Origin of the sequence: Ensifer sp. SL37 (assembly GCF_026672675.1) — a bacterium.
Taxonomy (GTDB): domain Bacteria; phylum Pseudomonadota; class Alphaproteobacteria; order Rhizobiales; family Rhizobiaceae; genus Ensifer; species Ensifer adhaerens.
Genome location: NZ_JAPPRN010000001.1, coordinates 1148858 through 1379543 on the forward strand (window position 1 = coordinate 1148858; position 230686 = coordinate 1379543).

The following is a 230686-nucleotide window of genomic DNA, read 5'->3' on the forward strand; positions in this document are numbered from 1 at the left end:
TGGCAATCGCCATGCTGATCGAGGCGGAAACCAAGGGCCGGGCGTTCTTCCGCACGGTCTATTTCCTGCCGGTGGCCTCGCTGCTCGTCGCCATGGCGACGGTCTGGCAGTTCCTGTTTCACCCGACCATCGGCCCGATCAACACCTTCGTGGCCGTTTTCGGCATTGCCGGCCCCAACTGGCTCGGGGCCTCCGGCACGGTGCTCTATGGCCTGTCGATCATCGGCATCTGGCAGTCGGTCGGCTTCAACATGGTGCTGTTCCTCGCCGGTCTCACCGCCATCCCGCGCGAGCTCTATGCCGCAGCCGAAGTCGACGGCGCCAAGACCTGGTTCGATCGTTTCCGGCTGGTGACCTGGCCGATGCTCGGGCCGACGACGCTGTTCGTCACCACCATCAGCATCATCAACTCAGTGAAGGTGTTCGAGACGGTGAAGACGCTGACCGAGGGCGGTCCGAACAAGGCGTCGGAGGTGCTGCTCTTCACCATCTACCAGGAGGGCTTCGTTTATCTGCGCGTCGGCTATGCCTCGGCCATGACCGTCGTCTTCCTCGCCATCCTCGTCGTCCTGATGTTCCTGCAGTACCGCGTGCTCGACCGGAAGGTTCACTACGCATGACCAACACCATCTCCGTCGCCCGCCTCATTCGCCTCGCCGTTCTGTCGTTTGGCGCGCTCATCTTCCTCGCGCCCTACATCTTCATGGTCTCGACCGCCGGCAAGGCTCAGAGCGAGATCTTCTCCTCGTCGCTGTCGCTGATCCCTGAGCAGTGGTCCTATATCGAGAACTTTTCCAAGGCGCTGTCGCGCGTCTCGATGACGACCCTGCTCTTCAACGGCGTTGTCGTCTGCGCGCTGATCTTCGTCATCCAGATCGTCGTCGCCATCCCTTGCGCCTATGCCATGGCGAAGCTGAAATTTCGGGCGGCCCGCACCATGATGGTGCTGGTCATGCTCGGCCTCCTGGTGCCGATCCACGCAACCGCGCTGCCCATTTACGTGGCCTTCGACAGGTTGTCGGTGCTGAACAGCTACGCAGCGCTAGTGGCGCCGTTCTCGATCTCGGTGTTCGCGATCTTCCTGTTCCTGCAGTTTTTCCGCGCCATGCCCGACGATCTGATCCATGCGGCACGCCTCGATGGTATGTCTGAAGCCGGCATCGTCGCGCGCGTCATCGTGCCAAACGCCTGGCCGGCGATCACCGCCTTTGCAATCTTCTCGGTCGTCGCCCACTGGAACGACCTCTTCTGGCCGCTGATCGTCGTCACCAACCAGGACTATGCGACCCCGCCACTCGGCCTTCTCTACTTCCGCGCCGCAGAAGCCGGCGACGACTACGGCGCGCTGATGGCCGCGACCCTCATCATCACCCTTCCCCTCGTGACCGCGTTTCTGCTGGCGCAGAAGCGTTTTGTCGAGGGCATTACCATGACCGGTCTCAAAGGCTGAACGGTCCAACCTGGAGCGCAACCCATGACACATCTGAGACAGCTTTTCACCGCGGCTGCCGCATCGCTAATCCTCGCAGCCCCCGCCAACGCCGAGACCCAGCTGACGGTGCATTATCCGATGCCCGGCTTCTTCAAGGACGTGATGGATACGATCTCGAAGAAGTTCATGGAAGAAAACCCGGATATCAAGATCACCTTCGCCAATCCGTCGGCGACCTATGAGGAAGGCATCCAGACGATCATGCGTCAGGCCGGAACGGCCGAGATGCCCGATCTCACCTTCATCGGCCTCAACCGCCTGCGCATGGTCAACGAGCGCGACGTCCCCGTTGATCTCGGCCCGTTCATCGCCAAGGACGGCAACATGGCCGAGCAGGGCTTTTCCGAAAACATCCTGAAGCTCGCCCAGGTGGGCGGCAAGCAGGTGGGCCTTGCCTTCGCCACCTCCAACCCGATCATGTATTACAACGCCGATCTCGTGCGCAAAGCCGGCGGCGACCCGGAAAACCCGCCGAAGACCTGGGACGAGGTCATTGCGCTTGGGGGCAAGATCAAGGCGCTTGGCGACGGCAACGAGGGCATCGATTTCCGCTGGCAGGGCGATGACTGGATGTTCTCCGCGCTGCTCTTCGGCGCCGGCGGCGAGATGCTGAGCGAAGACGAAAGCAAGGTTGCCTTCAACGGTCCCGAAGGTGAGAAGGCCGTCGAAGTGCTCGACCGCATGGTCAAGGAAGGCGGTCTGCCGGTTTTGACCAAGCAGGCCGGCGAGCAGGCCTTCGTTGCCGGCAAGGTCGGTTTCGCCTTCCAGACGACGGGTGCGCTGCGCAACACCATCAAGAATGTCGGCGACAAGTTCGACCTGCGCACTGCCCATATCCCGCTCATCGACCCGGCAAAGGGCAAGCTGCCGACCGGCGGCAACGCCGTCGTTATCCTGACGCGCGACGCCGAAAAGCAGGAAGCCGCCTGGAAGTTCGCGAAGTTCGCAGCCGGCCCCTATGGCGCCTCGGTTGTCGTTCCCGGCACCGGCTATGTGCCGAACAACGAGCTGGCCGCCAAGTCGCCTGAGTATCTCGCCAACTTCTACAAGGAAAACCCGCTGTTCCGCGCGGGTCTCGAGCAGATGGCGCTGATGCGCCCCTGGTATGCCTTCCCCGGTAGCAACGGGGTGAAGGTGACGCAGACGATCGTCGAGAACCTGTCGCGCATCGTCGAGCAGCAGGCCTCGCCGAAGGAAGCGCTGGACGAGGCCGCGGCCGAAGTCGAAAGCCTGCTGCCGCGCAGCTGATCCTGTAACCAAATCGATCGACGCCGCCCCGAAGGAAACTTCGAGGCGGTGTTTTCGTGTTTGCTCACGCGAGGTGGCGAACAGTCCCGCCTGCGTAGAGTCGGCAGTCGAGATTGAGATGGCGGCAGCCCGACGCATTCTCGGCCATATCGAGCAACAGAGCCGCCGCTGCGAGCCCCATGTCGCCGTCGGGCATCGAGATGGTGGTGAGTGTTGGCGTCATCAGCCGGCCAAGCGCGATGCCGTCGAAGCCGGCGACGGAGACATCGTCAGGCACGGAAAGGCCTTCACGCCGCAGCGCTGCTATCACGCCGAGCGCCAGCAGATCGTTGGAAGCGATGATTGCGGTCGGGCGGTGCTGCGCAAGAACCGTCGCGAGGTCGAGGTTTTCATAGCCGTCGACGAAGGGGATCTCGACCGCCTCCATCGGCCGGGCGCCGGCTTCCTGCATAGCGGCCAAATAGCCGTCATAGCGCAGGCGCGCCCGGTCGGATGAACGGAAGTGGCCGGAGACGACGAGGATGCGGCGGTGACCGTGGTCGAGGATGTGGCGGGTGAGATCGAAACCGGCCCGGTAATTGTCGACGGTGACGGCGGCAGCGAAGCGTGCGACCGGCCGGTTGTTGAGAAGCACCGTCGGCGGCAGCGCCGCCGAAAGCGCCTCGCTGGTCTTGGCGTCGCAGAGCGTCAGGATCAGACCGGTCGGCCGCTGTTCGAGCAGCGAGCGCACGGCGCGCGCCTCGAGTGCGGGATCATAATTGGATTGGGCGATCAGCACGCCATGGTTCGCCGCCTGCAAACGGTGCTGGATGCCGCCGAGCGAGGCGGCAAACACCGGGTTGGTGACGCTTGGCACCAGCACGCCGACGACGGGCTGGCTGCGGTTGGTGGCGCGTCCCGTGGCCGGCGACGGCCGGTAGCCGAGTTCGGCCGCCGCCCGGCGCACGCGACGCACCATCTCGTCGCTGACGGGACCTTCGCCCTTGAGCGCCCGCGATACGGTTGCCAGCGAGCAGCCGGCATGAAAGGCGATCTGTTGCAGGGTAACCATGATCGCGCTCTAACGGGTCTGCGTGACAGCTGATTGAAGGCCCGGACCCGAGGTTTTCCACGTCGCGCGTGAATTATTATTCATGCTGTGAATTATATTGACAGAAGCTGAGTCCGTGGCTTAAATCGCAATCGTCGGAAGTCGAGGAGGAGTTCCGGCGAACTCATACATTCAGCGGCACCGCAAACAAACGGCCCTATCGGTTTTTGGGAGGGGCTTCGGCCTCGAGGAGGACGCGTGCGCAAATTTCTCAGCACGACCGCTCTGGCGGTCATTGCAGCTTCGTTTTGGGCAGGTTCGGCAAGCGCCGAAACGGCGAACCCGTTTCGCTGCCAGCCCGGCGAAAAATACGTCATGAACGTCATGGTATCCGGCGTCGAATACTGGTTCCCGGTCTATGAAATGTTCAAGCAGGCCGGCCAGCAGTTCGGCTGCGAGACCGAATATACCGGCACGCCGGAGTATGACGTCAACAAGCAGATCGCCACTTTCGACCAGGCGCTTGCCCAGAACCCGGCCGGCATCCTGGTGCACCCGATGAACTCCGATCCGTTCATCGAGCCGATCAACCGGGCGATCGATCAGGGCACGGCAGTCGTCACCTTCGCTGCGGACTCGCCGCTGTCGAAGCGCGTCTCCTTCATCACCTCGGACAACACCCGCGAAGGCATCTATGCCGCCGACGCGATCGCCGAGAAGATGGGCGGCAAGGGCGAATATGCCGTTCTTGAAAACCCCGGCCAGGACAACCACGACAAGCGCATTACCGCCTTCGTCAATCGCATGGCCGAGAAGTGGCCCGACATGAAACTCGTCGGTCGCGCCGCCTCGAACCAGGATCCGAACAAGGCCTATCAGGGTCTGATGAGCCTCATCCAGGCCAATCCGAACCTCGGCGCCGTGTTCATGCCGGAAGCTAACTCCGCGATCGGTGCGGCCCAGGCCAGCAAGGAAAGCGGCGGCAAGGTCCTCGTCATGTGCGCCGACGTCAACGCCAACATCCTCGACATGATCAAGGCCGGCGAAGTCTTCGGTTCGATCAACCCGAACCAGGGCATGCAGGGCTATATGGGCTTCATGCTCCTGTGGATGGCCAAGCACCCGGAACTGATCGACCCGATGAACGACGCCAAGCGTTCCGGCTTCAACCCGATGAGCATCCCCTTCGTCGACAACGGCCTTTCGATCGTTACCGCCGAAAATGCCGATGACTTCTACTGGGACAAGTACCTGAAGCGTCGTGGCACCAAGGGCATCGACGAGTAAGATTGTGAATTGGCTGCCCGGTCGTTTCCGGGCAGCCAGGACTGCGGGTGGAGGACAGCATGACAGCACAACCGGTTCTGGAGGTCCGGCGCGTCACCAAGCATTTCGGTGCGGTGAAGGCGCTGACGGAGGTGGATTTTCGCCTCGAGCGGGGAGAGATCCACGCACTCTGCGGCGAAAACGGCGCAGGCAAATCCACGCTGATGAACATCATTGCCGGTGTGCTGCAGCCGAATGACGGCGAGGTGCTGGTGGATGGAGCGCCCGTGAAAATCGCCTCGCCGGCGACCGCCCAGACGCTCGGCATCGGCCTCGTCCACCAGGAAATCGCGCTCTGCCCGGATGCGACGGTGGCGGAAAACATGTTCATGGCCGCCACCAACCGCCGGCGTTCGCCGCTGATGAATTACGGCGCGCTCGAACGCGAAGCCCAGGTAGTGATGAACCGGCTGGCGCCGATCGACGTCCGCCGCAAGGTCGCCGACCTCGCCATTTCCAGCCAGCAGCTGGTCGAGATTGCCAAGGCGCTGACGCTCGACTGCCGCGTACTGATCCTCGATGAGCCGACCGCGGCGCTGACGGAAGCCGAAGCGCAGGCGCTGTTCGCCATCATCCGCGACCTGAAGGCCGCGGGCATATCGATCATCTATATCAGCCACCGCATGGCCGAGATTTTTTCGCTCTGCGACCGCGTCACCGTGTTTCGTGATGGCCGCCATGTGGTCACCGAGAAGATCGCCGACGTGACTGCTGACGATGTCGTACGCCGCATGGTCGGCCGCGAGATCAGCCAGCTCTATCCGCAAAAGCAGGCGCCGGAGGCGCGGACGGACGAGACCATTCTCTCTGTGCGTGGCTTGAGCGATGGCGACCGCATCGACACCGTTTCCTTCGATCTGAAGCGGGGCGAAATTCTTGGCATCGGCGGTCTGATCGGCTCCGGTCGTACCGAGATCGCCGAAGCGATCTGCGGTCTGAGGGCCAAGTCGAAGGGTGACATTACGCTGCGCGGAAAGCCGCAGCGCATCGGCAACTATCGCGACGCGGTCGATGCCGGCATCGTCTATCTCTCGGAGGATCGCAAGGGGTCCGGCGTCTTCGTCGACCTGTCGATCGCGCAGAATATTTCGGTGCTTGATCTGAAGACGCTGACCGGGCCGCTCGGATTGCTGAATTCCAGGGCCGAGGCCGATCTCGCCCGCAATTTCGTCCGCCGGCTCGGCGTGCGCATGGGCGGCATCGATATGCCGGTCTCGTCGCTCTCGGGCGGCAACCAGCAGAAGGTGGCGATTGCCAAGCAGCTCGCCGTTCGCCCGCAAGTGATCCTGATGGACGAGCCGACGCGCGGCATCGATGTCGGCGCCAAATCCGAAATCCACCGGCTGCTGCGCGAGCTTGCAGAAACCGGCATCGGCATTGTCGTGATCTCGTCGGAACTGCCGGAGCTGCTCGGGCTTTGCGATCGGGTGCTGGTCGTGCGCGAAGGCGCGATCGCCGGCGAGCTTGATGACAGAGAAATGAGCGAGGAGGCGGTGATCCGCCTGGCCTCAGGGGTGACGCAAACGGTCGAGGCTGGCCGGATGGTGGATCATGTCGCCTGAAAGAACTGATAGAGCCGGGGAGGCGGAAATGGCTGTTGATACGATGGTTGCAACGCATGCGCAGGCGCCCGCCTGGAAACGCATCGGCACGATGCGTGAGGCGGGGCTGATCGCGATCATCCTGGCGCTCGGTATCATCATGAGCTTTGCCTCGCCGCATTTTCTCACCTTCGGCAACATGCGCGCCATGCTGATGAGCTTTTCGGTCGAAGGCATCGTCGTCGTCGGCATGACGATCCTGCTCATTGTCGGCGGCATCGACCTCGCCGTCGGCTCGGTCGTCTGCTTTGCCATGGTGCTGGCCGGTTCGCTGTTTCTCGCCGGTGTCGATCCCTGGACGGCCTCGCTGGTCGGCATCCTCGCCAGCAGCATGATCGGCATGATCATGGGCTTCTTCGTCACCGTCGTCGGGCTCAATCATTTCATCACGTCGCTGGCGGCGATGGTGATCGTGCGCGGCCTCTGCCTCGTCATCACCAAGGGCACGCCGCTGTCGCTCTTCACGCTGCCGGCGTCGTTCAAGGCGGTCGGGCAGGGCACCTTCCACGGCGTGCCCTATGTCATCCTGATCTTCGTCGCCGTCGTCGTGCTCTTCGACTTCCTGCTGCGCCGGGCGACCGCCTTCCGCAAGGTCTTCTATACCGGCAGCAACGAGAAGGCGGCGCTCTATTCGGGCATCAAGACCAAGCAGGTGAAGTTCTGGGTGACGGTGCTTTGCTCGACGCTCGCAGGTGTCGCCGGCGTTATCTACATGTCGCGCTTCGGCGCCGCGACGCCCACCTTCGGGGTCGGTATGGAGCTCAACATCATCGCTGCGGCGGTCATCGGCGGCGCCTCGCTCAACGGCGGCTCGGGCACCATCCTCGGCGCCATCCTCGGTATCGCTCTTCTCTCGGTTGTCACCAGCTCGTTGATCCTGCTCGACGTCTCCGTCTATTGGCAGGACATGATCAAGGGGTGCATTCTCTTGGCTGCCGTTTCCATCGACCACCTGCTGCACAAGCGGAAGGCAGCCTGACCATGCCGATTGCCAAACCCATTTTGTCCCAGGCCTCAAGTGCGCGAGAAGAACTCGTCGTCGCGCGGCAGATGCATCAGGCGCTCGTCCTGCATTTCCTCGAAGGACTGACCCAGTCGCAGATCGCCGATCGGCTCGGCATCTCGCAGCCGACCGTTAACCGGCTGATCAAGCGCGGCCGTCAGCTTGGCCTGGTCGAGATCAAGATCAAGTCGCCGATCGAGCCCTTGGTCGACATGGAAGAGCAGTTGCTTGCGATCGGCGGCATCCGCCGGGCGATCGTCGTGCCGACCGTTTCCGACAATCAGCAGACCGCACTCCAGGCGGTCGGCGAGGCGGCAGCCCGGCTGCTGCTGGAAGAGATCGGCGATGGCGACACGATCTGCATCACCGGCGGCAAGGGCGTCAGTGCCGTCGTCGCGGGGCTGCAGGCGCCGCGCCGCTTCGATGTCGAGGTTATCCCCGGCACCGGCTGCGTCCAGGGCAAGCACTATACGGATGTGAACCACGTCTCGACGATGATGGCCGACCGGCTCGGCGGGCGGTCTTTCCAGATCCACGCGCCGCTCTTTGCCGACAGTGCCGCCGAGCGGGCGATGCTGATCAACATGCGCTCGGTGGCGGATGTCTTCGGGAGGGCGCGCGAAGCAAAGGTGGCGGTGGTCGGCATCGGTTCGATCCTTTCGGACGATTCGAGCTACTACGACCTGCATCCGTCTTCGAGCACGGACCGAGCGGCAATCGAGCGCTCTGGCGCAAGCTGCGAACTTCTCGCCCATCTGCTCGATGATGAGGGACGTGTCTGTGACTACAGCCTCAACCGTTCGCTGGTCTCGCTGACGCTCGAGGAATTCGCCTCGATCCCGACGAAGATCGGCGTGGCAAGTGGACCGAACAAGGCCGGACCGATCCTCAGCGTCATGCGGGGACACCACCTCGACACACTGGTGACGGACGAGGCGACCGGCGAGCGCGTGCTCGCCATGGCAAGCGAAAAGGGACTTCTGGCATGAGCGGGGATCAATTGATGCGGGAGTTCGGCCGATCGGGAGTGAAGGCTTCGGCCGTCGGGCTCGGCACCTGGGCGATCGGCGGCTGGATGTGGGGCGGCACGGACGAGCGGGAATCGATCGCGGCGATCCAGGCTTCGCTCGACGCCGGTGTGACGCTGATCGATACGGCGCCGGCCTATGGCCTCGGCCGCTCGGAAGAGATCGTCGGCAAGGCTTTGGCCGGCCGCCGCGACAAGGCAATCATCGCCACCAAGTGCGGGCTCGTCTGGCATACGGACAAGGGCAAGCACTTCTTCGACCAGGACGGCAAGCCGGTGCACCGCTACCTCGGCCGAGATGCGATCCATCACGAGGTCGAGCAGAGCCTGAAGCGGCTCGACACCGATTACATCGACCTCTACATCACCCATTGGCAGGACCCGACGACGCCGATCGAGGAGACCATGGCCGCGCTCGAAGAGCTGCGCCAGGCGGGCAAGATCCGGGCGATCGGCGCCAGCAATGTCGGCCGTAGCGAACTGGAACAGTACATCGCGATCGGCGGGCTCGACGCGATCCAGGAACGCTTCAGCATGATCGATCGCGAGATCGAGGCGGAGCTTTTGCCGCTGACGCGGCGCAACGGCGTCGCCACGCTCAGCTACTCCTCGCTGGCGCTCGGCCTTCTCTCCGGCGGCATCGGACCGGAGCGGGTGTTTTCAGGCGACGACCAGCGGCGCGACAATCCGCGCTTCTCGGTCGGCAACCGCGAAAAGGTTGCGGCCTTTGCCAGGGCCATCCAGCCGGTCGCAGAAAAGCATGGCGCGACAATCGCCCAGATCGTCATTGCCTGGACGCTCTGCCAGGAGGGCGTAACTTTCGCGCTCTGCGGCGCACGCAATCCGGCGCAAGCGCTCGACAATGCAAGGGCCGGGACGATCCGGCTCGATCACGATGATCTCGCGGGGATCGACGCGGCCATCGCGGCGACGCTCGTCAACATGGACAGCTAACGGACTGCCATCATGAACCGGGAAGAGATTTTCAACGGGCTCGCCAAGAGCCCGAAGGTGGACGTGTGCGTCCTCGGCGGCGGCATCAACGGCCTCAGCGTCTTTCGTGAACTGGCGCTGCAGGGGGTGAACGTGCTGCTCGTCGAGAAGCACGACTACTGTTCGGGCGCGAGTGCGGCGCTGTCACGCATGGTGCATGGCGGTCTTCGCTATCTCGAAAATGGCGAGTTCAGCCTGGTCAGGGAATCGCTGGTCGAACGCGATCGGCTGCTGAAGAACGCGCCGCATTACGTGGCGCCGCTGCCCACGACTGTGCCGATCTTCGACATCTTCTCGGGCCTTGCCAATGGCGCGGTTCGCTTCCTGGGATTGACGCGGCGGCCAAGCCGCCGTGGCGCCGTCGCCGTCAAGATGGGCCTTGGCATCTATGATTTCCTGACGCGCAAGCGGGCGCTGATGCCGAAGCATGCCTTCCGAGGGCGGCGCACGACGCTTGCACGCTGGCCGGCGCTCAATCCCGACATCAAGAGTTCCGCGACCTATTACGACGCCTGGGTCAGCCAGCCGGAACGTCTCGGCATCGAGCTGTTGAAGGACGGGCTTGCCGCCGGTTCTCACGCGCAGGCGCTGAACTACGCCGAACTGACGCTGGCCGCACCCGGACGCTACGAACTGAAGGACGATGTCACCGGCGCGGTCGCTGCGATCGAGCCCGGCCTCATCATCAACGCCACCGGCGGCTGGATCGATATCGCCAACGGCGCACTGTTTCCCGCAACGTCGAAGCCGGCCCCGTTGATGGGCGGCACCAAGGGCTCGCATCTGATCATCGACAATGCCCAACTCATGGAAGCGCTTAACGGCCACATGATCTATTACGAGAACGAGGATGGCCGCATCTGCATCCTCTTTCCCTATCTCGGCAAGGTGCTGGTGGGCTCGACGGACATTCGTGTCGATGATCCCGAAACCGTGCGCTGCGAAGCCGACGAGCGCGACTACATCCTGCAGTCGCTCGCCTTCGTCCTGCCAGACATCCGGATCAGGCCGGAAGAGGTGGTGTTCCAGTTCTCGGGCGTACGGCCGCTGCCGGCGAGCCAGGACAGCTTCACCGGTCGCATCCCGCGCGACCATTTCTGCACCTTCGTGGAGGGTGTTGAGGGCGGTCCGCCGGTGCTCTGCATGATCGGCGGCAAATGGACGACGTTCCGCTCCTTCGGCGAAATGGCGGCCGACCTCACCCTGGAACGGCTCGCAAAACAGCGCCATGTCAGCACCGGAGAACGTGCCATCGGTGGCGGGCAAGACTATCCCTCCGATCGCGACCGATGGGTCGATGATGTTGCGGCAGCCACCGGGCTTTCGCGGGAGCGCATGCAAGTGCTTTTCGTCCGCTATGGAACGGGCGCGCGAGACGTTGCCGATCTCATCGCCGCCGGCGCTGACCATGCCTTGCCGCATCGGGATTACTCCGCGCGCGAGCTGCAATACCTGATCCGCAGCGAAGCCGTCGAACATCTCGAGGACCTGCTGCTGCGCCGCACGACGCTCGCAATCACCGGCGAGCTCTCGCTCGACATGGTGGATGCGGTGCTCGCCGTGCTTGCCATCGAAAAGCAATGGTTGCCGCCGCGTGTCGCGGTCGAGCGTAAGCGATTTCTTGCCCTTCTCGTCGAGCGCCATGGCGTCGACGAGGAAACCCTATCCGTACGGAACGAACAAAGGAGTGCATTATGCGAAACAACAGCAAGGTCCGGATGAACCGTCTGTTCGGCGGTGGACGTTGCCTCGACGTCGCGATCGATCATGGCGTCTGCAACGAACCCTCCTTCCTCAATGGTCTTGAAGACATGTCAGCCGTGGTCAAGGCGCTGGTCGCGGCCGCACCGGATGCGATCCAGATGAATTTTGGCCAGGCGGATCTGTTGCAGGAGGTGCCGGGCAAGGACAAGCCGGCGCTGGTCACGCGTCTCGACATGGGCAACCCCTATAACCGCATCCGCCACCGGCACATGTGGGCCGTGTTGCAGAACGAGGCCGAACCGTTGATCGGCGCGCTGGCGATGGACGCGGCCTGCGTCGTCGTCAACCTCTTCATGCTGCCGGACGAGCCCGATCTCTTCCGCCAATGCGTCGCCAACATCTCGCGCGTGCGGGCCGATTGCGACAAGTACGGCATGCCGTTGATGATCGAGCCCTTGGTGATGCAGCCGGTGACCGAGCACGGCGGCTACATGGTCGATGGCGACGCCGAGAAGATCGTGACGCTGACCCGGCTTGCGCGCGAGATGGGCGCTGACATCGTCAAGGCGGACCCGACCACCAATGCCGAGGATTTCCACCGGGTCGTCGAGGCGGCGCGCTGCCCGGTTCTCGTGCGTGGCGGCGGCAAGGAGGACTTGCGCAACGTCTTCGACAAGTCGGCGGCCTTGATGCGTCAGGGCGCAATGGGCATGGTCTATGGGCGCAACATCTACCAGCACGCCAATCCGAGCGCCGTTGTGCGCGGCCTGATGGCGATCATCCATGAGGATGTAAGCGGCGAAGAAGCCTACGCGCTCTACCAGCGCGGTTGAAATCGCTCAGCCGGAACCGCTTCACCAGCGATGCTCCGGCGCAAGAGGAACGCTGCCGCTGTGAGGACACCGGCGGCGTTCCGGCAAATGGATTAAGGACCTTGGGGAGGGGTTCGGCAATGGGTAAGTATCTGCTCGGGATCGACGCCGGGAACACCGTGATCAAGACGGTACTTTTCGATCGTGACGGCAACGAGATCGCGATGGCCGCGGAAGAAGGGCACAGCCATGTGCCGATGCCCGGCCATGTCGAGCGTGGGCTTGGCGAACTGTGGAGCCATGCCAAGGTGGTGATCCGCGCCTGCATCGAGCGCGCCGGCATCGATGCCAGCGAGATCGCGGCGATCGGTTGCGCCGGGCACGGCAACGGTCTCTACGCGCTCGATCGAGACGGAGAACCGCTTGTCGGCATACAGTCGCTCGACACTCGCGCCGCCGGCCTCGTCGAGGAGTGGCAGGCCGCAGGCGTCGGCGAGCGAACCTATCCGATCGCCGGGCAGAAGCCCTGGCCATCACAAACGCCGACCCTGCTTGCCTGGCTGAAGCGCCATCGGCCTGAGCAGTTTGAAAAAATCGGCACGGTGTTTCTCTGCAAGGACTTCGTCATCAATCGCCTGACCGGCGCGCGCGTCAGCGACGTCTCGGACATGAGCGGCGCGGGCCTGCTCGATGTCGCCGGTAGGCGTTACGATGCGGCATTAATGAAGGCCTATGGCCTCAGCGAAGACATGGACCTGCTGCCCGATCTCGCCGAAAGCGCCGATATCGTCGGACGCGTTACCGAGGAAGCGGCGGCGCAGACGGGTCTGGCTGCCGGCACACCCGTTGTCGGTGGGCTCTTCGACGTGGTCGCTTCGGCAATCGGCTCGGGCGTCACCCGCACCGGTGCTGCCTCGATCATCGCCGGCACCTGGAGCATCAACCAGGTGATCATCGACCAGCCTGATCTCTCACGTCCGCTCTTCATGTCCTCGACCTTCGATCGCAAGCGCTACATGGCGATCGAGGCGAGTGCCACGTCGGCGGCCAATCTGGAATGGCTGGTGCGCGAGCTCTTTCCGCACGACGGCAAGGATGGTCGGTCGCCCTTCGATCTCTGCTGCCAGCTGGCATCCGAGGTCACGCCGGCCTCTGATGACCCGCTCTACCATCCGTTCCTCTATGGCGCTCAGCAGGACGGCAACGCGCGCGCTGGCTTCTACGGCGTCGCCGGCTGGCACGGCAAGGGTCATCTGGTCCGCGCCGTGCTTGAAGGCGTCGCCTTCGGCCATCGCCAGCATATCGCGGCGTTGCGCGCGGCTGGGGCTCGCTTCGAGGAGGCGGTGCTTTCGGGTGGCGGATCGCGCAGCCTGATCTGGCCGCAGATCTTCGCCGACGTGCTTGACGTGCCGGTGACGGTCGCCCGTTCACGCGAGACCGGCGCGCTCGGCGCCGCGATTACGGCTGGCGCCGGCATCGGCCTTTTCGCCGATATCTCCGCCGGTGCTGCGGCGATGGTCAAGACCGAGCGCCACTACCGTCCAAACCCTGCACTTGCCGCGCATTATGACAGGCGCTTTGCGCTTTACGGCGAGATCGCCGCTGCCATGGCGCCGATCTGGCGCCGGCTTGCAACGCCCGAGCGATCGGCGCGGGAAGCGGCGGAGTGATCAGGGCAGGGGCATCGGTCTGTCGGGGCGCTGCTGGGAGGAACGTTGCAGCGCCGCCGCAAACCGTCGGACCCGTCAGAAACGCATGTTGATGCCGGCCTTGATGACGTGGCTGTTGATGTCTTTCTCGCTGGAGCCTGAGCTCGTGTGGGTGCGGACATCGGGCGTCGTGATGTAGTTGTATTCGAGCTTGGCGGAGAGGCCGCCGGCAAAGGCCTGTTCCACGCCGGCGCCGAGCAGGTAGCCGCCCTTGAAGCCGACGTCGTTACGCACGTCGCCGCCCTTCTTGTAGCTGGTCATGGCGTAACCGGCCGTGCCGTAGACGAGCGTCTGGTCGAAGGTGAGACCCGCCTTCGCCTTGATGGCGCCGCGCCATTTCTCCTTGAGCTTGCCGCCGTTGACCTTGTGCTCGGTGTCGCCGAGATAGGAGCCTTCGATTTCCGCCCCGACGATGCCGGGGCCGGCCTGCATGTTGTAGCCGGCCTGGACGCCGAGCGCGACGCCATTGCGGTCGGCGAACGGGTTGGGGCTGCCGGTAAAGCCAAGGCCGCCATGGGCACCGACATAGGCGCCGCTCCAGCTGAAGGCCGGCGGGTCCTGATAGGTGGGGGCGGAGAAATCAGCCGCCTGGGACGGCTGTGCGCCGCAGAGGGCGAGAAGGGTAAGACCCGACCAGATGGAAAACTTGCTGGACTGCCGCATTTTCTTGCTCCGTGGATAGGAAACGCGCCTTGATGGCGCTTGCGTCCTCCCATGCGCGCTTCACCCTTGGGGTGGGATGCGATGTTTGGACGGTACACGGCCTTTGTCGGCCCCACGGATTGCACCAACATTGCGCAACTTGTCTAAGTTACTGATTTGGTTGTTAGTTATCTGTTAACCATACGCCGACTGAGGAAAATCCTAGCCGGCAGGCAAGGTGATGCGGAAGCAGGCGCCGCCCTTGGGATCATCGACCACCGAGATGTGACCCTTGTGGCGGCCGATGATCTCGCTGACCAGATGCAAGCCGAGGCCGGCGCCATGGTCCCGCGGCTGCAGGCGATGGAAGGGCTCGAAGATCCGGGCCCGTTCCCGCTCCGGTATGCCGGGACCTTCGTCGGTAACCTCGATCACGCCGCCGCGCTCCACCCGGATCGTGATCAGGCCGCCGGCGTGTTCGATGGCGTTGCGCACGAGGTTGGTGACCGCCCGCTCGATGGCGCCGGTATCGCCGCGCACGACGACGCGCTCCGTGCCCGGAGCGAAGGAAAGGTCGCAGCCGGCCGAAAGCGCAAGCGGGGCGAGGTCGGCCGTCACATCGCGGCAGAGCGAAACCAGGTCGAGCTGCCCGAAATCCGTGCCGTCGCGATCGATGCGTTCGAGATCGAGCAACTGTTCGGCAAGGCCGGCAATGCGGTTGGAATCGATCAGCAGGCGGTTCCGGAGCGGGCCGGCCTCCATGCTTTCCAGGCGCGTGTGCAGGATCGCAACCGGGGTTCGAAGCTCGTGTGCCGCGTCGAGGATAAAGCGCTGGCGGCGCTCGTACCCCTCATCGAGCCGCTGCAGTGCGCCGTTGAACGCCTCAACGAGCGGTCGCACTTCGCCGGGGATGCGATGATCGGGCAGCCGGGCACCGCGGCGCTCGACATCGATCGTCTTTGCCTGGTCGACCACCTCGGCAAGACCGGCAAAGGCGCGCCTTACGATGATCGGGATCGCGAAGGCCGGGATCAGCACCACGATCAAGACGATCGGCAAAAGCAGAAGGTTTGCCAGGATGAACACCGCGAAGGACGCGCTCCAGAGCCGCCCTCCGCCGGCAAGCACCGTATAGGTGCCGTTGTCCGTGGTCACCGAGCGCACGATCGACGAGAGGGTATAGGGCTCGATGCTGTCACGCATATCGCCAAAGGCGATGCGGTCGAGGTGCTCGCCAATGCTGCGATAGGCGTCCGGCACCGGTCCGCTGCGGATCATGTCACCGCGTTCGTTGCGTGCGACGAACCAGAAATCGGCGGACTCGGCCCGCATGGCAAGCAGTTGCGGCGTCTCAACCAGCGTCAGTCCACCGGCGGGATCCGGCCGGATTGCCCCGGCCGCGATCGACGCGGCGTCGGCGTCGAGGAACTTGCCGCCGAGATCGGCGCGCGTCAGCAAGGCCATGAAGCCGGCGATGACCGCCATCAACAGCAGCACCTGAAAGGTCAGGATCTGCCAGATCAGGCGCTTCTTCAGCGAGTTGGTGGAAGCGTTCGTCATGGAGAGGGTCTCAGAAGGTAGCCAACGCCGCGGATGCTGTGAATTTCAACGCCGGCACCGGTTTCCGAGAGCTTGCGGCGCAACCGCGAAACATGCGCGTCGAGAGAATTGGACTGGATTTCGTCGTCATAGCCATAGACGGATTCCTCCAGCGTCGAGCGCTGCACCGTGCGCCCCTGCCGGCGCGCCAAAGCCTCCAGCACCAGCAGCTCCCGCCGCGGCAGGTCCAGCACCCGGCCGTCGACGCGGGCCTGTCGGCCTTCGAAATCGAAGATCAGCTGGCCGATGCGGGCGGTGATCGGCGCAATATCAGGTGAACGTCGCATCAGGGCACGGATGCGCGCCAGCAATTCCTCCACGGCGAACGGCTTGGCGAGATAGTCGTCGGCGCCCATGTCGAGCCCCCTGACCCGTTCGTCGATGGCGCTGCGCGCCGTCAGCACGATTACCGGGATTCCCGATCGTAGCGCACGCACCCGCGGGATCAGCGACAGGCCATCGCCGTCGGGCAGTTGCCGGTCGAGGATGATGCCGTCGTGAACCTGGTTGGCCAGCGCCGCCATCGCATGGTCGATCGACGGTGCATGGTCGAGGATCATGTCATAGCGGCTGAGTGCGGCACTGAGTGCTGCCGCCATTTCCAGCTCATCCTCGACAAGGAGCAGGCGCATTGAATATCTCCGAATCCGATAGGCGTGTCTCGTTCACGTCTGGTGGACGAGGATTGCAACAACGTTGCGGCCTTTCGCTGCCTTTCTAGCGGCGAGAACGGGAGCCCGGCAATGCAGAGCGGCCGAGGCTTACCGTATTCGGATGGGACGGAGAGAATAGCCGCGCATTTGCGGGGCGAGCGATCGGACAAGAGCCCTCAAAAATTGCCTTGCGCGGCAGCGCCGGGCGGGCGCTGCCGCGCAAGGCGCAGATCGTCAAACGATGTGTCGCTGCGCAAGGGTACGCAGCGGCACGGGACCGGCCATGGGCCGGCCGATGACGGAGGTCAGGCGACGGCTATGATCCGCTGGAACGCATCATAGGCCGCAAGCACCGTTTCCTTCTGAGCCTCATGGCCGGCAATGAAGGCATCGCCGTAGATGGTCTCATCCGGGTATTCGGTGATCAGCGTCAGCGGTGCCGTGTGGCGGTCGTCGACGGAGATCATGCAGGGGAAGCCGTTGATGATGCGGAAACCGGTTTCACCGGCATGCGTCTCGTAAAGCGCGATCTGGGCGTCGTTGTAGGCGAGCAGGCCCGGAACGGCCGCAAGCCGCTCGGTGACTTCCGCGATCAGCTGTTCGGCGCGCGCTTCCCATTCGGCGTGGTGGCGCATGATCAGGAAGAAGCCCTTGGGCAGGGTCCACATGGCAAAACCGCGCGGCACGTAGCCCGAAAGCGGCCGCGTCCACTCATGCGAGGGATAGCCGTGCAGGTTGACGTGCAGCTGCGCGCCGGTCAGCCGCTCCGCCTCCTTACGGATCTCGCGCTCGTTGAGTGCTGCACCGGTGCGGTATTCGAGATCGTCGCCAAGGGCGGTGTAGCGGGCGGCATGGTGCATGTGCAGCGGGTTGTCGACGCGCAGCCGCTGGTGCACGGCATAGCCGTCGGGGTTTTCGAGCGGCGAGATGGTGAAGTGGCTACCGGTGCGGGCGGCGAGCGCCTGGGCGGCGCGAAGCACGCCGACGATGCCGGTCGTCTCGTTCGGATGCTGACCGCCGCTGATCATGACCGGCGCATCGCTTCCCTTGTGATAGCGGGCCTTCACTGGCCGGCCGGCACGCGACCTGGCCTCGAAGGGCTGGCCGTCGATCGCGGCGAGTTCGGCATGGATCTGCGCCACCGCCAGCGGTGCCTCGGCGGTTTCGAGCGGCAGGGTTTCGCCTTCGACATCCGTCGCCTGCAGCGGCCGCGCCTTGACGACGACGGTGGGCTTGCCGACGCCGAAGACGATCTCCGGCACGATCTGGCCGGGCTTCAGGCCGCGGTCGCCGAGCGGGCGGCCGGACTTCTTCTGGAAGACTTCGAGCAGCGAGAAATAGAAGTCCTCGTGCAGCGCTTCGCGCAGGCTGATGACTTCCTCGCCGACAGGCAGGCGGAAGTCGGTGATCGGCAGGGTCACGCGGATGTTGAGCTCTTCGAAATAGGGCTCGCTGTCACCCCAGGCATGATCGGAGATCGCCTGCATCGTGCCGGCAAAAAGCCGCTCATAGTCGGTATCGAGGTGGCATTCGCGATGCTTGTCGCAGCCCTCGTCGAGGCGGATCCAGCCGGTCGGCGACAAAAGCGTCTCGCCGATGAAATCGGTGTGGATGCGGTTCGGTGCGAATACGGCGTGGTTTTCCTGGCGCCCGTCACGGAAGGTCAGCGCGACATCGTAGGTGAATGCCTTGGCGCTGCCGGCCTCGAAGCGGATCTCGGCGTCGCCGAGAAGGGCTGCGAGCGGATAGGCTTCGAGCAGGAAGCGGTTCTGAGGGGCGCCCTCATGCTGGGGATAGCGGACGACGACGCTTGCGAGGGCTGCGCGATCCACTTCTTCCAGGAAGAAATGCAACAACGGCTTGTAGGCGCTCCTGAGCGCCGCCTTGACGCCGAAGCTTGCAAGCTTCTGTTCGGCAGCCTTGCGGCTGGCGGCATCGTCGAACAGCCAGGCTTCGAGCTTGGTGCCGCGGGCGGCTTCCTTGCCGTAGGTGGTCAGAAGCGTGTCGAGGGTGCGCTCGAAGGCGCCTTCGAAAATCGTCGTCATCGTGAAGTTCTACCGGTTGGGTCGAGGCTGTCACGCAGCCAGTCGCCGAGAAGATTGAGGCCGAGAACGGTGAGCAGGATCGCAAGGCCCGGGAAGACGCTGACCCACCAGGCGTTCTGCAGGTAGGTGCGGCCGTCGGCCAGCATGCCGCCCCAGCTCGGGATCAGCGGATCGACGCCGAGGCCGAGGAAGGTGAGGCTGCTTTCGAGCAGGATGTTGTTGGCGACGTTGAGCGTCATCAGCACGATCACCGGGCCGATTAGGTTCGGCAACAGGTGCTGGAACAGGATCTTGTAGTCGCGAACGCCGATGGCGCGGGCCGACTGGATGAACTCGCGCTCGCGCAGCGACAGGACCGAGCCGCGCACGAGCCGCGCATATTGCACCCACTGCGAGACGATCAGCAGGATGATGGTGTTGCCAAGCCCACCGCCGACGATGGCGATGAAGGTGATCGCCAGCAGGATGAAGGGGAGCGCCAGCTGCACATCGGCAAAGCGCATGACGAGCATGTCCCAGAAGCCGCGATAGTAGCCGGAGACAAGCCCCATGACCACGCCGACGACGACGGCGCCGGCAACCGACGTCAGGCCGACGAGCAGCGAGATCTTGCCGCCGGCAACCACGCGAGCCAGCACGTCGCGGCCAAGCGGGTCGGTGCCGAGCGGATGGGCCCAATTGACGAAGGGCGGCGTCAGCCGCGCCATCAGGTCGATCTTGTCGACGCCGCCGGGAAAGAGCACGCCAGAGAAGAGAACGGCGAGGCAGATGCCGCCGGTGAGCAGCGCTCCGAGGATGAATTCGAGGTTGCGGAAGCGGGCGAAGCGGGTGCTGGAAGCCTTTGACGACATCGGCTCACTCCGTCCGGATGCGCGGATCGACGAGGCCATAGGCGATGTCGACCAGAAGATTGACGAACACGATCATCAGCGAAAGCACGGTTATGACCGCCTGAAGCACGGGGTAATCGCGCGAGGCGACCGCGTCGAAGGCGAGCGTGCCCATGCCCGGCCAGTTGAACACCAGCTCGACGACGACGATGCCGCCGAGCAGGCCGCCGAACTGCAGGCCGAAATAGGTGATCAGCGGGATCGCGCAGTTACGAAGTGCGTGCTTGTAGAGCACCTTGCTTTCGCTGAGGCCCTTGGCGCGCGCGACCATGATGTATTGCGACTGCAAGGTTTCCAGCATCGCGGTGCGCACCAGGCGCACATTGGTCGCCGTCAGGATGATGCCCATGGTCAGCGCCGGCATGATGAAGCTTGCAAAACCGTCCATGCCGCTTGGCGGCAGCCATTTGAGGACGATCGAGAACAACAGGACCAGCATGATCGCAAGCCAGAAGTTCGGGAAGGAAAGCCCGACGAGCGACAGAATGCGGATTGTCTGGTCGGCCCACTTGCCGCGGGCGACGGCGGCGCGGATACCGAGCGGAATGGAAATCGCGATCGAGACGATCAGCGAGGCGAAGGCGAGCAGCATGGTCGCCGGCAGCGCAGAGGCGATCAGCTGCGAAACAGGCGTACCGCCCATGAAGGAGCGGCCGAAATCGAGCCTGAACATGCCCGTGATGAAATCGGCATATTGCGCCAGGAACGGCTGGTTAAGGCCGAGCCCCTCGCGGATGCGCACGAGGTCGGCCTCGGTGACGCTGCCAGCGCCCTGCGCCAGCATTAGCGCGGGGTCACCGGTGAACCGGATGGCATAGGAGACGGTCAGTGTCACGACGAACACGACGAAGACCGCCTGCAGAAAACGTTTGATCAGAAATCCGGCCAAGTGACCCGCCCTTTTGGAAAAATGGTCCGCCGCCTCAAGCGTGAGGCGGCGGACCGGCCTGTATTACTCGACCGTCACGTCCGTCAGCCGCAGGCGGCTATCCGGCACCGGCGTGAAGTTCTTGACGCGCTTGCTCACGCCGAAGATGGCGTTGAGGTTATAGAGCGGCATTTCGAGCGAACGGTCTGCGGCGTAGTTGGCGACCTGCTTGAGGATCTCCTCGCGCTTTGCCTGGTCGGTGATCGAACGCTGCGACTCGAGCAGCTTGTCGAGTTCCGCGTCCTTGTCGTACGGGTTCCACTTTTCGCCCGAGTGGTACATCGAGTAGGCGGTGTTGTCGTAGTCGAGCGTCCAGCCGCCCCAGGACTGCTGGAACAGCGCGCCGGTCTTGCCGGCCGGGATGATGTCGTTCAAGAGAACGTTGGTTTCATAGGGCTTGATCGTCGCGTTGATGCCGATCAGCTGCAGGTAGCTTGCGATAGCCTGCACGACCTCGTTGAAGGTCGCGTCGTTACCGCGAACGTCGATCTGCACGGAAGCGCCCGGCGCAACGCCGGCTTCCTTCAGAAGCGCCTTTGCCTGTTCCGGATCGTACGGCAGCGGCTTCATCGCCGGGTCGAAGCCGAAGGAGAGCTTGCCCTGGAAACTGGCGATCGGATCCGCCTGGCCGGCGAGGATCGACTGGATGATGGTGTCGCGGTCGACGCCGAGGATCAGCGCCTTGCGGACCTTCGGATCCTTGGTGATGCCGTCGCGCGTGTTGAATCGCAGCGCGTAGACCGTCGGGCCGGCGCTGGAGACGATCTCCAGATTGCTGTCGCCCTGGATCGTCGGGATCATGCCGATCGGAATGGTCGGCGGGATGACGAGATCGACGCGGCCGGCCTGCAGCTCGGCAACGGCGGTCGCCGGCTCCGAAATGAAGCGGTAGTTGAGGTTGGAAAGCTTCGGCGCGCCGCCCCAATGATCTGCGAAGGCTTCGAGCTTGATGCCGACCTTCGGCTCGTAGGAGACGAACTTGAACGGGCCGGTGCCAACAGGATGGGCGTTGAAGTAGTCCTCACCCTTTTCCTGGATGTACTTCGGCGGCACGATCATCGCGCCATAGCCGGCGAGCTTGGTGAGAAGCACCGGATCCGGCGTCTTCAGGACGAGGTCGACCGTCTTTTCGTCGACGATCTCGACCTTTTCGATCACGGCATAGTTGGACTTCTGCGGACCCTTGGAGCCTTCTTCGCCGAGCAGGCGGTCGAAGGTGAACTTCACCGCTTCTGCATTGAAGGGCTCACCGTTGTGGAACTTGACGCCCTCGCGCAGCGTGAAGCGCAGGCGTTTGCCGCCGTCGAGCTCTTCCCAAGCAGTAGCAAGGCCGGACACGATCTTCAGATCCGGACCGCGATAGGTCAGGCCGTCATAGATATTGGTGGCAACCGACGCCCAGTTGACGAGGAAGGTGTCGACCGGGTCCCAGCTTCCCGGATCCTGCGGCGAAGATACCGTCAGCGTGCCGGCGGCAAAGGCCGGGGCTGCGGTCATGAAACTACCCGCCATCGCAAGGGCGATGAAAGCGGCGTGGATCCCCTTTTTGTTGATCATTTACTCACTCCTGTTTCGACAGCCTTCCTGAGAAGAGAAAGCGGCTCACGCACCCTTGGCCACGTAATGGCCAGGGGCGATTTCTTTGCGCGGCAGCACCGCGGGTTCGTCGCCGACGCGGCGGATCGGGCTCGGGATCTCGCCCTCCAGCATGGCGCGCTCGCGACCCTTGCCGGGCTCGGCGACGGGCACCGCGGAAAGCAGCCGGCGAGTATAGGGATGGGACGGCGTCTCGAAGACCTGCTGGCGGCTGCCGAACTCCATGACCTGGCCGAGATAGAGCACGGCGACGCGGTGGCTCATGCGTTCGACCACCGCCATGTCATGGCTGATGAAGAGATAGGCGAGGCCCTCCTGTTCCTGCAGCTCCATGAACAGGTTGATGATCTGCGCCTGGATCGAGACGTCGAGAGCCGACAGCGCCTCGTCGGCGATGATCAGCTTGGGACGGGAGGCAAGCGCACGCGCGATGCAGACGCGCTGGCGCTGGCCGCCGGAGAATTCGTGCGGGTAACGCTTGGCGTGCGCGGGCGTCAGTCCGACGCGCTCCAGCAATTCATGCACGCGCTTTTCGATGTCCTTTTCACCGAGGATCAGGCCGTGGGTGCGGATAGGTTCGGCGATCGAGAAGCCCACGGTCTTGCGCGGGTCGAGCGAGGCGAAGGGATCCTGGAAGATGTACTGGATTTCCTGCTTCAGCCGCTGCCGCTCGGCATAGCTCATGGCCGAGACCGGGCGACCGCCAAAGAGGATCTCGCCCGAGGTTGCGTTCTGCAGTTGCTGGATCGTGCGACCGATCGTCGACTTGCCCGAGCCGCTCTCGCCGACCAGCGCCAGCGTTTCACCCGGGAAAATGTCGAAGCTGACGTTTTCGATGGCGTGCACGCGGTGCGTCGCCTTGCCGAAAAGGTTCTTGCGCACGTCGAAGCGGGTGACGAGATCACGCACCGAAAGGATCGGTGCCGCGTCGTAGCGGGCGGTGCGCTGGATATGGGTTTCGCCGACGCGCTTCGGTTCGCCGTCGATCATCATGGTCAGAGGCAGGCGCTTCGGGAATTCCTCGCCGGTCATGCTGCCGAGTTTCGGCACGGCGGAAAGCAGCGTCTGGGTATAGGGGTGCTTGGGGCTTGCGAAGATCTCGCCGACCGGACCTTCCTCGACCTTGCGGCCCTTCCACATGACGACGACGTCGTCGGCCATTTCGGCGACGACACCCATGTCATGGGTGATGAAGATCACCGCCATGCCGAGTTCTTTCTGGAGGTCGCGGATGATCGTCAGGATCTGCGCCTGGATGGTGACGTCGAGCGCCGTCGTCGGCTCGTCGGCGATCAGCAGTTTCGGCCGGCAGGCAAGCGCCATGGCGATCATGACGCGCTGGCGCATGCCGCCGGAAAGCTGGTGCGGATAGCGGCCGATCAGTTCTGCAGAATCAGGAAGGCGCACCATGTCGAGCAGGCGGCGCGTCTCGACGAGCGCTTCGGCCTTGGTCATCTTCTCGTGCAGCATCAACACTTCGGCGACCTGGTCGCCGATGGTAAAGACCGGGTTCAAGGACGTCATCGGCTCCTGGAAGATCATGGCGATCTCCTTGCCGCGGATCGCGCGCATGGTCTTCTGCGGGGCGCTCGTCAGATCGATTTCGCCGTCCTTGCCGCGAAACAGGATGCGGCCGGTCGGAAACTGGCCGCCCATCATGTCCGAGAGCCGCATGATCGACAGCGACGTCACCGATTTGCCGGAGCCGGATTCGCCGACGATTGCGAGCGTCCGGCCGGGCGTCACCGTGAAGCTCAGGTCTTCGACGACAGGATTGCCGTTGAAGGCGACGGAAAGCTTCTCAACGGCGAGCAGGGGCGCAGGCGTATCGACGGTCACGCGGTCTTCCTTGTTACAATGTGGTCGCGGCGCGCGCGGACTGTTCATAGGCGCCCGACATGAAACGCAGGACGGCGGCGATCTCGGAAAGCGTCTCCTCGGAAGGACGCGCTTTGGCGGTGGAGGAGACCAGCAGCCGCTCGCGAATTTTTGCGTAGCGCGTGCAGGCGTCCGACCCCTTGTCGGTGATGAGGATGGTCTTTTCCTTGCCTTCCTTGCCCGTCGTCACGAGGCCTGCGGCTTCGAGCTTGCGGATGGCATAGGTCGCGACATGGGTGTCCTCGATGTCGAGCACGAGACAGATGTCGGCGAGCTTCTTGCCGCGATCGCGGTGGCGGATCGTGTGCAGGATCAGGATCTCGATCGGGGAAAGACCGGGTACGCCGGCGGCCGCCATGCAGCGCATCATCCAGCGATGAAAGGCATGCGACGCGAGGATCAACCCGTATTCGACCTCGGAGAGGCCGGGAGAGCCGCCTTCAGCAAGGTGCGCGGAGGAAACGATCGGGCCGATGGCCGCGACCGGCTTTAGATGTTCGGGCAGGGCATTTTCGGCCCATTCCCGTCCTTCGAAGCTATCCTCCGACTTCTTCGTCATTCAGCTCTTCCTCATCTTGACGATTTTATGTCATCATTTTATCGACATTTTGTCAACGAACTGCTTTGATGAATTTCCGGGCTTGCACAATGAAGCGGCTCGCGAATGAGAGGGATGGACAATGAGCGCACGCGAAACCGGCAGCTGGGACTTCTGGATCGACCGTGGCGGCACCTTCACCGATGTCATCGGCCGCGACCCGCACGGGAACCTGCATGCCCGCAAGGTGCTGTCCGAAAATCCGGAAGCCTACCGCGACGCCGCTGTGCAAGGCATCCGCCTGCATCTCGGCCTTGCGACCGGTGCACCGATCCCGACCGGCCTCATCGGCGAAGTGCGCATGGGCACGACGGTCGCCACCAACGCGCTGCTCGAGCGCAAGGGCGAGCCCCTGGCTCTCGTGACGACCAAGGGCTTTCGCGATGCGCTGAAGATCGGCTACCAGGAACGCAAGAAGATCTTCGCGACCGAAATCATCAAGCCGGAAGCGCTCTACCAGGATATCGTCGAACTCGACGAGCGCGTGCTGGCCGACGGTATTGTCGAGCAGCCGCTCGACGAGGCGAAGGCGCGCGCGGCCCTCGAAAACCTGAAGGGCAAGGGCTACAAGGCCGTCGCCATCGTCTTCATGCATGCCTACAAGTATCCGGAGCACGAGGCGGCCGTTGCCCGCATCGCCCGCGAACTCGGCTTCGAGCAGGTCTCCGTCAGCCACGAAGTCTCGCCGCTGATCAAATATGTCGGCCGCGGCGATACCACCGTCATCGACGCCTATCTCTCCCCCGTGCTGCGCCGCTACGTCGCCCAGGTCTCCGGCGAACTCGATATTGCCCGTACCGGCGCACGCGTCATGTTCATGATGTCCTCCGGCGGCCTGACGGCGGCTGAAATGTTCCAGGGCAAGGATGCGATCCTCTCCGGTCCGGCCGGCGGCGTCGTCGGCCTTGCCAAGACCGGCGAAGCCGCGGGCTTCGATCGTGTCATCGGCTTCGACATGGGCGGTACCTCGACGGACGTCGCCCATTTCGATGGTGAATATGAGCGGGCGTTCGAGACCGAAGTTGCCGGCGTGCGCGTGCGCGCACCGATGATGCTGATCCACACGGTTGCCGCCGGCGGCGGCTCGATCCTGCACTTTGACGGCGAACGTTTCCGCGTCGGCCCGGATTCGGCCGGCGCCAACCCGGGCCCCGCGTGCTACCGCAATGGCGGCCCGCTTGCTGTCACCGATGCCAATGTCATGCTCGGCAAGCTGATGCCCGATTTCTTCCCGGCGCTGTTCGGTCCGAACCAGGACGAACGTCTCGACGTCGAGACCGTGCGCGGCCGTTTTGTTGCCATGGCGACCGAGATCGGCGATGGCCGCAGCCCCGAGGATGTGGCCGACGGCTTCATCCGCATCGCCGTTGCCAACATGGTCGAGGCGATCAAGAAGATTTCCGTGCAGCGCGGTTACGACGTGACGCGCTATGCGTTGAGCTGCTTCGGCGGCGCCGGCGGCCAGCACGCGTGCCTCGTTGCCGACCAGCTCGGCATGAAGAGCATTCTCGTGCATCCGATGTCCGGCCTGCTTTCGGCCTATGGCATGGGCCTTGCCGATATCCGCTCGACTCGCCAGAAGGCGCTCGGCGTCGCGCTCGACGACCAGGCGCCGGCAGCCCTCAGCACGCTGGGCGCCGAGCTGGAAGTCGATTGCCTCGGCGAACTGGAAGCACAAGGAATTGCCCGCGACGAAATTCGCACCCATCTGCGCGCCCATATCCGCTATGCCGGCACCGATACGGTGCTTGCGGTCGATGCGACCTTCCCGGCGCATGACGACATCGCCCGCCTGCGCGCCGAGTTCGAAGAGCTGCACAAGCGCCGCTTCGGCTTCGTCGCCGACAACAAGGCGTTGGTGATCGACGCCGTCGAAGTCGAGACGGTCGGCGGTGGTGCTGCCCAGATGGAACGCGAAGGCGCGTCCGTCACCTCAGGCACGCCCGACGTTTCACGCCGCACTCAGTTCTATTCGCAAGGCCAGTTCCACGATGCGCCGGTCCTGCTGCGCGCTGAACTGAGCCCCGGCCAGCGGCTCGACGGTCCGGCGATCATCATCGAGCCGAACCAGACCGTCGTCGTCGAGGACGGCTGGCAGGCGGAACTGACGGCGAAAGACCATATCGTGCTGCGCCGCGTGAAGGCGCTGCAGCAGCAGAGCGCGATCGGTACCCATGCCGATCCGGTCATGCTGGAGATCTTCAACAACCTGTTCATGTCGATCGCCGAGCAGATGGGCGTGACGCTGCAGAACACCGCCTATTCGGTCAACATCAAGGAGCGGCTCGACTTCTCCTGCGCCGTCTTCGACAACCGCGGCAACCTCGTCGCCAATGCGCCGCACATGCCGGTGCATCTGGGTTCCATGGACGCCTCGGTCGCAACCGCGATCCGCGAGAACCCGGTGATCAAGCCCGGTGACGTGTTCCTGATCAACGCGCCCTATAACGGCGGCACGCACTTGCCTGACCTCACCGTCTGTACGCCCGTCTTCGACGATGCCGGACAAGAGATCCGCTTCTGGGTCGCCAGCCGCGGCCACCATGCGGATATCGGCGGCATTTCGCCGGGCTCGATGTCACCGCTTGCCACCAACATCGAGGAGGAGGGCGTCTACATCGACAACTTCAAGCTCATCGATGCAGGTCGCTTCTGCGAGGCCGAGCTTGAAGCGCTTCTGAATGGCGCGCGCTATCCGGTGCGCAACATCCTTCAGAACGTCAACGACCTGAAGGCTCAAGTGGCGGCCAACGAAAAGGGCGTCGCCGAACTCAAGAAGATGATCGCCCAGTTCGGCGAAGACGTGGTCGAGGCCTATATGGGCCACGTCCAGGACAATGCTGCTGAGAGCGTGCGCCGTGTGCTTGACCAGTTGCCGGACGGCGAGTTCTCCTACGAGATGGACCAGGGCTGCAGCATCGTCGTCAAGATCACGGTCGACCGCGACAAGCGCGAGGCGACGGTCGATTTCACCGGCACGTCGGAGCAGCGCGGCGACAACTTCAATGCGCCGGCGCCTGTCACCCGCGCCGCAGTGCTCTATGTCTTCCGCGTGCTGGTCGAGGCAGACATTCCGATGAATGCCGGGTGCCTGCGGCCGATCCACATCATCATCCCCGAGGGTACGATGCTGACGCCGCGCTATCCGGCGGCCGTCGTTGCCGGCAACGTCGAGGTCAGCCAGGCCGTGACGAACTGCCTGTTCGGCGCGGTCCAGAGCCAGGCCGGCGCGCAAGGGACGATGAACAACCTGACCTTCGGCAACGACAATTATCAGTATTACGAGACGATCTGCTCCGGCGCGCCGGCGGGTCCCGGCTACAACGGTGCCGATGCGGTTCATACGCACATGACCAACTCGCGGCTCACCGATCCGGAAATCCTCGAAACCCGCTTCCCGGTGGTGCTCGAAGACTTCCACATTCGCGTCGGTTCCGGTGGCCGCGGCCAGTGGCACGCCGGAAACGGCACGAAGCGCACGATCCGGGCGCGGGAAACGCTCGACTTCGCGATCCTCTCCGGCCATCGCCGCGTCGCACCCTTCGGCATCAAGGGCGGAAGCCCGGGTGAACTCGGCCGCAACCTCGTGCGCCGCAATGACGGCCGGACGGAGGAACTGTCGGGCTGCGCCCATACGGTTCTCGAAGCTGGCGAAGCCTTTACCGTCGTGACGCCGACCGGCGGTGGATACGGCCGGTCATAGGCCGGAAAGACTGAAATCTCCCAAGACTGCTGCGGTGGTCTGCGGGCGGGCGAGCGATCGTCCGCCCGTTTTTCGTTCCGGCATATGCACAACAACTATTGCTGCATATGCGAAAAGACGCGATCGCTTTTTTAACCCGAATTTAAATTCGAAATTACTAAGTACTTATTGGTCAGTGCGCGCCCCAGTTCCTCCCCTTGCGGGGCCGCAAACATCCGGTCCTCCTCCCGCCGGTTTGGCTGACCATGTCCCCTCCCATCAGCGCGATCGCGACATCACAGGAGTCACGGCAGTGACGTTCAAGAACCTTTCGATTTTGACCAAGGTCGGCCTTGTGGTCGTGGTCATGGGCATATCCTCCATTCTGATCGCCCTTGCCGGTGCGCGTGGTCTTTCCTCGCTCGGTGCGACGATCGTCGATGTCGGCGCGCGTGAGGAAGCAGCGCGCGAGGCGATGGACCTGCGCGTCGACATCATCGCCATCAGCCGCATGACCTATCAGCTCGCCGCCGCCCCGGAGAACGCCGCCGACTTCGGCGCGGAAACCGAAAAGCGTGCGACCGAAATGCTCGGCCGCCTGACCAAGATCGAGGCGGTCGCTGACGATGCCGAAGACAAGCTGCTGAATGACATTCGCCTCACGCTCAACAGCTACTTCGACGAGATCCGTGCCATGGTCGCCGTCGCCGCCGAGAAGGGCGGAGATGCCGGTGCCGTCAAGGCCGCACTCGACAAGGCGCTCGAAGCGCAAAAGACCGTGACGGCAACAGTCAAGACCTACAGCACCTATTCCGGCGAAGCGCTTTCCGCCGCTCGTGAAGAGGCGCTGAATTCCTCGTCCGTCGCCATGACAATCCTCGCCGCGGCCGCCGCGGCCTGCGTGCTCTTCGGCGTCGGCGTCAGCCTCGTCGTTGCCCGCCGCGGCATCGTCATGCCGGTCCGTGACCTGACCTCGACCATGAGCGAACTTGCCGACGGAAAACTGGATGGAGATGCGACGGACGTTTCCCGCCAGGACGAGATCGGCGAGATGGCCCGTGCCGTCGAAGTCTTCCGCAAGAACGGCATCGCCATGCGCGCGATGAAGGCGCAGGAAGCGGCCCTCCATGCGCGCAGCAGCGACCTGCAGTCCAACATCAGCGTCGTCGTCGCCTCTGCCGTTGCCGGCGATTTCACCGGCCGCATCAACAAGGACTATGAAAACGACGACCTCAACCGCTTCGCATCGAGCGTCAACGAGCTCGTCTCCAGCGTCGACCAGACCGTCACCGAAGTCCGCCGCGTGATTGCGGCGCTTGCCGACGCCGACCTGACGCAGAACATGCGCGGCGAATTCCACGGTGCCTTCGCCGAGCTGCAGACGAACGTCAACCAGACAATGGTGACGCTGCGCTCGACCATGCAGAACGTGCGCACCGCGGCCAGCACCATCAACGACAACTCCGCCGAACTGAGCTCGGCTGCCAATGATCTGTCGAAACGTACGGAACAGCAGGCGGCAGCGCTTGAGGAAACCGCAGCGGCGCTCGACGAAATCACCTCGACCGTGCGCACCGCCTCGGAGCGGGCGAACGAGGCGCATGAGATGGTGCGCGCCACCAAGGAAAGCGCCGGCCGTTCCGGCGCGATCGTGCGCAGCGCCGTCGATGCCATGGGCCGCATCGAGGGTTCGTCCAACCGCATCAACCAGATCATCTCGGTCATCGACGAAATCGCCTTCCAGACGAACCTGCTGGCGCTCAATGCCGGCGTCGAAGCGGCACGCGCGGGCGAAGCCGGCCGTGGTTTTGCCGTCGTCGCCCAGGAAGTGCGCGAGCTGGCGCAACGCTCGGCCAACGCCGCCAAGGAAATCAAGACGCTGATCCACAGCTCGGCGTCGGAAGTCGAAAACGGCGTGGCGCTGGTGCGCTCGACCGGCGAGGCGCTGCTGGAGATCGAGACACTGGTCAACAATGTCAGCGGCCACGTCAACACGATCGCGACGGCGGCGCGCGAGCAGGCGACCGCACTGCAGGAGATCAACACCTCCGTCAACCACATGGACCAGATGACCCAGCAGAACGCGGCGATGGTGGAAGAGACGACAGCCGCCAGCGGCACGCTCGCCGAAGAGAGCCGTCAGTTGCGCACGATGCTGGCGAAGTTCAAGCTGGAAGGTGCTGCAGCCCGCGAAGGCTGGAGCCGCGCCGCCTGATCGAGCGGCGTAATCGCCACGACTTCAAGTGAAGTTCTTGCTGCGGCGGCACTGTCGTTTCTGCACCCCGTGTTGACGGGGACGGGGACAACTGTGCCGCCGCAGCATATTGAAGCGCGAGACCGTTTCCCCATCTTTTGCGCCTGAAAATCCAGGCGCTCCTGCGCCTTCTTCCCGATTTGCTGGGAAGCATGCCTGTTAGCCGCTATTCTGGAACGCAGACGTGTGAGTCGTTAATTTGCGGGACAACCGAATGACGCAGCAGTTCGACCTCTTTGTTTCGGACGAGGCAACTTCCAAAAAGGCGGGCGGTGGACCGGCGGTCAAGCGGGCATCGCTGACCGAGGACGATATGGTCCGTCACCTTCAGGCGACGGGTCGCTATCGCCTGTTGCAGCGGCTTGTGCCGCGCGCTGTGGTGCCTGTTGCGCGTCCCGGCTTCCCCCTGCATGGCGTCATTCTCGATACCGAAACCACAGGGCTCAACCATCGCAAGGATGAGATCATCGAGATCGGCCTGATCGCCTTTACCTTCGATGAGAAGGGAAACCTGGGAGACGTGACTGGCGTTTTCGGCGGCTTGCGCCAGCCGTCCAATCCGATCCCTGCGGAAATCACTCGTCTTACCGGCATCACCAACGAGATGGTCGCGGGAAAGACGATCGACCTCGACGAAGTGCGGGCGCTGATGGAAAAGGCCGACCTTGTCATCGCCCACAATGCCGGCTTCGACCGTCCCTTCTGCGAGGCCTTCTCGCCCGTTTTTGCAGGAAAGGCATGGGCCTGTTCCGTCTCCGAGATCGATTGGTCTTCCCGCGGCTTCGAAGGCACCAAGCTCGGTTACCTGATCGGGCAGGCCGGTTACTTCCACGACGGCCACCGGGCGGTCGACGACTGTTTCGCTTTGCTCGAAGTCCTTGCCAAGGATGGCGGCTCCGGCAGCACGCCCTTTGCCGAACTCTGCGAGGCGAGCCAGCGATCACGCGTCCGCATTTTTGCGGAAAACAGCCCCTTCGACATGAAGGATCATCTGAAAGCTCGCGGCTACCGCTGGTCTGACGGAAGTGACGGCCGTCCGAAATCCTGGTGGGTCGAAGTCGCCGAAACCGCACTTGAAGACGAACTCGGCTACCTCCGCTCGGAGATCTATCGCTGGAAGGAAGCCGATCCGCCGATCAAGCGCTTGACCGCTTTCGACCGCTTCCGGGCCTGACACGCGAACGAGCCGCTGCGGCCGACAGGGCAAGCCCTTCGGTGACGCGGGCGTCGCTCGATTAAAACATCCTTTTCCCGCCGATCTTTGCATGACGCGGCCCACCGATCGTAGCGCAGGCGCCAGGCTGAGGCTGTCCTGCGCCGGACGCGGGCTGACGGCCCGCTACGCCCCGATTTGCCTGTCTTTCCACATCTGGCAAACAACGCCCGGTTTACCGTTAACCGCTGAATTCACGCACAAAAAGCGTGGACGCCCGACCGAATCCGACTATACGTGCGCAGACTTGACTTAGAAATTCAAGTTTTATGCTATTGTTATAGTTGATGTTTCAATGTCGATGTTCGCAATCTCGTCCAGTTTTGAGAGTGCTCCCAAGCGTGGGATGACCCGCGATCGCCGACACTTTGTCTGGCAGCCAGTCTGCATGGGCGCAACCGAACGCGCCGTGACCGAAGGGCCGGTTACGCACCCGCTTTGCCGAAGCGAGCTGCTGCGCACGAGACCCGTCTGTCGGTCGAAATAGCCGCAACTGAACGCAATGTCCGGGGCTCGCCCTGCACCGTTGTTCAACGGGCAAGGCGCGTGCGTCGCGTTCTGAGCGGCTGGGTTCGGCCGGCGACAGTGGCGGATACGGAATTCACCTTAATCGAAGTTACAGGGGTAAAAGAATGGCAAGGGGCAGGTTCAATTCGGTTTCGCGTCGGCGAGCCAAAGTCGTGCTGGCGGGCGTGTCGCTGCTGGGAATGTCCGCCGTGGCGGCGTCGGCCCAGGAGGTACGCAAGACCAACCGGGTCGAAAGCCTGGCCCAGGCTGAACGCAGTTCGGGCGGCGCGACGCAGCTGGCCCCCATCGTGGCCGTCGGGCAAGCGGGCGGTCAGCCGCCTGAGACCGGCACCATCGGCCAGCCGTCAGCTCCCTATGCGGGCGGTCAGATGGCGACCGGTGCGCGGCTTGGCGCGCTCGGCAACCGTCCTGTCAAGGAAACCCCGTTCAGCGTCACCAGCTACACGGATAAGCTGATCCGCGATCAGCAGGCGCGAACGGTCGCCGATGTCACCCTCAACGATCCCTCGGTACGCATGGATGCGCCGGCGTTCAGCGAGCGTGATTCGTTCTTCATTCGCGGCTTCTCGGTCACCAATCTGGATACGGCCTATGACGGCCTCTTCTACATCACCAACCCGCGCCGCAGCCCCCTTGAGGGTATCGAGCGCGTCGAGGTCCTGAAAGGCCCGAGCGCGCTGGTCAACGGCGGCGTCGGCCGCGTCGGTGGGACTATCAATCTGGTGCCCAAGCGCGCCACCGACGAGCCGCTGACGCGACTGACGACCACCTATATGTCGGACTCGCAATTGTGGTCGCACCTCGATGTCGGTCGCCGTTTCGGGCCCGAGGGCGAATGGGGCGTCCGTTTCAACGGTTCCTATCGTGGCGGCGACACGGCGCTTGACCACAACGAAAACGAGATCGGCGTGCTGTCGCTCGGGCTCGACTATCGCGGCGATCGGGTGCGTGCCTCGCTCGACCTCAATCATTCCAAGCAGAACATCAATGCGCCGGCCTCTCTGTTCAACGCGGCAGCGCCGGGCATCAAGATCCCGGAAGCGCCGGACGGCCGGATCAACACGTCCAACCCGTTCGAATACCATGACAGCGAACACAATATGGTCGCTGGCCGCGTCGAGTTCGACGTGCTGGAGAACACCACTGTTTACGCCGCCGGCGGCATCAGCCGCTACCGCGAGGACTTCCTGAGCACGTCCTACACCATTCAAAATCCCAATGGCGATGCGCTGGCCGAGTTCGGCTACAATCCGCAGGAGATCCAGGGGGTCTCGGGTGAGGTTGGTCTCCGCTCGGAGTTCGATACCGGACCCGTCGGTCACCAGCTCAGCGTTTCTGTGAGCCGAGCGCTCAACGAGAATAACCGCGGCTACTTCCATCCGGGCAGGCTCGGCTTCAGAAGCTACATGACCAACATCTACAATCCGATCTATGTGCCGAGCGATTGGGTCAATACGGGCGGGCTTCCGCGCTCGAACGACCTGCATGCGTTTTCGGACCTGCTCGCGACCAGCGTCGCGATCTCCGATACGCTTTCCTTTGCCGAAGACCGTTTCCAGCTGACGGTCGGCGGGCGCTATCAGGAAATGCGTGTACGAGGGTACAATACGCGTCCCGGCGCCGTGCCGCTCGGTCAACAGACCTACTATTACGAGGAAGGCCGGTTCAGCCCTGCCGTCGCGGCACTCGTAAACGTCACCGACAGCTTCTCTGTCTACGGCAACTACGTGGAAGCTCTGACCGAAGGGCCGTCAGCGCCGTCCAACGCTCTGAACAGCGACCAGATTTTCCCTCCTGTTGTCAGCAAGCAGAAGGAAATCGGCTTCAAATACGACCTCGGCGAAGTAATGCTCGGCGCAGCGCTGTTCGAGATCAGGCAGCCAAACGGTTTGACAACCGGCGGCGTCTTCGCCGTCGACGGCCTGCAGGTGAACCGTGGCATCGAGCTTTCAGCCTATGGCGAACCGGTTGACGGCGTTCGCTTGCTTGGTGGCATCACCTTCATGGACGCCAAGCTCGATAAGGCAGAGAACTCGAGAACAGGAGAGCGGTTCGATGGCAACCGTGTGCCCGGCGTCCCGACGACCGCGATCAGCCTCTATGGTGAATACGACACGCCGTGGATCGAGGACCTGACGCTGACGGGCCGCCTCGTCTACACCGGCAGCACCTACTACGACCAGAGGAACACGCAGAAGGTCTCGGACTGGACGCGGGTCGATCTCGGTGCGCGTTACTCCTTCGAACGTGAAAACGCTAAGCCGGTGGAAATCCGGGCGACCGTCCAGAACGTGTTCGACGAGAACTACTGGGCCTCGTCCGCCCGTGGCTTCCTTGCCGCCGGCGCGCCGCGCACCTTCATGGTGTCGACTGCGTTTGAATTCTGAGCCAGAGGAGCTTCAGTCACAAAAAGAAACGGCCGGCATTCTGCCGGCCGTTTCTCGTTTCGGGGGGCGTGCCGATCAGGCTTCCGGCGAATAACCGAAGACGACGGCCGGGTTTTCCGCGGTCTCGACCCAGACGCTCTTCGTCTGTGTATAGGCCATCAGTGCATCACGGCCGGAGGAGCGGCCATAGCCGGAGCGGCCGAAGCCGCCGAAGGGCGACATGACACTGATCGTCTTGTAGCCGTTGATCCAGAAGGTCCCGGCCCGCACCCTTGAAGCGACCCGGTGTGCGCGGCCGACATCACGGGTCCAAACGGCGCCTGCCAGGCCGTACGGGTTGTCGTTGGCGAGGGTGACCGCCTCGTCCTCGTCGTCGAAGACGGTGACGCCGACGACCGGGCCGAAGACCTCTTCGCGGGCGATCGTCATGTCCGGCTTGACGTTGTCGAGAATGGTCGGCGCGAAATAGAAGCCGCCGGAGGCTTGAAGAGGAGCCGGCTTGGCGCCGCCGGTTGCAAGCGTTGCACCTTCGGCAACGCCCTGGCGCACCATTTCCTCGATCTTCGCCCATTGCCGTGCATTGTTGATCGGGCCGATCTGCGTGCTGTCGAGATAGGGATCGCCGACGGGGATGCGCGCGGCAGCCTCGGCATAACGCTCGACGAACTGCTGGTGCACTGAGCGATGCACGAGCAGGCGCGAGCCGGCAACGCAGCTCTGGCCGGCGCCAGAGAAGATCGCCGATTGGGCGCCGACGATGGCGCGGTCGATATCGGCATCGGCAAAGACGATGTTGCCGGACTTGCCGCCGAGTTCGAGGATACAGGGCACGACGTTCTTCGCAGCCGCTGCCGCAATGGCCGAACCGGCAAGCGCCGAGCCGACGAAGACGACGAGTGCCGTTTTCGGATGGGCGACCATCGCCTGGCCCGCCGTTACGCCCTGGCCGGCGATGACGTTGACGAGGCCACGGGGCGCGCCGCCCGCCTCGCAGAGCGCACCGAGCACGAGCGTGCTGAGCGGCGTCAGTTCCGACGGCTTGATGATGACGCCGTTGCCGGCGCAGATCGCAGGCGCAATCTGCCATCCGCCGGTAAAGAGCGGCGCGTTCCAAGGGGTGATCTGGGCGACGACGCCAACCGGCTCGTTGCGGGTATAGTTCAGATGCGAGGTCGGGACCGGGATGACCTCGCCGTGCAGCTTGTCGCACCAGCCGGCATAATATTCGAACATCTCGGCGACCCGGACAGCCTCGCCACGGATGTCGCGGATCGGCCGGCCGGCCGAGCGGCTTTCGAGCTCGGCAATCTCGCCGGCGCGCTCGCGGATCTTGCGGGCGATCTCGTTCATCACCCGGCCGCGCGCCGAAGCGGTCATCGAGATCCATTCGCGCTGGGCGCGCGCTGCCGCCTGCATGGCGGCGTCGACGATATCAGCGCCGGCGTCCTTGAAGGTGGCGAAGACTTCGCCGGTCGCCGGATCGGTGAGCGCCTGCTCGTCGCCGGAACCGGGCACCAGCGTGCCGTCGACATAGCTGCCGATCTCGGTGCCGGGAATGATGCCGTGGAACAGCGCCCGGATGCGCTCGGCCTTGGCGGGCATGGTCATGTCGTTCATCGTCGTTCCCTTCAAGTCTCAGTTGTCGTTGGCCACCGGGCGGAAGGCGCCCATGCGGGTGAAGTCCTCGGCGTTTTCGAGCGGGCTCTCGGCCCAGAGCTTGGCGACCGCGCCCGAGAGCGGCAGATCGGCGCCGGTGCGGGCCGCAAGCTCGCTGGCAAGCCGCACGTCCTTGCGCATCAGGCCCATGGTGAAGCCGCTGTCGAAGCGGCCGTTCATCACCCAGGTCGGGAAATGCACTTCGCTGATCATCGATTTGCCGGACGCGGCGTTGAGCACCTTCAGCGCCTCGTCCGCATCGAGCCCGGCGGCAAGCGCCAGCTTCAGCCCTTCGCCCGTCGTCACCATATGGGCGGCGGCGAGCAGGTTGTTGACGAGCTTGGCAACGTTGCCGGCGCCGCTCGGGCCGACATGCAGGGCCTTGGCCGACATCGCGTCGATCACCGGGCCGGCAAGGGCGACGTCCGCGTCACTGCCACCGATCATCATCGTCAGCTTGCCGCTTGCGGCACCTGCCGGACCGCCGGAGACCGGCGCGTCGATGAAGCCGTGGCCGAGGCCGGCAAGGGCTGCGGCGAGATCACGCGAGACATCCGGCTCGGAGGTCGAGGTGTCGATGATGACGACGCGGCGGCCGGCCGCCTTCAGCGCTTCTAGATTGGCCTCGACGACGGCTGCCACGTCCTTGGCGGTTGGCAGCGAGAAGACGATGAAGTTGGTGTCGAAGAAGACGTCAGTCAGAGCCTCGACCGGGGTCACCCCGCCTTCGGCGGCAAGCGTGCGCCGGGCCTCGGAGAGGTCGAAGCCCTTGACGGCAAAACCTTTGCCGGCGAGCGTCGTCGCCATGCCGAGACCCATGGCGCCCAAACCCACCACGCCAACTGTCGTTCGTTCCGCCGTCATGATCCGCTTACCCTCGTATGATCAGAATGATCCGGCGAAGGTGGCATGCGGGCTGGCGAGCGGGTAGACGGCGCGCCTGGTACAATGCGTTGCTGGCGTGGCAACGTCTGCTCGACCGCCGGTGATGGGAAAGGCGAGCGTTAGCGCCGCGCGGGTTTCATCGAGCTAGGACGGTCTTCTAAGTCTGGAAGGATTGCATCTCGCGCGCGAGATGCTGGCCGAGTTTTTCGACCGACAGCGGCAGGCGGCGGTGGGCCCGCACCATCAAATGCGCGCTCGCCTCGCTCAGCAGCGGATCGGAGAGGTCGATCGCCTGCATGGACCCGCGCGCGATTTCCACGGTTACGGACGTGCGCGGCAGGAAGGTGACGCCAAGGCTTGCTGCAACGAAGCGGCGGAGCACCTCGATCGAATGGGTTTCGAGCAACGGCGCCAGCGCCAGCCCCGCATCGGCCGCCACCCGCGCCACCAGTTGTGTCACGCCATTGCCCTTGCCGAGCAGCGCGCACGGGAAGGCGAGGCAATCGGCAAGTTTCAGGTCGCTGCGCTCGGACAGGGGATGGCCCGCCGGCACGATGACGCAGAGCGGCTGGCGCGCAATCGCCAGCGCCCGGATGCGCGGTTCGGTCAGGGGATTGTAGGCGATGCCGATGTCGGCGTCGCTGTTGGCGATGGCGTCGACGACGTCTTCGGTGCTGCCGAGTTCGACGATGTAGCGCACATAGGAATATGCCTTTGAGAACGACGAGAGCCCGTGCTCCACCAGGTCGGCCATGAAACCTTCGCCGCAGCGGATGCGGATGCGGGTCTGCTGCACGCCGCGGATCTGGTCGAGCTGCTCGGCAAGCAGCCCGTTGTCCTCGAGCACGCGTTTGCCGTGTTCGAGCACCAGTTCACCGGCGTCGGTCAGGATCGTGCCGCGGGCGGTGCGCTCGAAGAGGGACAGGCCGATGTCGCGTTCAGTATCGGCGATCTGGCGGCTGACGACCGATGGCGCCAGCCCCATATGCTCCGCAGCGCCCCGGATCGAACCGATGCGCGCAACCGCCATAAAGATCCTGAGCGCCTTCGCGTCGAGTACGTCCATGGCGGTCATGGATGCGACGGAATCCCCTTGGGGTCAACGACCAAGCGAGGTCGCGATCAGGCGTGTCCAGAGGTTTACGCCCTGGCCGATGATCGCATCGTTAAAATCGTAGTGCGGCGAGTGCAGGCCGGGGTTAACGCCCTCGCGTCTTGCGCCGAGCCAGAGATAGCAGCCGGGACGTTCGTCGAGCATGAAGGCGAAGTCCTCGGCCGCCATGCTTGGTGGCGCGTCAATGACCGTCAAGGCCGGGTCTGCCGTGGCGACCGAGCGTGCGAGCGCGGCGGCTGCGGGATCGTTGATCGTCGCCGGATAGCGGCGCTGATAATCGAGCTCGGCCGTGCAGCCGAGCCCTTCGGCAAGGGCTGAAACGAGCGAGCGCATCCGGTTTTCGAGCGTGTCACCGACCGCCTTGTCGAACCAGCGCGTGGTGCCGCGGATCACGGCTTTTTCCGGGATCACGTTCCAGGCGTCGCCGCCGTGGATCTGTGTGACGGAGACGACGGCCGCTTCGAGTGGCGAGACGTTACGGCTGGCAATCGTCTGCAAGGCCGTGACGATCTGGGCGCTAGCGACGAGCGGGTCAGCACCCTCATGCGGCATCGCCCCATGGGCGCCGCGACCGGTGATGGTGATTTCGAAGACCCCGAAGGCGGCCATCATCGCGTCGTCGCGGGCCACCACCGAGCCGACGTCGAGCGCCGGCCAGTTGTGCAGCGCATAGACGGCATCGGCCGGGAAATCACGGAAGAGGCCATCGGCGACCATGACGCGGGCACCGCCCTCGGCCTCTTCGGCCGGCTGGAAGATGAAATGCACGGTGCCGTCGAAGTCCATCTCGCTCGCCTGCCGGGCGGCGGCCAGCAGCATGGCGACGTGGCCGTCGTGGCCGCAGGCGTGCATCTTGCCCGTCGTCTTCGAGGCGTAGGCAGCGCCGCTCGTCTCGATGATCGGCAGCGCGTCCATGTCGGCGCGAATGGCGATCGATCGGTTCGATGTGCCACGCCTGAGCGTGCCGACAAGCCCGGTGCCGCCATAACCGTCCTTCACGGCAATGCCCCATTCGGCAAGCCGGCCGGCGATGAAGGCCGCGGTCTGGCGTTCCTCGAAGGCAAGCTCGGGATGGGCATGCAGGTGATGACGCCAGCGGATCGTTTCCTCGATGCGCTCGGGGCTGATGTCGTGGCGTGTCATGGCGTGCGTCCTGTCGTTTGAGGGGATGGCCGGCCGCAGAGCGGCCGACCTGTTTCTCTTACACAATTCCGGACGGAAAACCGCTTCCTGGAATTGCGTGCCGCGTTACTGGCCGAGACGCAGGAAGAGATCGGCGACGACGACCGAGCCCATATAGGTGCCGACCATCACGCAGATCGCGACGATGACGATCTTCCAGCCCGAGCGGCGGGCGATCGCGAACTCGTTCGCCGTCAAGGCAAGGCCGCCATAGGCAAGCGCCGGGGTCGCCAATGCGAGGAAGTTGAGGTGCTCGACCTGTTCGCTGACCCAGGCTGCACCCGGAACGCCCGGGATGGTGATGAGGATCGCGATCAGCGAAACCCAGGCGACGCTTGGCAGGTAGAAGGGCACGAAGCGGGCGAGCGCCAGGCCGACGATACAGGCGGCATATAGCGTCGCCATGCCCGGCAATGCGGTGAGCGGCGACGTTCCGGTGCCGACCCAGTTGGCGACAAGGCCGATCGCACAGGCGATGATCAGCAGGCCGGCATGGCCGATCACGTCGAGCTTGCGTTCGTCCTCGGGGGTCAGCGGGAGATCGTCGGCGTAGTTGGCGGAGGTGTTCTGGTTGGTCATGGTTCTCTCTCCCGGTCAGGCTGCGGTGCGACGCTCGGATGGGCGCGCCTTGTTGTAGAGCCACTCCGTCAACGGCAGCGCCACGAACATGCCGACATAGAGGCCGGTGGCATAGGTCAGGATGTTGCTGGCGGCGGCGAGCGCGAGAATGATGTCCTTCTGGTCCGGCACCGCCGCGACAAGACCGCCGGTGCAGGCCGCCAGCATCGAGCCGGAGCCGACGCCGCAGGACATGGCGAGCGCACGCACGTCGAAGATGCCGAGGCCGTGAACGATCGGCGGCATGATGGCGAAGACGAAGGTGCCGATCAGCGTGCCGGTCGCATAAACGCCCATGGCGCCGGCACCTTCCGGCGAGTTGAGGCCATATTTGTCGGCGATCAGCGCGATGTTCGGCTCGCGGTCGATCGAATAGGTGGCGCCGACGGCTTCACGACCCATCTTGAGAAGGAACACTGCGACCGGGAAGGCGACGATGATCGTGCCGAGATTGCCGAGCTCCTGCAGAACCAGCGCCGGGCCGGCCTCGATGATCTGCGAAATCTGCGGGCCGACCGTCGTTCCGAACTTGGCGATGAACGGCATGATGGCAACGGTGATCATCGCGCCGGAAAGCTTGACCGCATCGCGCGACAGGAACTTGCCGGTCGCCTTGAAAATGGCCGGATTGAAGGCGATGCCAAGCGCGAAGGCGTAAAGGATCGGCAGGAAGATGACGGTGCCGATACCGATCGGCAGACGCTGAATGCCGATCAGCTCGGAGGCGATGACGATCGCCAGCACAAAGATATGCAGATAGAGCGCGCCCGAGGCGGCTCCGGTTTTCCCGGTCATGATGTTCTCCTCTGGTTGGGAGCCAGTTGTTGTTCTTTGCCCAGCGTTCAGAGTAGGCGGTGAGGGCAAATTGCGGCTAGCCGGCCGGCAAGCAACGAAGTGTTGCGATTTGAGCAACGGGCGGGCCGCTGTTCGGGCGGCCATTGGGATCAATCCCGCAGCGCCTTCATGTCATGGCGTCATTCCTGCAGTTCATTCCAGTTGGCGCAACGACGAATCGTCACCGCCTCTGCCCTTGCTGTCGCACAGCGGGGAGGGGGAACCAAGCACTATTGGCTTCTCTCGGTGAGACACTTTCCGAAGTCTATTCTGCCCGCGCCCGACGCTTTCCGTTATCTCCTTGATCCTCCCGGCGGCGGAAAACGAAACCGCACAAAATTCCCTGAAAATGCCCATTGAAATCGATTACATTTTCTGGCTTCATGGTTTTCGCAAGATTTGGGAGGATCTGATGAAGAAATTTATCGCCGCAGCGCTTGGCGCTGTCGCAACCATTGCCATTTCCGCTTCTTTCGCCAATGCCGAGACCTTCAAGATCGGCCTGTCCAACGGCTGGGTCGGCAGCGAATGGCGCACGCAGATGATCGACGAGGCCAAGGAGGCCGCGGCGAAGTGGAAGGAGAAGGGCGTCGACGTCGAAGTCTCCGTCCAGAGCGCCAATGTCGACGTACCCGGGCAGATCGCGCATGTGCGCAACTTCATCGCCGAAGGCGTGAACGCCATCATCATCAACCCCAACAGCCCGACGGCCTTCGATCCGATCTTCGCCCAGGCGAAGGAAGCCGGCATCCTGGTGATCGCGACGGACGCCGAGGTTTCCTCGCCGGATGCGACCTATGTCGGCATCGACCAGACGGCCTGGGGCGCTGCCGGCGCCAAGTGGCTGGCTGACACGCTCGGCGGCAAGGGCAAGGTGGTCGCCATCAACGGCGTCGCCGGCCATCCGGCCAATGAAATGCGCGTCGCCGGCTACAAGAGTGTCTTCAAGGATTATCCGGACCTGCAGGTGGTCAACGAGGTCAACGCCAATTGGGATCAGGCCCAGGGCCAGCAGGCGATGCAGAACATCCTTGCAACCTATCCTGATATCAACGGCGTCGTTGTTCAGGACGGCATGGCGGCCGGCGCCTGGAAGTCGATCATGGATGCGGGCAAGACCAGCCAGATCGCCGCAACCGGCGAAATCCGCAAGGACTTCATCGACCTCTGGGTCAAGGACAAGCTGAATTCCGGCGCGACCGTCAACCCGCCGGGCGTCATGGCAAGCGCGCTCAACGTTGCGGTGCTGATGCTGCAGGGCAAGGAACTGAAGGAGCCGGCAACGGCTGGCCAGTACAAGAACGCCATGTATCTGCCGATCCCGTTCATCGACAGCAAGAACCTTGGCGACGCCGCCAAGCAACTCGACGGCAAGCCGGGCTATTACTCCTACACCAACGCGCTTTCGATCGACGACGCCACGGCGTTGTTCAAGTAAGTTCGGGTTTCGCCGGGCGGCTCTTGTCTTGAGCCGCCCGGCGACCGATGCCGCCGATGGCCACCGACCAAGGCCGATCGGGCGTGAAAGATTGCTGCAGTGGAGCCGGTGCCGAGCGCGAGCATCCCTGAAGATGCGGCAAGCAACCAAATGGACGACAGCCGATGTCGAAACTGAGACTGAACGGCGTGAGCAAGGCTTACGGCGCAACGCTGGCGCTACGCCGCGGCGACCTTGAGATCGCTGCCGGCGAAGTGCATGTGCTGATGGGCTCCAACGGCTCCGGCAAGAGCACGCTGTGCAAGATCATCGCCGGCAGCGTGCGGCCGGATGGCGGCCAGATCCTGATCAACGACAAGCGCGTGACGATCTCCGGGCCGCAAGCCGCACGCGCCGCCGGCATCGGCATTTTCTACCAGGAACTCAGCCTCGCCAGCCACCGGTCGGTCGAGGAAAACATCTGCCTTTCCGCCCTGCCGGTGAAGGCCGGCCTCTTCATCGACCGGGCGGCAATGAAGGCGCGCGCGGCGCGCTACATCGCCTTGTTCTCGGAGGTCTCCGGCGAAGGTTTCCACGCGGAGGCCCTGGTCGGCAACCTCCGGGCGGACCAGCGGCAACTGGTGGAGATCATGAAGGCGCTCGCCAGCGAAGCGCCGATCCTGATCTTCGACGAGCCGACCTCCGCACTTGACCGCGCCCAGGTCGATCGCTTCTTCGAGATCCTGCGCGATCTCAAAGGCCAGGGTCGCGGTATCATCTTCATCTCGCACCGTATGGACGAAATCACCGCGATCGGCGATCGCGTGACGATCATCCGCGACGGCGAGACCATCGAGACGTTGAAACTCTCCGAGACCGACCCGGCAACGGTCATCCGGCTGATGGTCGGCGGCGCCAGCGACATGCCGGCTGCAAGGTCATCGGCACCAGCGGTGGTGGAAACTGGCGCGCAGACGGCGATCTCCGTACGTAGCCTCTCGGGCAAGGGCTTTCGCGATGTCAGCTTCGAGGTGGCAAAGGGCGAGATCCTCGGGCTCGGCGGGCTGCACGGGCAGGGGCAATCGGCGCTGCTGCGGGCCATCTTCGGCGCAAGCACCGTTTCATCCGGCGAGGTGACGATCGGCGGCGAACGCTATGATGCCAAAAGCCCGCGCGACGCCATTCGCCGTGGCTGCGCCTATGTCTCCGGCGACCGCGGTCGCGACGGCGTCATCAGCGGCCGTCCGATCATCGAGAACGTCACGCCGATCCATTATCTTCGCGACCGGCTGATGCTCGCGCGGCCCTCGAGCCTCAAGAACAAGGTGATGCCGGCGCTCGAAGCGATGCACACCAAGTTTGCGAGCCTCTTCCATCCGATCAATTCGCTTTCCGGCGGCAACCAGCAGAAGGTGATCATCGCCCGATGGCTGATCGATCGGCCCGACGTGCTGCTGCTCGACGACCCGACCAAGGGCATCGACCTCCAGGCCAAGGCCGATCTCTTTGCGCTCATTCGCCAGCTTGCGGCCGAAGGCCTCGGCATCCTGCTCTATTCGTCCGAGGACGCCGAATTGCTCGGAAATGCCAACCGCATCCTTGTCTTCAACGGCGGCTCGGTGACGCGCGAACTGACCGGCGACGATCGCACCCGCTACAATCTCTACCAGGCTGCATACGAGGCCGCATGATGACATCGACCGCGACAGACATTTCCTCTCCCAGGAGCGGCGGCCTGCGCTCCTGGCTCGAGCGCTACCCCTTCCTGCCGGCGCTGGTCATCCTCATCGTGCTGCTGGCGCTGAACGGCCTCTTTTCGCCCAACAGCCTGAGCTACCGCTCGCTGACGGGTCTGCTCAGCACCTATATGGCGCTGATCATGCTGGCGATCGCGCAGACCTATGTCGTCTCCGCCGGCGATATCGATCTTTCCGCCGGCGCGACGCTGTCGCTGGTCAATGTCGCGATCGTCGTCCTGATGGAGCGCTGGGGCGGCGGCGCCGGTGCCGTGCTGCTCGCACTTGCGCTCGGCGTCCTGATCGGACTTGCCTGCGGGCTGGTCAACGGACTGGTCGTCGCAGCACTTCGGCTGCAGGCGATCGTCGCCACCTTTGCGACCAGCATCTTCTTCACCGGGCTGGCGCTCTATGTCATGCCCGTTGCCGGTACGCCGGCGCCGGCACTGTTCTGGCGCACCTATGGCGGCCGCCTCTTGGGCGTGCCCTTCGTCTTCTACGTGCTCGCGGCGCTGGCTGTCCTGCTTTACTTCCTGTCGCGCACGCGCATCGTCACCGAACTGCTGGCCGTCGGTGACGACCAGCAGGCCGCCTATCAGACCGGGCTTCCGGTCGTCTCCGTCCGCATCAAGGGCTACCTTCTGTGCGGGCTGTTCTCGGCGCTTGCCGCTTTCTGCCTCACGGGTGATACAGCGAGCGGCGATCCGCTGGTCGGCGGCAAGATGACGCTCTACAGCGTCGCCGCCGTCGTGCTTGGCGGCAGTGCGCTTGCCGGCGGCTGGACGACGGTGGTCGGCTCTCTGCTCGGCGCCCTGACGATCGGCCTCGTCAATTCCCTGGTCTTCTTCATGGGCACGCCGTCGGAATGGCAGAACTTCGTCCAGGGCCTCGCCATTCTGATCGTCTTGATGGCCGGCGTGCTCGCCGGTCGGAGGGCACGCGCATGAGCTCGGTTACGTCGTTCTTCAAACAGCCGCTGGTCGTGGCGCTCATCCTCATCGTCGCGCTGCTCTATCTTGGCCAAAGCCTGTCGCCGGGGTTTGCCTCGGCCGATCAGATCCTCCGGCTCTTGATCGTCGCCTCGCTGCTCGGCATCGTCGCCGCCGGCCAGAACGTCGTCATTCTCGGCGGCCGCGAGGGCATCGACCTCTCCGTCGGCGGCGTCGTGTCGCTCTCGGCGATCATCGCCGGCAATGTCATGAACGGTGCCGATGGCGGCATCCTGCCGGCGGTGCTCGCCTGCCTGGCGGCCGGCGCCTTCTTCGGCCTTTTGAACGGCCTCGGCGTCACGCTTCTGCGCATCCCGCCGCTGGTGATGACACTCGGCATGCTGGGCGTGCTGCAGGGCCTGCTGGTGGTCATCCGCCAGGGCATTCCCTCGGGTCGCGCCGCGCCCGGCCTCTCCGCCTTCGTGACCCAGCCGCTGGCGCTCGGCATTCCCGGCATCATCTGGCTCTGGATCGTGATCGGCCTGTTCATGGCCTTCATGCTGAACCGCACCGTCTTCGGTCATCGGATCTACGCGATCGGCTCCAACGAGCACGCGGCCTATATGGCCGGCGTGCCGGTTCGGCTCATGCGCATCGGTCTCTTCATGATCTCGGGCATGTTCGCCGCGATCGCCGGGCTCTGCCTGCTCGGTTATTCCGGATCGTCTTTCGCCAATGTCGGCGAGCAATACATGCTGTCGTCGATCATCGCGGTCGTCTTTGGCGGCACGTCGCTTGCCGGTGGCAAGGGCGGTTACACCGGGACCATGGCCGGCGCGCTGCTGCTTGTCATCCTCCAGGGCATCCTGACGACGGTGAACATCGACGAGTCCGGCCGTCAGATGGTGTTCGGCGCGACGCTGCTGCTGCTCATGCTGTTCTACGGCCGCGGGAGGGCGATGCGCGCATGAGCGAGCGGCCGAAGATCAAGGATATCGCAGAACGCGCCGGTGTCTCGGTTGCGACCGTTTCGCGGGCACTGAGCGGCTCGTCGCTGGTGACGGACGAGACACGCCAGCGCATCAACGCGCTGGCGCGCGAGCTCAACTACCGCCCGAATGTCAGCGCCCGCAACTTGCGAACGCGCCGGTCGATGTCGGTACTGCTTGTCGTGCGCGACGTCGGCAACCCCTTCTACCTCGAGATCCTGAAGGGCGTGGAGGCGACGGCGCGCGAGGCCGGTTACGCCGTCCTCATGGGCAACACCGAGAACGACCCGGACCGCGAGGTCGAGTATTTCAACATGCTGCGCGACGGCCATGCCGACGGCATGATCCTGATGACCGGCAAGCTGCCGCCGCCTGAGCCGGGCGAAAGCGCCGATCTCTCGCATCTGCCTGTCGTTATCGCGCTCGAAATGATCGAGGGGTCCGGCTTCCCGCATGTGCAAATCGACAACGTCGCCGCCGCTGAGGCTGCGGTCGACCATCTGATCGCGCTCGGCCATCGCCGCATCGCCCATATCGCTGGTCCCCTGCCGGAGGTCATGGCGCTCCACCGCCGCGACGGCTATAGGGCCGCCATGAAAGCGGCCGGCCTTGCGGTCCCCGAGGGGTACGAGGTGCGCGGCGACTACCTGCTCGAAAGCGGCGAGGCCTGCGCCTCGGACCTTTTCGCCCTGCCGGAGCCGCCGACCGCGATTTTCGCCGCCAACGACGAGATGGCCTACGGCGCAATCCATGCGCTACGGCGGCTTGGCCGCGAGGTGCCCGGCGACGTCTCGGTCGTCGGCTTCGACGATCTCTATCTCAGCAAGGCCTTCTATCCGCCGCTGACGACCGTCAGCCAGCCGCGCGCCGACATCGGTCGCACGGCGATGTCGCAGCTTCTCAACGTCCTCTCGGATGGTGACGTCGCCGCAGAGCCGGCCATCGTCCTGCCGACCACGCTCAACATCCGTGGCAGCACCGCGCCGCCACGTAAATAGCCGGAGGTGGGACGAGGAAAGCCGCGTGCGGTTTTCCGCCCGCACCCCGCCGTTACCAAAATCGATCAATGGGAGAAGAGAATGACACAGCTACCGAAGCAGACGCTGCGCGTGGGTTTCGTCGGATCGGGCTTCATCGCCCATTTCCATCTGAAATCGATGATCGGCGTGCGTAATGTCGAGGTCACCGGCGTCTTCAGCCGCAAGGCCGAGAACCGCGAGAAATTTGCAAATGAGGTCGAGGCGCTTGGTCTCGGCAGCTGCCGCACGCATGAAAGCCTGGAAGCGCTGCTGACTGCCGATGACGTCGACGCGGTCTGGATCCTTTCGCCCAACTACACCCGCATCGACGTCATGCGTTCGCTGCACAAGGCCGTCAAGGACGGCCGCAGCAAGGTCTTCGCCGTTGCCTGCGAAAAGCCGCTTGCCCGCACGGTTGCCGAAGCCCGCGAGATGCTGTCGCTGGCCGAGGATGCCGGCCTCAACCACGGTTATCTGGAAAACCAGGTTTTCTGCACGCCGGTGCTGCGTGGCAAGGAAATCATCTGGCGGCGCGCGGCGACGACCACCGGGCGCCCCTATCTGGCGCGCGCGGCCGAGGAACATTCCGGCCCGCACGAACCCTGGTTCTGGCAGGGCGACAAGCAGGGCGGCGGCGTGCTTTCGGACATGATGTGCCACAGCGTCGAGGTCGCGCGCTACCTGCTGACGGCGCCCGGTGCGCCGCGCAATTCGCTGAAGATCAAGGCGGTAAACGGCACCGTCGCCAACCTCAAATGGACGCGTCCCCACTATGCCGAACAACTGCGCAATCGCTTCGGCAACGAGGTCGATTATCGCAACCGGCCGTCCGAGGATTTTGCCCGCGCCACGGTGACGCTCGAAGACCAGGACGGCAACGAGCTGATGATCGAGGCGACCACCTCCTGGGCCTATGTCGGCGCCGGCTTGCGCATCCAGCTCGAATTGCTCGGACCGGAATATGCGCTCGAATACAATTCGCTCTCTACCGGCCTGAAGATCTTCATGTCGCGCGAGGTCAAGGGCTCGGAGGGCGAGGATCTCGTCGAAAAGCAGAATGCCGAGCAGGGCCTGATGCCGGTGCTCGAGGACGAGGCCGGCGTCTACGGCTATACCGACGAAAACCGCCACATGGTCGAGTGCTTCCGCAAGAGCGAAAAGCCGCTCGAAACCTTCGAGGACGGCCTTGCTGTCGTCGAGATGCTGATGGGGCTTTACCGGTCGGCAGAAATCAACGCGACGCTCAACTTCCCGGCGCCGGAGCTCGAACATTACGTGCCGGTCGTCGCGCGCCGGGGTGCCTGACGACTGAAGTTCAGGCCCGCGCGGTCGAGGCCGTGAGGCCGAGTTTGCGGAGCAATTGGGCGGCGGAGGCAATGACCGTCTTCGCCGGCCCGCCCGCAACGAGGGCGGTCGGCGTAGACGCCTGCGCGTAGAGCCCCCCATAATTATACGCTTTCCTCCATGATCCCGGTTGACGGGGATCAATGTCGCCGGGTGCGCATTTGCCTAGGCTGACTCAGTTCTTAAGTCCGGTCGCGAGGAGGAAACGCGATGACATACAAGACAATTCTCGCCGTGGTCGGCGTCGATCATTCCGCAGACGATCTGCGTGCCGCGGCACAGGTCTGCGCTTCGGCAAACGCTCACCTCTCCCTGTTGATCGTCAAGCTCGCCGCTTCTCCGCCGATCGGCGATTTTGCCGCCGCCATCTCGATTGACTGGCTGAACGAACGTCAGCGCGAGGTCGACAAGCTCGAATCCTGCGTGGCAAGCGCAACCGACGTTCTCACCCGGGAAGGCATCTCGTTCAGCGTCGAAACGAAATACACCGAGGCTGCCTGGGCCGATGACGAGATCGGCGAGCGCGCACGCTATGCCGACCTGACGCTCGTGGGCGACGGCCTGATGCTGGACCCGGAGCTACGGTCGCGCACCATCGACGGGACGCTGTTCAACTCCGCGCGACCGGTCCTCGTCCTGCCCAAGGGCAAGCCCGCGCGGCTTGATCCGAGGACGGTGGTGCTTGCCTGGAACTCCCGGCTGGAAGCGGCCCGTGCGGTACGCGAAGCGCTCGACCTGCTGAAGGGCGCCAAGATCGTCCACGTGACGATGGTCGACCCGCGTTCCGCCTACGGCAAGAACGGCGAGGAACCCGGTGCCGATATCGCCGGCTACCTTGCCCGGCATGGCGTTTCGGTTTCCGTCGAGCGGCTGCCGAGCGGCGGGCATCGGGTCCATGACGTGATCAATCGCTTCGCTTCCGACGTGGCCGCCGATCTGATCGTCATGGGCGCCTATGGCCACTCCAGAATGCGTGAACGCGTCTTCGGCGGCGTCACCCGCTCGATGCTCGAAAACGCAGTGGTACCCGTGCTGATGGCCCATTGACAGGCACGGCCGAGCGCGCAGCCATCTGACTGCGCGCCGACGGTCATCAACCCACAGTGGCTGCCCGCCCGGTCACCTCATCGATCTCGATTTCGAAGAAGAGATGCGGCGAGGCGCCGGTAATTGCCTGATCGCCGGGCTTCAGACCGCCCGGTTCCCACCAGTTCACGCGCTGTTCGAGAAGCGACCAGGCGTTCATGCGCTCGCGATGCCATTGTTTCGTATCCGGCAGTTCCTGATAGCGGCCGTAGATGACGACGCTTCGCCAGTCCTTCCGGTCCGTTGCCGTGTCCATTTGAATGCAGACGCGGGGAGTGGCCCGCATCCAGTCGATCTTCTGCCCGGGCATCGAAAAGCCGTAGAGCCTGTTGGCGGCAAAAGCATATTGGATGGGCACGACATAGGGCTGGCCATCCCGGACGCACCCGAGGCGGGCGATGTGGTTCTCGGCGACGAGGTCGATGCATTCCTGCCGCGACATTTCCCTGATCAACATGAAACTCTCCTTTTGAAAGAGGTCATCTGGCACCAGTCTCTGCCTGTCAGGAGAACAGGCATTGATCTCGCTCAATTCGGGCTTTCGGGCCTCCAGCGCCGAAAATTGTCGGGCACGAGCGGAATAAACCGCCCGACACCCCGTTTGCCCTCCCACGAAATCAGCCCGGTGGCTTTCGTGCGGCGCGGTTGCCGCGCGAGCCTGGGCCAGCAAAAAGGGAGCGTAGCTATGACCATCAGCCCGCTGATCGCTTCGGAAAAAGACCTCGTCACCCTGAACGCGGCGGTAGCCGAACGCATTGACGGCCATATGCCGGTGAGCCAGGTGCGCCTGCTCGCCGGCGCAATGCTCGTCGCCTTTGCCGCCGTCCTGATCTTTCTCGCGGCCGACGGCCTGGCGCTGCCGATGCGCCTTTCGCTGATGGTGTTTGCGACGACGCTGATCTGCTGGACGATCTTCGACCTGCCGGAAACGCCGGTGGCGCTTGCCGGGGCGGCGGCTTTGGCCGTGACCGGCGCCGTCGGCGAAGAGGCGGTTTATGCCGCGCTTGGCAACGACATCGTCTGGCTGATGATGGCGGCATCGGTGATCGCGGCGGTGCTGCAGGCATCTGGTCTCGTTGAGCGGCTCGCCTTCCGGCTGCTTGCCCGTTTCCGCGATGTCAGCCGGCTGTTCTGGGTGGTGACGCTGACGATCTTCGTGACTGCCTTCGTCATCCCCTCGACCTCGGCGCGGGCGGCGATCTTCATGCCGGTCTTCCTGGGGCTTGCCTCGACCATCGGCCGCCCTGGCGTCACCCGCGCGCTGGCCCTCCTGTTCCCGTCGGTGATCCTGCTTTCGGCGGCCGCCTCGCTGACCGGCGCTGGCGCCCATCTCGTTGCCGTCGATTTCATTCGCCGCAGCGGCGGTGAGGCGCCGGGTTTTCTCGGCTGGGCCTTGCTTGCCGCGCCCTTCGCGCTGCTGACGAGCCTCCTTGCCTGCGGCCTGATCCTGCGCTTCTTCCTCGACGATGCCGACCGGAACTCGCGCTTCGACCTGCCGGCCGCGCCTACGGAGAAACGTCCGTTTTCGGCGCGCGACAAGGCAATCCTTGCCGTGACCGCTGCGATCGTCGCAGCACTCGCGACCTCGGACCTGCACGGCATCGCGCTGCCGGTGGTGGCACTCGTCGGCGCTCTTGTCCTTGCGTCGGAAAAGATCTCCGGCATGCCGTTTCGCAAGGCGCTGAAGGGTGTCGAGTGGAACCTGCTTCTGTTTCTTGCCGGCACGCTCGTCATCGGCGAAGCGCTGCTGTCGACCGGCACGGCGACGGAACTTGCCGATCGCCTGATCGGTGCCTTCGGCCAGATCGGCAAGCCGCCGGCGTGGCTGGTCGTGCTTCTCGCCATTGCGGTCGCGACCTTTGCCCATATCGTCCTTGCCTCGCGAACGGCTCGCGCGACAGTGCTCATTCCGGCCGTTGCGCTGCCACTGGCGGGCTTCGGGGTCAGCCCCGCCAGCCTCATCATGGTCACAGCCATAGGTAGTGGCTTTTGCCAGACGCTGATGGTTTCGGCGAAGCCCGTAGCGCTGTTCGGAGGTATGGAACCACCCGCTTTCAGCCCTTCCGATCTCCTGCGCTTGGCCTTGATGCTGGCGCTCCCGTTCATCGCGTTGCTTGCCCTGTTCGCGCTTGTGATCTGGCCTGCAGTCGGGTTGGAAACATGACGATAAGCAACTGATATAATGTCATTTTAAGAGCCGAAGCGTCTGTCGCTTCGGCTCTTTTCTTTTTCTTTTCGTAAAAGAAAGAATTCTGCATTTCGGCCGGAATAAACGTGGCGAGCTGCCGTTTCTCCCTTGCATCCGCATTGTCACAAAAGTGCAAGGAGATTGTCACATGTCACTTACCATTCTGGTTGCACCGTCCGGTTTCAAGGAAAGCCTGTCGGCGGAAGAAGCTGCCAACTGCATCGAGAAGGGCGTGCTGCGCGCCTGCCCGAGCGCCGAGGTCCTCAAGGTGCCCATGGTCGACGGCGGTGAAGGCTTCACCAAGGCGCTCGTCGCTATCACCGGCGGCAGCCTGCACGAACTGACCGTGACCGGCCCGCTCGGCGAACCCGTCGCCTCGCATTTCGGTTTCCTCGGCGGGCAGTCCGAACGCACGGCCGTCATCGAAATGGCCGCGGCCGCCGGTTTGCGACTGGTCCCGCGCGATCGGCGCAACCCCTGCCTCACCACCAGCTACGGCGTCGGTGAGCTGATCCGGGCGGCCCTCGACGCCGGCGCCCGCCGTATCCTGCTTGGCTGCGGCGACAGCGGCATCAACGATGGCGGCGCCGGCATGGCCGCAGCCTTGGGCGTGAAGCTGCTCGACCGGAAGGGCAAACCGCTTGCGCCCGGCGGTGCGGCACTGGCGTCGCTGGCGCGCATCGACATTTCGGGCCGCGATCCGCGCCTCGCCGAGGTTCGCATCGACGCGGCCGTCAACTGGCACAATGTGCTGCTCGGCGCACGCGGCGTTGCCCGTGTCTTCGGGCCGCAGAAGGGCGCAACGCCGGAGCAGGTGGAACTGCTCGCGGCTGCGATGGAGACCTATGCCGCAGCCATCGAGACGGCAACCGGTATCGCGGTCGGCGACGTAGCGGGAGCGGGCGCGTCCGGTGGTCTCGGGGCGGCGGTCATGGGGCTGCTCGGCGGCGCGCTGCATCCGCGCTACGACATCGTGATGCGCTATCTCGATCTCGACAGCATGATCGCCAGGGCCGATCTGGTGATCACCGCCGAAGGCAGCCTCGACGGGCAGACGCCGTTCGGCAAGGTGCCGGCCGAGGTCGGGCACAGGGCCAAGGAGGCGGGCCGCCCCGTGATCGCTCTCGCCGGTACGATCGGCAAGGGCGTGACCCTCAATTTCGAGCACGGCATCGACGCCTTCGCCTCGATCCTGAAGGCGCCCTGCACCCTCGACGATGCCATCAACGCGGCACCGAAACTGCTCGTGCGCGCCGCGGAAGACGCCGTGCGCATGGTGCGCGTCGGCATGCTGCTCAACGAACGCGGACTGGCTGCCTGACAAAACGGCCACACTCTGGCGGGCCGGCGGCGCTGCCGTCTCCCGCCGGAGCCGCGCGGCGGCTACGTCATGCAATCGCCAAGGTTGTCCTCGCAGTCTCCGTAAACGCAGGACGGATCACGAGGACCAAACGTAAAATGTCAAATGGATGGGAGGAGTCGGCGGCTGCCTGGATTTCCGGGCTGGGCGCCGAGGGGGATTTTGCGCGGCGCTTCGTCCTCGATGCGCCCATGCTCGAAAGGGCGCGGCAAAGCGGGGCAAGGGCTGTCCTCGATGTCGGGTGCGGCGAGGGGCGGTTCTGCCGGCTGCTTTCGGCGGAGGGGCTGAGCACCGTCGGCATCGATCCCGCCGGGTCGCTCGTTAGTCAGGCGAGGCGTCTGCATCCGGATGGTGACTATCGCATCGCACAGGCCGAAGGACTGCCTTTCGCGGAGAAGACTTTCGATCTGGTCGTTGCCTATCTCAGCCTCATCGACATCGCCGATCTGGATGCGGCGGTTGGCGAGATGAACCGGGTTCTGCGCCCGGGCGGTCATCTGCTGATCGCGAACCTGACCAGCTTTTACAGCGCCAGCAACCCGACCGGCTGGCGCGATGGCGGCGATGGCAAGCGCAGTTTCATGATCGACCACTACATGGATGAACGGTCCGATTGGATCGGCTGGGGCGATCTTCGGGTCATGAACTGGCACCGGCCGCTCAGCACCTACATGTCGCTGTTGCTGGGAGCGGGCCTGCAGTTGCGCTATTTCGACGAACCACTGCCGCGTGGCGGCGAACCGGAACAAAGGGACCTCTTTAGAAGGGTCCCCCCGTTCCTGGTCATGGATTGGCAAAAGCCGTAGTTCAGTGCTGCCCGCTCGACGCTGCTACGAGCGGCAGAGCTCGCGGGCATTGAGAACGCCCCAGCCGAACACGGGATCCTTGCCCGGCGCGCCGAGGTCCTGCGCCGTCTCCGTGACGAGTTTTGCAACTTCCTGGGCCGACAGCGACGGATGCGAGGCCCTGAGAATGGCGGAGGCAGCCGTGACGAAGGGGGCGGCAAAGGATGTGCCGGTCTTGGGCGCTGCCCCCTCGATCGAGGCTGCCGTCCAGACACTCGTGCCGAGTGCTGCGACATCGATATGGTCGCCGCGCCCGGCGCGGCGATAGGGCTTGAAGTTGCGGTCGACCGCGGTGACCGCGATCATCGCCGGATAGGCGGCGGGATAGACGGGTTTAGCCCGCGGGCCGTCATTACCTGCCGCCGCCACCTGGATGATGTTTCGCTCGGCGACAAGCGCGACGGTCTTTTCGAGCAGCAGATTGTGTGGCCCGGAGAGGCTCATGTTGATGACCGCGACCTTGCGCGAGGCCAGCAGATCGATGGCGCGTACCAGATCGTAGGTCTCGGCGATATCGCTCTCGCCGCCCTTACGCTGGAAGGCGTCGACGGCGATCAGGTGGGCATTGCCGAGCAGGCCCGGCGCGCGACTGTCCTTCCGCCCGGCAATGAGAGCTGCGACCGCGGTTCCGTGCTGGCGGCCGGATTCCGGTGCCTCTTCCTCCGCCAGCCTGACGATGTCGAGCCTGACGTCTTTCAGTGAGGGATGGGCGGGGTTGATCGCCGTGTCGATCAGCCCGATCGGACCGGCAGCCGGGCACGCGGCGCTGGCGTCGGGCCAGCCGATGGCGGTGCGGACGAGCGCGCAACCGCCGTCGGCGCAGGGAGCCGGTGAGGCGGTGCCTTCGTTCGGCTCGAAATAATGGTTGAGATCGGCGATTGCTCCGGGCGTCGCATCCGCGACCTGCCGGAGGGCATCCTCGAGCGTCATGCCGCGGGGGGCGCCGAGCTTGACGATCTCTGTCGTCGAAAGCCCGAACGGCTCTCGTGCACGCACTGTGAAGCCGCTTTCCGCAAGGCGCTGGATGGCGGCATCGTTGAGACCGAGCGCGATGATTTCACCGGGAACATGGGTTGCCCGGCGCGCTGCCGGACGCTGGCGCACGACGCGGCGCTCCGGCGTTCCGCGGAAGAGATCGAGCAGATTGCCGCCTCCCCGCCAGGTGTTGCTTGAGTCGCGATCGCCTGAGCCGCGGGACGAACCGCCACCGCCACCATCGTCATCGTCGTCGTCCGCCTGGGCCTGACTGATTGAGGCAAAGCGAACGGTTGAATTGCCATCGTTACTACCGCCAAAGGAGAGATCCCCAGCACCGGTTGCCAGGCCGCACAACGACAGGACGGTCAGTCGAAACAGGCGTTTTTTCAAGGTTTTCTCCTTGTGTAGCGGCATCCGAAAACGAAAGCTTACCGTGAACGGACGGACCATAAGTGGTGACTTTCGGGTGTAGTTCCCATAACGCTCAACGGATGAATGGACAAATTATTCCACCGGTGACGAAGGGTAGCGCCAAAAGGAACGCCCGATGACGGATCCGACCATCGTCTTCGGCGAGCGCCTGGTCGCGTTTCTGCCGAACCTGCGCCGCTTTGCCATTTCGCTTTGCCGGTCGCGCGATGTGGCCGACGATCTGGTGCAGGCGGCCTGCGAAAAGGCGCTTGCCGGTTCGGACCGCTTCGAGGAAGGCACGCGCTTCGACGCCTGGATGTTCCGCATCCTGCGCAACCTCTGGATTGACCAGCTGCGCCGGCAGAAGACCGCCGGCCCGACGGAGGAGATCGAGGCGCAGGCCGAACTCGCCGTTCCTTCCGGCGAGGCCGGGAGCGAGGCGCGCATGGCGCTGAAGAGCGTGGCGGCTGCGATCGACGGCCTGGTGCTCGAACAGCGCGAGGTACTGATCCTCACCTGCGTCGAGGAGCTTTCCTACAAGGAGGCAGCCGAGGTTCTCGGCATTCCGATCGGAACCGTCATGAGCAGGCTCGCCCGGGCGCGTAAAAATCTTGCGGAGGCAACGGGAATAGAACCGCCGGTCGCGCGTTCACAGGACATGAGAGGCGGGACAAGATGAGCGACACGGAATTCAGCGATGAGATCTTGATGGCGTTCGCCGACGGCGAACTCGACGAGGCGACAATGCGCCGTGTCGAGGCGGCGCTGGAAACGGACGACGAATTGATGGCGCGCGTGGCGATGTTCATGGAAACGCGCGCCGCCGCAAGCGAGGCGCTGAAGCCGGTGCTCGACGAGCCGGTGCCGGACGAACTGGTTGCCAAGGTTCGAGCCATGGCGGCGGCCGCAGGCGACGCGCAACGCGCGGCGGATGCGCCTGCTACAGTCGGCGATAATGTCGTGGCCTTCCGGCGCCCTGCGGATCAGCCGGCGTCGCCGAACGGTAGCCCCTCGCGGTTTCTGATGGCGATGGCAGCGTCGCTGCTGGTGGTCGTCGGCGGCGCTGGCGGCTACCTGCTTCGCGGCGGTGGGCTGGCGGATCCAGGCGGGGTGCCGGGCGCGATGCAGGTGGCCGGCACTGTCGGCCCGGCGCTCTCCGCCATCCTCGACAAGGCGGCTTCGGGAGACGAAGTCGCCGTTGGAGAAGGGCAGGGGACGGTCCGGCTGGTATCGGCCTTCGAGCTCGGCTCGGGGCAGCTCTGCCGCGAATATGAACTCGCCCAGCCCGGTGAGCCCGGTCTGGTGTCGGTCGCCTGCCGCAAGGCGTCGACCTGGCAGACGCGGCTCGCCGTCGCCAAGCCGGAAGGCGGAGACGGCTATGCGCCCGCCTCTTCGCTTGAGACCGTCGATGCTTTTCTGACATCGATCGGCGCCGGGCAGCCGCTCGATGCGGACGCTGAGAAGAAGGCGCTCTCCGGCAAGAAATAGACCGTGAATTCCAACGTCTGTCGGGCAATCGCTGCGCGCTTCCGGCTTTATCCTAGAGCGGAACCGAAAGCCCGACCTTCACCGGATCCATCGTCACGAAGGTGCGGAAGCGCTTGATGTTCGCATTGCCGAAGAACATGCGCCGGGTGAAGGCCTCGTAGTCGGCCATGGTCGGCACGATGACGACGAGCATGAAGTCGACGTCGCCGGTGACATAGTAGCATTGCTGCACCTCGGGTGCCGCCGTGAATGCCGCCTTGGCCGCATCGAGCAGGGCGATCTGCTCGCTTTCGACCTCCACCTCCACCAGGATCGTCAGCGCCTGATTGACGCTGACCGGGTCGATCAGCGCGACATTGGCGCGGATGACGCCGGTTTCTTCCATGCGCTTGATCCGCCGCTGGACGGCGGGCGCCGACAGATTGACCGCCTCGCCGATCTGGCGCTGCGGCGTCGTATTGTCCTTCTGCAGGATGGCGAGAATCGCAAGATCGAAGCGATCCAGTTCGACCTGTGGCTTTTTCGACGGGGCCATCCAGTGCCTTTCGGTTCCTGCTCTCCGGGCGCTGAAGGTGGAACCCCACGTCACGGCACCCCATTCGCTTTACAAACTTGCATCCGCGCCGGCTATTTAGAGCGCATTTCTCGGCAGCGATGAAATAGATTTTCGTGGTCTACGGAGATTGCACCATGTTTCTCGCCAATACCCATGCCGATTTCGGCCACTCGCTACTGCCCGCGGATGCCGACATGCTGTCGCTTGCCGCCACCGCCCGTGTCGAGCAGCAGCTTGCGCGCCGCCCCGACCATCGGCCGACGCCGCTTCATGCCTTGCCCGCTTTGGCGGACGAACTCGGTATTGCCGGCATCTTCGTCAAGGACGAAGGCCATCGCCTGGGTCTCGGCAGTTTCAAGGCGCTTGGCGGTTCCTATGCGGTGATCCGGCTGGTGGTCGAGGAGGCAGAACGGCGTCTCGGTCGCAGCATCGATCTCGACGATCTCGACCGGCCAGAGGTTCGGGCAATTGCCGCCGCCCAGACCTTCGGCTGCGCCACCGATGGCAATCACGGCCGCTCGGTTGCCATGGGCGCCCGGCTTGTCGGCGCGAAAGCGGTGATCTTCGTGCACGGAGGCGTCAGCGAAACGCGCATCGAGGCGATCGCGGCCTATGGCGCGGAGATCGTCCGCGTTGCCGGGACCTACGACGATTCCGTCCGGGAGGCCGCGCGGGTCTGTGACGAAAATGGCTGGACCGTCGTCTCGGACACCACCTGGCCGGGCTACGAATACATTCCCGGCCTGGTGATGCAGGGCTACACGGCGCTGCTGAGCGAGGCGCTGCGGCAGATGGAAGAGCCTCCGACGCATGTGTTCGTGCAGGCGGGCGTTGGCGGCATTGCGGCGGCGACCGCGGGGCATCTGGCGCTACGTTATGGCGCGGAGCGTCCACGTTTCGTCGTCGTCGATCCGGCGCGCGCCGCCTGCCTCTACGAAAGCGCCAGAGCCGGACATCCGGTCAAGGTGGCGCATGGCGAGCCGACGATCATGGCGATGCTCGAATGCTACGAGCCGTCGCTTGTCGCCTGGCGTATCCTGTCGCGCGTCGCCGATGCCTTCATGACCGTCGACGAGGAGGATGCCGTTTCGGTGATGAACCGGCTTGCGCGGCCGACAGGCTCTGACCCGGCGATCGTGTCCGGCGAAAGCGGCGGCGTCGGCCTGGCCGGGCTGCTTTCGGTTGCCCGCGATCCAGCGCTGCGGGAAACGCTCGGACTGACCGCGCAGTCGCGCGTCTTCGTCATCAATACCGAGGGTGCGACGGACCCAGAGCGTTATGCTGCCTTGGTCGGCCTGTCGCCCGAGACCGTCGCCAACACATCGAACGAAAGAGGATGACCATGGCGGGAATGGATTTTGACCGGCTTGTGAAGGACATGACCGCCTGGCGCCGCGACCTGCACGCGCACCCGGAATTCGGTTTCGAGGAACAACGCACCTCATCCTTCGTTGCGGCAAAGCTCAGGGAATTCGGGCTCGACGAGGTGGTGGAAGGTGTCGGTGGTACCGGCGTCGTCGGTCGGCTGAAACGCGGCAGCGGCAACCGCGCCATAGCGCTTCGGGCCGACATGGATGCGCTGCGGATACCGGAACAGGGAGAGCTTCCCTATCGCTCGACGAAGCCCGGCACCATGCATGCCTGCGGCCATGACGGTCACACGGCCATGCTGCTTGGCGCCGCCAAGATGCTCACCGAAGACGGCGGCTTCGATGGTACCGCATGCTTTATCTTCCAGCCGGCCGAGGAGTGGGGCAAGGGCGCGCTGGCGATGCTCGACGACGGACTGATGGAACGTTTTCCCTTCGACGAAATCTACGGCCTGCACAACATGCCGGGGCTGCCGGTCGGCCGTTTCGAAACCCGCGTCGGCGCCATCATGTCGGCGGAGGACAATTTCGAGATCGTGCTCAAAGGCGTCGGCGGGCACGCGGCGCGGCCGCACTGGGGCAACGAGACGCTGGTCGCCGCCTGCGCCACCGTCGTCAATCTGCAGACGATCGTGTCGCGCCGCCTCTCGCCGACGGATATCGGTGTCGTTTCGGTCACCGAGCTTTTGACCGACGGCACGCGCAACGCGCTGCCCGGTCTCGCCCGCATCCTCGGCGATGCCCGCAGCTTCCGCCCGGAGGTCAGCGCCAAGATCGAAGCGGAGATGCGGGTGATCGCCAAGGGTACGGCGGATGCCTATGGCTGCGAGGTCGAGGTCAACTACACGCGCGAGTTCGTGCCACTGATCAATGACCCGGCCCTGACCGGCCACGCCTTTGCCGCAGCAGAAACGGTGTTCGGGACCGGGAATGTCGCAACGGCCGCCGAGCCGATGACCGGCTCGGAGGATTTCGCACGCTTCCTTGAGCACGTTCCGGGCTGCTTCGTCTTCATCGGCAATGGCGAGACATCGGCGCCGCTGCACAATCCGCGTTACGACTTCAACGACGACGCCCTGATCTTCGGCGCGCGTTATCACGCCGAGATTATCCGGCAGAGACTGGCGTTGGCTGATAGCCGGCCATGAACCAAAATCCGCATGAAAGCAGGAATAACATGTCATTTCCTTCCATCGACGCCGCGCGCCTCTTCGGGCGCATCCGCGAGCTTGGCGAAATCGGTCGCGATGCAGAAGGGCGACTGACCCGGCTGGCCGGCTCCGACAACGACAAGGCCGGCCGCAACCGCCTCGTCGCCTGGATCGAGGCGGCGGGCCTCGATGTGGCCGTGGATCAGATTGGTAACATCTTCGGCATCTGGCGCAGCGAGGAGAACAGCGGCGAAGCGCCGATCATGCTCGGCTCGCACATCGATACGGTCATCAATGCCGGCATCTATGACGGATGTTACGGCGTACTCGCCGCGCTCGAAGTAATCGAGACGCTGAAGGACCGTGGCGTGACGCCGGCCCGACCGATCGTCGTTGCCGCCTTTACCAATGAGGAGGGCGTGCGTTTTGCGCCCGACATGCTCGGCTCGCTCGTCTATGCCGGCGGCCTGCCGCTGGACGCAGCGCTCGCGACCATCGGCACGGATGGCTCGTCGCTGGGCGAGGAACTCGAGCGGATTGGCTATGCCGGCAACATCGAGCCGGGGTTCCTCAAGCCCCACGCCTATGTCGAGCTCCATATCGAGCAGGGGCCGGTGCTGCAGCGCGAGGGCTTTTCGATCGGTGCCGTCGAGAACCTGCAGGGCATTTCCTGGCAGCGCGTGACGATCGATGGCGTCGCCAACCATGCCGGCACCACGCCGATGGCAATGCGTTCCGACGCCGGTCTCGCGGCCGCCCGTGTCGGCCTCTTCCTGCGCGAGCATATTGCCCGGTCGAACGCGCCGAGTGTCGCGACCATTGGCACCATGCGTTTCGAGCCCGACGCGATCAACGTCATCCCATCGCGTGCCGCCTTCACCGTCGATCTGCGCGATCCGGACGAGGATCGGCTGCAGGCGCTCGAAGCGGCGCTTGCGGACTTTCTGGTGCGCATCGGCGCGGAAGAGGGGGTAACGATCTCGGTCGAGCGGCTGGCACGCTTCCAGCCGGTCGCCTTCGATCAGGGCATCGTCGCAGCGGTCGAGGCTTCGGCGAAGGCGCGAGGCCTCAAGAGCCGGCGCATGACCTCGGGCGCCGGTCATGATGCCCAGATGATCGCCCGCATCGCGCCGACGGCGATGATCTTCGTTCCGAGCCGCGACGGCATCAGCCATAATCCGCGCGAACACACGGAGCCGGATGATCTGGTCGCCGGCGCCAACGTGCTGCTCGATGTGGTCGAGCGGATGGTGAGTGGTCGCTAGAGGGCTATAGGGCTATAGGGACGTTGCGCGTTCGTTGATCGAACGGGATCGATAGCGCGCCTCCCGCTGCTCCGTCATGCCAGGGCTTGGCCCAAGCATCCAGGCGCAGACGCTTCTATGTCTGCGATAAACAGCACACGGCATCCTTCGGCGCGACGAAGCAGACATCTCTTCAGGGCTCTGTTCTGGTGTGACCCGCGCTTTTGCGGGATCCCGCATCGCTCTTCTGCCGGGTGGAAGACTCTGGCCCGCTCCCCTCGGGAGGCTCTTCCGGTGTCCGGCGAAAAAGATTGAGGAAACTGCTGCCGCCGTGCCATACGCTGCCGGTTGGTCCGTAATCCCGCCCGTCGCGCGATGAGGATGAGTGGCGCTCGCTGTCTCCGCCGCTCAGGCCGCTTCCGTCGATGACGCCGCCTCCACCGCCAGCCCCGGTCCCGCCGGGCTCGCCGCCCACGCCGCTACCATCGCCGGAGCCCCAATCGCCGCCACCCTCTGTGCCGTTGCTTCCGCCGCTCCCGACGTTTTCGCTACCTTGGTCGCTGCCGCCCGCGGCACCTTCACCATTCGTGCCGCCGGCATCGGCGTCGTCCGCATGGGCAGCGGAAATCCAGGAAAGGCCCGCGGCAAAGCCCCGGTCACCGTTGAGGCGCGGCAGATCTCCGCCGAATGCTGCAAGGGCTCCTATGGACAAGGCCGTCAGTCTCAACAGGCATGTCCTCAAGTCATTCTCCTTGTGCAAACGGCGTTCTTGCGTCGTCCTGCAGGACTTTTGCGCGGGTACAGTTCGGCTGCCCGCCGCGAATGAATTTCGCCGACAGCGACTTTTGCGTGCGCCTTGCATATCGTTCAATCGATGTGGGGACAAGCTATTGGGGGGACGGGCGACACGGAGCGCAAGGTGCGGGCCTCTGGCGGCGGCCACGACATACAGATGATCGCCCTCATCGCTGAGGCGTCGCGAGAGGGACAGAGGACGTTGCATGTTTGTTGATTGAACGGGGTCGTTGGCGCGCCTCCCACCCTCCGTCATGCTCGGCTCAAGCCCAAGCATGACGGAGGAGGAGAGCCTTGGCGATCGCCGCTTCCGCTTCCGAGGCGGGAGGCGCAGCCCTGAGTGAACTGAAGGGGCCGTGACTGGCCCCTTCAACGAGTCTCTGTCGTCTACTCGGCCGCGCCAGCCGCCCCTTCCACCGGCATATAGAGGTCGCCGCCCTCGCGGTATTTCGCGGCCATTGCCTCCAGGCCTTCCTTCTGCGCTTCTGCGCGGATGTCGTGCGAGATCCGCATCGAGCAGAATTTCGGGCCGCACATGGAGCAGAAATGCGCGACCTTGTGCGCTTCCTTCGGCAGTGTCTCGTCGTGGAAGTTACGGGCCGTCTCCGGGTCGAGCGAGAGGTTGAACTGGTCCTCCCAGCGGAATTCGAAGCGCGCGCGCGATAGCGCGTCGTCGCGCACCTGGGCGGCCGGATGGCCCTTGGCGAGATCGGCGGCATGGGCGGCGATCTTGTAGGTGATGACGCCGACCTTGACGTCGTTGCGATCGGGAAGACCCAGATGCTCCTTCGGCGTGACGTAGCAGAGCATGGCGGTGCCGAACCAGCCGATCATCGCCGCGCCGATGCCCGACGTGATGTGGTCGTAGCCGGGCGCAATGTCCGTCGTCAGCGGTCCGAGTGTGTAGAACGGCGCCTCGCCGCAGACGGCGAGTTGCTTGTCCATGTTCTCCTTGATCTTGTGCATCGGCACGTGGCCGGGGCCTTCGATCATCACCTGACAATCCTTGGCCCAGGCGATCTTGGTGAGCTCGCCGAGCGTTTCGAGTTCGGCGAATTGTGCCGCGTCGTTGGCATCGGCGATCGAGCCGGGGCGCAGGCCGTCGCCGAGCGAGAAGGAGACGTCATAGGCGCGGCAGATGTCGCAGATTTCCTCGAAATGCTCGTAAAGGAAGCTCTCGCGATGGTGATGCAGACACCACTTGGCCATGATCGAGCCGCCGCGCGAAACGATGCCGGTGACGCGATCGACGGTGAGCGGGATGTAGTGCAGCCGGACGCCGGCATGGATGGTGAAATAGTCGACGCCCTGTTCAGCCTGCTCGATCAGCGTGTCGCGATAGACTTCCCAGGTGAGGTCCTCGGCAATGCCGTTGACCTTTTCCAGCGCCTGGTAAAGCGGCACGGTGCCGATCGGAACCGGTGAGTTGCGGATGATCCATTCGCGGATGTTGTGGATGTTGCGGCCGGTCGAAAGGTCCATGACGGTGTCGGCGCCCCAGCGCGTCGCCCAGACCATCTTTTCGACCTCTTCCGCCATCGACGAGGTGACGGCGGAGTTGCCGATATTGGCATTGATCTTCACCAGAAAATTACGGCCGATGATCATCGGCTCGGATTCCGGATGGTTGATGTTGGCAGGCAGGATCGCGCGGCCGCTGGCAATTTCCTGGCGCACGAATTCGGGTGTCACGTGATCGGGGATGTGGGCGCCGAAGCTCTCGCCGTCGCGGACTTTCGCACGCGCCGCGTCGCGGCCGAGATTTTCGCGGATCGCCACGAACTCCATTTCCGGCGTGATGATGCCGGCGCGGGCATAGGCAAGCTGGGTCACTGCGCGGCCGCCCGTGGCCTTCAGCGGCGCATGCTGGAACGGGAAGGTCGGTGTCAGCCTGTCGCCGCTCACAAAGCCGTTGTCCTCGGGGCGGACCACGCGTCCCTCATAGGTTTCCACATCGCCGCGGTCGACGATCCAGTTGCGGCGCAGCCGCGGCAGGCCGTCCTCGATGCGGATCTCGGCGTCGTCGGCGGTGTAGGCGCCGGAGGAATCATAGACCGTAACCGGTTGCTCGCCCGACGTCGGGTGGAGCGCAATCTCGCGCATCGGCACGCGGATATCCGGATGAAGCACGCCCGGCTTGCGGATCTTGCGGGAGGCGGGAAGCGGTCCTTGCGTGACCGTGAGGGCTGCGGGTTTGGTGGCAATATTCATGACGAGGCTCCAAGTTTGCAATTGGAGACCCAGTTCTGATGCCGGAAAGATGAAAGACGCTCCGCCAGATGCTGGACGCACGGGATCCTGGCTTCGATATCTGCACCGTCCCTACGCCAGTATGAACTGGATCAGGTTCAACGGGTCACTGCGCCACAGCCGGCAAGCCGGCCATCCAGCAGAATCTCAGCCCCTTGCGGGACCCCCCTGGTGAATGCCTAGATCATAGCCATCGATCGGCCCGGGTCGTCAAGCGTGAATTCGCCTGCCGACAAAGATGCACCTATTGCGTGTGGTGACGGATTCGGGTTTGACGCTAGCGGCCGGCCTTTTCCGGTGCGGCCCGCTCGGCGTAATCGGCACGGTTGATGCCGTGGCGCTGGAGCTTGTCGTAGAATGTCTTGCGCGGAATGCCGAGCGCCTCGATCGTCGCCTTGACGTCGCCGCGCTGAGCCCGCAACACCTCTTTCAGGATCTCCGCCTCGTAGCGTTCGAGCCGTTCCGGGAGCGCAAATCCAGGCTGTTCGGCGGGCGCAATCGGCTGTCCCAGCGGACCTTCGACACCAAGCGCCACGCGTTCTGCAAAGTGCGAGAGCTCGCGCACATTGCCCGGCCAGGCATGCGTCATCAGATGTCTCTGCACGGCCGATGTGACCACAGGCGCGTCGCGCTTGAAGCGCTCGGCCGCCCGGGTCAGGAAGTGCGAGAAGAGCAGCGGGATATCGTCTCGGCGTTCGCGCAGCGGTGGGATCGACAGCGTTACGACATTCAATCTAAAGTAGAGGTCTTCCCGGAAATCGCCGCGCTGCGCCGGGTCGCCAAGATCGATTTTGGCAGCCGCGATGACGCGGATATCGACCGGACGAACGTGGTTGGTGCCAAGCGGCGTGATTTCGCGCGCTTCCAGAACGCGCAGCATCTTCACTTGAGTCGCCGGTGGCATCGCCTCGATCTCGTCGAGGAACAGCGTGCCGCCGCTCGCATGCTCGATCCGGCCGATGCGCTTCTTCAAGGCGCCGGTGAAGGCGCCCTGTTCGTGGCCGAAGAGTTCGCTTTCGATCACCGTTTCGGGCAGCGCCCCGCAATTCAGCGCCACGAAGTTGCCGTTGCGGCGTCGGCTCCAATTGTGGAGCAGCGTCGCCACCACCTCCTTGCCGCTGCCCGTCTCGCCGGCGACGAGCACGTCGACATCGGTATCGGCAATGTGCCGGATCGTCTGGCGCAAACGTTCCATGACCGGCGTCTGGCCGATCAGCGGCAGGCTGTCGCCGGCCGTCTCGGCGGCGCGTTTCAGCGCGCGGTTTTCCATCACGAGCCGGCGTTTTTCCAGCGCGCGATGCACGCTCTGCACCAGCCGGTCGGCGGCAAAGGGTTTGGGGATGAAGTCGTAGACGCCATCCTGCAGCGCCTGCACTGCCATCGGGATGTCGCCATGGCCGGTCACCAGGATCACCGGCAGATCCGCGTCGAAAGCTTCGATGCGGCGGAAGAAGGCGAGGCCGTCGATGCCCGGCATGCGGATATCGCTGACGACGACGCCGTCGAAATTCGCATCCAGCGTCTTCAACGCTTCGGCAGCGCTGGCAAAAGGGGTAACGGCGAGGCCGGCGAGTTCCAGCGTCTGCGTCATCGCCTTGCGCAGATGGTTGTCGTCGTCGACGAGATAGACGGTCGGCTGCATCGCTCAGGCCCTCTTCAGGCGAACCGTGAAGACGGTGCCCCTGTCGCTGGTTTCGACGGTGATATCGCCGCCATAGTCGGCGACGATCTCCTTGGAGATGGCAAGGCCGAGGCCGAGCCCTTCATCCTTCGAGGTGTTGAACGGCGTGAACAGATCCTCGTGGATGTGCAGGGGAATGCCTGGGCCGTTATCGGCAACGACGAGCAAAACCGTCCCGGACGGGCTGTCCTCGCAGCGCACGCGGATCTCGGCGTCGCTGCGCGTGCCGAGCGCTTCCAAGGCATTTTGCAAAAGGTTGATCAGCACCTGCTCGAGCCGGATGCGGCTGCCGAGGACGCTGAGGCCATTTTCCGGGAGGTCGATGACGATCGCATCCATGCGGCCGGCAAAGCGGCTGCGCAGCAGCATCATCGCCCCCTCGATCACGTCGCGCATGGGCGTCGGCTCGGCGACGAAGCGGCCCTTGCGAGCGAAGCTTCTGAGTTCGTCGGTGATGGTGCCGACCCGATCGGTCAGTTCGGCGATGCTGACAAGGTTCTCGACCGCGGTCTGCTGCTGGCCGCGTTCGAGGAAGGTGCGGGCGTTGTCGGCATAGGCGCGGATGGTCGCGACCGGCTGGTTGATCTCGTGGGCGACGCCGGCCGCCACCTGGCCAAGGATCGCCAGCCGGTTCGCCTGAACCAGTTCCTGCTGCACCGCCTGCAGCTTCTCGCCGGTACGCCGGTGGTCGGCGATCTCCGTTTCGAGATGATCGCGGGCAAGGCTGAGGTCATGTGTGCGCTCCGCCACGCGGGTCTCCAGCTCGTCGCGCGCGGCGCGATCGCGCGCAGACACCAGTGCCAGCGTCTGGCGGCGGCGCAGGAGGACCGCGGTAAAAGCGAGCAGCGGTGCGAGGAGGGCCAGGGCAATCAGCCGGGCCTCGCGGGTTGCCGCCGAGATCGCGCCATCGAGCGGTGCTAGCTGCTCCAGCCGCCAGCTGGTGGTCGGAACCATGGTTTCGACCCGGAGGAACCGACGTTCGCTTTCGCCCGGCAACAGTGCGCGCAACTCGCTGGAGCCATCGCTGGTCGGCTCGATGTCGCGGAAGGGCAGCGGCAGCAGCGAGGCATCGCCAAATTGCAGGCTGTCGCGGATGGCGGCGACGCGGTCGCGTGGAATTGTTCTGGTCGTCATGAAGCGCCAGGAGGGGAAGCTGGTGATCAGCACGATGCCGCGCCGGTCGGTGACGTAGACCGGCTTGCCGGAGGCGAGCCATTCGGCTTCCACATCGTCGAATTCGAGCTTGGCGACGACGACGCCGATCGGGCCGTCAGGACCCTGGACCCGACGCGAAATGTAGAGGCCCGGCCGCTTGCTGACGTTGCCCATGGCGAAATGCTCGGCCTTGCCGTCGCGCATCGCCATGCGGAAATATTCGCGGAAGGCATAGTCGTTGCCGACGAAACTCGTCGGCTCGCGCCAGTTGCTGGCGGCGACCGCGACGCCATCAGGGCCGATCACGTAGATGACAGCGGCGTCCGTGTTGGTCGCCAGCGCCTGCAGCTTCTCGTTCAGCCGTTGCAGCGCCTCTGTGCCGCGGGTCGAAAGGGCTGCCTTCACCTCGACATCGTCGGCCAGCACCAGCGGCGTCGAGCGTTGGCGTTCGAGTACGGCGCGCAGCAGCGAGGCCTTCAGATTGGCATCGATCCGGCTTTGGGCATCGACAGTTTCGAGCGCCTGGCTTCGGCCGTACTCGCCGGCAAGCAGGAGCGCGGCGACAAGCAGCGCGACGGCAAGGCCGGCAAAGACCAGCCAGGTGCGGCGCATCGACTGGTCGAGATCTGCCGGATTGAGGGGGGCGGACAGGGCGTTGAACATGGCCCAATTGTGCATTTTTTCGCTCAGTCTTCCAGACGGCTTGTGCGGAAATCCGCTCAACTCTTTGTGCGCACCGAGCCGCCTGCACAAAACATCCTCATCAATTCAAAGGCTTTTTTTGGTTCCTGCCGCGGCCAACTGGCACGACCGTTGCAAATGACATCCTCATGACAGCCCGCGCTGTCGCGCATCGGAAATTGACCCGGGAGGCCCGGCATGACGCCGGACTGGGTCCAGTGGAGGATCTCATGATTATCGAACAATCCGCGGAACCGCGCGGCAAGACACCTTTCTATCGCCATCTCTATGTCCAGGTTCTGGTTGCGATCGCCGCCGGCATCCTGCTCGGCCATTTCTATCCGTCGCTCGGCACCGAGCTGAAGCCGCTCGGCGACGCCTTCATCCGTCTCGTCAAGATGATCATCGCGCCGGTCATCTTCCTGACAGTCGCGACCGGCATCGCCGGCATGACCGATCTTGCCAAGGTCGGCCGCGTCGCCGGCAAGGCGATGATCTATTTCCTCACGTTTTCGACGCTCGCGCTGATCATCGGCCTGATCGTCGCCAATGTCGTCCAGCCGGGCGCCGGCATGCACATCGATCCGGCCTCGCTCGACGTCAAGGCGGTGACCACCTATGCCGAAAAGGCGCATGAGCAGACGATCACCGGCTTCCTGATGGGCATCATCCCGACGACGCTCGTCGGCGCCTTTGCCGATGGCGACATCCTGCAGGTGTTGTTCATCTCCGTGCTCTTCGGTCTGTCGCTTGCCATGGTCGGCAAGAAGGCTGAGCCCGTCGTCGACTTCCTGCACGCGCTGACGCTGCCGGTCTTCAAGCTCGTCGGCATCCTGATGAAGGCCGCCCCGATCGGCGCCTTTGGCGCGATGGCGTTTACCATCGGCAAATACGGCGTCGGCTCGATCGCCAACCTGGCGATGCTGATCGGCACCTTCTACATCACGTCCTTCCTCTTCGTGTTCGTCGTTCTTGGCGCGGTCGCCCGCTACAATGGCTTCTCGATCGTTGCGCTGATCCGTTACATCAAGGAAGAACTGCTCCTGGTGCTCGGCACGTCCTCGTCGGAAGCCGCTCTTCCGGGTCTGATGAGCAAGATGGAAAAGGCCGGCTGCAAGCGCTCGGTCGTTGGTCTGGTCATCCCGACCGGCTATTCCTTCAACCTCGACGGCACCAACATCTACATGACGCTGGCCGCGCTCTTCATCGCCCAGGCGATGGATATCCCGCTGTCGCTCGGCGATCAGGTGCTGCTGCTTCTCGTCGCGATGTTGAGCTCCAAGGGTGCTGCCGGCATCACCGGCGCCGGTTTCATCACGCTGGCTGCGACGCTTTCGGTCGTCCCGGCGGTGCCGGTCGCCGGCATGGCGCTGATCCTCGGCATCGACCGCTTCATGTCGGAATGCCGCGCGCTCACCAACTTCGTCGGCAATGCGGTCGCCACGATCGTCGTTGCGAAGTGGGAAGGCGAACTGGATGAAGCGCAGATGGCCGCGGTCCTTGGCGGCCGTGCGCCGGAGGCGCTGCCGCAGCCGGCCTTGCAGCCGGCGGAATAAGTTTGCCTCCCAAGGCATGACTGCAAAAAAGCAGTCCGAACGCGGTCCGTGGCAACACGGGCCGCGTCGTCGTTTGCGGCTATTGGCCGCTCAGCGTCATCTTCGATGTGTCCGGCGCGCCAGCGTTCAAGAAGCCGATGAACTCCCGGAGCATCGGCACCCGACGCGGACGGAAGCTCTCCTCCGTCGTGCTGACATCGACGATGCGGTCGACGCGGAACTTGCGGTAACCTTCTCGAAGGCAGCACCAGGCGAGAAGCACCAGAACCCGTTCCAGATAGACGATGGCAAGCGGCAAAACCTGCCGGTCGGTCCGCTGCCCCAAGGCATCCACATAGCCGATGATGACGGCGCGTTCCTGCCAGGAGGCTTCGCGCAGCAGGGAGACATCGACGGGTGGCGGCCCTCTCCTGTCGAAGCGATAGACCTGCGAGACCGCATGAAGCGCCTGGCGTTGCAACCGATCGGGCAGTGTCGCCGTTATCTTGGAAAGGACGGCGCGTGCCGCCGCGGCAAGATCCGGCTCGCCCATGTGCTGCACCTCGGCAAGGCCGAGCACCAGCGCCTCGATCTCCAGGCGGGTAAAGGTTTGCGGCGGCAAGGCGATATCCTCCGTCAGCCGGTAGCCGAAGCCGCGCTCGCCATCGATGACGGCGCCGGCGGCGCGCAGGCTGTCGATGTCCCGATAGAGCGAGCGCAACGACACGCCGGTTTCCTCGGCAAGGCGGGCCGCCGTTGCCGGGGAGGGGAGTGTGCGCAGCGCCTGGAGCAGGCGGAACAGACGATCACTACGGGCCATGGCTGAAAGATAGACGAACCCTACTGACGAAAACTGGCAGTTGGCCGACTGTATAAGATCCGCATCGCCAAACGCAACCGAGGATCCAGACTATGCTGACACTCTTTCACGCCCCGCGCTCGCGCTCGTCGCGCATCATCACCCTGCTTCGCGAACTCGATGCTCTCGACAAGGTGGAAGTCGAGATCGTCGACATCACTCGCGGTGACGGCAGCGGTCGAAAGGATCCGGCGAACCCGCACCCGGAGGGTAAGGTGCCGCTGCTCGTTCATGACGGTGTGGTGCTCTGGGAAACCATTGCGATCATCCAATACCTGACCGACCTCTTCCCGGAAAAGAGGATGGCGCCGCATGTTGGCGATCCGCAGCGTGGCCGTTATCTCAGCTGGCTTGCCTGGTATGCCGGTGTGGTCGAGCCGGTGCTGATCGCGCAAGCCGCGGGGGTTTCGCACCCCTATTTCGACGCCACCTTCCGCGGCCCGACAGAGATGGCGGCACGCCTGGAAAACGCGTTGAAGGACAGTCCCTATCTGATGGGCGAGCACTACTCGGCGGCCGACCTGCTCTTGCATTCGCCCTTCGCCTGGTATCCCGCGGCAACACCGGATAGCGCCGTCATCAAGGACTGGGTCGAGCGCTGTGGCGCGCGGCCGTCGCTACAATGGACCGCGGATTTCGATGCCCGGGTGGCAGCGGTAGCCTGACGGCGCCGGCAACGCGCCAACTCCGCCCCGGTTCCGGTCCGAAGGGGGCATGGTGGCCCAAGGCTATTTTCGCTTGAGATTGATCTCGCTCGTGACGATCCGCTTGCCGGAAGCGGGATCGACGTCGATCGTCTTCAACTGCATCCCGTTGGTGCCGACCTTGCGTAAGGTCAGGTCGGCACTGCGGTCGCCATTGACTTCCTTCGCCCATCGAATGGTGAGGTTGATCGCATCGCCGCGTCGTGTGCCGTTGAGCCCGGCGCGGCCGCCGCGGGGGCCGAGATAGGAGCCGCTATAGGTGGACCCGGTAAAGCGCAGCTTCGCGTCGATGGATCGCGAGATCAGCAGCATGCCGCGGCATGCGCCCTCCATCGATAGAGCCGCGTCGCTCGCCTTGGAACTGAAGTTGCAGGAAATGTTCATCGGCGACATGTGAGCACGGATGCGCACCGTTCCGGTGCCTGCCCAGTTGCCGCCAAGGGTCTTCAAGAACGCGCCCTCGTCTGCCCGTGAGGCACTCGTGGACGGCAAGATGAGTGCGGCCATCAGGAGCCATCGCCACATGCCTTGCACCTCCCATTTGCGTGGATGCTGCAACACCCCGTTGCCGCACATGAGCGTCAACGCAACATGTGGCGGCGAAGTTCCTCATTGGCTTCTTTATCTGGCCGGATCTTACGATCGATCAACAATCGGGCACGCATCCGGGCAGCCATCAAAATGTGATCCCTGGCGCTGTTGTATCAGATTTGCCTGCACGTGCGGTGCTGTTTTCAATTTCCCGTATTAACGTTGTTCTCTGAAACAGCGTCTCGTCGTCCCCATCCGTAAAAACGGGTAAAGACTTCGTTACCTTGTAAGTATAGACCTCGATCTGCGCTGTCTGTCCGATTTAGCTATTGGCCGCCGGGGCGGGAGGGGGACTGGTTTATGTTCGGTGTTACGCGCTTTTTGCCTTTTTCAACCGATCCGGGTGCCCGGGTCCGCCTAAAGGCACCCGCCAGCCACCGGTTCATTTCACGCGGTCGCAAGCAACGAACAGCGGTTACGCTGTCTGGAGACTGCCCGTGACGGCGCGATCCGAATGTGTCCGATCTCCGGACGGCGAAACGCCGTTCACGCCTGAGCGGTTCGTCGGCGATCCGCTCTTTGGGGAGGCGTTGCGTCAGGCGGCCCTTCATATGGTTGCGATCCATGACGCCGCTCCGCGCATCGTGCGCTACACCGCCAGCCTGAGAAAATGGCTGCTCACCCAGGCCATCCTGACGCTGCATTTCGAGCGTCTGACCGACCCATCCCGCCCGGAGCTGACGGCGGCAAGGCTGATCGACTTTATCGCCGGCAACAACGTAGCCAGCAAGAACACGGCAGCGGCGCACCTGGCCGAGATGCGCAACTATCGACTGCTTCTCGATGCGGAACAGGGCGGCGACAAGCGGATCAGGCCCCTGATCCTTTCCGATGTCGCCGAGGGACTGATCCGGCAGTGGTTCGAGGGGCACCTTTCGTCGCTCGACAGGCTCGACGAGGGAACAAGGCTGGCGCAGTCGCAAACCGAGCCGACCTTGATGCATCATGCGCTCCCGCGTGCGATGCGGCGGCTCATCGCGGATCGCGCCTGGTGCGACCCACCCGAAAGCATCGCCGCTTTCGTCTCGACGGAGTCGGGCAGCAACATCCTGCACGACCTGGTGGCGCGGCTGCCGACGGGCGTCCTGCCCGATCAGCGGATTTGGATCGGGCCCCTGAAGCCAGGTGAGATCTCCAGCCGCTACATCATCTCGCGCACCCATGCGCAAAGGGTTTTCGCGCGTGCCGGTGATCTCGGCGTTCTCGGCTGGGAGAGTTCCGGCAGCCGCGGTCCGCTCTGGATTTCGCGTGACCTGGTCGACGATTACCGCCATTGGCAAGCGGTCAAGTTTGCCGCACTCGATGAAGCCTTCGCCTGGGCAGCGTTGCAGGCAAGGTGAACGGCGGGCGCGGCCTGAGCGCGTGCAGATTGCTGCTTGCGATGCGTGCCGGTCGGCTGTCGCTTTCAGCAGGTGCTGACCCGCCCATGACGCTGGACGTGCGGCAGCAAGAAGCGGGACGGAAATCGGACCGCAGCCTGCCTACAGACTGTGCAGAACCTGCGTCGCCTTCACCGCGGCAGACGCCCGGTTCTCGACGCCGAGCTTCACATAGATCTGCTCCAGATGCTTGGTGACCGTGCGCGCGCTCAAGCCGAGGATCTCGCCGATGTCGCGGTTCGCCTTGCCCTTGGCGATCCACAGCAGCACCTCCGATTCCCTTGGGGTCAATGCGAAGTGCTGGCGCAACACCGCATCGTCGGAGCGGCGGTTTTCGGCGGTGAGGCGGAAGAGATGTTCATTCGGGCCGATCGAGCCGAGGAAGGATATCTGCAGGGACGACTGCTCGGGCTGGTCGAGCGTGAAGGTGCCGTCGTCGGGCGCTCCGGTGCGCAGGCGGTTTGCCATCCAGCCCGCGATGCGCCGGGTGACGATCGCCATGCCATCGTCGCGGCCGGTTGCGGCGTTGACGAGACGCGTCGCCTGCGGCGTCGACCAGCAGACGCTTCCGTCGCTGCGCACCGCGAGCAGATGGCGGCCGGCCGCGTCAAGTGCGACCCGTGCGCTCTGGGCCGAACGCGCGTTCGAGAGATGGACGCGAATGCGCGCCCTCAGCTCATCGATGTTGATCGGCTTGGTCAGATAGTCGACGCCGCCGGCCTCGAGCGCACGCACCACATGTTCGGTCTCGGTCAGCCCGGTCATGAACAGCACCGGCGTCTGGCCGACGGCGGCGTTGCCCTTGAGGCGTCGGCAGGTCTCGAAGCCATCGATCCCGGGCATGACGGCATCGAGCAGAATGACGTCGGGCGTGATGCGCTCGGCGATCGAAAGGGCGGCGCTGCCGGAGGTCGCGATCAGCACGGAAAAGCCGGATTGCTCCAGCGCTTCCGTCAAGAAACCAAGCGCCTCCGGGGAATCGTCGACGAGAAGCACGATGTCGCGGCGGTCGTTGGCCTCAGCCATGGGCGTCGTCTCCGTTGGCTGCGTTGTTCTTGAGGAAAGCGTCGTAGCCCGAGAGGTCGAAGGCCTGCACATAGGCGCGGGCGGCCTCAGCGAAGGGCTGGTGCTCGGGCTGCAGGGCAATCTCCGTCAGTTTGGCTTCGATGCCCCTGACATAGCCGATCTCTCCAAGGCGGATCAGCTCTTCCACGTGATAGGCGTCGGGGCGCGTCAACGGTTCGGCCGCCGGCGAGGGGTGTGCTTGCTTCTCCTCTCCCTCGTGAACCCAAGTGAGGCCAAGGTGCACGGCGAGCTTGTCGGCGAGTTGCCCGACGGGGAAGGGCTTGGCGAGCGTGTCGTTGTGGCCGCGGAATGCTCCGGTCGCCGAGCCATCGCCGATATTGGCCGAAAGCATGATGATCGGCGCGATCTGCCCGCCCTGGCGCAGCCGCTCGACAAGCTCCCAGCCGCTCATGCCCGGCATCGAGATATCGATCAGGAAGAGGTCGGCGCCGAGGTCTTGAAGCAGCGCCAGACAATCGGCTCCGGACGCGGCCGTCAGCACCGTGAAGTCCATCGGCACGAGGATCTCGCGCATGAGGTCGCGATGGTCGGCATTGTCGTCGACGATGACGATGGTGCGGCGCGGGCCGAGATAGGAGGTGATACGGCGCGGGGCTGCGGGAGGTAGCGGACGATCTACCGCCGACAGCATCAGCCGGACGCGGAAGGTGGTGCCTTGCCCAGGCGTGCTGGTGACTGCGATTTCGCCGCCGAGCGTCTGCGTCAGGAGCCGCGTGATCGTCAGGCCGAGGCCGAGGCCCGGCATACTACCGAGATGTTCGGCCTCGCCGCGCTGGAACGGATCGAAGATGCGCGGCAAATCCTTGTCGGCAATGCCGCGGCCGCTGTCGGCAATCGTGAAGGTCGCCACCTGGCTGCGATAGGCGACATCCAGGCGGATGCCGCCACGCTCGGTGAACTTCAATGCGTTGGATAGGAGATTGACGAGGATCTGCCGCAGGCGCTTTTCGTCGGTCTTCACATGGCGTGGCAGGCCGCTAGCGCGCTCGTGCTCGAAGCTGATGCCCTTGGCCAATGCCTGCGGCCGAAACATTTCGACGATCTGGTCGAGGAAATCGTGAATGTTGATCTCATTGGAATAGACCTGCAGCTTGCCGGCCTCGATCTTCGAGATATCCAAGAGGCCGTCAATCAGGCCGGAAAGATGGTCGGCGCTGCGCTTGATCACCTTGATCGCGCCCTGACGCGCCGGGGGGATCGTCTCGTCGCGCTCCAGAACCTGGGCGTAGCCGAGCACGGCGTTGAGAGGCGTGCGAAGCTCATGGCTGAGGCCGACGACATAGCGGCTCTTGGCGCGGTTGGCTGCTTCCGCTGTTTCCTTTGCCTGCTGGAGTGCGGCGTCGGTCTTCTTGTGGGCGGCGATTTCCTTCAGAAGCAGGGTGTTCTGGCGCGAGGATTCTTCTTCGGCGACGACGCGGCTGTCATGGGCGAGCACGTAGAACCAGGAGACGATACCAGCGAGCACGGCAAAGACGAAGAAGACGACGGCGACCGTGCGCTCGACGACCGCAGCGATCTCGGGAGATGTGCCGGCGGTCTGGTGGGCGATCATCGCGAGGATGAGGCCGATGCCGGCGATCGACAGCACCGCAGAGATCGCGTAGCGGCCGAGCCGCGTCGCGAGCTTTTCCGTGACGGTGCGTGGAAGCAACGTGGTCGCGACGGTCGCGACCTGGGCGTTGAAGCGGGCCTTCGGCTTGCACATGTCGTGGCAGCGGCTGTCGAGCGAGCAGCAGAGCGAGCAGATCGGCGCTGCATAGGCGGGGCACCAGGCCATGTCCTCCGGCTCGAACGGATGTTCGCAGATCGAGCAGGTGATGTCCATCCGGTTGGCCCAGCTCCTGCGCGGCTTGCGCGCGAGATAGAACTTGCCGTCGGTGCCCCAGGCAATCAGCGGCGAGGCGATGAAGGCGACGACCAGCGCGATGTATGGCGCGAGCGAGGCGGCAATCTCGCCGAAGGCACCGAAATGCGCTGTCAGCGCCACGGTCGCCGAGATCGCCATCGCGCCGAGACCCACAGGGTTGATGTCGTAGAGATGGGCGCGCTTGAACTCGATGCCGGGAGGCGACAGGCCGAGCGGCTTGTTGACGAAAAGATCGGCCGAAATCGTGCAAAGCCAGGCCATGGCGATAATGGAGAAGACGCCGAGTGTTTCCTCAAGCAGCCGGTAGATGCCGAGCTCCATCAAAAGGAGCGCGATGGCGACGTTGAAGACCAGCCAGACGACCCGGCCCGGATGGCTGTGGGTGAGCCGCGAGAAGAAGTTCGACCAGGCGAGCGACCCGGCATAGGCGTTCATGACGTTGATCTTCAACTGCGACACGACGACGAAGGCGACCATCAGGAGAAGTGCTGCCGTATCGGAGGGGATCATGTAGCCGAAGGCGGTGTAGTACATCTGCGCCGGATCGGCGGCTTTGGTCGAAGGCACACCGGCAGAAAGCGCCAGCACCACCAGGAACGAGCCGGCGAGCAGTTTGGGCGCGCCGACGATCACCCAGCCGGAACCGGCGAGAAAGACGGCGATGCGGTGGTGCAGCTTGCGCTGTCCGTCCGGCGGCAGGAAGCGCAGGAAGTCGACCTGTTCGCCGATCTGCGCCATCAGCGCGAAGATGACGGCAGAGGCCGCACCGAATTCGACGAGGTCAAAAGGCGCGAAGGTACCCGGAGGACCCGAGGCGTGATGCATGCCCGCATAGGCGAGCCAGGCGCCGACCTTCTCCCAATCGGCAAAGGCGATGAAGACGAAGGGCAGGACGTTGAGCACGATCCAGAACGGCTGCGTGATCAACTGGAACTTGCTGATCAGCCGCACGCCATGGGTGACGAGTGGGATCACGACGACGGCGCTCAGGATGTAGCCGATCCAGAGCGGTATGCCGAGCGCCAGTTCGAGTGCGCCCGACATGATCGAGGCCTCGATCGCAAAGAGGATGAAGGTGAAGCTGGCATAAATCAGCGAGGTCACCGTCGAGCCGATATAGCCGAAGCTGGCGCCGCGGGTGAGCAGATCGATGTCGACACCGTGGCGGATCGCATAGCGGCTGATCGGCAGGCCCACGGTCAGGATCATCAGGCTGGCGACGACGATCGCAACGATCGCATTGGTGGTGCCATAGGACATGGTGATGGCGCCACCGATCGCTTCCAGCGCCAGAAAGGAGATCGCGCCGATGGCGGTCTGGGAAATGCGTTCGGAAGAGAAGCGCCGGGCGCTCTTGGCGGTGAAGCGCAGCGCATAGTCTTCAAGCGTCTGGTTGGCGACCCAACGATTGTATTCCCGCCGGACGGGAATGATGCGCTGGCGTGCCGCCATGGGGGTCCTAACGTGCTGTCGCGGTAGTCTCTGCCTTTTTTCTTAGCACGGAAATTTTCTGCTTAAAATTGCTGCAATCGTAAAATGTGTCGGTAAAGCGGAAAATATGAGCGTGCCGAAATCGGATGCCCCATACTTTGAGAATGAGATCAGTTGCGGAGTGCAGCGGCCGTCAGTTGGGCCGGCAATAGATCGGATTGCTGATGGCCCGGCGGATCGTCTGTTTCGAGAGATCGTCCTCCGAGAGCGCCCAGGGCAAATTTTTGCCGTGGAGGGCCTCCCGGAATGTCTCGACGATCGCGCTCCGGTTGGCGGCCGCGGCGATTTCGGTCCGCAGGAACCGATCGGGCGAACCGGCATAGTGGGCGGTCCAGTCGTCAGCTTCGATGGTCTCTTCACCGACGATGCCGGAAGCGTCTAGCCACAGCAGCCGGTCGCCCTTGGCGCCGCGAGCCAAGGCCTCTGCGGTCACTGGGCCAACCACGGTCGATCCCATCGGTTGGCCGTTGGCGATCAGTTCGAGATGCGGGCCGGTGGGGCTTTCCGTCACGTAGCCGTGGCCCGATCTCATCGTGGCGAGCACGGCGTCTTCGGAGAGTTCATTGAGCCAGAGCACCGTCGTCGGGCGGGCGAGCACCAGCGGTCCCTCCGGCATTAGCCGCGCGGGCTGGTGGAAATCGCTGCCGCCGATGGCGGAGATCTTCAGGCCCGAGGCGAGGCGCTGCTGGTAGCGCTCGAGCGACACCCAGTTCCAGGCGAGCCAATGGGATTGCCAGACCTCCATGCAGTCGATCTCAGGCAGTTCGTAGTCCCAGGGGATGGTCGGCTTGTCGTGGTTGACCGAGAGCAGGCCGCCGCGCTCATGCACCATGCTCGCGAGCGTGCGGGCATGCTCCGGCTTCGTCATGCGAAAATCGACCCAATCGTCGACGCCGAAGACATTGGCGTGGCCGACGGCGGTGGTGATTTCCATGGCGCGGATGAAGATGAGGTCGGCGGAGGAATGCGGATGGAAGTAGCGCCGCTGGGTGATGGTGTTGTGGTCGGCGACCGCAAGAAAATCGAGACCCGCCTGTTTGGCGGCGGCGTGCAGCAGTTCGGGCGAGCCAGCCGCATCCGAGTGGAAGGTGTGGCAGTGCAGATCGCCGCGATACCATCCGGACTGTTTGCGCACGGGGAACGTTCTTTCCGGCTGCGGCACGATGGAGCGCGGGCTTCTGTCGAAATCGACCGTCACGCGAATCTCGGCGCCTTCTTCGGGGATCTTGTAGAGGCCGAGCATCACCTTCCACTGGCCGGGCGGCATCTCGCCGTGAATGTAGCCGGGCGTGGCGTCGTCGGTAGCGATGAAGAAACGGTCACGCGCGCCACCGCTCCAGCCGCGAAAACCCTGGCCGGTCGGATACTCGGTCGCCCGCGGATCAAGCGCGCCGAGATCGATGATGCATGCCTCTGACTTCGGATAGCTGAGCGTCGCGTCGATGCGCGTTACACCTTCGGGCACCTCGAAGGGCAGATAGAAATAGGGATCGGCCGCCTGATGCTTACGGGTGATGCGCACCGAAAATTCCTGCATGGCGGCCTCAGCGTTCGTCTACCGCGGGAATGCGGGCGCCGCTGTCGTCGAAGAGGGTGATGTGCCTGGCGTCGAAGGCGAGATGGACTGAAGTTCCGACCTTGATCTCGTCGTCGGTGAAGATGCGCGCAGTGACGCGACCGTTGTCGCCGCGCTCCAACGTGACGAGGCTCTCCGGCCCCATGTTCTCGTTGGCGAAGAGTTCGCCGGAAACCACGTTCAGGTCGCCTGCGGCCGCGATACGCAAATGTTCGGGGCGGACACCGAGTGTCATCCTGCCTGATTTCGCCGGCTTGGCGATGGCGTCGGTGAGCGCGATCGGTGCGAGCTTCAGGCCATCGGCGCGCAGGTGCAGGGCGCCATCGCCGATGGATGCTTCGACGGGGACGAGGTTCATCGGCGGATTGCCGACGAAGTTGGCGACGAAGGTCGTTGCGGGCCGGCGGTAAATCTCGATCGGCGGCGCGAACTGCACGATCCGGCCCTTGTCCATGACGGCGATGCGGGTTGCGAGCGCCATGGCTTCGGCCTGGTCGTGCGTGACATAGACGGCGGTCATGCCCATGTCGCGCTGCAGGTGGTTGAGGAAGCCGCGCGCTTCGAGCCGCAGCTTGGCATCGAGGTTCGAAAGCGGTTCGTCGAAAAGATAGACCTCGCTCGGATAGACGAGCGCACGTGCCAGCGACGTGCGCTGCTGCTGGCCGCCGGAGATCTGGCTCGGAAGCCGCTTCATCAGGTCGCCGATCTTGAGGATGTCGGCCACTTCCTTGGCGCGGGCGTGGCGCTTGGTCTCCTGCTCGCCGCGCACCTTCAAGGGATAGGCGATGTTGTCGGCGATGTTCATGTGCGGGTAGAGCGCATAGTCCTGAAAGACCATGGAGATGCCGCGGTCCTTCGGATGCAGGTAGGTGACGTCGCGGCCGCCGATCATCACCCGGCCAGAGGTTGGCGTTTCGAGACCCGCGATCATGCGCAGGCTCGTCGTCTTGCCGCAGCCCGACGGGCCGAGCAGGCAGATGAATTCGCCGTCGGCGATCTGGAAGCTGATGTCGGGCACGGCGACGAAGGCGCCGAAGGTCTTGGAGATGTTCTGGAATTCGACAGAGGCCATGACAGATTTCCGATTACGACTTGATGCCACCAAAGAACCGGAAACCGAATTTCCAATTCACGAAGAGATAGAGGGCGATGACCGGCAGCGAATAGATCAGCGAATAGGCGGCCAGCAGCGTGACGATCGGCGTGCCGGCTTCCGAGTAGAAGGAGTAGATGGCGACGGATGCCGGCATCAGCTTGTCGCTGCGCAACAGGATGAAGGGGATGAGGAAGCTGCCCCAGATGTTGACGAAGGCCCAGACGACAACCACGACGATGCCCGGCCGGATGACCGGCAGCGCCACATCGAAGAAGGCCTGGAGCGGAGAGGCGCCGGCGACCATCGCACTCTCCTCATAGGAGCGCGGGATGGCGTCGATGAAATCACGAAGAATGAACATCGCCGTCGGCAACAGCCCGCCGGCAAAGACGAGAATGACGGCAAGATGGGTGTCGATCAGGCCTGCCGCGGAGATGATGAGGAAAATCGGCACCATCGCCGCCGAGCCTGAAACGACCGACGAGAAGAGCAGCAGGATATAGGTGACGGCGCCTTTGCCCGGGATCGGCGAGCGCGAGAGGGCATAGGCCGCAAGCGTCGCCGCCGCGCCGACCAGCACCACGCCGCCCGCCGCCTGGATGAGGCTGTTCAGCAGCGCCTGCATCGCGAAGGTGTTCTGGAAGACGGTGGCAAAATTAGAAAGCGTGAAGGGCGAGGGGATGGCAAGGCCGAGTTCGGCACGGGCATTGAAGGGCGCAAAGATGAACCAGACGAGCGGCAGTGCGAAGATCGTGCCGAGGAAGGTGGCGGCGGCGGCAAAGATCGCGCGCCGCACGAAGATGTTCTGAGTCTTCTGCATCATTCCGCCTCCACCGGCTTCTTGTGGGCAAGGCGAAGATAGACGAGCGCGAAGGCGAGATTGATCAGCATGATGACCACGCCGACGGCAGCGCCCTTGCCGAACTCGAAATCCTTGAACGCGATGCGGTAGGTGTAAATCGACAGGATCTCGGTGCGATAGGACGGCCCGCCATGGGTGAGCAGGAACGGCGTGAAGACGTTGAAGGTCCACATGGTGATGAGGATGAGGTCGGTGACGACATGGCCGCGGATCAGCGGCAGCGCGATGTCGCGCAGCTTCTGCCACGAGGTGGCGCCGGCGACATCGGCTGCCTGGAAGTAACTCGGCGGGATCGACTGGAAGGCCGAGTTGAACAGCATCATCGAGAAGGCGGCGCCCCGCCAGGTGTTGAAAAACACGATCACCCAGAACGGTTGTTGCAGCAGCCAGTCGCCCGGCGGCAGACCGAGGCCGCGCAGGATCATGTTGAGCGTGCCGTTGTCATAGTCGAGGAAGGCGAACCAGGCAAAGCCGATCACCACCTCCGGCAGGATCCAGGCGGCGATGACCGCGGTCTGCAGGAAGGATTTGAGCGTCGGCGTGACCGTCTGGCTGAGCCAGGCGAGCAGCAGCCCGAGCAGCGCCTGGCCGATCAGCGCCGAGAGCAGCACGAACTGGATCGTCAGGATCAGCGAAAACCCGAACTGGCCGCGGGTAAAGAAGGTCGCCGGATTGAAGAGCGCGAAATAGTTCTGCAGGCCGACGAAATCGGGGTCGACGGCCGTGCGGCCGAGCAGTGTGCGGTTGGTGAAGGAAACGAAAATCACCCAGAAGAAGGGAACGATGACGAAGACCCCGACGAGGGCCGTGGCCGGTGCCAGAAAAAGCGCGCCGGCGCGCGTCGAAAGCAGGGAGAATTTCTTCATGCGCGTTTCATGCCCATATCCTGGATCGGGAGCCCGGCCACGGATGGCAGCCGGGCGCTCTGTCGTTGGATCGAAGCGGGATGAGGGCACCGTTGCGGCCGCATCCCGCATTGGCTTTAGAGCGTGCTGACGGTGTTTTCTTCGCCGACGATGGCGATGACGGCCGCCTTGTACTGGGCCATCGCATCCTCAGGCGAGAGCTCGCCGGAAACGACGCTTTCGGTCATGCGCTGGATCTCGGTCGAGACCTTGTTGTAATTGGCGTCGTTCGGACGGGCCGTGGTGATCGGCAGCAGCGTCGTTGCCGTTTCCGTCAGGAACGGCGAGTTCGGGATCGCCACGTCGTCGCGGATGCGGATGGCGGGCTGGATTTCCTGGAACGCGTCGAGCTGCTCCTTGCTGTTCATGAACGAGAGCAGCGCCCAGGATTCGGCAGGCGCGTCCGTATGCGGATTGATGACGAAGCCGGTGCCGCCGGACATCGTGACGAAATCCTGGCCGCGTAAGCCCTTTCCGGGTGCTGCGGCGGGCATCTTCTTCCAGGTCATGGTGTTGTCGCGATCGGCGACGGCGAATTCGGCGCCGGGCGCTGTGACCGAGCGATAGAACCAGTCGCCCTCGACGAGCATCGCCGTCTTGCCATCGCGGAAATTGGCGAAGGTGCGGTTGCGGCCGTCGGCAAGCAGCTGCGCGCGCTGGTCGCCGAGCTTGTCGTCGACATAGATGGTCTTGTAGAGCTTCAGCGTGTCGAGGATGCCCTGGCTCGAAACGATATATTTGCCGCTGTCGTCGGTGACCTGTTCGCCGGTGCCGAGCAGCGCCATCCAGTAGCCCTGCATCGTGGTCGCCTCGCCCATGGAGACGCCGGCGTTGAGCTGCAACGGGAAGCTGTCGGGGGCGGCCGCCTTGATCTTGCGGGCGGCGTCGAGCAACTCATCCCAGGACTTCGGCTGCCAGCTGTCGGCATCGAGGCCAGCCGATTTGAAGAGGTCCTTGCGCACGAAGATCATGCGGGCGTCGGTGCCGAGCGCGATGCCATAGGGCTTGCCCTGGTAGCTCATCAGCGCCTTGGTGCCGTCGGAGATATGCTGCCAGCCCTCCCACTTCGGAACGTCTGGGCCGGCCACTTCCTCGAGCGACTTCAGGAGATTGCCCTGGACGAAGCTCGGGATCAGGAAGCCGTCGAAGCCGGAGACATCAGGGCCGGCGCCGGTGGAGAAATCGAGCGCGAGCTGCTGCGTCAGCTGCTCGTCCTCGCCGCCGAACTGGGTGAGCTTGACGGTGACGTCCTTGCCTTCGGCCTTCATCTTCTCGGTAAAGGCCGGAATGACCTTCTTTTCGATCCACTCGGCCATGCCGCTGTTTACGCCGCCGATGATGCAGCGGCAGGTGATGTTGAGTTCGGTGGCGCTCACTGGTGCTGCAAAGGCGATGGCCGCGGCTGCGCCGAGCAATAGGGAATGAAACCTGGTACGCATGTTTTCTCCTCCCGGTCGATCCACTCAAGGACCTATGTGTCTGGCTGCGACAGTCCGTCCCTCCTCCAGGTCCGGCGTCCCGACGACGGTCAAGAATGAACACGCTTTCATCTTTGTCAACATGGATCATGTGTTCCGTTGGTAAAAATCGGCGGAATACCTATTCCGCTTGACGAAATCGTCGCGTTGCTCTCTTTTGTGAATGAACACGTTTTCATTTTGTGACGGATAGATGAACGAGCGCGCCGACAAGAAAGCTGCCCGAGCCACCGCAGACCAGGTGGCGCGCGAGGCCAATGTTTCCCGTGTGGCGGTCTCGCGGGCCTTCAATCCGAATGCGTCGCTGAAGCCGGAAAAGCGCGACCGCATCCTGCAGGTGGCGCGGGAGCTGAACTACACGCCCGACATGGCGGCACGCTCGCTGGTGACCGGTCGCTCGCATCTTGTCGGCATGATCGTGCCCGACGTCTGCAGCCCCTGGGAGAGCCAGGAGATCGACGCGTTGACGACGGCGCTGCAGGCGGAGGGCTTCGCGACGCTGCTCTTCAAGGCCAAGGCTGATTTCAGCATGGATCCGCGCCTGCTCACCTACATGCGCGGCTTCAATCCGGATTCGGTGATCGCCTTTACCGAGAACATCCTGCCCGATGTGCTCTGCGGCTTTCTCGACCGCGCGGTGCCGATCTACGTGATCTACGACGACGTGAAGCAGTTTGCAGGCGCCGCATCCGGTACGCTCTATGACCGCCTGCTCGTCCGGCAAAAAAACGGCATCGAACAGGCGGTGGCCCTGCTTCACGGCTATGGCGCGCGCCGCATCGCCTATCTCGGCGGCAAGGCGCAGTCGCTCGCCAATGCCGAGCGAGAGCGCACACTAAAGGAGACGCTCGCGGAGCGCGGCATGGATGCGCCGATCGTGCTTGCCGGCGATTACACCTACGACACCGCCTACCAGGCGACGCTCGATCTGTTCCGCATCGGCGAAGGTGCCGATGCGATCTTTGCGGCCAATGACGTCGGCGCCTTCGGCGCGATCGACGCGCTGCGCCACGAGCTCGGGCTTTCCGTGCCTGAGGACGTCAAGGTCGTCGGTTTCGACGACATCCCGCAGGCGCACTGGAAGAGCTACAACCTCACCACCGTGCGCATCGACCTCGAAGAGCGCGTGCGTGCGCTCGTCCGCCTCATCCTGATGCGGCTTCGTGCGCCCGATGCCGAGCCGTTTACCGAGACACTCAACACCCGCCTGATCGTGCGGGGCACCGTCGGCTGAAGGTAGCGAACATGACCGAAAAACGCATCCACGTCGTCTTCAAGACCCATCTCGACATCGGCTTTACCGATCACGCCGAGAAGATCCGAAAGCAGTATCACGAGCGCTTCATCCCGCAGGCGATCGAGACCGGCGCGCACTTCTACAACGAGAACCCGCACGAGCCGCTGTTCGTCTGGACGACGGGCGCCTGGCTGATCTGGGATCACCTGAATTCTCGCTCGAAGGAAGAGGTCGCCCGCCTTGAGCAGGCGATCGAGCGCGGCCTGATCCGCTGGCACGCGCTGCCCTTCACCACCCATACGGAGCTGATGTCGCCGGATCTTTTCAAGGCGGGGCTTTCCTATGCGCAGGAGCTGGACCATCGCTTCGGTCTGAAGACGATCGCCGCCAAGATGACCGATGTGCCCGGCCATACGCTCGGCATGGTGCCGCTGCTGGCCGAAGCCGGCGTGCGCTTCCTGCATATCGGCGTGAACTCCGCTTCGCCGCCGCCGGAAATCCCGGATATTTTTCGCTGGCGAGCGGCGGGCGGCGAGGAAATCGTCGTCATGTACCAGCGCTCCTATGGCGAGACCTATTTCCCCGAGGGTCTCTCCGACGGCTTGAGCTTCGCCCATACCAGCGACAACATCGGCCCGCAGAGCGTGTCGCAGACGGCCGAAGCCTATCGCGAGATCCTGAAACACGAGCCAGGTGCCGCCGTGCGCGCGGCGACACTGGAGGACTACGGCAAGCTTATTTGGGAGGCGCGCGAGCGTTTCCCGGTGGTGGAAAAGGAACTCGGCGACAGCTGGATCCACGGCAGCGGCACCGATCCGGAAAAGATCGCCCGCTATCTGGCGCTGCAGCGGCTTTACGACCAATTTGCCGGCGAGCGGATGACCACAAGCCGCCAGGCCTTCGGCCGCAAGCTGGCGCTGGTCGCCGAACACACCTGCGGCGTCGACATCAAATCCTTCCTGCGCGACGAGAAGGCCTGGGCACGCCCCGCCTTCGAGGCGGCGCGAAAGACTGATCCTCGCTTCCACTATACCGAAGCGTCCTGGGCGGAGCAGCGGGCCTATCTCGACCAGGCGGTTGCAGAGCTGGACGGCGAGGATGCGGTCCGCGCCGAGGCGGCCCTTGCCGAGATTGCCGTTCCATCACGGCCCGAGGCGACCGAGGCTGCTACGCGGCTCGATGTCGGCGGCTGGATCATCGAGCTTGATCCGGTAACCGGCGACGGTTCCGCGCTGACTGCGCCCGACGGTCGGACGGTCCGTGGCGCCAACGGTTCGCTGATCGCCTATCGCTACGAAAGCTATGACGCCGGCGACGTTCGCCGCCACATGGATACGTACCTTACACATTGGATGGATTGGGCGGTGCTCGACCACGACAAGCCCGGGCTTGCGAAGGTTGCGGAAGCGCGCTCGCAGGCCTACGCGCCCAAGCTCTACGGCACGACCGCAACATCCGTCCTTGCAGTCATGCCGGCAGAAGCGGTGGAGCAATTGGGCGCGCCTGCCGAAATCGCCATCGAATTTTCCGCCGGCAAGGACGGGCTCGATGTCCGGCTGTCCCTCTATGGCAAGAACGCCAACCGTATGCCGGAAGCGAGTTTTCTGTCGTTCACGCCCGAGGGACGTTCCGCCTGGGATGTGTGCAAGATGGGGCACTGGCACGCCACCGACAATTTCGCCCGCGCGGGCGGTGCACAGCTGCAGGCGGTCACGGCGGTGAGGGGGCGCTCGGAACCGGGCGTCGAGCTGATGGTCGAAAACCTCGACACGGCGCTGGTGGCGCCGCAGTCCTGGCCGTTCATGGCCTTCTGCAAGGACCTGCCTGACTATTCCGCCGGTGTCCGCTTCAACATCCACAACAACAAATGGGGCACCAACTTCCCCATGTGGTGGGGCGGTGATTTCACCACGCGCTTCAAGCTTAGCTTCAGCGGTCGGTGATCGTCAGCGGCTGCGGAGCGACGGAAGGCTCGTCCTCGTTCGGGTGGGCTGAGCCGGTCTCCCGGTGAAGACACCAGATGTCGACCGGAAGGCGACGACCTGGCAGCACGACCGCCTCGTGCGATATCCATGCGGCTTCAGGTGCTGGAGCTTGAAGCCGGCACATCAACGAGGCGGAGACGACAAGCGGCACCTGCAGCGTCTTGGTCATGGATTCCAGGCGCTGGGCCACGTTGACGGCGTCGCCGATGACGGTGAACTCGCTGTGGCAGCCGCTGTCGAGAACGCCGCCGACGACCGTGCCATAGTGCAGGCCGATGCCGGCATCGAGGGCCGGGTGGTTGTTGCGCGCGTTGTGGTTCTTCCAATCCGTGAGGATGTCGACGAGATCGAGCGCGCAGGCAAGTGCCCTGTCGGCGTCGTCTTCCTTCGGTCTCGGCTGGCCGAAGACCGCCATCACCCCATCGCCGATGAACTTGTCGACGGTGCCGCCGTGTTCGAAGATCGTCTGCGAGACGAGTTGGCGATATTCGGCGAGCACGAAGGCGAGCTCAGGCGCCGGTGCCGCCTCGGCAAAACGGGTGAAATCACGCAGGTCCACGAACATGATCGCGGCGCTGCGTCGCTCCAGCCCGAGCACATCGCCTTTCTCCTGCAGGGCGGAAACGACTAGCGGCGAGAAGAAGCGCGAGAGATTTTGTCGCCGCTGGTCGGCCTTCAAGGCTTCCTTGCGCGTCCGGTCGTGGTCGCGCGCAAGAAGATAGATGGCAAAGGCGGTGAAGCCGAAGCTCACGGTCAGGCCGAGATCCTGATTGAAGAATGCCCCGAGCAGCGAAAGCGGTCCGGAGGCATCATGCCTTGCAGCCGTCATCGCCAGCATCGTCACCCAGGCTATGAGCACGATGGCGGAAAAGAGGAGGACCAGGCGTCGCTCCAGCTTGAGTCCGACATGGACGAGCAGGATGAAGGCGACGACGAGGCTGGTCGTCGTCAGATTGTGGTTCGCTGTCACCGGGCCGGCCAGAATATGGGCGTAGAGCAGCAGCGCGACCAAGAGCGCATCGAGAACGACGAAGAGGGTCGTCAGCCAGGAGCGGCCGGGCAGATAGCGCGCCGTTGCCACCGACGCCACGCTGATGGCGAGATAGCTGACGACAACGACCGCGTGCATGCGTTCCGCGCCCGCGTTGCCGCCGAGCAGCAGACTTGCCAGCAGGATTGCGAAAGCAACGAAGCGCAGGGTGAGCGAACGCTTCTCCCGGGCCGTATCCCAATGCGGATGAAGTGAGGACGTCATGTCTTTCGGCATTCCCCCTGCGTCGACGGCCGGCGATAGCCGCTCTGCTACCAGTCGATTCGCGTCGAATATGTGGCGTGGCCGCAAGCCCGCTGACCTGCGGCCAGATTAGGTTCTAGGGCTTCCAACGATGGGAAGGTCAAGAAAGATACCATCGCTGCGCTGCAGCCGCCCGCGACCAGGTTATCAATCGCGTTCCTCTTTGCCCCCGGCGCCTACGTAGAATGACGTATGTGCAGTGCAGCGTGGCTGTCCGATGATCCCCTTAAGCAGCGGCCAGAAGCACCGAAAGGCCAGTTGCTCCAGAACGAGAGGGGTTCCATCAGATGACTATCAAGACAAGCGTGACCGGCGCATTCCTAGCCGCCATCCTGTCGACGACGGCTTTCAGCGGCGCTTTCGCCGCTGACGACACGATCAAGGTCGGCATCCTGCATTCGCTTTCCGGCACCATGGCGATCTCCGAGACGACGCTGAAGGACGCCATGCTGATGCTGATCGACGAGCAGAACAAGAAGGGCGGCCTGCTCGGCAAGAAGCTCGAGGCCGTCGTCGTCGATCCCGCGTCCGACTGGCCGCTCTTTGCTGAAAAGGCGCGCGAACTGGTTTCGGTCGACAAAGTCTCGGCGGTCTTCGGCTGCTGGACCTCGGTATCGCGCAAGTCGGTTCTGCCGGTGTTCGAGGAGTTGAACTCGATCCTTTTCTATCCCGTCCAGTATGAGGGCGAGGAAAGCCAGCGCAACGTCTTCTACACCGGGGCGGCGCCGAACCAGCAGGCGATCCCGGCCGTCGACTATCTGATGGAAAACGAGAGCGTCGAGCGTTGGGTGCTCGCGGGCACCGACTATGTCTATCCGCGCACGACCAACAAGATCCTCGAAGCTTATCTGATCTCCAAGGGCGTGAAGCCCGAGGACATCATGATCAACTACACGCCCTTCGGTCATTCCGATTGGCAGACCATCGTTTCTGACATCAAGAAGTTCGGCTCGGCCGGCAAGAAGACCGCCGTGGTCTCGACCATCAATGGCGACGCCAACGTGCCGTTCTACAAGGAACTGGCGAACCAGGGCGTCAAGGCGGAGGATATTCCGGTCGTCGCCTTCTCGGTCGGCGAAGAGGAACTCGCCGGGCTCGATACCACGCCGCTCGTGGGGCATCTGGCGGCCTGGAACTATTTCCAGTCGGTCGACACACCCGCCAATGCCGAGTTCATCAAGACCTGGAAGGCCTATACCAAGAACGACAAGCGCGTGACCAACGATCCGATGGAAGCGCATTACATCGGCTTCAACATGTGGCTGAAGGCGGTCGAAAAGGCCGGCACGACCGATACGGACGCCGTTCTCGACGCGATGATCGGCGTCTCCGTCCCCAATCTTTCGGGCGGCTACTCGACGATGATGCCGAACCACCACATTACCAAGCCGGTGCTGATCGGCGAGATCCAGGGCGACGGCCAGTTCGAGACCGTCTGGGAAACACCCGGCCTCGTCGTCGGCGACGAATGGTCCGATTATCTGCCGGACTCCAAGGACCTGATCTCCGATTGGCGCGCGCCGATGTCCTGCGGCAACTTCAACGTCGCCACCGGCAAGTGCGGCGGCAAGGGTTCCTGATTTCATCACCTAGTCATAGACCGGGCGGCTTGCCGCCCGGACAGTGATTGCATGACGAAAACTTGAGGCAAGCATGCCCTTCGTTCGGCGGCGCGCACGAGCGAAGGGAGCTTGCTTGGGCTATGACGGGTTTGTGCATGCGCCGCATGACCGACCCGGATGAGGGGGCCATGTACCGAATTCTGCAGATCCTGTTCGTTGCGCTGTGTCTGGTGATATCGGCCCATGTGGTCGGTTCTCGCGCAGCCGAAGACCTCGGCCCGCTGATCGATCAGCTGGGCAGCGCTAAGCTTTCCGAAATGGACGACCACATAACGGCGCTGGCCAAGACCGGCGACGCGAAGGTCATTCCGGTGCTTGAGGCGCTGGGCGAGGGGGAACTTTATCAGCGCAAGTCCGACGGCAAGGTCTTTCTGGTCAAGGCGCAGGGCGCAGACCTGCTGCTCGTCGATCCCGTGACCGGGGCTGACGCCGGAGCGGCACCGAAGGCGGCGATGCAGAAGGTCAAGGTCAACAATGCGGTGCGTCGCGCGGTTCGCAGCGCGCTCGGAGGTCTCACGCTCTTCAGCGACGATACCAGTGCGCGCATGAAGGCGGCGCAATCCATGCTGCAGACGCCGAATGCCGATGCGCTCGAGGCGATCGAAACGGCGATCGCGGCCGAGAAAGACGGGACCGTGCGCAAGGTTCTCGATGAGGCCCGCGCGGTGACGCTGCTCGTCTCGGATCGCCCGGACGATCAGAAGCGTCAGGCGATCGCGCTGCTTGCCGAAGGTAACGGGCGAAACGGCCTTGCCGTTCTGACCTCCGCTCTGGCCACAGCCGATGCTTCCCTTAAACCCGATATCGAGGCGGCGATCGCCCGGATCGAGCAGACCCAGGCCTTCTGGAGCGCCGGCCAGAACATTTGGTACGGCCTGTCGCTCGGCTCGGTCCTCTTGCTGGCGGCGATCGGCCTTGCCATCACCTTCGGCGTCATGGGCATCATCAACATGGCCCATGGCGAGATGGTCATGCTCGGCGCCTACACGACCTTCCTGGTGCAGGAGGTGGTGCGCAATTCCTATCCTGACCTCTTCGACTGGTCGCTGGCGATCGCGCTGCCGCTCGCCTTTCTCGTGACCGGCGCGGTTGGCCTTGCAATCGAGCGCGGCGTCATCCGCTTTCTCTACGGGCGACCGCTCGAAACGCTGCTTGCCACCTGGGGCATCTCGCTGATCCTGCAGCAGGCGGTGCGCTCGATCTTCGGGCCGACCAATCGAGAGGTCGGCAATCCCTCGTGGATGTCCGGCGCCTTCGAGTTTGGCGGGCTGACCATCACCTGGAACCGCCTGTGGATCATCGTTTTCGCGCTGGCGGTATTTGCGGCGCTGCTGTTCCTGCTCAAGAGGACGTCGATGGGCCTTAAGATGCGGGCCGTAACCCAGAACCGGCGCATGGCGTCGTCGATGGGCATCCGCACCCCCTGGGTGGACGCGCTCACCTTCGCGCTCGGCTCCGGCATCGCCGGCATGGCGGGCGTGGCGCTCTCGCAGATCGACAACGTCTCGCCCAATCTCGGCCAGGGCTACATCATCGACAGCTTCATGGTCGTCGTCTTCGGCGGCGTCGGCAATCTCTGGGGCACGCTCGTCGGCGCCTTCTCGCTCGGCATCCTCAACAAGTTCCTGGAACCCTATGCCGGCGCGGTGCTCGGCAAAATCCTCGTGCTGGTGCTGATCATCCTCTTCATCCAGAAGAAACCGCGCGGCCTCTTCGCGCTCAAGGGAAGGGCGGTGGAAGCATGATCACGTCATTTCTGATGCGGTCGTTCGACCGCAGCATTCTGATCGCCGTTGCGATCCTTGTCGGCCTCGCCATGCTTGTCCCGGCGCTCAACCTTTTGACCGCGCCCGATCATCCACTGCACGTGCCGACCTATCTTGTGTCGCTGTTCGGCAAGTACCTGACCTATGCGCTGCTGGCGCTGGCGCTCGATCTCGTCTGGGGTTTCTGCGGCATCCTTTCTCTCGGGCATGCGGCTTTCTTCGCGCTCGGCGGTTACGCCATGGGCATGTACCTGATGCGCCAGATCGGGGCGCGCGGCTCCTATGGTAACCCGCTGCTGCCGGATTTCATGGTGTTCCTCAACTGGAAGGAGCTGCCGTGGTTCTGGCATGGCTTCGACATGTTCTGGTTTGCCGCGCTCATGGTGGTACTTGTCCCGGGGCTGCTCGCCTTCGTCTTCGGCTGGTTCGCCTTCCGCTCGCGGGTCAACGGCGTCTATCTCTCGATCATCACTCAGGCGATGACCTACGCGCTGCTGCTTGCGTTCTTCCGCAACGACATGGGCTTCGGCGGCAACAACGGCCTCACCGACTTCAAGGACATCCTCGGCTTCAACATCCAGGCTAACGGCACGCGCGCCGCCTTGTTCGCTGCCTCGGCGCTGATGCTGGCGCTCTGCCTGATCCTGACGTCGGCGATCGTGCGTTCCAAGTACGGCAAGGTGCTCGTGGCAGTCCGCGACGCGGAAAGCCGGACGCGCTTCCTCGGCTACCGGGTCGAGCACATCAAGCTCTTTGCCTTCACCCTATCGGCGATGATGGCCGGCATTGCCGGCGCACTCTATGTGCCCCAGGTCGGCATCATCAATCCCGGCGAGTTCGAGCCCGGCAATTCGATCGAAGTGGTGATCTGGACGGCGGTCGGCGGGCGCGGCACGCTGATCGGCCCGATCGTCGGCGCCATTCTCGTCAATGGCGGCAAGAGCATCTTCACGGCAGCGTTCCCGGAATTCTGGCTCTTTGCGCTCGGCGGCCTCTTCGTGCTCGTCACCCTGTTCCTGCCGAAGGGCGTCGTCGGAACGGCTGGCGCGTACTTCGCCCGCCGGCGTGCGGAGCGTCAGACGCGGGCGGCTGAAACACCGGACAATCTGGCCGTTGAACCCATGGCGGCGGAGTAACGACATGAACCAGACAATCGGGCAGACCAAGCCGACCAGCCTTCTCTATCTCGACGGCGTCTCCGTCTCCTTCGACGGCTTCAAGGCGTTGAATGCGCTCTCCTTCGTCATCGAACCCGGCGAGCTACGAGCGATCATCGGCCCGAACGGCGCTGGCAAGACGACGATGATGGACATCATCACCGGCAAGACGCGGCCGGACGAGGGGCAGGTGTTCTTCAAGGGCGAGATCGACCTGTCGAAAAAGGACGAAGCGGAGATCGCTTCGCTCGGCATCGGCCGCAAATTCCAGAAGCCGACGGTATTTGAAAGCCACACGGTTTGGGACAATCTCGAGCTGGCGCTCAACCGCAAGCGCGGCGTGTTTCCGACACTCTTTTACCGACTGACGGCAAAGGACAAGGCTCGGATCGAGGAGATCCTTGCGACCATCCGCATGTCGTCGCGCAGCAGCGATCTCGCCGCCAACCTTTCGCACGGGCAGAAGCAATGGCTGGAGATCGGCATGCTGCTTGCCCAGGAGCCGGAACTGCTGCTGGTCGACGAACCGGTCGCCGGCATGACCGACGCGGAAACTGCCGAGACAGCCATCCTGCTGAAGGAGATCGCCAAGACCCGATCGGTCGTGGTTGTCGAGCACGACATGGGCTTCATCCGTGAACTCGGCGTCAAGGTCACCTGCCTTGCCGAAGGAGCGGTGCTGGCGGAAGGCTCGATCGACTTTGTCAGCAGCGATCCGAAGGTGATCGAGAACTACCTTGGCCGGTGATGACCCACACCGAAAATCCAAAAGGAGGGCGCGCCATGCTCAGCGTCGAAAACATCAATCTTCACTACGGCGCCGCGCAGGCGCTGCGAAACGTGTCGATCACGGCCGAGATGGGCAAGATAACCTGCGTGCTCGGGCGCAATGGCGTCGGCAAGTCGAGCCTGCTTCGGGCGATCACCGGTCAGCATCCGGTCAGCGCCGGCGCGATCGACTTCAACGGCGCAGCACTCGCCGGCATGGCGCCCTATCGGCGGGCAAAAGAAGGCATCGGCTACGTCCCCCAGGGGCGTGAAATCTTCCCGCTGCTGACGGTCAAGGAGAACCTGGAGACCGGCTATGCGCCCCTGAAGCGCGGCGACCGCTCGATACCCGAGGACGTCTTCAACCTCTTTCCGGTGTTGCGCTCGATGCTTGGTCGCCGTGGCGGTGACCTCTCTGGCGGGCAGCAACAGCAACTGGCGATCGGCCGCGCACTGGTGACGCGACCGAAGATCCTTGTGCTCGACGAGCCAACAGAGGGCATCCAGCCCTCGATCATCAAGGATATCGGCCGGGCTATCCGCTATCTCAGGGATTCGACCGGCATGGCGATCCTCTTGGTCGAGCAGTATCTCGATTTCTGCCGCGAACTCGCCGACCACGTCTACATCCTCGATCGGGGCGCTGTGGTCCACGAGGGCGCAGCCGAAACACTGGACACATCAGAGGCGCGCCGCCATCTGACGGTGTGATCGCATCCTGAACAGTTACACCTGCGGTGCTCCGGCGTCGGGTTTCGCGGCGTCCGAGGCAAGCGACTGCTGGCTCTTGAGGCAAAACCACCTTCTCAAGGGAGCGGAAATTCTCCCCCCTGCCATAAAAGCGCCTTCTAAAATCACTAAATCTATGCAGTAACTGACGTATTTTATTGAGAATGGTGCAGTTTGGGTGTAGGACATCCTAAGCGAAAGAGTGCGGCCGTCACAACCCGTTACCCCCGGTAAATGCCGCGGGAAGGGGCGTTGTGGCTGCTTTCCTTGTTCAGGAAAGTGAAGTGACATGTTGACCAAAAAAGGAAAATACGGGCTCAAGGCCCTTGTCGACCTGGCTCAACTGGAGCCCGGAGAGACCGCCTTCATCACCGAGATCGCCACGCGGAACAATATTCCGAAAAAGTTCCTGGACGCGATCCTGCTCGAACTGCGCAATGCCGGCATCCTGCGCTCGAAGAAGGGCCCGGGCGGCGGCTATTCGCTCTCCCGGCCAGCCTCCGACATCCGCATCGGCCAGGTCATCCGCACGCTCGACGGTCCCCTGGCACCGATCCGCTGCGCCAGCCGCACCGCGTTCGAGGCCTGCGACGACTGTGCCGATCCGGTCAACTGTCATGTGCGCAAGTCGATGAGCAACGTTCGCGACGCGATCGCCTCGATCCTCGACAACATGACGCTGGAGCAGTTCGCCGCCAACGACAACGCGACCGAGATCGTCGCCTTGAGGGACGCTGAGGCCGGCTGACCTCCGCGCATCCGTTCTTTACTGGGTGCCTGAGATCGCGAGACGCGGCGGGACAATCGCGGAACTGCAGCGTCACAGCTTTCTGATGATCGCGGCGGCTGCAGGCGGCGCTATGATTTCGAGCAGGCGCAGCAATCGCGCCTTGCCGACATGGATGCGGGGCCCGCCCGGCTCGAGCGCACGCAGGATTTCCTTCGCCGCATAGGCCGCGCTGACCTTGTCCTTTCCCCGCCCTGATGTCATCGGGGTATCGACGAGCGGCAGCACCACATCAACCACTTTGACTGCGCCTGCCTGGTGCTGGACGGAAAGTGCATCCGAAAACATGCGCAGCCCCGCCTTGGTGGCGCTGTAGACCGCCGCCGTCGTTTTCGGATAACGGGCGAGTGCTGAGCCGACATTGACGATGACGAAGGGGCGCCCGGGCGTCTTCGGCAGAAGCAGCCGCGACAACAGCATCGGCGCGACGAGATTGGTATCGACTTCGTCCGCGATTTGTCCGGCGTCGTAATGCGGGTCGTCGAACCGGACATTGTGCTGGATGGCCGCGTTGTTGATGAGACCGTCGATCGGATCGCCCGCCATCTTGGCTCTGCAGGCGATGGTTGCGGCCCGATCGCAGAGATCGAGCACCCGCGTTTCGATCCTCCGGTTTCGCAGCGTCAAGTCCTCCAGTCGCTCCGGTCGCGGCCAAGTGCTAAGACATCGTGCCCCCTCGCGGCCAGTTGCAGTGCGATCTCCCTGCCGATTCCCGAGCTTGCCCCGGTGACGACGTAGCGTGCCATGTGATCTATTTCCCGTTGTTGCGCAGTCGAATCTGCAACGGGAGGACGGGGATGGCATTAACCGAAGTTAAGCGCGGAGAGGGCGCTGCGATTTCGCTGTTCGAGCGCATCGCCCGGCATCCGCTGGCGCAGGCGGAGCGCCTGGCCGAGGCGATGCAGGTGCGCAGCGTGAGGGCTGGCGAAACGGTCTTCCATCAGGATGAGCCGCATCCCTATGTCTATGTGATCGAGCGCGGCCTGGTGAAGCTCACTTATCTGCGTGCCAATGGCGAGGAGTGGATCAAGTCCTTCGCCATCGAAGGGCGGTTCTTTGCGAGCCTCTCGGCGCTGGTGCCCGCCGGGCGGGCGAGCTTTTCGGCAATTGCGGTCGAGGAGAGCCGCCTCGAGAGAATTCCGTTCGTGACGCTGCAGGCGCTGGCCGACACCGACCTTGGCTGGTCGCGGATGATCCGAAGTGCGCTGATGATGCTTGCCGAGCGCAAGGAGCGCCGTGAACGCCAGTTCCTGACGCTTGATCCCGAGGAGCGCTATCGCGCACTGCTCGTCGAGGAACCGGAGGTGGTCGCACGGGTGCCGCAGAAGGACCTCGCCGGCTATCTCGGCATCACCCCGGTCGGCCTCAGCCGCATCGCCAAGCGAGTGCGGGCGGAGGCCGACACCAGGGTTAACCCGGGTTAATGCGCGGCATCCGACAAGGAGCGATACCAGGCACCGTTGCAACAACGGAGGCGCGACTTGACCAAACAGAAAACGGCATCGGATTTCCTGCTCTTCCTCAGATCCTGGGCGGCGAGACCGCTGGAGGTCGCGGCGATCGCGCCTTCGAGCAGACGGCTGGCGGTCGCCATGACCACCGAGATCGGACCGCTCTCCGGCAATGTGCTCGAACTTGGGCCTGGCACCGGAGCCTTCACGCGGGCACTGCTTCGCAACGGCGTTTACGAGGACAATCTCATCCTGGTGGAGCGCAATCCGGCTTTCGCCATGCTGTTGCGGGAGCGGTTCCCGAGCGCGACGCTGATCGAGGGCGACGCCCAGCACCTGGCCCTGCCGGCGGTGAAGTCCGTCGGGGCGGCGATCAGCGGCCTGCCACTTCTGTCCATGCCGGCGCAGACCGTGCGGGCGATCCTCGCCTCGGTCTTTCATCACCTTGCCGAGGATGGAAGCCTGTTCCAGTTCACCTATGGACCGCGATGCCCGATCTCGCTCCAGGTTCTGGGCGAGCTTGGGCTCAAGGCCTCCTTTCGGCGCTGGGTGCCGCTCAACCTGCCGCCTGCCAGCGTCTATCGCATTTCCCGGAATAGTGCCTGAGCGCGATGGCCCCGTTTGCCGCCGGCGCGTGGGCGGCACCGGGTGACAGGTAAGACTTTCTCGGGCTTCCGCCCAAGTCAAAATCCATTTGCTGTCATTGTCTATAGAATAAGTTCATTATTACGCCTCAACCAAGGAGAGGCGGATGAGCAACGTACACTTCCTCAGAGAACCGGCGCCGGTGAACGCCGAACATGACGAAAGGCGACGGGAGCTTTTTGCCCGTGCCGAGGCGCTGTCAACCGATCTTGCCCGTCGGGGCGCCGAACTCGACCGGGTGGGCGCGCCGCCGCGCGAGGAGATCGAGGCGCTCCGCCAGGCTGGTCTGTTGACGGCGTTGCATTCGCCGGAGATCGGTGGGGCCGGCTTGAGCTGGATCGACGGGCTGCGGCTGGTGCGCATCGTCGCGCGCGGCGAAAGCTCGATCGGGCAATTGCTGGGCTACCACTACGTCAACAGCCAATACGTCTATTGGGCCGCCGCCGATCCCCGGCAAGCCTGGGTGCTGGGCGCCGAAACGGTCGAGCGGCAGCTCTACTGGGGTGCAGCCGTCAACCCGCGCGACCCCGGCCTGACGCTCGAGCGGCGCGGCGCGCACTACGTCTTGAACGGCCGCAAGACGTTTTCGACCGGCGCGCATGTCTCCGACCGCATCAACGTCAATGCCACACTCGACGGCAAGATCGCCAATTTCGTCGTGCCCACCGACCGTCCCGGCTATATCGCGAACGACGACTGGGACAATATCGGCCAGCGCCTGTCGGACAGCGGCAGCGTCGAGTTCCGCGACTTTCCGGTTTATGGGCGAGACTTCATCCAGGCGCTTGCCGAACCCTTAGATCCGCCACCGGTGCAGGCGACCTTCAACACGCCGCTGATCCAGCTCGTCTTCGTCAATTTCTATCTCGGCACGGCGCAGGGGGCGCTGGCAGCAGCGCTCGACTACGTCCGCAGCACAACGCGTCCCTGGGTGACGTCCGGCGTCGAGCGTGCCGGCGACGACCCCTATATCCTTGAGGCGATCGGCGAGCTCCAGACGAACCTGAAGGCGTCGGTTGCGCTGGCCGATGCGGCTGCGGCAGCGGTCGAAGCGGCCTTGTCCGAGGGCAGCTCGGTAACGGCCGAGGGGCGGGGCGCGGCGGCGATCGAGGCCTATGCGGCCAAGGTGCATTCCACCCACGTGGCGCTCGACGTGACGGCAAGGGTGTTCGAATTGATGGGCGCGCGCGCCACGGCTGGGCACTATCGCTTCGACCGCTACTGGCGCAATGTCCGCACCCACACGCTGCATGACCCGGTCGCCTACAAGGCGCGCGAGGTCGGCGACTTTGCGCTCAACGGACGGATCCCGCCGGTAAGCCTCTATAGCTGAACCTGACGCACAGAGTGACTGTGCGTAGAAAAACGCCGCCTGAACAAAGGTTCCGGCGGCGTTTCTTTGATGTCTTCGCTTAAGCGGAGGCCGCGATCGCCTGCCGCTGGCCGGCGAGGTCGCGATAGCCGGCGCCCGGGTGCGGCGCTGCAAGCCTCGGACCGGCCCCGAAGAGCTTTTCGCGGAGCGTGCCTTCGCGGTAGCCGGTCTTGTAGACGCCGCGCCTTTGCAGTTCCGGCACCAGCAGGTCGACGGCGTCTTCGAAGGTCCCGGGCGTGACGGCATAGGCAAGGTTGAAGCCGTCGACATCGGTGTCCTCGACCCATTCCTGCAGGAGATCGGCGACCGTCGAGGGCGAGCCGACGAAGACGGGGCCGAAGCCGCCGATACCCACCCAGTCGGCCATTTCGCGCACGGTCCACACCCGGTCCGGGTCGATGGTCGTAAAGGTCTCGACGGCCGATTGCACCGCGTTGGTGTAACGGTGGCGAAGCGGCTCGTCCGGGGCGAACTGGCCGAAATCGATGCCTGTCCAGCCGGAGATCAGCGCCAGGGCACCCTCGTAGGACACGTGGCTGCGGTATTCGTCGAACTTCTTCTTCGCCTCCGCGTCGGTTTCGCCGAGAATCACCGTCTGCAGATTGAAGGCGAGGATTTCGCGTGGGTTGCGGCCGGCGCGCGCGGCTGCCTCGCGGACATTGGCGACATAGCGCTTCAATACGGTTTTGGATGGCGCGGCGACGAAGATGCATTCGGCGTGCGCCCCGGCAAAGTCCTTGCCGCGGCTCGAAGAGCCGGCCTGGTAGAGCACGGGCGTGCGCTGCGGCGACGGTTCGCTCAGGTGAATGCCGGGAACAGTGAAGTGGCGGCCGTGATGGTTGATCGGATGCACCTTTTCCGGATGGGTGAAGATACCGCTTGCCCGATCGCGCACGATGGCGCCGTCCTCCCAGCTTCCTTCCCAGAGCTTGTAGCAGACCTCCAGATATTCCTCGGCGAGATCATAGCGGTCGTCGTGGCGCGCCTGCTGCGCCTGGCCGATGTTGAGCGCGCCGCTGTTGAGGTAGGAGGTGACGATGTTCCAGCCGACACGCCCCCGGGTCAGATGGTCGAGCGTCGAGATGCGGCGGGCGAAGGTATAGGGATGCTCGAAGGAGAGCGACGCCGTCAGCCCGAAGCCGAGATGCTCGGTCTCGTAGGCCATGGTCGGCACCAGTTGCAGCGGGTCGTTGACCGGGACCTGGGCCGAATGCCGAAGGGCTGCATCCGCATTGCCGTTCAGCACGTCATAGACGCCCAGCACGTCGGCGATGAACAGGCCGTCGAACTTGCCGCGCTCGAGCGTTTTTGCCAGATGCACCCAGTAATCGAGATCCTTGTAGCGCCAGGACTGGTCGCGCGGATGGGTCCAGAGCCCTGGCGACTGGTGGCCGACGCAGTTCATGTCAAAGGCATTCAGCCGGATTTCGCGGCTCATGGGGCTCTCCTTCGGGCAAGGTTGGGCGTTGCCCAAAGCGCCGGTCACGCCTCGGGACGATCGCGCGCGGTCGATGGGCTCAGAGTGCGCCGTTCTTCGGCGGCTTGATGCCGTTCAGGTGGTAGTTGCCGACAACGTGATGCTTCCAGCGCACCGGGTCGTGCAGCGTGTGGGTGCGGGCGTTTCGCCAATGGCGGTCGAGGTTGAGGCCGATCTTCGTCGATGCGGTGCCGGCGAGTTCGAAGAGCGTGTTGCTCGCTTCCAAGGCGATTTCGGTCGTCAGGACCTTTGCCGCGGCAACGGCAAGCGTCGCTTCGATCACGCTTTCCTCGGTACCGTTGATCTGGGCGACGTCGACCTTTTTGCCGGCACGCTCCACCGTGGCCGTTGCCGCCTCCAGGCGGATGGCAAGCTGGCCGATGCGGGCGATCGTCAACGGATCGTCGGCCGCCCGTTCGGCGCCACTGTCCATCCAGGGGCGCGCATGATTGCGGACAAAGTCGAGGGTTTCGGCAAAGGCTGCCCGGGCAATGCCGAGATCGATGCCGGCATGGATGATCTGGCCGACGCTACCGATCGTCGTCGGCCTTTCGAAGCCGCGGTGATGGCGCACCACCGCATCGGCGGCCACATAGACGTTCTGCAGCACGGTCGTGCCGCTGCCGGTCGTGCGCTGGCCGAAGCCGTCCCAGTCGTCGATGATCTGCAAGCCCTCCGCGCCGCGCGGCACGAAGGCCATGGTCAGCTTGTCGTTCGGATCAAGGGCGAAGATGACGATCCATTCGGCAAACAGCACGCCGGTCGAATAATATTTGCGCCCGTTCAGACGGAAGCCGGGGCCGTCGGAGGAAAGCCGGGTCTCATAGTCGCCGACGGTTTTCGTGCCACGCTCCGAAAGGGCGTTGCCGAAACGGTCGCCGGCAAGCGCCCGGCCGAAGAAAAAGGCCTTTTGCTCCTCGGTGCCATCGGTGCGCAGCGCCTCGAGAATGTAGAAATGGTTCTGCGGGATCTGGCCGATCGAGGAATCCGCTTCCGAAAGGATGGCGGTGACTTCGGCAAGAACGGCATTGGAGACGTCTATGCCGTCATACTCCGGCGGCACGGTGATCGCCAGCAGGCCGGATTGGGCGAGCGCATCGAGCTCGTCGAAGGGCAGAATGCGATCCGTGTCCCGCTCGTTGGCACTCCCTGCAAATTCCGCCGCCAGCTCACGCGCGATCGACAGCGCTTCCTCTTCGCTTTCGATCCGGTGCGCCGGGGCTCTAGTTTTCTCGGAAAGCCGCGAGATCGTTCCCATGTGACTGCTCCCTGTCGATTGAGGTGCATATCAGTGAATTATCTGGCCTGATCGGGTAAGATAGTATATTCTATAGAAATTATCGATTTGAGTATTTCGTTTCGGCCTTGATGGCGACTTGGTGTTTACCTTCGGGTCGGGATGGGTAAGATCGATTCGGGGGAAGGTCAGGGAAGAGGACCCTGGTGACGGTCGGCGGCGTGTATGCTCACCGATTTCCCGCCAAAATTGACTGCGGCTCACGGAACCATCGCCCGATTTGTGCATTTGCCTCATCGCCTGCAGTTTGACCCGTCGTGTGGCCCCAGAGTATCGGCCACCCGGCACGAACACAAACATATGCTGACAGAATTGGCCATTCGCGTTTCCCGGCCTTAACCACTGAAGGAGACACAAATGACGAATTTCCTGCCTGCTCTCCATGAAGGGCACGCCTCCATCACGCTGCAGAACCTGTTTCGTGATGCTCTGGAGGCCTATGATGACTGGGGCGCCAACATGCCCGAGCCCATCGTTGCGTTCGAAGGCAAGCGCATTCCCATCAGCGAGGTCTTCGACTGGATGAAACCTTGCAGCGACATCATGCCGGCAAACCTCATCGGCATCGTAACCGACCGACTGAACAAGCCGTGGAGCGGTGAAGGGCCGCTCGACGCCATGACCGTCTCGACGGCCGCGCGTGTCATGTCGGTGCTGACGCGGCGGCAGCTGCGCAGCTTCGGTCGCGGCTCGATCGAGATCTTCGCCGACCGCTTCAACCATCCGGTCCACGCCAGCGCGTGAGACCGGTGACCTCAGAGGAGCGCGCGTGCGCGCTCCTCGTTCCCGGCGGGTATCCGTCACGGATTTCCCCGCACCTTGCCGACCCCTTCCTTGAAGCATCGCCTTCCCGTAAACACGAGGGGAGAGCAAGCGGATGTTCGAGCGGACCGGGGGCGGCGTGAATTTTCGACAATTGGAAGTGCTGCGCACGCTGTTGGCGACCGGATCGACGATTGCGGCCGCCAAGACGATGGGGCTCAGCCAGTCCGGCGTCAGCCGGCTGTTGCAGCAGCTCGAGGAAGAGCTGTCGCTGACGCTTTTTGCCCGTGACAAGGGCCGGCTGATTGCGACGCCCGAGGCGATGAAGCTCGCCGAGGATGCGGAGCATATCTTGCTCGGCATCGACCGGTTCACCAATCTGGCGCAGGACCTGCGCAGCGGCGCAGTCGGCCCAGAGGTCGTGCGCATCGGCCTGCCGAACAGCATGTCCGAGACCTTCGCCCCGGCGATGCTCGCCGACTATGCCAAGGATTTTCCCGGCGTGCGCGTCGAAACCTTCTTCGACACGACCGTTGCGATCGCCCGCCTCGTCGAGCAGCGCATCATCGATTTCGGCTTCCTGCGTTATGAGGGGCAGCTGAGCGCCGGTCTCGAAATGCAGCCGGTCGCAACCGGCCTCAGCGTCTGCGTCATGGAAAAGGGGCACACGCTTTCGCAGCACGAAACCGTGACGCCGAAGGAACTGCGCGGCGTGCCCTTGATCCTGATCGGCCGCCGCCGGCCGACGCGGGTCATGCTCGACGAGATCTTCCGCAAGGCCGGCGTGCCGCAAAAGGTCAAGATCGAGACCCACAGCAACAGCTCGGCCTGCGCCTACGCGGCCTACGGCCTTGGGGTCGCGATCATCAGCAGCTTCTTTGCCAATCTGCACCGGCACCTACCGATCGAGATCCGTCCGTTTTCGCCGCACCTCACCCAGGATTTCGGCGTCGCGACGGCGGCTGGCGTACCGCTGTCGCTTGCAGCCCAAGCCATGATTGACTGCCTCAAAAGGCAGGTCGCCGCTTCGCAGCAGCCGTGAGACAATGGCCTCAAGGTTGCGGCCATTGGCAATGGGACGGGCGCGACACTACATTGCCGGCCGATACGAACATTAGAGCGGATAAGATCATGTTTCAGGCAGCCACCATCGACACAGGCGACAAGCGCGCTTTCTATGCGGAGTTGGCCCAGCAGCTCGAATCGCTGCTTCATGGCGAGCCGAACCTGATCGCCAACGCGGCCAATACGTCGGCGCTGATGTTCCAGACCATGCCGAGCCTCAATTGGGCGGGGTTTTATTTCCTCGAAACCGACGACGAACTCGTGCTGGGACCGTTCCAGGGCAAGCCTGCCTGTGTGCGCATCGCCGTCGGCCGCGGGGTCTGCGGAACGGCCGTCAAGGAAGACCGCTCGATCCTTGTGGAAGACGTCCATGCCTTTCCGGGGCACATCGCCTGCGATGCGGCCTCGCGCTCGGAACTCGTGGTTCCGGTGCGGCGTGACGGCCGGGTGATCGGCGTCATCGATCTCGACAGCCCGGAGCCTGCACGCTTCGACCGCGACGACCAGATCGGCATCGAAAAACTTGCGGCGATCTTCGCAGCGGCAATTGCATAGGGCCGCCGCCGTGGATGATCTGGCAAGGACTGACAGGCTTTTGCTTCGGGCCGCACCATGACGGATGCGGCTCAGCCTGTCGATGTCGAAACGCATGCGCGCGTGGCCCGCAAGATCGACATCGTCGTCATCGGCGCCGGGCAGGCGGGATTGTCTTCGGCCTATCACCTGGGCCGGCTCGGGCTGGCGCCTCACAGGCAATATGTCGTCATCGACCGGTCGCCGCAGCCGGGCGGGGCCTGGCAGTTTCGCTGGCCGTCGCTGACCTTGAATACGGTCAACGGTATTCACGATCTTCCCGGCATGAGATTTTCCGAAGCGGTCGATACCAGCAAGGGCGAGGTTCACGCGGCCGTCGCCGTGCCGCAGTATTACGGCGCCTATGAGAAGGCATTCGGTCTGCCGGTCCGCCGGCCGGTGGCCGTCAAGGTCGTGTGTGACCGGGGCGAGCGCTTCAGGGTCGAGACGGACGACGGGGCTTATGCTGCCCGCGGCATCATCAACGCGACCGGCACCTGGGAGGCCCCCTATATCCCGCCCTATCCGGGAGCGGAGCGCTTCAAGGGGCACCAGCTGCACACGAAGGATTATCAGTCGGCAGCGCAATTCGCGGGGCAGCATGTGCTGGTCGTCGGCGGCGGCATCTCCGCCATCCAGCTGCTCGATGAAATATCGCAGGTGACATCGACCACGTGGGTAACGCGGGAGGAGCCGGCCTTCCGCGACGAACCGTTTACGCCAGAGGTTGGACGCGCCGCCGTAGCCATGGTCGAGGACCGGGTTCGCCGCGGCCTGCCGCCGGGCTCGGTCGTCTCGGTGACGGGCATTCCGGTGACACCTGCGATCATGGCCGCACGTGCACGCGGCGCGCTCGAGCGCCAGCCGATGTTTGCCGAAATGACCGAAAACGGCGTGCGCTGGTCCGACGGGCGCGAACTGGCCGTCGACGTCATCCTCTGGAGCACCGGCTTCAGAAGCGCGCTCGATCACCTGGCGCCGCTGCAACTGCGCAATGCTGACGGCGGTATCCTGATGACCGGTCGGCTGGCGACTCAGGTGGCAAAAGACCCGCGCATCCATCTCGTCGGCTACGGGCCGTCGGCTTCCACCATCGGTGCGAACCGGGCAGGAGGCGCTGCCGCCCGCGAACTGGCCGATTTTCTTCATCTGACCTGACGGAAGCCGGCGCGATCGCGCCGGCTTCCTCGCCAGCGAGCAGCCGGGCAGCGCCCACCCGGTCGCGATGAAGTTGCATGCCCTTTTCATAGAGGTATGACATTTACTCATAATATTGCACGATTTTTTCCAATCGATCATAGTCCCTGCAACAAGAGAGCCGACGGGCAGGAGAATCGCGGTAACGCGTGCGGCCTGCCTCAGTACGGGGAACCCATGATCAAATTCATTCTCAATCGTCTCGTGATGGCGATACCGACGATCGTGATCGTCTCGGTTGCCGTCTTCACGCTTATCCGCCTCATTCCCGGTGATCCGGCAGCGCTGATGCTCGGCGATATGGCCGAACCGCAGCAGATTGCCGCGTTGCGCGCGGAGCTCGGTCTCGACCGCAGCATCCCGGAGCAATTCGTCATCTGGGCCGGCAACATCCTCTCCGGCGATTTCGGCACCTCGATCGTCACCGGCGAGCCGGTGCTGCATCTGGTCGTCAGCCGCTTCTTCGTCAGCGCCGAAATCGTCGTCATCGCCGTGCTTCTCGCGAGCCTGATCGCGGTTCCGGCCGGCGTCATCGCCGCCTGGCGGCAGAACAGCCTGACCGACCTGGCGCTTGTCGGTTCGGCGACCGTGCTTCTGTCGATCCCAACCTTCTGGCTCGGTCTTCTCTTGCTGCTCGCCTTCGGCCTGAAGCTCGGCTGGCTGCCGGTGCTTGGCTACGTGCCGATCTCGGAGAACTGGAAGGCCGGCCTTCTCTATCTGGTGCTGCCGGTCATGACGCTTGTCATCCACGAGATGGGCGTGATCATCCGCATGGCCCGCGCCTCTACGCTCGAAGTGCTGCGGCTCGATTACATCACCCATGCCCGTGCCAAGGGGCTTTCGGAAAGTGCCGTTCTCTGGCGCCACGCCTTCAAGAACGCCTTCGGCCCGACCTGGACGATGATTGGCCTGATCCTCGGCAACCTGCTCGGCGGCATCGCCGTCATCGAGACGGTGTTCACCATTCCGGGTCTTGGCCGTCTAATGGTCGATGCGATCTTCCAGCGCGACTATCCGGTGATCCAGGGCTGCCTGCTGCTCGTCGCCTTCTCCTATGTCGTCGTCAATCTGGTGGTCGACCTCCTCTATCCTCTCTTCGATCCGCGGGTGGTGGCAGAATGAGAAAGCTCACTTTCAACGGCGCCATCGGCGGCGGCCTGATCGGCCTGCTGGTCATCACCGCCCTCATCGGCCTTTTCTGGACGCCTTATGATCCGATGGCGCTCGGCTTCACCGCGCGGCTTGCCGCACCCGGTGCAGCGCACTGGCTCGGCACCGACGAGTTCGGCCGCGATGTCGCCAGCCGCCTGATGGTCGGCGCCCGTGCCAGCGTCTGGATCGGCTTCCTGACCGTCACCTTCGCCGTCGTCTTCGGCACCTTCATCGGCATCGTCAGCGGCTATGCGCGCGGCTGGGTCGATGGCGTGATCATGGCGATCAACAACGCGCTCCTGGCCTTCCCCGGCATCCTGCTGGCGCTCGGCCTGCTCGCCGTCTTCGGCGCCAACCAGTACGGCATCATCTTCGCGCTCGGCATCGCCTATACGCCGTCAATGGCCCGCGTGGTGCGCGGAGCGGTGCTGTCGCTGCGCGAACGCGAGTTCATCGAGGCGTCGCGGGTGATGGGCAATGGCGAGATATATACGATGCTGCGCCATATCCTGCCGAACTGCGTCGCGCCGATCACGGTGCTTGCCACCTCGATGTTCGGCTGGGCGATCCTCTCGGAAAGCGCGCTTTCCTTCCTCGGTCTCGGCGTGCCGCCACCGGCACCCACCTGGGGAAACATGCTCGCCGCCGGCCGCCCCTTCATAGAACAGGCCGTCTGGCTCGGTTTCTTCCCCGGTCTCTGCATCGCTCTCACTTTGCTCGGCATCAACCTTCTGGGCGACGCGCTACGCGACCGTCTCGACCCCCGCATGCGAGGCCTGAAATGACCGGCAATCCTCTTCTCAGTGTCCAGCGCCTTTCGCTTGCCGTCACTCACTCCGGCAACCAGGTAGTGAAGAACGTCAGCTTTGACGTCGCGCCCGGCGAAATCGTCGGCATCGTCGGCGAAAGCGGCTCCGGCAAGACACTGGCGACACGCGCGATCATCGGGCTCATTCCGCCGGCCGTCCGCCGTATCGGCGGCACGATCCTCTACCGGGGTAAGGATGTGCTCGGCATGAAGGACCGGGATCTCCGCCAGCTTCGCGGCGGGGAGGTCGGCGTCGTCTTCCAGGAGCCGATGACCTCGCTCAACCCGTCGATGACCATCGGCCGGCAGCTCGAGGAAGGGCTGATCCTGCACACAAAGATGTCGGTCGAGGAGCGCCGCACGGCGATCCTCTCGATGCTTGGTCGCGTCGGCATACGCGAGCCGGAGCGGGCGTTGACCGCCTATCCGCACGAGTTCTCCGGCGGCATGCGCCAGCGCATCATGCTCGCCTCGGTGATGCTGTTGAAGCCAGCCTTGCTGATCGCAGACGAGCCGACGACCGCGCTCGATGCCGTCGTCCAGCGCGACGTCATGGAGCTGATGGTCGAGTTGACCCAGGCCGAGGGCACTGCAGTGCTGCTCATCAGCCACGACCTGCCGATGGTCGCCCGCTACACCAACCGTTTCGTGGTGATGGAAAAGGGCGTCGTCGTCGAGCAGGGGCTGACCGAGGAGATCCTGCAAGCACCGCAGCATCCCTATACCCGCAAGCTGCTTTCGTCGCTGCCGTTCCGTGGTGCTGCGCGTGAGCTTGACATGACCCGCACGCCGATGGTTTCGGCGCGCAATATTGTCGTCGAGTATCCCGGCCGCAAGGGTCTCTTCCGCAGGCACGAGCCGAAGCGCGCGCTGCACGGCGTCAGCGTCGATATCCATGTCGGCGAGGTCGTGGCACTGGTCGGCGGTTCCGGCTCTGGCAAGACGACGCTCGGCCGCACCATCGCAGGCCTCGTCCAGCAGGCCGAAGGCGACATCCTGTTCCAGGGCCGCGAGCGCAGCGCCGACTGGCGCGATTATAGGCTGAACTGCCAGATGGTCTTCCAGGATCCCTATTCGTCGCTCGATCCGCGCATGACCATTCAGGCGCTCGTCGAGGAAGCGCTGCGGCTGGTGCCGGACCTCGATACGCCGGCCAAGCGTCGCCGTGCGCTCGAAACGCTTGAGGAAGTCGGGCTCAGCGCCGATTTCGCCAATCGCTATCCGCATGAGCTCTCGGGCGGCCAGCGCCAGCGTGTGGCTATCGCCCGCGCCATCGCACGGCGGCCAAAATTCCTGATCGCCGACGAGCCGGTGTCGGCGCTCGACGTAACCGTTCGCTCTCAGGTGCTGGAACTCTTCTCGAACCTGCAGAAGCGCTACGGCTTCTCGTGCCTGTTCATCAGCCACGACCTCGGCGTCGTCGAGCAGGTCGCCGACCGCGTCATCGTCATGCAGGACGGGCGCATCATCGAAGAAGGCGACCGCGACCGGATCTTCGATGCGCCGAAGGATGCCTATACCCGCAAGCTGCTTTCGGCGATCCCGGCGCTCGATCTCAACCAGACCGGTGGCGTCACCCTCAAATGGCGGCTGGAGGCCTGAGATGAGCACGGAAATCAAGACCGGTGCGATCGCGGCCGAACTCCACGCGATCGCCGACGCGGAGCCCTTCGTCACCCGCTTCCTCGTGCGCAATCTCCAGACCGGTGAAACCATCGGCCGTGGCGAGGGTGAGGAAACACCATCTGCCAGCACCCGCAAAACCTCGATCATGATGGCGGCGCTGAAGGCGGTGGCAGAAGGCCGGCTTCATCTTGACGAGCGCATCACCTACGAAGCACGGCTCGCCCAGGAAGTGGCGAGCGGCATGTTCCGCTACCTGACGCCTGGAATCGTCATTTCGCTGCGCGACGCGATCGTCGGCATGATGGTTCTGAGCGACAATGTCTGCACCAAGATGGTGTTCGAGCGGCTGACGCTTGAAGAGGTCGACGGCTATTGCAAGGCGCTCGGCATGGTGGGCACGCACCATCGCTTCCTCATTCCGCCGCTGGCGCTCAAACCCGATCATTCGCTGGCCGACGTCACGACGACGACGGCTGCCGACCAGGTGATGCTGCTGGAACTGATCCTCGCCGCCGAGCACGATGCCGCTGCTGCCGCCAGGCTTGGCATCACGGTCGAGCTCGCCGCCTTCGCTGTGCAGACGCTGAAGAACCAGGTTTTGCGCTATGGCATCCGCTCGCGGCTGCCCTTCGATACGGTCGTCGCCTGCAAGGGGGGTCGCGGCAAACGCGGCCGCATGGATGCCGGCGTCGTCTATCGCGACGGCAAGCCGCTCTATGCGATCGCCGCCTTCACCGACGGCGTACCCGCGCTGATGCCCGACGGCACGCCCGGCTACACCATCGCGCTCGAAACCATCGGCAAGCTGTCACAGGTCTGCTGGCGCGCCTTTTGAACCGACAACACCAACAATCAGAAAAGAGAGAGGAACCATGAAAACCATACTTCTTGCCGGAACCATGCTGATGAGCGCGATCGCGCTCGGCCATGCGCGTGACCTGACGGTCGCCCAGAGCTCGGACATCCGCAGCAACGAGCCCGGCGTCAACCGCGACGGCAACACCGACTCGGTGATCTTCCACATCGTCGAAGGTCTGGTCGGCTACGCCGAGAACGGCGAAGTGAAGCCGCTGCTCGCGAAAAGCTTCGAGGTTTCGCCCGATGGCCTGACCTATACGTTCAAGCTGCGAGACGACGTGAAGTTCCACAACGGTAAGGCGCTGACCGCGGAAGACGTGGTCTGGAACTGGAACCGCTACATGAAGCCGGAGACCAAGTGGACCTGCGCCGGCGACTTCGACGGCAGCAAGTCGATCAAGGTGACGAGCGTCGCCGCAGCCGACGCCTCCACCGTCACCATGAGTATCGAGAAGCCTTCGGCCGTCTTTCTCGGCCTGATGGCCCGGCCGGAATGCGGCTACACCGGCATCGTCTCCCAAGATTCCGTCGGCGCAGACGGCGCTTACACTGCGCCCATCGGCACCGGCCCGTTCAAGTGGGCGGAATGGAAGAAGGGCGAATATGTCCGGCTCGAAAAGAACGCCGACTACGTCTCACCCGCCAATGACGGCAAGCCCGATGGCATGGTCGGCTCGAAGCGGCCGCTCGTCGACGGCATCAAGTTCATGGTGATCCCGGACGCCTCGACCGTGAAGACCGGCCTGCTTTCGGGCGCGCTCGACACCGCCGAAGTCTCGGCCGATCTCATTGCCGAGTTCAAGGACAGCGACACGATGCAACTCATCGTCAAGCGCAACAACGGCAAGAACCTGCTTTACTTCCAGACCCGCGACAAGATCCTGAGCAACGTTGCGGTTCGCCGCGCGATGGCCGAAGCGCTCGACCTCGACCAGCTCGTCGCCGCTGTTTCCAACGGCACCGGCGAAGCCAACGCATCGATGGTCTCGGCCGACTCGATCTTCTACTCCGACGTCCAGAAGAAGAAGATCCCGATGGATCTCGAAAAAGCGAAGAAGAACCTGGCTGATGCCGGCTACAACGGCGAGCCGATCACCATCATCGCCAACAAGCGCGGCAACGTGCCGAGCTTCCCCGCTGCCGTCGTCGCCCAGGCGATGATGCAGCAGGTGGGCCTCAACGTGCAGATCGAAGTGCTCGACTATGCGACCCAGGTCGATCGCCGCCGCTCCGGCAACTATCAGGTGATCTCGCAGTCGGTGTCGCCGCGTCTCGATCCGGCGCTGATGTACAGCTTCTATGTCGGCAACAAGGACAAGAACGCCTCGCTGATGTGGGACAACCCGAAGGCGGTTGAACTGATGAAGGCAGCCTATGTCGAGGCCGACCAGGCCAAGCGCCAGGCGATCTTCGACGAGTTCCACCAGCTGATGCTCGACGAGGTCCCCGGCATCTTCATGTACGACATGGTCGACATCTGGGGCGCCACCAAGAAGCTGCACGGCCAGCCGGTCTGGCAGTCCAACACCCGCCTCTGGGAAGTGACGCTCGACGACTGATGCGGGCGTAGTCCTTTCTCTCCAGCGGATGGCGGCCGTTTGTCGCCCTCCGCACCTCCTTAGACAAAACTGCTGATGCGACCGCGCCCCGCGCCGTCGCAAAAGGATGATTGATGCCAAATCCAGCCGCCCGGACCGCCCTTGTCGACACGATCGAAGCGCTGAAGCCCGAATTCGCCGAAATGAGCGACGCGATCTGGGACCATGCGGAACTGAGTTTTCATGAGGAAAAGTCGGTAGCGACGCAGATCGCCATGCTGGAGAAGCATGGGTTTCGCGTGTCGCGCGGACTGGCGGACATCGATACCGCCTTCGTCGGCGAGAGCGGGCAGGGCCTGCCGGTGATCGCCTTTCTTGGTGAGTTCGACGCGCTTGCGGGTCTGAGCCAGGTGGCCGGCGTCGCCGAGGCGAAAGCGCTCACTGAGGGCGGTACGGGCCATGGTTGCGGTCACAATCTGCTCGGCACGGGTTCGCTGCTCGCTGCCGTCGCGCTTGCCCGCTACCTCAAGGAAAACGACTTGCCGGGTACGGTGCGCTATTACGGCTGCCCCGGCGAGGAGGGCGGTTCCGGCAAGACCTTCATGGCACGCGCCGGCATCTTCGCGGATGTCGATACGGCGCTGACCTGGCACCCGGCACCCTTCAACGGCGTACGCTCGACCAACAATCTCGCCGTTCTTGAAATCTATTACCGCTTCAAGGGCGTCGCCGCGCACGCATCGAACGGTGCCCATCTCGGCCGCAGCGCGCTCGACGCGCTGGAACTGATGAATGTCGGCGTCAACTTCCTGAGGGAGCATATGCCGCAGGATTGCCGCGTGCACTATGCGATCACCGATGCCGGCGGCAAGGCGGCAAACGTCGTCCAGGCCCGCGCCGAGGCGCTCTATCTCGTGCGGGCGCCGCAGATGCCGGAGGCCTTAGCGCTCGCTGCCCGCATCGACAAGATCGCCAAGGGGGCGGCGATGATGACCGAAACCGAGGTCGAGATCGTCTTTGACCGGGCGGCGACCAACCTGCTGCCCAACATCGCGCTGGAAACGGCGATCCACGACAACATGGTGGCGCTCGGGCCGGTTCCCTTCGACGAGGCCGATATCGCCTTTGCCAAGGACATCCAGAAGACGCTGACGCAGGAAGCAATCTCGAGCAGCATCCGGCTTTACCAAATCAAGGGCGATGTTTTTGCGAACAGCCGCATGGACGGTTCGACCGGTCTGCATCTCGGCCTTCGCGATTTCGAGGGCCAGTCGCATTTCCGCGCCGGCTCGACCGATGTCGGCGACGTCAGCTGGATCACGCCGACCGCGCAATGCTGGGCGCCCGCCTGGGCGATCGGCACGGCGCCGCACACCTGGCAGGTGGTCGCGCAGGGCAAGAGCCCGGCCGCCCACAAGGCTTTCGCCCACGCGGCAAAATCACTGGCCACGACCGGCCTCGACCTGATCCTCGATGCCGATCTTTTGGCACGGGCAAAGGCCGAGTGGCGTGAAAAGACCGAGGGCAAGCCCTACCAATGCCCGATCCCGGATCATATCGGTCCGAAACTCTGAAATCATTTTTTCGATGCCTGCAAACGCCCGCGCCACCCCGCGGGCGTTTCGTTTTGTCGGCGTCCGGAACGTCTGCCCGGCGAGTGCACGCGCCTTTGAATGGCGCCAGACTCTTGACGCGAATCGCAGGCTCCGGCATCTCTGTTACGGAGTTTTCCGAATAAGTGCCGATTGGCCGTATTTGAATTGAATCTCTGTTAGCGTGATGTGGCGCCGTTGGGCCGCTGACGCGCGCAAGGAGTATGGCAGAATGAATATGACGGCAACCCAGGCAAGACAGGACGCGGGTCACTCCCAGGCACGCCGTCCGGCCGACGAAGCGATCGCGGCCGATGCCCGCGCGCTTTCCGAACAGTTGAAGGCGATGCGCGAGCGCCTGTTCGCGCCGACGGCGATGAAGACATTGCGCAGCTTCACCTCGGGCGAGGCGGCCAAGCTGATCGGCGTTTCTGACGGCTATCTGCGCCAGCTCTCGCTTGCCGGTGAAGGCCCGCAGCCCGATACCGGGCTTGGCGGCCGCCGCTCCTATTCACTCTCCGACATCAATGCGCTTCGCCGGCACTTGGCCGAACAGGCGCTTGCCAAGGGCAACGCCGCCAAGGCGCGCAGCTATCTCAAGTGGCGCGATGCGGAAGCAGGCGAACACCTGCAGGTGATCTCGGTCACCAACTTCAAGGGCGGCTCCGGCAAGACCACATCGTCGGTGCATATCGCGCAATATCTGGCGTTGACCGGCCACCGCGTGCTCGCCGTCGACCTCGACCCGCAGGCCTCGCTGTCCGCACTCTTCGGTTACCAGCCGGAACTCGACCTTACCGGCAACGACACGCTCTATGGCGCGATCCGCTACGACGCCGAGGCGCGGCCGTTGAAGGACATCATCCGCAAGACCTATTTCGACGGCCTCGATCTCGTGCCCGGAAATCTCGAGCTGCAGGAGTTCGAGCACACGACGCCGCAGGCACTGAGCGCCCGTCACAATGGCACGGACGCTGGCCCGCTGTTCTTCGCCCGCGTGCAGGCCGCCCTTGCGAGCGTTGCCGACGACTATGACGTCGTCATCATCGACTGCCCGCCGCAGCTCGGCTATCTGACGCTGTCAGCGCTCTGCGCCTCGACGTCCGTCGTCGTCACCGTGCATCCGCAGATGCTCGACGTCGCCTCGATGAACCAGTTTCTCTACATGACGTCGGACCTCCTGAGCGTCGTGCGCGAGGCCGGTGGCGAACTCAACTTCGACTTCCTGCGCTACCTCGTCACCCGCTTCGAGCCGAACGACGGGCCGCAGGCCCAGATTGTCGGCTTCATGCGTTCGCTCTTCGGCGACCGGGTGTTGACCTCGGCCATGGTGAAGTCCACCGCGGTTTCCGATGCCGGCCTGACGAAGCAGACGCTCTACGAGGTCGGACGCGAGAATTTTACCCGCGCCACCTATGACCGCGCGATCGAATCGCTGAACGCCGTCAACGGCGAGATCGAAACGCTCATTCACGCGGCCTGGGGGCGCTGACCGACATGGCTGGCAACCGCAAGAACGAACTGCGCGCACTCTTTTCCGGCAATGTCGCCCCGGCGGCGCCTGCCGCGGAAGCGGATGACAAGGCGCCCGCCGCACCAAGCGTGCAGCCGGCAAAGCCAGTCGTGGTCCCCGCCGCCCAGGCCGACGTGCCGCGGGCGGCCTCCGGCGCGATCAAGGCCATGGGGCTTTCGCTTGGGAGTATCACCCGCGAGGCGGAAGAGGCCCGCGCGCTGCGCGAAGCCCTGCATCAGGGCGAGCGCGTCGTCGAGCTTGATCCGGAGCTGATCGATGCGTCTTTCGTCGGCGACCGCCTGACCGACGGCGAGACCGACGATCCGGAATTCCTGGCGCTCGCCGACAGTATCCGCGACAGCGGCCAGCAGTCGCCGATCCTCGTGCGCCCGCACCCGCAGAAGCAAGGCCGCTACCAGACCGCCTACGGCCATCGTCGTCTCAATGCCGTGCGCAGCCTCGGCATCAAGGTCAAGGCCATCGTCCGGCCGCTGACCGACGACGAGCTGGTGCTGGCGCAGGGCAAGGAAAACGCCGAGCGGCGCAACCTGTCCTTCATCGAGCGTGCCATGTTTGCGTCGGCGCTCGCCGACCGCGGCTTCGACCGCAAGGTGATCGGCGAGGCGCTCGCCGTGCAGAAGAGCGAGCTGTCGCGCCTCCTGCAGGTGGCCGAAGGCGTGCCGCCGGCGATTGCCCGCGCGATCGGCCCGGCACCGAAGGTCGGCCGCGAACGCTGGATGGCCTTCGGCGCGCTGCTTGAGGATATGGTGACCGTCGAACTGGCGCAGGAGGAGTGCCGCTCGCGCCGCTTCCTCGAAGCCGAAAGCGACCAGCGGTTCCAGATCGTCTTCGCGCGCCTGTCGCGCAAACCGAAGCCGGACGCAGCGGCCAAGCCGGAGACGCTGGTCGACGCCGGCGGACGCGCCTTTGCCAAGCTCAAGCGCGACGGCAAGAATGCCCGCATCGAGTTCTCAGTCGATGTCGATCCAGCCTTCATCGACGAGGTCGTCGAACTGCTTGCCAAGCAGCATGCGGTGTTCGCGGCGGGCCGCGAAGGCTGAACGAAGTCTGCCCTTCTGAAAGTTCCAATCGGGCCTGCGTGACGCTCTCACGCAGGCCCGATTCGTTTTCCCGGCGGAGCCGATGGTAGGCCGCCGCGAGCATCCCCGTGCGATCGCCGCTGTCGCCCCCATCCAAGAAATATTTTCGGCCGTGTGAGGCCGGCGACGGGATGTCGCGGCGGCCTTGGGGCGTCGGGCATTGCCGTTGCATGGAGCCCACAGAAAGGCAGCAATCGACCACGGATCCCGGTTCGAAACGGGGCGTTGGAAGGGACTTGTTAACCTTCATTTCCTATCGCTTAGAAGGCCCCGCGGCGATGTCTCTAGCTCTTCCAGGACCCATGCGTATTCCCAGGACAAACTTCTCACAGGCTGCTTTGCATGATGCAAACGAGGCGGATTATTTCGATGGTCCGCAGGATGATGCGTTGAGCGGTATGCCCACCCATGAGGCGGAACCCGCCGACCCCTATCAGTTGTACGAGGCGCCGGCGGCGCCTCGCCGGCCGGCGAACCAGCAGGCTGAAACCACGAGCCGTGCGACCCGCCTCTATGGGCAGGGTTCCGCCTACGCTCCTGCACAGGTGACGTCGACGATGAGCGAACCCTTGCCGACCCTTTCGGAGATTGCCGGCCACTACGGCGATTCCACCTGGGAGAGCCATTTCTTCCTGGCGCCGAACGTGCGCTTCACCCGCACGCCCGAGCGCGAATTCATGAAGCGACGCGCGCCGCAGGTCGAAGAAGGCGAAACGGCAACCGAAGTCGAAGAGGCGATCGTCGCGGTGGCGGCGGAGCCTGCTCCGGTCTTGGTGGAAACCGTTGAGACCGTCGCGACGGCCACGGTCGAGCCGGTACAGACGGAAGCTTCGGCCGTTGCTGCTGACGAGGCGCCGTTGGCCGAGGTCGCGCTGCCGTCCTACAGCCCGTCCGAACTGTTGCGCATGCTGACCAACCAGTTGCCCACTTGGACCGCCGCGCAAAACACGATCGAGCCGGCCATGCTCGCGCGTGTCGAAGCTCCGGCCGACGAGGGCGTAGCCCTTGCGCCCGTTCTGACGACGCAGATCGCCGTTTCCGCGCCGGTCGCCGAAGTCCAACCCGCGCCCGCTCAGGCAGGCGACGCTTCCGTCGATCAGGGCGCTGCGCATTCTGTCTTCCTGTCGGATTTCGCCTTCTTCGAATTCGGCCCGGCCGACGATGCTGAGGTTGCCGGCACGGAAGCCACCCATCCGAAGCCCTTTGTCGAGACGCCAGCCCCGGTTGCGATGACGCCCGCCATCGCTCCCGTCGCCGTTGCGCCTATTGCGGTCACGCCGCCAGCGCCCGTGCGCCCGGTTGAAATCCGCCGTATGCCGCCGACGGCGATCACTTCGCTGTTCCGTGTTGTCGATGTCCGCGGCGCAAAGCCGGAGGATGTGCCAGCCCAGCAACCGCCCGCCGCCGCTGAGGCCGTTGCCGACGCTGCGCCGGCACCCGTTGCCGCGGCTGAAGAACCGGTGACTGTAGCCGCCGCTGAAATCATTGACGCCGAACCGGTCGAAATCGAACAGCCGGCGCCGGTTGCCACGAAGGCGGCCATCACCATGCCGGCGCAGGTCACCCGCGCGCCCAGCAACATGCCGGCGATCGGCTCGACCGACCGCGCGCCGAGCGCCGACGGCTACGAGTTCCCATCCGAGGAACTGCTGCAGGAAGCGCCCGTCGGTCAGGGCTTCTTCATGACGCAGGAGCAGCTGGAACAGAATGCCGGCCTGCTTGAAAGCGTGCTCGAAGATTTCGGCGTCAAGGGTGAAATCATCCATGTTCGCCCCGGCCCGGTCGTCACGCTCTATGAATTCGAGCCGGCGCCCGGTGTGAAATCGTCGCGCGTCATCAACCTTGCCGACGATATCGCCCGCTCCATGTCGGCGCTTTCGGCCCGCGTCGCGGTCGTGCCCGGCCGCAACGTCATCGGTATCGAACTGCCGAATGCCACCCGCGAGACCGTCTATTTCCGCGAGCTGATCGAATCTGTCGATTTCCGCAAGACCGGCTACAAGCTGGCGCTTTGCCTGGGCAAGACGATCGGCGGCGAGCCTGTCATCGCAGAGCTTGCGAAGATGCCGCATCTGCTCGTCGCCGGCACCACCGGCTCGGGCAAGTCGGTCGCGATCAACACCATGATCCTGTCGCTGCTCTATCGGTTGAGCCCGGATCAGTGCCGCCTGATCATGGTCGATCCGAAGATGCTCGAACTCTCCGTCTATGACGGCATCCCGCATCTGCTCACCCCCGTCGTTACCGACCCCAAGAAGGCGGTCATGGCGCTGAAGTGGGCCGTTCGCGAGATGGAAGACCGCTACCGCAAGATGTCGCGGCTCGGTGTGCGCAATATCGACGGCTACAACCAGCGCGCCGCCGCTGCCCGTGAAAAGGGCGAACCGGTGATGTGCACGGTGCAGACCGGTTTCGAAAAGGGCACCGGCGAGCCGCTGTTCGAACAGCAGGAAATGGACCTGGCGCCGATGCCTTACATCGTCGTCATCGTCGACGAGATGGCCGACCTGATGATGGTCGCCGGCAAGGAAATCGAAGGCGCGATCCAGCGGCTGGCGCAGATGGCGCGTGCTGCCGGTATCCACCTGATCATGGCGACGCAGCGTCCTTCGGTCGATGTCATCACCGGCACGATCAAGGCGAACTTCCCGACCCGCATCTCGTTCCAGGTGACGTCGAAGATCGACAGCCGCACGATCCTTGGCGAGCAGGGGGCCGAGCAGCTGCTCGGCCAGGGCGACATGCTGCACATGCAGGGCGGCGGACGTATCGCCCGTGTCCATGGCCCGTTCGTTTCGGATCTTGAGGTTGAACACGTCGTCGCACATCTGAAGACGCAGGGACGCCCGGAATATCTCGACACCGTCACGGCGGAAGAAGAGGAAGAAGAGCCGCAGGAAGAGACCCCGGTCTTCGACAAGAGCGCGCTTGCGTCGGAAGACGGCAACGAACTCTACGACCAGGCCGTCAAGGTGGTCCTGCGCGACAAGAAGTGCTCGACCTCCTACATCCAGCGCCGCCTTGGCGTCGGCTACAACCGTGCGGCCTCGCTGGTCGAGCGCATGGAAAAGGAAGGCCTCGTCGGGTCGGCGAACCACGTCGGCAAGCGCGAGATCATCTACGGCAACCGCGACCATATGAGCTCGCCCGACAACGACGACATGGATTGATACCGGGCGTAGCCCCAGGCCAGGATTTCGAGCCGTCGCTGACAGGTTGTTGGCGGCGGCTTTTCTATCTTCAAGTTGCTGGTAGTGTCGCCTGCACCAGGAGCGGTCGTGACCCTTCCGGCCCTAATGTCGCGCATGGGATGATCTGATCGGTGCAAGCAGTAAAGCATCGTCGCAATGAGACACCGATCTGGCCAAGCCTGACGCTTGCTCTCATCCTTCATGCGCTCGTCGTGTTGGCGCTTTTCCTCCTCCCGTCACCGCGGCCACCTGTTCCGAGCCCGGACGAGGGGATCGCCGTTCAGATACTGGAATTGCCGCTCCCACGCCCTGAGGTGGTGCAGCCCGTGCTCGGACCGCAAGATGCGCCGCCCGTCGCGCATTCCGTCCCGGAGACGGCGCCTGCCGCGGAAACAGCCACGCTGCCGCCAGCTGCCCAGCCGATGGTGCAAGCGAAGCGGTTCTTCTCGGCGGCGATACTGGCTGATCCACGCAGCAGACAGGCGCTGGAAGGGCTGTCACAGCTCGCCGCCGATGAACAGATTGTCCAGCTCTGCAATCTCGAGGCGATGGAGCAGGTTCATCGCTGGCGCGTTGACTTTACCCCCGACCTGCTCGTCGCCTACGCCACGTCGGATATCGTTTTGGCTGGGCGGAACCTCCGTGCGGATGGCGCCGCCTTTCGCAGCAAGGGTCGCTGGTTCAATATCAAGTTTGGCTGCGCCGTGGCGCCGGATATCAAAAGCGTCGCCGCATTTGAGTTTCAGGTTGGTGACGAAATTCCGGAAAGTGAGTGGGAGGCAAATTTCCTCTCCGCTGGCGCCGCAGCCCACTGATCGTGGCCATCGATCGAAGTCCGTTCCCTGCGCCCTTTGGCGAAGGACGTGACGAGAAGCAGGCTGCGGAGCCGGATCACGCCGGGGCCGTTCCGCCTTTGGCGTGGCCTGCGCGGCAGCAGTGCTTCAGTTGCTTGCCAGATCCGCAGGGGCAGGGGTCGTTGCCGCGCAGTTGCAGACGACCAACAAGCGGCAAGAGCGTTGCGGAGGGAAGGAGGCCCGCCATCAGGATTGCCAGCCTGGCGGAAATGCCGGGAATGACCAGCCGCCGCCGGGCCTTGAAGCCGTGCCAGGCACTTCTTGCCACGTATTCCGGAGTGGCTTTCGGGAGCGCTTTGAACAAGGCAGCCCTGTTGGCGCCGGATTTTTCGAGGAACTCGGTCGATACCGGTCCCGGCGCAACGCAGGTCACGGTTACGCCCGTCCTTCGCGTCTCCTGGTATAGCGCCTCGGAGAACGAACGAACGAAGGCTTTGCTCGCATAATACATTGCCATGTACGGGCCGGGCGTAAAACTCGCGACCGAGGCTAGATTGATGACGCCGCCGCGGCCGCGCGCGACCATGCCCGGCAACAGGTGCAAAGTCAGGGCCGCAAGCGCACGCACATTGACGTCGATCATACCAATCTGGTCGGCAATCGGCAAAGCGGTCGCCGCGCCCCGCAGGCCATAGCCGGCACTGTTGACAAGAACGTCGCAGACGAGGCCTTCGCGCGAAAGAAATTCGTCGAGAATGCGCGTGGCATCGGGCGCGGCAAGATCGACCGGCTGGGAGAATGCCTCGCCGCCCGCCTGTTCGATCGCGGCTTGCACGACGTGCAAGCTTTCGATGGATCGCGCGACCAGAACGACCGGCGCGCCGTCTCGTGCGGCAAGCTCTGCAATTGCCCTGCCTATGCCCCGGGACGCTCCGATAACGACAATGGCGGGTCGTGGTGACTGCTGCGATGTCATGCCGATGGCTCCGGCGTAGCGATTGGCGGCTGGTCGAGTTCGGAAAGCTCTGCCACCTCGTCGGCGATTTCGCCGTTCAATATTTCCTCGAAACGAGCCAGGGCTCGCGCGACATTGGCGCCGTCCATGACACGGTGGTCATAGTGGATCCTGACCGTGACCGATCCGTCGTCACCGATCGGCCCATAGTTGAAGATGGTCGTCAAAGGCGTCAGCGGATTGAGCGACTCCGCACCCAGGCCGGAATAGACCGACAATTGGAAGGTGCCGAAGCGGTGGCCGCGCTGGCGCCCCATGTTCAGGCTGAGCCACATCAGCAGCCGCCGCAACGGCGCGGGCAGGCGTGCAATCTTCAACGCCCGCCGGAATTCCCTGATCTCGAGCACGGGGCGGGACCGGGCCTCCTGGAGCAGGGCGCTCAATTCGGCAAGGGACCGCCTCTCGGGTTGCTTGATCGTGCTGAGAAGAACGACCCGCTCGCCTTCGTACTCGCGCTCGTGCGCCACGGACGCGATGCTTCCGGGGTACTCATAGAGTTGCGGTCTCGGAAGCTTGACATAGGCCCGGCGGAAATCAGGTGTCTCCTGCGAGAGTAACCCGTAGCCCTTGAGAAACAACACCATCCACGAGGGCCGGTCCGAGCGGCTTGCCCGGGCTTTGTGCAACGCGCTGATGTCCATCTGCCGCTGCACCGTGACCCGAGGCACGCCGATGGAAAATCGCATCAGATCGCCGACGAGGCGTCGTGCGGCGGAAAGCTTGATCGGTCGGCCGCGCATAGTGCCACCTCTAGTAGATATAGGGTATAATTCGCTTCGTCCTGTCCATGTAAGCGCGATATTCGGGCCCGAAGAATTCCAGCATCAGGCGCTCCTCCTTGCCCACACGCAGGAAGAAAAGAACAGCGAATCCAAGAAGCCCTGCAAGTCCAACCACCCAGTTCGACAGCAACAGCATCTGACCGATCCCCATAAGCAGGAAGCTCGTATACATCGGGTGCCGGACGGCGGCGTAAGGGCCTGTACTAATCAGCTTGTGTTTTTCGCGGATTTCCAGCGAGATGGACCAGTTGCGGCCGAGTTCCTTGTGCGTTCGACGGAAGGTCCAGAGCGCTGCGGCGAAGACAAGCGCCCCAAGTCCGACCAGCCATAGATGGGCGCCATAGTCGGCAAATCGCGGGATTCCTGTCGCAACATAAAGCGCGGGCACAATCGCAAGGCCCAGCGAAGCAGCAGCAAGGCCAATCGTATCGGTCGTCGATCGTCGGTTGCTCATCACCCGCACACGCTTTGCACGGCGTTCGAACGGGTAACGCACCACATACCAGGCAATTATGCCCACGACCCAGACGATTTCGCCGATGGAAGCGATAGACATGTTCACGTTGTATCATCCAAGCTTTTTTGCTGCAGGATTCGGTCACCGAAACGGCAAACGCAGGTGAGACTGCCACGTGCCGCCTGGACCTGACAAGGTGTCGAAGCGTCAGCGGCCAACGGTAGCCATGATCAGCAGCCAAGGAAGTCGGTGGCAGCCCGTTCTGGCGCAATCGATCCGTGTTGACCGTCTGGAGGAGTGCCGTGCGTCGCTTCAGCCTAGCCGCCGTTCATCTCGCGCAGCCTCGTGATGAACTGCTGTGGCCTGAGCCAGATACCAGGTGTCTTGTAGCCCATGGAGCGCGCGATGTCGGCGACGAACGCGTTGCAGTTATAGACTGACGCCTGCCAGAACTTTGCTTCGGCCTTGAGCTTTCGGATCTTGGCGACGACGTCGCGATATTCCGCCTCCGTCAACATGACGCGCCAGCTCGCGGACCTGTATTGTTCCTCCAGATCACCGTCGCTGGCGCCGGTTTCGGCCGGAACCGGCAAAACGTGACCAATGACATAGGGCGCTGTATCGTTCGTCGCGGGGGCAAGGCCGGCGACTTCCGGATTGATCATTGCTCCAGATTTGCTGAGCTGGCCAAAAACCACGTAGGAGTGGCCGTAACTGAGCGCATAACGCGAGCGGAATTCGATGAAATAGCCCTGATCGCGCTGTTGTGACGTGGTGCCCGCATAGCTTGAGACAAATCGTGGCTGCGGGGCCTTGTCTTGCGATTGGCACGCTGTAACCGCCATTGCGGCCAGGACAGCGAATGAAATGCGACCTCGTGAACGCGTCATTATTGCGTCATCTCTCCCGAGTTCTGATGGGCGCGAGCATGTGCCACTCCAGGTGGCGTTTCGATCCACGCGCCGCGATATGTGGCCGGGCCGACCACGATCAGACAGGGCGGGGAGGACCGTGAGGTCCTCCCCGAACTAAGGTCGGTAACTACTTGTAAACGGGCGCCGGTTCTTCGGCTACCGGTGGCGGCGCCTTTCCTTTGCCTTTGCCGATCGTTCCGCAAGCGGCAAGACTGGCCACGGAAAGCAACGCAACTGTCACGATTAGAATTCTGCTCATCTATATTTCCTTTCCTCTGTTATCGGAATGGTTATGTGAAGGCAACATTCACAGTATTAGTAGCAATTCGCGATTCGGCCTAGTGCGGAAAGAGCACACCCATTGGTCGGTTTATCGTTACCGAACTTCAAACAGTGTATCAAAGTCATGTGGGCCCTACTCCAATACCGCAGTAAGATAGAGTGAGTGTTCAAATGATCAATACCTGAGTTCCAATCGGCGTGCGGGCGTAGAGATCGACAATATCATCGTTCGTAAGCCGGATGCAGCCATTGGAAACGGCCTGCCCGATCGTCCAGGGCGCATTCGTGCCGTGGAGGCGAAACTTGGTGTCCTGGCCGTTGCGATAGAGGTATAGGGCTGACGCCCCCAAGGGGTTGTGAGGGCCGCCTGTAACGCCGCCGGCGTATTGCGCCAGTTCCGGCTTGCGTCGGATCATGCTTGCCGTCGGTGTCCAGGATGGCCACTCGGCCTTTCGTCCGATGACGGCCCGCCCCTTGAGGGTCAGGCCTTCCTCGCCGACGCCGATGCCGTAGCGCATCGCCCATCCGCCACTTTCGACCGAATAGAGGTAGCGTTCCGTGGTGTTGACAACGATTGTCCCGGCCGGCTCGTTGCCCTCGTACCGGACGTGCCGCTTTCGATAACGGCGATCAACGCCCGGCGTGCCACCGTAAAGGGATGGGAAGGAAACGCCTTGCCAGGTCGAACTGCACCCGGCCAACAGGCCAAGACTTCCGGCGAGCAGAAATCTCCGTGTAATGCGGTGATTGTCCATCTTTACCTGCTGAGAAAAATGGTACGCCCCGACTCGCTTTTAGCATTACAATGGTCTTCGGCCAAGTTCCAATAAATCAATCGTGGATTGGCGACAGGATAGGCAAATGGCACCGCAATTTTGTGGGGCCTTGTACCAGGGTAATGCATGGAATGGATTGTATAACTAGGGGCGGGTTCTGGGGACGGCGCATGAATCCAGGCAGGAATTCTTACGATTCCTGTGTGTTTTTGCGGCAGGGGGCTGGAAGGTGAGGCCCTGAAGTGCATTTGATGAAATGTCTTGCGATGTCGTGCGCGCCAGAATAATCGAAACGTGTAAATTAGGAATGGCAGCATGAATTTAGGCTTCGCTGGCAAGGTAGCGCTCGTGACTGGCGCGGGTTCGGGAATTGGCGCAGCCGTATGTCGGCAACTCGCTGCCGAGGGGGCAGAAGTGGTGGCTGCCGACGTCGACCCTGAGGGCGCGCGCAACATCGTTGCGGAGCTTCGCGCGAAGGGGGGCGCAGCCCACGACGTTGCCGTCGATGTTGCTGACGCTGCCGCCGTGGAAAAGCTGGTTGCCTTCGCTGTTAAGACCTGCGGCGGTCTGCATCTGGCGGTCAACAATGCCGGCGTCGATGGGGTCCGCAAGGCGACCGCCGACTATCCAGTTGATGGCTGGCACGCATTGATGAATGTGAACCTGCACGGCGTCTTCTATTGTATGAAGTACGAGATCGCGGCCATGGTCGCTCAGGGCGGGGGTGCCATCGTCAATACCTCTTCCATTCTGGGCGCTGTCGCTCTGCCGGCCGCAGCCGCCTACACGGCCGCCAAGCATGCAGTGGTTGGGCTGACGAAGGCTGCTGCAATCGAATATGCCCGAACGGGAATTCGTATCAATGCCGTGGCGCCTGGTTGGATCGACACGCCGCTCTCGGCGGAAAATGCTGACGTGGCAAAAAACAGGCGCATGATGTCTCTGCAGCCGATGGGTCGTCTCGGTACGCCGGATGAGGTTGCTGCCCTGATCTGTTTCCTGTTGTCTGAGAAGGCGAGTTTCATCACCGGGAGCGTTCATCTCGTCGATGGCGCCTACACCGCTCACTAACGGGCGGCGTATTCACTCTTTAGATCACCTCCCTATGGTTCTAGGCACGTAGATGCGCGCGTCCGGTATCGCGCTGCGGCTTGTTGCGACGCGAAAATAAAAACGTTTTTATTTTCCTTGAAAACGTTTTTATTGGCTGTTACCTCTATGTTCAGGAGAGGTCGAGGCCTGGGAGGGTGCATGGCGACTGAGATGCACAGGGCGCGGCGCACGCCGACGCCGACGATCAAGACCCTGGCCGAGATAACGGGCTATTCCATCGCAACGATCTCGAAGGCCTTGCGCGAATCTCCCGTGGTCGCGCCGGCGACCAGAGACATCATCTACAAGGCAGCCCGTGAGGTCGGCTATCAGGCCAACGCCCGCGGCATGGCGCTTCGCACCGGCAAGAGCTTTCAGGCCGCCGTACTGATGCCGGTGACCGCGGCACGCGACTATGAATGGGACGGCGTCGAATACACCCAGACCCTGAGTGGCATCAGCCAGGCACTCGATGGCACCGACTACCGCATGTCGGTGCACGTGATCCGCGACGCGGCCGATGGCGCGGACGCGGCGCGCCGCATCGTCGATCAGGGGCTTGCCGATGGCCTGATCTTCTCCGGTATTCTCGCCGATGACCCGCGCATCGATCTGCTCGTCGCTGAGGATTTCCCGTTCGTCTCGATGGGGCGCTGCCGCGGGGATCTCAACTATGCCCATGTCGACATCGACAACGAATGGGCAGCGCATGCGGCGACCGCGCGGCTGATCGCCGGCGGCCACCGGCGGATCGCGCTCGTCAATCCGGAGCGGCGGCTTTCCTACGCGCTCGACAGGATCGACGGTTTCGTCCGGGCGTTTCGCGAGGCCGGCCTGGAAGCCCCGATGGATCTGATTGCCGAAGGCGACCTCTCGACCCATTTCGGCCGGCAGACGGTGATCGATTTCCTGCAGCTCGACGACGCTCCGACCGCCTTCGTCTGCATCAACGAATCCACCACGCTCGGCGTGCTCTCGGGGCTCGGCAGCCTCGGACGCCAGGTCGGCGTCGATGTTGACGTCATCGCCTATGACGACATCAACGTCAGCGCCTATTTCACGCCGCCGATCACGACTTTCTATCAGCCGATCGAGGTGCTCGGTCGCACGCTCGGGCAATTCCTGCTGCGCCGCATGGAGGGGGAGGACCCTGACGCGTTGCGGCAGGTCTTCAGGCCGACACTGATCGCGCGCCAGCCCGATAATCTCGGTGGCCGCCTGATCCAAAGTTAATCATCCAAGGAGGAGAACCATGAAGAAACTGATGATTGCCCTGGCTGTAGCAGCCCTTGCTTCGAGCGTGTCCCACGCCGCCGATCTCGGCGGCAAACTGCTGAAGGTCGGATCCGACACGACCTCGCCGCCGATGGAGAGCATCGATCCGGCAACCGGACAGGTGGTCGGTTTCGATGTCGACGTGGTCAATGCCGTCTGCGCCAAGATCAACTGCCAGGCCGAATTCATCACGACCGGCTGGGACGGCATCTTCGCAGCCCTCGACCAGGGCAGCTTCGACCTCGTCGCCTCGGGCGTCTCGATCACCGAGGAACGCAAGAAGGCGATGGACTTTTCCGATCCCTACATCGTCAACAGCCAGGCTGTGCTGATGCGCGCTGACGACCAGGGCATCACACTCGACGCCTTCAAGGACGCCGGCAGAAAGCTTTCCGCCCAGGCAAACACGACGGACGCCCAAGTCGCTGAAAGCGTCGTCGGCAAGGAGAACGTCGCTGCTTACGACACGTTCAGCGCCGCGATCATCGCGCTCAAGAATAAGGACGTCGACGGCGTCGTCATCAACGGCGCCAATGCCGCTGCCTATGAGCGCGAGTTTGCCGGCGAGCTCGTCGTTGCCATCAAGGAACTCGAATCCGATCCGCTCGGCCTCGTCTTCCGCAAGGGCGATGAGAATGTTGCGGCTTTCAACGAAGGCCTGAAGATGATCAAGGACGACGGCACGCTCGACCAGCTGATCAGCAAGTATTGGGGCCTGAAGTAAGTTCTCAACGCCGATCGGACCCGGAGCATGCTCCGGGTCCTCCGTCTGTCTAATCTATGCCCCCGGAGGAATGAATGTCGTTCCTGAGAAGCGTGCGTCCGAGCAATCTGATCATCCTGACCGCGCTGCCCTTCATCATCTACCTGTTTATTTCCTCCGGCGACTATCAGCGCTCGCTGCGGGCGATCCTCGGTGTCGAAAACGGTTCGTCGGCCTTCGTGCCTGGCTTTCTGGCGCTGGCGATCGCATTTACTTCGGGCATCGCGGTGCTCGTATTCTCGCGCGCCAAGGCGCCGCGTCCGCGCCTTGCCAATGTGGCGGCGCTGCTCAATCTCGCTGCCGCCGCCGTTCTCGTCATCGGCCACGATATCCATCCCTTCATCGCGTCCGTCGTCGCCAATGGCGTCGATCCGTTCAAGTCGACATTGATCGCAAAGGGCGTGACACCACGGCAATTGACCGAGGCTGCGGATCTCATGGTGCAGGGCGTCGAGGCCTGGCTGTTTCCCGCCTATCTGGGGGTCACGCTGATTGGTCTTGGTCTTCATTTCGTGAGCAGCCGTCCCGATGCTCCTCCTGACGGAAAGGCGCGCCGTGTCGCGCGCTGGATCATCGGCCTCGTCAACGGTGCGGGTCTCGTCTTCGTCTTCTTCTTCGCCCATATTGCCTTTGCGGCCGGTGTGGCGACCACCATCCGCGCGGCGATCGCAGCTTATATCCTGGCGGCGCTCATGGGCCTTGTCTGGGTCGGGCTGTTGCAACTGCACTCAACCGTCAGGACCAGCCTCTATTTTGCGATCGCCACCCTGGTGCTGGCCGTTGCGGCCGGCTGGTTCCTCATGCAGCCGCGCGACACCTACGTGCTCGCCGGCACGCTGGACGGCAAGGTCGGCATCATCACCAATACGCCGGCGGGGCTCATCAGCGCCGTGCGTTTCGGTCAGTATGACGGCGCGCCGCAGACGGAAACGCCGGTCCGCACCTTCGTCGGCCCGACCGAGGCGCTGGCGTCGATTGCCAAGGGCGAGGGCGTTTCCGGGGCCTTGCTGCCGGCTGCCTCCGCTCCGGCAGACATGCCGGTCCTGTGGAAGACCGAGGCGCTCAACGACCGCGACCGTGCCGCCGGTGTCACCGTCGCCGTGCTTGCCATCATCCTTGGCCTTCTCACTTTCGGCGGCTATCTGCACCAGCGCCATCCTCTGGCGATCGGCTCGGAGTTCATCGTCGATACGATCCGCGGCATTCCGATGCTGGTGATCGTGCTTTATGTCGGCCTGCCCTTGAGCGGGGCGTTGAAGGACGCGACGCAAGGGGTGCTCGACCCGCCAAACCTGATGCGCGGCATCGTCGCGATGGCACTCGCCTATTCGGCCTATCTCGCCGAAATCTTCCGCTCGGGCATCAATGCGATCCCGGTCGGCCAGGTCGAAGCGGCGCGCAGCATCGGCCTCAACCGTTGGCAGACGGCGCGTCTCGTCGTGCTGCCGCAGGCTTTCCGCATCATCATCCCGCCGCTTGGCAACGAACTGATCGCGATCCTCAAGGACACGTCGCTGCTGTCGATCCTGTCGATCCGCGACATCACCCAGCGCATGCGGGAGTTCCAGTCGGCAAGCTTCCTGCCGTTCGCGCCCTATAACTCGGCGGCGATCTTCTACATCTTCCTGACGTTGGCGGCGGCCAGCCTCGTCAACATGATCGAGCGGAAATATGACATCAAGCACCGCTAGGCTCCGCACGGTTCTGATCACGGGCGCCTCCCGCGGGCTCGGCGCAGAACTCGCGCGGCTTTACGCCGAAGACGGCTGGCGGGTGATCGCCTGCCAGCGGGGACCGGCCTCAAGCGAAGGTTCGGCGGATCGGTTGGCGCTGGACGTTGCCGATCCCGCTTCCATCGACGCTCTCGGACAGTCTATCGAGGGCGTCGCGATCGATCTGCTGATCAACAATGCGGCCGTGCGCGGCGATACCGGCGGCCTCGCGACGCTTGAACCGGGCGATTTTCTCGACGTTATGCGCGTCAATGCGCTGGCGCCGCTGCTGGTGACGCGGGCGCTCCTTGCGAACCTGCGCGCCGGCGAACATCGCGTCGTCGCCAATATCAGCAGCCGCGCCGGCTCCCTTGCCGAAGGCACGCTCGACGATGATGACGGCGACTATGCCTATCGCTGCTCCAAGGCGGCCCTGAACATGGCGACGGTCAAGCTGGCGCAAGATCTGAAGGGCGACGGGATTTCCGTCGTCTCGCTGCATCCTGGTTGGGTGCAGACGGATATGGGCGGCAGCGAAGCCGTCGTTTCGGTGGCGACAAGTGCTGCCGGGCTGAAGGCGATCATCGACGGCACAGGTTTGGCCGATAGCGGCAGTTTCCGCGCCTATGACGGGCGCCGGGTTTCGTGGTGACAGGACAGTGAAATGGCAGACAGAGATTTGAGAACCGAGCAGGAACTGGCAACGATCCGGATCTGGCTCATTGAGACCTACGGCATCGAGGCAAGCCTCTCGCCGCTGCCGGGCGAGCACGATCTCAACTATCGTGTCTCTGCTGCCGATGGTCAGGAGTATCTGTTGAAGCTGCACGCCGCCGGCGATGCGGACGAACTCGAGATGCAGATTGCGGTGCTCGAACACATCGCCGCCAAGGATTCGGGGCTGCCGATCTCACGGACGTTTCGCGATCGCTCGGGTGGCGTCACCAGCAAGATCGAACTTCGAGGCCCGCGCACCGCACGGCTGCTCGCCTGGCTGCCCGGCGATATCTGGGCGAAGGCGCCGCTTCGCCACATGGCGAGCGCCGAAAGCCTCGGGCGCCTGCTCGCCGGTCTTGACCGCGGCCTCGAAGATTTCTCCCATGCGGGCGCCAAGCGGCTCTATGCCTGGGACATCGGCCGCGCCGACATGCACGCTTGCCATGTGGAACTGATCGACGGCGCCGACAAGCGGGAAGCGGTTCAGGCGATCCTCGAGCACTTTTCTTCGACGGTCCTTCCGCGTCTTGCCTCCTGCCCGAAGCAGGTCATTCACAACGACGCCAACGACTACAACGTGCTGCTCGACAAGGATGGCGTTGTCAGCGGCTTGCTCGACTTCGGTGATATGGTCGAGACCTGGCGCGTGATCGAGATCGCCGTCGCCTCTGCCTATGCGCTGATCGGGTCTCCCGATCCGGTCGGCACGGTTGCAGCCCTTGCCGGCGCCTACCATCAGGTCAATCTGCTAAGCGAGGCGGAAGTCGAACTGGTCTTCGATCTGGTCAAGACCCGCTACGCCGTCAGCATGTGCATGGCGGCAAAGCAGATCCGGGACAATCCTGAGAATACCTATCTGCTCGTCAGCCAGGAGGATGTCTGGCGCGAGCTCAATCGCCTGCAGGGCGAAAACCGCGCAATCGCCATCGCGCGCATCCGCGATGCCTGCGGCTTCGCGCCGATCCCGCATGCCGCTGCCGTGGTTCGCTGGCTCGAAAAGAACGCGCATGACTTCGCGCCGATCGTTCGGCCCTCGGTCAAAAAACCGAAGGTGACGGTGTTCGATTTCTCCGCCGCCGGCCCGGAGGCCGCGCGATGGTCAAGCCTCGATGCGGCGGAAGCTGAAGCCCGCATCATGGCCCAGATCGCCAGCGAAGGCGCCGCCTTCGGCATCGGCCTCTACGGCGAGGATCGCGGGATCTACCAGGGCGACGCCTATGAGACCGCGATCGAAGGCGCGCGGCGCTCGGTGCATCTCGGCGTCGACATCTTCGCGCCGGCGGGCGAGCCGGTCTCGGCACCCTTCGCCGGCAAGGTCGCCTACATACACGACGACGCGGTTGCCTTTGGTTTCGGTCCGACCGTACTTCTCGAGCACGAGGTCGAAGGCGGTCTGCGCTTCTGGACGCTCTACAGTCATCTTTCGCGCAACAGCGTTGCCAAGCTCGCCAAGGGGCAGGCGATCGCCAAGGGCGAGGTTTTTGCCGCCTTCGGTTCCGCTGACGAAAACGGCAACTGGGCGCCGCATCTGCATTTCCAGATCGTCACCGATCATCTCGGTCTCGCCGGACAGATGCATGGCGTCGGCGTGCGCGATCAATGGCAGGTCTGGCGCGAAGTGAGCCCGGACCCGAGCGTCGTGCTTGGCCTTTCGGTGCCGGTCTCTGTGATCGTCCCGCGCGACAAGGCCTTTCTTGTGCGTGAACGCCATCGTCGCATTGGTCGGTCGCTGAGCATCGCCTATAGCGCGACACCCTTGAAGATCGTCGGTGGCGAAGGCGCGTATCTGATCGACGAGGACGGCACGCGCTGGCTCGACATGGTCAACAATGTCTGCCACGTCGGCCATTGCCACCCGCGCGTCGTCAAGGCCGCACAGGCGCAGATGCAGCGGCTGAACACCAATTCGCGCTACCTGCACGATTCGCTGGTCGAATATTCCCGCAGGCTCGCCGCGCAGTTTCCGGATCCGCTCAACGTCTGCTTCTTCGTCAATTCCGGCAGCGAGGCGAACGACCTGGCGATCCGGCTGGCGCGCGCCTATACCGGCAATCGCGACATCATCACCGTCGACCACGCCTATCACGGCCACCTGTCGAGCCTGATCGACGTCAGCCCCTACAAGTTCGCCGGCAAGGGCGGGGAAGGGCAGGCGTTGCATGTGAAGGTCGCCGAGATGCCGGACCTTTATCGCGGGCGCTATCGCTATGGTGACGCGGATGCGGGCCGGAAATATGCCGAGGATGTGCGCAACCAGGTTGCGGCTCTTGCTGCCGATGGTCGCCGCCCGGCGCTGTTCTTCAGCGAAGGCATTCTTGGGACCGGTGGGCAATTGTCGCTTCCGGAAAGGTATCTGCGCGAAGCCTATGCGCATGTGCGCGCCGCCGGCGGCCTCTGCCTCGCCGACGAGGTGCAGGTGGGCTTCGGCCGCGTGGGCAGCCACATGTGGGCGCATGAACTCCAGGGCGTCGTGCCTGACATCGTCACCATGGGCAAGCCAATAGGCAACGGCCACCCGATGGCGGCCGTCGTCACGACCGAAGCGATCGCCGCCTCCTTTGCCAACGGCATGGAGTATTTCAACACCTTCGGCGGCAATCCGGTCTCGGCCGAGATCGGCCTTGCCGTGCTCGATGTCATCCGCGACGAGCGGCTAATGAACCATTGCCGCGTCGTCGGTGACAGGCTGATGGACGGGGCGCGGACGCTCGCCGGCAAACACGCGATCATCGGTGATGTCAGAGGCCACGGCCTCTTCAACGGCATCGAACTGGTGCGCGACCGCGAGACGCTGGAGCCGGCAGCGCGCGAGCTTGATTTCGTCATTGCCGAGATGAAGCGCAAGCACCGCATTCTCTTGAGCAGCGAGGGACCGCACCACAACGTGCTGAAGGTGAAGCCGCCGGCGCCCTTCAGCGCCGAGGATTGCGACCGCTTCCTCGATGCGCTGGACGATACGCTTCAGCGTCTAAGCGTCTGAGACAAAAGACCAAAAACGGCCGCCTCCGGGCGGCCGTTTTGTCATTGCTCTCTGCTCTCAACAGCAAAATCGGATCGATGCGATTTTCCGCTTTACAAGAAAGTTAAACGTTTTTATCGTGCATATAAACGTTTAACTTGGTGCTGCAACTCGGCCGTTGGCCGCAGCAGTGCTCCGCCGGCAGGGAGGGCCCGTTGGCAGCGATCCGCATCGACAATTTGCGCAAAGGCTTTGGTTCGCTCGAAGTCTTGAAGGGTATCAACCTCGATATCGCCGACGGCGAGTTCGTCTGCTTCCTCGGTCCGTCCGGCTGCGGCAAGAGCACGCTGCTGCGCTCGATCGCCGGCCTCGAGGATCTCGACGGCGGCTCGATCCATCTCGGCGATCGCGATATCACCGACGTCGCTTCGGCCAAGCGCGACATCGCCATGGTCTTCCAGAACTACGCGCTTTATCCGCACATGAACGTGCGCAAGAACCTGTCCTTCGGTCTGGCGCTGAACGGCATGAAACGCGACGAGATCGACCGCCGCGTCGAGAGCGCTGCCGACATCCTGCGCATCAAGGAACTGCTGGCCCGCAAGCCGCGCCAGCTTTCCGGCGGCCAGCGCCAGCGGGTGGCGATCGGCCGCGCGATCGTGCGTGAGCCAAAGCTCTTCCTGCTCGACGAGCCGCTGTCGAACCTCGACGCGGGCCTGCGCGTCACCATGCGCGTCGAACTTGCGGCGCTGCATGAACGTCTCGGCGTGACGATGATCTATGTGACCCACGACCAGGTGGAAGCGATGACGCTGTCCGATCGTGTCGTTGTGCTCGACAAGGGCAAGGTCAGCCAGTTCGGTACGCCGCTCGAACTCTTCTATCAGCCGGCCAACCTGTTCGTCGCCGGCTTCATCGGCTCGCCGCGCATGAACTTCGTGACCACCGAAGTGACGTCGCAGGTCGATACGGCGGTGACGCTCAACGGCGGTGGTCTCGCCCATCCGCTCACGCTCGAAATGCTCTCGGCCGCACCGGTCGCCAAGCCCAAGTCGGTGACGCTCGGCATTCGCCCGGACAAGATCGAGCTGGTTTCGGCCGAGGAGGGTCACCTCGTCGGCGACGTGCGCCTCGTCGAGCGGCTCGGCACGGAAAGCCACGTCCATATCAGCCTTCAGAATGGTGGCGACATGACCGCGGTCGTGCGCGGCACGCATCCGGTTTCCGCCCGCGAGCGCGTGCATCTGCGTCTGCCGGCCGAGCATTGCCATCTGTTCGACGGCGATGGCCAGGCGGTTGCCCGACGTCTCGATGGCGAGACGCAGGCGCTCATCAATCAGGAAAAGGCAAAGCGGGTCGCGTAACCCGAAGGAGGAGGAGAAACATGCTCAACAGGAAGTCGATCATCGGCTCGCTGATGGTTCTGGCGATCGCCGGAACCGCCACGGCTCGCGCAGAAGAGACCTTGCGTTTTGCGACCTGGGATACGGACGAAAGCCTGGCGATCCAGCAGGAAATCGCCAAGAAGTTCGAGGAAAAGCATCCAGGCGTGAAGGTTCAGGTCGAACCCTACGCCGACGGTTACGATCAGAAGCTGATCGCCGCCTTCGGTGCCGGCAACCCGCCTGATGTCATGTATATGTGGAACTTCCCGCAATACTACACGTCGCTGAAGCCGCTCGACGATCTGATCGCCAAGGATGCGGCCGAGATCAAGCCGGACGATTTCCCGAAGGGCCTGATGAACACGGTTCGTGTCGAGGGCAAGACCTACGGCATGCCGTCGGGCTTCACCACCCAGGTGGTGTTCTACAACAAGGACATGTTCGCCAGGGCCGGCGTCGAGGAACCGAAGGACGGCTGGACCTGGGACGACCTGCGCGCCAAGGCTGCCAAGTTCCGCGACGAGCCAAACAAGGTCTATGGCTTTGCCGTCGACGCCAAGCCCGACCCTTATGATTTCGAGCAGTTCCTCTGGTCGAACGGCACCAAGTACATTTCCGACGATGGCAAAAAGATCGACGGCTACATGAACAGCGACGCCGCCGCCCAAGTCCTCGACATGTTCGGCGACATGGCCAAGAAGCAGGAAGCGATCACGCTGAACCTCGGCGACGACACGTCGGGCAGCACGCTGTTCAAGGGCGGCAAGATCGCGATGTTCCAGAGCGCCATGTGGTCGAAGTCCGGCATCGATGCATCCGGCATCAAGTATGGCGTAGCACCACTGCCGAAGTTCGGCGACAAGACCGCCCACTCGGCGCTCGGCGTTTCGGCGATCTCGATCGCCAAGGATGCGGCCCATCCGGACCTCGCCTGGGAATTCGTCAAGTTCTTCTCCTCGCCGGAAGCGGTTGCCATGCGCATCAACGACCTGCCGGTGCGCACCAGCGTTGCGGAAGAAAAGGGCATGACCAAGGACCCGATCTACAAGCCGTTCTTCGACATTCTCGCGACCTCCAACACCGAAACCCATGCGTTCCTGAAGAACGCCAACTGGGGCAAGGTCCAGGACAATCTCGCTCGCGCCATCGAGGCGACGATGATCGACCAGGGCAATGCCAAGCAGCATCTCGACGAGGCGGTTGCCCGCTCGAAGCGGCTGATCAAGTAAGACAAGGGAGCCCGGGGAGATGGACATGACCTATGCAACAGCCGCAGTGCCGGCCGCGGCCAAGCGCAAGCGCTCGGCCTTCGCCCGCCACATCGCGGCCTATCTGTTCATTTCCCCGTGGATCCTCGGGTTTCTGTTCTTCACGCTTGGCCCGCTCGTCTTCTCGTTGACAATGAGCTTCTACGACTGGCCCGTCGTCGGTGAACGCACGTTCGTCGGGCTCGAAAACTATCGTTCCATGCTGTTCGAGGATCCGCAGTTCTGGGAAAGCCTCTGGATTACGGTCAAGTTTGCGGCAATCTATGTGCCGTTCAACATCGTCATGTCGTTCCTGCTGGCGCTGATGTTGCATAACATTACCTTCGCCAGCGGCTTCTTCCGCACCGCCTTCTACCTGCCGAGCGTCATTTCCGGCGTCGCGCTGGTGACGATCTGGAGCTGGATCTACAGCCGGGAATACGGGCTTTTGAACTTCATGCTCTCCTTCGTCGGAATCGACGGGCCGAACTGGCTCGGCGATCCCAACCTCGCGATCGTCGCCATCATCATCGCCAGCCTCTGGGGGCTCGGCGGCACGATGCTGATCCTCTTGACGGGCCTGAAAGCCATCCCGAAGGAGCTCTACGAGGCCGCAACCGTTTCGGGCGTTCCCGGCTGGGCGCAGATGGTCTTCATCACCCTGCCGATGCTCGGGCCGATGCTGCTCTTCACCTTCATCACCTCGATCATCTCGGCCTTCCAGCAGCTGACGATCGCGCTGCTTCTGACCAAGGGCGGACCGCTCGGCTCCACCTATTTCTTCGCCATGTACATCTACGACAACGCCTTCAAGTATTTCGACATGGGCTATGCCGCCGCCGGCTCCTGGGTGATGTTCATCATCGTGCTCCTGCTCAGCCTCGGCGTCATGCGCTGGTCGGCTGCCTGGGTCTATTACGAAGGCGAAGTCCGCCAGAACGATGGAGAGCACAATGCGTAAGACGCTGCTCTATTCCGCGCTCATCCTGCTCTCGGCGCTGTTCATCGCGCCGTTCTACTGGACCTTCATGACGGCGATCAAAAGCTCCGCCGAGCTCTACCAGTTCCCGCCAGTCTTCTGGCCGTCGGAATGGCACTGGGAGAACTTTGCCGCCGCCTGGGACAAGCAGCCCTTCGGCACCTACCTCACCAATTCGGTGATCGTCGTGGTGCTGTCGACGATCGGCCAGCTGATCTCGTCGTCGCTGGTTGCCTATGGCTTTGCCCGCTTCCGCTTCCCCGGCCGCGACCCGCTGTTCATCCTGCTGCTCGCCACCATGATGATCCCGTGGGACGTGAAGATGATCCCGCTCTACATGGAGTTCAACCTGCTCGGCTGGATCAACACGCTGAAGCCCTTGATCGTGCCCGCCTATTTCGCCGATGCTTTCTTCGTCTTCCTTTTGCGCCAGTACATCATGACTGTGCCCATGGAGATCGACGAGGCGGCCCGCATGGATGGCGCCAACGCTTTCGACATCTACTGGCGCATCCATCTGCCGCTGATGATGCCGGCCCTGGTGCTGGTCGGCACCTTCCACTTCATGAATGCCTGGAACGACTATCTCGGCCCGTTGATCTTCCTCAACGACCAGTCGAAATACACCCTCACGCTCGGCCTCTCCATGTTCAAGGGCCTGCACGAGGTGGACGTGACCTCGATCGCCGCGATCACGGTCATCCTCTGCCTGCCGCCGCTCGCCCTCTTCTTCGTCGCCCAGCGCTACATCATGGATGGCGCAGTCGGCTCGTCGGTGAAGGGATAACGGCATGCTGTTCGACATCGATACCGTGCCCTTCAGCCGCAGGGGCCGGTTCCTGACGCTCTCGATGATGCGCGTGCCGGGCCGCGACGGCGAGCGGGCACTTTATCTCCGCCACGTGGCAGGCGGCGACGAGCGGCCATCGCTCGGTCGCCTCTGCCGCGTGGAATTTCTCGATGCGGAAGGCAGGGCCGTGGCCCCGGTGCTCGTGCTTTCACCCGAACGACTCGACGCACGCGTCGGTGACGGCGAAGTCACCTTCGTCATCGGCGAAGGGGAGCGGCTGCACATATCCGGCAGACAAGCCGGCGTACGCTTTCATCTCGAAGGCTCGCGTTACGATTATGTCTACCGCACGCCGAACGGAGAGGATTGCCTCGTCGCTGCGGTCGAAAACGTCAAGTTCATCCCGCGGGCGATCACCGGCGACCTGAAGGTCACCGGCGCCTGGCAGCGCGATCATTCCGAAGACGTGTCCTTCGCCTTTTCGGGGACCGGTGCCTTCGAGGGCAATGTCGACTTCTTCCGCACCGTGCCGCCGGCTGATCGGCCCGGTCGGTTCGCCGAGGCGCTTTCGGATGCGAAGGCAGAATTCTCTGTGTGGCACGCGCGCGTTCCCGGAGGTGTTGACGGCCAGGGCGAGGCGCATCGGCTGGCAAGCTATCTGCTCTGGGCGAACGGCGTGCCGGCCGGTGGCGCGTTGACGCGGCCGGCGATCTACATGTCCAAGAACCACATGATCAACATCTGGAGCTGGGACAACGCCTTTTCGGCGCTGGGCGTTGCGGCCTTCGATCAGGATCTCGCCTTCGATCAGTTCGCAGCAATCTTCGACCACCAGGACGCCTCCGGCCTGCTGCCGGATTACATCAACGACCGCGACGTGCTCTTTGCCTTCACCAAGCCGCCGGTGCACGGTTGGGCGGTGTCGCTGATCGCAGCTGCCAATCCGGGCTTCCTGACAGCGGAGCGCAAGTCCTACCTGCGCGACGCCATCGGCCGACAGGTCGATTACTGGCTGACCCATGGACGCAAAGATGCCACGAGCCTGCCGTCCTATTTCCACGGCAACGACAGCGGCTGGGACAACGCCACCTTCTTTGCCGAAGGCGGCCCGGTGATCTCGCCGGATCTGCCGGTTTTCCTGATCCTTGCCTGCGAGGCATTGGCCGAGCTTCTTGAAGACGATCGAGAACGCCGGGCGGTGTGGCGGCAGAAGGCAGACGACCTGCAGGTGCTGCTGTTCGAGCGCCTCTGGACCGGCGACACCTTTGGCGCCCGGCTCGCTGCGGATCCGGAGCGGATACTGCCGGGCGAAAACCTCATCCAGTTCATGCCGCTGCTGCTCGGTTCGCGGCTGACGCCCGACATGCGCGAGAAGCTTGTCGCGCGGCTCGTCGCCGGCGGTTTCATCACCGAATGGGGCCCGGCGACGGAAAGCCCGAAGAGTTCCTTCTACGAAGACGACGGTTACTGGCGCGGGCCGATTTGGGCGCCGACCACACTGCTTCTCTGGGATGGACTGCGCCGGCAAGGGAAGATTGAGCTCGCGCGCGAAGTCGCGGAAAAGTTCTGTTCACTTGCGAGCAAAAGCGGTATGGCCGAAAACTTCGACGCGCGCTCGGGGAGGGGCCTTCGCGATCGCGCATTCGCCTGGACATCCGCAGTCTATCTTGTGCTGGCAGCATCGCTCAGCGCTGACAACCCGTGACGAGCAGAACCGCCATGCAGAGACCGACGATCAAGACCATTGCGCACGAGACGGGGCTTTCCATCGCCACCGTTTCCAAGGCCCTGAAGCATTCGCCTCAGGTTCGTCCGGAGACGCGCGCGATCGTGATCGAAGCGGCGGAACGCGTCGGCTACGAACTGAACATGCATGGCGTGCAGTTACGCACCGGCAAGACCTATCAGGTCGCAGCCATCATGACCGCGCCGGGTCCGAAGCAGAACGAATGGGAAGGCGTCGAATACGCCCAGCTCCTGAGCGGCATTTCCTGGGCGCTGGAAGACAGTCCCTATCGCGTCTCGCTCTATGCGGTCCGCAATTTCGAGGAGAGCCAGGCGGTCATCAAGCAGATCGTTTCGCTGAAGAAGGCCGATGGCATCATCATCTCGGGCACCCGCGCCGACGATCCCCGCATCCGCACGATGCAGGCGGCCGATTTCCCCTTCGTCACCTATGGCACCAGCATTCACAATGCGCCGCATGCCTATGTCGATGCCGACAACGAGCAGATGATCCGGGTGTCGATGGCGCGTCTCACCGAGCGCGGTCATCGCCGCATCGCGCTGCTCAACCCGCTCTCGGACTTAAGCTACGGCATCACCCGGCACGAAGCCTACAGGCATGCGCTTGATGTCGCGGGGCTTCCCTATGATCCGGCGCTCGTCGCCCATGGCCGTCTGACGCCGGCTTTCGGCCGCGAGAACGTGCTGACCATGTCGGAGCTCGGCAACCCGCCGACCGCCTATATCTGCGCCAATGAAGCCTCCGCGCTCGGCGCCTTCTCGGGCTTCCACGAGCGCGGGCTGGTGCATGGCCGCGATGCGGTGATCAACGCCACCGACGATCTCAACGTCAGCCAGTATTTCGCGCCGCCGATCACCACCTATTACCTGCCGATCAGCGAGCCGAGCAGCCTGCTCGGCGCCTATATCCTCAGGCGCATGGAGGGTGAGCCGCCGGAAGCGCTGCAGACGCTGCTCATGCCGAACCTGATCGAGCGTTGCGACGACCGCTTGAACCCGAACCGTTGACGAATTTCACGCCCGCTCAGGGCGCTCATTCATGCCCTTGAATATAAACGTTTATATTCGAGGGCGCACAGACAAAACCCGAGGTCGGACCCAACCGGCCGTAAGACATGACGAAGGACCGGAACCCGTGCACATGCCCCTGACGAGATCGAACCGCTTCGACGCCAAAGAACAGCAGACGGACATGCTGGAACTCGGCGTCTGCTACTATCCGGAGCAGTGGCCGCGCGAAAAATGGGAAGAGGATGCCCGCCGCATGGTCGAGCTCGGCCTTGCCTGGGTGCGCATCGGCGAATTCGCCTGGGCGAAGATCGAGCCCCGCTCGGGCGAATTCCACTGGGAGTGGCTGGACGACGCGATCGAGGTGCTCGGCAAGGCCGGTCTTAAGGTCATTCTGGGAACACCGACCGCCGCACCTCCGAAGTGGCTGATCGACCGCTACCCGGACATCCTGCCCGTCGACGTCAAGGGTGTGGTGCGCAAGTTCGGCGCCCGCCGTCACTACTGCTTCTCCAGCCGCCGCTACCGCATCGAGGCGGCGCGGATTTCCGAAGCCATGGCCGAGCGCTACGGCAAAAACGCCTTCGTCCATGCCTGGCAAACCGATAACGAGTACGGCGACCACGACACGATCTACAGCTATTCCGACGAGGCGCTGCGCGCCTTCCGCGAATGGCTTGAGGCCCGCTATGGCACGGTTGAGGAACTGAACCGCGCCTGGGGTACGGCCTTCTGGGCGATGAACTATCTGAGCTTCGACGAGGTCGAGCTTCCGAACAACCTCGTCGAAGAGCCGAGCCCGACCCATATCGTCGACTACATCCGCTTCTCCTCAGACCAGGTGAAGAGCTTCAACAAGGCGCAGGTCGACATCATCCGCAAGCACTCGCCGGGCCGTCCGGTGACGCACAACTTCATGTCGCAGAACACCGACTTCGACCATTACAAGGTCGGCGAGGACATCGATATCGCGTCGTGGGACGTCTATCCGATGGGTGGCCTGCTCAATGGTCGTCTCTCGTCGGAAGACAAGGGCCGGTATCTGCGCGTCGGCGATCCCGACCAGCCGGCCTTCAACCACGATCTCTACCGCGCCGTCGGCAACGGTCGTGTCTGGGTGATGGAGCAGCAGCCGGGCCCGGTAAACTGGGCCTCGCACAATCAGTCGCCGGCCGACGGCATGGTCCGGCTCTGGACGTGGCTCGCCTATGCCCATGGCGTCGACATGGTGTCCTATTTCCGCTGGCGCCAGGTGCCGTTTGCGCAGGAACAGTTCCATGCCGGCCTGCTGCTTCCGAACAGCGAGGCGGACCAGGGTTATCTCGAAGTCGCGCAGGTGGCCGATGAGATGAAGCGCTTGCCGAAGGGCGAGCGCCGCGAGAAGGCGAAAGTCGCGATCCTGCTCGACTACAATTCGCGCTGGGCGACCCGGGCGCTGCCGCAGGGCCGCACCTATCTGGCTTCGCAGATCGCGCTCGACTGGTATTCGACCGTCGCCCGCCTCGGCGTCGATGTCGACATCATCGGCCAGCACTCGGACCTCGAAGGCTACCAGCTGGTGCTGGCACCCGACCTCGTGATCCCCGAACAGGCCTTCGTTCAAAAGCTTGCGGCGTCGGGTGCCAAGGTGCTTTTCGGACCGCGCAGTGGCAGCAAGACCGAGGACATGCATATTCCGGAGGGGCTGCCGCCGGGTCCGCTCGCCGCGCTGATCGACGTCAGCGTCGCGCGTGTCGAGTCGCTGCCGGAATTCCACGGCGAGAGTGTGCTTTACGGCAACGAGACCTATCCGGCCGGCGTCTGGCGCGAGACGGTTCGCACCAACGAAACCGTGCTTGCGACCTTCGAGGGCGACTATCGCAATGGCGCTCCGGCGCTCGTCGGCAACGACAAGGCACGCTACATGGCAACGGGTGCACGCGGCGAGCTCCTGGACAAGGTGATTGGCGATGCGCTCGGCTGGGCTTCGGTTGAGGCGCTCGCCGATCTTGGCGATCTGCGCATCACCCGCCGCGGCAAGCTCACTTTCGCCTTCAACTACGGCAAGACGGCGGTGGACGTGCGGGCGTCTGCGGGCGCAACCTTCCATGTCGGTGGCCGCAAGCTCGGCCCGGTCGACGTCGCGATCTGGTCGGAGTGATGGGAAGGCAGATTATTGCCCGCCGACCGACGCAGCACCCAAAAGCAAAGAGCCCGGCCTTGGAAAGAGGCCGGGCTCTTTGCTTTTCATACGGTACTTTTCCGTGGTCAGACCCGTTCCAGCGCCACGGCGATGCCCTGGCCGACGCCAATGCACATGGTCGACAGCGAATAGCGCCCGCCGGTCTCGTGCAGTTCGAGTGCCGCCGTGCCGGTGATGCGGGCGCCAGACATGCCGAGGGGGTGGCCGAGTGAGATCGCGCCGCCGTTGCGGTTAACGCGCGGGTCGTCGTCGGCAATGCCGAGGTCGCGAAGCGTGGCGAGCCCCTGCGAGGCGAAGGCCTCGTTGAGTTCGATCACGTCGAATTGCGCCTGCGTGAGACCGAGGCGGGCCATCAGCTTCTTCGATGCCGGAGCCGGGCCGAAGCCCATGATGCGCGGCGGTACGCCGGCGGTAGTCCCACCGAGGATGCGGGCGATCGGCCTGAGGCCGTATTTCTTCGCTGCCGCTTCCGAGGCGATGATCAGGGCCGTTGCGCCATCGTTGACGCCGGAGGCGTTGCCGGCGGTCACCGTGCCGCCTTCTTGTCTGAAGGGCGTGCCGAGCTTGGCAAGCGCCTCCATCGTCGTCGCGCGCGGGTGCTCGTCGCGATCGACGATAACGGGCTCGCCCTTGCGCTGCGGGATCGTCACCGAAACGATCTCTTTCGCCAGCCGGCCATTGGCCTGCGCGGCCGCTGCCTTTGCCTGGCTGCGCACAGCAAACGCATCCTGGTCTTCGCGGCTGACGTGAAAGTCAGCCGCGACGTTCTCGCCCGTCTCTGGCATCGAATCGACGCCATATTGCTTCTTCATCAGGGGATTGATGAAGCGCCAGCCGATGGTCGTGTCGTAGATTTCGGCGTTGCGGGAGAAGGCGGCATCGGCCTTCGGCATCACGAAGGGCGCGCGTGACATGCTCTCGACGCCACCGGCGATCATCAGCTCGGCTTCGCCCGATTTGATGGCGCGGGCTGCCGTGATGACCGCATCCATGCCGGAGCCGCAAAGCCGGTTGATCGTCGTCCCGGTGACGCCGACCGGCAGGCCGGCCAGGAGCAGCGACATGCGCGCGACGTTGCGGTTGTCCTCGCCCGCCTGGTTGGCGCAGCCGAAGATCACGTCGTCGACGGCGTCCCAGTCGACATCGGCATTACGCTCCATCAGTGCCTTCAGCGGAATTGCGCCGAGATCGTCGGCCCGCACCGATGAGAGTGAGCCGCCGAACCGGCCGATCGGGGTGCGGATGTAGTCGCAGATGAAAGCCTCGGCCATCACGCAGCCTCCTTGTCGCCCTGATGCGCCTTCTTGGTGCGAGCGTTGATGTCACGAAGGGTCTTGAGTTCGAGTTCGGACGGGGCCGGCGTCTCGATCACTTCCTCGGCGAACCTGATCGCCCAGCCGCAATTCTCGACGATCTGCTCGCGCGTGACGCCGGGATGGATCGAAACGACGGTCAGTTCCTTGGTTTGCGGATGCGGCTCCAGGATGCAGAGGTCGGTGATGACGCGCGTCGGTCCCTTGGTCTTCATGCCCAACCGTTCGCGGTGGTCGCCGCCGTCGCCGTGGCCCATGGAGGTAATGAAGGGCAGCTTCTCGACGAAGCCGCGCCTGGAGAGCGCCATGGTGATGAAGATGCGGCCGCAATTGGAGGCAATCTCCGGAGCGCCGCCACCACCGGGCAGACGCACCTTCGGGTGGTCATAGGGGCCGACGACCGTGGTGTTGAGGTTGGCGAACTTGTCGATCTGGGCGCCACCGAGGAAGCCTGTCGTGATACGCCCGCCCTGCAGCCAGTAGCGGAACATCTCCGGCACCGACACGGTGAAAAGGGCCGTGTCGCAGAGTTCGCCGTCGCCGATCGAAAGCGGCAGCACATCCGGCTTGGTGCCGACCGTGCCGCTCTCGTAGATCAGCGTGATATCGGGTGCATGCGTCAGCCGCGCGACGTTGCAGGCGGCCGAGGGCGCGCCGATGCCAACGAAGCAGACGTCGTCGTTGGAAAGCGCCCGGGAAGCGGCGATGGTCATCATTTCGGTAGGGGTGAAGTCGCTCATTCTATCCTCCCTCAGGCCGCTTTTGCCGGTTTGTTGCCGGCATGCTTGGCGAAATCTTCCGGCCTGGCGTCGAGCACGTTTTCCTTGATCCAGGCGGTGAAGCTATCGCGGTCGCGGGCGATCTCGTCCCAGCCGATGTAGAAGGCGTTGGAGCGCGGGTAGTAACCGTGCGCATAGGACGGGAAGGCGCCGCCCGGAACGTGAGCAACCGATGTGACGGCCCAGCGGGGCAGCACGAGGGAGTTGGGCGACGGTGGGTTGAGCTCGTCGACGATCTCCTCCACCGTGACGATCGAGCGCTTGGCGGCAAGAACCGCCTCCTTCTGCACGCCGACGATGCCTTCGATCAGCACGTTGCCCTTCCTGTCTGCGCGTTGCGCATGAATGATCGTGACGTCAGGGCGGATCGCCGGTACGGCCGCAAGCACTTCGCCGGTAAACGGGCAGGTGACCGACTTGATGTTGGGGTTTACCTTCGGCAGGTCGGCGCCGATGTAACCACGCAGCGTCGCAAACGGCAGGTTGGCGGCACCCGCCTCATAGGCGTTGGCCATCGCCGCGTGGGAATGCTCCTCGATCTCCAGCGGCCGCGGCCATTGGTTTTCGACGGCGTCGCGGAAGCGATGCAGCGAGCCGACGCCGGGATTGCCGCCCCAGGAAAACTTCATGCCACGCGCCGCACCCACGCCGATCAGCTGGTCATAGAGAATGTCCGGCGTCATACGCACCAGATAGAGGTCCTTGCGACCCTGGCGGATCACCTCATGCCCCGCGGCATAGGGGATCAGATGGGTGAAGCCTTCCATGGCGACGGTGTCGCCATCCCTGACATTGTCGCCGACAGCCTCGGCGAGCGAAACGATCTTCGCCATGTTTCCTCTCTTGGTCTCAGTGATCTGTTCGTGGCCTTCGTCGCCCCACGGGCAGCCGGCGCCTTCCTCTTCCGGATGCCAATAAGCGCCGATCGAAACGCTCGGTCAAACATTTTGTGCGATATTTGACTTTTGTTCGTATATCGCACAAAATCGTTGGCGATGATTTGGGAGGCAAGGATGCGGGAAACGGACTTCGTCAGCGGCTTTGCGCGCGGGTTGGCAGTGATCGAAGCCTTCGATGAAACCCGGCCGAAACTGTCGATTGCCGAGGCGTCAAAGATTACCGGGCTTGACCGGGCGACGGTGCGCCGGTCGCTGCTGACCCTCTCCGAGCTCGGCTATGCAGACTATGACGGCAAGTTCTTCGCGCTGACGCCGAAGATCCTGCGCCTTGGCCATGCCTATCTCTCGGCAACGCCGCTGCCGACGATCATCCAACCTTATCTCGACCAATTGTCCGACCGCGCCGGGCAGAGCGCCTCGGCCTCGGTCTTGGATGGAACCGAGATCGTCTACATCGCCCGCGCCTCGCAAAAGCGGGTGATGTCGATCAACCTGACGACGGGGTCGCGCCTGCCGGCCTATTGCGCCTCCATGGGGCGGGTATGGCTCGCGGCACTGCCGGAGCATGAGGCACGAGAGATCCTTGCCCGATCGAACCTCAAGGCAAACACGCCCTATACGAAGACCGATCCGGAGGACCTGATCGCCGAGTTTCGCCGTGTGCGCGACCAGGGCTATGCGTTGATTGATCAGGAACTCGAACTCGGTCTCTGTTCGATCGCAGTGCCGCTCGAAAACGACCGCGGCCGGATCGTTGCGGCGCTAAACATCGGCGCGCCGGCAGCCCACGTGGCCGCAGCGGAGATGGTTGAGCGTTACCTGCCGCTGCTCAAGGAAACGCAAGCGGCGCTCCGGCTGGTGCTGAGATAACAACTTTTGAAGCTGCGCTTGACCTTCCGCCGTCGCGCCCTTCTTACTCTCGCTTGGCGAGTGAATTCGGGGGTTGGGGAGGAGAGCATCATGACCGACGACGCGCATCCGCCGGAAACCAAGCTCACGACGACGAAGCGGCGCTGGGCCGCCGATGGCAAGTTCCTGACGGGGCGGATCGTGCGCCCCGAGGACGAGCGCCTTCCGCCCGGGCAACACCTGGTCAAGGACTGGCCGGTGCTCGACCTCGGCCAGCAGCCGATCATCCGGACGGAAAGCTGGCGGCTCGATATCACCGGCCACGTCGAGCATCCGCTGTCGCTCGACTGGGCCACCTTCAAGGCGTTGCCGCAGAGCCACCGTCTCTCCGACATGCATTGCGTGACGACGTGGTCGCGCTACGACAACCGCTGGCAAGGCGTGACCACACGTGATCTGCTCGACCAGGTGATGCCGAAGGCCGAGGCGAGCCATGTCATGCTGACGAGTTATGACGGCTACACCACGAACATGCCGCTTGCGGATTTCGCCTCCGAAGACGCGATCCTTGCGACCGAATGGGAGGGCCAACCGATCGGCCGCACCCATGGCGGACCGATGCGGCTCGTCGTTCCGCATCTTTATCTGTGGAAGAGTGCCAAGTGGCTGACGCGTATCGATTTTCGCGAAGGCGACATGCCCGGCTTCTGGGAGCGGAACGGCTACCACATGCGTGGCGACCCGTGGCGCGAGGAGCGCTATTCGGACGACTGATCGGGGCCTGTGAAGGCTTGACGATCACCGCCCAACGCGTCCGGGTCCAGAAGCGATTGCAGCCCCGCAAGCTGGTAGCGCCAGAAGAGCGAAATGGCCGACTGGATCGATGGGGCGTCGCTGTATTCGCTGAGCGTATCGGCAATGGTGTCCAGCGTTCGAGTGAAGGTTCGCTCGAGCATGAAACCCATCAAAGGCGTCAGGGCCTGCTCGCCGCCCTTGTCGGTCAGGTAGCCGGAAGCCAGCCGCACCATCTCCCGGATCATCAGCTTGCGGACATGGGCGTAGCGCGTGCCGTCAGCGCCGCGAAGCAGGATGAGGACCACGAGCCGCTGTTCGATCCAGAAGGACAGCAGCGCCCCGGCACGTTCGGATCCGGAAGCATCGGCCTGCAGCCAATTGCCGATCGATCGCAGTTCTCGTACACGGGCGCGCAGCAGGCGCAACAATCGCCCGGCGAGCGCCGGTGTCACGATCTCATAAAACAGCGCTTCCTTGTCGGCGACGTACTTGTAGATGTTGCTCGAACTCGTACCCGCCCGTTCCGCCACATCGGTCAGCCGCGCCTTTTCGAACCCTTGCTCGGCAAACACCGCTGCCGCTGCCGTAAGCAGACGCTCGCGCACTTCCTGCTTCAGGCGCTGGGGCATGCGAGCCTTTCTGCAAGCTCGGTGAGCCTTGGTTGCCAGGGGGCAGCTTCTTCCAACTGGAAGGCGAGCGAGAAGAGCAACGCGTCCTCGCCCGTTGCTGCAGCGAAATGGCAGCCGACCGGCAGCCCCTCGCGCGACCAGCAAAGCGGCACCGACATGGCGGGCCATCCGGCAAAGGACGCCACATTGGTGAACCCGGCGAGGCGTTCCGTAAACGCGATGAGTTGGACTGCATCCTCGGTCGGTCCTTGCGTCCCCAGCGGAAAGGCCGTGAAGGGGACGGTGGGCGAAAGCAGCACGTCATAGCCGGAGATCGTCTGATTTGCGCTCGCCTCGGCCCTCTTCGTCGCGCCGATCGCCTCCATGATTGCCGCCTCCGGCAGCCGCCTGGCGCGGCGGACGAGCTCGACCGTGTAGGGCTCGAACAAGGTCTCGTCGAAGGCGCCGCCCATTGCGGCCGCGACCTGGTCGAACAGGCCGGACAGAACGATCCCGGTCAGATTGAAAAAGGCGCGGCTGGTTTCCTGCGCGTTGACGTCAGGCCCCGCGCATTCGACGACCTCGTGCCCCAAAACCGTGCACAACGTGATCGCTGCGTTGAGCGCGTCCTCGACCGCTTCAGACACGCCGCGCCCGAAAACATCATGGCGATAGACGCCGATGCGCAGCCTCTTCTGCGGGCCGCAGCGCATATCGTCGATCGCAGGCATTGGTCGCGTCAGGTCCTGCCGCTCGGTCGCCGCCAGCCACAAGGCGCTGTCGCGCACGGAACGGCTGACGCAATGGTCGCTGATCAGCCGCGCCGTCGGTATCGCCGGCGGCAGGCCGGCATTCACCGTGCGGTCCCGGCTCGGCTTGAAGCCGAAAAGCCCGCAGAAGGAGGAGGGGCCACGGATCGAGCCGCCGCCGTCGGACGCGTGGGCGATCGGCACCATGCCGGAGGCAACGGCCGCCACCGCGCCGCCGGACGAGCCGCCGGTCGAAAGGGCAAAATTCCAGGGGTTGCGCGTCGCGCCATGGGCGAGGGTTTCGGTGGTGCCGAGCAGACCGAACTCCGATGTGGTCGTCTTTCCAAGAACGATCAGACCGGCCTTGTCGATTGCGTCCGTGTAATCCGATCCGCCTTGGGCGAGCTGTCCCTTGAAGAGGCGAGAGCCGAAGCCGGCCGGATGGCCGGGATAGGCAAGCAGATCCTTCAGCAGGGTCGGTACGCCCGGGAACGGCATGTCCGCGTGCGGCCGAAGAGCTCCGGCGCACTTGCGCGCTTGGTCGAAACCCGTGGATGCAAGGGCGTTGACGTGCGGCTCGATCCGCTTGATGCGCCGGATGGCGGCATCGACGAGTTCGAGCGGCGAGGCTTGGCCCGTCGAGACGAGACGCGCCTGTTCCGTTGCGTCCAGCGCGGAAAAGTCGTCCGTTTCCTGTTGCGAAAATTCGGGATTCGGCGCGCGCATCTGTCCAGATTCCATTGACGATGAAAAGAGAATGATAGATTCTCTTTTCATCGTCAATGGGCGGTTGCATCCGCAAGCGACTGATTGCATCTTCCCGTCTCCTGCAATGCTGGTGCAACCCACCCCCCGCAAAGCTCGTGCAACGTTTCAACAAAGGACGTTGTCGATGCGCCTGGCCATTTTACCCATGTGGATGATCCTCTTCAGCGCGAGCCCGACCCATGCCGAAGAAAAGGCAATGTGGATTGCGGACAATCCGTATCGGACCGTGCAGCCTTTGTACGATCCCTGTCGTGATGGTCGGCTAAGTGATGGAACGCCGCGGACCTGCGCCGAGATCAGACGCATGTACCGGCATGGACGAGGCGGCTGGTCCGAGCAGGACCATCGCCTGGATGCATGCAGCAACGGGCGCGTCAGCGACGGTCGGCCGCGCACATGCCGGGAACTGCTCGAGTGGATGGAGCATCGTTGATGAAGGCAGAGCGCAGAGCCACCGTGTCGAGGCTCGGACAGGTTGTCAGATTAGTGCTTGGGTATCTGTCCTGGCCGCTGGTGTTTTTCGGTGGACTGCTCGGCGCCTACTACGCGTTCGCGAGCGCAGAGCCGATGGTCCGTTTAGTGGGGGTCTATGCGGCTGCCGTCTTCATCCTGTTTCTTCTAGAACGCTACATTCCCTACGAGCGGGGCTGGCTTCAGTCGGATGGCGAAACGGTGAACGATATCGGCCACACGCTGGCGACGAAGGGCCTGCTGCAGGCGGCTGGCCTGATCGCCGCCGTCTTTCCCATGTATGCCGCCAACATCCTGCAGCCGCTCGCAGCGCTCAAGTTCGGTCTCTGGCCATCGGATTGGCCGATGGTGTTTCAGGTGGCTATCGCCGTGGTGGTTGCCGAATTCGGCCTCTATTGGTCGCATCGGATCGCCCACGAAAAGCTGTTCTTTTGGCGGTTCCACGCTCTGCATCACAGCGTCGTTCGCCTCTGGGTCATCAATACCGGCCGCTTCCACGTGGCCGATTCACTGTTCAAGATCGCCATGAGCCAGATCCCGCTCTATTGCCTGGGCGCTCCGTTGCACGTTTTCTGGTGGCTCGGCGCGGTCACGGCCTTCATGGGCATTCTTACCCATTGCAACGTCGATATGCGCACCGGCCCCTTCGACTATCTCTTCAGCACGCCGCGGCTGCACCGCTGGCATCACTCGAAGGATCTTCGCGAGGGCAACATGAACTACGGCGAGAACGTCGTGGTCTGGGACCTTTTGTTCGGCACATACTACAACCCTGACCGTCCGTCCTCCACTAACATCGGCATCAAGGGCCAGATAGCCCGAGGCTTCCTGGCACAACTGGCGCAGCCCTTCACAAAGAACGGCGTTCGCGAAATCCTCGGCCTCCCGAAGAAAAGCTCATGAAAATGCGACAGCATGCCCGGTGTTGAACCGGGCATGCTGCGCAACAACTAGGCCGCAAAGGCCGGCTTGCGTGCGCCGATCCTTAAGACGTAGTAGATCGCCCCGCCGATGGCGACGCCGAAGAACCAGCCATAGATTCCCCACCAGGCGGGCAGGATGTTGGTGAAGGTCGGCAGGATCGAGGAGAACAGCGCGCCGATGGCAAAGGCAATAAAGGCGCTGCCGTGCCAGCCGCCCTGGAAGCGGAACTCGCCGTCCTCGTGATAGAGTGCTTCGACATTCAGCTGGCCGCGGCGGATCAAATAATAATCCACCATCATCACCCCGAAGATCGGCCCCATCGTCGAGCCGATGAAGTTGACGAAATGCGCAGCCCCCGTTTCCCAAGGGGCGAACGGATAGAGGATGAGCGCAATCAGCGCCGCAATGTAGCCGCCGCGCTTGAAGTTGATCTGCCGCGGAAAGACGTTGGCAAAGTCGAAGGCCGGCGACACGAAGTTCGCCACCACGTTGATGCCGAGCGTCGCGACGGCGAAGGTAAGGGCTGCAAGCAGCGCCAGGAACCAGCTGTCGAATTTCGCCGAAATCTGGTCCGGATGCAGCAGCACTTCGCCATAGACGGCAAAGGCGGCGGTCGTCGTCACGCCGGCGACCAGGCAGAAGGCGAGCAGGTTGATCGGCAGGCCCCAGAGATTGCCCTTGCGTAGCGTCTTCACGTCGGTTGCATAGCGCGAGAAGTCGCAGAAGTTCAGATAGAGCGCTGCGAAGTAGGTGATCCAGGTGGCGGCGACCGCGGCCAGCGCCGGGAAGCTGCCGGGCTCCCACGGAACGCCTGCGTCCTTGGTCTTTTCGACGAGCACGTCGCGCGGGATTTCCGAACCGAAGGAGAACGTCCCTGATTTGACGATCAGGTAGACGGCAAGGATCAGCATCATGATCCAGACGGCCGGGCCTGCCCAATCCTGGAATTTGCGAACGGTCTCCATGCCGCGCTGGATGATAAGCAATTGCAGCGACCAGACGACGACGTAGCAGATGACCTCAAGCGTCGAGTGGCCGAGCATGTGGCTGTTTTGATGGAAGGCCAGCATGCTTTCGTTGCGAATGAGAAGCGCCACGATCGCGCCGGAGGCAGCCGCTGTCTGGGCGCCGTACCAGAAACAGGCGACGACGGCGCGCACCAGCGCCGGAACGTTGGCGCCGAAGGTACCGAAGGAGGCGCGGGCGAGAACGGGGAAGGGCACGCCGGTGCGTACGCCCGCATTGCCGACGAGGCTCATCAGGAAGAAGATCACCAGCGAGCCGATGCCGATCGCGATGACGAAGTTTATGAAGCTGCCGCAGAGCAGGAACAGGCTTGCTGCGAGGTAGTATCCCCACAGGCTATGCACGTCGGATGTCCACACATTGAAGATGCTGAAAGCGCCCCACCGGCGCTCCTCGGCCGGTGCCAGATCCTCGTTGTACAACGAGGGCGACGGATCGCGTACTGCCATGTCTTCCTCCGTATTTCCTCCGGGCCCCCCTCGGACCCGAGCTTGATTCTGCTCCCGTTTTGAGTCGTTGCAAAAAGCTTTTTGGATCGTCGAGGTGGGGATGCAGTGGCACCGAACGTGACCAAGCGGCCTCGCAGAAACTGCGATCGGCAGCCGCGAAAGGTCGCGTATATCCCATTGACATATCCTGTGGCTGAAACCATCTTGGATATATTCAAGGTATATCCCGGAGGCGACAATGTCTGAACAGGGCGCAGTTTTTCTCACCAATCGTAGTCAGGCGATCCGGCTGCCGAGGGCCGTAGCGCTTCCGGAGGACGTCAAACGCGTCGATATCGTGGCGGTGGGGCGAACGCGCATCATTACACCCGCAGGCGAGGCCTGGGACAGTTGGTTCGACGGCGAGCTCGTCACAGCCGATTTCATGGTGCAGAGAGAGCAGCCGGAGGCCCAGGAACGCGAGCCACTCTGATGTTGAAATACATGCTCGACACCAATATCTGCATCTACACGGTCAAGAACCGGCCGCAGCAGGTTCGTGAGGCGTTCAACAGGCATCACGGCCAACTGTGCATCAGCTCGGTCAGCCTGATGGAGTTGATCTGCGGCGCGGAAAGATCCGCAATGCCCGAGCGCAACCTATCGGTCATAGAGGGGTTTGCCGCGCGTCTTGAGGTTCTCAACTACGATCAGGCGGCAGCCAGCCATACCGGACAGTTGCGCGCCGAACTCGCCCGCAGTGGCACGCCGATAGGGCCTTACGATCAGTTGATCGCGGGTCATGCACGGTCTCAAGGCTTGATCCTCGTGACCAACAACCGGCGGGAGTTCGATCGTGTGCCCGGCTTGCGAGTCGAGGACTGGACCGCGGCGCCCTGATCCCGCCTTCCTACGCACCGAGCCTGTCTCGTTCCGCAAGCCGCCAGGCGCGGGGCGTCACGCCCGTCTGGCGCAGGAAAAAGCGGGAGAAATAGGCGGGGTCGGCGAAGCCGAGGCGGAAGCTGATTTCCTGGACGCTGGCGCGGGTGAAAACGAGTTCGCGCTTTGCTTCACCGACGAGCTTTCGCGAGATCATTTCGTGGGCGCTGAGGCCAACGACGGCGCGCGTGATCCGGTTGAGATGGGTTTGCGACAGACCGAGTTCGCGGGCATAGGCCGCGGCCGGCCAATGCGAGCGGAGGTGCCGCTGCAAAAGCGCCTGGAAGCGCTGGACCCGCCGCTCGTTTTCACTCTGGCTGCTATCATCCCGGTCGTCGCTCGTCTCGTCGAGACGGGCCGTCAGCGTCAGCGCGGCGGTCAGGTAGGCGTCCAGAAGATCGGCGCGGTTGCCGCGGCTGGTTTCCCATTCCCTGGCAAGACGTGTGAGGGTTGCTGCGATGTAGGCAGCATCTTCGCCGCCGTCGAGCCGGATCAGGTGCGGGACGGCGAGCCAGGCGCCAAGGCGGCTGCGCTCGCCGGGCGGCGTCTTCAAGTGCGAAGCAAGGATGGTGAAGACGAAGCCGTCGATGTCGCGCGAGAAGCGGAAGCCGTGGCTGAGCGCCGGCGGAACGGTAATGACCATCGGCGGTTCGATCATGCTGACCGCATTGCCAAAGACCGCATCGCCGGAGCCGCCGGCAATGTACAAGATCTGAAAGAAGCTCTCGTGCCGGTGCAGCCCGATCTCCCAGTGGTAGAGGCTGCTTCGTGACGGAATAGTCTCGCAATGCAGCCAGAAATCCGGCCGTTCTCCGGTCTTTTCGCCGTAGAGTTCGTAGGTCGGAACCGTCTTCTTCATGCCGCACATCCTGAAGCCATGTTCGATTTGTGCAATTTCATGGCGGATTTGTCCATTGAGAGCGAAGCCGGCCCGGCGCAGATTTTGCCAAAAGACAATTCTGACAAAGAGCAATTCCGGAGGAGAGCATGCGCACCAAGGTGGTCATCATCGGCTCGGGCCCGTCAGGTCTTCTGCTCGGGCAGTTGCTGACGGAAGGGGGCATCGACAATGTCATTGTCGACCGTGTCAGCAAGGACTACATCCTCGGGCGCGTGCGCGCCGGCGTGCTGGAGGAAGGCACGGTCGGCCTGATGGATCGCGCTCAAGCCGGGGCGCGCATGCATCAGGAGGGCCTGCCGCATGACGGCTTCTCGCTCGCCTTCGACGGCCGCGATCACCGCATCGATCTCAGGCAACTGACCGGGGGCAAGCGCGTCATGGTTTATGGCCAGACGGAGCTGACGCGCGACCTGATGGAGCATCGCGAGCGCTCAGGGGCTGTCACGATCTACGAGGCGGCCAATGTCCAACCGCATGATTTCGACGGTCATCTGCCCTATGTGACCTTTGAGAAGGATGGCACGGCGCAGCGCATCGACTGCGACTTCATCGCCGGCTGCGACGGCTTTCACGGGATCAGCCGCAAGTCGGTACCGGAAAAGGCGCTCAAGACCTTCGAGAAGGTCTATCCCTTCGGTTGGCTCGGCATTCTCGCCGACGTGCCGCCGGTCGACCACGAACTGATCTATGCCAACCATCCGCGCGGTTTCGCGCTTTGCTCGATGCGTTCGACGACGCGCAGCCGCTACTACATCCAGTGCGCGGTGAGCGAAAAGATCGAGGATTGGTCCGACACGCGCTTCTGGGACGAACTTCGCCGGCGGTTGCCGTCTCATCATGCCGAAGCAATGGTAACGGGACCGTCCTTTGAAAAATCAATCGCGCCGCTGCGCTCTTTCGTTGCCGAGCCGATGCGTTTCGGCCGGCTGTTCCTGGTTGGCGATGCCGCCCATATCGTGCCGCCGACGGGCGCGAAGGGTCTGAACCTTGCCGCCAGCGACGTGCATTATCTCTTCGAGGGGCTGCTCGAACACTATCAGGATCGCTCGAATGCCGGCATCGACGCTTACTCTGCGCGGGCGCTGGCGCGTGTCTGGAAGGCCGTGCGCTTCTCCTGGTGGATGACGACGATGCTGCACCGTTTTCCGGATACCGGTGATTTCGACCAGCGCATCCAGGAAGCCGAACTCGACTACCTCACCCATTCGGTGGCGGCAGAAACGGCGCTGGCGGAGAACTATGTCGGCTTGCCCTACTGAGCGGCGGCGGTGCGGTCGGCCCATTCGCCTCTAAGCATGCCGTAGATCGCTGTGTCCCACCTGGCATCCCCGACCTTTGCGGAAGAGCGTCTAACGCCCTCCTCGTAAAAGCCGAGGCTGCGGTAGGTGCGGATCGCCGCCTCGTTGAACGTGTAGACGTTGAGCTCCAGCCGCTCGAAGGCGGGGTCGGCGAAAAAGCGGCGGGTCACTTCGCTGAGGAGAGGCTGGGCGAGGCCCTGGCCGCGCATGCGTGGATTGATGGCAACCCGGGCGAGGCGGCCGACGCCGTTTGCCCAGTCGAGCGCTACCTGCGCATGGCCGGCGAGCTTGCCGTCGACGACGCCTGCAAACATCAAGCGCTCAGGTTCGGCACCTTTGGTTCCGGCGAGCATCGCTTCGAGCTGTGCCGCTTCCAGCGGAAAGGCGAGGCCGGGGCCGCCCCATTGCACCAGCGCCTCCAGGCTCGAAAACCAGTCGAGCATCTCGGGAATGTGTGCTTCGGAAAATGCGTCAACGAGGAGGGGAGCGGTCGGCATGGTTCACCATTCTGTCGGGGCCACAATCTCGGCTGTGGAGCGGGGCTTGTAAAGCCGCGAATTCCGACGCGCCGCCGACAGGGCCTCAGTTCGCTTCCATCGCCAGCCGCATATCCTGCACCGTGGCGCGGGTCGCCTCGACATAGGCGTCGACCAGGTGGCGGTTTCTCGTTTCGCGGAGCCAGCAGAGGCTGAGATCCGACGCAATGCTGGGGAGAAACGGCTTGATTGTCAGCCGGTCGCGCTGGCCAAAGGCGAACACCGGATCGACGATGGCGATCCCCAGTCCGTTGGCGACCATTTCGCATACCGCCGGCGCAAGGGTCGCATCCATGATGTAGTTCAACCGCGTGCCATAGACATCGAGCGTGCTTTCGATCTTTTGCCGGATGCGGTTGTCCGCTGCAAAGCCGATATAGGGCTCGCCGTGGATATCGGCGGGCACGATCTCCTGTTTCGCAGCGAAGCGATGGTCGCGCGGCGCAATGCAGACGAGGTCTCCGCCGCGCAAGGGAACGCACTCGATATAGGGGTTGTCCGTATTGCGGTTGATGAGGCCGATATCGACCTGCTTGGATAGCAGCCATTCGACGATGAACTGCGAACTGCGGATCACCACCGAGATGTAGGCGTCGCCATGCCCGGCAAGAAAGCGCTTGTTGGTGTCGCTGATGAAGAGGCCGGAAAGCGCCGGCATCACACCGACCGAGATCTGCCCCAGTTCCTCGCGCCGGATCAGGTCGACGGCGCGCTCGATCTGCTTGATGCCGGCGAAGACACGATCGATCTCCTTGTAGAGCCGCATGCCATGCTCCGAAGGAATGAGCCGCCCCTTGATGCGGTCGAAGAGTTCAAGCTCCGTATCTTCTTCCAGATGCGCCAGGAGCTTGCTCACGGCAGGTTGCGAGATATGCAGCACTTCCGCGGCACGGCTGACCGTGCCGCATTCGATCACGGCTTTAAGAGCCTCGATTTGTCGCAGGTTCGGTGCGCGCTTCATTTCATAACTTCATTCGGGGCAAACTTGCCCATACCCTAGCTTTGCGCGCGGAGGTTGACAATCCGGCCGACCAAGACCCCCGCAAAATATCGCCGTTTGCCGTGCCGGCTTAAATTCTGGGCTATAACCTTTTGGAATGGATGCAGGCTCAAAAACAATTAGACGGACCAAATTTGCTGCGCCAATCTTTATGCAGGCTGCAACTGGATCGATCCGGCTGCGCGATCGGCGACGGGATCAGAAGCGCGTATGCGCGCTCTGGCGCCATCAAGTCACGCTGGGAGGCGAGAGGAGAAACAAATGATTATCGGGCAGAAGATCAATCGCAGGAACGCGCTCAAGCTGTTGGGGGCAGGCGGTGCAACGGTGCTCACCGCGCCTTACCTCATCCGGTCGGCGCGTGCTGAGAGCTCGGTTCTCAACATCACCACCTATGACAAGTTCCTGCCGCAGGATTTCATCGAGCAGTTCCAGAAGGACACAGGCATCGAGGTTCGCATCCGCCTGACCGACGACCAGGGCAAGCAGTACAACCTGCTGACGGCGGAAGGCGCAAACCCGACCACGGACATCGTGACGGTCGCCGGCCACCGCTACGGCCAGTTCATCGGCTCCAAGCTGGTGCAGGCGCTGGATACGGCAAAGCTGCGTAATTGGGCGAACCTCAACCCCGCCTATCAGGACGCCGCCTGGGCGCGCTTCGAGGGCAACCTTTGGGGATTGCCGATCCTTGCCGGCTACGAAGGCCTCGTGCGCAACACCGACTACGTGTCGGAGGCCGACAGCTGGGGCATCATGTTCGACGAGAAGTACGAAGGCCTGACCGCCTATATGGCGGGCGACTTCATGTCGATCACCATGAAGTATCTGGGCCATGACGGCGACTTCGTCACCTACACCGACAAGGTCGAGGAGGCCCAGAAGGCCGCCAGCCAAGCGCGCGACCACCTGATCAAGCACAAGCACATGGTTCGCAAATACTACGATGCGGCCAGCGAAGTGCAGCAGATGTTCATCAACGAGGACATCCATCTGGCGCAGGCCTGGTCGGGCCCGGCTGCCAAGCTGATCATGGACGGCGTGCCGGTCAAGCTCTCCGTGCCGAAGGAAGGCACCTACGGCTTCTGCTACACGCTGAACATCGTCAACAACGCGCCGAACGCCGAGAACGCCTACAAGCTGTTCGACGCGATCCTGGCGAACCCCGAGGTCGGGGCTGCGATGACCCGCACCTCCGGCTTCAGCTCGACGATATCGGGTGTCGACAAGCTGCTCGACGAGAGGGAGCGGCTGGCATCGACCCTGCCGCAGGACGAGCTCGAGCGCGTCACGTTCTTCAGCTCGCTCAACCGCTCGATGAAGAACGAGATCATCGATCGCGCCGTCGCCGAACTGAAAGCGGCCTAAGCAATCGCATTGCGATGACTGACTGACTGACCTCGCCGTGGCGGCGGGGTCAGAACGGTGACGCATTTTCTGCCAACGCCCGTCGGGTCGCGGACAAGCTTTGGGATAATTCAATGGCCGTGGGAACACATACGGCAGGTGGCGGTCTCCCCGTCCGTGCTGCGCACATGAAATACTCGACCGGTGTCGCGAGGGTGATCAACTCACTGCTCTATCGCTACACCCTGGGCGCCGTTGCCGAGTGGCGATACGGACGCATCCTGCTTTTGGCCGGCGTGCCGGTCGTCTGGATGCTGATGATGCATATCGGCCCCATCTACGAGATGCTGCGCATCAGCCTCCTGTCCAGCTATCCGCCGCAGCCGGGCGTCGAGGCCGAATTCACGTTCGACAACTACGCGCTCTTCTTCAGCGAAAAGCTCTACTGGATGCCGCTGCTGCGCAGCTTCATCTATGCCTCCATCGCAACCGCCGTCACCCTGGTCGTGGTCTATCCGGTCGCCTATTACGTGGCGAAGGTGGTTGCGACCGGCAACAGGTCACGGGCGCTGCTCCTGCTCTTGGCCCCGTTCTGGGCGGGTGAAATCATCCGTATCTTCTCGGTCATCATGCTTCTCGCCAATCGCGGTGCCGTTAACGTGCTGCTCAGGGAAATCGGGCTGACCGAGCGTCCGATCCAGATGCTCTACACCTCGTTTTCGATCAGCTTCGGCCTCGTCTACATGGTCTGCCTTTACATGCTGCTGCCGCTCTATTCGGCGATCGAGAAGATCCCGAAGTCGCTGCTCGATGCCTCGGCGGATCTCGGGGCAGGGCCGTTCACGCGCTTCCGCCGCATCATCCTGCCGCTTTCGCGCGACGGCATCGTGTCGGGATGCTCGCTGGTCTTCCTCACCTGCATGGGCGTGTTTGCCGCTCCCATTCTGCTCGGCGGGCCGACCACCAGCATGTTCTCCGAAACGATCAGCAGTTTCTTCCACGGCGCCAGCAGCCGTTGGCCGGCCGGTGCCGCCTTCGCGATGATCATGCTTGCCGCATCCCTCGTCACCGTCGGTCTGTTCATGCGGGTCGTCGGCGGCTCGAAGCAAAGGACATTCTGATGCGCGCCCTGTTTCACGATTGGCCCGGGCTGGCCCTCAAGTCCTTCTACTGGCTGTTTGTCCTGTACCTGTTTCTGCCGTTGTCGCTGATGGTGGCGGTCAGCTTCAAGGATGCGAGCTTCATTTCGTTTCCGCTCGGAAACCTGACGATCGACTGGTACGCCAAGGTCATAAAGGACAAGCAGTTCCTGGACGCCTGCCTCTACACAATCATGATCGCCGCGGCGACGACGGCCATTGCAACGGTGATCGGTGTCTGGATCGCGATGCTGATCGGGTCGCTGCGCGGGGCCGCTCAATACGTGGCCTTTGCGGTGGCCTGCCTGCCGGCCGTGGTGCCGGGCATGATCTCGGCGATTTCGCTGCGCATCTTCATCACCACCATCGACCTGCCGACGGGCACGGTCGCCATCATCCTCGGCCACGTCGTCCACGCCGTGCCTTTCGTGGTGGTCATGGTGCTGACGCGGCTGCGCTCGATGCCGGGAAATCTGGTCGATGCCGCGCGCGATCTCGGTGCCGACAGTATCGTAACCTTCTTCCGAGTCACGCTTCCCTATCTGGGACCGGCCATCTTCGGCGGCATGATCTTCTGCCTGCTGCTGTCGAGCGACGACTTCGTCCGCACCTTCTTCCTCGGCGGCTATCGCCCGACGCTGCCGATGCTGATCTTCGCCCGGGTGCAGTCCGGCATGTCTCCGGAGATCAACGTCATGGCGACGCTCGTCCTGGTCGTGACCGCCGTGGTCGGGCTCTACGCAGAATATCTCACACGTCGTTCGAGGATCCGCTGATGCAACCGGTTGTTCAGTTCGAAAATATCCGCAAGAGCTTCGGCAGCTTTGTCGCCGTCGATAATCTCAATCTCAACATCGAGCGCGGCAAGTTCGTCACCCTGCTCGGCCCCTCCGGCTGCGGCAAGTCGACAACGCTGCGCATGCTGGGCGGGTTCGAAACGCCGACCGAGGGCCGCATCCTGCTCTCCGGCCGCGACGTGACAAAGGTTCCGCCGAACCGGCGCAACGTCAACATCGTGTTCCAGGATTACGCGCTGTTCCCGCACATGTCGGTCGCGAAGAACATCGCCTTCGGCCTGGAGTTGAAGGGCGTCGACAACCGCCAGATCCAGAGGCGCGTATCGGAGCTTCTGGAGCTCGTGCAGCTGCAGGATTTTGCCGGCCGCCTTCCGTCCGAGCTGTCGGGCGGCCAGCGCCAGCGCGTCGCGCTGATGCGCGCCTTGGCGCCCGATCCCGACGTTCTGCTTCTGGACGAGCCGCTTTCCGCCCTCGACGCCAAGCTTCGCCAGACGATGCAGATCGAGCTCAAGGCGATCCAGGAACAGACCGGCAAGACCTTCATGTTCGTGACCCACGACCAGGAAGAGGCGCTCACCATGTCGGATACGATCGTGGTCATGAACAATGGCCGGATCGAGCAGATGGGCGATCCGGCGACCCTCTACAAGCGCCCCGGCTCCGCCTTCGTGGCGACCTTCCTCGGCGAAACCAACCTGTTGCATTCCGACGTCGTCGGTACTGACGCCGGCGAAGCGGCGGTGCGGTGGAACGGCATGACGATCAAGGCGTCCGCCGGCGCGCTCTCGCCCAAGGCCGGCGACGCGATCTACGTCGTCCTGCGGCCGGAAGCGATCCAATGCTCGGCGCAGGAACCGGGTGTCGCCAACCGGATCCGTGGACGGATCCGCCAGCGCGTTTTCAAAGGCAACCACACATCGCTCAAGGTCGAGATCGGCGAGGGGCATCTGCTCAACGCACTCGTCCATCCAAGCGAGGTGGAAGGCTTGAGCCGCGACGACATCTGGGTCGGCTGGTCGTCCGAAGCGACGACGCTCATCCCCGCCCGCAACGCGGCTTAGCCGCAACACCCTCGACGGCGGGCGCCCAGCTGCGCCCGCTACCCGATATCAATGAAAGTGGAAAACGACATGCGTGTAGGTATCGCAGGTGCTGGCTCTATTGCCTTCGGCACCGCTGCACTTCTTGAAAAACTGGGACACAAGGCAACGCTCTGGTCGCCGTCCGGCACCGGGACTGTGGCACTTGCCGACGGAAAGAGCCTGACGGCCGAGGGTGCCATCGAAGGCACCTTCCTTCCGGCCGTTGCCGAGAGTGCGGAAGATCTCGTCCACGATACCGATGCGATCCTCATCGCGCTGCCGGCCTATGGTCACCGCTTCGTGCTGGACGCAATCGCGCCGCATCTGACCGCTGGACAAGTGGTGATTTTCAGCTCGCACACCTCGTTCGGAGCGCTTTATCTCTCGTCGCTTCTGGCAGCACGCGGCATCACCTTGCCGATCGTTGCCTGGGGCACGACGATCGTCAGCGGCCGGAAGCTCGGCCCTGCGCTGGTGCAGGTGAACACCATCCGCAAGCAGGTCGACCTCGCGACCGTTCCGGCATCGGAAAGTGCGCGCGGCCATGCGGTTTGCACGGCGCTCTTCGGCGAACATTTTGTCGATCGCGGCAGCCTTCTGGCGATCGCGCTTTCAAACCTCAATCCGCAAAACCACCTCGGGATCGCGCTCGGCAACATGTCGCGCATGGAACGCGGCGAGACCTGGGTCCAGGCCCAGAACGTCACCCCCAATATCGGTCGTCTCCTGGAGACACTCGACCTCGAACGCCTGGCTGTCGCCGAGAAGCTGCAGCTGAAGGTACGCGACATTTTTCAGCATTTCCACCTGTCGTTCCATGTGCCGGTCAGCACGATCTCGCGGATGAACCAGGAAATGCATGAGGCCGGACATAACGGCACGGGTCCTGCGACGGCGGACAGCCGCTATGTAACAGAGGATGTCCCCTTCGGTCTGGTCGTGACGGCGCAGCTCGCGCGCCTTGCCGGATGCCCGGCAGACCTGCACGAGGCCGGTATCCGCATCTTCTCGGCCATGTACGGCCGAGACTTCGAAGGCGAGAACGACCTCCTTCCGGAACTGGGCCTCGAGCGACTGGATCTCGAAGGTCTCGATGCCCTGTGCCGCACCGGCTTCCCGCCTGTCGTCGATGTCGATCGAGCCGAGGGACGTGCCTGAATGAGCGATCGCTTCCTCACCCATCTCCGTTCAGAACTCGAGGGCCTGAAGACGGCCGGGTTGTACAAGTCGGAGCGTGTGATCACCTCGAAGCAGGCGGGTGAGATCAAGGTCGCCTCGGGCGAGCGGGTGCTCAACTTCTGCGCCAACAACTATCTCGGCCTTGCCGACAACGCGGAACTGGCCGAGGCCGGCAAACAGGCGCTCGACCGCTACGGTTACGGCATGGCCTCGGTGCGCTTCATCTGCGGCACGCAGGAGGAGCATAAACAGCTGGAGGCACGCATTTCGTCCTTCCTCGGGCTGGAAGACACCATCCTCTATTCCTCCTGTTTCGATGCCAATGGCGGCCTGTTCGAGACGCTGCTCGGCGAGGAAGACGCGATCATCTCCGATGCGCTCAACCACGCCTCGATCATCGACGGCGTGCGGCTGTCGAAGGCGAAGCGCTTCCGCTATGCCAACAACGACATGGCGGCGCTGGAGGAGGAGTTGAAGAAGGCCGAAGGCAGCCGCTTCAAGCTGATCGCCACGGACGGCGTGTTCTCGATGGACGGCATCATCGCCAATCTCGGTGGCGTTTGCGACCTCGCCGACAAATATGGCGCCATGGTCATGGTCGACGACAGCCATGCGGTCGGCTTCGTCGGGAAGAATGGCCGTGGCTCGGCCGAACATTGTGGCGTCGAGGGCCGGATCGACATCATCACCGGCACGCTCGGCAAGGCGCTCGGCGGTGCCTCGGGCGGCTACACCTCGGCCAAGGCCGAAGTCGTCGACTGGCTCAGGCAGCGCTCGCGGCCCTATCTGTTTTCCAACACCCTGGCGCCGGTGATTGCCGCCGCCTCGCTGAAGGTGTTCGACCTGATCGACAACGGCGATGCCTTGCGCGAGCGGCTCTATGCCAATGCGGCGCTGTTTCGCACCGAGATGACCAGGCTCGGCTTCACGCTGGCCGGCAAGGGCCATCCGATCATCCCGGTGATGCTCGGTGATGCCGCACTCGCCCAGGAGATGGCGGCGCGCATGCTGAAGAAGGGCGTCTATGTCATCGGCTTCTCCTTCCCGGTGGTGCCGAAGGGCCAGGCGCGCATCCGCACGCAGATGTCGGCAGCGCATAGTGAAGCGGACGTCCGGCGGGCAATCGCCGCCTTCGAAGAGGTCGGCCGCGACCTCGGCGTGATCTGAGGGAGAGACTGATGACGAACATGATGAAGGCGCTGGTGAAGTCGAAGCCGGAAGAGGGCCTCTGGATGGAGCGCGTGCCGGTGCCGGAGATCGGCCCGAACGACGTGCTGATCAAGGTGAAGAAATCGGCGATCTGCGGCACCGACGTGCACATCTGGAACTGGGACCAGTGGGCGCAAAAAACCATTCCGGTGCCGATGGTCGTCGGCCACGAGTTCATGGGCGAGATCGCCGAGGTCGGATCGGCCGTCACCAAGTACCATGTCGGCGAGCGGGTCTCGGGCGAGGGGCATATCGTCTGCGGCAAGTGCCGCAACTGCCGGGCCGGCCGCGGGCATCTGTGCCGCAACACGCTCGGCGTCGGCGTCAACCGGCCGGGCTCGTTCGGCGAGTTCGTCTGCCTGCCGGAGTATAACGTCGTGCCGATCCCGGAGGATGTGCCCGACGAGATCGCGGCGATCTTCGATCCGTTCGGCAATGCGGTGCACACAGCACTCTCCTTCGATCTCGTCGGCGAGGACGTTCTCGTCACCGGCGCCGGTCCGATCGGCATCATGGGGGCGCTGGTCGCCAAGCGTTCGGGCGCGCGCAAGGTGGTGATCACCGACATCAACCCGACGCGGCTGGCGCTCGCCAAAAGCGTCGGCATCGACCATGTCGTCGATGCCTCGAAGGAAAACCTTGCCGACGTGATGAAGGCGATCGGCATGACCGAAGGTTTTGACGTCGGGCTGGAAATGTCGGGCGCGGCCCCTGCCTTCCGCGACATGATCGACAAGATGAACAATGGCGGCAAGATCGCCATCCTCGGCATCGCACCGGCCGGCTTCGAGATCGACTGGAACAAGGTGATCTTCAAGATGCTCAACCTCAAGGGCATCTATGGCCGCGAGATGTTCGAGACCTGGTACAAGATGATCGCCTTCGTGCAGGGCGGGCTCGACCTTGCCCCCGTCATCACCCACCGCATCAAGATCGACGAGTTCCGCGACGGCTTTCAGGCCATGCGCTCCGGCAATTCCGGAAAGGTCGTCATGGACTGGTAAGGCCGCAAGAGCGGGCCTGATCCGGCCCGGTCGAGCCCACCCGAGAAAAATTGTCTTTTGTCACTAGAACTAAGAATGCGTTTTATGCACTATTGATCGTCCACCATGCAGGGAGCGCATGATAGCCGATGGAAGTACGCGATCTCGAGGCCTTTCTCGCCGTTATGTCGACGGGCAGCATCACAGGTGCCGCCCGCCTGCTCGACCGCTCGCAGTCGCAGGTGACGCGCCTGATCCAGGACCTGGAGACGTCGCTCGGCTTTGCGCTGTTCGAGCGGAATGGCCCGAGGATCGCGCCGACCGACAAGGGCATTGCCTTCCATGAGGATGCCGAGCGTTTCGTCAGCGGCATCGGGCACCTGCGCAATCGCGCCAAGGCAATCGCCGGCAAGGAACCCGAGCCGATCGAGATCGCCGCAACGCCGGCCTTTGCCAGCGGCATCATCCCGATCGCACTTGCCGAACTGCCGGAGCATCTGCTGCCCCACACGATCAATCTGCGCAGCATGCCGGCCGAGGCCGCCGTGCAGTCGGTGTTTGCGCGGACGGCGGATTTCTGCGTGACGTCGCTGCCGGCCGATCAGCCCGGCCTGGACGTTCAGGGTTTTTTCGAAGGGCGCTGCGTCGCCGCGGTTGCGCCGCACGATCCGCTGGCTGCGAAAGACGTGATCTCGATCGCCGATCTGGCCGGGCGCACGCTGGTCACCATGTCCAATCCGTTTCGGCTGCGCCATAGCGTTGATGAAGCGCTCAATGCGGCCGGCGTGCGGCCCAATCGCATTATCGCGACCAACGCGGCCAATAACGCCGTGCAGGTCGCATCGCTCGGCCTTGGCGTGGCGATCATCGAGCCGGCGACGGCCTACGGTCTGCAATCGGCGCCCATCGTCATTCGGCCTCTCGATGTCGAGATCCCCTTCCTATGGGCGATCCTGTCAGCCGGCTCGCGCCCGCTCTCGGCCGGCGTTCGGGAACTCATTCAACGGATAGCGCGGATCGCTTCGGAGCGGATGCCGGATCTGACAGTGCATGATCCCAAGCAGATGGCGCGTATCGCCGAAAGGAGCTTTGCCGGCAGGAACGCCGGCAATGGTGCGCTGCCGGACAACCCGGCGGCGAAATAAAGGGGAGCAAAAAGCTCTGAACGCCCACACGAGAATTGAGCCTGCCAAAATGAGGAGAACGAGATGAACAATTTTGATGTCACCCGCCGATCGGCAATGAAGCTGTTGGCGGCCGGCGCCGGTGTGCTCGCAGCGCCTTCGATCATCCGCCCGGCCTTCGCACAGAGCAAGGTCGTCAACATCACGACCTATGACAAGTTCGTACCGCAGTCCTTCATCGATCAGTTCCAGAAGGATACCGGCATCGAGGTGCGAATCCGGCTGACCGACGACCAGGGAAAGCAGTACAACCTTTTGACCGCCGAAGGGGCTGCACCTTCCACCGACATCGTCACCGTGACCGGCCACCGCCTGTCGCAGTTCATGAAATCGAATCTGCTCTCGTCGCTCGACACCGCGCGCCTGAAGAACTGGGGCAAGCTCGCCGCCGCCTACAAGGGCGCGCCGCAACTGACCGTCGACGGCAAGACCTTCGGCGTGCCGCTGCTTGCCGGCTTCGAGGGCCTGGTGCGCAACACCGAATACGCCAAGGCTTCCGACAGCTGGGCGATCATGTTCGATGACGAGAACAAGAACCTGACGTCCTACATCGTCAGCGACTTCCTCTCGATCGTCATGCGCTACCAGGGCAACGACGGCGACTATGTGACCTACGGCGACAAGCCCGAAGTCGCACAGGCCGCAACGAACCAGGCCCGCGATTTCCTCATCCAGCACAAGGACAAGGTGCGCAAGTACTACGATGCCGGCTCCGAGCTGCAGCAGATGTTGGTCAACGAGGACATCTACCTGGCGCAGGCCTGGTCCGGTCCGGCCGCCAAGCTCATCATGGACGGCCATCCGATCGAGATTTCGGTGCCGAAGGAAGGGACATTCGGCTTCCTCTACTCCTTCAACATCGTCAACAACGCGCCGAACGCGGACGCGGCCTACACCTTCCTCGACGCCATCCTGTCCTCGCCGGAGATTGGTGCTGCGATGACCCGCCAGTCCGGCTTCTCGTCGGCCTTCGACGGCGTCGACAAGGTGCTGGACGAGAAGGAGCGTGCCGCGCTGTCGCTGCCGCCCGAGCAGGTCGAACGCATCCAGTTCTTCAGCTCCGTCAACCGCGACATGAAGAACGAGATGATCGACAAGGCAACGGCCGAGATCAAGTCGGCCTGACCTATCAAAATCCGGGCGATCGGCTGAGGCCGGTCGCCCGTCATAAAATGGACTCTTCCAGAGCCGGGAACAAAGACAATGCTGGATACGACAACACAACCGCCATCCGTCGGTTTGTCGACGGTGCCGCGCTATGCCGGATGGATCGGCAAGGCGGCACGTTCGGGGCTTTATCGCCATACGATCGGCCTGCTCGTCGAAAGCCGGCGCGTGCGTCTCGCCGTGCTGGCAGGCGTGCCGCTTTTCTGGATCGCCATGTTGCATATCGGGCCGATCCTGCAGATGGCCAATATCAGCCTACTTGCCAACTATCCGCCGCAGCCGGACAAGAGCAGCGAATACACGCTGGCCAACTACGCGCTGTTCTTCTCCGATCGGCTCTATTTCCTGCCCTTTGTCCGCAGCCTGATCTTTGCCGCCGTGGTCACGATCTCGACACTGGTGATCGTCTATCCCGTGGCCTACTACGTCGCAAAGATTGTGCAGCCGAAGAACCGGATGCGGGCCCTGTTGCTGCTGCTCATCCCCTTCTGGGCCGGTGAGCTGATCCGCACCTTCTCGGTCATCATGCTGCTCGCCAACCGCGGGGCGCTGAACGTGCTCTTGCGGGAATTCGGCTTCATCGACCGGCCGATCCCGATGCTCTACACCTTCTTTTCGCTGAGCTTCGGCGTCATCTATCTGTTGGCGCTCTACATGCTCCTGCCGCTCTATTCGGCGATCGAGAAGATCCCGACGCCGCTGATCCAGGCGGCAGCCGATCTTGGGGCTGGGCCGTGGCAGCGGTTTCGCCGGGTCATCCTGCCGCTATCGAAGGACGGCATCGTCTCGGGCTGCAGCCTCGTCTACCTGACGGCTGTCGGTGTCTTCGCTGCGCCGCTGCTGCTTGGCGGCCCGAATTCAGTGATTTTCCCTGAAGTTATCGCGACGCTGTTTCACGGCTCAAACGACAAATGGCCGGAAGGTGCTGCCTTCTCGATGATCATGCTTGTCGTGTCCTTGACGACCGTCGGGCTCTTCATGCGGGTCGTCGGCGGTCGCTCCGTCCGGCTGATGTGAGGGCGAACGATGCGAACCTATTTCAACGACCTTCCGAAAACCGCGCTCGGTGCTTCCTACTGGATCTTTGCCGTCTATCTGGTCCTGCCGCTGGCGCTGATGACGGCGATGAGCTTCAAGGACGCGAACTTTATCGCCTTCCCGATCGGCAACTGGACGCTGTCCTGGTACGGCAAGGTGATCCAGGACAAGCAGTTCCTCGAAGCCTCGCTCTATTCGATCGGCATTGCGCTCGCGACCACCGTTTCGGCGACGATCATCGGCGTCTGGATCGCACTTCTCGTTTCGGCGGAAAACATCTGGGGCAAGGCAGTGATCTTCGCGCTCGCCTGTCTTCCGGCCGTGGTGCCGGGGCTGATCAACGCGATCTCGATGCGCATCTTCATCCGCGCCGTCGACATTCCGACCGGAACCTTCGCGATCATCCTTGCGCATACGGTTCATGCCGTGCCCTTCGTCGTCATCATGGTTCTGACCCGGCTGCGGTCGATGCCGGCCAATCTGGTGGATGCGGCGCGCGATCTCGGCGCCGATCCCTTCATCGCCTTCCTGCGCGTCACCATCCCCTATCTGATGCCGGCGCTCTTCGGCGGCATGATCTTCTGCGTGTTGACCAGCATCGACGACTTCGTCCGCACCTTCTTCCTCGGCGGCTACCAGCCGACCCTGCCCATGCTGATCTTCGCCAAGGTGCAAGGTGGTATGTCGCCGGAAATCAACGCCATGGCGACCATCGTGCTCGTCGTCACCACCGCCATCGGCCTTTATGCCGAGCATTTCACCCGCCGATCGAGGAGCTGACGCAAATGCAGCCTGTCGTCCATTTCAAGAACGTCAACAAGTCCTATGGGGCGCTGACCGCCGTCGATGATCTCGATCTTGCGATCGCGCCCGGCCAGTTCGTCACGCTGCTTGGCCCATCCGGCTGCGGCAAGTCGACGACGCTGCGCATGCTCGGTGGCTTCGACAGCCCGACGTCGGGGGAAATCTACCTCGAGGGCAAGCCGATCTCGCACCTGCCGCCGAACAAGCGCAACGTCAACATCGTCTTCCAGGACTACGCGCTCTTTCCGCATTTGACGGTCGGCCGCAACATCGCCTTCGGCCTGGAATTGAAGGGCATGGAGAGCGCCGCGATCCACAGACGGGTCAGCGATCTCCTCGCCCTCGTCTCCCTTCAGGATCACGCCGAACGCATGCCGGCACAGCTTTCCGGCGGACAGCGCCAGCGCGTGGCGCTGATGCGGGCGCTGGCTCCGGATCCGAACGTGCTTCTGCTCGACGAGCCGCTGTCGGCGCTCGACGCGAAGCTGCGCCAGCAGATGCAGATCGAGCTGAAGTCGATCCAAAAGAAGACCGGCAAGACCTTCATCTTCGTCACCCACGACCAGGAGGAAGCGCTCACCATGTCCGACGTCATCGTCGTGATGAACAAGGGCAGGATCGAGCAGATGGGAGGACCGGACGAGCTCTACGCCCGGCCACGCAGCCGCTTCGTTGCAAACTTTATCGGCCAGAGCAATTTCCTCGAAGGCACGGTTGCTTCGGTCTCCGGCGAGATCGCTGCCGTCGAGTGGCGCGGCAACATCGTGCATGCGGATGTGAACGGCACCTCGCCGATACCGGGAGACCACGCCACCGTGGCGCTGCGACCGGAGGCGGTTTTCTGCCTGTCGCGCAAGCCGGAAGACCGGCCGTCGCTCAAAGGGCGCATCGATCAGCGCGTCTTCAAGGGGGCTCACACGTCGCTGACCGTCAAGCTCGACAACGGCAGCACGCTCGAGGCGCAGATCGATCCGGTGGCGCTTTCGCACATCGAAGGGGACGACGTCTGGGTGGGGTGGCGCGACCGCGATGCCGTCCTTTTGGCGAAGTGAAGGGAGATCTGGGATGACCGACAGTCAAAAGCAGCAACGGCTTGCCGCGCTCAATGCGCGGGTAAGACAGGACCTGAGCTACCTCAACTATCCGCCGGCCAACTGGTCGAAGCCGGTGACGACTGCGGCGGGCGATGACGTCAGCGATGTGATCGTGATCGGCGGCGGCATGTGCGGGCTCGTTGCCTGGCATGCCTTGACGCGTGCCGGCATTGCCAATCTGCGCATCGTCGACCGCGCTCCGAAGGGTTTCGAGGGCCCTTGGGTCACCTATGCGCGCATGGAGACGCTGCGCTCGCCGAAGATCCTCCTCGGCCCGGCACTGGGCGTTGCGTCACTCAGCTTCCGCGCCTGGTTCACGGCGCTTCATGGTGAAGCGGAATGGGAGGAGCTGTTTCGCATCCCGCGGCCGATGTGGATGGATTACCTGCGCTGGTATCGCGATGTCATGGACATTCCGGTCGAAAACGACACGCATGTCACCCGCGTCGTGCCGCGCCCCGATGGACTGCTGGAACTTGAAATCGCCGGCGGCGCAAAACCTGCGATCATCACCCGCAAGCTGGTGATGGCGACGGGCCGCGATGGGCTCGGCGAGCCGACCATTCCGGATTTCGTCAAGGGCATGGAGCGGCACAAGTCCTGGGTGCACTCGGCCGACGAGATCGACTTCGATCGCCTGAAGGGCAAGCGGGTCGTCGTCATCGGTGTCGGGGCTTCGGCGGTCGACAATGCCGCAGAGGCACTGGAGCAGGGAGCCGGGGAAGTCCGCCTTCTCGCCCGCCGCAAGGAAATGCCGACGGTCAACAAGCTGATGGGCATCGGCTCTTATGGTGTGACCGCAGGCTTTGCCGAGATCTCGCCGGAATGGCGTTGGCGGCTGATGGACTATGCGGCCAAGCAGCAGACGCCGGCACCACACAATTCGACGCTGCGCGTCAGCCGGCACCCGAACGCCTACTTCCATTTCGACTGCGGCATCCGGTCGATGAGGGAAGAGGGCAGCGAGGTCGTTATCACCACGACGAACGGCCGCATCTTCCGCACCGACTTCGTCATCCTCGGCACTGGGTTCTCGATCGATCCGCTGAGCCGCAGTGAGCTTGCCCCCTATCAGGACCAGATCGCCTGCTGGGATGACCGATACGCGCCGCCACCGGGCGAAGAGAACCCCGGGCTCGGGCGCTTCCCCTGGCTGAGCGGAGACTTCTCCTTCACCGAGAAGGAGCCGGGAACAGCCCCCTGGCTGAAGGACATCCATTGCTTCAACTACGGCGCCTCCGTCAGCGTCGGCAAGGTCAGCGGCGACATCCCCGCCATCAGCGAGGGTGCGCTCTGGTTGGCGCGCGGGGTCGCGGCCTCGCTCTTCATTCGGGACGTCGACTACCATTGGGAAGCGCTAATCGCCTACGAAAAGCCGGAGCTCGACGGGACCGAATGGGTGGATGCCGACGCGCCGACGCCGGCGCAGAAGACGGCCTGAACCTCCCGCGTTTCAGATGACAGGAAAACCAATGACTTCTCCATCGACAACTGACGTAATTGACACCGTGCTCGGGCTCGATCGCTTTCCCGACCTGCAGGCGCTGCGCGAACAGCGGGCGAAGCTGAAGCAGTTGAGCCAGACGAGCTATCAGGCCGCCCTTCGCCCTGCCGATCCGCGCAACTTCTCCTATGCGCTCCGAGCAGCCCTTGCTGCGCGCATGGCGGCACTCTGGAAGTCGCAGGAGCTCTCCGCGCATTTCCGGGCGCTGCTCGAACGCGAGGACGAGGGCTCCGCGTTGGCGTCGATTGCCGATCCTGGCAACGGCATCGAAGACCCCCGCCTTCAGGCGATCCTCGCCCATGTCGATCTCGTCACGCTTTCGCCGAAGGAGGCGACGCGCACCAACATCGAAAAGCTCGCCGCCGCAGGTCTCGACGACCGGGACATCGTCACGCTCGCCGGCCTCATCGCCTTCGTGAACTATCAGGTGCTGGTTACGGCCGGCCTCAAGATGCTGAGGGACAACTGAGATGTCGCAAGCCGTGCACGAATTCACCGTCGAAGCGCTCGACTGGAAGCCCTATGTCAAGCCGGTCGATGTCGAGACCGCCACACCCGAACAGCTCGACGCGCTGAAGATCACGCCGTCCAACAAGAAGATTTCGGACTATGTGCTGGTTCTCGCCAACGAGCCGGAAACCTTGAAGGAGCGCACGCCGCTCTTCAACGACATCATGTATAGCGAGGGCGGGCTGTCGCGCGGTGGCCGGGAGATCGGCGCGCTTGCCGCATCCTTCGTCAACCGCTGCATCTATTGCGCCTCGGTTCATGCGGCGCGCTACATCCAGCTCGAAAAGCGGCCGGAGGTGGTGGACGAGATCTATGGCAGCGGCCTTGACGCGAACCTGCCGGAATTCGAGCAGGCGCTGTTCAATTTCGGCGTCGACCTGACGGCGCATCCCGACAATGTCGGCGCCTACCAGTTCTACCATCTGCGCGAGATCGGCCTCGACGACCTGCAGATCCTCGACCTTATCCACGCGGTTGCAATCTTCGGCTGGGCCAATCGGCTGATGCATACGCTCGGCGAACCACACCGGCTGGATTGAGTGAAACACGCTTCCGATCACGCTGCGGTCACGGTCCGTCCCTTCGACATCGCGCATCGCGACGTGCTTCGCATTGCGTTGCCGATGATGATCGCCTATCTGTCGAGCCCGCTTGTCGGGCTCGTCGCAACCGGCGTCATCGGCCAGTTGCGCGACGAGACCCTGATCGGCGGCGTGGCGCTTTCGACCGTCATCTTCGACGTCATCTTCGTCACCTTCAACTTCCTGCGCGGCGCGACCACGGGTTTTACGGCCCAGGCGCTCGGCGCCGGTGACCGGCGTGAAGAGCAGCGCATGCTCGCAAGCGGCCTCATCATCGCGATCGTGGCGGGGCTGGCACTGCTTTTGCTTCAAAAGCCGATCGGCGCACTTGGCCTTGCCGCCATGGGCGCGGAAGGCAAGGTCGCCGAAGCGGCCGCCACCTATTTCGCCTGGCGGGTCTGGTCGGCGCCCTTCGTCCTCTTCAATTTCGTGGTTTTCGGCTGGATCATCGGGCGTGGCGATGCGCTCTGGGGCATGATCCTGCAAACTCTGCTCAATGCGCTGAACGCCGGCTTGAGCGTGCACTGGGTCCTCGGTCTCGGCTGGGGCGTGGCGGGCGTTGCTGCCGCCTCTCTCGTTGCCGAAGCCGTCACGGCACTGGCGGGGCTCTACCTCATCTGGGCAAAGACCGACCGGACCGCGTGGAACCTTCCGGATTTGACGGCCTTCCGCCGCGCCTTTTCGGTCAATGGCGACATGATGATCCGCTCCTTCGCGCTTCTGATCGGGCTTTCCTTCTTCACCCGCCAAAGCGGCATGCTCGGCATCGAAGTCCTTGCGGCCAATACGATCCTGCTGCGCTTCTACTTCTTCGGCGTCGCCTTTCTCGACGGGGTGGCAACGGCAGCCGAGCAACTGGCCGGACGAGCCGTCGGCGCACGCTACCGGCCAGCCTTCGATCGCGCCGTCGGATTGACCACAATATGGGGCTTCGTCTTTGCCGGGCTTGTCGCGCTCTGTCTCTTTGTGGCCGGCGACTGGGTGATCGGCATCACCGCCCCGTCGGAAAGCGTGTCAGCACTTGCACACGCGTACCTGCCCTATGTCGCCGCCCTTCCGATCTTCGGTATCGTCGCCTTCCAGATGGATGGCGTCTATATCGGCGCCACCTGGTCGCGGCAGATGCGAAATCTGATGGTCGCCTCGCTGGTGATCTACTTTACCGCCTGGGCGATCCTGCAGCCGGTCTTCGGCAATGACGGACTGTGGATCGCGCTGATCCTGTTCCAAAGCGCCCGCAGCGTCGCCTTCCGGCTCATGCTGCCGCGGCTGGCCGACCGCACATTTTCGACCGTGCGCCAATGACCGGGCCCTGACGTTCGGCTATGCCCAGTCTCGGCTCGACGGCAACAGGGGCAGGGCCAGCGGATTGTTGCGATCCCCGTCAACCTGCTCGGCCAGGAGAAGTGCTGTCGTCGGCCCCAGGGTGAAGCCCTGGTGCCCATGGCCGAAATGGAACCACAGGCCCTTGTGACGACTGGGCCCGACGACGGGAAGCATGTCGGGCATGCAGGGACGGGTACCCGACCATGGCGCTGCTTCGATGGGGTCGCGGAGTGCAAAGAGCGTTCGTGCGGCGCTGACGGCGTGTCGTATCTGTCGGGATGCCGGGGCGGTGCCGAGCGGCGCCAGGTGCGCGCCGGTCAAAACCCGCCACCCCGCGTTCATCGGGGCGATCAAGGCGGAGCTGTCGATGTCCAGCATCGAAATGCGTGGGCCTTCCTTGCCGCCAAAGTGCCAGTGGTAGCCGCGCTTGAACACCATGGGGACACGATAGCCAAACCGCGCCAAAAGCATCGGCGACCACGGCCCCAGGGCGACGACCGCGTTTTCAGCCGTGAGATTGCCACCCTCCGACAGGACCCGCCAGCCCGCGCCGGTCTGGTGCAGGGACATGGCATCGCCCTGGGCGACCTTGCCGCCGCGGGCGACGAAGAGCGCGGCGTAGCGCGAGACCAGGTCGCCCGGATCACGGCAGGTCCAGGGTGAGGTCCAATGGACTGCGCCCGCCAGCCGGCTTTTGAGCGCAGGCTCGCTTGCCGCAAGCTCGTCGGAGGTAAGCACGTCCGACGGCACGCCGTATTCCCGTTTCAGACGCTCGGCGGTCGCGACAGCCGCATCGAGCTTTCCTGGCGAACGGTAGACCGCGCGCCAGCCCTCGCGAACGATCAGGTCGCCGGCATTGGCGGGTTCGATGAAGCGCGCATGATCGTCGCTTGCCCGCAGCGCCAGCTTCGAGTAGGCCGCGACGGTTCTCGCATAAGTCGCCGGCGCCGATTGCGTGAAATAGCGCCAGAGCGGTCCGGCCAGCCGCGGCATGTCGCCGAGCCGCCAGTCCGTATCGTTGCCGCGCTTCAATCCGACCCTGACGATCTCGGCAAGCGAGCGAGGAAAAGCATAGGGTTCGACGGCCTCGGTCTGGATGATGCCGGCATTGCCGTAGCTGGTTTCCCGGCCCGGTGCCTTGCGGTCGATAAGCACCACCTGGTGCCCGGTTTCCTGCAAAGCGAGCGCTGTGGAGACGCCGACCATGCCGGCGCCGAGGACGATAGAGGTGGTCATGGATTGGTTCCGCGGAAATGCTCGTCAGAAGGTGAGGCGGGAATTGTAGCCGACCACGAATTGGATGAAACGCGAGACGTCGACCATGTCGTCGCCCTGGTAGCGGATCGTGTACCCGTCGGTGCGTTCGACGCCCTTGAGATAGGAAAGATATTCGGCCGGAAGGCGGTTGCGGAAGACGATCTCAAGGACGGGGTTCTCCAACTTGAACGGCTTTGCCGAACCGGCCCTCGACAATGCCTTCTTGACGCCCTCGCGGATGCGGCGATGGGCGGCGGCGGGCGTCAATGTGATCGCCGATTGCGTGCTGTAGACTTGCTTGACCGGCACCGTCACGATGTCGCCGATCCGCTCCTTGATTTCGTCGAGGGCAACGTTGTCACCGGATGCGAGCAGCACCGGTACGCCAAAATGTCCGGCAATGGCGGCGTTGATCCCGGCCTCCGGCATGACGGTGCCGTTGATGCGCACTTCGGCAAAGGCGGTGCCGCCGATCGTGTGGGATAGCACGCCACTCGCATGGCTTGCGCCGGCATGGTAGCCGAGAAGCATCGCGCCGACGAAGGAACCTAGCTCGACGCCCTGCATCATCATCAGCGGCCGCGGCCAGCTGCGCACGACCTGCACATAGTCCGGCAGGCGGTCGATCAGGATGCTCTCGCCATTTCCATGGGAATCGCTGAGGATGACCTCCTCGACGCCTTCCTCGTGCGCAGCTTCGCAGGCGTGAACCACGGTGTCTGTCATCCAGCGCCGCGCGTTCTCGTATTCGAAACCTTCGGGCATCAGCTGGTCGCGGCTCACGACCCCGACGATCCCTTCGATGTCAGCGGAAATATAGATGCGCATTCCTGCCTCCCCGGTCAGCCGCGTAAGGGCGCGGATAATGCATTTGACTTTCCGACGATAAACATAGTTTTATGATTAGAAAATATCTTTCTTGAATGGCGAGGGACGAAAATGAAACTTTTCATCGCGGGGCTGGATACGGAGACCAACACCTTTTCGCCGATGCAGACCGGCATCGAGGCCTTCCGCGAGAACCTGATCGCCTATGGCGATGCCACCGGCAAGCCGCTCAACTGCTGCTCTTCGCAAATGTTCGTCTGGCGCAATGCCGCGCAAGAAAAAGGCTGGGATGTGGTGGAGAGCTTGTGCGCCGTGGCCGAGCCCGGCGGCAGGACGACGCGAGCGGTCTATGAGAGTTTCCGCGCCACCATTCTCGACGATCTCAAGGCCGCGATGCCCGTTGACGCCGTGATGCTTGCTCTGCACGGAGCCTGTGTGGCCGACGGCTACGACGATGTCGAAGGCGATCTGCTTGCGCATGTCCGGCAGGTGGTCGGGCCGGATGTGCCGGTCGCAGCCGAACTCGACCTGCACTGCCATATCACCGAACGCATGCTGGCCAATGCGACCATGATCGCCACCTACAAGGAATATCCGCACACCGACATCGAAGAGGTTGCGGAACAACTGTTCCGGTTGATGGAGCGAACACTTGCGGGCGATGTGAAGCCGGCCATGGGCATGCATGATTGCCGCATGATCAACACCTTCCACCCGCATCGCGCGCCCTTGCGTGGCATCGTTGACCGCATGAAGGCGATGGAAGGGCAGGACGGTGTGCTCTCGGTCTCCTTCGGTCACGGCTTCCCCTGGGGCGATGTCGAGGATGTCGGTGCCAAGATGCTTGTTGTGACCGACAACGATCCGGAAAAAGCCGTGCGTGTCGCCCGGTCCTTCGCTCGCGAGATATTCGAGGCGCGCGAACAGATGCGGGGAGACTATCTCGGGATCGACGCGGCGCTGGACCGGGCCGTTGCCGCGACAAGCGGTCCGATCGTGCTTGCCGATGTTTCGGACAATGCCGGCGGAGGCGCGCCTGGAGACTCGACCTTCATCCTGCGTCGTATCATCGAGCGCGGCATCGAAGACGTGGCCTCCTGCCTCTATTGGGATCCGATTGCGGTTCGCATGTGCCGCGAGGCGGGGGAAGGGGCCACTTTGGCACTGAGGATCGGCGGCAAGGTCGGGCCTGCATCCGGCGACCCGCTTGACCTGACGGTGACGGTCAGGCGCGTCGCGTCCGGCATCACCCAGCGCTTCGGGCCGACGCCGCTTGCCATCGGCGATGCCGTGTGGGTGTCTTCCGGCAGCATCGACATCGTGGTCAACACAGTGCGCACGCAGACCTTCCATCCGGAATGCATGACAGCGCTTGGCCTCGACCCCGCGCAAAAGAAGATCGTCGTGGTGAAATCCAGCAACCACTTCCGTGCCGGCTTCGAACCGATCGCGCGTGACATTCATTACGTCAGTGCGCCAGGCGCCTTGCAGCCGACATTCGAGGATCTGGCTTTCACCAAGCTGAAGCGCCCCTATTGGCCAAGGGTCGCCAACCCGTTTGCGGAGTAGGCGGGCTTCGAAACGCTGCAAGTGGTTGTGGGGCAGGGATTGCCGTCAACACGATGTTGCTTTCGGCCACGTATTATAGGAAATGGTTTTCCTATCATGCCAATCGGATTCTGTGTTGCGGGCGGGCGAGAACCGGCGAGCACTTCGATGGCGGCAGGCAAATGGAGACGCCAACGATGACCGACGCGAAATCCAGCCTCGGCGAGATCCTCAAGGATATTCGCAATCGCAACCGCTGGACCTTGGCCGAAGTCAGCTCCATGACCGGGCTTGCGGTCTCGACCCTTTCCAAGGTCGAGAACAACCAGATGCAGCTCACCTACGACCGCTTGATCCAGCTTGCCCAGGGCCTGAAGGTCGACATCGTCGAGCTTTTCGGGACGATGACGGGCGCGGAAGACGTGCCCAACATGATGGGGCGGCGCACCTATACCAAATCCGGAGACGGTCGGGAGATCGTCACGCAGAACTACGACTATCTCTATGTTTGCACGGAGATTTCCAAGAAGTCGATGGTCCCGATCCTGGCGATGGCACGGGCGCGCACGCTCGAGGAATTCGGGCCGCTCATCCGCCACAAGGGCGAGGAATTCTTCTACGTCCTCGACGGCGAATTGGAACTCCACACCGAGATCTACGCGCCCCTTCGGCTGAAGAAGGGTGATTCCTGCTACTTCGACGCCATGATGGGACACGCCTATTTGAGCGTCAGCGAGGAGCCGGCGCAGATATTATGCGTTTGCTCGACCCCGGAAACCGAATTGGTCTCCACGCTGGCAAACGCGCAGACGATCAAGCTCAAAAACTGATCGAAACTAAAAAACAAATACGATAAGAAAAAATATTGCACTTAGGAAAATCGTTTCCTAGTCTAGGACCGTGGTGGGTGCCGGGAGGGCATCGCACGCCGCAGTTCTGGGGAGGACGACGAGATGAACGGTTCCAAGTGGAAATCGATCGGCATTGCATTGCTTCTGGCATCGACGCCGCTTTCCGGCGCGATTGCTGCGCAGGACGTGCTGGTGCTGGCGCGCGCGGAAGATCCGCCGACGGCCGATCCAGGCATTGAGATCAGCAACAGCGGCTACACGCTCACTTACGCCGCCTATGAAAGGCTCGTCGCCTACAAGGGCGCCTCGACGGAAGTCGGGCCGGAACTCGCCGAAAGCTGGACTGCCGACGATGCCGGCCTCGTCTGGACCTTCAAGATTGCGGCCGGCCACAAATTCGACGACGGCTCGCCGGTCGATGCCGCCGCCGTCAAATTCAGCTTCGACCGGCTGATGAAGCTGAAGGCCGGCCCGTCCGACGCGTTCCCGGTCTTGAAAGAGGTCGAGGTCGTCGACCCGCAGACCGTAAAGTTTCACCTGAGCGCGCCGTTTGCGCCGTTCATTTCCACGCTTGCCGTCTCCGGCGCTGCGATCATCAATCCAAAGGTGATGGAGCATGAGAAGGACGGCGACATGGCGAAGGCCTGGCTCGCCGAGCATACGGCCGGCAGCGGTCCCTATCGCATCGCTTCCTGGGAGCGCAACCAGAGCATCGTGCTCGACAGCAACGAACATTATGCAGGCGCCAAGCCGGCGCTGAAACAGGTCGTGCTCCGCATCGTCGGCGACGTGTCGGCGCGTCGCCTTCAACTGACCAACGGCGATGCCGACATCATCGAACAGATCCCGCTCGATCAGGCCGAAGCGCTGCAGAAGGATGCCTCCGTCGTCGTCGAGAGCAATCCGAGCATGTATGTGAACTACATCTACATGAACAATCGCCAGCCGCCGCTCGACGACGCCAAGGTGCGTCAGGCGATCTCCTATGCGGTCGACTACCAGGGCATCATCGACGGCATCATGCTCGGTCAGGCCAAGCAGATGCGCGGCGCCGTGCCGAGCGGCATGTGGGGCCATGATCCGCAGGGTTTCCAGTACAGCTACGACATCGAGAAGGCCAAGGCGTTGCTTGCCGAATCCGGCAAGGGCGACATCCATTTGACCTATACCTTCTCTCAGGCCGATCCTGCCTGGGAACCGGTCGGTCTGGCGCTGCAAGCCTCTCTCGCAGAAATCGGCGTCAAGCTCGATCTGCAGGCGGTCGCCGACACGACGAAGCGCGAGTTGGTCGCCAACGGCAAGTTCGACATGGCGCCCGGCGCCTGGACGCCTGATTTCGCCGACCCCTACATGTTCATGAACTACTGGTTCGACGCCGGTAAGATGGGCGGCCCGGGCAACCGTTCCTTCTACAACAACAGCAAGGTGACGGGTCTCGTCCAAGAGGCAGCTTCGATCGTCGACGAAGCAAAGCGCAAGGCTCTCTACATCGAGGCGCAGAAGCTTTCGACTGACGACGCGCCGTATCTCTACATCATGGAGAAGAACGACATCTTCGCCCGCCGCGCCGCGGTGAAGGGCTATGTCTACAATCCGATGCTGATCCAGGTCTACAACTTCGGAACGATGTCGAAGACGGAGTGAGGAGGAACGGTCAAGCTTCGCTTGGCCGACCGCATTCCACGGAACGCCTGCCGCCGGCCCCTGGCCGTGGCGGCAGGGTTCTTCGTTTCCCAAGCTAGGCCGGGGTTCCCCTGCCGGAAGGGCTGACGTCCATGGCAATCACCCGCATCATTCTTCCGCGTCTGATCCTCTTGCTTTTCGTCGTGCTGGGGGTCGCGGTCATCACCTTCACGATCTCGCATCTCATTCCCGGTGATCCGGCGCGCATGATCGCGGGCGACAGGGCAAGCGCCGAGACGCTTGAAAATGTCAGGCGCAATCTCGGTCTCGACCGGCCGGTCGTCGAACAATTCACCATCTATATCGGCAATCTGCTTCAGGGCGATCTCGGCACGTCGCTCAGGACCAATCGCCCCGTCGCGGCCGATATCCGCACCTTCCTGCCGGCGACGCTGGAGCTCGGCGTGGTCGCGCTTTTCATCGCGATCTGTCTCGGCGTGCCGCTTGGTGTGCTCTCGGCCGTCTACAAGGACGGTCCAATTGATCAGGTGGCACGAACGGTCTCGGTCTGCGGCATCTCGATGCCAGTCTTCTGGTTCGGCCTGATCCTGATCTACGTCTTCTATGCGAAATTCCAGATCCTGCCCGGCAGCGGGCGCCTGGCCATGGGTATTGCGACACCCGAGCGCATCACAGGCTTCCTGCTGATCGACTCGCTGCTGCAGGGCCGTTTCGACGCATTCCGCAGCGCCCTTTACCACATCATCCTGCCGGGCTTCGTGCTCGCCTTTGCCAATATGGGCGTGATCACGCGCCAGATCCGCGCCTCGATGCTCGACGTGCTGCAGGAAGATTACATCCGGACAGCGCGCGCCAGTGGCCTGCGCAAGGGCATGATCATCTTCAACTATGCGCTCAGAAACGCGCTCATCCCGTCGATCACGCTGCTCGGGCTGGCGCTCGGCGATCTGCTCTATGGCGCGGTGCTGACGGAGACGATCTTCGCCTGGCCGGGCATGGGCACCTATGTTGTGACCTCGATCCAGACCCTCGATTTCCCCGCCATCATGGGTTTCACCATCGTCGCATCCATCGGCTACGTGCTGATCAACCTCCTGGTCGATCTCGCCTACATGCTCGCCGACCCGCAGATCAGGGAGGTCTGATCATGTCCGCCGTCATGCCGACAGAGCCTGCCGCGTCGAATGCAGCAATGCGCAGGACCAAGTCCTTTTCCGAGCGGCTGCGCTATTTCTGGTACCTCAGCCGCCGCAGCCCGCTGACGCTGGTCGGCGTCGCGATCATCCTGCTTGTCCTCGTGATGATCGTCGCCGCACCCGTGATCGCGCCCTACAATCCGGACAAGGTGTCGCTGACGGCGCGCCTGTTGCCACCGAGTGCGGCGCACTGGTTCGGCACCGACGAGGTCGGCCGCGACCTGTTCTCGCGCGTGATCTTTGGGGCAAGGGCCTCCTGCGGCGCCGCCTTCATGATCGTCCTGATCTCGATGTCGGTCGGGGTGCTGATCGGCTGCTTCTCGGGCGTCGTCGGCGGTCGGGTCGATACCGCCATCATGCGGCTGATGGATGTCGTGCTCGCCCTGCCGGCGCTGGTGCTCGCCATGGCGCTGGCCGCGGCTCTTGGCCCAAGCCTGTTCAATTCCATGCTGGCGGTCGCGATCGTACGCATCCCCGCCTATGTGCGCCTCGCCCGCGGCCAGACGCTGTCGCTGCGCGAGCAGGTCTTCGTCAAGGCGTCGCGCACCTTTGGCGCCTCGCCGTTCTACATCCTGCGCTGGCATATCCTGCCAAACGCCATGTCGCCGATCATCGTCCAGGCGACCCTCGATCTCGGCGGCGTCGTGCTGATTGCAGCCGCCCTCAGCTTCATCGGCCTCGGCGCGCAGCCGCCGACCGCCGAATGGGGCGCGCTCGTCAGCAGCGGCCGCAGCTACATGCTCGACCAATGGTGGTACGCGACCTTCCCGGGCCTGGCGATCCTGATCACGGCCATGGGGTGCAATCTCGTCGGCGACGGCATACGCGATATGCTCGACCCGCGCTTGAGGGGCAGATGATGACGATGGGAACGGCAGAACCACGCGGCCAGGCGCTGGCCATCAACAATCTCTCGCTGGAGTTTCCAACCTTCAGCGGCGCCGTCAAGGCGCTTGACGATGTGTCGATCAGCGTCGGCAAGGCCGAGATCGTCGGTATTGTCGGCGAATCCGGCTGCGGCAAGTCGGTGACGACGATGGCGGCAACGGGGCTCCTGCCCAAGGGACGCTACCGCATCACCGGTGGCACCGTCAGGCTCTTTGGCCACAGCACGCTTTCCATGGACGACAATCAGTTGCAGGACCTGCGCGGCAAGGTGGTCTCGACCATCTTCCAGGAACCGATGAACGCGCTGAACCCGACGATCCGTATCGGCAAGCAGCTGACCGACGTCATCATGCGCCACGAGGAAATAGATCTCGCCGAGGCAAGGCGCGTGGCGCGGGACATTCTTGCCGACATGCTGATCGGCGAGCCCGAGCGGGTCATGAACCTCTATCCGTTCGAACTCTCCGGCGGCATGCGGCAGCGGGTGCTGATCGCCATGGCGTTTTCCTGCAACCCCGGCCTGATCATCGCCGACGAGCCGACGACTGCACTCGATGTTACCGTGCAGGCGGTGATCCTGCGGTTGATCCAGAACCGGGCGCGCCGGACAGGCACGTCAGTCATCTTCATCTCGCACAATGTCGCCGTCGTCTCGCAGCTCTGCGATCGGCTCTACGTGATGTATGCCGGGCGGATCGTCGAGCACGGCGCGACGCGGACGGTCCTTGAAACGCCGCAGCATCCCTATACCCAGGCGCTGTTGCGCTGCCTGCCGGAGCGGGTCGCGCCGAAGCAGGAACTCGAAGCGATCCCTGGCGCTGTGCCGAACCTTCTGCACCCACCGGCGGGTTGCTACTTCCAGCCGCGATGCAAGGAAGCAGTCGAACAATGTCGAACCCGGTCTCCGCAACTGGTGGGGGCCAGCGGCCAGCAGGTCGCCTGCTGGCGTCGCGGTGTGGCGACCGAACTCGTAGAGCAGGGAGGCCGGCAATGACCGAAGGCGTTGGTACGATAGCGCGGCCGGTGCTCGAGGTTTCCGACCTTCATGTCCGCTTCCCGGCCTCCCGCAACTGGTTGGGGCGGCCCACGTCTTATGTGCATGCGGTCAATGGCGTGACCCTTGAGGTCGGCGCCGGCAAGAGCCTCGGCATCGTCGGCGAGTCAGGCTGCGGCAAGAGCACGCTCGCCCAGGCGATCATCGGGCTTGCGCCTTTTGAACAGGGCAGGGTGGCGATCGACGGCGAGGATTTTCAGAAGGCTCAGGGCAAACAAAAGCGCGCCTTGCGGCAGAAGATGCAGATCGTCTTTCAGGATCCGCAATCCTCGCTCGACCGGCGCCTGCCGGTCTGGCGGCTGATCAGCGAGCCGCTGCACATTCGCGGTGGGCACAGCAGGGCCGAACTGCATGAGAAGGCCGAGGAACTGGCCGTCGCCGTCGGGGTCCGTCCGGAACACCTCGATCGCCTGCCGCACGAGTTTTCAGGCGGCCAGCGCCAGCGCATCGCCATTGCCCGCGCGATCAGCACGGACCCGGAGCTGCTGGTGCTGGACGAGCCGACATCGGCGCTCGACGTCTCGGTACAGGCGCAGATCATCAATCTGCTCTTGAAGCTGCAGCGAGAGCGCGGGCTCACCTATCTCCTGATTTCGCACGACGTCGCGCTGGTGCGCCATTTCTGCGACGACGTCGCGGTGATGTATCTCGGCCAGATCGTCGAATCCGGCCCGGCCGACGAAGTGTTGCGCAATCCCCGCCATCCCTACACGCAGACGCTTCTGGCGGCGGCGCCGAGCTTCGAGAGCCCGCTGCCGGATGTTGCGCAGGTGCGTGCGGGCGAGCTTCCCAACAACCGCCATCTGCCGGACGGCTGCTTCTACAAGCAGAGGTGCGACCGGATTGGCGGCGGCTGCGAGGCGGGCCAGGTGCTGCGGCGCCTGAGCGAGAGCGCCCGCCATGTCAGGTGTCACCTGGCGCAGACGTGAAAGCGCAGACGACGCGCCAGATCCGCGCCCGCCGGCCCAGCCGCCGGAACGGCGCGGTGCGGCCTGTGCCATTTGATGCGCAATTTCGATAGTTTGAGAAATATAATTTTCTTATAGGAAAAATAATTTGATTGATATTTCCGACTGTGCAAATTTGTAGCCGCCGCCATCGGGCGGCGCTTGCCAATCGGGACCGCCTTTTCGCGATCCCGCCGCTTGCCGGAGATGAGATTGACTGACCCAACGCTGCTCGACGCCTTTCGTCAGCCTGCGGCAATCGGATGGGCGCGCGGTGACCCTGCGGGTCGATGCCCGCGGACGCCAGACGGCGCCGGTCGCCGGCGAGGCGGCGAACAGAATTTGCTTTGATGACATGAAAGAGGCCTGACATGACCAAGGAAGTTGAATGGGCGCGCATGACCGCGCCGAGCCTGCGCGAAATTGCGGGCAAACCGGGGGCGCTTGCAATCCTGCCGATCGGCTCGCTGGAGCAGCACGGCCCGCACCTGCCAGTCATCACCGACACCGCGAGCGCATCGGCAGCCGCGATCCGCGCTGCCCGGCTGGTGGCCGATGACATTCCGGTCGCCGTTCTTCCGGGTTTGTGGACTGGCATGAGCGAACATCACCTGCCCTTCGGCGGCACGATCACGCTCGATTACGATACGCTGAGCCGCGTCCTCCGCTGCATCGTCCGCTCGCTGAAGACGCTCGGCTTCCAGCGCCTGTTCATTGTCAATGGTCACGGCGGCAACATGGATCCGCTGGCGGTCGCCGTGCGCGAACTGGCGGTCGAGTTCGCCATGCCGATCGTCGCGACGACGCCGTGGATGCTGGCGACGGAGGAGGCATCAAAGATCTTCGAAGTCGACACCGGCGCCCACCATGCCTGCGAAGGTGAGGCCTCTGTCATGCTGGCGATCGTGCCGGACGCGGTAAAGACCGAGATGTTCGGTCAGGCTTTCGGTAACCAGCAGCACCCTGTCGACGTCCCGGCGGACGTGTCGCGCTTCTATTCCTTCTCCGAGCGCGCGCCGGTTACCGGTACCTGGGGCGATCCGCGCAGCGCAACGGCTGCAAAGGGCGAGCGTTTCCTCGATCTTCAGGCGAGCGAACTGGTGAAGCTGATCCGCAACGACGTGCTCTGGACCACGCCGGATTCGGTCTGGACCCCCGGCCGCGGGCTCGGCACCACGGCCGGCAGGGCCGAATGATCCTTCCGGCGCCATCGGCCGGCACTCGCATTCCATTCCTTTAGGGAGGACAGACCAATGAACGTGAAATTCGCGCGGACGCGCAACACCCTTGTAACGCTCTTCGCTGCCACCATGCTTTCAAGCGCCGCGCTGACGCCGGCCATGGCAAAGACGCTCGTCTATTGCTCGGAAGGCGCGCCGGAAGGCTTCGACGCGGCACTGTACTCGGCTAACAGCACCTGGGACGCGTCGGCCGAGACGGTCTATGACCGCCTCACAGAATTCGAGCCCGGCACCACCAATGTCGTCCCGGGCCTTGCCGAAAGCTGGACCATTTCCGCCGACAATCTCGAATACACGTTGAAACTGCGCGCGGGCGTGAAGTTCCAGACGACGGACGATTTCACGCCGACGCGTGATTTCAATGCAGACGACGTGCTCTTCACCTTCAACCGCCAGATGGACAAGGACGATCCGTGGCATAGCTATTTCGCCGGCGCGAACTGGGAAATGTTCAACGCGATGGAGATGCCGGCGGCGATCAAGGAGATCGTCAAGGTCGATGACAGGACCGTCAAGTTCGTACTGAACCAGCCGGATGCGTCACTGCCGTCCAAGCTCGCGCTGAACTTCGGCTCGATCGTGTCGAAGGAATATGCCGACAAGCTGGCGGCAGACGGGCGGCGCGAGGACCTCGATCGCAAGCCGGTCGGCACCGGACCGTTCCGCTTTGTCGATTACCAGCAGGACGCTGCGATCCGTTTTGCCGCCAATGCCGACTATTGGGATGGCGCGCCGAAGATCGACAATCTCATCTTCGCGATCACCACCGACCCGACCACCCGCATGCAGAAGCTGCAGGCGGGCGAATGCCACATCGCTCCGTATCCGGCACCGGCCGATATCGCCAAGCTAAAGGCAAATCCGGACCTCAACGTCATGGAGCAACCGGGCCTCAACGTTTCCTATCTGGCGATGAACACCCTGGTGGCGCCATTCGACAAGCTGGAGGTGCGCCGCGCCATCAACATGGCGATCGACCGCAAGGCGATCGTCGAGTCCGTCTATCAGGGCATGGGCCAGATCGCCAAGAGCGTCCTGCCGCCGACGATGTGGGGCTATAACGGCGGGATCGAGGGCTATGGCTACGATCCTGAAGCGGCCAAGAAGCTTCTCGACGAGGCCGGCGTCAAGGATCTGAAGATGAAGATTTGGGCAATGCCCGTCAGCCGCCCCTATATGCCGAATGCCCGCCGCGCCGCGGAACTGATGCAGGCGGATCTTGCCAAGGTCGGCATCGGTGTCGAGATCGTCTCCTACGAATGGGGCGAATACCTCAAGAAGTCGCGGGACAAGGCGCGCGACGGCGCCATCATCCTCGGCGGCACGAGCGACAATGGCGACCCCGACAACCTGCTCAGCTACTTCTTCAGCTGCTCAGGCGTCGGCGGCAGCAACAATGCAAACTGGTGCTACAAGCCGCTGGATGAGATCTTCCAGAAGGCCCGCGCCAGCTCGGACCAGGGCGAGCGGACGAAGCTCTACGAAGAGGCCCAGGCGATCATCAGCGATCAGGCGCCCTGGGTTCCGATCGCACATTCCACCGTCGTGCTGCCGATGTCGAAAAAGGTGAAGAACTACGTGATGGAGCCTCTGGGCTCGCATCGCTTCGACAAGGTCGACATCGAGGAGTAACCCGCCCGATCCGGGCTGGGCGCGAGCTCGATTTTCTCGCGTGACTTAGGCGGGCGTTCGTCCCGCCCCGCCCGAGGCGCTGGAGATTTCACTCTCCAGTGGTCCCCGGGGGGGCGGGTGAACGACCGCGACAATGCCCGGCTGGCGGCGGCCAACGGCAGGGCGTTGATCGGCGTGTTCGAGTGACTAGATCTTGCAACTCCCCGGTGTGGAGCGCAGCGGATACAGAGCCGTGCGCCCTGTACGGAACCGCGGAATACCCGAAGCGAGGAAGTCTGCGCCTGCCGAGGCGCCGCCGGTTGGCGAAGTGTTGCTGCTCGCCCGACCGGCGCTAGGGGACAGTACAACCGGGCGTGTCGAGATCAGAAGCGGAAGTTCAGGCCCGTCTTGATCGCGTGATTGACCAGATTGTTCGAGCCCTTCACGCCACCGATCGTGGAGTCCACGCCGTTGAAGCGGGTCTGGGTATATTCGACCTTGCCGGAGATGTTTTCGGTAAATCCCATCTCTGCGCCCGCACCATAGGTCCAGCCCGTGTGCCAGCGATCGCGTGAGGTTACGGTGCCCTTGCCCTCGAAGCGGGCGGTGGTGACGCCCACCGTGCCGTAAAGCAACACGTTGTCGAGTGCGTAGCCCGCCTTGGCCCTGGCCGTACCGCTCCAGGTCTGCTGCAAGGCGCCGCCTTTGCCAACCTGGTACTGCAAGCCGCCGGCGCGCGCCGCCTCGATCTCACCACCGATCACGAAATCGCCGAACTGTTGATTGTAGCCGACCTGGACGCCGCCGTTGATCTTGTTCTTGCTGCCCTTCTGGTTCGAGGAGCCGGTGCCGATGTGGCCGCCCGCATAGGCCCCCGTCCAACGATCCACATTGGCAAAGTCGACGCCCGAATTGTTGAAATCAGCGGCCTGTGCGGTCGAAGCGGCTGCGGCAACGTTGAGAGCAAGCGCGGCCGTCTTGAAGTTGAGTGTCATCGATCGTTTCCTTTATTGTCGCGGACCGGTCCGGCCCGTTCAATGCGATCGGTTTGCCTCATCTGCTTGCAGGTTCCGCGCAGAGTTCATCCGGTTTTCATGGAGAGAGTACGCTTTGCGAGCCTCTGCTCCCGCAGTCTGTCGGCAAGGCGATTTCGAAGGTCATGCCGCCGAACTCGTTTCGCCTCGCGCTGGTCGAACCTCCATGGGCCTCGGCGATCGCGCGAACCACCGACAGGCCGAGACCGCTGCCGCCGCTCGCCCGGGATCGGGAGTCATCCGCGCGCCAAAACCGATCAAACGCGTGCTCGATGTCGATGTCGGACATACCAGGGCCGGAATCCTGGCATTGGAAGATTGCCTCCGAACCTCTCATCTTCGCCACGATGGAGAGCCGGCTTCCAGACGCATAGCGGGTGGCATTGTGCATGATCGCAAGCAAGGCCTGTCGCACTTTGCCGCGATCAAGCATCATCGGCGCCCGACTGAGGTTGAGCGATACCGGCATCCCGGCCTTGTCGAACTCGCCGAGCATCGCGGCTACGGCGGTCTCGACCTCTTCGCCCATGTCGCCTGGCTCCAACCGGAGCTCCAGCCGCCCTACATTCGAGAGCGCCAGGATGCGGAGATCCTCGACGATGCCGGTCAGGTGATCGATCTGACCGATCAAGCCATCGTAAAGCTCGGTGGTTGGCTTGAAGACGCCGTCGCGCATTCCCTGCAGGCGGCCCCGCAGCACCGTCAGCGGCGTTCGCAGCTCATGGGCAATGGCGTTGTTCTGGTACTGCAACTCCTTCTCTGCGTTCTCCAGCAGTTCAGCCATCCGGTTGAAATGGTCGATCACATCGTCGACCTCCCCCAGTCGTCTTGATCGAACGGGCACGCGGGTGGAGAAATTTCCCATCGCGATCGCCTTTGCGGCATCGCGGATGAGCACCAGTGCGTTCACGATCCGGTGGCTGAGGCGACCGCCAATGATGGCAGCGATGATGAGGCTGACGGTGAGCACTGCGGCCATAACCAGGAGCTCGACCAGGGTGACCGGCTCGAGGACCGCGTCGGGGTGCGTCAGATAGAGGACGTACATTTAAATGAACGATCCCGACGTCAGCACCCCAATGGTGGCCGTCACCGCCAGAAACATGTGTTTCGTCAGAAGCCAGCTGAAGCCTCCGATCGCCCATTCCCGTTTCCTGGGACGGCTGCCCGGGGTTGGGCCGAAGGTAAGGTCTGTCGTTTGGGGATCGCTCATGGTGGTTCTCGGAGTTTCTCTGCAATCAGCGGTGCAACCGGCAGGCACAGGATTCGTTGAGGCCGTGTGTGGGTTGCGTGGAGAGAGCGCCGAAATCGGAGGAGCAATCGTTCGAGGGACTTAGCTCGTCCGGCGCAATCACGGCCGGCGGCATCGGTTTGCGGTGCTTTGCAAAGAATCTGTTGGGCAAACGCACAGGTTGCAGGTTGTCCTGCATGGAGCACGCGCAGGTAGGTTTGTTGGGGCGTCTAGCCGGTAACCTGCAGGGCCGGGACCCCATCTGCAGACAGGAGGCATCACCCATTGCAGACCCTTGCAAAGATTCTTGCATTGCCATTATTGACGGCACGGAAAATTGCAGGAACGATGGATCCTGCAAATGAACTTGCGGGGACGTCATGACGATACTCGATCGCATTAAGACGCATTCCAGGCGGCTTACCGATGCGGATCAGAAGCTGATCACCACCATGCTGGAAAACCGGGCGGAGGCCGCGTTCCTGTCGGGCCCGCAGCTTTCCCAGCGCGCCTCCGTTCATGAGGCCACCGCCACCCGGCTGGCGCAGAAGCTTGGCTACAAGGGCTTTCCGGATCTTCGCGCGCAGCTGCAGCGCGAGGTGCTGGACGACCAGGACGCGGCCAACCGCATGCGCCGCTCGGTCTCGAAGGTCGAGCATGGCGACTACCTGACAGATCTGATTGCGGCCGAGATCAGCGCGCTCGAAACGCTCGCCCGGTCCGTCGAGCAGACGGATATCGACAGGGCCGCGGACATGATTTTTTCCGCACGTCGCGTCTTCATCTTCGGGCAGGGGCATGCGCAATCCGTGGCCGGCTTCCTGCAGCGTCGCCTCGATCGCTTCGGCATGACCACGATCCAGCTGACGGGGCGCGGCCGGGACATCGCCGAGCGCCTGGTCAGCATGGAGGCAGGCGACCTCATCGTGGCGCTTGCCTTTCGTAAACAGCCGCAAAGCTACGCCCCGCTGATGCGGCATGCGACACGGGTCGGTGCGCCCTCGATCCTCGTTTCCGATCTGGTCGGGCCGCTGATGGAGCCCGCTGCCGATCTGATGCTTGCAGCGCCGAGGGGACGCTCGGGCAGCGAATTTCAGACACCGACGATCCCGTTTGCGATCGTCAACGCCATCGTGCTGACGATCGCCGGCCGCCACCAGGGGCAGGTGATCGGCAGGCTGGAGAAGCTGTCGGAGTTGTTCAACGACTTCGACTAGAGCGCCTGCGTTCACAGGAACGCACAAGGGACGTTCTAATACTTTGATTCTAGAGCATCTTTCCGCCCGCAAGTGATCCCACTTGAAGGCAGAATGCTCTAGCGGGGAACTATAAAGGGAGGAGAACGAAATGCTGAAAAAACTGACCAGTGCCGCACTTGCCGCATGCTTTGCACTGCCATCCTTGACGATGGCGTCCGATCTCGACGGGCTGACGCCGCAGCAACTGCTGCCGCTCGCACAGAAGGAGGGAAGCGTTACAGTCTTCTCGCTTTCGAGCCGCATAGCCAAGATCGAGAAGGCCTTCGAAGAGACCTATCCGGGCATCGACCTCATCGGCCTCGACATGAGTTCGACCAAGCAGATCGCGCGTGTCGAAGCGGAGCAACAGGCCGGCGTGCATGCTGTCGACGTGCTCTATATTGCAGACACACCTGTCGTGTTCACCAAGCTTCTGGAGGGGAAGCGGATCGTGAACTATGTCCCGCCGCGGGTCGCGAACGAACTGGAGGATCGCTACAAGGCGCCGCTCCTGACCCAGCGCCTCTCGACGAAGGTGCTGATGTACAACGAGAAGGCGTTTCCTGATGGTTCGCCCGTCAGTAATCTCTGGCAGCTCACCCAGCCGGAATGGCAGGGAAGGGTGCTGATGGTCGACCCGAGCCAGCGTGGCGAACTTCTCGATCTCCTGACCGAGATCGCGCTGCATCCGGACGAAATGGCCGCCGCCTACAAGGCGCATTTCGGCAAGGATATCGAAGTTGAAGGTGATCTTCAGGGCGCCGGTGAGCAGTTCATCAAGGACCTCTTCGCCAACGACCTGATCCTGGTTCCCAACAGCGACGTGCTCAACAAGTCGGTGGGTGACGTCAACGCCAAGAGCCCGCCGGTCGGTTTCGGCACCTATTCCGACCGTCGTGACAACGAGAAGGAGGGCTGGGCGCTGCAGATCGCCAACAATGTCGAGCCGGCCAACGGCATCCTGTTTCCGGCGGTACTGACGGTCGCCGACAAGGCGCCGCATCCGGCGGCCGCTCGGTTGCTGATCGACTTCATGTTCGGCGACGATACGCCGACCGGCGGGGCGGGCTTCGAGCCCTTCAACGTTCCCGGCGACTACGCGACCCGCAAGACCATCGCCCACCATCCGGACTCGGTGAAGCTCGATGACTTAAAGGCCTGGACGATCGACCCGGCAAAGACGGCCGCCGCGCGCGGGCGCATTGCCGACCTGATCATCACGCTCCAGTAACGGAAACCGTCTGTCGGCACGCTTTTCCAAAAACGCGTGCCGACAGACGCCGAGGCTCTGACATGACATCCCTATCAATATCCGCACCATCGGGCAGCCGGCTGCTCCGATCGGGCTTCCTCTTGCCGGCAATTCTCGTCGCCATCGTCGCGATCCTGGTCGTCGCTCCGCTCTTGCGCATCCTCTTCACGACGCTGACGCCTGAGGGCATCGCGGCCTGGAAGGCCGTGCTCGCCAGCCCGCTCTCGGCCAACCTCTGGTGGCGGCCGCTCCTCAATACCATGATCCTCGGCTTCAGCGTCGGCGCCGGCTGCCTGCTCATCGGCGGCTTCCTTGCCTGGCTTGTGGTGCTGACGGACGTGCCGGGCCGCCGCTTCCTCGGCCTGATGGCGTCGCTGCCCTACATGATCCCGAGCTTTGCCGCAGCCCTTGCCTGGGGCACGCTGTTTCGCAACTCGCGTCTCGGCGGTTCGGCCGGCTTCTTCGAGACCAGCGGCCTTGCCATTCCCGACTGGCTCGCCTGGGGACTCATCCCGACGGCGATCGTGCTGATCGCGCACTATTATTCGCTCGCCTATACGATCATCGCCGCGGCCTTGAGTTCGGTCGGCGCCGATCTCGTCGAGGCAGGCCAGATGGCCGGCGCCAAGCGCCCGCGCATCTTCTTCGGCATCATCCTGCCGGTGGTCACGCCGGCGCTGATTGCCGCGGCATCGCTGACCTTCGCCGGTGCCGTCGCCAATTTCGCGGCACCCGCTTTGCTCGGCCTGCCGGTGCGGATGCAGACGCTTTCTACCCGTCTCTTCGGCATGATCGAGACCGGGCAGAACGAACGCGGCTTCGTGCTTGCGCTGCTGCTCATTGCAGTGTCGGCACTGTTCCTGTGGCTCTCCGATCGTATCGTCTCCGGTCGCAAGGCCTTCATCACGGTGACCGGCAAAGGCGGGCGGACCAAACGCTTCCCGCTTGGCGCCTGGCGCTGGCCATTCTTTGCCATCGCCGTCATCATCGGGTTTCTGACAACGGTGCTGCCGGTCCTCGTGCTGGCCGCGTCGAGCCTGGCACCGCAGAGCGGCGCGCTGTTTTCCAACTGGACGCTGCACTTCTGGATCGGCGAAGGTGGCGGCGAGATGGCGCAGGGGCAGGCGGGTATCTTCCGCAATCCTGTGCTGATCGACGCGATCTGGAACACGATCCGTCTCGGGCTGGTCGTCGCCTTCACCACGATGCTGCTCGGTCTTGGGCTGGCCTATACCATCGTCCAGCGCCGCGGCAGCCTGCTCGCGACGCTGCTGAGCCAGCTTGCTTTCCTGCCGCTTCTGGTGCCGAGCATCGCCTTTGCCGCGGCCTATATCGCGCTCTTCGGCGCGCCGATCGGGCCGCTGCCTTCGCTCTACGGCACCTTCGCCCTGCTGGTCATCGCGGCATCGGCGCACAATCTGCCCTTTGCCGTGCAGTCGGGGCGGTCGGTGCTCGGCCAGATCTCCGCCGACATCGAGGAAAGCGCCCGGCTGACGGGTGCGGGACTGATCCGTCGCCTGTTCGCGATCATCTTTCCCCTCGCGATCCGGGGCCTCTTTGCCGGCGCGATCCTCGTCTTCGTCAAGATGGTGCGGGATCTCTCGCTGGTCGTGCTGCTGTTCACCGCCACCTCGCCGGTCTTGAGCATGGTCGCCTATCGCTATGCTGCGGAAGGCTTCCTGCAGTTCGCCAATGCCATCACCCTCGTCATCCTCGTCGTCTGCCTGGCTGCCTCCTTCGTGGCCCACAGCCTGCAGAACCGTGTCCAGAAATGGAAAGCACCATGAATGCTTTAGCAACCGGCACTGCGGACGCCATCAAGATCCGCAGCCTCGTCAAACGCTTTGGCGCCTTTACCGCCGTCAAGGACGTCAACATCTCGGTACCGGCGGGATCCTTTCTCGTGCTCGTCGGCCCCTCGGGCTGCGGCAAGTCGACCCTTCTGCGCATGCTGGCCGGGCTTGAAAGCCCGAGCGAAGGCGAAATCGCCTTCGTCGGGCAGACCGTATCGAGCGGCGCGGGCGGCGTCATTGCCGACGCCGGCAAGCGCAACGCCGGGCTCGTGTTCCAGAGCTATGCGCTCTGGCCGCACATGACGGTCGCCGGCAACATCGCCTGGCCGCTGAAGGTCGCCAGATGGCCGCGCGACAAGCGCGAGCAGCGTGTGCGGGAAGTGCTTTCGCTTCTCGGCATCGACACGCTTGCCGAACGGTATCCGGCCGAGATCTCCGGCGGCCAGCAGCAGCGCGTGGCGATCGCCCGCACGATCGCGCCACAGCCGAGCATTCTTTTGTTCGACGAGCCGCTGTCGAACCTCGATGCCAAGCTGCGCATCGAGATGCGCAGCGAGCTGATGCGCATCCACCGGGCGACGGGGGCGACATCGGTCTACGTCACGCACGACCAGGTCGAGGCGATGACCATGGCGACCCATGTCGCCGTGCTCAACAACGGCCGCGTCGAACAGTTTGGCAAGCCGATCGATCTCCTGCGCAATCCGCAGACCACCTTCGTTGCGACCTTCCTCGGCACGCCGCCGGCAAACCTGATACCGGTGCACCGCGCCGGCGACGGCCTCGTCTTCGGCGATATGGTGCTCGCGCCGGCTTCCGTGGCGGCCGGCCGCGACGATGCGCAACTGCTCTACCGTGCCGAAGACGTCAGCGTCGGCGCGGTCGCCGGAGCACCGTCGCTTATGGCCCGCTTTGCCGAAGCAGCACCGATCGCGGGGCGAACCATGGTGACCGCCATGGTCGGCGACCTGCGCGTTACGGCCATGGCCGACAGCTACTTCACCGCCACACCGGGGGAGCCGATCCCCCTTTCCTTCATTCGCACCCCCGATGCGGTTTTCGCCGCCACCGGAGAAAGGATCCAACAATGAGGCTCATCCTCATGCGCCACGGCGAAACCCAGTGGAACGCCGAACAACGGCTCCAGGGACAGGACAACTCGCTCCTGTCCGAGCGTGGGGTGGCGCAGGTGAGGCGGTTCCGCCCCTACGCCAAGGCGTTGAAGCCGGTTCGCATTATCGCCTCCGATCTCGGCCGCACCCGGCAGACGGTCGCCCTCATCGGTCACCCGGACGCGCCGACCGACGAGCGCTTCCGCGAATTGGACATGGGCGAATGGACGGGACGGCGCAAGCCGGATCTGATCGCCGAGCGGCCGGAAGAATATGCCGCATGGCGCGCCGGTACGTTCACGCCGGCCAACGGCGAAACCTGGGGCGCCTTTCGCGGCCGCGTGGCCGAAGGTGTGCATGACTGGATGTCGCGCACCGAAGGGGACCTGCTCGTGGTTGCCCATGGCGGCGTGGTGCGCGCCGCCTGCCACGAATTCCTCGATCTTCCCCCGTCGCGCGTCGTCCCCGTCACGCCGGGGACGGCGACCATCCTGCATTTCCCGCGGCGCGGCAGCATGACCGCGCAGCTGGAGGGCTACAACATCGGATCTGTCGCACCCGACGACTTCGTCGCCGACTGATACTTGCGGCGAGGGGCATGAGATGAACTCCGGAACATTGGTTATCCTGGAACTTCTGGGTGGCGTGGCGCTGCTTCTATGGGGCGTGCGCATGGTGCGCACTGGCGTCATGCGCGGCTGGGGCGACCGGCTGCAGCGCTTTGTCGAAGAACGCCTGTCGAACCGGCTTACCGCCTTCGGCGGCGGGGTCCTTGCGACCGCCGTGCTCGGCAGCGCCACGGCCATGGCGCTGATCGTTGCCGGGCTTGCAGGCGCCGGCGCGATTTCGGCCCAGACCGGGCTCGCCGTCCTGCTCGGGGCGGATATCGGCTCCGCGCTCGTCTCCGGCCTCTTTGCCTCCGGCTCGTCGCTTGCCGGCGTGCTCGCTCCGCTGTTTCTCCTGACCGGATACATCGCATTCAGCGTATCCGGCGAATTCCGACCGCGTAACGCCGGCCGCATCCTGATGGGCCTCGGGCTGATGCTGATGGCCTTGAAGGTGATCGTGTCGGCGACCGCGCCACTGCGCGAAGCCACGCTTTTCCACGATGTCCTGCAGGCGGTCGCGACGGAGCCCGTGCTTGGCTTCCTCGTCGGTGCAATGCTTGCATGGCTGTTCCACTCGACGCTTGCCGTCATCCTGCTCGTCGCCTCGCTCCTGATGAACGGCAGCCTCGAAGTCGCCGGCGCCGTCCCGCTTATCCTCGGAATCAATTTCGGCGGCGGACTTCCGGCGGTCAGCGCCACGCTCGACCAGCCGCCATCTGCCCGCAAGCTGCCGGTCGCCAATCTCTTCTGCCGCGGGCTTCTGGCCGTGTCGCTGCTGCCCTTCGCGCGGCAGATCGTCGATATTGCCGGCCGTCTACCCACCGATCCGTTGCATGTCGCGGTCGGTCTTCACGTCACCTTCAACCTGGTCGTTGCGGCCGTGTTCCTGCCGCTGTCGTCGTTCGTCGTGAACCTTGTGGAACGGCTTGTCCCGCCAGCGCCGGTCGTTGGCGATCCCTTGACGTCTCCGCGCTATCTCGACAGCATGTCGCTGGAGACGCCGGCAATCGCGCTCAGCAATGCAACGACCGAAACGATCCGCATGAGCGAATTGCTGGAGCGCATGTTCCGGATGGCGCTGACGTCGTTACAGGCCGGCAGGCTCGAAAATCTGAAGGAACTGCTGCCCGTGGATGCACGGCTCGGCAATTACATGGCGTCGGTGCACGCCTATCTCGGACAATTGACACAGGACGGGTTGCCGGCCGGAGAGACGAGCAGAGCCCATGAGATCATGTTGTTTGCGAGCAATCTCGAACATGCGGGCGACGTCATCAAGCTAAGCCTTGCCGATCGCATCAGGGCGAAAATCAAGCAGAACATTCAGTTCACCGTCAGCCAGCGTGCGGCGATCGAGGCGCTCTCGGAGGTGATCGTGGCCTCGTTGCGATTGTTGCCTGCGGCCCTCTCCTCCCGCGACGTCGCGGCCGCATCGCGGCTCGCGGCCCAAAAGGACCGCTTCCGTGAACTCGAAGATGAAATCGTGCGCCGGCATCTCGGCGGCGAGCATGTGGAGACGGCGGCCGGTGCGAGAGACAATGCCCTATTCATCGACCTCGTGCGCGACCTCCACCGGATCAATTCCGATATCGCAGCCGCCGGTTATCCGCTGGTGCAGGCCGCAGGCCTGTTGAGCAGCAGCCGAATTCTCAACGTCGGAGCGGTTGCCGGTGCGAGATGATCGCAAAGGCGATGTCGATCGGCCAGGCGCTGCTAGAGCTTGGCTGAGACCGCTGTCGCCGCCTCTCGGATAGTCTGCATCAGCAGAGAAAGGGCGAGCGGCGGCACCGCGTCGGCGCGCATGGTCAGGCCAACAGGACCTTTCGTTTCGCTTGTGTCGATCGGCAGGATTGCGATCGTGCCATCGTCGACATCGGCGGCGACGACGCCGGCGGAGATGATCCAGATCGCATCGCTCGCCCGCACGAAGGCCCGGCCGAAGGCGTCGGACACTGTCTCGATCTGGTTCGGCAGACTGGCAATACCATTTGTGATCAGGAAGCGCTCGACGAAGGGGCGGATGATCGAGGCGCGTGTCGGCATCAGGACCGGGAAGTCGGCGAGCCGCGCAAAGGTGGAATGGGCGCCGGCAAGCAGCGGATGTCCAGCCCTGACGGCAAAGACCACCTGTTCCGAGTAGAGATGCTCGAAGGAAAAGCCGGTCATCTTTTCCGGTGCCGCAAGCCGCCCGACGACCAGATCGAGATCGCCGACGCGCAGCTGTTCGAGGAGGACTGCATTCTCGCCGGTGACGATCTTGATGCGGGCGCCGGTCTCCTCCTTGAGAAACAGCGTCATGGCGTGCGGCATGATGCGTGTCGAGACGGTCGGCAGCGCTCCGATGCGGACCGGAACGCCGTCGCCGGACCGTTCCTGCGAGACCGAATCGAGCCCTTGCCGAAGCGCCGTCAGCGCCGCACCGGCGTGGCGCAGGAACACCTCGCCATAGCGTGTTATCTTGATGCCGCGCCCGTCGCGCTCGAAGACCGCGACGCCAAGCACCTCTTCGAGTTCGCGGATCGTCTTGGTCACGGCCGGCTGGCTGACATGCAGCAGCTCGGCCGCCTTCATCACGCTCTTCTGCCGGGAGACCTCGACAAATGTCTGTAGATGGCGAAACTTGACCCGGGCGTCGATCATGGAATTCATAACCCTCAAGTTAATGAAATGCCATGAAATATCATTTTACCTAACCAGATTAAATATCCAATTTGGTGGCGGAGGAGAGAGCCCGTGCAGTTTGCCCGTATCAACGACATTACGATCCACTATCAGGTGATCGGCGCCACCGGCGACCGGCCGGTGCTGGTTTTCGCCAATTCGCTCGGCACGGATTTTCGCATCTGGCGCGATGTCATCGTCCGTCTTGCCGGCGATTTTGCCATCGTCCTCTACGACAAACGCGGCCATGGCCTCTCGGATATCGGGCCCACACCCTATGCGATCGAGGACCATGCGAACGACCTTGCCGGCCTGCTCGACATGCTCTCCGTCAAGCAGGCGATCATCTGCGGCCTCTCGGTCGGCGGCCTGATTGCGCAGTCGCTCTACCAGCGACGGCCCGATCTGGTGCGGGCGCTCGTCCTTTGCGACACGGCGCACAAGATCGGCACGGCCGAGACCTGGGCCGCACGCATCGCGGCGGTAGAGGAACACGGCATCGAGGCGATTGCCGATAGCGTGCTCGAGCGCTGGTTCACGCCGGCGTTTCGCCGCCCGGAAAACATCGCCTATGCCGGCTATCGCAACATGCTCGTCCGTCAGCCTGTAACCGGATACGTCGCCACCTGCGCCGCCATCCGCGACGCCGACTATACCGAGGCGGCAGCCCGCATCGCCGTGCCGACGCTTTGCGTCGTCGGCGATCAGGACGGCTCGACGCCGCCGGATGTCGTGCTTGCCACCGCCCGCCTCATTCCCGGTGCGCGCTACGAAGTCATCCGCGATGCCGGTCACATTCCCTGCGTCGAAAACCCGGAAGCCTTGACCGCGGTGCTTCGCGCCTTCTTCGAAATTGCAATGCATGGAGACAGGACCCATGAGTGACGCTTCTGCGCCCTCCGACCGCTATCGCCAGGGCATGGCCACGCGCCGTGCGGTGCTCGGCGACAATCACGTGGATCGGACGCAGTCGGTTTCCACCGAATTCGACCGCCCCTTCCAGGAGCTGATCACCGAAGCGGCGTGGGGCCATGTCTGGTCGCGGCCGACCTGGACGAAGCGTGAGCGCTCGATCGTGACGATCGCGTTGCTCGCCGCCCTCGGCCAGGACGACGAGGTTGCCATGCATGTGCGGGCGACCGCCAATACCGGTGCGACCCGCGAGGATATCTGCGAGGCGCTGCTGCACGTGGCGATCTATGCCGGCGTGCCGGCGGCCAACCACGCGATCAAGATCGCCAAGCAGGTCTTTGCCGAGATCGATGCCGGCACGGCGGCCTGACGGGAGGAAGCGATGTCCGACAGAACCAATGGAAAGCCGGAGACGGGCGCCTTTTTCGCGCGCGACCGTGGATGGCATGCGCCGGCGCTGACGCCGGGCTACAAGACCTCGGTGCTGCGCTCGCCTCAAAAGGCGCTGCTTTCACTCGACGGCACGATTTCGGAAATTACCGGCCCGGTCTTCGGGCACTCGGTCATCGGCGAACGCGACAACGACCTCATCCACAATTTCGCCAAGCCCGGTGAGAGCGCCATTGGCGAGCGCATCATCGTGCATGGCCGCGTGCTCGACGAGCGTGGCCGCGCCGTGCCTGGGGCGCTGCTCGAATTCTGGCAGGCCAATGCCGGCGGCCGCTACCGCCACAAGAAGGAAAGCTATCTCGCGCCGCTCGATCCGAACTTCGGCGGCTGCGGCCGCACGGTCACCGACGCGGAAGGGGGCTACGCTTTCCGGACGATCAAGCCCGGTCCCTATCCCTGGCCGAACGGCGTCAACGACTGGCGTCCGGCGCATATCCATTTCTCGGTCTTCGGCCATGGTTTCGCGCAGCGGCTGATCACCCAGATGTATTTCGAGGGCGACCCGATGATCTGGAAGTGTCCGATCGTCAACACCATCCCGGACCGCCAGGCGGTAGAACAATTGATCGCCCCGCTCGATTGGGCAAACACCATTCCCTTCGATGCACGGGCCTACAAGTTCGATATCGTGCTGCGGGGACGCCGCTCGACACTGTTCGAGAACCGGCTGGAGGGCAACTGATGGTTCAGCAACTCGGCTACCTCAAGGAGACGCCCTCGCAAACGGCCGGTCCCTACGTGCATATCGGCCTCACCCCGAACTTCTGCGGCATCACCGGCGTCTACGAGGCTGACCTCGGATCGCGGATGGTGAACGCTGAGACGCGTGGCGAGCGCATTACTATCACCGGACGGGTGATCGACGGCGCCGGCGCGCCGTTGAAAGACGCGCTCGTCGAGATCTGGCAGGCGGATGCCGCCGGGCTCTACAATTCGCCGACCGAGATACGCGGTGCTGCGGACGCAAACTTCACCGGCTGGGGGCGCTGCGCAACGGGCGCCGAAGACGGGGTCTTTTCCTTCGAGACCATCAAGCCGGGGCAGGTTCCCTACAGCCACGACCGGAAAATGGCGCCGCACATCACCTTCTGGATCGTCGCGCGGGGCATCAACATAGGGCTTCACACCCGAATGTATTTCCCGGACGAGGCGGCAGCCAACGCTGCCGATCCGCTGCTTGCGCGCATCGAACATCGCCATCGCGTCGCGACGCTTGTCGCGACCGGAACGGCGCCTAATTATGTCTTCGACATTCACCTGCAGGGTGAGAAGGAAACGGTCTTCCTCGACATCTGAACAGGAATGTCACGCCTGGACATGGAGTGCCGCATGGGCGGCATTCAGGGCAGCAGGTGGCATTTCGTTCGGCGAGCCGCATCCGCGACCAGAAACGGGGAAATCATGACCTATTCCGCCTTCGACCACCCTTATCTTTCCGGGTTGCTGGGGGATGAGGCGGTTGCCGCCGAGTTCTCGGCTTCCGCCGATATCCATGCGATGCTCGCCTTCGAGGCGGCGCTTGCGCGGGCCGAGGCCGTGCACGGCATCATCCCGGCCAAGGCTGCCGACCGGATCACCGAGGCGTGCCGCGCCTTTTCGCCCGACGTCAGCGCGCTGAGGCGGGCCGTGGCGGCCGACGGGGTGGTGGTTCCGGAACTCGTGCGACAGTTGCGATTGATCGTCGGCGGCGAGGCGGCAGACTATGTGCATTACGGCGCCACCAGCCAGGATGTCATCGACACCAGCCTGATGCTCAGGATGAAGGCGGTGGCCGAGCTTTTCGCCGTCCGGCTCGGCAACATCGTCACGGTGCTCGAGGAGTGCGACAACGAATGGGGCGAGCGCGGACTGATGGGGCGCACCCGTATGCAGGCGGCGATCCCGATCACCGTGTCGGACCGGCTGCGCAGCTGGATCGAGCCGCTGCTCGATCACAAGGACCGGCTGGAAGCCATGGATCGCGATCTCTTCGCCGTTCAGTTCGGCGGCGCCGCCGGGACGCTGGAGAAGCTCGGTGACCGGGCGGACGACGTGCGCGCGACGCTTGCCGAAGAACTCGATCTCGCCGACTTTCCGCAATGGCACAGCCAGCGCTCGGAGGTGGCGGACTTCGCCAATGCCCTGTCGCTGGTCACGGGCAGCCTCGGCAAGTTCGGCCAGGACATCGCCTTGATGGCGCAGCAGGGCGACGAGATCGAGCTTGCGGGTGGCGGCGGATCCTCGGTAATGCCGCACAAGCAGAACCCGGTGGCAGCCGAAGTTCTGGTGGCGCTCGCGCGGTTCAACGCGACCCAGCTTTCCGGCATGCACCATGCGCTGATCCACGAACAGGAGCGTTCCGGCGCCGCCTGGACGCTGGAATGGCTGATCATGCCGCAGATGGCTGGTGCGACGGCGGCAGCGCTTCGTCTGGCCGGCGAAATCGTGGGCAACATACGCCGGCTTGGCCGCGCCTGAGCGGGCTGGTGACGCGATCCCTCAGCGGGCCGCGCGCAACATCGAGCGGTAGCGCACCTGGCTGTTCTTGAGGTGCTGGCGCATGGCGCTGCGCGCCTGCTCCTCGTCTCCATCCTGGATGGCGATGAGGATCGCCTCGTGCTCGGCGATCAATCGCGACAGCTCCGCAGACGCCAGCACGGTTTCCTCGCCGCTCTCCGAAACCGCTCGGCGGGGAATGAGCGCCGTGCCGAGCATCTGCAGGAACTCGCTGAAGCGCGGGTTGTTGGTCGCCTGGGCGATCGCCAGATGGAAGTTGAAGTCGGCCTCCGCCGTCGGCCGCCCCTGCGCGGCGCTCTCGCAGAAACTGTCGAACGCTTCGGCGATCTTTTCTTCCTGGGCCGGCGAACGGCGAAGGGCGGCAAGCGCTGCGGCATCGCCTTCGACGGCGGTCCTCAGTTCCAGCATTTCGATCAGCGAAGAGACGCGCGCAAGATCGATGCCGTGGAACGGCAGCGGGGTCGAAGGCGCAGGCTCCAGCACGAAGACACCGATACCGTGCCGCGCCTCGACAAGCCCGCCGGAGCGCAGCGCCGCGATCGCTTCGCGCACGACCGTGCGGCTCACGCCGAATTCCTGCGTCAGCTGCGCTTCCGAAGGCAGGCGGTCGCCAGGCTTGTAATGCCCGGCGCCGATCTGGCCGCTGAGGGCGTCCGTTACCTTGGCCACCAGCGTCTTGCCTTGAGAGGCGGGGGGGTCGGAGGCGGTGACGTTGCTCATGGGAATGGCCGTTTCTGCGACTTGGGTGCTTTGTGTCTGGATACGCCATTGCCGATCAAGGGCGCAATCCATGGCTGGCTGCAATGCGCGGGAACCAAGGGTGATGTCTCAATAAATCGGATCATCGACGAAGGCGCCGCCCTGATAGCGCACGAGAGAGTCGCCCGGCTGCGGCGTGGGGGTGTTTTCGGCGACTTTCTGACGGAAAACTTCGGCATTGTCCTTCGGGCGCCAGCCGAGCCAGGAAACATGCGAATTGTCCCACCAGCCGGCGTCGTTGGCCGAGGCGCCCCAGATGACCGGGCAACCGAGAACCGGCACACGGAAGACGGCCTCCGTCAAGGATACGAAGTCGTCATGGGAAAACCAGGTGGAGAGCATTCGATAGTTGACGGGCTCGGGCAGGCAGGAGCCGATGCGGACCAGGGCGGTCTCCTGGCCGAACTTCTCGAAATACATGCGCGCCAGCGCTTCGCCGAAGCACTTCGATACGCCGTAGAGCCCGTCGGGCCGGTAGGGCGCGTTCGGGCCGAGCCGTTCGCCTTGCGGATAGTAGCCGATCGTGTGGTTGGTGCTGGCAAAGAGGATGCGCGGCTTGTTGTTGGCGCGCGCCGCCTCATAGAGATTGTAGAGGCCGAGAATATTGCCGTCGAGGATTTCCGAGAACGGACGTTCGACCGAAATGCCGCCCAGATGCACGATCGCATCGCATCCGACGACAAGCTCGTTGACGGCGCCCCGGTCGGCCAGGTCGCACTGAACGCATTCCTCGTTTTCACCCGGCGGATCGAGCGGCGCGCGATCTGCTAGACGGATCGTCCTTGCCAATGGCGCCAGCCTTTCGCGCATGACGCGGCCCAATTGCCCCGCCGCGCCGGTGATCAGAAGTCGTTCCATCGCCTGTCCCCCCAAGCCGGTGCAGGCGCTCACCGCGATCGATGCGCCCACATATCATATGATATCCGCTAACATATAATACATCTCTATTGCAATGCTTTCGCGAGGAGGCGATTTTGTTAAGGAGCGATCTCTTGGCGGCGTTTGGCGCCGAATTTCGGCCTTATGGCGTCACGTTGCTTTCGAAGCACAAAGGCGACCCACAGATCTTATATGATGACTTGTATTACGACATATTGACATGTGTGTGATGACTTGCTTAGTAGGCGCGTCGAGTTTTAGGGAGGACCCGCACGAAATGAACCCTGAGCAGATCAAGGCCGCGCTTGGATCGGGCCTGCTTTCGTTCCCGGTGACGCATTTCGATGCGGAGGGTCGGTTTGCGCCGGACAGCTATCGGGCGCATGTCGAGTGGCTGGCCGGCTACAAGGCGCCGGTTCTGTTTGCGGCCGGTGGCACCGGCGAGTTCTTTTCGCTGAAGCCGGACGAGATCCCCGGCATCGTCAGGGCGGCCAAGGACGTTTCCGGCGACACGGCGATCGTATCGGGCTGCGGCTATGGCACGGAGATGGCGGTCGACATCGCTCGTTCGGTCGAGCGCGTCGGTGCCGACGGCATCCTGCTTCTGCCGCACTATCTGATCGATGCGCCGCAGGAAGGGCTTTATGCCCATGTGAAGAAGATCTGCCAGTCGGTCGGCATCGGCGTCATGGTCTATAATCGCGACAACGCGGTGCTGCAGGCCGACACGCTTGCCCGGTTGTGCGACGAATGCCCGAACCTGATCGGCTTCAAGGATGGCACCGGCGACATCGGGCTGGTGCGCCAGGTCACCGCCAAGATGGGCGACCGGCTTATGTATCTCGGCGGCATGCCGACGGCGGAACTGTTTGCCGAGGCCTATCTCGGTGCCGGCTTCACCACCTATTCCTCGGCCGTCTTCAACTTCGTGCCGGGCCTTGCCAATGAGTTCTATGCCGCCCTTCGCGCCGGCGAGCGCGCCACCTGCGAGCGCATCCTCAACGACTTCTTCTATCCGTTCATGGCCATCCGCAACCGCGCCAAGGGCTATGCGGTGTCGGCGATCAAGGCCGGCGTGCGGCTGCAGGGTTTTGATGCCGGTCCGGTGCGTGCGCCGCTGAAAGACTTGACCGAGGAGGAAGTCGCCATGCTCGACGCGCTCATCGGTGCGAACAAGCGTCAGAAATGAGTGTTTTGCGAGGATAGCCCATGAAGATCGTCGCCGTCCGCACCCACCTTCTCGAACATCGGCTGGCCGTGCCGTTCGAAAGCGCCTCCATGCGTTTTGACCGTCGCGCCCATGTGCTGGTCGAGATCGAGTGCGACGACGGCACGATCGGCTGGGGCGAGTGCCTCGGCCCGGCGCGGCCGAATGCGGCGGTGGTTGCGGCGTACACGACCTGGCTGATCGGCCAGGACCCGCGCCAGACGGAAAAGCTCTGGGCGATCCTCTACAACGCGCTGCGCGATCAGGGGCAGCGCGGGCTTGCGGTCACCGCCCTTTCCGGCATCGATATCGCGCTCTGGGATATCAAGGGCAAACACTATCGTGCCTCAGTTTCCATGCTGCTTGGCGGGCGCTGGCGCGAGAGCGTGCGCGCCTATGCGACCGGCAGCTTCAAGCGCGATGGCGTCGACCGGGTCTCCGACAATGCGCTGGAGATGGCCGAGCGCCGGGCGCAAGGCTTCCATGCCTGCAAGATCAAGATCGGCTTCGGCATCGAGGAAGACCTGCGTGTCATCCGTGCCGTGCGCGAGGCGATCGGCGACGAGATGCGGCTGATGATTGACGCCAACCATGGCTACACCGTCACCGAGGCGATCCGGCTTGGCAAGGCGGCGGCCGACTACGACATCGACTGGTTCGAGGAGCCGGTCGTGCCGGAACAGCTTTCCGCCTATCGCGCGGTCAGGGCCGGCCAACCAATCCCGGTTGCCGGCGGCGAGACCTGGCATGGCCGCTATGGCATGTGGCCGGCGATCGAAAGCCGTGCCGTCGACATCCTGCAGCCGGATCTCTGCGGCTGCGGCGGCTTTTCCGAGATGGCGAAGATCACGAGCCTTGCGACGCTGCACGGCGTTCGCATCGTGCCGCATGTCTGGGGCACGGGCGTGCATATCGCTGCCGCGCTGCAGTTCATGGCGGCGATGACGCCGGATCCGGTGCGGGTCAACCCGATCGAGCCGATCCTGGAGTTCGACCGGACGGAAAATCCGTTCCGGCAGGCGGTGCTGAAGGCGCCGATCGAGGCGGTCGACGGTGTCGTTGCCATCCCCGATGCGCCCGGCCTTGGCATCGAGATCGACCGTGACGCGCTCGCCAGGTTCAAGATGCCCGAGAGCGCGCAATGATCGAGCGAACCCTCACCGGCCGCCCGCCTGAACCGCGCTTGCCGACGGGCACGGTCGACGCGCAGATGCACATGTATCTGCCGGGTTATCCATCGCTTCCCGGCGGCCCGCCTTTGCCGGTTGAGCCGTTGCCGGATGCTGCCGCCTACCGCCAGGTCATGGACTGGCTCGGCATCGACCGGGTGATCATCACCCAGGGCAACGCCCATCAGAAGGATAACGCCAATCTGCGCGCCTGCCTGGCCGAGATGGGCGATGTCGCGCGCGGCGTCACCGTCATCGACGAAACCACGTCCGATGCGGACATCGGCGCGCTCAGCGACGCGGGCGTTGTCGGTGCCCGTATCATGGATCTGCCTGGAGGGGCGGTGGGGCTCGATGCGTTGGAAGCGGTCGATGCGCGGGCACATGCGGCAGATTGGATGATAGCCGTGCAGTTCGACGGCAACCGGCTGCTCGACCATCTGCCGCGGCTGGCGCGCATCCGGTCACGCTGGGTGCTCGATCACCACGGCAAGTTCTTTGCCGGCGTCGATCCGGATGGACCGGAGATCGCGGCTCTCTTGAAGATGATCGATCGCGACAATGTCTGGTTCAAGTTCGCCGGCGTCTACGAGAGTTCGCGCGACGGGTGGCCCTATGGGGATGTCGCAGCCGTCTCCAGGAAGATCGCCGCGCATGCGCCAGAGCGCATCGTATGGGGCTCGAACTGGCCGCACAACATGATCCGCAAGACAGAAGACTATCCCGACGATGCACGGCTGGCAGACCTCGTGCTCGGCTGGCTTCCGGCCGAACGGGCCAGACATCTGGCTCTCGTCGAGAACCCGGAACGCCTGTTCAAGCTGCCTGCCTTCGCCGCGGTGTAGTTGCCGCGGGTGCTGGGAGGCGCCCGTGGAACCCACAACATGGAGATTTCGCATGCCGGCCCGGATGGGCAGCAACCCGGTCTTGGGAGAGGCCGAAGCACGACTATAGGAGGAGGAAAACATGAAGAAAATTGCAAGCATGCTTTGCGTCGCCATGGGGCTGGCGTTTGCCGGCACAGCGGCGCAGGCGCAGGAAATCACCCTGCGTTCGGCCGACATCCATCCGGATGGCTACCCGACCGTCGATGCGGTCAAATACATGGGGCAATTGCTCTCCGAGCGCACCAACGGTCGCATCAAGATCGAGGTCATGAACAACGGCGTTCTCGGCGGCGAGAAGGACACGATCGAACAGACCCGCTTCGGCGTCATCGACATGAACCGCGTCAACGCAGCACCCTTCAACAACCTCGTCAAGGAGACGATGGTCCTCGGCATGCCTTTCCTGTTCCGCTCGACGGAACATATGCACAACACAGTCGACGGCCCGATCGGCGACGAAATCCTCGCAGCCTTCGAACCGCATGGCTTGATCGGTCTTGCCTTCTACGATAGCGGCGCGCGTTCCTTCTACACGACCAAGAAGCCGATCGAGAAACTGGCTGACTTGAAGGGTCTGAAGATCCGCGTGCAGCAATCCGATCTCTGGATCGCGATGATGCAGGCCTTCGGCGCCAACCCGACGCCGATGCCGATGGGCGAAGTCTATTCCTCGCTCGAGACGGGCGTCGTCGATGGTGCCGAGAACAACTGGCCGTCCTACGAATCTGCCCGCCATTTCGAGGTGGCCAAGAACTATTCGCTGACCGAACATTCGCTCAATCCGGAGATCCTCGTCATTTCCAAGACGAGCTGGGACAAGCTCTCGCCTGAGGATCAGACGCTGCTTCGCCAAGCGGCCAAGGACAGCGTCGGCAAGATGCGCGAGCTTTGGAGCGCGCGCGAAAAGGCTTCCGAGGAGAAGGTCCGCGCTGCCGGTGCGAACGTGATCAAGGTCAACAAGGAGGAGTTCGCAGCCGCGATGGGGCCGGTCTACGACCAGTTCGTCAGCGACCCGAAGCTGAAGGACCTTCTCGAAAGGGTAAAGGCGGTCAAGTGACAGCGGTGAGGCCGGCTCCGGGATCGGGGCCGGCCTTTTCAACTGTTTACCGGATCGCCTTTGCGGAGGAGGAAGAAACATGCGTCGTTTCATGCGGACGATACGTCCGCTTCTAGGCGCGCTGAGCCGCGCTTCGCTCTACATCGCCGGCATCGGCATGGTCGCCATGACCCTGATCGTCGGCTGGCAGGTCTTTGCCCGCTACGTGCTCAACGACTCTCCGAGCTGGTCGGAGCCCTTGGCTCTTCATCTCATGGCCTGGTTCATCATGCTCGGCGCCGCCGTCGGTGTACGCGAAAGCGTGCATCTCGGCCTCGATGTCGTCCGACACGTGATGAAGCCGTCGGTGCAGCTTGCCATGGATCTGGCGAGCCTCGGGCTGATCGTCGTGTTCGGCTTAGCGATGGCCTATTACGGCCTGCTCCTTTCGGCCGGCACCTGGACGGCGACCATTCCGGTTCTCGGATGGCCCGGCGGCGTCGACTTTTTCCCGCTGATCGTCGGTGGCGCCATGATCGCCCTTTTTGCCGCGGAGCGATTTATCGACCAGTTTCTCGGCGTCGAACTCGCAGCCGATGTCGTCGTGCAGGAGATGGCCTGAATGGCTTACACTATCCTCTTTGGGGTCTTCACCCTCCTGATGCTCATCGGCACGCCGATCGCCTTCTGCCTCGGCATCGCTTCGTTCGCGACCGTGCTCTATCTCGGCCTGCCGCCGGTGGTGGTGTTTCAGCAGCTGAATTCGGGCATGAACGTCTTTGCCATGATGGCGATCCCGTTCTTCATCTTTGCCGGTGACCTGATGGTGCGCGGCGGCATCGCCAACCGGCTGATCCAGTTTGCGGCCGGCCTCGTCGGCCACCTGCGCGGCGGCCTCGGCCAGGTCAATATCGTCGCCTCGACGCTCTTCGGAGGCATCTCCGGCTCGGCGGTGGCTGACGCCTCTGCGGTCGGCGGTCTGATGATCCCGCAGATGGCCAAGCGCGGCTACGACCGCGACTATGCCGTCAACGTCACCGTCAATGCGGCGATTATCGCGCTGATGGTTCCGCCGTCGCACAACATGATCCTCTATTCGATCGCCGCCGGCGGTAATGTTTCGGTTGCCGATCTCTTTACCGCCGGCATCATCCCGGGGCTCTTGCTCGCGCTTGCGCTGATGGTGACGGCCTATGTCGTTGCCAGGCGCCGGGGCTATCCGTCCGAACCGTTTCCGGGCTTTGCCAAGGTCTTCTACTACCTGCTCGCCTCGTTCCCCGGCATCGTGCTGATCGGCATCATCTTCGGCGGCGTGCGCTCCGGCGTCTTCACCGCCACGGAAAGCTCGTGCATTGCCGTGCTCTATGCCTTCCTCGTCGCCATGCTTGTTTATCGCGAGCTGGATTGGACGGGCTTCGTCGAGGCGGTGATGGGGGCGGTGCGCACGACGGCCATGGTGCTGCTCGTCATCGGCATGGCGGCGTCCTTCGGCTGGCTGATGGCGTTCCTGCAGGTGCAGGCATTGATGATCAGTGCGATCGGCGCGATCTCGGAAAACCCGATCATCGTGCTGCTCGTCATCAACATCATCCTTTTGATCCTCGGCACCTTCATGGACATGGCGCCGATGGTGATCATCTGCACGCCAGTGCTGCTGCCCGTGGTCAAGGCCTTCGGCATCGATCCGGTGCATTTCGGTGTGGTGATGATCCTCAATGCCGGCATCGGCCTCAACACGCCGCCGGTCGGAACCGTACTCTTCGTCGGCTGCGCCGTCGGCGGGATATCCATCCGCGAGGCGATGCGCACGATCTGGCCGTTCTTCGGCGCCAGCATCGCAGTGCTGATGGCGGTCACCTACATACCGGCGCTGTCGCTGTGGCTGCCTTCGGTCTTCAAGTGAACTAACCGTTCGCGATATCTCCGGGCTCGGCATATCCGCCGGGCCCGGCCTTTTTCAGGGCTGGCTACTCGTTCCCGTTGGCGGCGAGACACTGCCGCTCCAGGCGTTTCAGGAAGACGCCGATTTCCTTTGCTGCCTGCAGATCGCCCTTCCGCTCGGCGACCGTACGGCCTTCGCGCCAGACCTGAATTGCCTCCTGGTGGCGACCCAGCTTGAGGAGGATCGCGCCACGCAGTTTCCATGCTGCCGAATAGTCCGGGTCAAAGGCGATCGCCCGCTCCACATGGGCCAAGGCGGTATCGAAGTCCGCCTCCTGGAGGCAGATGCTGCCGAGCGTGAACCGCAAGAGGGCGTCGTCCTTGCCGTCCTGTAAGAGCTTTTCGAGCACTTGCCGCATGGCTTCCTCCTCCGCGATCGCCGGTTCAGGCCGCAGGCTTGCTTGGGGTAAGGGGCGCATGCCCATTGCTCGCCAGCGTCAGCGATCTCGTCCTGTCGAGAGACTGATACTGGCGGCGGCCCCAGATCAAGGGGTCAGCATGAGCAGACGTCTCGGTTGCGACAATTGTTCCCACGAACAGCATATGGTCGCCCACCTCGATCGAAGCGCTGAGCAGGCAGTCGAGCGTGGCAGCCGCGCCGAGCAGCCTTGGCCGTCCGCTCGGCCACTCAGCCCAGATGCCGACGAGATAGCGCTTCGACGCTTCGATCTTGCCGGCAAAGGCATCTGCGATCAGCTCCTGGCCCTCAGCGAGCATGGCGAGCGAAAACCCTCGCTCGGCGGCGATCAGCGCGGCAAGCGGACTGTCCGCCTTGATCGAAATGACGATCGACGGCGGGTTGGCAGAGAGCGAGAAGGTCGCCGTCACCGTCCGGCCGAGACTGTCGGGGCCATTGCCGGCGCTCGCCACGCAGACGGTGGCGGCGAGATGCGACAGGGTGTCGGCGAACTCCGGTTTCGACACCGCCAGGTCGGCATGGGCGTCGATGGCGAGGGAGGGCGGAGGTGTCTGGCGCATGGGGCTCGTTCCGAGATGAAATAGCCCGTGGCGGCGGGGAGACGCCACGGGATTTGCAGAAGCCTGAGCTCAGGCGGGGGCGAGCGGCTGCTGCAACTCTTCGACCGATCGGCTCGCGAACTCTTTCCAGCCCGCACCGCCTTCAGTCGGTCAGGCGGACTTGAGTTCCGCTTCGGCAAACTCGTAGTTGGCGAGCTTGTCGAGGAAGTTCGACGCGTAGTCCGGGCGACGGTTGCGGTAGTCGATGTAATAGGCGTGCTCCCAGACATCGAGGCCGAGCAGCGCCTTGCCTTCATTGGTGGCAACCGGGTTGGAGCCATTGGCGGTCTTCGTCACCTTCAGCTTGCCGTCCTGGCCGAGCACCAGCCAGGCCCAGCCCGAACCGAACTGGCCGGTGGCGGCTGCCTTGAAGGCATCCTTGAAGGCATCGACGCTGCCGAAATCTTCGGTGATCTTCTTATCGAGCACGCCGGGGATCTGACCGCCCTTCGGCGAAAGGTTGTTCCAGAACAGGATGTGGTTCCAGTGCTGGCCGGCATTGTTGAAGACCGGGGCGAGTTCCGCGTTGCCGTGGCTGAGGCGAATGATCTCTTCCAGCGACAGGCCTGCAAGCGAGGCGTCCTTCTCGACGAAGCCGTTGAGCGCCGTGACATAGGCCTGGTGATGCTTGCCGTGGTGAAACTCGATCGTCTCGGCGCTCATGCCGTTTTCGGCAAGTGCTGCGGCGGCGTAGGGAAGGGCGGGAAGTTCGAAGGCCATGGTCAAATCCTTTGCGGGCGGGGCACTCTCGGATCACTTGTCTGCGAACGGAGGAGAGTGTATTTAGCAAGACAATTCTTTGTAAATCTGCGCGCGGGAATATGTCAAGCGATCCCTTGTTAAATCCAGAGCAAAGCGCCGGCCGCACCCCGGGCGAGCGCATCATGCTTGCACTCAAGCTACACGGACCGCAGACCGCGACAGCGCTCGGCAAACGTCTGGCGATCACCGGCGAGGCCGTGCGCCAGCAGTTGGTGCGTCTCGCCGAGGAGGGGCTGGCCACGTCGTGGTCCGAGGCAAAAGGCGTCGGTCGTCCGTCGCAGTTCTGGGGGCTGACGGCTGCCGGCCACGCGGAGTTTCCGGATACGCATGCAGAGCTGACCGTCCAGTTGTTGCGCACCATCCGGCAGACGCTTGGCGAGGACGCGATCGACCGGCTGATCGCCGCGCGTGAGGACGAGACGCGCCAGAACTATCGTGCGGCGATGGTGGAGAAAGAGAGCCTGCGCGAACGGGTGGACGTGCTCGTTCGATTGCGGTCACAGGAAGGCTATATGGCCGCCTGCGAGGATCCGGGCGACGGCACGCTGCTGTTCGTCGAGAACCATTGTCCGATCTGTGCCGCCGCGACCAACTGCCAGGGCTTCTGCAGGGCAGAATTGAGCGTGTTTCGGGCGGTGCTCGGCCCCGGTGTCGAGGTCGAGCGCGCCGAGCACATTCTGGCCGGCGCGCGACGTTGTGCCTATGTGGTCAAGTCGGCCGACCGGGCCGCCTGATCGTGCCAAAGGAACGCTCTGGCACGCGCCCGGTCGTCGGGCGCCACCAGCTCCGATCGTGTCAGCGCGCGCCCATGCGCAGGGCGCCGTCGAGGCGGATGACTTCGCCGTTCAGCATGCGGTTTTCGCAGATGTGCTGCACGAGTGCCGCGAATTCGTCCGGTTTGCCAAGGCGCTGCGGGAAGGGCACGCTCTTGCCGAGCGAATCCTGCACTTCCTGCGGCATGCCGGCCATCATAGGTGTTTCGAAGATGCCCGGCGCAATGGCGACGACGCGAATGCCGTGGCGCGCGAGTTCGCGCGCAATCGGTAGGGTCATCGAGACGACGCCGCCCTTGGAAGCGGCATAGGCCGCCTGGCCGATCTGGCCATCGAAGGCGGCGACCGATGCGGTATTGACGATCACCCCGCGCTCACCATCCTCGCCGGGCTCTTCCCGCTGGATCGCCTCTGAGGCGAGCCGCAGCATGTTGAAGGTGCCGATGAGGTTGATCGCGACCGCGCGCGAAAAGCTTTCAAGCCGGTGCGGACCGTCGCGCCCGAGCACCTTTTCCCCCGGCGCGATGCCGGCGCAGTTCACCAGGCCGTGCAGATGTCCGAAGCGATCGAGAGCCGCTGCTACTGCGGCGGCGCCATCGGCCTCACTGGTGACATCCGTCTTCTGGAAGAGCGCGTTGCCGCCAAGCTCCTCGGCCATCTGCTGGCCGGCTGCGGCGTTGACGTCGGCGAGAACCACGCGGGCACCCTCGCCATGCAGCTGCCGCGCGACGGCCGCACCCAGACCCGAACCGCCACCGGTAACGATAAAGACTTTTCCATCGATCAGCATATGAGGCTCCTCCCGTACCGGATCGTGTCGTTGAACTATCGACATAGCCTTGCTGGCTGTGGAAGCCAAGTTCGGCTGACGACGGCGGCCTTACGCGTCGGAGCCTATTGGGCGCCGATCGGGGAGATTTCGATGATCTTGATGCCGATGGCGTTGGTGGCTTCGTCGAACACGATTTCGCCGCGGCCGATCACCATGCCGTTGACCTTGAGTTCCACCGGTTCGCCGAAGTTGCGATCGAGATGGATCGTGTCGTCCTGATGGAGTTTCGAGATCTGCGACACCGTCAGCTTGGCGCGCCCGATCACCGCTTCGATCGCGAGAGGAATTCCCTGGACTGCGCGCTCGCTCATGACAGAACGGCCTTCGAACGCAGGGCTTTCGTCGAGCTCGACCAGCTCATCCTGTAGCTTCTTGTTAATCATTCTGCACCATCCAAAGCACTGATTCACGACTCTTTAACAAAGAGTTGCGCCAGTTCGCCCTGGGTAGCAACCGTGGCTAAATGGGGGTTCCCCGTGCCTTGCAAGCGAGCGTTAACAAAGCGTTAACATCCACAATTCGGAGGCGGTGAAAGCTGTCAAAGCGTCACCGCGGCCCAGTTTCCGTCCCGTTTTTGGAATCCGATCATGCGGCGGCCATTCGGCAATTTGTCGCCGAGTCGCACGACATAGACGTAACCCTCGTAGACCATCAGCCCGCGATCGCCGTCACTGAACAGGATCTGGAAATTCGGCGACTGCATCATCGCGGCGTCGACTTCAGCGCCGGTCACAGCCGGGGCAATCGCTGCGATCTCCGACGAAGGCTCTTTCGCTCCACTCAAATAGTAGAGCGATGCCGCAGCGGCTATAACGAAAAGCAGCAGGGCGCCCGCCAAAGGCAACGGGCGGCTCTTGAAACGTGTCGGGTTCGGTTTAGAGGCGGCAACACTCAAGGTCAACTTCCTGATTCGCTGTATTTTCCGAACGGATCCGGCCACAGGTGGAAAGCGACTGATTTCTCCTGCCGACACAAGGGCCGGAGATCTTGCCAAATCTACCTAGTGGAACCGTTCCGTACTTCAAGCTGAGAAGTCACTTGCTTCTCCGACTCGACAGCATGCCCACTCGCCGATTTCAGGGACATATGCCCATCGGCGTTTCCACATCTTTTGCGTGCCGTGCGACAATAGCATGTCGCCGGATGATTTTTCAGCTCCCGACGCCCGCAACTGACAGGCGCCGGGGGCGAGGCCGATCCCTCAGCCCTTTCTGATGTCGATCAGTTTCAGCCAGGGCTGAAGGTGAAAGGCGCCCATCAGCAGATACATGGCGGTCATCCCGCCGATCACAGTTTGTCCGGCGCCGCTACACAGCATCGGATCGGCCCCGGCGGTTCCCATGTTGGAAAGAACCGCCATCAGGGCGAAGGTGGGGGCGGCGGCAAGCGCCAACCCCGCAGCTACCAAACGGGCGAGGGAGGGCGCCCGCCCGTCGCGCTCACCGGAGCGGGCGCCGATGCTCATGGCTTCGCGCTCGTGTCGGAGGCGCGCATCGCGGCCTCGCCGGCATCCGATACTTCGACCCATCTTTTGTCGGGGGCAGCGCCTTCGACGTAGCTGTCGTTCCAGTTCCACCACTTGTAGGTCGGGGTCTGCGGATATCCGGCCGGCGAATCCTCCCACACTTCCTGTCGGCCGAGCGGGGTGATGTCGAGATAGTTCCAGGTGCTACCCATCTGTTCGTCGCCGCGGCTGTTGACGAGGTAGGTGCGAAACAGCTCTTCGCCGTCGCGGAAGAAGACATTGTGGCCGTGCCACTCGCCCACGTCGAAATCAGCATCGAAGCTGTCGGTGATGGTGTACCAGGGCATGGTCCAGCCCATCCGTGCCTTCAGCCTGGCAATATCCGCCTGCGGGGCGCGCGAGGCAAAGACCAGGGTCGTGTCACGGGCGTTAAGGTGCGACAGATGCGCAACCTGATCGGCGACCATCGAGCAGCCCCGGCAGCCGTGATCGGGCCAGCCATGCACGCCCGGTTCGTAGAAGGCGCGGTAGACGATCAACTGGCGCCGGCCGGCAAAGAGGTCAAGCAGGCTCGCCTTGCCGTCGGAGCCCTCGAACACGTAGTTCTTGGTCACGGCCGTCCAGGGCATCCGCCGACGCTCGGCAGCCAACGCATCGCGGGCGCGGGTGTGCGCCTTTTCCTTTACCAGCATTTCCTGCCGGGCCGCTTCCCATGCCTGTGCCGAAACCACCGGCGGCTTCTGCATCGTCGACTGGGCGTCCGCGCGTCCGTTCTCGCGTTTCTCGATCGTCTGGGTCATGGTGCTGTGTCTCCTCGTTTCAGCAAAACTTCTCAACGCAAGGCCGATGCCTTGCAGTCCTGAGCAGCTTGACACCGCAAGAGGATCGGCGGGAGTAACAAGTGTGGCGGTGTTTTCGAGCCGGAACCGTTGCGACTGGGCAGCGGCGCGGGAGTTCGCCGATCAAGCTCCTTTTTAGTTGTCGCTGTTGTAATTCCTCGAAGTTGAGCGAGTATGTTTGTCGCAACCACGCGCGGGAGGACGGCATGCATTTCGTTTCGGATGCGGTTGGCGGGTACAAGGTCTTCGCCGTGTCGGGGGTCAATACGGTTTCGTTCGCGATAGACTATCGCAACGCCGACACCGCGGGGCTTCTCGGTTTTGCGGTCGAGCGGCATGATCCAACGGAAGGCGAGCGGTACTACATGTACGGCTTCAAGGTCTTCGAAACGGTGATCTCCCATCCCAATGAGGATACCGTCGTTCTGACCTACGACCATCCCGTTCAGAGTTTCGTCTGGGATGACTTCACGGCCAAGCCCGGTCGGCGTTACGACTATTACTTCCATCCGCTGACGGGTATGGCGAAGAACATCGACCGGTCAGCACCTGCCATCAGAATCGGTATCAAAACCGAACCGCTCTTCAGTGAGGAGATGCACGACGTTTTCTTCAACCGCGGTGTCGCGAGCAGCCAGGCCTACCGACGCCGTTTCGGAAACAAGCCGCCGGACAAGCTGGAAACGCCGGAAAAGACGCTCGAGGCGCTGCAGTGGCTGAGCCGGGACCTTGACGAAGCACTGCTGCGTTTCATCGACCAGGCGGAAGCGGGGGACACGCTGCTCGGCTGCTTCTATGAATTCAGATATCGCCCCGTCGTGGAAAGGCTGAAGGCCGCCTTCGAGCGCGGCGTCGTCGTGAGGCTCGTGCTCGACGCGAAGGAAAATGCCTATACCGACAAGAAGGGCAAGTTCCACGAGAGCTTTCCGCGCGAGGAGAACAAGGAAATCGTCCGCACCGTAGGGCTTCCGAAGGCGGCGATCGCGCGGTGGCGGGAGAACAATCCCGCCGACATACAGCACAACAAGTTCATGGTGCTGCTCCCCAAGGATCCGGGCCGAAAGGCGCAGGTTTGGACAGGCTCGACGAACCTGTCGATGGGCGGCGTGCATGGCCAGACCAATGTCGGGCATTGGGTCCGCGACGCCGATCTCGCTAAGGCATTTGAAACATACTGGACACTGCTTGCCGGCGACCCTGGTGCGGCAAAAACCGACAATCCTGCCGCGAGCAGGTCAAAGCGAAAAGCCTTTCGCAAGGCGGTCTCTGACCTTGCCGAGGTGCCGCATGCGCCCGCGGATGTTTCAAGCGGCGTGACCTCGATCTTCAGTCCGCGTGCCGGAAGCGCCGTTCTGGACATGTATGTGAGGGCGCTGGACGAGGCGCGGTCCTATGGCGGCGTGACGCTCGCCTTCGGGATCAACGATCGCTTCAAGCAGGCGTTTCTCGACAATAGTGCCCAGTCCGGCGTGCATCCGGTGCTCTTCCTCCTCCTGGAAAAGCGCGACCAGCCTAAGGCCAAGGCGAAGAAGCCGTTCATTCCGCTGACGGCGCGACAGAACGTCTATCAGGCCTGGGGATCCTATCTGCGCGATCCGGTCTATCAGTGGGCGCGGGAAACCAATGCGCGGGCGCTCGGGCTCAACAATCACGTCGCCTATGTGCATTCCAAGTTTCTGCTCGCCGATCCCCTTGGCGCGGATCCAATGGTCGTCACCGGTTCGGCGAACTTCTCGGACGCGTCGACCAACGACAACGACGAGAACATGCTGCTCATCCGTGGCGATCGGCGCGCGGCCGACATCTACTTCACGGAGTTCAATCGGCTGTTCAACCACTATTATTTCCGCTCTGTCCGGGAGGCGACAGCAATGAAGAAGTCCGACCGGGACAAGGCGGCGCGCGTGGGGACATCCGAGGGAGCCGCGGCCAGTCTGTTCCTCGATGAAACTGGCGAGTGGCTGAAGAAGTACAAGCCCGGCAAGCTGCGAGCCAAACGCGTTCAGGTCTTCATCGACATGGCGCAGCCGGAAAATCTGCCGCCGATCTAGGTCAGCGGCGGCGATACGCCCCGAACCTGCGATTGCGCCGCCACCGTGTCGTTTGCTGCTCCCCTGTTGATCGCAGTGGGCTGGCGCGGGCACCGGAAGGTGCGTGTCATGGGCTGAGGATTTCGGTGCACTCGGCTGGCCGAGGCGCGCTGCCTGTGTCAAAACATAACCCCTAAATTATGATTGGCACCCCATATTTCATTTTTACATCACCGTTTGGCATGGCAAGCTGACAACCATCAAATCGACAGTCGTTTGCGACGAGGATGCGGGCTCGGGAGTGGCCGGCATCTCAGGGAGGAAATATGAAGCGGATGATTCTGGCTGCGGTTGCGGCTTTGGCAATGAGCAGTGCTGCCTATGCCGACACGATCAAGATCGGTGTCGTCGGACCGTTCTCCGGCCCCTTCGCGCTGCAGGGCAAGAACTTCAAGGCTGGCATCGACGCCTATATGGTGCTGAACGGCAGCAAGGTCGGCGACGACGATATCGAGATCATCTACCGCGACGTGCCGCAGGCCGATCCCGCCCAGTCAAAGGCGCTGGCCCAGGAACTGGTGGTCAAAGAAGGCGTGCAGTACCTCGCCGGCTTCTACTTCACCCCGGATGCCATGGCGGTCACGCCGCTGCTCACCCAGGCGAATGTGCCGCTCGTCATCATGAACGCGGCGACCTCGGCGATCGTCACCAAAAGCCCGCTCGTCGTGCGCACCTCGTTCACCACCTGGCAGACCTCGACGCCGATCGCCAAGGTTGCCAAGGACGCGGGTGTTTCCAAGGTGATCTCCGTCGTCAGCGACTACGGCCCGGGCGTGGACGCCGAGAACGCCTTCAAGACGGGCTTCGAAGCGGCCGGCGGCCAGGTGGTCGAAGCGATCCGCATGCCGCTTGCGACCAACGACTTTTCCCCAATCATGCAGCGCATCAAGGATTCGGGCGCGGAAGGCGTCTTCGCCTTCCTGCCGTCCGGCCCGACGACGCTCGGCTTCGTCAAGGCCTTCAAGGAAAACGGCCTGAAGGACGGCGGCATCAAGTTCTTTGCGCCCGGCGACCTCACGCAGGAATCCGATTTGCCTGCTCTCGGTGAGGCGGCGCTCGGCATTCAGACGACCTTCCACTACGCCGTCTCGCACGACTCGCCGGAGAACAAGGCCTTTGTCGAAGCGGCGAGCAAGGCGATCGGCAACCCGGTGGAACTCTCGTTCCCCTCGGTCGGAGCCTATGACGGCATGCATGTGATTTACAAGATGATCGAGGCGACCGGCGGCGAGCAGGATGCGGCCAAGGCCGTGGAAGCCGTGAAAGGCCTCTCTTGGGTCAGCCCGCGTGGTCCGGTGACGATCGATCCGGAATCGCGTCACATCACCCAGAACATCTATCTGCGCGAGGTCGCCAAGGCCGATGACGGCACCTATTACAACAAGGAAATCCAGACCTTCGAGAAGCAGGACGACCCCGGTCTCGCTGCGCTGAAGTAGTCGACTTGGGCGGGTGCTGAGCGCCCACCGACACTGATGATGCGTTGACCGGTTGCTTTTGAGCGACCGGCGCGCCTGCGGCGCCGCGAATGCTGGCGCCTGACTGCCGCTCCGCGCATAGTGCGCACCGAATCCGGCGCAGCCAAATTTGGAAGAAAGGGCAACGGATAGCCCCATGCAAACCGTCCTCAGCATTGCGATCGACGCCCTTGCCTATGGCATGGTGCTCTTCGTCATCTCCATCGGCCTTTCGGTCACCATGGGCCTGATGCGCGTGGTCAACCTGGCGCATGGCGCCTTTGCCATGATCGGCGGTTACATCGCCTCCTATGCAGCGCGCGATTTGGGTCTTGCCTACGGCTTTGCCGTGCTGCTCGCGATCTTCGGCACCATCATCATCGCCGTGCCGATCGAGCGGCTGCTCTATAGGCGGATCTACGGCGCACCGGAACTGACCCAGGTGCTGATGACCATTGGTATCACATTCTGCATCATCGGCATCGCCAACTATGTCTTCGGCCCGACGCTGAAGACGGTGCCGCTGCCTGGCGAATTGCAGGGATCCGTCGACCTCGGCTTCCGGGCAATCGCCACCCATCGCATCTTTGCGATCGTCTGCGGCCTCGTGGTTGCAGCCGGTCTCTGGTACGCGATCGAAAAGACCGCCTTCGGCGTCAAGCTGCGGGCCTCGGTTGACAACGCGGCAATGGCGGCCGCCCTCGGTGTGCGCACGGAAATCGTCTATGCGGTGAGCTTTGCGGTTGCCGTCGGACTTGCCGCCTTCGGCGGCGTGGTGGGGGCGGAACTTCTTCCGGTCGAACCCTATTACGCGTTGCGTTACATGGTGACGTTCCTGGTCGTCGTCTCCGTCGGCGGCGCCGGGTCTATCCCGGGCGCGCTCGTTGCCTGCCTGCTGCTCGGCGCGATCGATACGACCGGCCGTTATCTCATGCCGGAATTCGGTGAATTCTTCTTCTATCTGGCCGTGATCGCGATCATCTGCGTGTTCCCGCGCGGGCTCGCCGGGAGGGCCAAGGGATGACCATGACGACGACGAACGACTTGATCGCGACCGCTCCGGTGCGCCGACGGTTTGGCGGTGGGGACCTCATAGGTCTGGCCGTTATCCTGCTGGTCGCGGTGGTCGGCTACTTCCTCTTTCCCAACAATCTGGCTCTTCTGACCCGGATCATCGCAGCCGCTCTGTTGGTGCTGTCGCTCGATCTCGTCACCGGCTATTGCGGTGTCGCGACGCTCGGGCACGCGGCCCTCTTCGGCGCCGGCGCCTATGCCGCGGGCATCGCCTCGGCGCATTACGGCATCAACGATCCGCTGGCGATGCTGGCCTTCGGCATTGTTGCCGGGGCGGTGGCGGGACTTATCTGCGGGGTCGTCATTCTGCGTGCGCACGGGCTGCCGCAACTGGTGCTGTCGATCGCGCTCATCCATCTCTTCCACGAGTTCGCCAACAAGGCCTCCTCCTGGACCGGTGGCAGCGACGGGCTCTCCGGCATTGCGCCGACGGCACTTCTCGGACTCTACGAGTTCGATCTCTGGGGCCGCACGGCCTATGTCTTCGGCGTGGCGCTGCTTGCCATCGTCTTCGTCGTGCTGCGACTGATCGTGCGCTCGCCCTTCGGCATGTTGTGCCGCGGCATCAAGGAAGACCCTGTCCGCATCCGCTCGATGGGGGCGTCGCCGAAGTTCGCGCTCACGAAAATGTATGTCATCTCCGGTGCCGTTGCCGGCGTCGGCGGCGCGCTGAATGCGATCTCCACCCAGGTCGTCGGCCTCGACAGCCTCTCCTTTACGATGTCTGCCGAAAGCCTCGTCATGCTGGTGCTCGGGGGTACGGGCTCGTTGTTCGGTGCGCTCACGGGCACTGTCGTCTTCATGTTTTTCGAGGACGTGGTCTCGGCGGCCAATCCCTTCCACTGGCTGACGATGGTGGGCGCGCTGTTGATCGCCGTCGTGCTCTTCGCGCCGAAGGGCATCTATGGCACCGCGGCTGCGTTCTTTGCCCGCCGCAAGGAGGCACAGTGATGCAGCCGATCTTCGAAGTCCGCAACTTGAAGCGCGCCTTCGGCGGGCTCGCGGTCACCAATGACGTCAGCCTCAGCATGGCGCCGGGCGACCGGGTCGCGCTGATTGGGCCGAACGGCGCCGGCAAGACGACGTTCGTCAATCTCGTGACCGGCAATCTCAAGCCGGATTCCGGCGAGGTGCGTATCGGTGGCGAGGTGGTGACCGGTATCGACGCCATCGGTCGGGTGCGAAGGGGACTCGTTCGCTCGTTTCAGGTGACGCGGCTCTTTGCCGATATGACACCTTCCGAACATGTTGCGCTCGCTGTCCTGCAACGCACTGGCCGCGCCGGTCGTCTGTTCGGCAATTTTCTGGGCATGCCGGACGTCATGGCCGAGGTGGCAGACCTTCTCGGCAAGCTCGGGCTTCGGGAACTGATGCACCGCAAGGTGAGCGAGATCGCCTACGGTCAGCAACGCTTGCTGGAAATCGCCGTTGCGCTGGCGCTGAAGCCGCGGGTGCTGCTGCTCGACGAGCCCGCCGCCGGCGTGCCGCAGAGCGACACCGGCCGGATCGAGCAGGCACTGGCCGACCTGCCAGCCGATCTCGCCGTCTTGATGATTGAGCACGACATGGATCTCGTCTTCCGCTTTGCCAAGCGCGTCGTCGTGCTGGCCGCCGGCGCGATCATCTTCGACGGTTCGCCGTCTGACGTGACGAAGGATCCGCGCGTGCGGGAAGCCTATCTGGGGAGCTATGCCAATGCCAGCCACGCCGCTTGAGGTGGAAAACCTGTCCGCCGGCTATGGGCCGACGCGGGTGCTCGAAGGCGTGTCCTTTGCCGTTCCGGCAGGTGCCCGGCTTGCCGTGCTCGGTCGCAACGGCATGGGCAAGACGACCCTGCTTGCAACGCTTGCCGGCCAGACGCGACGTTATGACGGGCGCATCCGCATGGGCGGGACGGACGTGACCGTGTTGCCGAGCGCTGCCCGCGCCATGCAGGGGCTCGGCTTCGTGCCGCAGGCGCGCTGCGTCTTCCCGACGCTGACCGTGGAGGAAAACCTGTTCGTCGGCCTCAAGAACCGCCCGAAAAGCGCGATCCAGGAAGCCTACGACATGTTCCCGCGTCTCTTCGAGCGTCGGCGCAATCTCGGCAGCCAGCTCTCAGGCGGCGAACAGCAGATGCTGTCGACGGCACGCTCCATCCTCGGCCGTCCGTCGATCCTGTTGCTCGACGAACCGCTGGAGGGCCTGGCGCCCGTTATCTGCGAAGAGCTGATGAAGGCGTTTGCCGAACTGGCAAAGACCGGCGACATGACGATCGTCTTGGTCGAACAGCGCATTCAGAGCGCGCTCGACTTTGCCGACCGGGTGATCGTGCTCGAACGCGGCCGGATCGCCTGGACCGGAACGCCGGAAGCGCTGGCGGGAGATCACGATGCCGTCGAGCGGCTGCTCGGCGTCGGCGGGCTCCACTGACCACGCGGTCGGTTGTGGCTGCTCACTTCGGTTCCCGTCGCGACGTATCGAGGCGGGAACGCTCCCTTTCGTAGTAGCGCGCGAGTGGCGGCAGGGCGCTCTTCAACTGGTCGAACACCGCGTCATGAGCTCGAAGCGTGCCGTCATATTTGGCCTGTACGAAGGCCTGGTGGCGTTCGATCGCGTCCTTCCTGGCGCCGACGGCGACGGTGAAGACCGGCGACACGGCGGTGCGGCCCTTGACGGTGATGCGATCGAGTTCGGCGATCGGGAAGGTCTTTTCGACGAGACGCGCGGTCTCCTCGCCGAGGAGCAGGGAGATGCCGTAGTCCTTCGATGCGCCTTCGAGGCGCGAGGCCAGATTGACGGCGTCGCCAAGGGCCGAATAGTCGAACCGCTGGTGCGAGCCCATGTTGCCGACGACGCATTCGCCGGTGTTGATGCCGATGCCGATCCTCAAGGTTTGGGCCGGTCGGCGTTCCCGTTTCGCCTCGCTTTCGAGTTCCCGGTTCACCCGTTCAAGCCGCGCAAGCATGTCGAGCGCCGCCCCGACTGCATGCACGGCATGGTCGGGGTCGTCGAGCGGCGCGTTCCAGAAGGCCATCAGGCAGTCGCCGATATATTTGTCGATGGTACCGCCCTGTTCGAGAACAGCTTCTGAAAGCGGCGTCAGCAGCCGGTTGACCAGTGCCGTCAAACGCTCCGGATCCTCCTTCATTTCCTCGGCGATGGTGGTAAAGCCCCGGATGTCGCAAAAGAGGATCGACAGCGTGCGCCGTTCGCCGCCGAGCCTCAGGTGTGACGGGTCTTTCGCCAGGCGCTCGACAAGGGCAGGGGAGAGGTACTGCTGGAAGGCGCGGGTGATTTCGCGGCGCTTCTTGCGTTCTTCCGCATAGTCGAGCCCGGCCTGGCCGGCAGTCACGGCAAGGAACGCAAGCCCAGGCCCAAGCGGCGACAGAAAGACGTGGCCAAGACGCATCGCGGCATAGCTGGCGGCGATGATCAGGCCGATGGCGACGGCGCCATAGGCAAGCGTGCGCCAGCCGGTCGTCCGCAGCACCGAAAAGGCCGCAAGCATCGCGGCCAGCGCAATGGCGGCAACCACATACGGTCTTGCAGCGCGCTGAATGAAAAGCTCATGGGCCAGATTGTCGTAGATGGTAGCCTGCATCTCAACGCCGGAAACGAGCTTGTTCGAATGTACGGTATCCGATGTCGTGAAGGCATCGGCCCCGCCATCGGCGATCGATGGCGCATTTTGCAGGCTGAGACCGACGAGCACGACACGGTCCTCGAACATGCCTTCTGGCAGGAAATTGTCGGGATCGAGCGCCTGGTAATAGGAGACGGTGGGATAGGTCCGCGCCGGTCCGAAGACCTGGATCAGCGCGTCCTTTGGCGGTGCGTGCGATTTTGCGCCGGCGATTGCCGCGAGCACGGCGGCAAATCCGTCCGGATAGTCGGGAACGGCGCGCAAGGTTCCGTCGCCGCTGAGGCTGACGGAGGCGATCCCGGTCCAGGCGCCCTTTGCGATGAAGCGGGCGAGCGGCTCGGTGCGCACGAACTGGTCGGCCTGCGGCGCCTCCACCAGCGTCTGGTCTCCGGCAAGAACCACGTCCGCGCCGAGCGCCTTTTCCAGCGCCTCGTCGTTGGCGGCATCGGCCGAAGGCTCAGCGAAAATCACGTCGATGCCGATGGCGCGTGCGCCGGCCTTGCGCAGCGCCTCGATGAGGCGCGCATGCAGGGCGCGCGGCCAGGGCCATTGGCGCCCGATTTCGGCCATCGACGGTTCGTCGATCGCGACGATGATCGGGCTGTCCTCAGGAAGCGGCGGGCCGTCGACGGTCGACAGGTAGTCGAAGCTGCGCAACTCGTTCAGCCGCCAGGCATTGGTCAAGGTCGCCAGCGACAGCGCGATGGCGACGAAAACCGCAAGCGCAAGAAGTTTTAACCGCCGTTGCAGGAAGCGGGGGCTGTCCCATTGTCCGGACCGACCGCTCGATGCCTGCACGGCGACGCGCTCCTCCATCAGAACCGCACTTTGATCGTGCCTTTGAACGTTCGTCCCCAACCCGGCAGGCCATTGCCCAGCTCGAAATCTTCATCGAGCAGATTGAAGGCTGCCAGATCGACCTCGATCTGCTTGTCGAACGGTTCCCATTGCAAGGCGGCGTCGAGCGTCCAGAAGTCATCGAGCGTCATTAACCCGCCGGGTCGTGAACCGACATAGTTGGCGGCAACGGTCGTCTTGACGTTCGCCGTGCTGACCCAAGTCAGCGCCGCTTGGCCGGTGTTTTCCGGCACGAACAGCAGTTCGCCGGGCTGGCTGCCGGTGTGTTCCTTAACGTCGGCTTCCGTGTGGGCCGCGGTCAGGGAGAGGCCGAAGCCGTGGCCGATGGCAAAGTTCGCCGTTGCCGCAACCCGGTCGAGCCCGACCTTGGCATACGCAAGGCTGGTGGTCGAAAGCGGAATGTCGAGCGCGAGTTGCCGCACCTCCTGGTGCTGGTAGTCGAGCGCGGTGAAGAACCAGCTGTTCCACTCCGCGTCCCAACGCAGTGCCAGCGTATCGGCATAGCCTTCGGCGCCGAAGCGCAGCTGGTTCGGCTGCAGCCCGACGATGCCGATCGGCGCAAGGGTGGCGACGTCGAAGTTGAGGCCATCGCGCATGGCTGCCGCCCGCAGCCAATGCCCTTCGGCCGGCGCCCAGGCGATGCCGATTTTCGGTTCGAGCCTGACATCGCCGTCGTTGACGCCTTCGATATAGCGGGCAAAGAGGGCGCCTTCCGTCTTCAGGTCCGGCGTGATTTCGTAGATCGTGTCGATGTAAGCCTTGGCGACGGTCTGTGTGGCGGACGTCGAACCGGACGCGATGACGGGCGCATTGCTGCTGCCGGTGCTGACGCCCAGCGGGTCAAAAATGTCGAACGCGCTCGATGACTTTACCACACCGCCTTCGACGCCGTAGCGCCAGGTGAAATCGCCGTCACCGTAAAGGTGATTGATGGCGGCGATATATGTTCTCTGCTTGTCCTCGTTTCGGCTCGTGGCAAGGTCGGGAAATCTGGTGTCCGAAAAGCGAACCCGCTCGTTGTCCGTGCTGTTCTCATCGGAGAAGAAGAACGCGGCATTGGCGATGTTGCGGTAGCCGAAGGTGTGGCTCCATGCCACCCCCGACAAAAGGCGCGTCGAGTCGTTGTCGTTTATCCCATCGAGATTGAAGGGGATGAGAGGCGGAGGCGGGATATCGAAAATACTGCGTTTATCATCAAGATCGCCGTAGTTGGCATAGGCCACGATCCTGTCATCCGGCGTCGGGGAGGCTGTCACATAGCCATTGCCGCCAAGCAGGCGTGCTTCACGCTCGATCGCCAGGCCATTGCCGATATCGATCGAATCGCGCGGCTTCTCCCAATGCAGATTGCCGTAGACGCTGATTGGGAAGGGCGAGAACGTCAGCCCGCGCAGTTCCGCTTCGCCGATCCCGCCCTCATGGTCGCTGTCGGCGATGATGCCGCCTGCGACCGCGGCCTCGAAGAACGGCCGTTGGACGAGATTGGCCGTGCGCTCGCGGCTTGCCAGCATGTGCGGCTCGATCAGCAGCCCCTGGAAGAAGGCGGAGAAGCTCTGCGGATTGGCGGTGTTGACGACGGGGCTGCCATCGAAATCATAGGTGTTGAACAGCGGATTGACGCTGCCGCGGATCGCCTGGTCGACATAGCTCGATCCCGTGAACGGATCGAAGACCACATCGCCGTAATATTGCCCCCAGGCGTTCAGGCCTTGCAGGCGGAAGGCGTCGTTGAGCGTCGATCCGGCATCCTGGTTGGCGCCGAGCGGAGCACTTTCGCCGCCGCGCGCCCGCGTCCGCCGCATCAGTTCCTGCGCGTAGCGGATCGCCGCATCGGAATCGTATTCGTCGATCGCAATCGCGGTCCGCACGGTCGCGACAACGGGGTCGTTCGGGTCGAGCCGGTCGGCATTGTCGAGGGCCTGTGCCGCCGGAAGGCGGTCTCCCTTTTCATAATGCGCCGCCGAGAGCAGCAATTGCGCGTTGGAATAGGCGGGGTTGGCCGTCGAACCGGCCAAGAGGTCGTCGATCGCCTTGTCCAGGTTGCCGTTCTGCAAATGGTACCGACCGCGGGCGACGAGCACGAGGTCGAAGGAAGGATCGATCGCGAGCGCCGTATCGATCTCGCGCTTTGCTTCCGCAAGCCGCATTTCATCGAGGTACTGATAGGCCAGGTTGGCGTGGTAAAGCGGATCGGCCGGATCGAGTTCCACGGCCTTCTGGAATGCTCTCTCGGCGCCGCGATTGTCGCCCCGCTCGCTTTTTGCCAGGCCCACCCAGTTCCAGAGAGACGGGTCGCCCGGCGTGATTTCCAAGGCGCGCTCGAGATCCGCCAGCGCGCCTATTCGATCGTTTTCAATGAGCAAACGGTATTTGGCGCGCGATTCCAGCGCGGTCGGGTCGTCGGGATCGTTCGCAAGCGCCTTTTCGATACCGGCGCGCGTTTCGTCTCGATCGTCGAGCAGCATTGCAAATTGCGCGCGGGCCGCTGGGAGGAACGGATCGTCCGGATATCGCCTTTCCGCCTTCTTGATCGTTTCGATCGCTGCGCGGATATCGGTGCGAAAGCCCGCGGTCCAGGCCGCAGCGAAGGCGCCATAGGCACCTGTCGCCTGAGACGGCGGCTGCTCGATCCGGTCCGGGTCGGCGAGAGCGCGTGCGAAATAGCCGCCGAAGGCCGCGACGGAGCGGCGGTCGGCGTCGAGCCCGGGGGTTGCCTTTTCGAACAGCTGTGCCGCATCGCCGTAGCGGTTTTCAGAACCGGCAATCAGCGCTTCGACGAGATAGGCGCGCGCGGCTTGAGATCGGTTGAGGCCGAGGCGTCGGGCCTGTTGAAGGGCGGCTGTGGCCTGGGCTCGCCCGTCGAACCGCAGCTGGATTTCGGCGAGTGTCAGCCAATCTTCGGCCGAGCGCGACACTTCCGGCCGGACTTCGATCCGTTCGCGCTCATCGCGCATGTCGCGCACCTTAAGCGGGGTTGACGGCATGAGCGCGAAGGCGTCGCGTAAAGACAGATGGAAGAGCATCTGTTCGCGGTCCTTCGGCGTCACGATCACGATCTTGGTCGGCGCTTTCCCGATCGCGGCAACGGCGCCTTCACCCTGCTTCACGGTGACGCTTCCAAGTTCGTTGGCGAGTTCGACCACGCCTTCAAGCACGGTCAGCGAGGTCGTGTCGCCGGCGACCGTCAGGGTCCAATCGGTGCCACGAATGGCAGCGGTTGCCGCCGGCGTGTCGATCGTCAGGCCCTGGCCGCCACGCTCCGCCCGTGCCCAGATCGTGCCTGACTGCAGTTCGAGATTGGTATCGCTGCCTGTGCCCATCCGTTTGACGCGCAACGCCGTGTTGCGGCCGAGCCGGATCTGGGTGTGGTCGGAGAAAAGCACCGCCAGCGCCCCGGTCGCATTGGTGCGCAGGATATCGCCGGACAAAAGGTCCTGTGCGAGATCGACGAAGCGCCAGCTCGAAACGTCGACGAAGCGCACTTCCTCACCGGATTTTCGGGCAATCACCGATCCGGCCACGGGCGGTGTTCTTTGAACCGGTTCTGCCAAGCCTGCGCTTGGACAGAGGATTGCCACTGTCGCAAGCAGTCCCCGAAGCTGATGCCGCCCCATCTTCGTTCCCGTCTCCGTCCCACCGTGGATTCAGTGAATTTCGATCAGGATAAAGTCAATAGAATTCGAATATTCTTAATTGCGTTCCAAGTGATATGGCTAGTTCGCGAGGCAAATCTGTAACGCCAGGGCGAGAGCAAGGGGCCTCGTCTGCCGCTCCTTGTTGTCGGACAGTCGGTGAGGAAGGCTTATCCGAATTAGAGCATTCGCGTGGGTGGTTTTGGCCCACGATTTGGCATCCCTGCACCGGCTGCCTGCCGGCTCCATCAGGTGGTCCGGCGACTCCGCTGGGGCTGCAACGCTTACTTTCCAAGCGCTCAAATCTTGACGCAAATATCGCGTGGCCAAAGCGGGCGGCGCGGGACATGCCGCGGCCGTTATCAACGCTAATGCGAAGTTCTGACGGAAGCCACGACCGGGTGAGCCAGCCTCGCTCACTTACGCCGAAGCTGGAGCGTCGCCTACACCGCGGCGCGCACCCGTTCCCAGGCATTCATGAGGTGCCGACCGAGAACTTCGGAAAGCCTTGCCTTGTCGCGGGCTTCGAGCGCGACGATCATCTCCTCATGCTCGGCAACGGCCGCTGCCCATTTTTCGGGCCCCTCGTGGCCGATGAAGCGAATGCGCTTCAGCCGCGTCTGCAAGATCGCATGCATATCCGCCAAGGCGGCGTTTGCCGCCAGTTGGGCGATGGCCGAATGGATCTGCTGATTGAGCTTGTAATACTGCAGCCGGTCACCGGCCTTGTAGCGCGAGACCATTTCGTCGTGGAGCGCGCGCACTTCGGCGATGCCGGCGTCGCTGGCGGCTTCACAGGCGAGCTTGCCGGCAAGCTCTTCCAGCGTCTGCAAGACCGTCAGCATGTCACGCACGTCCTTGGCGCTGAAACGCTTGACGACGGCGCCGCGGCTCGGAACGAGCTCCACCAGTCCTTCGCTCGCCAGATACTTGATGGCTTCGCGCAGCGGCGTGCGCGAGACGCCGAGCTGCTCGCCGAGTTGACCTTCATGCAGACGCGTGCCGGGCGAGAGATCACCCTCGATGATCATGTCGCGCAGATGCGTGACCAGCGTGTCGTGCAGCGCAGTGCGTCGGATCGGGCCGGGGCCGCCCTCGGGGCGTTTCTCCAGAGAGGTAATTTCGTTCATCGTTTCGCTTCTGCATCTGGCGACTGAAGTGTCGGCCGTCTGTTCCCGTTCGCGCCAATTGAATCAGCGCTGTCTCATTAAAGCATGGAGACGGCTCCCGATATCGTCAACAGAAAATGCTGCATACAGAATACAAAAGACTTGATGCAGAATTTTGAATAACGTATGACGGCTCTCGAAAGAATGAAGTGGAGGACATCTCTCATGACGACCAACGGTGTAGCCGCTAACGGCGCGCGTCCTGTCATCGCGCTCGCTATGGGCGATCCGGCCGGCATCAGCCCGGAGCTCACGGCAAAGCTGCTGGCGCTTTCCGATATTCGTGAGGCTGCCCACATCATCACGATCGGCGATCGTCGCATCCTCGATGAAGGCGCCCGCATTGCCGGCGTCACGCTCGACCTTGCATCCTCGACCCTGGAGGACCTCGACGCTGTCGGGACCGAGCGCCACGTGTTCGTCGACCTTGGCCATCTCGATCCGGCCGACGTCGTTCGCGGCGAGGCGACGCTTGCGGGCGGCACCTTTGCGACCCGCAACTTTCGCGTAGCACTCGAGCTGGCGCATGCCGGCAAGGCGGAAGCAGTCTGCTTCACGCCCTTCAACAAGAAGGCGATGCGCTTTGCCTATCCGGGCTACGACGACGAGATCCGTTTCGTCTCCGACGTTCTCAACTTCACGGGCAAGGTCCGGGAATTCAACGTTCTCGAGAAGGTCTGGAACGCCCGCGTCACCTCGCACATTCCGATCAAGGAAGTGGCCGACAGCCTGTCGGTCGAGGCGATCCTTGCCGAGCTCGAGCTGACCCAGAGCTGCCTCAAGGAAGCCGGTTACAGCGAGGCGAAGATTGCTGTTGCCGGGCTCAACCCGCACGCCGGAGACGGCGGCAGCTTCGGCATGGAAGAGATCGACATCATCGAGCCGGCCGTCGAAAAGGCCAAGGCGCGCGGCTTCAACGTCGACGGCCCGTTCCCGGCGGACACAGTCTTCGGCCGCGCCCTGAAGGAAGGCTACAACGCCGTCATGACCATGTACCACGACCAGGGCCAGATCGCGATGAAGCTGATCGGCTTCGACAAGGGCGTGACGATGATGGGCGGCCTGCCGTTCCCGCTCTGCACGCCGGCCCACGGCACGGCCTACGACATCGCCGGCAAGGGGATTGCCGACGTCGGCGCCAGCCGCGAAGCGCTGCTTCTGGCAGTGCGCATGGCGAAGAAAAAGGCGGCTCTCAAGGCTGCTGCCTGATTTCGCACGCTTTCAAGCAATAACGGCGCAGGAGGAGGTCTTGCGCCGCAGAACCACAAAAACGGGAGGACCCGCATGAAGAATACCGTCTCCATCGCATGCATCATGGCAGCCGTTTTCGGCGTTGCTGCTCCGGCCGCCGCTTTCGAGCCCGATCGTCCGGTTGAATTCGTCGTCACCGCCGGCCCCGGCGGCGGCACCGACATCTTCGCCCGCACGATCCAGGCGATCATCGGCAAGTACGAGCTGATGAAGGCTCCGGTCGTCGTCACCAACAAGGGCAGCGCCGGCGGCGCCGAAGGCTTCGTCTACACGGCGACCAACAAGGGCGACGCCTACAAGCTGGCATTCGGCACCAACAACGCCTACCTGCTGCCGGTCCGCGCCAAGGTTCCCTACAAGGCTGAAGACCTGACGCCGGTTGCGGCGCTTGCTTCCGACGAGTTCGTTCTCTGGGTCAACGGCAAGGCCTCCTACAACACCGCTGCCGACTTTGCCGCCAAGGCGAAGGAAGGCGGCCTCAAGATCGGCGGCAGCCAGTCGAAGGACGTCGACCAGATCCTGACCTCGATGATCAACGAGACGACCGGCTCGACGATCAACTACATCCCGTTCAAGAGCGGCGGCGAAGCGGCCGTTCAGCTCGCCGGCGAGCACCTCGATGCCAACGTCAACAACCCGAGCGAAAACCTTGGCCAGTGGCAGGCCGGCATGGTCAAGCCGCTTTGCGTCTTCAAGAGCGTCAAGCTTTCGAACGAAACCAAGGTTGCCGGCGACAAGGCCTGGAGCGACATCCCCACCTGCAAGGAATCGGGCATCGCCATCGACAACTACTCCATGCCGCGCACCGTCTGGCTGCCGGCTGGCGTTGACCAGGATGTGGTCAAGTTCTATGCGGACCTGATGCGCAAGGTTTCGGAAACGCCGGAATGGGCGAAGTACCTGGCCGACACGTCGCAGTCGCCCGCCTACATCGCCGGCGACGACTTCAAGGCCGCCATCGAAATGGATGGCGCTGCTGTCGGCGAAGTGCTGAAGCGCGAAGGTTGGCTCGCCAACTAACAGGCGACGATCGGGACGGGTGCCATCCGGCGCCCGTCATTCGCTTTGAAAGGTCACGATCATGAGCGAGAACGGTGCGAATGGGGTCTCCCGCTTCGCGGTTGAGCTTGGTGTTGCCGCACTGACCGGCGCCTTCGGTGCTGCGGTCTGCTACGGATCTCTCGATATCGGCGCGGGCTGGACGGAATTCGGTCCCGAAGCCGGCTATTTTCCCTTCTATGTCGGGCTTCTGATCCTTCTCGGAAGCGTCGCCAATGCGATCCACGCCTTCGTGAAACATCGCGGGTCCGGTGAAATCTTCATCGACGGTCACCGCGCCAAGGTGGTGGCATCGTTCCTGCTGCCGCTGGTTGTCTTTGCCGGCGTATCCGCCTGGCTCGGCCTTTATGTCGGGACGGCGCTCTATATCGCCGGAACCATGCTCTTCCAGGGGCGCTACAAATGGTGGATCGCGCTGCCGTCGGGCATCGCTGTTTCGCTGTTTTTCTTCATCGTATTCGAGTTCGGTTTCAAGGTTCCCCTGCTCAAGGGACCGATCGAGGCCTGGTTCGGGATCTATTGATCCCGACCGCTCAAGGGCATGTCGCGTAAGCGCGCACAGCGGTCTTGCGCTAACGACAAGCAAAAAAATTAAAGACTTAAAGCGCGGGGAGCGAGCCTCAAGGATCGTGACGTGCTTTAAGCCCCGGGAGGAATGACATGGAAAATATCGGTCTTCTGATCGATGGCTTCGGCCACATCCTCAGCTGGAACCATATCCTGCTGATGATGATCGGCGTCACGCTCGGCATTCTGGTCGGGGTGCTGCCCGGCCTTGGCGCGCCGAACGGCGTTTCGCTGCTCTTGCCACTGACTTTCTCGATGGACCCGATCTCCGCCATCATCCTGCTCTCCTGCATGTACTGGGGGGCGCTCTTCGGCGGATCGACCACATCGATCCTGTTCAACATTCCCGGCGAACCCTCGTCGGTGGCGACCACGTTCGACGGCTATCCGATGGCGAAAGCCGGGCAGGCGAGCCGAGCGCTGACGCTCGCCTTCGTATCCGCCGGCATCGGCGCGCTGGCCGGCGTCGTGATGATCACACTGCTTTCCGGCTGGGTCGCGAACTTCGCACTGCGTTTCTCGTCGCCGGAATATTTCGCGGTCTACTTCCTTGCGTTTGCAAGTTTCATCTCGATGGGCGCGCAATCGCCCTT

At 63.4% G+C, this 230686-nt stretch carries 200 protein-coding genes, 1 pseudogene and 1 riboswitch (2 of these 202 cut by a window edge); of the genes and pseudogenes, 132 read left to right on the forward strand and 69 right to left on the reverse strand.

The features are described 5' to 3' along the window. The 3 genes in view from OVA00_RS05230 to OVA00_RS05240 are tightly spaced (at most 24 nt apart) and all read left to right on the forward strand, a layout consistent with a single transcriptional unit that may run on beyond the window. On the forward strand, window positions 1-620 hold the 3' portion of the coding sequence (locus OVA00_RS05230) for a carbohydrate ABC transporter permease (protein WP_268088255.1). It extends 343 nt beyond the left edge of the window; 620 of the gene's 963 nt are visible here — the last part of the coding sequence; its start codon lies off the left edge, out of view; its stop codon occupies window positions 618-620. Beyond that, complete coding sequence (locus OVA00_RS05235; RefSeq protein WP_268088257.1) at window positions 617-1450, forward strand: carbohydrate ABC transporter permease; 834 nt, start codon at window positions 617-619, stop codon at window positions 1448-1450. Before OVA00_RS05230 ends, OVA00_RS05235 begins: the two co-directional genes overlap by 4 nt. A gap of 24 nt (window positions 1451-1474) precedes the next feature. Beyond that, entirely contained in the window at window positions 1475-2740 is a 1266-nt protein-coding gene (locus OVA00_RS05240) for an ABC transporter substrate-binding protein (protein WP_060530407.1), read from the forward strand. 64 nt (window positions 2741-2804) lie between these two features. Here OVA00_RS05240 and OVA00_RS05245 read toward each other — a convergent pair whose 3' ends face one another. Continuing rightward, window positions 2805-3791, reverse strand: a complete 987-nt coding sequence (locus OVA00_RS05245) for a LacI family DNA-binding transcriptional regulator (protein ID WP_060521959.1) — start codon at window positions 3789-3791, stop codon at window positions 2805-2807. A 237-nt stretch (window positions 3792-4028) separates the two neighbouring features. Here OVA00_RS05245 and OVA00_RS05250 point away from each other — a divergent pair, with 237 nt between their 5' ends. The 8 genes from OVA00_RS05250 to OVA00_RS05285 all read left to right on the forward strand — a co-directional run bounded on the left by OVA00_RS05250 (window position 4029) and on the right by OVA00_RS05285 (window position 13906). Beyond that, a complete protein-coding gene (locus OVA00_RS05250) occupies window positions 4029-5057 on the forward strand; it encodes a substrate-binding domain-containing protein (protein ID WP_034805587.1) in 1029 nt (342 codons plus the stop codon). A 59-nt stretch (window positions 5058-5116) separates the two neighbouring features. After that, window positions 5117-6658, forward strand: a complete 1542-nt coding sequence (locus OVA00_RS05255; RefSeq protein ID WP_268088262.1) for a sugar ABC transporter ATP-binding protein — start codon at window positions 5117-5119, stop codon at window positions 6656-6658. Between the two features lie 28 nt (window positions 6659-6686). Further along, the gene (locus OVA00_RS05260) at window positions 6687-7676 is read left to right on the forward strand and encodes an ABC transporter permease (RefSeq protein ID WP_060521961.1); all 990 of its coding nucleotides are present in this window, start codon (window positions 6687-6689) and stop codon (window positions 7674-7676) included. A 2-nt stretch (window positions 7677-7678) separates the two neighbouring features. Continuing rightward, window positions 7679-8689, forward strand: a complete 1011-nt coding sequence (locus OVA00_RS05265; protein WP_034805596.1) for a sugar-binding transcriptional regulator — start codon at window positions 7679-7681, stop codon at window positions 8687-8689. Continuing rightward, a complete protein-coding gene (locus OVA00_RS05270; protein ID WP_268088265.1) occupies window positions 8686-9681 on the forward strand; it encodes an aldo/keto reductase in 996 nt (331 codons plus the stop codon). Before OVA00_RS05265 ends, OVA00_RS05270 begins: the two co-directional genes overlap by 4 nt. Window positions 9682-9693: 12 nt before the next feature. After that, on the forward strand, window positions 9694-11442 hold the full coding sequence (locus OVA00_RS05275) for a glycerol-3-phosphate dehydrogenase/oxidase (RefSeq protein ID WP_268088267.1): 1749 nt from the start codon (window positions 9694-9696) through the stop codon (window positions 11440-11442). After that, a complete protein-coding gene (locus tag OVA00_RS05280) occupies window positions 11415-12257 on the forward strand; it encodes a class I fructose-bisphosphate aldolase (RefSeq protein WP_442780440.1) in 843 nt (280 codons plus the stop codon). The genes OVA00_RS05275 and OVA00_RS05280 overlap by 28 nt, the downstream gene beginning before the upstream one ends. A 119-nt stretch (window positions 12258-12376) precedes the next feature. Continuing rightward, on the forward strand, window positions 12377-13906 hold the full coding sequence (locus tag OVA00_RS05285; RefSeq protein ID WP_268088268.1) for an FGGY-family carbohydrate kinase: 1530 nt from the start codon (window positions 12377-12379) through the stop codon (window positions 13904-13906). 75 nt (window positions 13907-13981) lie between these two features. On the opposite strand, the gene OVA00_RS05290 is transcribed toward OVA00_RS05285, so the two are convergent. From OVA00_RS05290 to OVA00_RS05330, 9 genes are all read right to left on the reverse strand, one after another. Then, entirely contained in the window at window positions 13982-14608 is a 627-nt protein-coding gene (locus OVA00_RS05290; RefSeq protein WP_051659706.1) for an outer membrane protein, read from the reverse strand. 201 nt (window positions 14609-14809) lie between these two features. Continuing rightward, the gene (locus tag OVA00_RS05295; protein ID WP_060521967.1) at window positions 14810-16147 is read right to left on the reverse strand and encodes a sensor histidine kinase; all 1338 of its coding nucleotides are present in this window, start codon (window positions 16145-16147) and stop codon (window positions 14810-14812) included. After that, window positions 16144-16818, reverse strand: coding sequence for a response regulator transcription factor (locus OVA00_RS05300; protein ID WP_060521968.1), 675 nt, complete (start codon window positions 16816-16818; stop codon window positions 16144-16146). The genes OVA00_RS05295 and OVA00_RS05300 overlap by 4 nt, the downstream gene beginning before the upstream one ends. Window positions 16819-17144: 326 nt before the next feature. Beyond that, entirely contained in the window at window positions 17145-18884 is a 1740-nt protein-coding gene (locus OVA00_RS05305; RefSeq protein WP_268088270.1) for a peptidase M14, read from the reverse strand. Then, window positions 18881-19735 carry an ABC transporter permease gene (locus OVA00_RS05310; RefSeq protein ID WP_060581039.1) on the reverse strand — a complete coding sequence of 285 codons (855 nt, stop codon included), beginning with the start codon at window positions 19733-19735 and terminating at the stop codon, window positions 18881-18883. The genes OVA00_RS05305 and OVA00_RS05310 overlap by 4 nt, the downstream gene beginning before the upstream one ends. A gap of 4 nt (window positions 19736-19739) precedes the next feature. After that, window positions 19740-20663, reverse strand: a complete 924-nt coding sequence (locus OVA00_RS05315; RefSeq protein WP_034805623.1) for an ABC transporter permease — start codon at window positions 20661-20663, stop codon at window positions 19740-19742. 63 nt (window positions 20664-20726) lie between these two features. After that, window positions 20727-22214 (reverse strand): ABC transporter substrate-binding protein, encoded by a 1488-nt coding sequence (locus tag OVA00_RS05320; RefSeq protein WP_442780464.1) that lies wholly within the window; start codon window positions 22212-22214, stop codon window positions 20727-20729. A gap of 90 nt (window positions 22215-22304) precedes the next feature. After that, complete coding sequence (locus OVA00_RS05325) at window positions 22305-24137, reverse strand: ABC transporter ATP-binding protein (RefSeq protein WP_034805626.1); 1833 nt, start codon at window positions 24135-24137, stop codon at window positions 22305-22307. A gap of 13 nt (window positions 24138-24150) precedes the next feature. Further along, window positions 24151-24735 (reverse strand): winged helix DNA-binding protein, encoded by a 585-nt coding sequence (locus OVA00_RS05330; RefSeq protein WP_043622645.1) that lies wholly within the window; start codon window positions 24733-24735, stop codon window positions 24151-24153. Window positions 24736-24856: 121 nt separating this feature from the next. On the opposite strand from OVA00_RS05330, the gene OVA00_RS05335 reads away from it, so the two are divergent. The 4 genes from OVA00_RS05335 (at window position 24857) to OVA00_RS05350 (ending at window position 34838) form a co-directional block, all read left to right on the forward strand. After that, a complete protein-coding gene (locus OVA00_RS05335) occupies window positions 24857-28477 on the forward strand; it encodes a hydantoinase B/oxoprolinase family protein (protein ID WP_268088278.1) in 3621 nt (1206 codons plus the stop codon). Between the two features lie 292 nt (window positions 28478-28769). Then, window positions 28770-30671 carry a methyl-accepting chemotaxis protein gene (locus OVA00_RS05340; protein WP_034805636.1) on the forward strand — a complete coding sequence of 634 codons (1902 nt, stop codon included), beginning with the start codon at window positions 28770-28772 and terminating at the stop codon, window positions 30669-30671. Between the two features lie 253 nt (window positions 30672-30924). Beyond that, entirely contained in the window at window positions 30925-31884 is a 960-nt protein-coding gene (locus OVA00_RS05345; RefSeq protein WP_060530413.1) for a 3'-5' exonuclease, read from the forward strand. Window positions 31885-32555: 671 nt separating this feature from the next. Next, window positions 32556-34838, forward strand: coding sequence for a TonB-dependent receptor (locus OVA00_RS05350; protein WP_442780442.1), 2283 nt, complete (start codon window positions 32556-32558; stop codon window positions 34836-34838). 75 nt (window positions 34839-34913) lie between these two features. On the opposite strand, the gene OVA00_RS05355 is transcribed toward OVA00_RS05350, so the two are convergent. From OVA00_RS05355 to OVA00_RS05380, 6 genes are all read right to left on the reverse strand, one after another. Continuing rightward, the gene (locus tag OVA00_RS05355; RefSeq protein WP_442780443.1) at window positions 34914-36455 is read right to left on the reverse strand and encodes an aldehyde dehydrogenase family protein; all 1542 of its coding nucleotides are present in this window, start codon (window positions 36453-36455) and stop codon (window positions 34914-34916) included. A gap of 18 nt (window positions 36456-36473) precedes the next feature. Further along, a complete protein-coding gene (locus tag OVA00_RS05360; RefSeq protein WP_034805645.1) occupies window positions 36474-37358 on the reverse strand; it encodes an NAD(P)-dependent oxidoreductase in 885 nt (294 codons plus the stop codon). Window positions 37359-37536: 178 nt separating this feature from the next. Then, entirely contained in the window at window positions 37537-38454 is a 918-nt protein-coding gene (locus OVA00_RS05365; RefSeq protein WP_268088281.1) for a LysR family transcriptional regulator, read from the reverse strand. Between the two features lie 24 nt (window positions 38455-38478). Next, the gene (locus OVA00_RS05370; protein ID WP_268088282.1) at window positions 38479-39636 is read right to left on the reverse strand and encodes a M20 aminoacylase family protein; all 1158 of its coding nucleotides are present in this window, start codon (window positions 39634-39636) and stop codon (window positions 38479-38481) included. A gap of 105 nt (window positions 39637-39741) precedes the next feature. Beyond that, complete coding sequence (locus tag OVA00_RS05375; RefSeq protein ID WP_268088284.1) at window positions 39742-40254, reverse strand: hypothetical protein; 513 nt, start codon at window positions 40252-40254, stop codon at window positions 39742-39744. 15 nt (window positions 40255-40269) lie between these two features. Continuing rightward, the gene (locus tag OVA00_RS05380; protein WP_034805657.1) at window positions 40270-41088 is read right to left on the reverse strand and encodes a DUF3100 domain-containing protein; all 819 of its coding nucleotides are present in this window, start codon (window positions 41086-41088) and stop codon (window positions 40270-40272) included. 451 nt (window positions 41089-41539) lie between these two features. On the opposite strand from OVA00_RS05380, the gene OVA00_RS05385 reads away from it, so the two are divergent. From OVA00_RS05385 to OVA00_RS05415, 7 genes are all read left to right on the forward strand, one after another. After that, complete coding sequence (locus OVA00_RS05385; protein WP_034805952.1) at window positions 41540-42565, forward strand: ABC transporter substrate-binding protein; 1026 nt, start codon at window positions 41540-41542, stop codon at window positions 42563-42565. Between the two features lie 164 nt (window positions 42566-42729). Further along, on the forward strand, window positions 42730-44235 hold the full coding sequence (locus OVA00_RS05390) for a sugar ABC transporter ATP-binding protein (protein WP_268088287.1): 1506 nt from the start codon (window positions 42730-42732) through the stop codon (window positions 44233-44235). Further along, window positions 44235-45227 (forward strand): ABC transporter permease, encoded by a 993-nt coding sequence (locus tag OVA00_RS05395; RefSeq protein ID WP_268088506.1) that lies wholly within the window; start codon window positions 44235-44237, stop codon window positions 45225-45227. Before OVA00_RS05390 ends, OVA00_RS05395 begins: the two co-directional genes overlap by 1 nt. Next, complete coding sequence (locus OVA00_RS05400; RefSeq protein WP_034805661.1) at window positions 45224-46180, forward strand: ABC transporter permease; 957 nt, start codon at window positions 45224-45226, stop codon at window positions 46178-46180. Before OVA00_RS05395 ends, OVA00_RS05400 begins: the two co-directional genes overlap by 4 nt. Continuing rightward, entirely contained in the window at window positions 46177-47196 is a 1020-nt protein-coding gene (locus tag OVA00_RS05405; protein WP_034805663.1) for a LacI family DNA-binding transcriptional regulator, read from the forward strand. The genes OVA00_RS05400 and OVA00_RS05405 overlap by 4 nt, the downstream gene beginning before the upstream one ends. 81 nt (window positions 47197-47277) lie before the next feature. Continuing rightward, complete coding sequence (locus OVA00_RS05410; RefSeq protein WP_268088292.1) at window positions 47278-48522, forward strand: Gfo/Idh/MocA family protein; 1245 nt, start codon at window positions 47278-47280, stop codon at window positions 48520-48522. 249 nt (window positions 48523-48771) lie between these two features. Continuing rightward, on the forward strand, window positions 48772-49608 hold the full coding sequence (locus OVA00_RS05415; RefSeq protein WP_060601710.1) for a universal stress protein: 837 nt from the start codon (window positions 48772-48774) through the stop codon (window positions 49606-49608). Between the two features lie 46 nt (window positions 49609-49654). Here OVA00_RS05415 and OVA00_RS05420 read toward each other — a convergent pair whose 3' ends face one another. After that, window positions 49655-50104, reverse strand: a complete 450-nt coding sequence (locus OVA00_RS05420; RefSeq protein WP_034805669.1) for a pyridoxamine 5'-phosphate oxidase family protein — start codon at window positions 50102-50104, stop codon at window positions 49655-49657. A 228-nt stretch (window positions 50105-50332) separates the two neighbouring features. Between OVA00_RS05420 and OVA00_RS05425 the strand changes: the two genes are divergently transcribed. The 3 genes from OVA00_RS05425 (at window position 50333) to OVA00_RS05435 (ending at window position 54001) form a co-directional block, all read left to right on the forward strand. Then, window positions 50333-51811 carry an SLC13 family permease gene (locus OVA00_RS05425; protein ID WP_268088295.1) on the forward strand — a complete coding sequence of 493 codons (1479 nt, stop codon included), beginning with the start codon at window positions 50333-50335 and terminating at the stop codon, window positions 51809-51811. Between the two features lie 172 nt (window positions 51812-51983). Further along, a complete protein-coding gene (locus OVA00_RS05430) occupies window positions 51984-53156 on the forward strand; it encodes a glycerate kinase family protein (protein WP_034805670.1) in 1173 nt (390 codons plus the stop codon). A 137-nt stretch (window positions 53157-53293) separates the two neighbouring features. Next, window positions 53294-54001, forward strand: a complete 708-nt coding sequence (locus OVA00_RS05435; protein WP_060530419.1) for a class I SAM-dependent methyltransferase — start codon at window positions 53294-53296, stop codon at window positions 53999-54001. Window positions 54002-54025: 24 nt separating this feature from the next. Here OVA00_RS05435 and OVA00_RS05440 read toward each other — a convergent pair whose 3' ends face one another. Beyond that, window positions 54026-55408 (reverse strand): S8 family serine peptidase, encoded by a 1383-nt coding sequence (locus OVA00_RS05440; RefSeq protein WP_246812548.1) that lies wholly within the window; start codon window positions 55406-55408, stop codon window positions 54026-54028. A gap of 157 nt (window positions 55409-55565) precedes the next feature. Here OVA00_RS05440 and OVA00_RS05445 point away from each other — a divergent pair, with 157 nt between their 5' ends. Both OVA00_RS05445 and OVA00_RS05450 read left to right on the forward strand, forming a co-directional pair. Further along, window positions 55566-56108, forward strand: coding sequence for an RNA polymerase sigma factor (locus OVA00_RS05445; RefSeq protein ID WP_034805673.1), 543 nt, complete (start codon window positions 55566-55568; stop codon window positions 56106-56108). Continuing rightward, a complete protein-coding gene (locus OVA00_RS05450) occupies window positions 56105-56917 on the forward strand; it encodes an anti-sigma factor family protein (RefSeq protein WP_268088299.1) in 813 nt (270 codons plus the stop codon). The genes OVA00_RS05445 and OVA00_RS05450 overlap by 4 nt, the downstream gene beginning before the upstream one ends. A 52-nt stretch (window positions 56918-56969) precedes the next feature. On the opposite strand, the gene OVA00_RS05455 is transcribed toward OVA00_RS05450, so the two are convergent. After that, entirely contained in the window at window positions 56970-57452 is a 483-nt protein-coding gene (locus tag OVA00_RS05455; RefSeq protein WP_034805679.1) for an Lrp/AsnC family transcriptional regulator, read from the reverse strand. Between the two features lie 155 nt (window positions 57453-57607). Between OVA00_RS05455 and OVA00_RS05460 the strand changes: the two genes are divergently transcribed. Genes OVA00_RS05460 through OVA00_RS05470 form a run of 3 tightly spaced genes read left to right on the forward strand, consistent with a single transcriptional unit; the run spans window position 57608 to window position 61259 of the window. After that, window positions 57608-58813 carry a diaminopropionate ammonia-lyase gene (locus tag OVA00_RS05460; RefSeq protein ID WP_060530422.1) on the forward strand — a complete coding sequence of 402 codons (1206 nt, stop codon included), beginning with the start codon at window positions 57608-57610 and terminating at the stop codon, window positions 58811-58813. 2 nt (window positions 58814-58815) lie between these two features. Beyond that, complete coding sequence (locus tag OVA00_RS05465) at window positions 58816-59991, forward strand: M20 aminoacylase family protein (RefSeq protein ID WP_090296983.1); 1176 nt, start codon at window positions 58816-58818, stop codon at window positions 59989-59991. Between the two features lie 29 nt (window positions 59992-60020). Further along, the gene (locus OVA00_RS05470) at window positions 60021-61259 is read left to right on the forward strand and encodes a Zn-dependent hydrolase (protein ID WP_060530424.1); all 1239 of its coding nucleotides are present in this window, start codon (window positions 60021-60023) and stop codon (window positions 61257-61259) included. A gap of 172 nt (window positions 61260-61431) precedes the next feature. Here OVA00_RS05470 and OVA00_RS05475 read toward each other — a convergent pair whose 3' ends face one another. The 4 genes from OVA00_RS05475 to OVA00_RS05490 form a co-directional block, all read right to left on the reverse strand. Further along, on the reverse strand, window positions 61432-61965 hold the full coding sequence (locus OVA00_RS05475) for a hypothetical protein (RefSeq protein ID WP_090296833.1): 534 nt from the start codon (window positions 61963-61965) through the stop codon (window positions 61432-61434). 455 nt (window positions 61966-62420) lie between these two features. Next, window positions 62421-64244: a phosphomethylpyrimidine synthase ThiC gene (gene thiC / locus OVA00_RS05480; RefSeq protein WP_268088304.1), complete on the reverse strand. Its 1824-nt coding sequence runs from the start codon at window positions 64242-64244 to the stop codon at window positions 62421-62423. Window positions 64245-64334: 90 nt separating this feature from the next. Beyond that, window positions 64335-64463: riboswitch (TPP riboswitch) on the reverse strand. Between the two features lie 97 nt (window positions 64464-64560). Further along, the gene (locus OVA00_RS05485) at window positions 64561-65925 is read right to left on the reverse strand and encodes a sigma-54-dependent transcriptional regulator (RefSeq protein ID WP_268088306.1); all 1365 of its coding nucleotides are present in this window, start codon (window positions 65923-65925) and stop codon (window positions 64561-64563) included. 3 nt (window positions 65926-65928) lie between these two features. Next, window positions 65929-67797 carry a sensor histidine kinase gene (locus OVA00_RS05490; RefSeq protein ID WP_442780444.1) on the reverse strand — a complete coding sequence of 623 codons (1869 nt, stop codon included), beginning with the start codon at window positions 67795-67797 and terminating at the stop codon, window positions 65929-65931. A gap of 233 nt (window positions 67798-68030) precedes the next feature. On the opposite strand from OVA00_RS05490, the gene OVA00_RS05495 reads away from it, so the two are divergent. Next, window positions 68031-69356 (forward strand): dicarboxylate/amino acid:cation symporter, encoded by a 1326-nt coding sequence (locus OVA00_RS05495; RefSeq protein WP_034805703.1) that lies wholly within the window; start codon window positions 68031-68033, stop codon window positions 69354-69356. A 79-nt stretch (window positions 69357-69435) separates the two neighbouring features. Here the strand turns inward: OVA00_RS05495 and OVA00_RS05500 are convergent, their stop codons facing one another. After that, window positions 69436-70155 carry a helix-turn-helix transcriptional regulator gene (locus OVA00_RS05500; protein WP_268088310.1) on the reverse strand — a complete coding sequence of 240 codons (720 nt, stop codon included), beginning with the start codon at window positions 70153-70155 and terminating at the stop codon, window positions 69436-69438. A gap of 92 nt (window positions 70156-70247) precedes the next feature. Here OVA00_RS05500 and OVA00_RS05505 point away from each other — a divergent pair, with 92 nt between their 5' ends. Then, window positions 70248-70859 (forward strand): glutathione S-transferase family protein, encoded by a 612-nt coding sequence (locus tag OVA00_RS05505; protein WP_034805722.1) that lies wholly within the window; start codon window positions 70248-70250, stop codon window positions 70857-70859. A 63-nt stretch (window positions 70860-70922) separates the two neighbouring features. Here the strand turns inward: OVA00_RS05505 and OVA00_RS05510 are convergent, their stop codons facing one another. Further along, window positions 70923-71423: a hypothetical protein gene (locus OVA00_RS05510; RefSeq protein WP_268088311.1), complete on the reverse strand. Its 501-nt coding sequence runs from the start codon at window positions 71421-71423 to the stop codon at window positions 70923-70925. Window positions 71424-71491: 68 nt separating this feature from the next. On the opposite strand from OVA00_RS05510, the gene OVA00_RS05515 reads away from it, so the two are divergent. Both OVA00_RS05515 and OVA00_RS05520 read left to right on the forward strand, forming a co-directional pair. Then, window positions 71492-71662 carry a hypothetical protein gene (locus tag OVA00_RS05515; protein WP_268088312.1) on the forward strand — a complete coding sequence of 57 codons (171 nt, stop codon included), beginning with the start codon at window positions 71492-71494 and terminating at the stop codon, window positions 71660-71662. Between the two features lie 264 nt (window positions 71663-71926). Continuing rightward, window positions 71927-72829 (forward strand): hypothetical protein, encoded by a 903-nt coding sequence (locus OVA00_RS05520; protein ID WP_060581030.1) that lies wholly within the window; start codon window positions 71927-71929, stop codon window positions 72827-72829. Window positions 72830-72970: 141 nt separating this feature from the next. On the opposite strand, the gene OVA00_RS05525 is transcribed toward OVA00_RS05520, so the two are convergent. From OVA00_RS05525 to OVA00_RS05555, 7 genes are all read right to left on the reverse strand, one after another. Further along, entirely contained in the window at window positions 72971-73894 is a 924-nt protein-coding gene (locus OVA00_RS05525) for a response regulator transcription factor (RefSeq protein WP_060601704.1), read from the reverse strand. Continuing rightward, the gene (locus tag OVA00_RS05530; RefSeq protein WP_034805730.1) at window positions 73887-77273 is read right to left on the reverse strand and encodes a hybrid sensor histidine kinase/response regulator; all 3387 of its coding nucleotides are present in this window, start codon (window positions 77271-77273) and stop codon (window positions 73887-73889) included. Before OVA00_RS05530 ends, OVA00_RS05525 begins: the two co-directional genes overlap by 8 nt. Window positions 77274-77445: 172 nt before the next feature. Then, complete coding sequence (locus OVA00_RS05535) at window positions 77446-78849, reverse strand: CehA/McbA family metallohydrolase (RefSeq protein ID WP_268088313.1); 1404 nt, start codon at window positions 78847-78849, stop codon at window positions 77446-77448. A 7-nt stretch (window positions 78850-78856) separates the two neighbouring features. Then, window positions 78857-79960 (reverse strand): ABC transporter ATP-binding protein, encoded by a 1104-nt coding sequence (locus tag OVA00_RS05540; RefSeq protein ID WP_268088314.1) that lies wholly within the window; start codon window positions 79958-79960, stop codon window positions 78857-78859. A gap of 13 nt (window positions 79961-79973) precedes the next feature. Next, entirely contained in the window at window positions 79974-80804 is an 831-nt protein-coding gene (locus OVA00_RS05545; protein WP_029742802.1) for a carbohydrate ABC transporter permease, read from the reverse strand. Then, on the reverse strand, window positions 80804-81712 hold the full coding sequence (locus OVA00_RS05550) for a carbohydrate ABC transporter permease (RefSeq protein ID WP_057251755.1): 909 nt from the start codon (window positions 81710-81712) through the stop codon (window positions 80804-80806). The genes OVA00_RS05545 and OVA00_RS05550 overlap by 1 nt, the downstream gene beginning before the upstream one ends. A 116-nt stretch (window positions 81713-81828) precedes the next feature. Continuing rightward, entirely contained in the window at window positions 81829-83190 is a 1362-nt protein-coding gene (locus OVA00_RS05555; RefSeq protein ID WP_029742799.1) for an extracellular solute-binding protein, read from the reverse strand. A gap of 232 nt (window positions 83191-83422) precedes the next feature. On the opposite strand from OVA00_RS05555, the gene OVA00_RS05560 reads away from it, so the two are divergent. Then, on the forward strand, window positions 83423-84463 hold the full coding sequence (locus tag OVA00_RS05560; protein WP_268088315.1) for a LacI family DNA-binding transcriptional regulator: 1041 nt from the start codon (window positions 83423-83425) through the stop codon (window positions 84461-84463). An 11-nt stretch (window positions 84464-84474) separates the two neighbouring features. Next, entirely contained in the window at window positions 84475-86409 is a 1935-nt protein-coding gene (locus OVA00_RS05565; protein WP_268088316.1) for a DUF5054 domain-containing protein, read from the forward strand. Here OVA00_RS05565 and OVA00_RS05570 read toward each other — a convergent pair. Next, window positions 86396-87706: an adenylate/guanylate cyclase domain-containing protein gene (locus tag OVA00_RS05570; protein ID WP_060522005.1), complete on the reverse strand. Its 1311-nt coding sequence runs from the start codon at window positions 87704-87706 to the stop codon at window positions 86396-86398. The two genes, OVA00_RS05565 and OVA00_RS05570, sit on opposite strands and share 14 nt — an antisense overlap. Before the next feature lie 326 nt (window positions 87707-88032). Here OVA00_RS05570 and urtA point away from each other — a divergent pair, with 326 nt between their 5' ends. From urtA to OVA00_RS05600, 6 genes are all read left to right on the forward strand, one after another. Then, complete coding sequence (gene urtA, locus OVA00_RS05575) at window positions 88033-89325, forward strand: urea ABC transporter substrate-binding protein (protein WP_060522006.1); 1293 nt, start codon at window positions 88033-88035, stop codon at window positions 89323-89325. 170 nt (window positions 89326-89495) lie between these two features. Beyond that, entirely contained in the window at window positions 89496-91112 is a 1617-nt protein-coding gene (urtB, locus tag OVA00_RS05580) for an urea ABC transporter permease subunit UrtB (RefSeq protein ID WP_113294246.1), read from the forward strand. Beyond that, window positions 91109-92269 (forward strand): urea ABC transporter permease subunit UrtC, encoded by a 1161-nt coding sequence (gene urtC, locus OVA00_RS05585; RefSeq protein WP_034805744.1) that lies wholly within the window; start codon window positions 91109-91111, stop codon window positions 92267-92269. The genes urtB and urtC overlap by 4 nt, the downstream gene beginning before the upstream one ends. Before the next feature lie 4 nt (window positions 92270-92273). Beyond that, window positions 92274-93038 (forward strand): urea ABC transporter ATP-binding protein UrtD, encoded by a 765-nt coding sequence (urtD, locus tag OVA00_RS05590; RefSeq protein ID WP_090296866.1) that lies wholly within the window; start codon window positions 92274-92276, stop codon window positions 93036-93038. A gap of 35 nt (window positions 93039-93073) precedes the next feature. Then, window positions 93074-93769 (forward strand): urea ABC transporter ATP-binding subunit UrtE, encoded by a 696-nt coding sequence (gene urtE, locus OVA00_RS05595; protein ID WP_268088317.1) that lies wholly within the window; start codon window positions 93074-93076, stop codon window positions 93767-93769. Window positions 93770-94076: 307 nt separating this feature from the next. Further along, window positions 94077-94535 (forward strand): RrF2 family transcriptional regulator, encoded by a 459-nt coding sequence (locus OVA00_RS05600; protein ID WP_060522010.1) that lies wholly within the window; start codon window positions 94077-94079, stop codon window positions 94533-94535. Between the two features lie 72 nt (window positions 94536-94607). Here the strand turns inward: OVA00_RS05600 and OVA00_RS05605 are convergent. Next, a pseudogene (locus tag OVA00_RS05605) lies at window positions 94608-95320 on the reverse strand (SDR family NAD(P)-dependent oxidoreductase). A 51-nt stretch (window positions 95321-95371) separates the two neighbouring features. On the opposite strand from OVA00_RS05605, the gene OVA00_RS05615 reads away from it, so the two are divergent. From OVA00_RS05615 to OVA00_RS05625, 3 genes are all read left to right on the forward strand, one after another. Next, window positions 95372-95998 carry a Crp/Fnr family transcriptional regulator gene (locus OVA00_RS05615; protein WP_268088319.1) on the forward strand — a complete coding sequence of 209 codons (627 nt, stop codon included), beginning with the start codon at window positions 95372-95374 and terminating at the stop codon, window positions 95996-95998. A gap of 57 nt (window positions 95999-96055) precedes the next feature. Beyond that, window positions 96056-96631 (forward strand): class I SAM-dependent methyltransferase, encoded by a 576-nt coding sequence (locus OVA00_RS05620; protein ID WP_090296873.1) that lies wholly within the window; start codon window positions 96056-96058, stop codon window positions 96629-96631. Window positions 96632-96776: 145 nt separating this feature from the next. Beyond that, window positions 96777-98003 (forward strand): acyl-CoA dehydrogenase family protein, encoded by a 1227-nt coding sequence (locus OVA00_RS05625; protein ID WP_268088320.1) that lies wholly within the window; start codon window positions 96777-96779, stop codon window positions 98001-98003. Window positions 98004-98082: 79 nt separating this feature from the next. On the opposite strand, the gene OVA00_RS05630 is transcribed toward OVA00_RS05625, so the two are convergent. Further along, window positions 98083-99480: an LLM class flavin-dependent oxidoreductase gene (locus OVA00_RS05630; protein WP_159415789.1), complete on the reverse strand. Its 1398-nt coding sequence runs from the start codon at window positions 99478-99480 to the stop codon at window positions 98083-98085. Window positions 99481-99559: 79 nt separating this feature from the next. Continuing rightward, window positions 99560-100777, reverse strand: coding sequence for an SfnB family sulfur acquisition oxidoreductase (locus OVA00_RS05635; RefSeq protein WP_060522015.1), 1218 nt, complete (start codon window positions 100775-100777; stop codon window positions 99560-99562). Window positions 100778-101173: 396 nt separating this feature from the next. On the opposite strand from OVA00_RS05635, the gene OVA00_RS05640 reads away from it, so the two are divergent. The 14 genes from OVA00_RS05640 (at window position 101174) to OVA00_RS05705 (ending at window position 118606) form a co-directional block, all read left to right on the forward strand. After that, window positions 101174-101560, forward strand: coding sequence for a hypothetical protein (locus OVA00_RS05640; protein ID WP_034805768.1), 387 nt, complete (start codon window positions 101174-101176; stop codon window positions 101558-101560). A 157-nt stretch (window positions 101561-101717) separates the two neighbouring features. Next, a complete protein-coding gene (locus OVA00_RS05645; RefSeq protein WP_034805970.1) occupies window positions 101718-102620 on the forward strand; it encodes a LysR family transcriptional regulator in 903 nt (300 codons plus the stop codon). An 89-nt stretch (window positions 102621-102709) separates the two neighbouring features. Next, entirely contained in the window at window positions 102710-103198 is a 489-nt protein-coding gene (locus OVA00_RS05650) for a GAF domain-containing protein (protein WP_034805770.1), read from the forward strand. A gap of 57 nt (window positions 103199-103255) precedes the next feature. After that, complete coding sequence (locus tag OVA00_RS05655; RefSeq protein ID WP_060530441.1) at window positions 103256-104374, forward strand: NAD(P)-binding domain-containing protein; 1119 nt, start codon at window positions 103256-103258, stop codon at window positions 104372-104374. A gap of 216 nt (window positions 104375-104590) precedes the next feature. Further along, window positions 104591-105535, forward strand: a complete 945-nt coding sequence (locus OVA00_RS05660; protein ID WP_034805773.1) for an ABC transporter permease — start codon at window positions 104591-104593, stop codon at window positions 105533-105535. Continuing rightward, the gene (locus tag OVA00_RS05665; protein ID WP_034805777.1) at window positions 105532-106350 is read left to right on the forward strand and encodes an ABC transporter permease; all 819 of its coding nucleotides are present in this window, start codon (window positions 105532-105534) and stop codon (window positions 106348-106350) included. Before OVA00_RS05660 ends, OVA00_RS05665 begins: the two co-directional genes overlap by 4 nt. After that, window positions 106347-107975, forward strand: coding sequence for an ABC transporter ATP-binding protein (locus tag OVA00_RS05670; RefSeq protein ID WP_034805780.1), 1629 nt, complete (start codon window positions 106347-106349; stop codon window positions 107973-107975). The genes OVA00_RS05665 and OVA00_RS05670 overlap by 4 nt, the downstream gene beginning before the upstream one ends. A 1-nt stretch (window position 107976) precedes the next feature. Beyond that, window positions 107977-108834: a serine hydrolase gene (locus OVA00_RS05675; protein ID WP_034805783.1), complete on the forward strand. Its 858-nt coding sequence runs from the start codon at window positions 107977-107979 to the stop codon at window positions 108832-108834. Between the two features lie 37 nt (window positions 108835-108871). Continuing rightward, window positions 108872-110416 (forward strand): ABC transporter substrate-binding protein, encoded by a 1545-nt coding sequence (locus OVA00_RS05680; RefSeq protein ID WP_060522021.1) that lies wholly within the window; start codon window positions 108872-108874, stop codon window positions 110414-110416. A 113-nt stretch (window positions 110417-110529) separates the two neighbouring features. After that, window positions 110530-111969 carry a M20 family metallopeptidase gene (locus tag OVA00_RS05685; protein WP_060601676.1) on the forward strand — a complete coding sequence of 480 codons (1440 nt, stop codon included), beginning with the start codon at window positions 110530-110532 and terminating at the stop codon, window positions 111967-111969. 250 nt (window positions 111970-112219) lie between these two features. Beyond that, window positions 112220-113479, forward strand: a complete 1260-nt coding sequence (repA, locus tag OVA00_RS05690; protein WP_034805794.1) for a plasmid partitioning protein RepA — start codon at window positions 112220-112222, stop codon at window positions 113477-113479. A 5-nt stretch (window positions 113480-113484) separates the two neighbouring features. Then, the gene (repB, locus tag OVA00_RS05695; RefSeq protein ID WP_060530447.1) at window positions 113485-114561 is read left to right on the forward strand and encodes a plasmid partitioning protein RepB; all 1077 of its coding nucleotides are present in this window, start codon (window positions 113485-113487) and stop codon (window positions 114559-114561) included. Between the two features lie 341 nt (window positions 114562-114902). Next, window positions 114903-117770 (forward strand): DNA translocase FtsK, encoded by a 2868-nt coding sequence (locus OVA00_RS05700; RefSeq protein WP_268088321.1) that lies wholly within the window; start codon window positions 114903-114905, stop codon window positions 117768-117770. Between the two features lie 152 nt (window positions 117771-117922). After that, window positions 117923-118606 (forward strand): DUF930 domain-containing protein, encoded by a 684-nt coding sequence (locus OVA00_RS05705; protein WP_226020774.1) that lies wholly within the window; start codon window positions 117923-117925, stop codon window positions 118604-118606. A gap of 76 nt (window positions 118607-118682) precedes the next feature. Here the strand turns inward: OVA00_RS05705 and OVA00_RS05710 are convergent, their stop codons facing one another. The 6 genes from OVA00_RS05710 to OVA00_RS05735 form a co-directional block, all read right to left on the reverse strand. Then, on the reverse strand, window positions 118683-119561 hold the full coding sequence (locus OVA00_RS05710) for an SDR family NAD(P)-dependent oxidoreductase (protein WP_268088322.1): 879 nt from the start codon (window positions 119559-119561) through the stop codon (window positions 118683-118685). Then, a complete protein-coding gene (locus tag OVA00_RS05715) occupies window positions 119558-120340 on the reverse strand; it encodes a hypothetical protein (RefSeq protein WP_268088323.1) in 783 nt (260 codons plus the stop codon). Before OVA00_RS05715 ends, OVA00_RS05710 begins: the two co-directional genes overlap by 4 nt. Before the next feature lie 10 nt (window positions 120341-120350). Continuing rightward, complete coding sequence (locus OVA00_RS05720) at window positions 120351-120938, reverse strand: protein-S-isoprenylcysteine O-methyltransferase (protein ID WP_268088324.1); 588 nt, start codon at window positions 120936-120938, stop codon at window positions 120351-120353. A 218-nt stretch (window positions 120939-121156) separates the two neighbouring features. Next, window positions 121157-121729, reverse strand: a complete 573-nt coding sequence (locus tag OVA00_RS05725) for a hypothetical protein (RefSeq protein ID WP_268088325.1) — start codon at window positions 121727-121729, stop codon at window positions 121157-121159. A 151-nt stretch (window positions 121730-121880) separates the two neighbouring features. Further along, window positions 121881-122012: an ABC transporter gene (locus tag OVA00_RS05730; protein WP_077963089.1), complete on the reverse strand. Its 132-nt coding sequence runs from the start codon at window positions 122010-122012 to the stop codon at window positions 121881-121883. A 190-nt stretch (window positions 122013-122202) separates the two neighbouring features. After that, on the reverse strand, window positions 122203-122790 hold the full coding sequence (locus OVA00_RS05735; RefSeq protein WP_268088326.1) for a L,D-transpeptidase: 588 nt from the start codon (window positions 122788-122790) through the stop codon (window positions 122203-122205). A gap of 336 nt (window positions 122791-123126) precedes the next feature. Between OVA00_RS05735 and OVA00_RS05740 the strand changes: the two genes are divergently transcribed. The 13 genes from OVA00_RS05740 (at window position 123127) to OVA00_RS05800 (ending at window position 140624) form a co-directional block, all read left to right on the forward strand. Beyond that, window positions 123127-123882: an SDR family NAD(P)-dependent oxidoreductase gene (locus OVA00_RS05740; protein ID WP_268088327.1), complete on the forward strand. Its 756-nt coding sequence runs from the start codon at window positions 123127-123129 to the stop codon at window positions 123880-123882. A gap of 180 nt (window positions 123883-124062) precedes the next feature. Beyond that, window positions 124063-125136: a LacI family DNA-binding transcriptional regulator gene (locus OVA00_RS05745; protein ID WP_268088329.1), complete on the forward strand. Its 1074-nt coding sequence runs from the start codon at window positions 124063-124065 to the stop codon at window positions 125134-125136. A gap of 19 nt (window positions 125137-125155) precedes the next feature. Beyond that, on the forward strand, window positions 125156-125902 hold the full coding sequence (locus OVA00_RS05750; protein ID WP_089042826.1) for a transporter substrate-binding domain-containing protein: 747 nt from the start codon (window positions 125156-125158) through the stop codon (window positions 125900-125902). A 74-nt stretch (window positions 125903-125976) separates the two neighbouring features. Further along, window positions 125977-127632: an amino acid ABC transporter permease gene (locus OVA00_RS05755; protein ID WP_268088330.1), complete on the forward strand. Its 1656-nt coding sequence runs from the start codon at window positions 125977-125979 to the stop codon at window positions 127630-127632. Continuing rightward, window positions 127613-128305, forward strand: coding sequence for an SDR family oxidoreductase (locus OVA00_RS05760; RefSeq protein ID WP_089042824.1), 693 nt, complete (start codon window positions 127613-127615; stop codon window positions 128303-128305). Before OVA00_RS05755 ends, OVA00_RS05760 begins: the two co-directional genes overlap by 20 nt. Before the next feature lie 12 nt (window positions 128306-128317). Beyond that, on the forward strand, window positions 128318-131350 hold the full coding sequence (locus OVA00_RS05765; RefSeq protein ID WP_268088331.1) for an aminotransferase class III-fold pyridoxal phosphate-dependent enzyme: 3033 nt from the start codon (window positions 128318-128320) through the stop codon (window positions 131348-131350). Between the two features lie 194 nt (window positions 131351-131544). Continuing rightward, window positions 131545-132693: an ABC transporter ATP-binding protein gene (locus OVA00_RS05770; RefSeq protein WP_060522036.1), complete on the forward strand. Its 1149-nt coding sequence runs from the start codon at window positions 131545-131547 to the stop codon at window positions 132691-132693. 20 nt (window positions 132694-132713) lie between these two features. Beyond that, window positions 132714-133943: an ABC transporter substrate-binding protein gene (locus OVA00_RS05775; RefSeq protein ID WP_060581002.1), complete on the forward strand. Its 1230-nt coding sequence runs from the start codon at window positions 132714-132716 to the stop codon at window positions 133941-133943. A gap of 25 nt (window positions 133944-133968) precedes the next feature. After that, window positions 133969-134922 (forward strand): carbohydrate ABC transporter permease, encoded by a 954-nt coding sequence (locus OVA00_RS05780; RefSeq protein ID WP_234798784.1) that lies wholly within the window; start codon window positions 133969-133971, stop codon window positions 134920-134922. Next, a complete protein-coding gene (locus tag OVA00_RS05785; protein WP_268088332.1) occupies window positions 134915-135727 on the forward strand; it encodes a carbohydrate ABC transporter permease in 813 nt (270 codons plus the stop codon). Before OVA00_RS05780 ends, OVA00_RS05785 begins: the two co-directional genes overlap by 8 nt. Window positions 135728-135731: 4 nt before the next feature. Beyond that, on the forward strand, window positions 135732-137435 hold the full coding sequence (locus OVA00_RS05790) for an amylo-alpha-1,6-glucosidase (protein ID WP_060601643.1): 1704 nt from the start codon (window positions 135732-135734) through the stop codon (window positions 137433-137435). A 14-nt stretch (window positions 137436-137449) separates the two neighbouring features. Further along, window positions 137450-138484 (forward strand): LacI family DNA-binding transcriptional regulator, encoded by a 1035-nt coding sequence (locus tag OVA00_RS05795; protein WP_268088333.1) that lies wholly within the window; start codon window positions 137450-137452, stop codon window positions 138482-138484. A gap of 127 nt (window positions 138485-138611) precedes the next feature. After that, on the forward strand, window positions 138612-140624 hold the full coding sequence (locus tag OVA00_RS05800; RefSeq protein ID WP_268088334.1) for a beta-galactosidase: 2013 nt from the start codon (window positions 138612-138614) through the stop codon (window positions 140622-140624). A gap of 107 nt (window positions 140625-140731) precedes the next feature. On the opposite strand, the gene pcaF is transcribed toward OVA00_RS05800, so the two are convergent. Genes pcaF through OVA00_RS05815 form a run of 3 tightly spaced genes read right to left on the reverse strand, consistent with a single transcriptional unit; the run spans window position 140732 to window position 143591 of the window. Further along, window positions 140732-141937 (reverse strand): 3-oxoadipyl-CoA thiolase, encoded by a 1206-nt coding sequence (gene pcaF, locus OVA00_RS05805; RefSeq protein WP_268088335.1) that lies wholly within the window; start codon window positions 141935-141937, stop codon window positions 140732-140734. Continuing rightward, window positions 141937-142719 (reverse strand): CoA-transferase subunit beta, encoded by a 783-nt coding sequence (locus tag OVA00_RS05810; RefSeq protein ID WP_060522042.1) that lies wholly within the window; start codon window positions 142717-142719, stop codon window positions 141937-141939. Before OVA00_RS05810 ends, pcaF begins: the two co-directional genes overlap by 1 nt. A gap of 11 nt (window positions 142720-142730) precedes the next feature. Next, window positions 142731-143591: a CoA transferase subunit A gene (locus OVA00_RS05815; protein ID WP_060580997.1), complete on the reverse strand. Its 861-nt coding sequence runs from the start codon at window positions 143589-143591 to the stop codon at window positions 142731-142733. A gap of 180 nt (window positions 143592-143771) precedes the next feature. Here OVA00_RS05815 and OVA00_RS05820 point away from each other — a divergent pair, with 180 nt between their 5' ends. After that, complete coding sequence (locus tag OVA00_RS05820; protein WP_034805852.1) at window positions 143772-144527, forward strand: IclR family transcriptional regulator; 756 nt, start codon at window positions 143772-143774, stop codon at window positions 144525-144527. A gap of 90 nt (window positions 144528-144617) precedes the next feature. Continuing rightward, window positions 144618-145280, forward strand: coding sequence for a sulfite oxidase-like oxidoreductase (locus OVA00_RS05825; RefSeq protein WP_034805855.1), 663 nt, complete (start codon window positions 144618-144620; stop codon window positions 145278-145280). On the opposite strand, the gene OVA00_RS05830 is transcribed toward OVA00_RS05825, so the two are convergent. Together OVA00_RS05830 and OVA00_RS05835 are read right to left on the reverse strand one after the other, a co-directional pair. Beyond that, window positions 145265-145930, reverse strand: coding sequence for a TetR/AcrR family transcriptional regulator (locus tag OVA00_RS05830; RefSeq protein ID WP_051659713.1), 666 nt, complete (start codon window positions 145928-145930; stop codon window positions 145265-145267). The two genes, OVA00_RS05825 and OVA00_RS05830, sit on opposite strands and share 16 nt — an antisense overlap. Further along, window positions 145915-147399, reverse strand: a complete 1485-nt coding sequence (locus OVA00_RS05835) for an amidase (RefSeq protein WP_268088336.1) — start codon at window positions 147397-147399, stop codon at window positions 145915-145917. Before OVA00_RS05835 ends, OVA00_RS05830 begins: the two co-directional genes overlap by 16 nt. 16 nt (window positions 147400-147415) lie before the next feature. On the opposite strand from OVA00_RS05835, the gene OVA00_RS05840 reads away from it, so the two are divergent. Next, the gene (locus OVA00_RS05840) at window positions 147416-147859 is read left to right on the forward strand and encodes a hypothetical protein (protein WP_112771414.1); all 444 of its coding nucleotides are present in this window, start codon (window positions 147416-147418) and stop codon (window positions 147857-147859) included. Then, window positions 147859-148800, forward strand: coding sequence for a sterol desaturase family protein (locus tag OVA00_RS05845; RefSeq protein ID WP_268088337.1), 942 nt, complete (start codon window positions 147859-147861; stop codon window positions 148798-148800). Before OVA00_RS05840 ends, OVA00_RS05845 begins: the two co-directional genes overlap by 1 nt. Before the next feature lie 47 nt (window positions 148801-148847). On the opposite strand, the gene OVA00_RS05850 is transcribed toward OVA00_RS05845, so the two are convergent. Further along, on the reverse strand, window positions 148848-150296 hold the full coding sequence (locus OVA00_RS05850; protein ID WP_034805858.1) for an NCS1 family nucleobase:cation symporter-1: 1449 nt from the start codon (window positions 150294-150296) through the stop codon (window positions 148848-148850). Between the two features lie 238 nt (window positions 150297-150534). On the opposite strand from OVA00_RS05850, the gene vapB reads away from it, so the two are divergent. Further along, window positions 150535-150768, forward strand: coding sequence for a type II toxin-antitoxin system VapB family antitoxin (gene vapB, locus OVA00_RS05855; protein ID WP_034805861.1), 234 nt, complete (start codon window positions 150535-150537; stop codon window positions 150766-150768). Beyond that, window positions 150768-151175 carry a type II toxin-antitoxin system tRNA(fMet)-specific endonuclease VapC gene (gene vapC, locus OVA00_RS05860; protein WP_090425784.1) on the forward strand — a complete coding sequence of 136 codons (408 nt, stop codon included), beginning with the start codon at window positions 150768-150770 and terminating at the stop codon, window positions 151173-151175. The genes vapB and vapC overlap by 1 nt, the downstream gene beginning before the upstream one ends. A gap of 10 nt (window positions 151176-151185) precedes the next feature. On the opposite strand, the gene OVA00_RS05865 is transcribed toward vapC, so the two are convergent. Beyond that, window positions 151186-152073: a helix-turn-helix domain-containing protein gene (locus OVA00_RS05865; RefSeq protein WP_113079296.1), complete on the reverse strand. Its 888-nt coding sequence runs from the start codon at window positions 152071-152073 to the stop codon at window positions 151186-151188. Between the two features lie 128 nt (window positions 152074-152201). On the opposite strand from OVA00_RS05865, the gene pobA reads away from it, so the two are divergent. Beyond that, window positions 152202-153374: a 4-hydroxybenzoate 3-monooxygenase gene (pobA, locus tag OVA00_RS05870; protein ID WP_089042812.1), complete on the forward strand. Its 1173-nt coding sequence runs from the start codon at window positions 152202-152204 to the stop codon at window positions 153372-153374. On the opposite strand, the gene OVA00_RS05875 is transcribed toward pobA, so the two are convergent. Together OVA00_RS05875 and OVA00_RS05880 are read right to left on the reverse strand one after the other, a co-directional pair. Then, window positions 153368-153910: a GNAT family N-acetyltransferase gene (locus tag OVA00_RS05875; protein ID WP_159415802.1), complete on the reverse strand. Its 543-nt coding sequence runs from the start codon at window positions 153908-153910 to the stop codon at window positions 153368-153370. The genes pobA and OVA00_RS05875 overlap by 7 nt on opposite strands. Window positions 153911-153995: 85 nt before the next feature. Then, entirely contained in the window at window positions 153996-154910 is a 915-nt protein-coding gene (locus OVA00_RS05880) for a LysR substrate-binding domain-containing protein (protein ID WP_034805874.1), read from the reverse strand. Window positions 154911-155210: 300 nt separating this feature from the next. On the opposite strand from OVA00_RS05880, the gene OVA00_RS05885 reads away from it, so the two are divergent. The 16 genes from OVA00_RS05885 (at window position 155211) to OVA00_RS05960 (ending at window position 171872) form a co-directional block, all read left to right on the forward strand. Then, on the forward strand, window positions 155211-156317 hold the full coding sequence (locus OVA00_RS05885; RefSeq protein ID WP_034805879.1) for an extracellular solute-binding protein: 1107 nt from the start codon (window positions 155211-155213) through the stop codon (window positions 156315-156317). Window positions 156318-156484: 167 nt separating this feature from the next. After that, window positions 156485-157417, forward strand: coding sequence for an ABC transporter permease (locus tag OVA00_RS05890; protein ID WP_034805882.1), 933 nt, complete (start codon window positions 156485-156487; stop codon window positions 157415-157417). Further along, on the forward strand, window positions 157417-158211 hold the full coding sequence (locus tag OVA00_RS05895) for an ABC transporter permease (protein ID WP_034805885.1): 795 nt from the start codon (window positions 157417-157419) through the stop codon (window positions 158209-158211). The genes OVA00_RS05890 and OVA00_RS05895 overlap by 1 nt, the downstream gene beginning before the upstream one ends. Beyond that, on the forward strand, window positions 158211-159293 hold the full coding sequence (locus tag OVA00_RS05900) for an ABC transporter ATP-binding protein (RefSeq protein ID WP_113079291.1): 1083 nt from the start codon (window positions 158211-158213) through the stop codon (window positions 159291-159293). The genes OVA00_RS05895 and OVA00_RS05900 overlap by 1 nt, the downstream gene beginning before the upstream one ends. Window positions 159294-159362: 69 nt before the next feature. Next, on the forward strand, window positions 159363-160472 hold the full coding sequence (locus OVA00_RS05905; protein ID WP_268088338.1) for an NAD/NADP-dependent octopine/nopaline dehydrogenase family protein: 1110 nt from the start codon (window positions 159363-159365) through the stop codon (window positions 160470-160472). After that, window positions 160473-161660, forward strand: a complete 1188-nt coding sequence (locus tag OVA00_RS05910; RefSeq protein ID WP_268088339.1) for a glycine C-acetyltransferase — start codon at window positions 160473-160475, stop codon at window positions 161658-161660. An 11-nt stretch (window positions 161661-161671) separates the two neighbouring features. After that, a complete protein-coding gene (tdh, locus tag OVA00_RS05915) occupies window positions 161672-162706 on the forward strand; it encodes an L-threonine 3-dehydrogenase (protein ID WP_060611193.1) in 1035 nt (344 codons plus the stop codon). A gap of 128 nt (window positions 162707-162834) precedes the next feature. Next, complete coding sequence (locus tag OVA00_RS05920; protein WP_268088340.1) at window positions 162835-163830, forward strand: LysR family transcriptional regulator; 996 nt, start codon at window positions 162835-162837, stop codon at window positions 163828-163830. A 63-nt stretch (window positions 163831-163893) separates the two neighbouring features. After that, window positions 163894-164994: an extracellular solute-binding protein gene (locus OVA00_RS05925; RefSeq protein ID WP_060584579.1), complete on the forward strand. Its 1101-nt coding sequence runs from the start codon at window positions 163894-163896 to the stop codon at window positions 164992-164994. A gap of 78 nt (window positions 164995-165072) precedes the next feature. Further along, complete coding sequence (locus OVA00_RS05930; RefSeq protein WP_060529775.1) at window positions 165073-166053, forward strand: ABC transporter permease; 981 nt, start codon at window positions 165073-165075, stop codon at window positions 166051-166053. 9 nt (window positions 166054-166062) lie between these two features. Next, entirely contained in the window at window positions 166063-166854 is a 792-nt protein-coding gene (locus tag OVA00_RS05935; protein WP_060584577.1) for an ABC transporter permease, read from the forward strand. A gap of 5 nt (window positions 166855-166859) precedes the next feature. Beyond that, a complete protein-coding gene (locus OVA00_RS05940; RefSeq protein WP_034801840.1) occupies window positions 166860-167930 on the forward strand; it encodes an ABC transporter ATP-binding protein in 1071 nt (356 codons plus the stop codon). A gap of 13 nt (window positions 167931-167943) precedes the next feature. Next, window positions 167944-169413, forward strand: a complete 1470-nt coding sequence (locus OVA00_RS05945; protein ID WP_268088341.1) for an NAD(P)-binding domain-containing protein — start codon at window positions 167944-167946, stop codon at window positions 169411-169413. Between the two features lie 31 nt (window positions 169414-169444). Continuing rightward, window positions 169445-169945, forward strand: a complete 501-nt coding sequence (locus OVA00_RS05950; RefSeq protein WP_060520885.1) for a CMD domain-containing protein — start codon at window positions 169445-169447, stop codon at window positions 169943-169945. A 1-nt stretch (window position 169946) separates the two neighbouring features. Continuing rightward, window positions 169947-170525: a peroxidase-related enzyme gene (locus tag OVA00_RS05955; RefSeq protein WP_043614924.1), complete on the forward strand. Its 579-nt coding sequence runs from the start codon at window positions 169947-169949 to the stop codon at window positions 170523-170525. Beyond that, entirely contained in the window at window positions 170526-171872 is a 1347-nt protein-coding gene (locus OVA00_RS05960; RefSeq protein ID WP_060520886.1) for an MATE family efflux transporter, read from the forward strand. 18 nt (window positions 171873-171890) lie between these two features. Here the strand turns inward: OVA00_RS05960 and OVA00_RS05965 are convergent, their stop codons facing one another. After that, entirely contained in the window at window positions 171891-173129 is a 1239-nt protein-coding gene (locus tag OVA00_RS05965) for an NAD(P)/FAD-dependent oxidoreductase (protein ID WP_268088342.1), read from the reverse strand. A 24-nt stretch (window positions 173130-173153) separates the two neighbouring features. After that, a complete protein-coding gene (locus tag OVA00_RS05970) occupies window positions 173154-173978 on the reverse strand; it encodes a M55 family metallopeptidase (protein WP_192358951.1) in 825 nt (274 codons plus the stop codon). A gap of 111 nt (window positions 173979-174089) precedes the next feature. Between OVA00_RS05970 and OVA00_RS05975 the strand changes: the two genes are divergently transcribed. The 9 genes from OVA00_RS05975 to OVA00_RS06015 all read left to right on the forward strand — a co-directional run bounded on the left by OVA00_RS05975 (window position 174090) and on the right by OVA00_RS06015 (window position 184979). After that, the gene (locus OVA00_RS05975) at window positions 174090-175547 is read left to right on the forward strand and encodes a M81 family metallopeptidase (protein ID WP_268088343.1); all 1458 of its coding nucleotides are present in this window, start codon (window positions 174090-174092) and stop codon (window positions 175545-175547) included. A 176-nt stretch (window positions 175548-175723) separates the two neighbouring features. Next, window positions 175724-176356, forward strand: a complete 633-nt coding sequence (locus OVA00_RS05980; RefSeq protein ID WP_060584582.1) for a helix-turn-helix domain-containing protein — start codon at window positions 175724-175726, stop codon at window positions 176354-176356. A gap of 123 nt (window positions 176357-176479) precedes the next feature. Beyond that, window positions 176480-178021, forward strand: a complete 1542-nt coding sequence (locus OVA00_RS05985; RefSeq protein ID WP_268088344.1) for an ABC transporter substrate-binding protein — start codon at window positions 176480-176482, stop codon at window positions 178019-178021. Window positions 178022-178152: 131 nt separating this feature from the next. Continuing rightward, a complete protein-coding gene (locus OVA00_RS05990; protein ID WP_034801824.1) occupies window positions 178153-179166 on the forward strand; it encodes an ABC transporter permease in 1014 nt (337 codons plus the stop codon). A gap of 2 nt (window positions 179167-179168) precedes the next feature. Beyond that, entirely contained in the window at window positions 179169-180077 is a 909-nt protein-coding gene (gene ddpC, locus OVA00_RS05995) for a D,D-dipeptide ABC transporter permease (protein ID WP_060520890.1), read from the forward strand. Next, window positions 180074-181099, forward strand: coding sequence for an ABC transporter ATP-binding protein (locus OVA00_RS06000; protein ID WP_113506394.1), 1026 nt, complete (start codon window positions 180074-180076; stop codon window positions 181097-181099). The genes ddpC and OVA00_RS06000 overlap by 4 nt, the downstream gene beginning before the upstream one ends. Further along, on the forward strand, window positions 181096-182088 hold the full coding sequence (locus OVA00_RS06005) for an oligopeptide/dipeptide ABC transporter ATP-binding protein (RefSeq protein ID WP_268088346.1): 993 nt from the start codon (window positions 181096-181098) through the stop codon (window positions 182086-182088). Before OVA00_RS06000 ends, OVA00_RS06005 begins: the two co-directional genes overlap by 4 nt. Window positions 182089-182477: 389 nt before the next feature. Then, complete coding sequence (locus OVA00_RS06010; protein ID WP_060584563.1) at window positions 182478-183302, forward strand: creatininase family protein; 825 nt, start codon at window positions 182478-182480, stop codon at window positions 183300-183302. Window positions 183303-183359: 57 nt separating this feature from the next. Then, complete coding sequence (locus OVA00_RS06015) at window positions 183360-184979, forward strand: ABC transporter substrate-binding protein (protein ID WP_442780445.1); 1620 nt, start codon at window positions 183360-183362, stop codon at window positions 184977-184979. A gap of 362 nt (window positions 184980-185341) precedes the next feature. Here OVA00_RS06015 and OVA00_RS06020 read toward each other — a convergent pair whose 3' ends face one another. Next, entirely contained in the window at window positions 185342-185953 is a 612-nt protein-coding gene (locus OVA00_RS06020; protein ID WP_268088347.1) for an outer membrane protein, read from the reverse strand. Window positions 185954-186050: 97 nt separating this feature from the next. Further along, window positions 186051-187040, reverse strand: coding sequence for an ATP-binding protein (locus OVA00_RS06025; RefSeq protein ID WP_268088348.1), 990 nt, complete (start codon window positions 187038-187040; stop codon window positions 186051-186053). Between the two features lie 563 nt (window positions 187041-187603). Here OVA00_RS06025 and OVA00_RS06030 point away from each other — a divergent pair. The 6 genes from OVA00_RS06030 (at window position 187604) to OVA00_RS06055 (ending at window position 194907) form a co-directional block, all read left to right on the forward strand. Beyond that, complete coding sequence (locus OVA00_RS06030) at window positions 187604-188440, forward strand: MurR/RpiR family transcriptional regulator (protein ID WP_063891251.1); 837 nt, start codon at window positions 187604-187606, stop codon at window positions 188438-188440. A 130-nt stretch (window positions 188441-188570) separates the two neighbouring features. Beyond that, window positions 188571-189692, forward strand: coding sequence for an ABC transporter substrate-binding protein (locus OVA00_RS06035; RefSeq protein ID WP_060529786.1), 1122 nt, complete (start codon window positions 188571-188573; stop codon window positions 189690-189692). 62 nt (window positions 189693-189754) lie between these two features. After that, on the forward strand, window positions 189755-191500 hold the full coding sequence (locus OVA00_RS06040; protein WP_268088349.1) for an ABC transporter permease: 1746 nt from the start codon (window positions 189755-189757) through the stop codon (window positions 191498-191500). Then, window positions 191497-192597 carry an ABC transporter ATP-binding protein gene (locus tag OVA00_RS06045; RefSeq protein WP_060584557.1) on the forward strand — a complete coding sequence of 367 codons (1101 nt, stop codon included), beginning with the start codon at window positions 191497-191499 and terminating at the stop codon, window positions 192595-192597. The genes OVA00_RS06040 and OVA00_RS06045 overlap by 4 nt, the downstream gene beginning before the upstream one ends. Then, entirely contained in the window at window positions 192594-193199 is a 606-nt protein-coding gene (locus OVA00_RS06050; RefSeq protein ID WP_034801808.1) for a histidine phosphatase family protein, read from the forward strand. Before OVA00_RS06045 ends, OVA00_RS06050 begins: the two co-directional genes overlap by 4 nt. 22 nt (window positions 193200-193221) lie before the next feature. Next, window positions 193222-194907, forward strand: coding sequence for a Na/Pi cotransporter family protein (locus OVA00_RS06055; protein ID WP_112976807.1), 1686 nt, complete (start codon window positions 193222-193224; stop codon window positions 194905-194907). A 32-nt stretch (window positions 194908-194939) separates the two neighbouring features. Here the strand turns inward: OVA00_RS06055 and pcaQ are convergent, their stop codons facing one another. After that, complete coding sequence (gene pcaQ, locus OVA00_RS06060; RefSeq protein ID WP_034801846.1) at window positions 194940-195866, reverse strand: pca operon transcription factor PcaQ; 927 nt, start codon at window positions 195864-195866, stop codon at window positions 194940-194942. Window positions 195867-195959: 93 nt separating this feature from the next. Between pcaQ and pcaD the strand changes: the two genes are divergently transcribed. The 5 genes from pcaD (at window position 195960) to OVA00_RS06085 (ending at window position 199706) form a co-directional block, all read left to right on the forward strand. Continuing rightward, window positions 195960-196772, forward strand: coding sequence for a 3-oxoadipate enol-lactonase (gene pcaD, locus OVA00_RS06065; protein WP_060529790.1), 813 nt, complete (start codon window positions 195960-195962; stop codon window positions 196770-196772). Continuing rightward, on the forward strand, window positions 196765-197169 hold the full coding sequence (gene pcaC / locus OVA00_RS06070) for a 4-carboxymuconolactone decarboxylase (RefSeq protein WP_034801802.1): 405 nt from the start codon (window positions 196765-196767) through the stop codon (window positions 197167-197169). Before pcaD ends, pcaC begins: the two co-directional genes overlap by 8 nt. A 12-nt stretch (window positions 197170-197181) precedes the next feature. Further along, on the forward strand, window positions 197182-197931 hold the full coding sequence (gene pcaH / locus OVA00_RS06075) for a protocatechuate 3,4-dioxygenase subunit beta (RefSeq protein WP_268088350.1): 750 nt from the start codon (window positions 197182-197184) through the stop codon (window positions 197929-197931). Then, complete coding sequence (gene pcaG, locus OVA00_RS06080) at window positions 197931-198545, forward strand: protocatechuate 3,4-dioxygenase subunit alpha (protein ID WP_060584555.1); 615 nt, start codon at window positions 197931-197933, stop codon at window positions 198543-198545. The genes pcaH and pcaG overlap by 1 nt, the downstream gene beginning before the upstream one ends. A gap of 105 nt (window positions 198546-198650) precedes the next feature. Further along, entirely contained in the window at window positions 198651-199706 is a 1056-nt protein-coding gene (locus tag OVA00_RS06085; protein ID WP_060584580.1) for a 3-carboxy-cis,cis-muconate cycloisomerase, read from the forward strand. Between the two features lie 21 nt (window positions 199707-199727). Here OVA00_RS06085 and OVA00_RS06090 read toward each other — a convergent pair whose 3' ends face one another. Continuing rightward, window positions 199728-200465 (reverse strand): FadR/GntR family transcriptional regulator, encoded by a 738-nt coding sequence (locus OVA00_RS06090; protein ID WP_060529792.1) that lies wholly within the window; start codon window positions 200463-200465, stop codon window positions 199728-199730. 108 nt (window positions 200466-200573) lie between these two features. Further along, window positions 200574-201362, reverse strand: a complete 789-nt coding sequence (locus OVA00_RS06095; RefSeq protein ID WP_060520899.1) for an NAD-dependent epimerase/dehydratase family protein — start codon at window positions 201360-201362, stop codon at window positions 200574-200576. Window positions 201363-201660: 298 nt separating this feature from the next. On the opposite strand from OVA00_RS06095, the gene kdgD reads away from it, so the two are divergent. The 6 genes from kdgD to OVA00_RS06125 all read left to right on the forward strand — a co-directional run bounded on the left by kdgD (window position 201661) and on the right by OVA00_RS06125 (window position 207585). Beyond that, a complete protein-coding gene (gene kdgD / locus OVA00_RS06100) occupies window positions 201661-202572 on the forward strand; it encodes a 5-dehydro-4-deoxyglucarate dehydratase (protein WP_113554898.1) in 912 nt (303 codons plus the stop codon). 20 nt (window positions 202573-202592) lie between these two features. Then, window positions 202593-203735: a mandelate racemase/muconate lactonizing enzyme family protein gene (locus OVA00_RS06105; protein ID WP_268088351.1), complete on the forward strand. Its 1143-nt coding sequence runs from the start codon at window positions 202593-202595 to the stop codon at window positions 203733-203735. Continuing rightward, a complete protein-coding gene (locus OVA00_RS06110) occupies window positions 203732-204604 on the forward strand; it encodes an amidohydrolase family protein (protein ID WP_268088352.1) in 873 nt (290 codons plus the stop codon). The genes OVA00_RS06105 and OVA00_RS06110 overlap by 4 nt, the downstream gene beginning before the upstream one ends. A gap of 121 nt (window positions 204605-204725) precedes the next feature. Continuing rightward, window positions 204726-205703 carry a TRAP transporter substrate-binding protein gene (locus OVA00_RS06115; protein ID WP_060520509.1) on the forward strand — a complete coding sequence of 326 codons (978 nt, stop codon included), beginning with the start codon at window positions 204726-204728 and terminating at the stop codon, window positions 205701-205703. Window positions 205704-205782: 79 nt separating this feature from the next. Then, window positions 205783-206304 (forward strand): TRAP transporter small permease, encoded by a 522-nt coding sequence (locus OVA00_RS06120; RefSeq protein WP_060520510.1) that lies wholly within the window; start codon window positions 205783-205785, stop codon window positions 206302-206304. Then, entirely contained in the window at window positions 206305-207585 is a 1281-nt protein-coding gene (locus OVA00_RS06125; protein WP_034800061.1) for a TRAP transporter large permease, read from the forward strand. Window positions 207586-207649: 64 nt separating this feature from the next. Here the strand turns inward: OVA00_RS06125 and OVA00_RS06130 are convergent, their stop codons facing one another. The 3 genes from OVA00_RS06130 to OVA00_RS06140 form a co-directional block, all read right to left on the reverse strand. After that, a complete protein-coding gene (locus tag OVA00_RS06130; protein ID WP_034800062.1) occupies window positions 207650-207982 on the reverse strand; it encodes a tetratricopeptide repeat protein in 333 nt (110 codons plus the stop codon). A gap of 25 nt (window positions 207983-208007) precedes the next feature. Then, window positions 208008-208601 (reverse strand): flavin reductase family protein, encoded by a 594-nt coding sequence (locus OVA00_RS06135; RefSeq protein WP_063894970.1) that lies wholly within the window; start codon window positions 208599-208601, stop codon window positions 208008-208010. A gap of 150 nt (window positions 208602-208751) precedes the next feature. After that, window positions 208752-209360: a superoxide dismutase gene (locus tag OVA00_RS06140; protein ID WP_268088353.1), complete on the reverse strand. Its 609-nt coding sequence runs from the start codon at window positions 209358-209360 to the stop codon at window positions 208752-208754. Between the two features lie 164 nt (window positions 209361-209524). Between OVA00_RS06140 and OVA00_RS06145 the strand changes: the two genes are divergently transcribed. Beyond that, on the forward strand, window positions 209525-210136 hold the full coding sequence (locus OVA00_RS06145) for a helix-turn-helix transcriptional regulator (RefSeq protein WP_034800063.1): 612 nt from the start codon (window positions 209525-209527) through the stop codon (window positions 210134-210136). Between the two features lie 61 nt (window positions 210137-210197). On the opposite strand, the gene OVA00_RS06150 is transcribed toward OVA00_RS06145, so the two are convergent. The 5 genes from OVA00_RS06150 to OVA00_RS06170 all read right to left on the reverse strand — a co-directional run bounded on the left by OVA00_RS06150 (window position 210198) and on the right by OVA00_RS06170 (window position 213272). Then, entirely contained in the window at window positions 210198-210965 is a 768-nt protein-coding gene (locus OVA00_RS06150) for a 3-hydroxyacyl-CoA dehydrogenase (RefSeq protein ID WP_034800064.1), read from the reverse strand. A gap of 104 nt (window positions 210966-211069) precedes the next feature. Further along, a complete protein-coding gene (locus OVA00_RS06155) occupies window positions 211070-211390 on the reverse strand; it encodes a FliM/FliN family flagellar motor switch protein (RefSeq protein ID WP_051659531.1) in 321 nt (106 codons plus the stop codon). A 155-nt stretch (window positions 211391-211545) separates the two neighbouring features. Continuing rightward, window positions 211546-211902, reverse strand: a complete 357-nt coding sequence (locus OVA00_RS06160; protein WP_268088354.1) for a hypothetical protein — start codon at window positions 211900-211902, stop codon at window positions 211546-211548. Between the two features lie 306 nt (window positions 211903-212208). Further along, window positions 212209-212472 (reverse strand): hypothetical protein, encoded by a 264-nt coding sequence (locus OVA00_RS06165; RefSeq protein WP_034800066.1) that lies wholly within the window; start codon window positions 212470-212472, stop codon window positions 212209-212211. Then, window positions 212469-213272, reverse strand: coding sequence for a DUF899 domain-containing protein (locus tag OVA00_RS06170; protein WP_034800067.1), 804 nt, complete (start codon window positions 213270-213272; stop codon window positions 212469-212471). The genes OVA00_RS06165 and OVA00_RS06170 overlap by 4 nt, the downstream gene beginning before the upstream one ends. 245 nt (window positions 213273-213517) lie before the next feature. Between OVA00_RS06170 and OVA00_RS06175 the strand changes: the two genes are divergently transcribed. The 6 genes from OVA00_RS06175 to OVA00_RS06200 all read left to right on the forward strand — a co-directional run bounded on the left by OVA00_RS06175 (window position 213518) and on the right by OVA00_RS06200 (window position 220344). Next, complete coding sequence (locus OVA00_RS06175; RefSeq protein WP_268088355.1) at window positions 213518-215362, forward strand: phospholipase D-like domain-containing protein; 1845 nt, start codon at window positions 213518-213520, stop codon at window positions 215360-215362. Window positions 215363-215667: 305 nt separating this feature from the next. Next, on the forward strand, window positions 215668-216840 hold the full coding sequence (locus OVA00_RS06180; RefSeq protein ID WP_268088356.1) for an ABC transporter substrate-binding protein: 1173 nt from the start codon (window positions 215668-215670) through the stop codon (window positions 216838-216840). A 175-nt stretch (window positions 216841-217015) separates the two neighbouring features. Further along, window positions 217016-217882, forward strand: coding sequence for a branched-chain amino acid ABC transporter permease (locus OVA00_RS06185; protein WP_060520514.1), 867 nt, complete (start codon window positions 217016-217018; stop codon window positions 217880-217882). Then, window positions 217879-218883, forward strand: coding sequence for a branched-chain amino acid ABC transporter permease (locus OVA00_RS06190; protein WP_089046005.1), 1005 nt, complete (start codon window positions 217879-217881; stop codon window positions 218881-218883). The genes OVA00_RS06185 and OVA00_RS06190 overlap by 4 nt, the downstream gene beginning before the upstream one ends. Beyond that, window positions 218883-219647, forward strand: a complete 765-nt coding sequence (locus OVA00_RS06195; RefSeq protein ID WP_060529554.1) for an ABC transporter ATP-binding protein — start codon at window positions 218883-218885, stop codon at window positions 219645-219647. Before OVA00_RS06190 ends, OVA00_RS06195 begins: the two co-directional genes overlap by 1 nt. Beyond that, a complete protein-coding gene (locus OVA00_RS06200; protein ID WP_060583617.1) occupies window positions 219628-220344 on the forward strand; it encodes an ABC transporter ATP-binding protein in 717 nt (238 codons plus the stop codon). Before OVA00_RS06195 ends, OVA00_RS06200 begins: the two co-directional genes overlap by 20 nt. Before the next feature lie 22 nt (window positions 220345-220366). Here the strand turns inward: OVA00_RS06200 and OVA00_RS06205 are convergent, their stop codons facing one another. From OVA00_RS06205 to OVA00_RS06215, 3 genes are all read right to left on the reverse strand, one after another. Beyond that, entirely contained in the window at window positions 220367-222373 is a 2007-nt protein-coding gene (locus tag OVA00_RS06205; RefSeq protein WP_268088357.1) for a CHASE2 domain-containing protein, read from the reverse strand. Next, complete coding sequence (locus OVA00_RS06210; protein ID WP_268088358.1) at window positions 222373-226029, reverse strand: FecR domain-containing protein; 3657 nt, start codon at window positions 226027-226029, stop codon at window positions 222373-222375. Before OVA00_RS06210 ends, OVA00_RS06205 begins: the two co-directional genes overlap by 1 nt. A gap of 461 nt (window positions 226030-226490) precedes the next feature. After that, on the reverse strand, window positions 226491-227177 hold the full coding sequence (locus OVA00_RS06215) for a GntR family transcriptional regulator (RefSeq protein ID WP_034800075.1): 687 nt from the start codon (window positions 227175-227177) through the stop codon (window positions 226491-226493). Window positions 227178-227381: 204 nt separating this feature from the next. Here OVA00_RS06215 and OVA00_RS06220 point away from each other — a divergent pair, with 204 nt between their 5' ends. The 4 genes from OVA00_RS06220 to OVA00_RS06235 form a co-directional block, all read left to right on the forward strand. Next, window positions 227382-228425, forward strand: coding sequence for a 4-hydroxythreonine-4-phosphate dehydrogenase PdxA (locus OVA00_RS06220; protein ID WP_268088359.1), 1044 nt, complete (start codon window positions 227382-227384; stop codon window positions 228423-228425). 75 nt (window positions 228426-228500) lie between these two features. Continuing rightward, complete coding sequence (locus tag OVA00_RS06225) at window positions 228501-229487, forward strand: Bug family tripartite tricarboxylate transporter substrate binding protein (RefSeq protein ID WP_060520518.1); 987 nt, start codon at window positions 228501-228503, stop codon at window positions 229485-229487. Between the two features lie 61 nt (window positions 229488-229548). Continuing rightward, window positions 229549-230049 carry a tripartite tricarboxylate transporter TctB family protein gene (locus OVA00_RS06230; RefSeq protein ID WP_034800080.1) on the forward strand — a complete coding sequence of 167 codons (501 nt, stop codon included), beginning with the start codon at window positions 229549-229551 and terminating at the stop codon, window positions 230047-230049. Between the two features lie 137 nt (window positions 230050-230186). Further along, window positions 230187-230686, forward strand: the beginning of a protein-coding gene (locus OVA00_RS06235) for a tripartite tricarboxylate transporter permease (RefSeq protein WP_034800081.1). 1039 nt of this gene lie beyond the right edge of the window; only the first 500 of its 1539 coding nucleotides appear in the window; it begins with the start codon at window positions 230187-230189; its stop codon lies off the right edge, out of view.

What these genes read in the sequence shown, in the direction of transcription:
- OVA00_RS05235 (WP_268088257.1), top strand. Translation starts at nt 617, where the DNA reads ATGACCAACACCATCTCCGTCGCCCGCCTCATTCGCCTCGCCGTTCTG.
- OVA00_RS05240 (WP_060530407.1), top strand. Translation starts at nt 1,475, where the DNA reads ATGACACATCTGAGACAGCTTTTCACCGCGGCTGCCGCATCGCTAATC.
- OVA00_RS05245 (WP_060521959.1), bottom strand. Translation starts at nt 3,791, where the DNA reads ATGGTTACCCTGCAACAGATCGCCTTTCATGCCGGCTGCTCGCTGGCA.
- OVA00_RS05255 (WP_268088262.1), top strand. Translation starts at nt 5,117, where the DNA reads ATGACAGCACAACCGGTTCTGGAGGTCCGGCGCGTCACCAAGCATTTC.
- OVA00_RS05260 (WP_060521961.1), top strand. Translation starts at nt 6,687, where the DNA reads ATGGCTGTTGATACGATGGTTGCAACGCATGCGCAGGCGCCCGCCTGG.
- OVA00_RS05265 (WP_034805596.1), top strand. Translation starts at nt 7,679, where the DNA reads ATGCCGATTGCCAAACCCATTTTGTCCCAGGCCTCAAGTGCGCGAGAA.
- OVA00_RS05270 (WP_268088265.1), top strand. Translation starts at nt 8,686, where the DNA reads ATGAGCGGGGATCAATTGATGCGGGAGTTCGGCCGATCGGGAGTGAAG.
- OVA00_RS05275 (WP_268088267.1), top strand. Translation starts at nt 9,694, where the DNA reads ATGAACCGGGAAGAGATTTTCAACGGGCTCGCCAAGAGCCCGAAGGTG.
- OVA00_RS05280 (WP_442780440.1), top strand. Translation starts at nt 11,415, where the DNA reads ATGCGAAACAACAGCAAGGTCCGGATGAACCGTCTGTTCGGCGGTGGA.
- OVA00_RS05285 (WP_268088268.1), top strand. Translation starts at nt 12,377, where the DNA reads ATGGGTAAGTATCTGCTCGGGATCGACGCCGGGAACACCGTGATCAAG.
- OVA00_RS05290 (WP_051659706.1), bottom strand. Translation starts at nt 14,608, where the DNA reads ATGCGGCAGTCCAGCAAGTTTTCCATCTGGTCGGGTCTTACCCTTCTC.
- OVA00_RS05295 (WP_060521967.1), bottom strand. Translation starts at nt 16,147, where the DNA reads ATGACGAACGCTTCCACCAACTCGCTGAAGAAGCGCCTGATCTGGCAG.
- OVA00_RS05300 (WP_060521968.1), bottom strand. Translation starts at nt 16,818, where the DNA reads ATGCGCCTGCTCCTTGTCGAGGATGAGCTGGAAATGGCGGCAGCACTC.
- OVA00_RS05305 (WP_268088270.1), bottom strand. Translation starts at nt 18,884, where the DNA reads ATGACGACGATTTTCGAAGGCGCCTTCGAGCGCACCCTCGACACGCTT.
- OVA00_RS05310 (WP_060581039.1), bottom strand. Translation starts at nt 19,735, where the DNA reads ATGTCGTCAAAGGCTTCCAGCACCCGCTTCGCCCGCTTCCGCAACCTC.
- OVA00_RS05320 (WP_442780464.1), bottom strand. Translation starts at nt 22,214, where the DNA reads ATGGCGGGTAGTTTCATGACCGCAGCCCCGGCCTTTGCCGCCGGCACG.
- OVA00_RS05330 (WP_043622645.1), bottom strand. Translation starts at nt 24,735, where the DNA reads ATGACGAAGAAGTCGGAGGATAGCTTCGAAGGACGGGAATGGGCCGAA.
- OVA00_RS05335 (WP_268088278.1), top strand. Translation starts at nt 24,857, where the DNA reads ATGAGCGCACGCGAAACCGGCAGCTGGGACTTCTGGATCGACCGTGGC.
- OVA00_RS05345 (WP_060530413.1), top strand. Translation starts at nt 30,925, where the DNA reads ATGACGCAGCAGTTCGACCTCTTTGTTTCGGACGAGGCAACTTCCAAA.
- OVA00_RS05350 (WP_442780442.1), top strand. Translation starts at nt 32,556, where the DNA reads ATGGCAAGGGGCAGGTTCAATTCGGTTTCGCGTCGGCGAGCCAAAGTC.
- OVA00_RS05355 (WP_442780443.1), bottom strand. Translation starts at nt 36,455, where the DNA reads ATGAACGACATGACCATGCCCGCCAAGGCCGAGCGCATCCGGGCGCTG.
- OVA00_RS05360 (WP_034805645.1), bottom strand. Translation starts at nt 37,358, where the DNA reads ATGACGGCGGAACGAACGACAGTTGGCGTGGTGGGTTTGGGCGCCATG.
- OVA00_RS05365 (WP_268088281.1), bottom strand. Translation starts at nt 38,454, where the DNA reads ATGACCGCCATGGACGTACTCGACGCGAAGGCGCTCAGGATCTTTATG.
- OVA00_RS05370 (WP_268088282.1), bottom strand. Translation starts at nt 39,636, where the DNA reads ATGACACGCCACGACATCAGCCCCGAGCGCATCGAGGAAACGATCCGC.
- OVA00_RS05375 (WP_268088284.1), bottom strand. Translation starts at nt 40,254, where the DNA reads ATGACCAACCAGAACACCTCCGCCAACTACGCCGACGATCTCCCGCTG.
- OVA00_RS05380 (WP_034805657.1), bottom strand. Translation starts at nt 41,088, where the DNA reads ATGACCGGGAAAACCGGAGCCGCCTCGGGCGCGCTCTATCTGCATATC.
- OVA00_RS05385 (WP_034805952.1), top strand. Translation starts at nt 41,540, where the DNA reads ATGAAGAAATTTATCGCCGCAGCGCTTGGCGCTGTCGCAACCATTGCC.
- OVA00_RS05390 (WP_268088287.1), top strand. Translation starts at nt 42,730, where the DNA reads ATGTCGAAACTGAGACTGAACGGCGTGAGCAAGGCTTACGGCGCAACG.
- OVA00_RS05395 (WP_268088506.1), top strand. Translation starts at nt 44,235, where the DNA reads ATGACATCGACCGCGACAGACATTTCCTCTCCCAGGAGCGGCGGCCTG.
- OVA00_RS05400 (WP_034805661.1), top strand. Translation starts at nt 45,224, where the DNA reads ATGAGCTCGGTTACGTCGTTCTTCAAACAGCCGCTGGTCGTGGCGCTC.
- OVA00_RS05405 (WP_034805663.1), top strand. Translation starts at nt 46,177, where the DNA reads ATGAGCGAGCGGCCGAAGATCAAGGATATCGCAGAACGCGCCGGTGTC.
- OVA00_RS05410 (WP_268088292.1), top strand. Translation starts at nt 47,278, where the DNA reads ATGACACAGCTACCGAAGCAGACGCTGCGCGTGGGTTTCGTCGGATCG.
- OVA00_RS05415 (WP_060601710.1), top strand. Translation starts at nt 48,772, where the DNA reads ATGACATACAAGACAATTCTCGCCGTGGTCGGCGTCGATCATTCCGCA.
- OVA00_RS05420 (WP_034805669.1), bottom strand. Translation starts at nt 50,104, where the DNA reads ATGTTGATCAGGGAAATGTCGCGGCAGGAATGCATCGACCTCGTCGCC.
- OVA00_RS05425 (WP_268088295.1), top strand. Translation starts at nt 50,333, where the DNA reads ATGACCATCAGCCCGCTGATCGCTTCGGAAAAAGACCTCGTCACCCTG.
- OVA00_RS05430 (WP_034805670.1), top strand. Translation starts at nt 51,984, where the DNA reads ATGTCACTTACCATTCTGGTTGCACCGTCCGGTTTCAAGGAAAGCCTG.
- OVA00_RS05435 (WP_060530419.1), top strand. Translation starts at nt 53,294, where the DNA reads ATGTCAAATGGATGGGAGGAGTCGGCGGCTGCCTGGATTTCCGGGCTG.
- OVA00_RS05445 (WP_034805673.1), top strand. Translation starts at nt 55,566, where the DNA reads ATGACGGATCCGACCATCGTCTTCGGCGAGCGCCTGGTCGCGTTTCTG.
- OVA00_RS05450 (WP_268088299.1), top strand. Translation starts at nt 56,105, where the DNA reads ATGAGCGACACGGAATTCAGCGATGAGATCTTGATGGCGTTCGCCGAC.
- OVA00_RS05455 (WP_034805679.1), bottom strand. Translation starts at nt 57,452, where the DNA reads ATGGCCCCGTCGAAAAAGCCACAGGTCGAACTGGATCGCTTCGATCTT.
- OVA00_RS05460 (WP_060530422.1), top strand. Translation starts at nt 57,608, where the DNA reads ATGTTTCTCGCCAATACCCATGCCGATTTCGGCCACTCGCTACTGCCC.
- OVA00_RS05465 (WP_090296983.1), top strand. Translation starts at nt 58,816, where the DNA reads ATGGCGGGAATGGATTTTGACCGGCTTGTGAAGGACATGACCGCCTGG.
- OVA00_RS05470 (WP_060530424.1), top strand. Translation starts at nt 60,021, where the DNA reads ATGTCATTTCCTTCCATCGACGCCGCGCGCCTCTTCGGGCGCATCCGC.
- thiC (WP_268088304.1), bottom strand. Translation starts at nt 64,244, where the DNA reads ATGAATATTGCCACCAAACCCGCAGCCCTCACGGTCACGCAAGGACCG.
- OVA00_RS05485 (WP_268088306.1), bottom strand. Translation starts at nt 65,925, where the DNA reads ATGCAGCCGACCGTCTATCTCGTCGACGACGACAACCATCTGCGCAAG.
- OVA00_RS05490 (WP_442780444.1), bottom strand. Translation starts at nt 67,797, where the DNA reads ATGCACAATTGGGCCATGTTCAACGCCCTGTCCGCCCCCCTCAATCCG.
- OVA00_RS05495 (WP_034805703.1), top strand. Translation starts at nt 68,031, where the DNA reads ATGATTATCGAACAATCCGCGGAACCGCGCGGCAAGACACCTTTCTAT.
- OVA00_RS05500 (WP_268088310.1), bottom strand. Translation starts at nt 70,155, where the DNA reads ATGGCCCGTAGTGATCGTCTGTTCCGCCTGCTCCAGGCGCTGCGCACA.
- OVA00_RS05505 (WP_034805722.1), top strand. Translation starts at nt 70,248, where the DNA reads ATGCTGACACTCTTTCACGCCCCGCGCTCGCGCTCGTCGCGCATCATC.
- OVA00_RS05510 (WP_268088311.1), bottom strand. Translation starts at nt 71,423, where the DNA reads ATGTGGCGATGGCTCCTGATGGCCGCACTCATCTTGCCGTCCACGAGT.
- OVA00_RS05525 (WP_060601704.1), bottom strand. Translation starts at nt 73,894, where the DNA reads ATGGCTGAGGCCAACGACCGCCGCGACATCGTGCTTCTCGTCGACGAT.
- OVA00_RS05530 (WP_034805730.1), bottom strand. Translation starts at nt 77,273, where the DNA reads ATGGCGGCACGCCAGCGCATCATTCCCGTCCGGCGGGAATACAATCGT.
- OVA00_RS05535 (WP_268088313.1), bottom strand. Translation starts at nt 78,849, where the DNA reads ATGCAGGAATTTTCGGTGCGCATCACCCGTAAGCATCAGGCGGCCGAT.
- OVA00_RS05540 (WP_268088314.1), bottom strand. Translation starts at nt 79,960, where the DNA reads ATGGCCTCTGTCGAATTCCAGAACATCTCCAAGACCTTCGGCGCCTTC.
- OVA00_RS05545 (WP_029742802.1), bottom strand. Translation starts at nt 80,804, where the DNA reads ATGCAGAAGACTCAGAACATCTTCGTGCGGCGCGCGATCTTTGCCGCC.
- OVA00_RS05550 (WP_057251755.1), bottom strand. Translation starts at nt 81,712, where the DNA reads ATGAAGAAATTCTCCCTGCTTTCGACGCGCGCCGGCGCGCTTTTTCTG.
- OVA00_RS05555 (WP_029742799.1), bottom strand. Translation starts at nt 83,190, where the DNA reads ATGCGTACCAGGTTTCATTCCCTATTGCTCGGCGCAGCCGCGGCCATC.
- OVA00_RS05560 (WP_268088315.1), top strand. Translation starts at nt 83,423, where the DNA reads ATGAACGAGCGCGCCGACAAGAAAGCTGCCCGAGCCACCGCAGACCAG.
- OVA00_RS05565 (WP_268088316.1), top strand. Translation starts at nt 84,475, where the DNA reads ATGACCGAAAAACGCATCCACGTCGTCTTCAAGACCCATCTCGACATC.
- OVA00_RS05570 (WP_060522005.1), bottom strand. Translation starts at nt 87,706, where the DNA reads ATGACGTCCTCACTTCATCCGCATTGGGATACGGCCCGGGAGAAGCGT.
- urtA (WP_060522006.1), top strand. Translation starts at nt 88,033, where the DNA reads ATGACTATCAAGACAAGCGTGACCGGCGCATTCCTAGCCGCCATCCTG.
- urtB (WP_113294246.1), top strand. Translation starts at nt 89,496, where the DNA reads ATGTACCGAATTCTGCAGATCCTGTTCGTTGCGCTGTGTCTGGTGATA.
- urtC (WP_034805744.1), top strand. Translation starts at nt 91,109, where the DNA reads ATGATCACGTCATTTCTGATGCGGTCGTTCGACCGCAGCATTCTGATC.
- urtD (WP_090296866.1), top strand. Translation starts at nt 92,274, where the DNA reads ATGAACCAGACAATCGGGCAGACCAAGCCGACCAGCCTTCTCTATCTC.
- urtE (WP_268088317.1), top strand. Translation starts at nt 93,074, where the DNA reads ATGCTCAGCGTCGAAAACATCAATCTTCACTACGGCGCCGCGCAGGCG.
- OVA00_RS05600 (WP_060522010.1), top strand. Translation starts at nt 94,077, where the DNA reads ATGTTGACCAAAAAAGGAAAATACGGGCTCAAGGCCCTTGTCGACCTG.
- OVA00_RS05615 (WP_268088319.1), top strand. Translation starts at nt 95,372, where the DNA reads ATGGCATTAACCGAAGTTAAGCGCGGAGAGGGCGCTGCGATTTCGCTG.
- OVA00_RS05625 (WP_268088320.1), top strand. Translation starts at nt 96,777, where the DNA reads ATGAGCAACGTACACTTCCTCAGAGAACCGGCGCCGGTGAACGCCGAA.
- OVA00_RS05630 (WP_159415789.1), bottom strand. Translation starts at nt 99,480, where the DNA reads ATGAGCCGCGAAATCCGGCTGAATGCCTTTGACATGAACTGCGTCGGC.
- OVA00_RS05635 (WP_060522015.1), bottom strand. Translation starts at nt 100,777, where the DNA reads ATGGGAACGATCTCGCGGCTTTCCGAGAAAACTAGAGCCCCGGCGCAC.
- OVA00_RS05640 (WP_034805768.1), top strand. Translation starts at nt 101,174, where the DNA reads ATGACGAATTTCCTGCCTGCTCTCCATGAAGGGCACGCCTCCATCACG.
- OVA00_RS05650 (WP_034805770.1), top strand. Translation starts at nt 102,710, where the DNA reads ATGTTTCAGGCAGCCACCATCGACACAGGCGACAAGCGCGCTTTCTAT.
- OVA00_RS05655 (WP_060530441.1), top strand. Translation starts at nt 103,256, where the DNA reads ATGACGGATGCGGCTCAGCCTGTCGATGTCGAAACGCATGCGCGCGTG.
- OVA00_RS05660 (WP_034805773.1), top strand. Translation starts at nt 104,591, where the DNA reads ATGATCAAATTCATTCTCAATCGTCTCGTGATGGCGATACCGACGATC.
- OVA00_RS05665 (WP_034805777.1), top strand. Translation starts at nt 105,532, where the DNA reads ATGAGAAAGCTCACTTTCAACGGCGCCATCGGCGGCGGCCTGATCGGC.
- OVA00_RS05670 (WP_034805780.1), top strand. Translation starts at nt 106,347, where the DNA reads ATGACCGGCAATCCTCTTCTCAGTGTCCAGCGCCTTTCGCTTGCCGTC.
- OVA00_RS05675 (WP_034805783.1), top strand. Translation starts at nt 107,977, where the DNA reads ATGAGCACGGAAATCAAGACCGGTGCGATCGCGGCCGAACTCCACGCG.
- OVA00_RS05680 (WP_060522021.1), top strand. Translation starts at nt 108,872, where the DNA reads ATGAAAACCATACTTCTTGCCGGAACCATGCTGATGAGCGCGATCGCG.
- OVA00_RS05685 (WP_060601676.1), top strand. Translation starts at nt 110,530, where the DNA reads ATGCCAAATCCAGCCGCCCGGACCGCCCTTGTCGACACGATCGAAGCG.
- repA (WP_034805794.1), top strand. Translation starts at nt 112,220, where the DNA reads ATGAATATGACGGCAACCCAGGCAAGACAGGACGCGGGTCACTCCCAG.
- repB (WP_060530447.1), top strand. Translation starts at nt 113,485, where the DNA reads ATGGCTGGCAACCGCAAGAACGAACTGCGCGCACTCTTTTCCGGCAAT.
- OVA00_RS05700 (WP_268088321.1), top strand. Translation starts at nt 114,903, where the DNA reads ATGCGTATTCCCAGGACAAACTTCTCACAGGCTGCTTTGCATGATGCA.
- OVA00_RS05710 (WP_268088322.1), bottom strand. Translation starts at nt 119,561, where the DNA reads ATGACATCGCAGCAGTCACCACGACCCGCCATTGTCGTTATCGGAGCG.
- OVA00_RS05715 (WP_268088323.1), bottom strand. Translation starts at nt 120,340, where the DNA reads ATGCGCGGCCGACCGATCAAGCTTTCCGCCGCACGACGCCTCGTCGGC.
- OVA00_RS05720 (WP_268088324.1), bottom strand. Translation starts at nt 120,938, where the DNA reads ATGTCTATCGCTTCCATCGGCGAAATCGTCTGGGTCGTGGGCATAATT.
- OVA00_RS05725 (WP_268088325.1), bottom strand. Translation starts at nt 121,729, where the DNA reads ATGACGCGTTCACGAGGTCGCATTTCATTCGCTGTCCTGGCCGCAATG.
- OVA00_RS05730 (WP_077963089.1), bottom strand. Translation starts at nt 122,012, where the DNA reads ATGAGCAGAATTCTAATCGTGACAGTTGCGTTGCTTTCCGTGGCCAGT.
- OVA00_RS05735 (WP_268088326.1), bottom strand. Translation starts at nt 122,790, where the DNA reads ATGGACAATCACCGCATTACACGGAGATTTCTGCTCGCCGGAAGTCTT.
- OVA00_RS05740 (WP_268088327.1), top strand. Translation starts at nt 123,127, where the DNA reads ATGAATTTAGGCTTCGCTGGCAAGGTAGCGCTCGTGACTGGCGCGGGT.
- OVA00_RS05745 (WP_268088329.1), top strand. Translation starts at nt 124,063, where the DNA reads ATGGCGACTGAGATGCACAGGGCGCGGCGCACGCCGACGCCGACGATC.
- OVA00_RS05750 (WP_089042826.1), top strand. Translation starts at nt 125,156, where the DNA reads ATGAAGAAACTGATGATTGCCCTGGCTGTAGCAGCCCTTGCTTCGAGC.
- OVA00_RS05755 (WP_268088330.1), top strand. Translation starts at nt 125,977, where the DNA reads ATGTCGTTCCTGAGAAGCGTGCGTCCGAGCAATCTGATCATCCTGACC.
- OVA00_RS05760 (WP_089042824.1), top strand. Translation starts at nt 127,613, where the DNA reads ATGACATCAAGCACCGCTAGGCTCCGCACGGTTCTGATCACGGGCGCC.
- OVA00_RS05765 (WP_268088331.1), top strand. Translation starts at nt 128,318, where the DNA reads ATGGCAGACAGAGATTTGAGAACCGAGCAGGAACTGGCAACGATCCGG.
- OVA00_RS05775 (WP_060581002.1), top strand. Translation starts at nt 132,714, where the DNA reads ATGCTCAACAGGAAGTCGATCATCGGCTCGCTGATGGTTCTGGCGATC.
- OVA00_RS05780 (WP_234798784.1), top strand. Translation starts at nt 133,969, where the DNA reads ATGACCTATGCAACAGCCGCAGTGCCGGCCGCGGCCAAGCGCAAGCGC.
- OVA00_RS05785 (WP_268088332.1), top strand. Translation starts at nt 134,915, where the DNA reads ATGCGTAAGACGCTGCTCTATTCCGCGCTCATCCTGCTCTCGGCGCTG.
- OVA00_RS05790 (WP_060601643.1), top strand. Translation starts at nt 135,732, where the DNA reads ATGCTGTTCGACATCGATACCGTGCCCTTCAGCCGCAGGGGCCGGTTC.
- OVA00_RS05795 (WP_268088333.1), top strand. Translation starts at nt 137,450, where the DNA reads ATGCAGAGACCGACGATCAAGACCATTGCGCACGAGACGGGGCTTTCC.
- pcaF (WP_268088335.1), bottom strand. Translation starts at nt 141,937, where the DNA reads ATGGCCGAGGCTTTCATCTGCGACTACATCCGCACCCCGATCGGCCGG.
- OVA00_RS05810 (WP_060522042.1), bottom strand. Translation starts at nt 142,719, where the DNA reads ATGAGCGACTTCACCCCTACCGAAATGATGACCATCGCCGCTTCCCGG.
- OVA00_RS05815 (WP_060580997.1), bottom strand. Translation starts at nt 143,591, where the DNA reads ATGGCGAAGATCGTTTCGCTCGCCGAGGCTGTCGGCGACAATGTCAGG.
- OVA00_RS05820 (WP_034805852.1), top strand. Translation starts at nt 143,772, where the DNA reads ATGCGGGAAACGGACTTCGTCAGCGGCTTTGCGCGCGGGTTGGCAGTG.
- OVA00_RS05825 (WP_034805855.1), top strand. Translation starts at nt 144,618, where the DNA reads ATGACCGACGACGCGCATCCGCCGGAAACCAAGCTCACGACGACGAAG.
- OVA00_RS05830 (WP_051659713.1), bottom strand. Translation starts at nt 145,930, where the DNA reads ATGCCCCAGCGCCTGAAGCAGGAAGTGCGCGAGCGTCTGCTTACGGCA.
- OVA00_RS05835 (WP_268088336.1), bottom strand. Translation starts at nt 147,399, where the DNA reads ATGGAATCTGGACAGATGCGCGCGCCGAATCCCGAATTTTCGCAACAG.
- OVA00_RS05840 (WP_112771414.1), top strand. Translation starts at nt 147,416, where the DNA reads ATGATAGATTCTCTTTTCATCGTCAATGGGCGGTTGCATCCGCAAGCG.
- OVA00_RS05845 (WP_268088337.1), top strand. Translation starts at nt 147,859, where the DNA reads ATGAAGGCAGAGCGCAGAGCCACCGTGTCGAGGCTCGGACAGGTTGTC.
- OVA00_RS05850 (WP_034805858.1), bottom strand. Translation starts at nt 150,296, where the DNA reads ATGGCAGTACGCGATCCGTCGCCCTCGTTGTACAACGAGGATCTGGCA.
- vapB (WP_034805861.1), top strand. Translation starts at nt 150,535, where the DNA reads ATGTCTGAACAGGGCGCAGTTTTTCTCACCAATCGTAGTCAGGCGATC.
- vapC (WP_090425784.1), top strand. Translation starts at nt 150,768, where the DNA reads ATGTTGAAATACATGCTCGACACCAATATCTGCATCTACACGGTCAAG.
- OVA00_RS05865 (WP_113079296.1), bottom strand. Translation starts at nt 152,073, where the DNA reads ATGAAGAAGACGGTTCCGACCTACGAACTCTACGGCGAAAAGACCGGA.
- pobA (WP_089042812.1), top strand. Translation starts at nt 152,202, where the DNA reads ATGCGCACCAAGGTGGTCATCATCGGCTCGGGCCCGTCAGGTCTTCTG.
- OVA00_RS05875 (WP_159415802.1), bottom strand. Translation starts at nt 153,910, where the DNA reads ATGCCGACCGCTCCCCTCCTCGTTGACGCATTTTCCGAAGCACACATT.
- OVA00_RS05880 (WP_034805874.1), bottom strand. Translation starts at nt 154,910, where the DNA reads ATGAAGCGCGCACCGAACCTGCGACAAATCGAGGCTCTTAAAGCCGTG.
- OVA00_RS05885 (WP_034805879.1), top strand. Translation starts at nt 155,211, where the DNA reads ATGATTATCGGGCAGAAGATCAATCGCAGGAACGCGCTCAAGCTGTTG.
- OVA00_RS05890 (WP_034805882.1), top strand. Translation starts at nt 156,485, where the DNA reads ATGAAATACTCGACCGGTGTCGCGAGGGTGATCAACTCACTGCTCTAT.
- OVA00_RS05895 (WP_034805885.1), top strand. Translation starts at nt 157,417, where the DNA reads ATGCGCGCCCTGTTTCACGATTGGCCCGGGCTGGCCCTCAAGTCCTTC.
- OVA00_RS05900 (WP_113079291.1), top strand. Translation starts at nt 158,211, where the DNA reads ATGCAACCGGTTGTTCAGTTCGAAAATATCCGCAAGAGCTTCGGCAGC.
- OVA00_RS05905 (WP_268088338.1), top strand. Translation starts at nt 159,363, where the DNA reads ATGCGTGTAGGTATCGCAGGTGCTGGCTCTATTGCCTTCGGCACCGCT.
- OVA00_RS05910 (WP_268088339.1), top strand. Translation starts at nt 160,473, where the DNA reads ATGAGCGATCGCTTCCTCACCCATCTCCGTTCAGAACTCGAGGGCCTG.
- tdh (WP_060611193.1), top strand. Translation starts at nt 161,672, where the DNA reads ATGACGAACATGATGAAGGCGCTGGTGAAGTCGAAGCCGGAAGAGGGC.
- OVA00_RS05920 (WP_268088340.1), top strand. Translation starts at nt 162,835, where the DNA reads ATGGAAGTACGCGATCTCGAGGCCTTTCTCGCCGTTATGTCGACGGGC.
- OVA00_RS05925 (WP_060584579.1), top strand. Translation starts at nt 163,894, where the DNA reads ATGAACAATTTTGATGTCACCCGCCGATCGGCAATGAAGCTGTTGGCG.
- OVA00_RS05930 (WP_060529775.1), top strand. Translation starts at nt 165,073, where the DNA reads ATGCTGGATACGACAACACAACCGCCATCCGTCGGTTTGTCGACGGTG.
- OVA00_RS05935 (WP_060584577.1), top strand. Translation starts at nt 166,063, where the DNA reads ATGCGAACCTATTTCAACGACCTTCCGAAAACCGCGCTCGGTGCTTCC.
- OVA00_RS05940 (WP_034801840.1), top strand. Translation starts at nt 166,860, where the DNA reads ATGCAGCCTGTCGTCCATTTCAAGAACGTCAACAAGTCCTATGGGGCG.
- OVA00_RS05945 (WP_268088341.1), top strand. Translation starts at nt 167,944, where the DNA reads ATGACCGACAGTCAAAAGCAGCAACGGCTTGCCGCGCTCAATGCGCGG.
- OVA00_RS05950 (WP_060520885.1), top strand. Translation starts at nt 169,445, where the DNA reads ATGACTTCTCCATCGACAACTGACGTAATTGACACCGTGCTCGGGCTC.
- OVA00_RS05955 (WP_043614924.1), top strand. Translation starts at nt 169,947, where the DNA reads ATGTCGCAAGCCGTGCACGAATTCACCGTCGAAGCGCTCGACTGGAAG.
- OVA00_RS05965 (WP_268088342.1), bottom strand. Translation starts at nt 173,129, where the DNA reads ATGACCACCTCTATCGTCCTCGGCGCCGGCATGGTCGGCGTCTCCACA.
- OVA00_RS05970 (WP_192358951.1), bottom strand. Translation starts at nt 173,978, where the DNA reads ATGCGCATCTATATTTCCGCTGACATCGAAGGGATCGTCGGGGTCGTG.
- OVA00_RS05975 (WP_268088343.1), top strand. Translation starts at nt 174,090, where the DNA reads ATGAAACTTTTCATCGCGGGGCTGGATACGGAGACCAACACCTTTTCG.
- OVA00_RS05980 (WP_060584582.1), top strand. Translation starts at nt 175,724, where the DNA reads ATGACCGACGCGAAATCCAGCCTCGGCGAGATCCTCAAGGATATTCGC.
- OVA00_RS05985 (WP_268088344.1), top strand. Translation starts at nt 176,480, where the DNA reads ATGAACGGTTCCAAGTGGAAATCGATCGGCATTGCATTGCTTCTGGCA.
- OVA00_RS05990 (WP_034801824.1), top strand. Translation starts at nt 178,153, where the DNA reads ATGGCAATCACCCGCATCATTCTTCCGCGTCTGATCCTCTTGCTTTTC.
- ddpC (WP_060520890.1), top strand. Translation starts at nt 179,169, where the DNA reads ATGTCCGCCGTCATGCCGACAGAGCCTGCCGCGTCGAATGCAGCAATG.
- OVA00_RS06000 (WP_113506394.1), top strand. Translation starts at nt 180,074, where the DNA reads ATGATGACGATGGGAACGGCAGAACCACGCGGCCAGGCGCTGGCCATC.
- OVA00_RS06005 (WP_268088346.1), top strand. Translation starts at nt 181,096, where the DNA reads ATGACCGAAGGCGTTGGTACGATAGCGCGGCCGGTGCTCGAGGTTTCC.
- OVA00_RS06010 (WP_060584563.1), top strand. Translation starts at nt 182,478, where the DNA reads ATGACCAAGGAAGTTGAATGGGCGCGCATGACCGCGCCGAGCCTGCGC.
- OVA00_RS06015 (WP_442780445.1), top strand. Translation starts at nt 183,360, where the DNA reads ATGAACGTGAAATTCGCGCGGACGCGCAACACCCTTGTAACGCTCTTC.
- OVA00_RS06020 (WP_268088347.1), bottom strand. Translation starts at nt 185,953, where the DNA reads ATGACACTCAACTTCAAGACGGCCGCGCTTGCTCTCAACGTTGCCGCA.
- OVA00_RS06025 (WP_268088348.1), bottom strand. Translation starts at nt 187,040, where the DNA reads ATGTACGTCCTCTATCTGACGCACCCCGACGCGGTCCTCGAGCCGGTC.
- OVA00_RS06030 (WP_063891251.1), top strand. Translation starts at nt 187,604, where the DNA reads ATGACGATACTCGATCGCATTAAGACGCATTCCAGGCGGCTTACCGAT.
- OVA00_RS06035 (WP_060529786.1), top strand. Translation starts at nt 188,571, where the DNA reads ATGCTGAAAAAACTGACCAGTGCCGCACTTGCCGCATGCTTTGCACTG.
- OVA00_RS06040 (WP_268088349.1), top strand. Translation starts at nt 189,755, where the DNA reads ATGACATCCCTATCAATATCCGCACCATCGGGCAGCCGGCTGCTCCGA.
- OVA00_RS06045 (WP_060584557.1), top strand. Translation starts at nt 191,497, where the DNA reads ATGAATGCTTTAGCAACCGGCACTGCGGACGCCATCAAGATCCGCAGC.
- OVA00_RS06050 (WP_034801808.1), top strand. Translation starts at nt 192,594, where the DNA reads ATGAGGCTCATCCTCATGCGCCACGGCGAAACCCAGTGGAACGCCGAA.
- OVA00_RS06055 (WP_112976807.1), top strand. Translation starts at nt 193,222, where the DNA reads ATGAACTCCGGAACATTGGTTATCCTGGAACTTCTGGGTGGCGTGGCG.
- pcaQ (WP_034801846.1), bottom strand. Translation starts at nt 195,866, where the DNA reads ATGATCGACGCCCGGGTCAAGTTTCGCCATCTACAGACATTTGTCGAG.
- pcaC (WP_034801802.1), top strand. Translation starts at nt 196,765, where the DNA reads ATGAGTGACGCTTCTGCGCCCTCCGACCGCTATCGCCAGGGCATGGCC.
- pcaH (WP_268088350.1), top strand. Translation starts at nt 197,182, where the DNA reads ATGTCCGACAGAACCAATGGAAAGCCGGAGACGGGCGCCTTTTTCGCG.
- pcaG (WP_060584555.1), top strand. Translation starts at nt 197,931, where the DNA reads ATGGTTCAGCAACTCGGCTACCTCAAGGAGACGCCCTCGCAAACGGCC.
- OVA00_RS06085 (WP_060584580.1), top strand. Translation starts at nt 198,651, where the DNA reads ATGACCTATTCCGCCTTCGACCACCCTTATCTTTCCGGGTTGCTGGGG.
- OVA00_RS06090 (WP_060529792.1), bottom strand. Translation starts at nt 200,465, where the DNA reads ATGAGCAACGTCACCGCCTCCGACCCCCCCGCCTCTCAAGGCAAGACG.
- OVA00_RS06095 (WP_060520899.1), bottom strand. Translation starts at nt 201,362, where the DNA reads ATGGAACGACTTCTGATCACCGGCGCGGCGGGGCAATTGGGCCGCGTC.
- kdgD (WP_113554898.1), top strand. Translation starts at nt 201,661, where the DNA reads ATGAACCCTGAGCAGATCAAGGCCGCGCTTGGATCGGGCCTGCTTTCG.
- OVA00_RS06105 (WP_268088351.1), top strand. Translation starts at nt 202,593, where the DNA reads ATGAAGATCGTCGCCGTCCGCACCCACCTTCTCGAACATCGGCTGGCC.
- OVA00_RS06110 (WP_268088352.1), top strand. Translation starts at nt 203,732, where the DNA reads ATGATCGAGCGAACCCTCACCGGCCGCCCGCCTGAACCGCGCTTGCCG.
- OVA00_RS06115 (WP_060520509.1), top strand. Translation starts at nt 204,726, where the DNA reads ATGAAGAAAATTGCAAGCATGCTTTGCGTCGCCATGGGGCTGGCGTTT.
- OVA00_RS06120 (WP_060520510.1), top strand. Translation starts at nt 205,783, where the DNA reads ATGCGTCGTTTCATGCGGACGATACGTCCGCTTCTAGGCGCGCTGAGC.
- OVA00_RS06125 (WP_034800061.1), top strand. Translation starts at nt 206,305, where the DNA reads ATGGCTTACACTATCCTCTTTGGGGTCTTCACCCTCCTGATGCTCATC.
- OVA00_RS06130 (WP_034800062.1), bottom strand. Translation starts at nt 207,982, where the DNA reads ATGCGGCAAGTGCTCGAAAAGCTCTTACAGGACGGCAAGGACGACGCC.
- OVA00_RS06135 (WP_063894970.1), bottom strand. Translation starts at nt 208,601, where the DNA reads ATGCGCCAGACACCTCCGCCCTCCCTCGCCATCGACGCCCATGCCGAC.
- OVA00_RS06140 (WP_268088353.1), bottom strand. Translation starts at nt 209,360, where the DNA reads ATGGCCTTCGAACTTCCCGCCCTTCCCTACGCCGCCGCAGCACTTGCC.
- OVA00_RS06145 (WP_034800063.1), top strand. Translation starts at nt 209,525, where the DNA reads ATGCTTGCACTCAAGCTACACGGACCGCAGACCGCGACAGCGCTCGGC.
- OVA00_RS06150 (WP_034800064.1), bottom strand. Translation starts at nt 210,965, where the DNA reads ATGCTGATCGATGGAAAAGTCTTTATCGTTACCGGTGGCGGTTCGGGT.
- OVA00_RS06155 (WP_051659531.1), bottom strand. Translation starts at nt 211,390, where the DNA reads ATGATTAACAAGAAGCTACAGGATGAGCTGGTCGAGCTCGACGAAAGC.
- OVA00_RS06165 (WP_034800066.1), bottom strand. Translation starts at nt 212,472, where the DNA reads ATGAGCATCGGCGCCCGCTCCGGTGAGCGCGACGGGCGGGCGCCCTCC.
- OVA00_RS06170 (WP_034800067.1), bottom strand. Translation starts at nt 213,272, where the DNA reads ATGACCCAGACGATCGAGAAACGCGAGAACGGACGCGCGGACGCCCAG.
- OVA00_RS06175 (WP_268088355.1), top strand. Translation starts at nt 213,518, where the DNA reads ATGCATTTCGTTTCGGATGCGGTTGGCGGGTACAAGGTCTTCGCCGTG.
- OVA00_RS06180 (WP_268088356.1), top strand. Translation starts at nt 215,668, where the DNA reads ATGAAGCGGATGATTCTGGCTGCGGTTGCGGCTTTGGCAATGAGCAGT.
- OVA00_RS06185 (WP_060520514.1), top strand. Translation starts at nt 217,016, where the DNA reads ATGCAAACCGTCCTCAGCATTGCGATCGACGCCCTTGCCTATGGCATG.
- OVA00_RS06190 (WP_089046005.1), top strand. Translation starts at nt 217,879, where the DNA reads ATGACCATGACGACGACGAACGACTTGATCGCGACCGCTCCGGTGCGC.
- OVA00_RS06195 (WP_060529554.1), top strand. Translation starts at nt 218,883, where the DNA reads ATGCAGCCGATCTTCGAAGTCCGCAACTTGAAGCGCGCCTTCGGCGGG.
- OVA00_RS06200 (WP_060583617.1), top strand. Translation starts at nt 219,628, where the DNA reads ATGCCAGCCACGCCGCTTGAGGTGGAAAACCTGTCCGCCGGCTATGGG.
- OVA00_RS06205 (WP_268088357.1), bottom strand. Translation starts at nt 222,373, where the DNA reads ATGGAGGAGCGCGTCGCCGTGCAGGCATCGAGCGGTCGGTCCGGACAA.
- OVA00_RS06210 (WP_268088358.1), bottom strand. Translation starts at nt 226,029, where the DNA reads ATGGGGCGGCATCAGCTTCGGGGACTGCTTGCGACAGTGGCAATCCTC.
- OVA00_RS06215 (WP_034800075.1), bottom strand. Translation starts at nt 227,177, where the DNA reads ATGAACGAAATTACCTCTCTGGAGAAACGCCCCGAGGGCGGCCCCGGC.
- OVA00_RS06220 (WP_268088359.1), top strand. Translation starts at nt 227,382, where the DNA reads ATGACGACCAACGGTGTAGCCGCTAACGGCGCGCGTCCTGTCATCGCG.
- OVA00_RS06225 (WP_060520518.1), top strand. Translation starts at nt 228,501, where the DNA reads ATGAAGAATACCGTCTCCATCGCATGCATCATGGCAGCCGTTTTCGGC.
- OVA00_RS06230 (WP_034800080.1), top strand. Translation starts at nt 229,549, where the DNA reads ATGAGCGAGAACGGTGCGAATGGGGTCTCCCGCTTCGCGGTTGAGCTT.